The 224,014-nt window shown below is 61.3% G+C and carries 225 protein-coding genes and 6 pseudogenes (1 of these 231 cut by a window edge); 109 read left to right on the forward strand and 122 right to left on the reverse strand.

Annotated elements, in window-relative coordinates:
- The 4 genes and pseudogenes from BKX96_RS27595 to BKX96_RS27610 form a co-directional block, all read right to left on the reverse strand.
- Positions 1-355: pseudogene (locus tag BKX96_RS27595) on the reverse strand (glycine dehydrogenase (aminomethyl-transferring)); the annotation flags it as partial.
- A 10-nt stretch (positions 356-365) separates the two neighbouring features.
- Positions 366-749 carry a glycine cleavage system protein GcvH gene (gene gcvH, locus BKX96_RS27600; RefSeq protein WP_077185998.1) on the reverse strand — a complete coding sequence of 128 codons (384 nt, stop codon included), beginning with the start codon at positions 747-749 and terminating at the stop codon, positions 366-368.
- 417 nt (positions 750-1,166) lie between these two features.
- Complete coding sequence (gcsR, locus tag BKX96_RS27605) at positions 1,167-2,675, reverse strand: transcriptional regulator GcsR (protein ID WP_046817675.1); 1,509 nt, start codon at positions 2,673-2,675, stop codon at positions 1,167-1,169.
- Positions 2,676-2,744: 69 nt separating this feature from the next.
- On the reverse strand, positions 2,745-3,659 hold the full coding sequence (locus BKX96_RS27610) for a LysR family transcriptional regulator (protein WP_046817674.1): 915 nt from the start codon (positions 3,657-3,659) through the stop codon (positions 2,745-2,747).
- Positions 3,660-3,810: 151 nt separating this feature from the next.
- On the opposite strand from BKX96_RS27610, the gene speB reads away from it, so the two are divergent.
- The 5 genes from speB to BKX96_RS27635 all read left to right on the forward strand — a co-directional run bounded on the left by speB (position 3,811) and on the right by BKX96_RS27635 (position 10,524).
- Entirely contained in the window at positions 3,811-4,812 is a 1,002-nt protein-coding gene (speB, locus tag BKX96_RS27615; RefSeq protein WP_077185999.1) for an agmatinase, read from the forward strand.
- 65 nt (positions 4,813-4,877) lie between these two features.
- Positions 4,878-6,389 carry an aldehyde dehydrogenase family protein gene (locus BKX96_RS27620; protein ID WP_077186000.1) on the forward strand — a complete coding sequence of 504 codons (1,512 nt, stop codon included), beginning with the start codon at positions 4,878-4,880 and terminating at the stop codon, positions 6,387-6,389.
- 226 nt (positions 6,390-6,615) lie between these two features.
- Positions 6,616-8,190 (forward strand): purine-cytosine permease family protein, encoded by a 1,575-nt coding sequence (locus tag BKX96_RS27625; RefSeq protein WP_046817671.1) that lies wholly within the window; start codon positions 6,616-6,618, stop codon positions 8,188-8,190.
- Positions 8,191-8,207: 17 nt separating this feature from the next.
- Positions 8,208-9,896: a choline dehydrogenase gene (betA, locus tag BKX96_RS27630; protein WP_046817677.1), complete on the forward strand. Its 1,689-nt coding sequence runs from the start codon at positions 8,208-8,210 to the stop codon at positions 9,894-9,896.
- Between the two features lie 172 nt (positions 9,897-10,068).
- On the forward strand, positions 10,069-10,524 hold the full coding sequence (locus tag BKX96_RS27635) for a GNAT family N-acetyltransferase (RefSeq protein ID WP_077186001.1): 456 nt from the start codon (positions 10,069-10,071) through the stop codon (positions 10,522-10,524).
- Between the two features lie 31 nt (positions 10,525-10,555).
- Here the strand turns inward: BKX96_RS27635 and BKX96_RS27640 are convergent, their stop codons facing one another.
- From BKX96_RS27640 to BKX96_RS27655, 4 genes are all read right to left on the reverse strand, one after another.
- Positions 10,556-10,747: a hypothetical protein gene (locus BKX96_RS27640; RefSeq protein WP_046817669.1), complete on the reverse strand. Its 192-nt coding sequence runs from the start codon at positions 10,745-10,747 to the stop codon at positions 10,556-10,558.
- Positions 10,744-11,526: a DUF2092 domain-containing protein gene (locus BKX96_RS27645; RefSeq protein ID WP_046817668.1), complete on the reverse strand. Its 783-nt coding sequence runs from the start codon at positions 11,524-11,526 to the stop codon at positions 10,744-10,746. The genes BKX96_RS27640 and BKX96_RS27645 overlap by 4 nt, the downstream gene beginning before the upstream one ends.
- Positions 11,527-11,704: 178 nt before the next feature.
- Positions 11,705-12,031, reverse strand: coding sequence for an NIPSNAP family protein (locus BKX96_RS27650; protein ID WP_046817667.1), 327 nt, complete (start codon positions 12,029-12,031; stop codon positions 11,705-11,707).
- 182 nt (positions 12,032-12,213) lie between these two features.
- On the reverse strand, positions 12,214-13,119 hold the full coding sequence (locus tag BKX96_RS27655) for a LysR family transcriptional regulator (RefSeq protein WP_077186002.1): 906 nt from the start codon (positions 13,117-13,119) through the stop codon (positions 12,214-12,216).
- Positions 13,120-13,249: 130 nt separating this feature from the next.
- Here BKX96_RS27655 and BKX96_RS27660 point away from each other — a divergent pair, with 130 nt between their 5' ends.
- Positions 13,250-14,080: an oxidoreductase gene (locus BKX96_RS27660; protein WP_077186003.1), complete on the forward strand. Its 831-nt coding sequence runs from the start codon at positions 13,250-13,252 to the stop codon at positions 14,078-14,080.
- A 60-nt stretch (positions 14,081-14,140) separates the two neighbouring features.
- Here BKX96_RS27660 and BKX96_RS27665 read toward each other — a convergent pair whose 3' ends face one another.
- Positions 14,141-14,539 (reverse strand): cupin domain-containing protein, encoded by a 399-nt coding sequence (locus tag BKX96_RS27665; protein WP_046817664.1) that lies wholly within the window; start codon positions 14,537-14,539, stop codon positions 14,141-14,143.
- A 29-nt stretch (positions 14,540-14,568) separates the two neighbouring features.
- A complete protein-coding gene (locus tag BKX96_RS27670) occupies positions 14,569-15,318 on the reverse strand; it encodes an SDR family oxidoreductase (protein ID WP_077186004.1) in 750 nt (249 codons plus the stop codon).
- A 166-nt stretch (positions 15,319-15,484) separates the two neighbouring features.
- Here BKX96_RS27670 and BKX96_RS27675 point away from each other — a divergent pair, with 166 nt between their 5' ends.
- The 4 genes from BKX96_RS27675 to BKX96_RS33330 all read left to right on the forward strand — a co-directional run bounded on the left by BKX96_RS27675 (position 15,485) and on the right by BKX96_RS33330 (position 18,247).
- Positions 15,485-15,868 (forward strand): c-type cytochrome, encoded by a 384-nt coding sequence (locus tag BKX96_RS27675; protein ID WP_046817662.1) that lies wholly within the window; start codon positions 15,485-15,487, stop codon positions 15,866-15,868.
- A gap of 408 nt (positions 15,869-16,276) precedes the next feature.
- Positions 16,277-16,636: a DUF6124 family protein gene (locus tag BKX96_RS27680; RefSeq protein WP_077186005.1), complete on the forward strand. Its 360-nt coding sequence runs from the start codon at positions 16,277-16,279 to the stop codon at positions 16,634-16,636.
- A 214-nt stretch (positions 16,637-16,850) separates the two neighbouring features.
- Positions 16,851-17,963: a peptidoglycan recognition protein family protein gene (locus BKX96_RS33325; RefSeq protein WP_256721682.1), complete on the forward strand. Its 1,113-nt coding sequence runs from the start codon at positions 16,851-16,853 to the stop codon at positions 17,961-17,963.
- Positions 17,960-18,247 (forward strand): hypothetical protein, encoded by a 288-nt coding sequence (locus BKX96_RS33330; protein ID WP_077186006.1) that lies wholly within the window; start codon positions 17,960-17,962, stop codon positions 18,245-18,247. Before BKX96_RS33325 ends, BKX96_RS33330 begins: the two co-directional genes overlap by 4 nt.
- A gap of 72 nt (positions 18,248-18,319) precedes the next feature.
- Here BKX96_RS33330 and BKX96_RS27695 read toward each other — a convergent pair whose 3' ends face one another.
- From BKX96_RS27695 to BKX96_RS27725, 8 genes are all read right to left on the reverse strand, one after another.
- Positions 18,320-19,204, reverse strand: a complete 885-nt coding sequence (locus BKX96_RS27695; protein ID WP_077186007.1) for a ChaN family lipoprotein — start codon at positions 19,202-19,204, stop codon at positions 18,320-18,322.
- Positions 19,205-19,234: 30 nt separating this feature from the next.
- A complete protein-coding gene (locus tag BKX96_RS27700) occupies positions 19,235-20,002 on the reverse strand; it encodes a heme ABC transporter ATP-binding protein (protein ID WP_077186008.1) in 768 nt (255 codons plus the stop codon).
- The gene (locus BKX96_RS27705; protein WP_179092187.1) at positions 20,002-21,012 is read right to left on the reverse strand and encodes a FecCD family ABC transporter permease; all 1,011 of its coding nucleotides are present in this window, start codon (positions 21,010-21,012) and stop codon (positions 20,002-20,004) included. The genes BKX96_RS27700 and BKX96_RS27705 overlap by 1 nt, the downstream gene beginning before the upstream one ends.
- Before the next feature lie 23 nt (positions 21,013-21,035).
- Entirely contained in the window at positions 21,036-21,182 is a 147-nt protein-coding gene (locus BKX96_RS32950) for a hypothetical protein (RefSeq protein WP_179092185.1), read from the reverse strand.
- 12 nt (positions 21,183-21,194) lie between these two features.
- Entirely contained in the window at positions 21,195-21,380 is a 186-nt protein-coding gene (locus BKX96_RS27710; RefSeq protein WP_143512481.1) for a hypothetical protein, read from the reverse strand.
- Between the two features lie 59 nt (positions 21,381-21,439).
- Complete coding sequence (locus tag BKX96_RS27715; protein ID WP_077186010.1) at positions 21,440-21,868, reverse strand: nuclear transport factor 2 family protein; 429 nt, start codon at positions 21,866-21,868, stop codon at positions 21,440-21,442.
- 58 nt (positions 21,869-21,926) lie between these two features.
- Positions 21,927-22,496 (reverse strand): chorismate mutase, encoded by a 570-nt coding sequence (locus BKX96_RS27720; RefSeq protein WP_077186011.1) that lies wholly within the window; start codon positions 22,494-22,496, stop codon positions 21,927-21,929.
- Between the two features lie 103 nt (positions 22,497-22,599).
- Positions 22,600-22,884 carry a DUF7693 family protein gene (locus tag BKX96_RS27725; protein ID WP_077186012.1) on the reverse strand — a complete coding sequence of 95 codons (285 nt, stop codon included), beginning with the start codon at positions 22,882-22,884 and terminating at the stop codon, positions 22,600-22,602.
- A gap of 195 nt (positions 22,885-23,079) precedes the next feature.
- On the opposite strand from BKX96_RS27725, the gene BKX96_RS27730 reads away from it, so the two are divergent.
- On the forward strand, positions 23,080-24,753 hold the full coding sequence (locus BKX96_RS27730) for a tetratricopeptide repeat protein (RefSeq protein ID WP_046817654.1): 1,674 nt from the start codon (positions 23,080-23,082) through the stop codon (positions 24,751-24,753).
- Between the two features lie 173 nt (positions 24,754-24,926).
- Here BKX96_RS27730 and BKX96_RS27735 read toward each other — a convergent pair whose 3' ends face one another.
- Positions 24,927-25,619 carry an RES family NAD+ phosphorylase gene (locus BKX96_RS27735; RefSeq protein ID WP_046817653.1) on the reverse strand — a complete coding sequence of 231 codons (693 nt, stop codon included), beginning with the start codon at positions 25,617-25,619 and terminating at the stop codon, positions 24,927-24,929.
- Positions 25,613-26,017, reverse strand: a complete 405-nt coding sequence (locus BKX96_RS27740) for an antitoxin Xre-like helix-turn-helix domain-containing protein (protein WP_046817652.1) — start codon at positions 26,015-26,017, stop codon at positions 25,613-25,615. The genes BKX96_RS27735 and BKX96_RS27740 overlap by 7 nt, the downstream gene beginning before the upstream one ends.
- A 234-nt stretch (positions 26,018-26,251) precedes the next feature.
- Here BKX96_RS27740 and BKX96_RS27745 point away from each other — a divergent pair, with 234 nt between their 5' ends.
- On the forward strand, positions 26,252-26,695 hold the full coding sequence (locus BKX96_RS27745) for a hypothetical protein (protein WP_046817651.1): 444 nt from the start codon (positions 26,252-26,254) through the stop codon (positions 26,693-26,695).
- A 63-nt stretch (positions 26,696-26,758) separates the two neighbouring features.
- On the opposite strand, the pseudogene BKX96_RS33335 reads toward BKX96_RS27745, so the two are convergent.
- Together BKX96_RS33335 and BKX96_RS27755 are read right to left on the reverse strand one after the other, a co-directional pair.
- A pseudogene (locus tag BKX96_RS33335) lies at positions 26,759-26,902 on the reverse strand (MAPEG family protein); the annotation flags it as partial.
- A gap of 50 nt (positions 26,903-26,952) precedes the next feature.
- Positions 26,953-27,906, reverse strand: coding sequence for a diiron oxygenase (locus BKX96_RS27755; RefSeq protein ID WP_077186013.1), 954 nt, complete (start codon positions 27,904-27,906; stop codon positions 26,953-26,955).
- 161 nt (positions 27,907-28,067) lie between these two features.
- Between BKX96_RS27755 and BKX96_RS27760 the strand changes: the two genes are divergently transcribed.
- Both BKX96_RS27760 and BKX96_RS27765 read left to right on the forward strand, forming a co-directional pair.
- A complete protein-coding gene (locus BKX96_RS27760; RefSeq protein ID WP_046817648.1) occupies positions 28,068-29,024 on the forward strand; it encodes an AraC family transcriptional regulator in 957 nt (318 codons plus the stop codon).
- 69 nt (positions 29,025-29,093) lie between these two features.
- Positions 29,094-29,957: a sensor domain-containing diguanylate cyclase gene (locus tag BKX96_RS27765; protein WP_046817647.1), complete on the forward strand. Its 864-nt coding sequence runs from the start codon at positions 29,094-29,096 to the stop codon at positions 29,955-29,957.
- A 17-nt stretch (positions 29,958-29,974) separates the two neighbouring features.
- Here the strand turns inward: BKX96_RS27765 and BKX96_RS27770 are convergent, their stop codons facing one another.
- Positions 29,975-30,400: a hypothetical protein gene (locus tag BKX96_RS27770; RefSeq protein ID WP_046817646.1), complete on the reverse strand. Its 426-nt coding sequence runs from the start codon at positions 30,398-30,400 to the stop codon at positions 29,975-29,977.
- 158 nt (positions 30,401-30,558) lie between these two features.
- Here BKX96_RS27770 and BKX96_RS27775 point away from each other — a divergent pair, with 158 nt between their 5' ends.
- Positions 30,559-31,212 (forward strand): TetR/AcrR family transcriptional regulator, encoded by a 654-nt coding sequence (locus BKX96_RS27775; protein WP_077186014.1) that lies wholly within the window; start codon positions 30,559-30,561, stop codon positions 31,210-31,212.
- Positions 31,213-31,248: 36 nt separating this feature from the next.
- On the opposite strand, the gene BKX96_RS27780 is transcribed toward BKX96_RS27775, so the two are convergent.
- Positions 31,249-32,175, reverse strand: coding sequence for a DUF2950 domain-containing protein (locus tag BKX96_RS27780; protein WP_410454550.1), 927 nt, complete (start codon positions 32,173-32,175; stop codon positions 31,249-31,251).
- A complete protein-coding gene (locus tag BKX96_RS27785) occupies positions 32,172-33,704 on the reverse strand; it encodes a DUF3300 domain-containing protein (RefSeq protein ID WP_077186015.1) in 1,533 nt (510 codons plus the stop codon). Before BKX96_RS27785 ends, BKX96_RS27780 begins: the two co-directional genes overlap by 4 nt.
- A gap of 294 nt (positions 33,705-33,998) precedes the next feature.
- Between BKX96_RS27785 and BKX96_RS27790 the strand changes: the two genes are divergently transcribed.
- Complete coding sequence (locus BKX96_RS27790; RefSeq protein WP_046817642.1) at positions 33,999-34,634, forward strand: DUF502 domain-containing protein; 636 nt, start codon at positions 33,999-34,001, stop codon at positions 34,632-34,634.
- A gap of 80 nt (positions 34,635-34,714) precedes the next feature.
- Here BKX96_RS27790 and BKX96_RS27795 read toward each other — a convergent pair whose 3' ends face one another.
- Positions 34,715-35,077: a hypothetical protein gene (locus tag BKX96_RS27795; protein WP_077186016.1), complete on the reverse strand. Its 363-nt coding sequence runs from the start codon at positions 35,075-35,077 to the stop codon at positions 34,715-34,717.
- A 265-nt stretch (positions 35,078-35,342) separates the two neighbouring features.
- Between BKX96_RS27795 and BKX96_RS27800 the strand changes: the two genes are divergently transcribed.
- Positions 35,343-35,837, forward strand: coding sequence for a cupin domain-containing protein (locus BKX96_RS27800; protein ID WP_077186017.1), 495 nt, complete (start codon positions 35,343-35,345; stop codon positions 35,835-35,837).
- Between the two features lie 868 nt (positions 35,838-36,705).
- On the opposite strand, the gene BKX96_RS27805 is transcribed toward BKX96_RS27800, so the two are convergent.
- From BKX96_RS27805 to BKX96_RS27815, 3 genes are all read right to left on the reverse strand, one after another.
- Positions 36,706-37,026: an isochorismate lyase gene (locus BKX96_RS27805; RefSeq protein ID WP_077186018.1), complete on the reverse strand. Its 321-nt coding sequence runs from the start codon at positions 37,024-37,026 to the stop codon at positions 36,706-36,708.
- 116 nt (positions 37,027-37,142) lie between these two features.
- The gene (locus BKX96_RS27810) at positions 37,143-37,577 is read right to left on the reverse strand and encodes a GFA family protein (RefSeq protein ID WP_077186019.1); all 435 of its coding nucleotides are present in this window, start codon (positions 37,575-37,577) and stop codon (positions 37,143-37,145) included.
- A gap of 49 nt (positions 37,578-37,626) precedes the next feature.
- On the reverse strand, positions 37,627-38,568 hold the full coding sequence (locus BKX96_RS27815) for a carbon-nitrogen hydrolase family protein (protein ID WP_077186020.1): 942 nt from the start codon (positions 38,566-38,568) through the stop codon (positions 37,627-37,629).
- Positions 38,569-38,673: 105 nt separating this feature from the next.
- On the opposite strand from BKX96_RS27815, the gene BKX96_RS27820 reads away from it, so the two are divergent.
- A complete protein-coding gene (locus BKX96_RS27820) occupies positions 38,674-39,357 on the forward strand; it encodes a winged helix-turn-helix transcriptional regulator (RefSeq protein ID WP_046817634.1) in 684 nt (227 codons plus the stop codon).
- A gap of 74 nt (positions 39,358-39,431) precedes the next feature.
- Here BKX96_RS27820 and gltS read toward each other — a convergent pair whose 3' ends face one another.
- Complete coding sequence (gltS, locus tag BKX96_RS27825) at positions 39,432-40,646, reverse strand: sodium/glutamate symporter (RefSeq protein WP_046817633.1); 1,215 nt, start codon at positions 40,644-40,646, stop codon at positions 39,432-39,434.
- A gap of 288 nt (positions 40,647-40,934) precedes the next feature.
- Between gltS and BKX96_RS27830 the strand changes: the two genes are divergently transcribed.
- The 6 genes from BKX96_RS27830 (at position 40,935) to BKX96_RS27850 (ending at position 46,359) form a co-directional block, all read left to right on the forward strand.
- Positions 40,935-41,393, forward strand: a complete 459-nt coding sequence (locus BKX96_RS27830; RefSeq protein WP_077186021.1) for a metallophosphoesterase family protein — start codon at positions 40,935-40,937, stop codon at positions 41,391-41,393.
- A gap of 102 nt (positions 41,394-41,495) precedes the next feature.
- The gene (locus BKX96_RS32630) at positions 41,496-41,903 is read left to right on the forward strand and encodes a hypothetical protein (protein WP_143512482.1); all 408 of its coding nucleotides are present in this window, start codon (positions 41,496-41,498) and stop codon (positions 41,901-41,903) included.
- 431 nt (positions 41,904-42,334) lie between these two features.
- On the forward strand, positions 42,335-42,853 hold the full coding sequence (locus BKX96_RS27835) for an Hcp family type VI secretion system effector (protein ID WP_077186022.1): 519 nt from the start codon (positions 42,335-42,337) through the stop codon (positions 42,851-42,853).
- A 249-nt stretch (positions 42,854-43,102) separates the two neighbouring features.
- On the forward strand, positions 43,103-44,512 hold the full coding sequence (locus BKX96_RS33340; protein WP_256721685.1) for a hypothetical protein: 1,410 nt from the start codon (positions 43,103-43,105) through the stop codon (positions 44,510-44,512).
- Positions 44,509-44,922: a hypothetical protein gene (locus BKX96_RS27845; RefSeq protein ID WP_077186024.1), complete on the forward strand. Its 414-nt coding sequence runs from the start codon at positions 44,509-44,511 to the stop codon at positions 44,920-44,922. Before BKX96_RS33340 ends, BKX96_RS27845 begins: the two co-directional genes overlap by 4 nt.
- Positions 44,923-45,150: 228 nt before the next feature.
- Positions 45,151-46,359: a patatin-like phospholipase family protein gene (locus BKX96_RS27850; protein WP_046817631.1), complete on the forward strand. Its 1,209-nt coding sequence runs from the start codon at positions 45,151-45,153 to the stop codon at positions 46,357-46,359.
- A 19-nt stretch (positions 46,360-46,378) separates the two neighbouring features.
- On the opposite strand, the gene BKX96_RS27855 is transcribed toward BKX96_RS27850, so the two are convergent.
- From BKX96_RS27855 to BKX96_RS27870, 4 genes are all read right to left on the reverse strand, one after another.
- Entirely contained in the window at positions 46,379-46,651 is a 273-nt protein-coding gene (locus BKX96_RS27855; RefSeq protein ID WP_046817630.1) for a hypothetical protein, read from the reverse strand.
- Positions 46,652-46,780: 129 nt separating this feature from the next.
- A complete protein-coding gene (locus BKX96_RS27860) occupies positions 46,781-48,439 on the reverse strand; it encodes an arylsulfatase (protein WP_046817629.1) in 1,659 nt (552 codons plus the stop codon).
- A 307-nt stretch (positions 48,440-48,746) separates the two neighbouring features.
- Complete coding sequence (locus BKX96_RS27865) at positions 48,747-49,199, reverse strand: hypothetical protein (protein WP_077186025.1); 453 nt, start codon at positions 49,197-49,199, stop codon at positions 48,747-48,749.
- Positions 49,200-49,325: 126 nt separating this feature from the next.
- Positions 49,326-50,303: a LysR family transcriptional regulator gene (locus BKX96_RS27870; protein ID WP_046817628.1), complete on the reverse strand. Its 978-nt coding sequence runs from the start codon at positions 50,301-50,303 to the stop codon at positions 49,326-49,328.
- Positions 50,304-50,471: 168 nt separating this feature from the next.
- Between BKX96_RS27870 and BKX96_RS27875 the strand changes: the two genes are divergently transcribed.
- Positions 50,472-52,508 (forward strand): alkyl/aryl-sulfatase, encoded by a 2,037-nt coding sequence (locus tag BKX96_RS27875; RefSeq protein WP_077186026.1) that lies wholly within the window; start codon positions 50,472-50,474, stop codon positions 52,506-52,508.
- Between the two features lie 141 nt (positions 52,509-52,649).
- On the opposite strand, the gene BKX96_RS27880 is transcribed toward BKX96_RS27875, so the two are convergent.
- Entirely contained in the window at positions 52,650-53,609 is a 960-nt protein-coding gene (locus tag BKX96_RS27880) for an EamA family transporter (RefSeq protein ID WP_077186027.1), read from the reverse strand.
- A 408-nt stretch (positions 53,610-54,017) separates the two neighbouring features.
- Here BKX96_RS27880 and BKX96_RS27885 point away from each other — a divergent pair, with 408 nt between their 5' ends.
- The 5 genes from BKX96_RS27885 (at position 54,018) to BKX96_RS27905 (ending at position 59,029) form a co-directional block, all read left to right on the forward strand.
- Positions 54,018-54,833 carry a hypothetical protein gene (locus tag BKX96_RS27885; protein WP_077186028.1) on the forward strand — a complete coding sequence of 272 codons (816 nt, stop codon included), beginning with the start codon at positions 54,018-54,020 and terminating at the stop codon, positions 54,831-54,833.
- Between the two features lie 257 nt (positions 54,834-55,090).
- The gene (locus tag BKX96_RS27890; RefSeq protein ID WP_077186029.1) at positions 55,091-56,452 is read left to right on the forward strand and encodes an MATE family efflux transporter; all 1,362 of its coding nucleotides are present in this window, start codon (positions 55,091-55,093) and stop codon (positions 56,450-56,452) included.
- A 132-nt stretch (positions 56,453-56,584) separates the two neighbouring features.
- Complete coding sequence (locus BKX96_RS27895) at positions 56,585-57,244, forward strand: phosphoribosyltransferase (protein WP_046817623.1); 660 nt, start codon at positions 56,585-56,587, stop codon at positions 57,242-57,244.
- Positions 57,245-57,369: 125 nt separating this feature from the next.
- The gene (locus tag BKX96_RS27900) at positions 57,370-57,939 is read left to right on the forward strand and encodes a YceI family protein (RefSeq protein WP_046817622.1); all 570 of its coding nucleotides are present in this window, start codon (positions 57,370-57,372) and stop codon (positions 57,937-57,939) included.
- Between the two features lie 37 nt (positions 57,940-57,976).
- A complete protein-coding gene (locus BKX96_RS27905; protein WP_046817621.1) occupies positions 57,977-59,029 on the forward strand; it encodes a T6SS phospholipase effector Tle1-like catalytic domain-containing protein in 1,053 nt (350 codons plus the stop codon).
- 107 nt (positions 59,030-59,136) lie between these two features.
- On the opposite strand, the gene paoC is transcribed toward BKX96_RS27905, so the two are convergent.
- The 3 genes from paoC to paoA are packed head-to-tail and all read right to left on the reverse strand — an operon-like array spanning position 59,137 to position 62,908.
- Entirely contained in the window at positions 59,137-61,335 is a 2,199-nt protein-coding gene (gene paoC, locus BKX96_RS27910; RefSeq protein WP_077186030.1) for an aldehyde oxidoreductase molybdenum-binding subunit PaoC, read from the reverse strand.
- Entirely contained in the window at positions 61,332-62,288 is a 957-nt protein-coding gene (locus BKX96_RS27915) for an FAD binding domain-containing protein (RefSeq protein ID WP_077186031.1), read from the reverse strand. The genes paoC and BKX96_RS27915 overlap by 4 nt, the downstream gene beginning before the upstream one ends.
- Entirely contained in the window at positions 62,285-62,908 is a 624-nt protein-coding gene (paoA, locus tag BKX96_RS27920; protein WP_046817639.1) for an aldehyde dehydrogenase iron-sulfur subunit PaoA, read from the reverse strand. Before paoA ends, BKX96_RS27915 begins: the two co-directional genes overlap by 4 nt.
- 197 nt (positions 62,909-63,105) lie before the next feature.
- On the opposite strand from paoA, the gene BKX96_RS27925 reads away from it, so the two are divergent.
- Positions 63,106-63,786 (forward strand): GNAT family N-acetyltransferase, encoded by a 681-nt coding sequence (locus BKX96_RS27925; RefSeq protein ID WP_077186032.1) that lies wholly within the window; start codon positions 63,106-63,108, stop codon positions 63,784-63,786.
- A gap of 869 nt (positions 63,787-64,655) precedes the next feature.
- On the opposite strand, the gene BKX96_RS27935 is transcribed toward BKX96_RS27925, so the two are convergent.
- Positions 64,656-65,786: a DmpA family aminopeptidase gene (locus BKX96_RS27935; protein ID WP_077186033.1), complete on the reverse strand. Its 1,131-nt coding sequence runs from the start codon at positions 65,784-65,786 to the stop codon at positions 64,656-64,658.
- 154 nt (positions 65,787-65,940) lie between these two features.
- Positions 65,941-67,044, reverse strand: a complete 1,104-nt coding sequence (locus BKX96_RS27940; RefSeq protein WP_077186034.1) for a polyamine ABC transporter substrate-binding protein — start codon at positions 67,042-67,044, stop codon at positions 65,941-65,943.
- A 111-nt stretch (positions 67,045-67,155) separates the two neighbouring features.
- Between BKX96_RS27940 and BKX96_RS27945 the strand changes: the two genes are divergently transcribed.
- Positions 67,156-67,932, forward strand: a complete 777-nt coding sequence (locus tag BKX96_RS27945) for a helix-turn-helix transcriptional regulator (protein ID WP_077186035.1) — start codon at positions 67,156-67,158, stop codon at positions 67,930-67,932.
- Here BKX96_RS27945 and BKX96_RS27950 read toward each other — a convergent pair.
- Positions 67,916-68,857 carry a class I SAM-dependent methyltransferase gene (locus tag BKX96_RS27950; RefSeq protein WP_077186036.1) on the reverse strand — a complete coding sequence of 314 codons (942 nt, stop codon included), beginning with the start codon at positions 68,855-68,857 and terminating at the stop codon, positions 67,916-67,918. The two genes, BKX96_RS27945 and BKX96_RS27950, sit on opposite strands and share 17 nt — an antisense overlap.
- 277 nt (positions 68,858-69,134) lie before the next feature.
- Here BKX96_RS27950 and BKX96_RS27955 point away from each other — a divergent pair, with 277 nt between their 5' ends.
- From BKX96_RS27955 to BKX96_RS27975, 5 genes are all read left to right on the forward strand, one after another.
- Positions 69,135-69,752, forward strand: a complete 618-nt coding sequence (locus tag BKX96_RS27955; RefSeq protein ID WP_077186037.1) for a cytochrome b/b6 domain-containing protein — start codon at positions 69,135-69,137, stop codon at positions 69,750-69,752.
- Positions 69,749-70,534, forward strand: a complete 786-nt coding sequence (locus BKX96_RS27960) for a molybdopterin-dependent oxidoreductase (RefSeq protein ID WP_077186038.1) — start codon at positions 69,749-69,751, stop codon at positions 70,532-70,534. The genes BKX96_RS27955 and BKX96_RS27960 overlap by 4 nt, the downstream gene beginning before the upstream one ends.
- Before the next feature lie 53 nt (positions 70,535-70,587).
- Positions 70,588-70,854 carry a pentapeptide MXKDX repeat protein gene (locus BKX96_RS27965; protein ID WP_046817611.1) on the forward strand — a complete coding sequence of 89 codons (267 nt, stop codon included), beginning with the start codon at positions 70,588-70,590 and terminating at the stop codon, positions 70,852-70,854.
- A gap of 181 nt (positions 70,855-71,035) precedes the next feature.
- Positions 71,036-71,443: a response regulator gene (locus BKX96_RS27970; RefSeq protein WP_077186039.1), complete on the forward strand. Its 408-nt coding sequence runs from the start codon at positions 71,036-71,038 to the stop codon at positions 71,441-71,443.
- A 49-nt stretch (positions 71,444-71,492) separates the two neighbouring features.
- Positions 71,493-72,161 carry an HAD-IA family hydrolase gene (locus BKX96_RS27975; RefSeq protein WP_077186040.1) on the forward strand — a complete coding sequence of 223 codons (669 nt, stop codon included), beginning with the start codon at positions 71,493-71,495 and terminating at the stop codon, positions 72,159-72,161.
- Positions 72,162-72,267: 106 nt separating this feature from the next.
- On the opposite strand, the gene BKX96_RS27980 is transcribed toward BKX96_RS27975, so the two are convergent.
- Together BKX96_RS27980 and BKX96_RS27985 are read right to left on the reverse strand one after the other, a co-directional pair.
- Positions 72,268-72,927, reverse strand: a complete 660-nt coding sequence (locus BKX96_RS27980; RefSeq protein WP_077186041.1) for a methyltransferase family protein — start codon at positions 72,925-72,927, stop codon at positions 72,268-72,270.
- Positions 72,928-72,955: 28 nt separating this feature from the next.
- Positions 72,956-73,900: a GlxA family transcriptional regulator gene (locus BKX96_RS27985; protein WP_077186042.1), complete on the reverse strand. Its 945-nt coding sequence runs from the start codon at positions 73,898-73,900 to the stop codon at positions 72,956-72,958.
- 124 nt (positions 73,901-74,024) lie between these two features.
- On the opposite strand from BKX96_RS27985, the gene BKX96_RS27990 reads away from it, so the two are divergent.
- Entirely contained in the window at positions 74,025-74,816 is a 792-nt protein-coding gene (locus tag BKX96_RS27990; protein ID WP_077186043.1) for an SDR family NAD(P)-dependent oxidoreductase, read from the forward strand.
- A gap of 49 nt (positions 74,817-74,865) precedes the next feature.
- Here the strand turns inward: BKX96_RS27990 and BKX96_RS27995 are convergent, their stop codons facing one another.
- Positions 74,866-75,174 carry a DUF2388 domain-containing protein gene (locus tag BKX96_RS27995; protein WP_046817605.1) on the reverse strand — a complete coding sequence of 103 codons (309 nt, stop codon included), beginning with the start codon at positions 75,172-75,174 and terminating at the stop codon, positions 74,866-74,868.
- Positions 75,175-75,490: 316 nt separating this feature from the next.
- On the opposite strand from BKX96_RS27995, the gene BKX96_RS28000 reads away from it, so the two are divergent.
- Positions 75,491-76,453, forward strand: a complete 963-nt coding sequence (locus BKX96_RS28000; RefSeq protein WP_077186044.1) for a LysR family transcriptional regulator — start codon at positions 75,491-75,493, stop codon at positions 76,451-76,453.
- 119 nt (positions 76,454-76,572) lie between these two features.
- Here BKX96_RS28000 and BKX96_RS28005 read toward each other — a convergent pair whose 3' ends face one another.
- Both BKX96_RS28005 and BKX96_RS28010 read right to left on the reverse strand, forming a co-directional pair.
- Entirely contained in the window at positions 76,573-76,887 is a 315-nt protein-coding gene (locus BKX96_RS28005) for an NIPSNAP family protein (protein WP_046817603.1), read from the reverse strand.
- Positions 76,888-76,899: 12 nt separating this feature from the next.
- Positions 76,900-78,066: an iron-containing alcohol dehydrogenase gene (locus BKX96_RS28010; RefSeq protein WP_077186045.1), complete on the reverse strand. Its 1,167-nt coding sequence runs from the start codon at positions 78,064-78,066 to the stop codon at positions 76,900-76,902.
- Positions 78,067-78,222: 156 nt separating this feature from the next.
- Here BKX96_RS28010 and BKX96_RS28015 point away from each other — a divergent pair, with 156 nt between their 5' ends.
- From BKX96_RS28015 to BKX96_RS28035, 4 genes are all read left to right on the forward strand, one after another.
- Entirely contained in the window at positions 78,223-79,011 is a 789-nt protein-coding gene (locus tag BKX96_RS28015; protein ID WP_077186046.1) for an SDR family oxidoreductase, read from the forward strand.
- Between the two features lie 267 nt (positions 79,012-79,278).
- Positions 79,279-80,592: an MFS transporter gene (locus BKX96_RS28020; protein WP_077186047.1), complete on the forward strand. Its 1,314-nt coding sequence runs from the start codon at positions 79,279-79,281 to the stop codon at positions 80,590-80,592.
- A complete protein-coding gene (locus BKX96_RS28025; protein WP_077186048.1) occupies positions 80,592-81,692 on the forward strand; it encodes an NAD(P)/FAD-dependent oxidoreductase in 1,101 nt (366 codons plus the stop codon). The genes BKX96_RS28020 and BKX96_RS28025 overlap by 1 nt, the downstream gene beginning before the upstream one ends.
- A 183-nt stretch (positions 81,693-81,875) precedes the next feature.
- A complete protein-coding gene (locus tag BKX96_RS28035; RefSeq protein WP_046817598.1) occupies positions 81,876-82,469 on the forward strand; it encodes a DinB family protein in 594 nt (197 codons plus the stop codon).
- Here BKX96_RS28035 and BKX96_RS28040 read toward each other — a convergent pair.
- The 3 genes and pseudogenes from BKX96_RS28040 to BKX96_RS28050 all read right to left on the reverse strand — a co-directional run bounded on the left by BKX96_RS28040 (position 82,390) and on the right by BKX96_RS28050 (position 85,194).
- Complete coding sequence (locus tag BKX96_RS28040) at positions 82,390-83,310, reverse strand: LysR substrate-binding domain-containing protein (protein WP_077186050.1); 921 nt, start codon at positions 83,308-83,310, stop codon at positions 82,390-82,392. The two genes, BKX96_RS28035 and BKX96_RS28040, sit on opposite strands and share 80 nt — an antisense overlap.
- 178 nt (positions 83,311-83,488) lie before the next feature.
- Positions 83,489-83,710: pseudogene (locus BKX96_RS28045) on the reverse strand (DUF6124 family protein); the annotation flags it as partial.
- Between the two features lie 503 nt (positions 83,711-84,213).
- The gene (locus BKX96_RS28050) at positions 84,214-85,194 is read right to left on the reverse strand and encodes a LysR substrate-binding domain-containing protein (protein ID WP_077186052.1); all 981 of its coding nucleotides are present in this window, start codon (positions 85,192-85,194) and stop codon (positions 84,214-84,216) included.
- 149 nt (positions 85,195-85,343) lie between these two features.
- On the opposite strand from BKX96_RS28050, the gene BKX96_RS28055 reads away from it, so the two are divergent.
- The 3 genes from BKX96_RS28055 to BKX96_RS28065 are packed head-to-tail and all read left to right on the forward strand — an operon-like array spanning position 85,344 to position 87,598.
- Positions 85,344-86,360, forward strand: a complete 1,017-nt coding sequence (locus BKX96_RS28055; protein ID WP_077186053.1) for an aldo/keto reductase — start codon at positions 85,344-85,346, stop codon at positions 86,358-86,360.
- Positions 86,361-86,362: 2 nt separating this feature from the next.
- Positions 86,363-87,160 (forward strand): SDR family NAD(P)-dependent oxidoreductase, encoded by a 798-nt coding sequence (locus BKX96_RS28060; RefSeq protein WP_046817588.1) that lies wholly within the window; start codon positions 86,363-86,365, stop codon positions 87,158-87,160.
- A 27-nt stretch (positions 87,161-87,187) separates the two neighbouring features.
- Positions 87,188-87,598 (forward strand): SRPBCC family protein, encoded by a 411-nt coding sequence (locus tag BKX96_RS28065; RefSeq protein ID WP_077186054.1) that lies wholly within the window; start codon positions 87,188-87,190, stop codon positions 87,596-87,598.
- Positions 87,599-87,713: 115 nt separating this feature from the next.
- Here the strand turns inward: BKX96_RS28065 and BKX96_RS28070 are convergent, their stop codons facing one another.
- Both BKX96_RS28070 and BKX96_RS28075 read right to left on the reverse strand, forming a co-directional pair.
- On the reverse strand, positions 87,714-89,108 hold the full coding sequence (locus BKX96_RS28070) for a sensor histidine kinase (protein ID WP_046817586.1): 1,395 nt from the start codon (positions 89,106-89,108) through the stop codon (positions 87,714-87,716).
- Positions 89,086-89,769, reverse strand: coding sequence for a response regulator transcription factor (locus tag BKX96_RS28075; protein ID WP_020796732.1), 684 nt, complete (start codon positions 89,767-89,769; stop codon positions 89,086-89,088). Before BKX96_RS28075 ends, BKX96_RS28070 begins: the two co-directional genes overlap by 23 nt.
- A 315-nt stretch (positions 89,770-90,084) precedes the next feature.
- On the opposite strand from BKX96_RS28075, the gene BKX96_RS28080 reads away from it, so the two are divergent.
- Positions 90,085-91,014, forward strand: coding sequence for a hypothetical protein (locus BKX96_RS28080; protein WP_077186055.1), 930 nt, complete (start codon positions 90,085-90,087; stop codon positions 91,012-91,014).
- A 278-nt stretch (positions 91,015-91,292) separates the two neighbouring features.
- On the opposite strand, the gene BKX96_RS28085 is transcribed toward BKX96_RS28080, so the two are convergent.
- The gene (locus BKX96_RS28085) at positions 91,293-91,907 is read right to left on the reverse strand and encodes a glutathione S-transferase (protein WP_046817584.1); all 615 of its coding nucleotides are present in this window, start codon (positions 91,905-91,907) and stop codon (positions 91,293-91,295) included.
- Between the two features lie 364 nt (positions 91,908-92,271).
- Here BKX96_RS28085 and BKX96_RS28090 point away from each other — a divergent pair, with 364 nt between their 5' ends.
- The 3 genes from BKX96_RS28090 (at position 92,272) to BKX96_RS28100 (ending at position 94,808) form a co-directional block, all read left to right on the forward strand.
- Positions 92,272-92,676 (forward strand): TraR/DksA family transcriptional regulator, encoded by a 405-nt coding sequence (locus BKX96_RS28090; protein ID WP_007935965.1) that lies wholly within the window; start codon positions 92,272-92,274, stop codon positions 92,674-92,676.
- Positions 92,677-93,254: 578 nt separating this feature from the next.
- A complete protein-coding gene (locus BKX96_RS28095) occupies positions 93,255-94,478 on the forward strand; it encodes a methyl-accepting chemotaxis protein (RefSeq protein WP_410454551.1) in 1,224 nt (407 codons plus the stop codon).
- Between the two features lie 120 nt (positions 94,479-94,598).
- The gene (locus BKX96_RS28100; protein WP_046817582.1) at positions 94,599-94,808 is read left to right on the forward strand and encodes a hypothetical protein; all 210 of its coding nucleotides are present in this window, start codon (positions 94,599-94,601) and stop codon (positions 94,806-94,808) included.
- A gap of 2 nt (positions 94,809-94,810) precedes the next feature.
- On the opposite strand, the gene BKX96_RS28105 is transcribed toward BKX96_RS28100, so the two are convergent.
- The 3 genes from BKX96_RS28105 to BKX96_RS28115 form a co-directional block, all read right to left on the reverse strand.
- Positions 94,811-95,050, reverse strand: coding sequence for a DUF2789 domain-containing protein (locus BKX96_RS28105; protein WP_046817581.1), 240 nt, complete (start codon positions 95,048-95,050; stop codon positions 94,811-94,813).
- 140 nt (positions 95,051-95,190) lie between these two features.
- Complete coding sequence (locus BKX96_RS28110) at positions 95,191-95,421, reverse strand: hypothetical protein (protein ID WP_046817580.1); 231 nt, start codon at positions 95,419-95,421, stop codon at positions 95,191-95,193.
- A 154-nt stretch (positions 95,422-95,575) separates the two neighbouring features.
- The gene (locus tag BKX96_RS28115; protein WP_077186125.1) at positions 95,576-95,815 is read right to left on the reverse strand and encodes a hypothetical protein; all 240 of its coding nucleotides are present in this window, start codon (positions 95,813-95,815) and stop codon (positions 95,576-95,578) included.
- 55 nt (positions 95,816-95,870) lie between these two features.
- On the opposite strand from BKX96_RS28115, the gene BKX96_RS32635 reads away from it, so the two are divergent.
- The 5 genes from BKX96_RS32635 (at position 95,871) to BKX96_RS28135 (ending at position 98,585) form a co-directional block, all read left to right on the forward strand.
- Positions 95,871-96,080 carry a hypothetical protein gene (locus BKX96_RS32635; RefSeq protein WP_143512483.1) on the forward strand — a complete coding sequence of 70 codons (210 nt, stop codon included), beginning with the start codon at positions 95,871-95,873 and terminating at the stop codon, positions 96,078-96,080.
- 144 nt (positions 96,081-96,224) lie between these two features.
- A complete protein-coding gene (locus tag BKX96_RS28120) occupies positions 96,225-96,695 on the forward strand; it encodes a hypothetical protein (RefSeq protein ID WP_077186126.1) in 471 nt (156 codons plus the stop codon).
- Positions 96,695-96,898, forward strand: a complete 204-nt coding sequence (locus BKX96_RS28125; RefSeq protein WP_179092186.1) for a hypothetical protein — start codon at positions 96,695-96,697, stop codon at positions 96,896-96,898. Before BKX96_RS28120 ends, BKX96_RS28125 begins: the two co-directional genes overlap by 1 nt.
- A 118-nt stretch (positions 96,899-97,016) precedes the next feature.
- The gene (locus tag BKX96_RS28130; protein WP_077186057.1) at positions 97,017-98,030 is read left to right on the forward strand and encodes an ABC transporter substrate-binding protein; all 1,014 of its coding nucleotides are present in this window, start codon (positions 97,017-97,019) and stop codon (positions 98,028-98,030) included.
- A 117-nt stretch (positions 98,031-98,147) separates the two neighbouring features.
- On the forward strand, positions 98,148-98,585 hold the full coding sequence (locus tag BKX96_RS28135) for a DUF3995 domain-containing protein (protein ID WP_077186058.1): 438 nt from the start codon (positions 98,148-98,150) through the stop codon (positions 98,583-98,585).
- Positions 98,586-98,758: 173 nt separating this feature from the next.
- Here the strand turns inward: BKX96_RS28135 and BKX96_RS28140 are convergent, their stop codons facing one another.
- From BKX96_RS28140 to BKX96_RS28170, 7 genes are all read right to left on the reverse strand, one after another.
- Positions 98,759-99,121, reverse strand: coding sequence for a Na+/H+ antiporter subunit G (locus tag BKX96_RS28140; RefSeq protein WP_046817575.1), 363 nt, complete (start codon positions 99,119-99,121; stop codon positions 98,759-98,761).
- Positions 99,118-99,396: a K+/H+ antiporter subunit F gene (locus BKX96_RS28145; protein ID WP_046817574.1), complete on the reverse strand. Its 279-nt coding sequence runs from the start codon at positions 99,394-99,396 to the stop codon at positions 99,118-99,120. Before BKX96_RS28145 ends, BKX96_RS28140 begins: the two co-directional genes overlap by 4 nt.
- Entirely contained in the window at positions 99,393-99,881 is a 489-nt protein-coding gene (locus BKX96_RS28150; RefSeq protein ID WP_046817573.1) for a Na+/H+ antiporter subunit E, read from the reverse strand. The genes BKX96_RS28145 and BKX96_RS28150 overlap by 4 nt, the downstream gene beginning before the upstream one ends.
- Complete coding sequence (locus tag BKX96_RS28155) at positions 99,878-101,563, reverse strand: monovalent cation/H+ antiporter subunit D (RefSeq protein ID WP_046817572.1); 1,686 nt, start codon at positions 101,561-101,563, stop codon at positions 99,878-99,880. Before BKX96_RS28155 ends, BKX96_RS28150 begins: the two co-directional genes overlap by 4 nt.
- Entirely contained in the window at positions 101,560-101,904 is a 345-nt protein-coding gene (locus BKX96_RS28160) for a Na+/H+ antiporter subunit C (RefSeq protein WP_007986256.1), read from the reverse strand. The genes BKX96_RS28155 and BKX96_RS28160 overlap by 4 nt, the downstream gene beginning before the upstream one ends.
- Positions 101,904-104,822 carry a monovalent cation/H+ antiporter subunit A gene (locus BKX96_RS28165; RefSeq protein ID WP_077186059.1) on the reverse strand — a complete coding sequence of 973 codons (2,919 nt, stop codon included), beginning with the start codon at positions 104,820-104,822 and terminating at the stop codon, positions 101,904-101,906. The genes BKX96_RS28160 and BKX96_RS28165 overlap by 1 nt, the downstream gene beginning before the upstream one ends.
- A gap of 232 nt (positions 104,823-105,054) precedes the next feature.
- Positions 105,055-106,080: a DMT family transporter gene (locus tag BKX96_RS28170; RefSeq protein ID WP_077186060.1), complete on the reverse strand. Its 1,026-nt coding sequence runs from the start codon at positions 106,078-106,080 to the stop codon at positions 105,055-105,057.
- Between BKX96_RS28170 and BKX96_RS28175 the strand changes: the two genes are divergently transcribed.
- Both BKX96_RS28175 and BKX96_RS28180 read left to right on the forward strand, forming a co-directional pair.
- Positions 106,075-106,638 (forward strand): helix-turn-helix domain-containing protein, encoded by a 564-nt coding sequence (locus BKX96_RS28175; protein WP_077186061.1) that lies wholly within the window; start codon positions 106,075-106,077, stop codon positions 106,636-106,638. The two genes, BKX96_RS28170 and BKX96_RS28175, sit on opposite strands and share 6 nt — an antisense overlap.
- A gap of 323 nt (positions 106,639-106,961) precedes the next feature.
- Complete coding sequence (locus BKX96_RS28180; RefSeq protein WP_077186062.1) at positions 106,962-108,392, forward strand: FAD/NAD(P)-binding protein; 1,431 nt, start codon at positions 106,962-106,964, stop codon at positions 108,390-108,392.
- A 65-nt stretch (positions 108,393-108,457) separates the two neighbouring features.
- On the opposite strand, the gene BKX96_RS28185 is transcribed toward BKX96_RS28180, so the two are convergent.
- From BKX96_RS28185 to BKX96_RS28200, 4 genes are all read right to left on the reverse strand, one after another.
- Positions 108,458-108,682 carry a hypothetical protein gene (locus tag BKX96_RS28185; protein WP_077186063.1) on the reverse strand — a complete coding sequence of 75 codons (225 nt, stop codon included), beginning with the start codon at positions 108,680-108,682 and terminating at the stop codon, positions 108,458-108,460.
- Between the two features lie 124 nt (positions 108,683-108,806).
- Positions 108,807-109,547, reverse strand: coding sequence for a response regulator (locus BKX96_RS28190; protein ID WP_077186127.1), 741 nt, complete (start codon positions 109,545-109,547; stop codon positions 108,807-108,809).
- Positions 109,548-109,737: 190 nt separating this feature from the next.
- Positions 109,738-111,111, reverse strand: a complete 1,374-nt coding sequence (gene ppnN / locus BKX96_RS28195; protein ID WP_046817566.1) for a nucleotide 5'-monophosphate nucleosidase PpnN — start codon at positions 111,109-111,111, stop codon at positions 109,738-109,740.
- Positions 111,108-111,347, reverse strand: a complete 240-nt coding sequence (locus BKX96_RS28200; protein ID WP_046817565.1) for a hypothetical protein — start codon at positions 111,345-111,347, stop codon at positions 111,108-111,110. Before BKX96_RS28200 ends, ppnN begins: the two co-directional genes overlap by 4 nt.
- Here BKX96_RS28200 and BKX96_RS28205 point away from each other — a divergent pair.
- Together BKX96_RS28205 and BKX96_RS28210 are read left to right on the forward strand one after the other, a co-directional pair.
- On the forward strand, positions 111,346-111,873 hold the full coding sequence (locus tag BKX96_RS28205; protein ID WP_046817564.1) for a DUF3087 family protein: 528 nt from the start codon (positions 111,346-111,348) through the stop codon (positions 111,871-111,873). The two genes, BKX96_RS28200 and BKX96_RS28205, sit on opposite strands and share 2 nt — an antisense overlap.
- Before the next feature lie 48 nt (positions 111,874-111,921).
- Positions 111,922-113,475, forward strand: coding sequence for a sensor domain-containing diguanylate cyclase (locus tag BKX96_RS28210; protein ID WP_077186064.1), 1,554 nt, complete (start codon positions 111,922-111,924; stop codon positions 113,473-113,475).
- 3 nt (positions 113,476-113,478) lie between these two features.
- Here the strand turns inward: BKX96_RS28210 and BKX96_RS28215 are convergent, their stop codons facing one another.
- From BKX96_RS28215 to dapA, 3 genes are all read right to left on the reverse strand, one after another.
- Positions 113,479-114,396 (reverse strand): LysR family transcriptional regulator, encoded by a 918-nt coding sequence (locus BKX96_RS28215; protein ID WP_046817562.1) that lies wholly within the window; start codon positions 114,394-114,396, stop codon positions 113,479-113,481.
- A gap of 26 nt (positions 114,397-114,422) precedes the next feature.
- A complete protein-coding gene (locus BKX96_RS28220; protein WP_046817561.1) occupies positions 114,423-114,797 on the reverse strand; it encodes a DUF2784 domain-containing protein in 375 nt (124 codons plus the stop codon).
- 63 nt (positions 114,798-114,860) lie between these two features.
- Positions 114,861-115,736: a 4-hydroxy-tetrahydrodipicolinate synthase gene (dapA, locus tag BKX96_RS28225; RefSeq protein ID WP_077186065.1), complete on the reverse strand. Its 876-nt coding sequence runs from the start codon at positions 115,734-115,736 to the stop codon at positions 114,861-114,863.
- A gap of 419 nt (positions 115,737-116,155) precedes the next feature.
- On the opposite strand from dapA, the gene BKX96_RS28230 reads away from it, so the two are divergent.
- From BKX96_RS28230 to BKX96_RS32955, 3 genes are all read left to right on the forward strand, one after another.
- Positions 116,156-116,854 carry an AzlC family ABC transporter permease gene (locus tag BKX96_RS28230; protein WP_046817559.1) on the forward strand — a complete coding sequence of 233 codons (699 nt, stop codon included), beginning with the start codon at positions 116,156-116,158 and terminating at the stop codon, positions 116,852-116,854.
- Positions 116,854-117,165: an AzlD domain-containing protein gene (locus BKX96_RS28235; RefSeq protein WP_166619293.1), complete on the forward strand. Its 312-nt coding sequence runs from the start codon at positions 116,854-116,856 to the stop codon at positions 117,163-117,165. Before BKX96_RS28230 ends, BKX96_RS28235 begins: the two co-directional genes overlap by 1 nt.
- Positions 117,166-117,235: 70 nt before the next feature.
- A complete protein-coding gene (locus BKX96_RS32955; protein WP_162837835.1) occupies positions 117,236-117,382 on the forward strand; it encodes a hypothetical protein in 147 nt (48 codons plus the stop codon).
- Between the two features lie 142 nt (positions 117,383-117,524).
- Here the strand turns inward: BKX96_RS32955 and BKX96_RS33350 are convergent, their stop codons facing one another.
- Together BKX96_RS33350 and BKX96_RS28245 are read right to left on the reverse strand one after the other, a co-directional pair.
- Positions 117,525-117,794: a hypothetical protein gene (locus tag BKX96_RS33350; protein ID WP_077186128.1), complete on the reverse strand. Its 270-nt coding sequence runs from the start codon at positions 117,792-117,794 to the stop codon at positions 117,525-117,527.
- A gap of 180 nt (positions 117,795-117,974) precedes the next feature.
- Entirely contained in the window at positions 117,975-118,658 is a 684-nt protein-coding gene (locus BKX96_RS28245; RefSeq protein ID WP_077186067.1) for an SOS response-associated peptidase, read from the reverse strand.
- Positions 118,659-118,900: 242 nt separating this feature from the next.
- Here BKX96_RS28245 and BKX96_RS28250 point away from each other — a divergent pair, with 242 nt between their 5' ends.
- Together BKX96_RS28250 and BKX96_RS28255 are read left to right on the forward strand one after the other, a co-directional pair.
- Positions 118,901-119,800: a polysaccharide deacetylase family protein gene (locus tag BKX96_RS28250; protein WP_046817556.1), complete on the forward strand. Its 900-nt coding sequence runs from the start codon at positions 118,901-118,903 to the stop codon at positions 119,798-119,800.
- A gap of 111 nt (positions 119,801-119,911) precedes the next feature.
- Complete coding sequence (locus tag BKX96_RS28255; protein WP_046817555.1) at positions 119,912-120,151, forward strand: DUF1652 domain-containing protein; 240 nt, start codon at positions 119,912-119,914, stop codon at positions 120,149-120,151.
- Between the two features lie 9 nt (positions 120,152-120,160).
- Here the strand turns inward: BKX96_RS28255 and BKX96_RS28260 are convergent, their stop codons facing one another.
- Positions 120,161-121,057 (reverse strand): LysR family transcriptional regulator, encoded by an 897-nt coding sequence (locus BKX96_RS28260; protein WP_046817554.1) that lies wholly within the window; start codon positions 121,055-121,057, stop codon positions 120,161-120,163.
- Between the two features lie 127 nt (positions 121,058-121,184).
- Between BKX96_RS28260 and BKX96_RS28265 the strand changes: the two genes are divergently transcribed.
- The 8 genes from BKX96_RS28265 to BKX96_RS28300 all read left to right on the forward strand — a co-directional run bounded on the left by BKX96_RS28265 (position 121,185) and on the right by BKX96_RS28300 (position 128,668).
- Complete coding sequence (locus BKX96_RS28265; protein ID WP_162488912.1) at positions 121,185-122,324, forward strand: muconate cycloisomerase family protein; 1,140 nt, start codon at positions 121,185-121,187, stop codon at positions 122,322-122,324.
- Between the two features lie 10 nt (positions 122,325-122,334).
- A complete protein-coding gene (gene catC, locus BKX96_RS28270) occupies positions 122,335-122,625 on the forward strand; it encodes a muconolactone Delta-isomerase (RefSeq protein WP_008053771.1) in 291 nt (96 codons plus the stop codon).
- A gap of 52 nt (positions 122,626-122,677) precedes the next feature.
- Positions 122,678-123,607: a catechol 1,2-dioxygenase gene (gene catA / locus BKX96_RS28275; protein WP_046817553.1), complete on the forward strand. Its 930-nt coding sequence runs from the start codon at positions 122,678-122,680 to the stop codon at positions 123,605-123,607.
- A gap of 195 nt (positions 123,608-123,802) precedes the next feature.
- A complete protein-coding gene (locus BKX96_RS28280) occupies positions 123,803-124,762 on the forward strand; it encodes an AraC family transcriptional regulator (protein WP_077186068.1) in 960 nt (319 codons plus the stop codon).
- A 233-nt stretch (positions 124,763-124,995) separates the two neighbouring features.
- Entirely contained in the window at positions 124,996-126,360 is a 1,365-nt protein-coding gene (gene benA / locus BKX96_RS28285; protein WP_077186069.1) for a benzoate 1,2-dioxygenase large subunit, read from the forward strand.
- On the forward strand, positions 126,357-126,845 hold the full coding sequence (benB, locus tag BKX96_RS28290) for a benzoate 1,2-dioxygenase small subunit (protein WP_046817550.1): 489 nt from the start codon (positions 126,357-126,359) through the stop codon (positions 126,843-126,845). The genes benA and benB overlap by 4 nt, the downstream gene beginning before the upstream one ends.
- A 10-nt stretch (positions 126,846-126,855) precedes the next feature.
- The gene (gene benC / locus BKX96_RS28295; protein WP_046817549.1) at positions 126,856-127,869 is read left to right on the forward strand and encodes a benzoate 1,2-dioxygenase electron transfer component BenC; all 1,014 of its coding nucleotides are present in this window, start codon (positions 126,856-126,858) and stop codon (positions 127,867-127,869) included.
- Positions 127,870-127,894: 25 nt separating this feature from the next.
- Positions 127,895-128,668, forward strand: coding sequence for a 1,6-dihydroxycyclohexa-2,4-diene-1-carboxylate dehydrogenase (locus tag BKX96_RS28300; protein WP_046817548.1), 774 nt, complete (start codon positions 127,895-127,897; stop codon positions 128,666-128,668).
- 10 nt (positions 128,669-128,678) lie between these two features.
- On the opposite strand, the gene BKX96_RS28305 is transcribed toward BKX96_RS28300, so the two are convergent.
- Entirely contained in the window at positions 128,679-129,041 is a 363-nt protein-coding gene (locus BKX96_RS28305; protein ID WP_046817547.1) for an NUDIX hydrolase, read from the reverse strand.
- Between the two features lie 216 nt (positions 129,042-129,257).
- Between BKX96_RS28305 and BKX96_RS33355 the strand changes: the two genes are divergently transcribed.
- Positions 129,258-129,455 carry a DUF2188 domain-containing protein gene (locus BKX96_RS33355; protein ID WP_077186070.1) on the forward strand — a complete coding sequence of 66 codons (198 nt, stop codon included), beginning with the start codon at positions 129,258-129,260 and terminating at the stop codon, positions 129,453-129,455.
- Positions 129,456-129,522: 67 nt separating this feature from the next.
- Here the strand turns inward: BKX96_RS33355 and BKX96_RS32650 are convergent.
- Both BKX96_RS32650 and BKX96_RS28315 read right to left on the reverse strand, forming a co-directional pair.
- Positions 129,523-129,639, reverse strand: a pseudogene (locus BKX96_RS32650) (osmotically-inducible lipoprotein OsmE); the annotation flags it as partial.
- Between the two features lie 13 nt (positions 129,640-129,652).
- A complete protein-coding gene (locus BKX96_RS28315; protein ID WP_046817545.1) occupies positions 129,653-129,892 on the reverse strand; it encodes a hypothetical protein in 240 nt (79 codons plus the stop codon).
- Positions 129,893-130,071: 179 nt separating this feature from the next.
- On the opposite strand from BKX96_RS28315, the gene BKX96_RS28320 reads away from it, so the two are divergent.
- Positions 130,072-130,290, forward strand: a complete 219-nt coding sequence (locus tag BKX96_RS28320; RefSeq protein ID WP_046817544.1) for a hypothetical protein — start codon at positions 130,072-130,074, stop codon at positions 130,288-130,290.
- 73 nt (positions 130,291-130,363) lie between these two features.
- Positions 130,364-130,702, forward strand: a complete 339-nt coding sequence (locus BKX96_RS28325; RefSeq protein WP_077186071.1) for a hypothetical protein — start codon at positions 130,364-130,366, stop codon at positions 130,700-130,702.
- A 3-nt stretch (positions 130,703-130,705) separates the two neighbouring features.
- Here the strand turns inward: BKX96_RS28325 and BKX96_RS28330 are convergent, their stop codons facing one another.
- Positions 130,706-131,275, reverse strand: a complete 570-nt coding sequence (locus tag BKX96_RS28330) for an RrF2 family transcriptional regulator (RefSeq protein WP_046817542.1) — start codon at positions 131,273-131,275, stop codon at positions 130,706-130,708.
- A gap of 289 nt (positions 131,276-131,564) precedes the next feature.
- Here BKX96_RS28330 and BKX96_RS28335 point away from each other — a divergent pair, with 289 nt between their 5' ends.
- Positions 131,565-132,767: an NAD(P)/FAD-dependent oxidoreductase gene (locus BKX96_RS28335; RefSeq protein WP_077186072.1), complete on the forward strand. Its 1,203-nt coding sequence runs from the start codon at positions 131,565-131,567 to the stop codon at positions 132,765-132,767.
- A 134-nt stretch (positions 132,768-132,901) separates the two neighbouring features.
- Here BKX96_RS28335 and BKX96_RS28340 read toward each other — a convergent pair whose 3' ends face one another.
- On the reverse strand, positions 132,902-133,504 hold the full coding sequence (locus BKX96_RS28340) for a helix-turn-helix domain-containing protein (protein ID WP_077186073.1): 603 nt from the start codon (positions 133,502-133,504) through the stop codon (positions 132,902-132,904).
- Positions 133,505-133,775: 271 nt separating this feature from the next.
- Between BKX96_RS28340 and glnT the strand changes: the two genes are divergently transcribed.
- The 5 genes from glnT (at position 133,776) to BKX96_RS28365 (ending at position 139,637) form a co-directional block, all read left to right on the forward strand.
- Positions 133,776-135,110 carry a type III glutamate--ammonia ligase gene (gene glnT, locus BKX96_RS28345; RefSeq protein WP_046817539.1) on the forward strand — a complete coding sequence of 445 codons (1,335 nt, stop codon included), beginning with the start codon at positions 133,776-133,778 and terminating at the stop codon, positions 135,108-135,110.
- Between the two features lie 76 nt (positions 135,111-135,186).
- Positions 135,187-136,092: a class II glutamine amidotransferase gene (locus BKX96_RS28350; protein WP_077186130.1), complete on the forward strand. Its 906-nt coding sequence runs from the start codon at positions 135,187-135,189 to the stop codon at positions 136,090-136,092.
- Between the two features lie 11 nt (positions 136,093-136,103).
- Positions 136,104-136,787 carry a GltB/FmdC/FwdC-like GXGXG domain-containing protein gene (locus tag BKX96_RS28355; RefSeq protein WP_046817537.1) on the forward strand — a complete coding sequence of 228 codons (684 nt, stop codon included), beginning with the start codon at positions 136,104-136,106 and terminating at the stop codon, positions 136,785-136,787.
- A 20-nt stretch (positions 136,788-136,807) separates the two neighbouring features.
- The gene (locus tag BKX96_RS28360; protein WP_046817536.1) at positions 136,808-138,130 is read left to right on the forward strand and encodes an FMN-binding glutamate synthase family protein; all 1,323 of its coding nucleotides are present in this window, start codon (positions 136,808-136,810) and stop codon (positions 138,128-138,130) included.
- Between the two features lie 181 nt (positions 138,131-138,311).
- A complete protein-coding gene (locus BKX96_RS28365; RefSeq protein WP_077186074.1) occupies positions 138,312-139,637 on the forward strand; it encodes an ammonium transporter in 1,326 nt (441 codons plus the stop codon).
- A 67-nt stretch (positions 139,638-139,704) separates the two neighbouring features.
- On the opposite strand, the gene BKX96_RS28370 is transcribed toward BKX96_RS28365, so the two are convergent.
- The 9 genes from BKX96_RS28370 to BKX96_RS28410 form a co-directional block, all read right to left on the reverse strand.
- Positions 139,705-140,625 (reverse strand): bifunctional 5,10-methylenetetrahydrofolate dehydrogenase/5,10-methenyltetrahydrofolate cyclohydrolase, encoded by a 921-nt coding sequence (locus BKX96_RS28370; protein ID WP_046817534.1) that lies wholly within the window; start codon positions 140,623-140,625, stop codon positions 139,705-139,707.
- 87 nt (positions 140,626-140,712) lie between these two features.
- Positions 140,713-142,392 carry an APC family permease gene (locus BKX96_RS28375; RefSeq protein WP_046817533.1) on the reverse strand — a complete coding sequence of 560 codons (1,680 nt, stop codon included), beginning with the start codon at positions 142,390-142,392 and terminating at the stop codon, positions 140,713-140,715.
- 145 nt (positions 142,393-142,537) lie between these two features.
- Positions 142,538-144,880: a trimethylamine N-oxide demethylase gene (locus BKX96_RS28380; protein WP_046817532.1), complete on the reverse strand. Its 2,343-nt coding sequence runs from the start codon at positions 144,878-144,880 to the stop codon at positions 142,538-142,540.
- 14 nt (positions 144,881-144,894) lie between these two features.
- Positions 144,895-146,262 carry a trimethylamine monooxygenase gene (locus tag BKX96_RS28385; protein WP_077186075.1) on the reverse strand — a complete coding sequence of 456 codons (1,368 nt, stop codon included), beginning with the start codon at positions 146,260-146,262 and terminating at the stop codon, positions 144,895-144,897.
- A 43-nt stretch (positions 146,263-146,305) separates the two neighbouring features.
- Positions 146,306-147,172, reverse strand: a complete 867-nt coding sequence (gene purU, locus BKX96_RS28390) for a formyltetrahydrofolate deformylase (protein WP_046817530.1) — start codon at positions 147,170-147,172, stop codon at positions 146,306-146,308.
- 29 nt (positions 147,173-147,201) lie between these two features.
- Entirely contained in the window at positions 147,202-148,332 is a 1,131-nt protein-coding gene (locus BKX96_RS28395; RefSeq protein WP_077186076.1) for an aminomethyl transferase family protein, read from the reverse strand.
- 34 nt (positions 148,333-148,366) lie between these two features.
- On the reverse strand, positions 148,367-149,383 hold the full coding sequence (locus tag BKX96_RS28400) for a heme-dependent oxidative N-demethylase family protein (protein WP_046817528.1): 1,017 nt from the start codon (positions 149,381-149,383) through the stop codon (positions 148,367-148,369).
- A gap of 9 nt (positions 149,384-149,392) precedes the next feature.
- Positions 149,393-150,322 (reverse strand): PDR/VanB family oxidoreductase, encoded by a 930-nt coding sequence (locus tag BKX96_RS28405; RefSeq protein WP_077186077.1) that lies wholly within the window; start codon positions 150,320-150,322, stop codon positions 149,393-149,395.
- Positions 150,319-150,831 carry a dimethylamine monooxygenase subunit DmmA family protein gene (locus BKX96_RS28410; RefSeq protein WP_077186078.1) on the reverse strand — a complete coding sequence of 171 codons (513 nt, stop codon included), beginning with the start codon at positions 150,829-150,831 and terminating at the stop codon, positions 150,319-150,321. Before BKX96_RS28410 ends, BKX96_RS28405 begins: the two co-directional genes overlap by 4 nt.
- A 223-nt stretch (positions 150,832-151,054) precedes the next feature.
- Here BKX96_RS28410 and BKX96_RS28415 point away from each other — a divergent pair, with 223 nt between their 5' ends.
- The 3 genes from BKX96_RS28415 to BKX96_RS28425 are packed head-to-tail and all read left to right on the forward strand — an operon-like array spanning position 151,055 to position 153,590.
- Positions 151,055-152,200 (forward strand): ATP-binding protein, encoded by a 1,146-nt coding sequence (locus tag BKX96_RS28415; RefSeq protein WP_256721691.1) that lies wholly within the window; start codon positions 151,055-151,057, stop codon positions 152,198-152,200.
- On the forward strand, positions 152,169-152,840 hold the full coding sequence (locus BKX96_RS28420; protein ID WP_046817524.1) for a response regulator: 672 nt from the start codon (positions 152,169-152,171) through the stop codon (positions 152,838-152,840). Before BKX96_RS28415 ends, BKX96_RS28420 begins: the two co-directional genes overlap by 32 nt.
- Positions 152,841-153,590, forward strand: a complete 750-nt coding sequence (locus tag BKX96_RS28425) for a PAS domain-containing protein (RefSeq protein ID WP_077186080.1) — start codon at positions 152,841-152,843, stop codon at positions 153,588-153,590.
- A 28-nt stretch (positions 153,591-153,618) separates the two neighbouring features.
- On the opposite strand, the gene BKX96_RS28430 is transcribed toward BKX96_RS28425, so the two are convergent.
- From BKX96_RS28430 to BKX96_RS28445, 5 genes are all read right to left on the reverse strand, one after another.
- Positions 153,619-154,980: a purine-cytosine permease family protein gene (locus BKX96_RS28430; RefSeq protein WP_077186081.1), complete on the reverse strand. Its 1,362-nt coding sequence runs from the start codon at positions 154,978-154,980 to the stop codon at positions 153,619-153,621.
- A 5-nt stretch (positions 154,981-154,985) separates the two neighbouring features.
- Positions 154,986-155,663, reverse strand: a complete 678-nt coding sequence (locus BKX96_RS28435; protein WP_077186082.1) for a cysteine hydrolase family protein — start codon at positions 155,661-155,663, stop codon at positions 154,986-154,988.
- Positions 155,664-155,771: 108 nt separating this feature from the next.
- A complete protein-coding gene (locus tag BKX96_RS32960) occupies positions 155,772-155,924 on the reverse strand; it encodes a hypothetical protein (protein WP_162837834.1) in 153 nt (50 codons plus the stop codon).
- Positions 155,925-156,058: 134 nt separating this feature from the next.
- A complete protein-coding gene (locus BKX96_RS28440; RefSeq protein WP_046817520.1) occupies positions 156,059-157,102 on the reverse strand; it encodes an LLM class flavin-dependent oxidoreductase in 1,044 nt (347 codons plus the stop codon).
- Between the two features lie 107 nt (positions 157,103-157,209).
- Positions 157,210-157,695 carry a flavin reductase family protein gene (locus tag BKX96_RS28445; protein WP_046817519.1) on the reverse strand — a complete coding sequence of 162 codons (486 nt, stop codon included), beginning with the start codon at positions 157,693-157,695 and terminating at the stop codon, positions 157,210-157,212.
- A gap of 322 nt (positions 157,696-158,017) precedes the next feature.
- On the opposite strand from BKX96_RS28445, the gene BKX96_RS28450 reads away from it, so the two are divergent.
- Positions 158,018-159,424, forward strand: a complete 1,407-nt coding sequence (locus BKX96_RS28450; protein ID WP_046817518.1) for a purine-cytosine permease family protein — start codon at positions 158,018-158,020, stop codon at positions 159,422-159,424.
- A gap of 1,162 nt (positions 159,425-160,586) precedes the next feature.
- Here the strand turns inward: BKX96_RS28450 and BKX96_RS28460 are convergent.
- From BKX96_RS28460 to ribBA, 5 genes are all read right to left on the reverse strand, one after another.
- On the reverse strand, positions 160,587-161,741 hold the full coding sequence (locus BKX96_RS28460; RefSeq protein ID WP_046817516.1) for an ABC transporter ATP-binding protein: 1,155 nt from the start codon (positions 161,739-161,741) through the stop codon (positions 160,587-160,589).
- 15 nt (positions 161,742-161,756) lie between these two features.
- Entirely contained in the window at positions 161,757-162,566 is an 810-nt protein-coding gene (locus BKX96_RS28465) for an ABC transporter permease (RefSeq protein WP_007976227.1), read from the reverse strand.
- A 6-nt stretch (positions 162,567-162,572) separates the two neighbouring features.
- Positions 162,573-163,505, reverse strand: a complete 933-nt coding sequence (locus tag BKX96_RS28470; RefSeq protein ID WP_046817515.1) for an ABC transporter permease — start codon at positions 163,503-163,505, stop codon at positions 162,573-162,575.
- Entirely contained in the window at positions 163,502-164,527 is a 1,026-nt protein-coding gene (locus tag BKX96_RS28475; RefSeq protein WP_046817514.1) for an ABC transporter substrate-binding protein, read from the reverse strand. Before BKX96_RS28475 ends, BKX96_RS28470 begins: the two co-directional genes overlap by 4 nt.
- A 368-nt stretch (positions 164,528-164,895) precedes the next feature.
- Positions 164,896-166,005: a bifunctional 3,4-dihydroxy-2-butanone-4-phosphate synthase/GTP cyclohydrolase II gene (ribBA, locus tag BKX96_RS28480; protein WP_077186083.1), complete on the reverse strand. Its 1,110-nt coding sequence runs from the start codon at positions 166,003-166,005 to the stop codon at positions 164,896-164,898.
- A 71-nt stretch (positions 166,006-166,076) separates the two neighbouring features.
- On the opposite strand from ribBA, the gene BKX96_RS28485 reads away from it, so the two are divergent.
- The gene (locus BKX96_RS28485) at positions 166,077-166,373 is read left to right on the forward strand and encodes a DUF1330 domain-containing protein (RefSeq protein ID WP_077186084.1); all 297 of its coding nucleotides are present in this window, start codon (positions 166,077-166,079) and stop codon (positions 166,371-166,373) included.
- Positions 166,374-166,501: 128 nt separating this feature from the next.
- Here the strand turns inward: BKX96_RS28485 and BKX96_RS28490 are convergent, their stop codons facing one another.
- The 15 genes from BKX96_RS28490 to pdxR form a co-directional block, all read right to left on the reverse strand.
- Positions 166,502-167,065: an NUDIX hydrolase gene (locus tag BKX96_RS28490; RefSeq protein ID WP_046817511.1), complete on the reverse strand. Its 564-nt coding sequence runs from the start codon at positions 167,063-167,065 to the stop codon at positions 166,502-166,504.
- 2 nt (positions 167,066-167,067) lie between these two features.
- Complete coding sequence (locus tag BKX96_RS28495; RefSeq protein WP_046817510.1) at positions 167,068-167,820, reverse strand: GntR family transcriptional regulator; 753 nt, start codon at positions 167,818-167,820, stop codon at positions 167,068-167,070.
- 76 nt (positions 167,821-167,896) lie between these two features.
- Positions 167,897-168,286 carry a carboxymuconolactone decarboxylase family protein gene (locus BKX96_RS28500; protein WP_008059553.1) on the reverse strand — a complete coding sequence of 130 codons (390 nt, stop codon included), beginning with the start codon at positions 168,284-168,286 and terminating at the stop codon, positions 167,897-167,899.
- Positions 168,287-168,393: 107 nt separating this feature from the next.
- Positions 168,394-169,845, reverse strand: a complete 1,452-nt coding sequence (locus BKX96_RS28505; protein WP_077186085.1) for an NAD-dependent succinate-semialdehyde dehydrogenase — start codon at positions 169,843-169,845, stop codon at positions 168,394-168,396.
- Positions 169,846-170,009: 164 nt separating this feature from the next.
- Positions 170,010-170,495, reverse strand: a complete 486-nt coding sequence (locus BKX96_RS28510) for a flavin reductase family protein (protein WP_046817508.1) — start codon at positions 170,493-170,495, stop codon at positions 170,010-170,012.
- Positions 170,496-170,507: 12 nt separating this feature from the next.
- Positions 170,508-171,989: an aldehyde dehydrogenase gene (locus BKX96_RS28515; protein WP_046817507.1), complete on the reverse strand. Its 1,482-nt coding sequence runs from the start codon at positions 171,987-171,989 to the stop codon at positions 170,508-170,510.
- Positions 171,986-172,819 carry an alpha/beta fold hydrolase gene (locus BKX96_RS28520; RefSeq protein WP_046817506.1) on the reverse strand — a complete coding sequence of 278 codons (834 nt, stop codon included), beginning with the start codon at positions 172,817-172,819 and terminating at the stop codon, positions 171,986-171,988. Before BKX96_RS28520 ends, BKX96_RS28515 begins: the two co-directional genes overlap by 4 nt.
- Positions 172,820-172,861: 42 nt before the next feature.
- The gene (locus BKX96_RS28525) at positions 172,862-173,452 is read right to left on the reverse strand and encodes an amino acid synthesis family protein (protein ID WP_046817505.1); all 591 of its coding nucleotides are present in this window, start codon (positions 173,450-173,452) and stop codon (positions 172,862-172,864) included.
- Positions 173,453-173,740: 288 nt separating this feature from the next.
- The gene (locus tag BKX96_RS28530; RefSeq protein ID WP_077186086.1) at positions 173,741-174,718 is read right to left on the reverse strand and encodes an AraC-like ligand-binding domain-containing protein; all 978 of its coding nucleotides are present in this window, start codon (positions 174,716-174,718) and stop codon (positions 173,741-173,743) included.
- A 96-nt stretch (positions 174,719-174,814) separates the two neighbouring features.
- Entirely contained in the window at positions 174,815-176,905 is a 2,091-nt protein-coding gene (capA, locus tag BKX96_RS28535) for a caprolactamase subunit alpha (protein ID WP_077186087.1), read from the reverse strand.
- A 39-nt stretch (positions 176,906-176,944) separates the two neighbouring features.
- The gene (gene capB, locus BKX96_RS28540; RefSeq protein WP_077186088.1) at positions 176,945-178,690 is read right to left on the reverse strand and encodes a caprolactamase subunit beta; all 1,746 of its coding nucleotides are present in this window, start codon (positions 178,688-178,690) and stop codon (positions 176,945-176,947) included.
- Between the two features lie 476 nt (positions 178,691-179,166).
- Positions 179,167-180,234: an alpha/beta fold hydrolase gene (locus BKX96_RS28545; protein ID WP_077186089.1), complete on the reverse strand. Its 1,068-nt coding sequence runs from the start codon at positions 180,232-180,234 to the stop codon at positions 179,167-179,169.
- Positions 180,235-180,402: 168 nt separating this feature from the next.
- Complete coding sequence (locus tag BKX96_RS28550; protein WP_046817500.1) at positions 180,403-181,668, reverse strand: MFS transporter; 1,266 nt, start codon at positions 181,666-181,668, stop codon at positions 180,403-180,405.
- Between the two features lie 38 nt (positions 181,669-181,706).
- Positions 181,707-182,777 carry a sugar phosphate isomerase/epimerase family protein gene (locus BKX96_RS28555; protein ID WP_046817499.1) on the reverse strand — a complete coding sequence of 357 codons (1,071 nt, stop codon included), beginning with the start codon at positions 182,775-182,777 and terminating at the stop codon, positions 181,707-181,709.
- A 110-nt stretch (positions 182,778-182,887) separates the two neighbouring features.
- Positions 182,888-184,396, reverse strand: coding sequence for a MocR-like pyridoxine biosynthesis transcription factor PdxR (gene pdxR / locus BKX96_RS28560; RefSeq protein ID WP_077186090.1), 1,509 nt, complete (start codon positions 184,394-184,396; stop codon positions 182,888-182,890).
- 236 nt (positions 184,397-184,632) lie between these two features.
- Here pdxR and BKX96_RS28565 point away from each other — a divergent pair, with 236 nt between their 5' ends.
- From BKX96_RS28565 to BKX96_RS28595, 7 genes are all read left to right on the forward strand, one after another.
- Positions 184,633-185,613 carry a quinone oxidoreductase family protein gene (locus tag BKX96_RS28565; protein ID WP_046817497.1) on the forward strand — a complete coding sequence of 327 codons (981 nt, stop codon included), beginning with the start codon at positions 184,633-184,635 and terminating at the stop codon, positions 185,611-185,613.
- A 13-nt stretch (positions 185,614-185,626) separates the two neighbouring features.
- Positions 185,627-186,475: a TauD/TfdA dioxygenase family protein gene (locus BKX96_RS28570; RefSeq protein WP_077186091.1), complete on the forward strand. Its 849-nt coding sequence runs from the start codon at positions 185,627-185,629 to the stop codon at positions 186,473-186,475.
- 97 nt (positions 186,476-186,572) lie between these two features.
- Positions 186,573-187,625, forward strand: a complete 1,053-nt coding sequence (locus BKX96_RS28575) for a beta-keto acid cleavage family enzyme (protein WP_046817495.1) — start codon at positions 186,573-186,575, stop codon at positions 187,623-187,625.
- Positions 187,626-187,713: 88 nt separating this feature from the next.
- Entirely contained in the window at positions 187,714-189,039 is a 1,326-nt protein-coding gene (locus tag BKX96_RS28580; RefSeq protein ID WP_046817494.1) for an MFS transporter, read from the forward strand.
- On the forward strand, positions 189,036-189,698 hold the full coding sequence (locus tag BKX96_RS28585) for a DsbA family oxidoreductase (protein ID WP_077186092.1): 663 nt from the start codon (positions 189,036-189,038) through the stop codon (positions 189,696-189,698). Before BKX96_RS28580 ends, BKX96_RS28585 begins: the two co-directional genes overlap by 4 nt.
- Complete coding sequence (locus BKX96_RS28590; RefSeq protein ID WP_046817492.1) at positions 189,695-190,021, forward strand: Rieske (2Fe-2S) protein; 327 nt, start codon at positions 189,695-189,697, stop codon at positions 190,019-190,021. Before BKX96_RS28585 ends, BKX96_RS28590 begins: the two co-directional genes overlap by 4 nt.
- Positions 190,018-191,028, forward strand: a complete 1,011-nt coding sequence (locus tag BKX96_RS28595; protein ID WP_008066683.1) for a YeiH family protein — start codon at positions 190,018-190,020, stop codon at positions 191,026-191,028. Before BKX96_RS28590 ends, BKX96_RS28595 begins: the two co-directional genes overlap by 4 nt.
- Before the next feature lie 2,516 nt (positions 191,029-193,544).
- Here BKX96_RS28595 and BKX96_RS28610 read toward each other — a convergent pair.
- Entirely contained in the window at positions 193,545-194,588 is a 1,044-nt protein-coding gene (locus BKX96_RS28610) for an AraC family transcriptional regulator (protein ID WP_077186094.1), read from the reverse strand.
- 352 nt (positions 194,589-194,940) lie between these two features.
- Here BKX96_RS28610 and BKX96_RS28615 point away from each other — a divergent pair, with 352 nt between their 5' ends.
- From BKX96_RS28615 to BKX96_RS28645, 7 genes are all read left to right on the forward strand, one after another.
- A complete protein-coding gene (locus BKX96_RS28615; RefSeq protein ID WP_046817489.1) occupies positions 194,941-195,507 on the forward strand; it encodes an RBBP9/YdeN family alpha/beta hydrolase in 567 nt (188 codons plus the stop codon).
- Positions 195,508-195,630: 123 nt separating this feature from the next.
- Positions 195,631-197,634 carry a DUF1302 domain-containing protein gene (locus tag BKX96_RS28620; protein WP_046817488.1) on the forward strand — a complete coding sequence of 668 codons (2,004 nt, stop codon included), beginning with the start codon at positions 195,631-195,633 and terminating at the stop codon, positions 197,632-197,634.
- Positions 197,635-197,675: 41 nt separating this feature from the next.
- Entirely contained in the window at positions 197,676-199,034 is a 1,359-nt protein-coding gene (locus tag BKX96_RS28625; protein ID WP_046817487.1) for a DUF1329 domain-containing protein, read from the forward strand.
- Between the two features lie 181 nt (positions 199,035-199,215).
- Complete coding sequence (locus tag BKX96_RS28630; RefSeq protein ID WP_077186095.1) at positions 199,216-200,307, forward strand: WD40/YVTN/BNR-like repeat-containing protein; 1,092 nt, start codon at positions 199,216-199,218, stop codon at positions 200,305-200,307.
- 16 nt (positions 200,308-200,323) lie between these two features.
- Positions 200,324-202,843 carry an efflux RND transporter permease subunit gene (locus tag BKX96_RS28635; RefSeq protein ID WP_077186096.1) on the forward strand — a complete coding sequence of 840 codons (2,520 nt, stop codon included), beginning with the start codon at positions 200,324-200,326 and terminating at the stop codon, positions 202,841-202,843.
- A 6-nt stretch (positions 202,844-202,849) separates the two neighbouring features.
- Positions 202,850-204,628, forward strand: a complete 1,779-nt coding sequence (locus BKX96_RS28640; protein WP_046818737.1) for an acyl-CoA dehydrogenase C-terminal domain-containing protein — start codon at positions 202,850-202,852, stop codon at positions 204,626-204,628.
- A gap of 24 nt (positions 204,629-204,652) precedes the next feature.
- The gene (locus BKX96_RS28645) at positions 204,653-206,296 is read left to right on the forward strand and encodes a fatty acid--CoA ligase (protein WP_077186097.1); all 1,644 of its coding nucleotides are present in this window, start codon (positions 204,653-204,655) and stop codon (positions 206,294-206,296) included.
- Positions 206,297-207,013: 717 nt separating this feature from the next.
- Here the strand turns inward: BKX96_RS28645 and msrA are convergent.
- From msrA to BKX96_RS28660, 3 genes are read right to left on the reverse strand one after another with little or no spacing between them, the layout of a single operon-like run.
- Positions 207,014-207,520, reverse strand: coding sequence for a peptide-methionine (S)-S-oxide reductase MsrA (msrA, locus tag BKX96_RS28650; protein ID WP_077186098.1), 507 nt, complete (start codon positions 207,518-207,520; stop codon positions 207,014-207,016).
- Positions 207,521-207,572: 52 nt separating this feature from the next.
- Positions 207,573-208,061 (reverse strand): copper chaperone PCu(A)C, encoded by a 489-nt coding sequence (locus tag BKX96_RS28655; protein ID WP_046818740.1) that lies wholly within the window; start codon positions 208,059-208,061, stop codon positions 207,573-207,575.
- Complete coding sequence (locus tag BKX96_RS28660; protein WP_046818741.1) at positions 208,061-208,666, reverse strand: SCO family protein; 606 nt, start codon at positions 208,664-208,666, stop codon at positions 208,061-208,063. Before BKX96_RS28660 ends, BKX96_RS28655 begins: the two co-directional genes overlap by 1 nt.
- A gap of 242 nt (positions 208,667-208,908) precedes the next feature.
- Between BKX96_RS28660 and BKX96_RS28665 the strand changes: the two genes are divergently transcribed.
- Positions 208,909-209,109: a YbdD/YjiX family protein gene (locus tag BKX96_RS28665; protein ID WP_077186099.1), complete on the forward strand. Its 201-nt coding sequence runs from the start codon at positions 208,909-208,911 to the stop codon at positions 209,107-209,109.
- 102 nt (positions 209,110-209,211) lie between these two features.
- On the opposite strand, the gene BKX96_RS28670 is transcribed toward BKX96_RS28665, so the two are convergent.
- Positions 209,212-209,568 carry a DUF6124 family protein gene (locus BKX96_RS28670; protein ID WP_046818743.1) on the reverse strand — a complete coding sequence of 119 codons (357 nt, stop codon included), beginning with the start codon at positions 209,566-209,568 and terminating at the stop codon, positions 209,212-209,214.
- Positions 209,569-210,327: 759 nt separating this feature from the next.
- On the opposite strand from BKX96_RS28670, the gene nirB reads away from it, so the two are divergent.
- The 3 genes from nirB to BKX96_RS28685 are packed head-to-tail and all read left to right on the forward strand — an operon-like array spanning position 210,328 to position 213,735.
- Entirely contained in the window at positions 210,328-212,889 is a 2,562-nt protein-coding gene (gene nirB, locus BKX96_RS28675) for a nitrite reductase large subunit NirB (protein ID WP_077186100.1), read from the forward strand.
- Complete coding sequence (nirD, locus tag BKX96_RS28680; protein ID WP_046818745.1) at positions 212,889-213,263, forward strand: nitrite reductase small subunit NirD; 375 nt, start codon at positions 212,889-212,891, stop codon at positions 213,261-213,263. Before nirB ends, nirD begins: the two co-directional genes overlap by 1 nt.
- A gap of 31 nt (positions 213,264-213,294) precedes the next feature.
- Complete coding sequence (locus BKX96_RS28685; protein ID WP_046818746.1) at positions 213,295-213,735, forward strand: CBS domain-containing protein; 441 nt, start codon at positions 213,295-213,297, stop codon at positions 213,733-213,735.
- A 90-nt stretch (positions 213,736-213,825) separates the two neighbouring features.
- On the opposite strand, the pseudogene BKX96_RS28690 reads toward BKX96_RS28685, so the two are convergent.
- Positions 213,826-213,996 (reverse strand): annotated as a pseudogene (locus tag BKX96_RS28690) (nuclear transport factor 2 family protein); the annotation flags it as partial.
- Between the two features lie 107 nt (positions 213,997-214,103).
- Here BKX96_RS28690 and BKX96_RS33645 point away from each other — a divergent pair.
- Both BKX96_RS33645 and BKX96_RS33650 read left to right on the forward strand, forming a co-directional pair.
- Positions 214,104-214,988, forward strand: a pseudogene (locus tag BKX96_RS33645) (MCP four helix bundle domain-containing protein); the annotation flags it as partial.
- Between the two features lie 132 nt (positions 214,989-215,120).
- Entirely contained in the window at positions 215,121-215,846 is a 726-nt protein-coding gene (locus BKX96_RS33650) for a methyl-accepting chemotaxis protein (protein ID WP_410454552.1), read from the forward strand.
- Positions 215,847-215,969: 123 nt separating this feature from the next.
- Here BKX96_RS33650 and ilvD read toward each other — a convergent pair whose 3' ends face one another.
- Complete coding sequence (ilvD, locus tag BKX96_RS28700; protein ID WP_077186101.1) at positions 215,970-217,652, reverse strand: dihydroxy-acid dehydratase; 1,683 nt, start codon at positions 217,650-217,652, stop codon at positions 215,970-215,972.
- Positions 217,653-218,014: 362 nt separating this feature from the next.
- Between ilvD and mqo the strand changes: the two genes are divergently transcribed.
- Positions 218,015-219,658 (forward strand): malate dehydrogenase (quinone), encoded by a 1,644-nt coding sequence (gene mqo / locus BKX96_RS28705; protein WP_077186102.1) that lies wholly within the window; start codon positions 218,015-218,017, stop codon positions 219,656-219,658.
- 42 nt (positions 219,659-219,700) lie between these two features.
- Complete coding sequence (locus tag BKX96_RS32670; RefSeq protein ID WP_143512486.1) at positions 219,701-219,955, forward strand: hypothetical protein; 255 nt, start codon at positions 219,701-219,703, stop codon at positions 219,953-219,955.
- 15 nt (positions 219,956-219,970) lie between these two features.
- On the opposite strand, the gene BKX96_RS28710 is transcribed toward BKX96_RS32670, so the two are convergent.
- Entirely contained in the window at positions 219,971-220,420 is a 450-nt protein-coding gene (locus BKX96_RS28710; protein ID WP_046818758.1) for a YajG family lipoprotein, read from the reverse strand.
- A 167-nt stretch (positions 220,421-220,587) separates the two neighbouring features.
- Between BKX96_RS28710 and BKX96_RS28715 the strand changes: the two genes are divergently transcribed.
- Positions 220,588-221,997: a DUF2252 domain-containing protein gene (locus BKX96_RS28715; RefSeq protein ID WP_046818759.1), complete on the forward strand. Its 1,410-nt coding sequence runs from the start codon at positions 220,588-220,590 to the stop codon at positions 221,995-221,997.
- Between the two features lie 30 nt (positions 221,998-222,027).
- Here the strand turns inward: BKX96_RS28715 and BKX96_RS28720 are convergent, their stop codons facing one another.
- The 3 genes from BKX96_RS28720 to BKX96_RS28730 form a co-directional block, all read right to left on the reverse strand.
- Positions 222,028-222,522 (reverse strand): PaaI family thioesterase, encoded by a 495-nt coding sequence (locus BKX96_RS28720; RefSeq protein ID WP_046818760.1) that lies wholly within the window; start codon positions 222,520-222,522, stop codon positions 222,028-222,030.
- A 92-nt stretch (positions 222,523-222,614) separates the two neighbouring features.
- Positions 222,615-223,793, reverse strand: coding sequence for a trans-sulfuration enzyme family protein (locus tag BKX96_RS28725; RefSeq protein WP_046818761.1), 1,179 nt, complete (start codon positions 223,791-223,793; stop codon positions 222,615-222,617).
- Positions 223,790-224,014 carry the 3' end of a pyridoxal-phosphate dependent enzyme gene (locus tag BKX96_RS28730; RefSeq protein ID WP_046818762.1) on the reverse strand. The gene runs 1,152 nt beyond the window's last position, so only the last 225 of its 1,377 coding nucleotides appear in the window; its start codon lies beyond the right edge, outside the window; its stop codon occupies positions 223,790-223,792. Before BKX96_RS28730 ends, BKX96_RS28725 begins: the two co-directional genes overlap by 4 nt.

Below are 224,014 nucleotides of genomic sequence, written 5' to 3' on the forward strand. Positions count from 1 at the left end.
CTTGGGAAATTGCCGGCTGGTACGGGGTGTAGGCGGTATACCAGGCTGGGTTTKCCAAGAGGTTGCGCAGGATCGGCGACGGCGTGTGGGTGCCGTAGTAGCCCTGGCCGATGAAGGTCTTGAACAGCTGGTTCTTGCCGGCGATGCCTTTGATCATCGCCAGGGCATCGGCTTCGCTCAGGCCGTCTTCCAGGCCGAGCACGCTGGTGCCCTTGATGCTGTCGGGGATGACGCTGGCGCTCAGATCCTGGAGGGAGTCGAAACCGAGGGTGTTGAGCATGGCCTGCTCGTCACCGGCGCGGGGGCCGATGTGGCGGGCGATGAATTCGTTGGCGGTGCTGAGATTAATCGTCATGGCGGGTTCCTCAGGCTTCGGCTTGGGCTTTGATCAGGCGGTCGTAGGCGTCCTGATCCAACAGTTGGCCGACAGCGGCAGCGTCAGTGGGCTTGAAGCGGAAGAACCAGCCCTGGCCGAGCGGATCTTCGTTGACCAGCTCCGGGGTACTTTCCAGTTCCGCGTTCACTTCCAGCACCTCGCCGTCCAGCGGCATGCTGATGCTGCTGGCGGCTTTTACCGATTCCACGACAGATACTTCAGCGCCGGTGTCAAAGCTTCCCAACTCGGGTACTTGAACGAACACCACATCCCCCAGCGCCTGTTGCGCAAACGCGGTGATGCCGACGGTGAAGCTGCCGTCAGCTTCGGTACGCAGCCATTCGTGTTCGACGGTAAAACGCAATTCGCTCATATCAACTCCTCATTGTTCAGACTCATCCGCTGCAGGTGGCGGAGGGCGATGGGCAGGCTCGTGTTGGAGCTTGGCTGGAGGAGAGATAGCAAGGGTGGTGCCAAGGTTTATTATTTGTTTTAAATCAATGGCTTAGTCTTTAGTCAGGCTGTTTTTGTTGCGGCTGGCGTATTGAAATCAATACAGGCAGGCGAAGGGAAGGGACCGAAGCCCGGGCCAGACAGGTCGAGAGGGTTTTGTCTTGATTTCAATACACTGTATCGATTTGCAAACGCATCAGCGCCCACACAATTCCACTGTGGGAGCGGGCTTGCTCGCGAAGGCGGTGTGTCATCCAACCTATGCGCTGATTGACACACCGCCTTCGTCGGAACGCCGCCCGGACCAAGCCCGCTCCCGCTTTTGACCGAGGCGGTCTTACGACTTGTTGGGAATTCCGTATTTGCGCAGCCGAATGGCAATGGCGCTATGGGAGGTTTGCAGGCGCGCCGCGAGCAAGCGGCTGGACGGATAGCTGCGATAAAGTTTCTCCAGCAGATTCTTTTCAAACCCTTCGACGGCATCCTCGAGGCTACCCACCTCGCCATCGTTCTGTCGTTCCACCGCCGTCCTGGCAATATCGAGATCATCGATGTCCACCAACGGATTCTCGCAAATCGCCGCCGCGCGAAAGATCACGTTCTGCAATTGCCTTACATTGCCCGGCCAGCGGTTGCCGAGCAGGGCGGGAAAGGTGCTGGGCGCCAGGCGACAGACCGGGCGCTGGATCTGCGCGCAGGCTTGCTGCATGAAGTGCTGGGCCATCAGCAAGATGTCGTGGCCACGTTCGCGCAGCGGCGGCACTTGCAGGTTGAGCACATTGAGACGGTAGAACAGGTCTTCGCGAAAGTGCCCCTCGCTGACCATCTTTTCCAGGTCGCGGTGGGTCGCGCTGAGGATGCGCACGTTGACCTTGACCTCGCGATCGCCACCGACCCGACGGAAGCAACCATCACTCAAAAAACGCAGCAACTTGGCTTGCAGGTACGGCGACATTTCCCCGACTTCGTCGAGAAACACCGTGCCCTGGTCGGCCAGCTCCAACAGCCCGAGCTTGCCGCCCCGTTGCGCCCCGGTGAACGCGCCGGGGGCGTAGCCGAACAGCTCGCTTTCGGCCAGGCTTTCGGGCAGTGCCGCGCAGTTCAGGGCCAGGAATGGCGCGTCCCGCCGACCGCTGATGGCGTGACAGGCGCGGGCCACCAGTTCCTTGCCGGTGCCGGTTTCGCCCTGGATCAACAGCGGTGCATCCAGCGCCGCCACCCGTTGCGCGCGGGCCTTGAGCGAGCGGATCGGCGGCGATTCACCGAGCAGCGCATCGAAACCTTCGGCGTGATCATGGTGCAGCGCCGAGAGACGTTCGCCGATGCGGTTCGGTTGATAAAGGGTGAGCAGGGCGCCAGCGTCGGTGATCGGCATGGCATCGAGCAGCAGGGTGTGGCCGCCGAGGCTGACCTCGTGCATGGGCAGGCGGAAATGCTGGGCGATCAAGGTGCGTTGCAAGTCGGCATCGTCGAACAATGCGCTCAGGGATTCGCCGGCCGGTTCGCGACCGCACAGGGCGATCAACGCCGGATTGGCCAGCAGTACGTGACCGCGATCATCCACCGCCAGCACCGGGTCGGAACTGGCGGCGAGCAAGGCGTCCAGTTGCAGGCGCCGACGTTGCCCCGGAAGGATGTCGACCATGGTCACCGCTTGCACGCCGCGCACGCCGAACAGTGCCTCGCGCAGCTCTTCCAGCACTTCGGTACCGAGGGTCGGGGCATCGATGTAGACGTTCGGCGGCACCATCTCCACGGCATCCAGGTTGAAGCTGCGCCCGCCGAGCAGGGCCAGTACTTCCTGGGTGATGCCGACGCGGTCGATGAAGGTGACGTGGATGCGCATGACGGACCTGCAAAAGTGGCAAACGAAAATCAGTATGCCGGGGCGAATTTGAATTTGGCGAGCGTCATGTCATCCGTTAGCCGTTTTGCGGGCGCTGGCCGCCAGGTCCTCGAGGAACGCCTGGAGGATCGGCGGCGGTGCCACGCCGCGACGGGTGATCACGTCGAACGGTGATCTCAAACGTAAGCTACCCGGGGCCAACTGGTGCATCTCGCCACTCTTGACCCATTGGGCAGCGAAGTGCTCCGGCAGAAAGCCCAGGTAGGCGCCGGAAATGATCAGGATCGCCGTGGCTTCGATGTTGTCCACGGTGGCGGCCGCCTTGCTGACGCCCAGGTGTTCGAGGTCATGTTGCTGCATGTAGCCGCGCACGACGATGCGCCCGGCCGCGACTTCTTCGAGCAATTCCTCACCTTCAGCCTGGCTGCCGTACAGCGGATGCCGGCGCCCGCAATACAAGCCCAGTGCTTCCTGGTACAGCGGCGATTGCAGCAGGCCCGGCACATGGATCGGAAAGTGCCCGATGGCCAAATGCAGGCGGCCGTCGAGTACCCGCTCTTCCAGCTCCGCCGGCGTACCCACGTAGACGTTCAGGTGCACGTCATGGCCGCGCGACACGAAGCGCTGGGTGGTGCGCGGAATGGGCGAATCCGGGTCGGTGATGGTGGTGTCGATGATGCCCAGGTTGAGCTTGCCGCTGATGTGCTGCTTGAGCACGTCGGCGTCCATGCAGAAGTTTTCCACCGCCGACAGCAGGCGCTGGGTGGCCTCATGGATCGCCACCCCTTGCTCGGTCAGGCGGAAGCCGCTGCGCCCGCGCTGGCAGAGCTTGACCCCCAATCGGGTTTCCAGATGGGTCATCTGTTCGCTGATCGTCGACTGCCCGGCATTCAGCGCCGCCTGGGCGGCCGAGAAACCGCCGCAGCGGACAATCGTGGCAAACACCCTGAGCAACTTCAGATCGACATCGTGCAGTTGAATCACGTTGACCTCCGGCCTGTGGATGCATCGGTAATGCCGATATGAGTATCTGATGTTTAGCATTTTTTCCACGAAAACCTGCGCCCATAGTCTCTCCAACGGCGGTCGCCTTGCAGTTCCGCCAAGCCGATAACAAGAAGTGGAGAGGCTAGAAATGTCGAACAACGGTTATGAATCCGGTCGCCTGAACCTGCCATTCGTGGGTCATTGCACCTTTGGCAAATCCCCGGTGTGCACCGATTGGGATGCCCTGGATGCCGACGTCGCGGTGCTTGGCGTACCCAACGACATGGGCACCCAGTGGCGCTCCGGCGCACGCTTCGGACCACGCGGGATTCGTGAAGCATCGACGCTGTTTTCCTTCGGCCACGCCGGCGCCTATGACCACGAAGACGACGTGATGTACCTCACCGCTTCGGACGTGCGCATGGTCGACGTCGGTGATGCCGACATCGTCCACACCGACATGGCCACCAGTAACAAGAACACCGAATACGCCGTGCGCAAGATCCTCGATGCCGGGGTGATGCCGGTGGTGCTCGGCGGCGATCACTCGGTACATGCGCCGGTGATCAAGGCCTTCGAAGGCCGTGGCCCGATCCACATCATCCACTTCGATGCGCACCTGGACTTCGTCGACGAGCGCCACGGCGTGCGTTACGGCCACGGCAATCCGCTGCGCCGCGCCTCGGAAATGAACCACATCGTCGGCATGACCCAGATGGGCATCCGCAACGTGTCGTCGTCCAACCGCGACGACTACGAAGCGGCCCACGAAGCCGGCTCGAAGATTCTCTCGGTGCGCGATGTGCGTCGCCTTGGCGTCGAGGGTGTACTGGCGCTGATCCCGCAGAACATCAACTACTACATCACCATCGACATCGACGGCTTCGACCCGTCCATCGCCCCGGGCACCGGCACTCCGAGCCACGGCGGCTTTCTTTACTACGAAGTGCTGGAAATCATCCAGGCCCTGGCCAAGCGCAGCAAAGGCAACATCGTCGGCATGGACCTGGTGGAAGTCGCACCGGTGTACGACCCGACCGGCATGACCTCGATCCTGGCCGCGCAACTGCTGCTCAACAGCATCGGTTTCATCTTCCACGAGCGCGGCTTGGTACGGGCGGCCGCCGAGAGTGAAGCGACCCTGGCTTAAGAGCTGGCCTGAACATCGAAACCAGTGACCCGGCAGGCTCTGACTGCCGGGCAGAGAGAACAAAAATGGACACGATCGTCAAAAGTTACCTGCAAAAATTCGGCGTCAGCGAAGCCACCCAGACCTTCCTCGGCAAGGTCCAGAAAATGTTCATCGGCGGCGCCTGGGTCGAAGCCAGCGACGGCCAGACTTCCGATGTGATCGAACCTTCGACCGAAGGCCTGATCACCCGCATTCCGATGGGCACCACCGCTGACCTGGACCGCGCCGTGCAAGCCGCCCGTGCGCAGTTCGACGGTGGCCAATGGAGCCAGGCCAAACCAGCGCAACGGGAACGCCTGATCCAGCGCCTGGCGGACTTGATTGAACAGAACGCTGCTGAGTTGGCGCAAATCGAATCGATCGACATGGGCAAGTCGGTCGCCTTCGCCAAGGACGTCGACATCCAGGGTACCGTCGATACCCTGCGTTACTTCGCCGGTTGGGCCACCAAGCTCCACGGCCGTACCGTCGAGCCTTCGCTGCCGGGCAATTACCTGGCCTATACCCGCAAGGAAGCGGTGGGCGTGGTCGGCGCTATCGTGCCGTGGAACTTCCCGCTGCAAACCATGGCCTGGAAACTCGGCGCGGCGCTGGCCACCGGTTGCACCGTGGTGGTCAAACCCGCCGAGCTGACCTCGCTGTCGGCCCTGCGTTTCGCTGAACTGGTGCAGGAAGCGGGCATTCCGGATGGCGTGATCAACATCGTCACCGGACGTGGCAGCGTGGTCGGCGCGGCCATGGCCACCCACCCTGGCATCGATAAACTGACCTTCACTGGATCGACCCCGGTGGGCGTTACCGTTGGCCGCGCGGCGCTGGACGAGATGAAGCGCCTGACCCTCGAGCTCGGCGGCAAATCACCGGTCATCGTGTTTGCCGATGCCGACATTCCGGCGGCGGCACAAGCGGTCGCCAACGGGGTGTTTTTCAACTCCGGGCAGGTTTGCGACGCCGGCACGCGAGCCTATATTCATAGCAGCGTCTACGAGCAATTCCTGAGTGAGCTGATCGCCTACACACGCACCCTGAAAATGGCCCCGGGCCTGGACCCGGACTGCTTCATCGGCCCACTGGTCTCGGCCCTGCAAAAGCAGCGCGTGACCGAGTACATCGAGACCGGCAAGGCCGAAGGCGCCGAACTGGTCTACGGCGGCCAACCGGTCGATGGCCCTGGCTTCTTCGTTGAACCGACCATCTTCGCCAACTGCCGCAACGACATGCGTATCGTCCAGGAAGAGATCTTCGGGCCAGTGCTGGTCACCGCACCGTTCGACGATGAGGAAGAGGCGCTGGCCCTGGCCAACGACTCGGTCTATGGCCTGGCGGCGGCCCTGTATTCCAACGACCTGGGCAAGGTGCACAGCCTGATTCCACGGCTCAAGGCCGGTTCGGTCTACGTCAACGCTCACGGCACCCTCGACCCGTCGATGCCGTTCGGTGGCTACAAGCAGTCCGGGTTCGGCAAGGACCTGGGCGCGGAGCAGCTCGACTACCTGCTCGAAACCAAGGCCGTGTGGATCACGCTTCCGAGCTGACCCCCGCCCTTGTGGGAGCGGGCAGGCTCGCGAAGAGGCCGGCACATTCGACAAAGATGTTGCCTGACCCACCGCTCTCGCGAGCAGGCTCGCTCCCACAGGTTTTGCACCAAGGCCAATGCATTTGCACCATTGAACATCAGAACGGCATGGAGGCCCCACGGGCGTCGTTCCCCCGAAAGAATGCAGTTATCTCGTCATGATCTTCCAACAATAAGAGTCCATCATGAACACAAACGCCAAGTCCGCCACGAGTGTGTCCTCCCTCGATGACAAATCCGTCGTCGAGGGGCATTCGATTGACTTCATCCCCGAGGACGAACGCACCGACAAACTGTCGAGCCAGGGCCCGTTCTGGTTTCTCGGCAACTTCACCTTCTTCACCATGACCATCGGCTTCGTCGGCCCGAGCGTCGGCCTGACCGCGCTCTGGACCACACTCGCCGGCACCCTGGGCATCATGTTCGGCACGCTGTTCATGGCGTTTCACGGATCCCAGGGCCCGCACCTGGGCTTGCCGCAGATGATCCAGTCCCGCGCGCAGTTCGGTTACCGTGGCGTGATCCTCGTGCTGCTGGCGACGCTGTTCGTGTTCGCCGGGTTCAACATCGTCAATCTGGTCCTGATGATGCAGGGCCTGCATACGCTGTTCGGATTCAATCCCGTGGTGATCGCGGTGGCCGTGACCCTCCCGGCGGCGGTGTTGGCCATTCTCGGCCATGACTGGATGCACCGCAGCTTCAAATGGGCGTTGTACCTGTCGCTACCGCTGTACGGCCTGGTGACACTGGCGGTGGTGATGGGCTGGGTGCCGGATGCGGTCTTGCCGGCACTGGCCGAAGGCGAAGTGGCCCCGCCGCCGCTGGGCTTCAACTGGACCGGTTTCATCGCCCAGTTCGCGGCGGCGGCGAGCTACAACATCGCCTATGCCCCGTACGTGTCGGACTACTCGCGTTATCTGCCAAAGAACACCTCCAGCGGCAAGCTGATCGCCGTGGTGTTTCTTGGTGCGTCGCTGTCCGGTGCGTGGATGATTTCCGTCGGCGGCTGGCTGGCCGATCACCTGCACTCCACCGATGTGCTGGTGGCCCTGGGTCAAGTCGGCAACACCGTGTCGCCGCTGATCGGCACCGCGGTGGTGGTGGTGACCATCCTGGCGTTCCTGCCGGTGATCGCGATGAACATCTACAGCGCCAAGCTGACCACCCTGACCTGTGTCGATTCGATCAAGCACATCGAACCGACCCGCAAGGCGCGGATCATCGCCATCGCTTTCGTGATCCTGCTGCAACTGGGCGTAGCCCTGAGCATCCAGAGTTCCGGCAAAGGCCTGTCGGTGCTCGGCATCTACCTGGTGGTGATGCTGTACTTCCTGGTGCCCTGGACCTCGGTCAACCTCACCGACTACTTCTTCGTGCGCAAGGGCCGCTACGCCATCCCGCACTTCTTCATGCCCCACGGCAATATCTATGGCAACTGGGGCCTGCGCGGTATGGCCGCCTACGCCATCGGCTTCATCTCGATGATTCCGTTCTTCTACATCTATGACGGCGTCGAGCAACGCGAAGTGTATGTCGGCCCGCTGGCCAAGGCACTGGGCAGCATCGACATCGCCTGGCTGGTGGGGCTGATCGTCTCGGGCCTGGCGTACTACTGGCTGAGCCGCTCGATCGATCTCAAACGCGAAGAGGCGGTGATCCAGCAGATCGAGAAAACCTCCCCGCAATACACCACCGGCGACACGCTGATCCACAAAAAACCACTGCAACCGGTATTTACTGAATCGACGGTCGGGAGATAACCATGACCACACAAAGAATGACCACACAAAAATACGACTACATCATCATTGGCGCAGGCTCGGCAGGTTGTGTGTTGGCCAACCGCCTGAGCGAAGACCCGGCCACCTCGGTGCTGGTGCTGGAGTTTGGCGGCAGTGACAAGAGCGTGGTGATCCAGATGCCGAGCGCATTCTCGATCCCGATGAACACCAAAAAGTACAACTGGCGTTACGAAACCGAACCGGAAACCTACCTCAACGGCCGGCGCATCCACTGCCCACGGGGCAAGGTGCTGGGGGGCTCGTCATCGATCAATGGCCTGGTGTATATCCGCGGCCACGCGCTGGATTTCGACGAATGGGAATCCCTCGGCGCCCAGGGCTGGGGCTACAAGAATTGCCTGCCGTACTTCAAGCGCGCCGAAAGCTACGAGTCCGGTGGCGACAGCTATCGCGGGCAGACCGGGCCGTTGCACACCACCAACGGCAACAACATGAAGAACCCGCTGTACGGGGCCTGGGTTGAAGCCGGTGCCGAGGCGGGCTACATCAAGACCGAAGACTGCAACGGCTACATGCAGGAAGGCTTCGGCGCGATGCACATGACCGTAAAGAACGGTGTGCGTTGCTCCACGGCCAACGCCTATCTGCGCCCGGCCATGGGGCGTCCGAACCTGACGGTGGTCACCCACGCGATGACCCGCCAGGTCATCCTCGAAGGCAAGCGCGCGGTGGGGGTCATGTATGACCACGGTGGCCAGACCCACCAAGTGCACTGCAACCGCGAAGTGCTGATTTCGTCCGGGCCGATCGGCTCGCCGCACCTGCTGCAACGCTCCGGCATCGGCCCGGCCGCGGTCCTGCGCAAGGCCGGAATCGGTGTGCGCCATGACCTGCCGGGAGTAGGGGAGAACCTGCAGGATCACGCCGAGGTGTACATCCAGTTCGGCTGCAAGGAACCGGTGACCCTCAACAGCAAGATGGACCCGCTGAGCAAGTTGATGATCGGTTTGCGCTGGCTGCTGTTCAAGGACGGCCTGGGCGCCACCAACCACTTCGAGGCCGGTGGTTTCATCCGCTCCGAGAAGGGCCTGCGCTGGCCGGACATCCAGTTCCACTTCCTGCCGGCAGCGATGCGCTACGACGGCAACAAGCCGATCAAGGGCCACGGTTTCATGGTGCTCACAGGTCCCAACAAACCGAAAAGCCGCGGGTACGTGCGGGTGCGTTCGGCCGATCCGTACGAGCATCCGGAAATTCGCTTCAACTACCTGGAGCGCGAAGAGGATCGCGAAGGCTTCCGCCGCTGCATCCGCCTGACCCGCGAAATCATCGGCCAGAAAGCCATGGACCGCTTCCGCGACGGCGAAATCGCCCCCGGCGACCTGGTGACCAGTGACGAAGACCTCGATGCCTTTGTCCGTGACAACCTCGAAAGCACTTACCATCCCTGTGGCTCGTGCCGCATGGGCGAGGACGACATGGCAGTGGTGGATTCCGAGTTGCGGGTGCATGGCATCACGGGGTTGCGAGTGATCGACTCATCGGTGTTCCCAACCGAGCCGAACGGCAACCTCAATGCGCCAACCATCATGCTCGCCGAGCGGGCTGCGGACCTGGTGCGCGGGGTGCAGATGCTGCCGGCGGCGGACGTGCCGGTGGGGCTGGTGGAGAACTGGGAGAACAGCCAGCGCACAACACTGCCTGGGCGTAACGTGCGGGTCTGATCGCAATCCAATGTGGGAGCGGGCTTGCTCGCGAAGGCGGAGTGTCAGTCAATGAATGTGTCGACTGACACTCCGCCTTCGCGAGCAAGCCCGCTCCCACAGGGGGTGTGGAGGAATTTTTTCGTTGTGGTTGCTAGGCTGTAATTCCCCAAGACCGCAATGGAGCCCCCTCATGCCAATCCAGGCCCTGCGCGCCGACGCCTCGCACATCGAAACAATCGCCCCGTTATTCGACGCTTATCGCGGCTTCTACGGCCAGCCGTCGAACCTGCCCCAATCGCGCGACTTCATCGCCGAACGCATCGCCCGCGACGAGTCGGTGATCTTTTTCGCCGAGGACAGCAAGGGCGAAACCCTGGGTTTCGTGCAGATGTTCCCAACCTTCTCCTCCATAGACGCGCACCGCACCTGGCTGCTCGGCGACCTGTTCACCACGCCCGCCGCCCGGGGCCAAGGCGTTGGCACGCTATTGATGAACACCGCCCGCGACTTCGCGCGGTTGATGGGTGCCAAGGGCATGACCCTCGAAACCGCGACTGACAACCACAGCGCCCAGCGGTTGTATGAGTCGTTGGGTTACGTGCGTGATCCGGGTTACTACACCTATTGCCTGGACTTGCAGCGTTGATCATTAATGAAGGCTGACTCCTACATCGAGGTTAATCGCGCCGCGCCGAGCGCCTCGCGACACCGGCAACGCTGACTGGCGTGAGCGGACGCCCGACCACCGCCTCGGCTTGCGAAATAACGCTGTGCACGCCCGGGATCGACAAGGTGTCACCAAGCTCCAGCGCGCACACCGCTACCAGTCCCACCAGCAAAAATCCGCAGGATTTGATCAACAGGTTCATTTGGTTTTTCCTCGCACAAAGTTGCCGGGCAGGTCCTCGGCGTTGGGCAGGTCCTTCAGATCGATTTTCTGGGCATTGCTCGAGTTGTTGAAGGCGAAGTCATCTGCTGGCGCGGCATCGCCACTTTTAAAGTCGCTGAGCTGGATGCTGTATTGCGGACTGCCGGCAATGGTTTTTGACGTGATGGAATAACGGCAAGGGTAGGGTTTGTCGCCCTGGGCGATCCATATCTGCCAATCAACTTCTTTTTTCCTGAACGCCAGGTGATCGCATTCGGTACCGCCGATGACGCCACTGCCCAGGTCCTTGATGTCGGTCACGCCCGCCATCAATTGATCCTGGGGATTGGACATGAGCAGGTCAGCGCCGGGAAGCGGCCGGTTGTATTTGTCCCGCAGGGTATCGAACAGATCATCCAGCGTGCCCGGGACTTCCACTTGGGTGTAGATGTTCTTGCCTTTTCCCAACAGGGTCAGGGTCTTGCCATCGAACACCATCTCCAGGTCGGCAAAACCACTGGCGCGGGTACTGCGCAACTTGTCAGGCCGGGTCAGAGCGAGTGTGCCGGAACCTGCCAAGGCCAGTCGTTGCTTATCTTTAGTGACTACTTCAAGGATGGTGTCGTAGTTGAACGATATATTTTTTTGCGCTGACATATAGTCAGACATCTTCTTGAGCAACGTCTTGGCGTAGGCCTCATCGGCCTGTGCCGCTGTTGCTGTACTCAATCCGATGATCAGGGCAAGAACGGTGTGCAACTTTGGGGCGAACTTTTCCATGGGAGGTCACCGCTGGAAGAATGCCGAGTTGGTGATGCGGACTTATAACGCTAGCCCCATCAACAGCAACTCGCCGGGTATTGCCTGACCATTCATCCGACGTTTTATTACGCTGTGCCCCTCCCTGTTCGCCTAATAAAAAATGCCGCCCGGTCGGCGGCATTATCATTGATGACGATCAGGCGGGTTTGTGTTTCGGCTCACCGAACACCGGCCGGAAGAAGGTGCGTTCATAACTGAGGATACAGCGGGTTTCTTCCGCGTACTTGAAGGCGGCGATGCACTCAGGGTCGTTCATCGACGCTTGGCGATAGGTTTCGTAGGCCGCCAGGCTCGGGAAGGTGAACATTGCCAGGGCAATGTTGTTGGCGCCTTCGGACGGCAGGAAATAGCCGTGATGCTGGCCACCGAATTTCTCCACCAGCGGAATCCACAGTTTGCCGTAGTGTTCGAAGGCTTCGAGCTTGTACGGGTCCAGCACATATTTCAGGTAGCAGGTGACCATCGGTTTTTTCTCACAGACTGGGTTATGACGTTCTCGCCGTCGATGGTAGACAACAGGCCTGGTGGACGCCATGGCGCAGAGCGATTTTCTGGCCCCAATCTACTGTAGGAGCTGGCTTGCCAGCGAAGGCGGCCAGATGATCAACGCTGTATTCAAGGGCGCCTTCGCCGGCAAGCCGGCTCCTACAATGGATTGCCCGCCCGAGTAGCACGGGCAAACTCGATGAAAGCCTTGAGCGCTGCGGGCACATGCCGTCGGCTTGGGTAGTACAGGTGCAGGCCGGGGTAGTAGGGGCACCAGTCGCCCAGCACCTGGACCAGGCTGCCGTCGGCAATTTGTGCCTTGACCATGTCCTCGAAGACGTAGGCCATGCCGACGCCCTGCAACGCCGGGGCGACCATCAGGCTCACGTCACCCAAGGTCAGCGGGCCGTCGATTTCGATTTCCTGGGTGATCCCGCCGCGTTCGAACTCCCAGCGATACACGGTGCCACTGGGGAAACGATGGCGAATGCACGGCAGGCCATGCAGGTCTTCGGGTTTCTGCGGTACGGGATGTTTGCGGAAAAACTCCGCGGAGCCCACGACCACGGAGCGCAGGGTGCCGCCAATCGGCAGGGAGACCATGTCCGCCTCCAGCCGGATGCCGAATCGCACCCCGGCGTCAAATCCCTGCGCCACCACATCGACCAGCGCGTCGTCCGTCACGATCTCCAGCTTCACGTCCGGATAGGCGTCGAGGAACCTGCTGGCCAGCGGCAGCAGCACCAGTTCCGCGGCCTGGCGACCGGCGGTGATTCTCAGGTTGCCCGAGGGTTTGTCGCGAAAATGGTTGAGGTCTTCCAGGGCATCGTCGATATCGCGAAAGGCCGGTTTCAATCGCGCAAAGAGACGCTCGCCGGCTTCGGTCAGGCCGACGCTGCGGGTGGTGCGGTTGAATAGCCGCACACCGAGCCGGTTCTCCAGGGTGCGCACCGCATGGCTCAGCGCCGAAGGCGTTAGCCCCAGATCCACCGCCGCCCGGCTGAAGTTCAGATGGTTGGCCACGCACAGGAAGGTCGAGAGGTCTGCCGCCGAAGGTGCCTTCATATGTGAATGCCTTTCACAAAGTCATGTAAAATTGCTGGGATTATCACATCAGTAAGGCAGATTTAAAGTTGCGTCAACTCATCAAGAAAGCCCGGCAATAACGCTCGGGTCGCTGACAGGAGGAGTTGAAATGCGTACTTGGTTCATTACTGGGGCTTCCCGTGGTTTTGGTACTCTCATCGCAGAACGTGCTCTGCGAGCCGGCGACGCGGTGATTGCCACCGCCCGTAAACCCGAAGAAATCACCGCCAGACTGGGCGATCATCCAAACCTGCTGGCCGTGCGTCTGGACGTGACCCGCGAAGCCGAAGCGCATCAGGCCGTGGCAGAAGGCATCAAGCGTTTCGGGCGGATCGATGTGCTGATCAACAATGCCGGGTTCGGTGTGCTTGGCGCGGTGGAAGAAACCAGTGCCAGCGAGACCGAGCGCCTGTTCGCCACCAACGTCTTCGGCGTACTCAACGTGACCCGTGCGGTCCTGCCGCACATGCGTCGCCAGCGCTGCGGGCATGTGATCAACATCTCTTCCATTGGCGGCTACCAGGCCTACATGGGCTGGGGTGTCTACGGTTCCACCAAGTTCGCGGTGGAAGGCATCACCGAGGCGCTGCACCAGGAACTGGCGCCGCTGGGGATCCACGCCACGGTGGTCGAGCCGGGCTTCTTTCGCACCGACTTCCTCGACGAGCAGTCGCTGGTGAAGACCGCGCTCGAGCTGTCGGACTACGACGACACCGTGGGCGCCATGCGCAAGCATGCAGAGGCCGCCAACCATGCCCAGCCCGGTGACCCGGTGAAGTTCGCCGAAGCCATGCTGGCCCTGGTCAATGCGCCGAAGCCGCCACAGCGTCTGGCACTGGGCAGCGATACCATGGCGCGCATAGAAGCGAAAAACCGCTTTGTCGCCCAGGAACTGGCCGAGTGGAATGAGTTGGCGCTGTCTACCGATTTCCAGGACTGACTTGAGGCATTATAAAAATCCGGACTCCGTCACAGGGTTCCGGATTTTTCTGCAGGTGAATCACTCGACCGGGAGGACCGGCGGCTTGTTCTGGTCCTTCAGCAGAAAGACGACAAATTTCGCTGGCTTGTCCTTGCTGGCATTGCGGCCCACCGTATGGATGTCATCGGGGCCTTCGTGGAAACTTTGCCCGGGCATCAGGGTGACTTCCTTGCCACCCTTGACCCCCATGACGATGGAGCCTTCGAGCACGTAGATGAAACCGTGCGCGTCGTGCCGATGAACCGGGTCGGCACCGCCTGGCGGGTACTCGACGGTGAGCATCAGCACTTCCTTGCCGGGGTAATCGGGAAGGGCGGTGACCGACACCTCCTTGACGTCCGGGTGCGGCGCGTCGGCGGCCAGGACCTGGGGCGAAAGGGACAGTGCAAGCGAGGCGAGGAGAACATGGGTTCGCATGGGACGCTCCTGATGAAGTGGGCTGACTGTCAGGCGCCGGCGCTCTTGAGCCATTGATCGAAGTGAGTCTTGCCGACGATCGGATTGGCACCCGGGGTCAGTGACTGGTCGTTGATGATCGCGCCGAAGTAGCCGGCGTTGTCGTCAATGATCACTTTTCGCTGATCCTGGTTGTGTTGCAGCCAGGCTTTGGCGAACGAGGCCAGTGGCTGCTTGTCCGGACCGGCCACTTCCGAGGTCTTGTTGGTGGGGGGCGCCACGGCAAGGGTTGCCAGTGCCGCGGCGACGTCGGCCGAGGCAACGGGCTGCAAGGCGGCGGACGTCAGGCGGACGCTGTCGCCTTGGGCACCGGATTGCGCAATGGCGCCGATGAACTCGAAAAACTGCGTGGCGCGCAGGATCGAGTAGGGCACGCCGGCTTTCTTGATCAATTCCTCCTGGGCCATCTTGGCGCGGAAGTAGCCGCTTTCGAGCATCCGCTCGGTACCTACCACCGAGAGCGCGACATGGTGCTTGATCCCGGCGGCCTTCTCGGCGGCGCCGAGATTGCGCCCCGATTTTTCGAAGAATTCGAGCACGGCGGCATCTTCGAACGAGGGCGAGTTGGCGACGTCGACCACCACGTCGGCGCCTTGCAGGGCAGCCTGCAAGCCTTCCCCCGTCACCGCGTTGACCCCGGATTTCGGCGAGGCGGGCAGGACATCATGCCCACCCTCGCGCAGCCGCTCGCAGAGCTGTGTGCCGATCAACCCGGTTCCGCCGATCACGACAATTTTCATGATGTTTGTCTCCCTCTGTTGCGGCCATCTGGTGGAGATGGAATGACTTTCCAGTCTAGGCGGGGATAACCGCGCGATGTTTTGGCGGGATGGACGGCAGGCGTTCGTTTCGCGCGAGGCCGGATCATGCTCAAATGGCGGCCGTTTTTGCGTGGGTATTGGCTTGATGAACAAAACAGCGATGATGACCCTTGCCCTGAGCCTGGGTTTGTTCGGCATGCAGGCGAACGCCCAGGGTGATGCCGAGGCGGGTGGGAAACTGTTCAAGCGGGTGTGCGGCGGCTGCCATCAGATCGGCGAGGGCGCGCGGCCCTTTTTTGGTCCGCAGCTCAACGGCATTGTCGGGCGCACCGCCGGGAGCACCACGGACTATCAATACTCCGATGCCATGAAGTCCTCCGGCATCGTCTGGACCCGGGAAAAGCTCGCCGCGTACATCGAGGACCCGAAGGCCGTGGTCTCGGGTACGCGGATGATTTTCTGGGGGATCAGCGATCGAGAAAAAATTGATGATTTGCTGGCTTATATTGAGACGTTCCAGGCGCCTTGAAGATCAAGAGATCATTCGAGCGCGGCCCGAACGTTCGGCAGCTTCTATAGGTGTTTGCGCGGGTTGTTTAATGGCTGTCGGAATCACTTCTTGAAAGCTACAACACCTTGCGCCGTTACCTACAGGTACGCCAGAATCCGCCGGCTTGTGCGCCTTGGACCCCCTCGGTAACTTGATTCGCGTCACTGCCCATCAGTGATCGGGTTTAGTCGCCCGCTGTGACACGAAGCGCATTTTCATCCCAAACAGTCAGGCCATTTCATGTCCTGTACTTCATGGCAGCTGTGCGCAGGGCGCCTTCGGGCGCGCCGGTTTTCGTGCTCCGCCGGTCGACTAACCTGCGTACAGCTGCCACCCCTCTTGTTTAGTCGCAAGTAGGTGACGGCTCCACATCTGGAGCATTCAACTATGGTCAAACCTTCACCAAATCCGCCGAACACCGATCCGGCATCCCCATACGAACCCGATTCAAAAAAACTCAACGAAGCCGCCGAACGCGCCCTCGATTACCACTTCCCCTCGACCGCCGACATCAAGGCCACCCCGCGCACCATCAGTACCCTGTTTACCGTAGACCCTGAAGCCACGACCGAAACCCTGGTGGTGTATCTGGTCGAAACGCTGGCCTCGGTCGATGTCATGGTTCATTACCTGGTCGACCATTTGGAGGGCAGTTCGCGCAATGTTTTGCTGGGTATTTCAAACAACGTCATGCTGGCGGAGATCACGGCGAACCGAGTGCTGGACCAAATCGAACCATCTGCATAGCGCAAGGAGCTGCCGCAGGCTGCGATCTTTTGATCTTGATTTTCTGTCAGTCCCAAGACGATCTACATCAAAAGATCGCAGCCTGCGGCAGTTCCTACAGGGATTTCCGAGCCTTGACTGAGTGGTCCATAGGCTGGTTATTCTGCCGTTCTCAACAAGGAAACCGACGTCCATCAATGTTGTTTGAGGGCGTTGGTGTTAAGGAGGATGGTAGATGGTGATGCGCCTTATTCGTCAGCAAGACCGCGAGCGGCAAGGTATAGGTTTCGATCAGATCGAATCGCCGTTTTTTGCCGAGGGCATGGTAAAACGGGCCATTCAGAGTTACGGCGACGGGATTTTTGGGCTACGTGATTTTCTGCTTGCCAATGGACGTACGCGTGGTCAGATATCGGAACCTGAGCTGCGCCAAATGCTTGCTACTGTGGAAAACGGTGATTGGCTTTTGGTCACCGATGACCCCTTCAGCCCGATGAGTGAAGACCGGACGGGCAGGTATAGATGCCTCAGCGGATGGCGAATGGCGTCGCTGGATTACCATCCTGTCGCTCACGGCATGTTGCCGTTCTCCAAAACCGAACCGGGTGCAAGTTTGCTACCTCAAGATCGATCAAAAATGGCTCAGCAATTTGCTACCAGGGCAAGAGTGACCCACGACGAACCCGCTGAGCCAGCAGCTCTTACTACCATCCGTGGCAACGATAGAGCTGCTACCAGGGAAGCAATCATCAGGCTCGTCCGCAAAAATGGTTATGAGTTTGAAGAAAGATCATCATGGGGAGCTCATCAAGCCAAAGGCGAAATGATCGATGACTGGGACTACTCGATGATCGCCCTTCACCATGCAGGTAGAAGTGTGGGCTGTGGAGTCGGACAAGGACAAATGCGTGCGATTCAGAGCGCTCATCAGACCAAGTTCGATGATATCGGTTATCACTACGGTATTGATTGTATGGGCAATGTCTTTGAGGGGCGTGACATCCGATTCAAAGGCTCAAGCGTACATAACTACAACACGGGCGTTATTGGCATCGTTTTGCTGGAAAACCTGACAACCGCGGGCGAAGGGGGCGATTTGGTTGCTCTTGCTCGTCAGGCTCTTGAAACCATGAATGGCAATATGGACCAGGAGATCCCTGCCGTGCAAATCAACGCCCTATTGAATCTGGTTCAAGCGCTGACCAGTGTTTTCGGGGTGACTGTCTTGGGTGGGCATCGCGAATTCCCCATGCAAGCCGGTGAAGGAAAGATTTGCCCTGGCAATATTGGGATGAGACTAGTGAGAGATCTTCGAATCAAAACCAACCTGCAACCACCTTCATTATGAAATCGCTGCTTATAATTTTCCCGATCGCGTTCCTCGTTTTCCTCTACACCGGTTTTTACGAAAAGATGGAAGACGCCTACCCGGAAAAAGTATTTTTCATCAAAAAAAGTCCGGCACTTCAGATGAAGTTTGAGAATATTTTCGCGTACGAATCAGATGACAAAAAATTGAGTGAGCTAACCGATACGGAGCGGCAGTTGGTCATCCAGTATTGCAAGTATCGGTTAGGCATCATTACGACGTTGAAAAGCCAGAACGAGCTTGAGGCATGTAAAAAAAGGTAAGTTTCGTTCCTGTGCACCTTTCTCAAACGGGCCTTTCTGGCCCGTTTTTATGCCCGCGCCCAAAGGAGCTTTTCAACGACGAAATTGCGCGCAGTGATCCTGTTCCGGTTGCGCCGCCGTATACCACACGAAATCCGCGCTATCGGCGCTTACCGTCTTGCCCACCTCTGCCAAAACCAGCACTGCGTTGCCCTGGCCAGCGCCGAGGTCTTTCAGATGCAGCGGCACGCCCAGGTCCTTGCGCACATGGAACGCCCCGGCCAGCAACAGGGCTGGCGTCGGCGCCGCCAACAAGCGCTCGGCCATGCGTCGGTCGCGTTGCTGTTGCACGGCGAGCATCGCCGGCATCTGCGTTTCGGGCAGCAAGCCGCAATGGGACTCGCGAATGTCCGCAAGCAAGGTCGCTTGCACCTGTTGGGTAGTGGACGCTTCGCCGCTGAGCATCGGACGCTGTTGGTAGATCTGCATGATCTGCGCCCGGTCCAGGTTGGCCGACAGCAGCGGATAGGGTTGGCGCAGGGCGTAAGTCACCAATGCACCGTAAACGCCCCAATCCCAATTGGCTTGCCAGGACAGCGCTTGATAGAGGTCGGCCGGCGGTTGACCGGCACGGATGGCGGCCTGTGCTGCATCGACTTTTGCCTGTTGGTCGGGGTTGAGCATTTCCATCAACAGGCTGCCCTGTGGACGTTGCGCCGCCAGTTGGCGTAGCAGCCACAGTTGCAAGGCATGGTGATCGGGGTTGTCGTGTTGTTCACCGACCAGCACCCGCGGCGCAGCCGCCAGGCGCTCGACCAATGCGTGCGGGGTGAGGGTGCGCCCGCTGGCGAGTTCGCGGATGACCCCGAGATCAGCGTGAGCCCGCCCTTCGGGGGCAATTGCAGGCGGTGGCGGTGCGACGTAATGAACTTGGCAGGCAGCCAGCAGGCTGGCCAGGCATATCAGCAGGATGCGCATCGGCTCTCCTTGTTGGGGGGTGGATGGGCGTCAGCGCGCGATAATCAACGGATGACCGCGTTCCGGGTGCCGGTGGATCAGTACTTGCAACCCGTAAACGGCTTGCAGTGCCTCGGCGGTCAGGACTTCATCCGGAGGACCGCAGGCGTGCGTGCGCCCCTCATGCAACAGCAGCAACTGATCACAATACCGTGCCGCCAGATTCAGGTCGTGCAGGATCACCAGCACCGCCGCACCGCGCCCGGCGAAATCCCGCACCGCCTGCAGAATGGTGTGCTGGTGCAGCGGGTCGAGCATCGAGGTCGGTTCGTCGAGCAGCAAGGTCTGCCCCTTGGCCCCCGGCCACAGTTGCGCGAGCACCCGCGCCAGGTGCACGCGCTGGCGTTCGCCACCGGACAACGCCAGATAACTGCGCTCCGCCAGGTGCAAGGCGTCGGCGGCAACCAGGGCTTCAGCAACGATTTCGGCATCGCGCACACGACCGCTGCAATGGGGCAGGCGACCCATGGCCACCACTTCATTCACGGAGAAGGCGAAGTTCAGGCTTGAACTTTGGGGCAATACCGCCAGGCGTCTGGCCCGCTCCTGACCCGGCCAGTCGGCGAGTGCACGCTCATCGAGGCTGACCGTACCTTTGTTGGCCGGTAGCTCGTCGCACAGGGCGGCGAGCAGGGTGCTTTTACCGGCGCCGTTGGGCCCCAGCACGCCAAGGACTTGACCTGGACGCAACTCGATATCGATGTCTGCCAGAACAGTGCGACTGCCGCGCCGCACCAACAAGTTGTTGGCCCGCAGCATCAGGAACGCCCCCGTACCAGCAGATAGAGAAAGAAGGGTGCACCGATGAGCGCGGTGACGATACCGATCGGCAACTCGGCGGGTGCCAGCAGCAAACGGGCGACCAGATCCGCGAGCAACAACAGGCTGGCACCGGCGAGCAATGACGCCGGCAGCAGCGCCCGATGGTCGGGTCCGACCAGCAGGCGCATCAGGTGCGGCACCACCAGGCCGATAAAACCGATCAGGCCTGCCGCGGCCACCGCGGCTCCGACGCCCAGCGCCGTGCACAACACCAGCTCAAGCTTGATCCGCTCGACATTGAAGCCCAGGTGACGGGCTTCGGACTCGCCCAGAAGCATCGCGTTGAGCGCCGCAGCGCGACGCGGCAACCACGACGCCACGCCCACCGCCACGATCAGCAACGGCCACAGGCGTGGATAACTGGCGCCGTTGAGGCTGCCCAGGTTCCAAAAAGTCAGGGTGCGCAACGTAGCGTCATCGGCCAGGTAGGTGAACAGGCCGACCCCGGCCCCGGCCATGGCCGTCATCGCCACGCCGGCCAGGAGCAGGGTGGCGACGTTGGTCTGGCCATCGCTGCGGCCGAAGCGATACACCACCGCCGTGACGATCAGACCGCCGGCGAAGGCGCTCACCGACAACAGGTACGGCTCGATGGTCGGCGGCCAACCGCCCATCAGGCTGCCGCCGACAATCGCGACCGCCGCGCCCAGCGCTGCGCCGCCGGACACGCCAACCAGCCCCGGATCGGCCAGCGGATTGCGAAACAACCCTTGCATGGCCACGCCGGACAGCGCGAGTACCGAGCCGACCGCGATGCCCAGCAGACTGCGCGGCAGGCGGATCTGACCGAGGATCAGCTCGGCCTGTTGGTTGTCGCCGCCATCCACCGGCAATCCGAGCAGACGCAGCCCGGCCAGCAAGGTATCGCCCAGCGGCAGGCTGACCGGCCCCAGGGCCAGGGACAGCCAGAACACCAGCGCCAATACCAGACCCAGGGCAATCAACATCGGCCGCGGTCGAACGATGGCCGTCACCGGTTGCGCTCTGTTGTCTGGAGTCCGGCAGCCTGCACCTGTGCCGACGGATAGAGCGCCTTCGCCAGCGTGGCCAGGGCGTCGGCCATGGCCATCTGGTTCTGGAGCACGCCGGCGCAGGCCAGCAGTGATTTGATACGCATCAGGACGCTTCCCTAGTCGATCAGGACGGTGGCGGTTTCGGCCAAGGCACGCCGAACAACTGGGATGACCCGTTCACCATCGGCATCGAAACCTTCGAAGCGGCTGATGATGCCACCGACGCTCGGCTTGCGCACTTGCACGCGTTGCGCAAAATCTTTGTAGGCGCTGGCTTGCCAGCGAAAAGGCCCGAAGCTCAATGCACATTTCAAAGACGCCTTCGCCGGCAAGCCGGGCTCCTACAGGTGCGCGGCAATGATCAGGTTTTGCTGGCGGCCAGGTAGGCACCGAGGCGACGGCCCATTTCCTCGCCCAGCGCCTGCAAGCCACTGAGTGGACGGACCATCACTTCGAAATCGACGATTTTCCCCTGTTCGTTGAAGCGGATCATGTCGATGCCTTTCAATTCCTTGTCGCCGACTCTCGCGCTGAATTCGAGGATCACATTCAAGCCGTCGGCGCTCGCCAGTTCGCGATGATAAGTGAAGTCTTCGAACACCTTGGACACGGTGTTGAGGATCATCGAAACCACCGGCGCACCCGGATACGGCGTGTGCGCCATCGGTGAGCGGAACACCGCTTGTGGGTCCAGCAGCGCAGGCAAGGGCTGCAAGTCGCCGGTGCGGATCATCGCGTGCCACAGGTTCAAGGATTGCGCGGCTTTGGGGTGCAGTTGCAGTTCAGACATGATCAACTCCTGTTTTTTTGTTGTTGTGCAAAGTGTGTCTGGCGGCAGGCGAGGGCGCCTATGAATCCGTGACGCACAACTCCCCCGTCGCACGGATCAATGCCTGGCCATGCAGGGCATCCTTGATCAGCTCGGAGCGCTGCTCAGCCAGCCACTCCGGGCAATTGGGGTCGACGCGATAGGGCACGAAATCGGCATATTGATGCAACAGACGCACTTGCAGTTCTTCCAGCTTTGCCCGCAGCTGGTTCAGGTCCGGCCGTGGCAGGTCGGGCGCCTTGTGCGCTGCTTGCCATTGCGCAATCAGTCCATACTGCACCAGTTTGTTGGCTTCGATCTGCGCGGCGGTCAGTTCGGCGGCTTCATCCGGGTCGACGTTGTTTGCGACGGCCTGCTTCCTCGCAAGAGTGATGAGCAGGGTTTCCCGGGCGGTATCCTGGATCGGTTTGCCGGTGTCCCATTTGGTCAGCGCCACCAGGTTGGCAACATTCAGGCGCTCGTTGATGGTGTTCAGCAGTGGCTGCAGCGATTCGGGCGCCGGGGTGGGCAGGGCGGCGTTGGCGACGCTGGCGAATAAGCCGAACAACGAGCAAGTCAGCGCTTGCGGCAAGCGTGGGCTGTGGAACATAAGCAACCTCATGGGTTCGGGATGCGCATCCGGTCTTATGTATCACAGCTGAGTCAGATGAACGATAGTTCAACGAGCACTTTTGCGTTGCCCTGGCCCGAACTCAGTCGCCAACCAGCAACCGCTCGATCTGCGCCAGCTCCCAGGTGCTGAGCAAACTCACCGGGTCAGTACCGAAACGCGGCCCACCGTCGAACGCTCGGCCGTCCGGACTCTGGCAATGCTGGCAGTGGCGCAGGTGGGTGCCGTCGACATCCAGGCTCAAATGCCAGCCCTCGATATCCACCTGCATCGGGCTGGATCGTTGATCAAGGCACTTGAGCGGGCGCAGGCCCAGGGCGGCATCGCGCAGTTGCTGGTAAACCTCTCGGGCTGTCAGGGGCGGCATGGTGTCTCCGGTGGAATGGCGGCACGGGTAGAATCGGGACCACAGGATAGTCGATCAGCAACCAGGTGAAGAGCCCTGCAACGCAGTGGATCGATTGCACCGACGCAGCCTGTCGTCGGTTATGGCGCCAGGCCAGGTGCGCAGGGGTATGCTGGTTTTTCGCAGGTTCCGCACTCTGATCGAGAGGATAAACCGATGCACGACTATTACGATCTGGGCACCTACAGCCGCCCCGTGACGACGAGTTCAGCCCAGGCCCAGCTTTGGTTCGACCGCGGCCTGATGTGGTGCTACGGCTACAACCATGACGAAGCCATCCGCTGTTTCCAGAAAGCCCTGGAACACGATCGCGACTGCGCGATGGCCTACTGGGGCATCGCCTATGCCTCGGGGCCCAACTACAACAAACGCTGGGACGCCTTCATCGAGCAAGAGCTCAAGGAGGCCGTGGCCCAGGCACGACTGGCGACACAAATCGCGCTGGTGCACCTTGACGGCACGACACCAGTGGAACAGGCCCTGATCCACGCGATACAGCAACGCTACCAAGCCGAACAGGCGAGCAGCGTTGACGAGCTTTTCACCTGGAACGATGCCTATGCGGCGTCCATGCGCGATGTCTATCGCAGCTTTCCCGACGATCCCGACGTGGTGACACTGTTCGCCGAAGCGCTGATCGACCGCACGCCCTGGCAGTTGTGGGACCTGAAAACTGGCCAGCCGGCAGCAGGTGCCGACACCCTTGAGACGGTGGCCGTACTCGAACGGGCCCTGCAACGCATGGAGCAACAGGGCGATGCACCGCACCCCGGCGTGCTGCACATGTACGTCCACACGATGGAAATGTCGCCGTACCCGGAACGGGCCTTACGCGCGGGCGATGTCCTGCGCGACCTGGTGCCGGACGCCGGACACTTACGCCATATGCCGTCGCACATCGACCTGCTCTGTGGCGATTACCGCGGGGCCATGATCACCAATCACCGGGCAATCCAGGCCGACAGCCTGTACCTGGCTAAGGAGGGCCCGATCAATTTCTACACCCTGTACCGCAGCCACAATTACCACTTCAAACTCTATTCGGCGATGTTCCTCGGCCAGTACCAGCCAGCCCTGGAGGCCGCCGATCAACTGGCCGATACCCTCATCGAAGACCTCCTGCGGGTGGAAAAACCGCCCATGGCCGACTGGCTCGAAAGCTTCGTGTCGATGAAGCTCCACGTGCAGATCCGCTTCGGCAGATGGCAAGATATCCTCGCCACGCCGCTGCCCGCCGACCAGGCGCTGTACTGCGTGACCACGGCCATGCTGCACTACGCCAAAGGCGTGGCCCATGCGGCCTGCGGGCGGGTCGCCGAAGCTGAAACCGAGCATCACCTGTTCCTCGAGGCCTGGGCCCGGGTGCCGGACACACGCTACCTCTTCAACAACCAATGCAACGATATCCTGGCCGTGGCCGCGGGCATGCTGCGGGGCGAAATCGAATACCGCAAGGGTAACTTCGACGAAGCCTTCGCCCACCTGCGCGAGGCGCAATCGCTGGACGATCACCTGCCATACGACGAGCCCTGGGGCTGGATGCAACCGGTACGCCACGCACTGGGCGCGCTGCTGCTGGAGCAGGGCAGGGTAGAAGAAGCCTTGCACGCCTACCGCGCCGACCTGGGCCTGGATAACACACTCAGTCGCGCCTCCTGGCACCTGGACAATGTGTGGAGCCTGCACGGCTACGTGGAGTGTTTGAAGCGACTGGGTCGCGATGCCGAAGCGGCCGCTGCGCAGGTTCGCCTCAACCTGGCCCTGGCCCGGGCGGATGTGGAGATTTCGGCTTCGTGTTTTTGCCGGATCGGCAGAGCTTGCTGTCTGTAGGCACTTGAATACCCACGAGCGTGTGCGGTGTCATCAGGGTGTCACTGAACCCATGGCAACCGCCATGGGCGATCAGACCCATGCTCGGGCCGATGAATTTGCCAGGACCCCCACTCAAGCAACTATGGCCCGGTACTGATATCGAGCCTGCAGACTCAGGTCGCGGCCTGGTCTCAGGCCTCGCTGATCTGGCTGACGCTGGTAATCTGGCCGTTCCAGACCATCTCGTAGTGGGCGGTCTGGATGATTGAAGAGACGGGTCGGGGCGTCATCAACGCCCAGCAGACACTGCCCGGCAAACGCACCGAGCGATAGCGCAGGCCAGGGCAGCCAGTCTTCCGAATTGCCTGGCCCAGTGCGCGGGAGTGGCTGTAATCGTCAGGCGCATACACCGGATCGTTGATCGGCAGGGCGGTGGCGTCTTTCATTGCGGTATCCATGAATGAGCACGACAGCCCGCGGAACACAAACCGCTCATAGTTCAGGCCCGGCACCTTCGACCAATACAGGCCCTGGTGATGGCGCACTTCGGCCAGCGCGGTTTCCATCGAATCCGCCAGGTACAACACCCCAAAGCTGCCATCGCTGAACCGCGAGCCCGCCGGGTTGATGTGGGTAAAAGGTGCGGTGGCGTACGAGCAGCCGACAATCCCGAACGGGATCTCGCCCCGCGGGATCAGCTCAAGCTGACCGACCTCATTCTTCAGCCGGGGATTGGTCAGTGCCTGGATCTCGAACAGCACCTCGAACTCATCCGCGCTGGCCACGTCATCGAACAATGCAATCGGCGGAAACTTCGAATTGATCAATCGATAAGCCTGCAATGCCTGCCCGGCCAACACCGCCAGCGCGCTCAACTTCACCATAACGCGCCCCGCAGCATATCGATGCGCCGAAAGGTCTCGTACAGCGAAATCATGTCGCCCTGGGCCATGATCGCCAGCGGTGAACGGCCATTGAAAAACTCGTTGTCGTTGGTCATCGACACGAAGCCATAGACGTTGTCCGGGTTATCGAACACCAGGCGCAATGTGGCGTGAATGTTCAGTACGAAACTGATGCGCTGCATCTGATCGGCATCCAGTGCCACCGCCCAGTCCGGGTCATGCTGGCGCGCGCGGGTGTAGGTGCTGCGGGAAATGCGCAGGATCTGGCAGGCCTGCTCGCTGCTGGCGCGCCATTTTTCCAGAATGCCCACGGCGGCGCGCAGGCCGGTGACACACTGGGTTTTGCTGAACGATCGGGGCTGGGTAGCGACGGCCATATAGATTTCCTGTCCTTGCGTCTGTAGATTAAAAGATAGGTGTATTGCATCTACAGAACAATGGCCTTGCGACCAGCGGCAGCTTTGCAGCGGCCCTGTTGCGCTGCCTTAACGTTTTTCGCGGGCAATCAACGCCTGCGATGACCACCCATCAGCCAGCGCCCGCGTCCGGAGCAGGCCACTAGACTTCACAAGGGGGATGACATCAACGCATCTCAAATCAGGAAACCTGTGATGAACAGAGCATCTTGGCTGGCGTTGGTAGTGGCGGTTGGGACGATTTCAGCCTGCGCGAGCAGAACCGAAGTTGTCGATGTCCCCCTCGGTGCTACCCCGCAAAACGCAGAACATATCGCTCGAGCCACCCTCAGCCCGGTGGGCAACCAAACCAGCATCTGGCTCACCGTCGGTGGGGTCCCCCACGACATGGCCGTATCCAGCCGTCTCGACACCGCTATCTACGCAGGCTCGTGCCAGCAACTGGGAGCACAACCGGCGTACGAGACCCGTCAGGCCAACAGCGTCGACTATCCTTCGCTGGCCCCGCGTACCCAGCATTGGGCCCAGGCACCGGTGGCGTTGAGTGAACTGACCAGGGGCGGCTATGCCTTGCTGGTTCGCACCAGCCCGGCAGACGGCAGCCGCGCGCTTTTCTGCGGCAACATCAGTGCTGGCTAGGGGGCATCAGACAAGCCGTCCAGTACTGTGGCCTGGGCAACTTGCGCAGGCCATGGACTGGGTTCAGGTGGTGCTTGATGCGGCGTACCAGGCGGCTATGACCATGAGCGCGAGAAAACAGACCAACTGAACGAAGTAGAAGGTAAACCGAACCGCTACGAACCTATTGGTTTGCACATGGCAGACATGAACCAGAGACTGGCACACGAAAATCCAAGCAACATCCACATCGGTATCGTCATGGCTGCCATACTCGATCAATGGCTGAAGATGGGTGCCAGTGCGCTCTGAATCCTCGCCATCTGAGCGGGCGTTGTCATGTGCGTCAGCAGCCGGACAAAGTGAGGGTGTTGCACGCCCGAAATAATGTATTGCCAGCGGTAGGCACCCAGCACGCAGGTTTTGATCTGCGCTGCCTGATCGAGACTCAATGAGCGCGAAACATTGCGGGTAAAGTAGTCGGCATCGGATGCCGATTGGGCCTGCAGGATAGCGTCGACGGCCGCCACCAGCGCTATCAGGTCGTTCACGGCCTGGTCGCATTCGGCCGGCGAAAGTTTCTCGTGCTCCGCCTTCCACTCCAATTCATCGAGCACGACGTGGCGGCTTTCATCCATCCAATGGAATTTGAAGACGTCCTTGAACAGTGGGCATAACTCCTCGCGCGGGGCGATGCTTTTGGCGTAGTGGGTTTGCACGAACAGCTCGATATGACAGGTCAGCGCCAGCACCGACCAGGTGCTGGACGCCAGTACCGCGCGCGCCACTTCGTTGGGATCGGCCACCTGACGATAGCCCACTGGCAATTGCCCAGCCATCATCGTCTCGATGCGCCGGAACAGCTCCTGGTGCCTGATCTCATCGTTGGAAAAACGCACCAGCGCTTCGAGTGCGAGTTGATCGTCAAATACGTGGGCACGACCTTGATCGAGCATTTTGGCGCTGATGAAACGCTCGACCAGGCCAAACAGATACGCATAGGTTCGGCCTTGGATCTGGCTGAGCAAGCGCGCCTCATCCGTGGCGAGGAAGGTCAGGCGTTCGATTTGCGACAGGCCGTCGGGCAGGAATTTGCGCGAGAAGTCGAAATGCCGGTCCCGGAGCAAATCGCGATCGATCTGCCATTCGGCTTTCTTCGATGATCTGACAATCTGCGCGTAACGGGCGGCATTGGCCGAATCAGGGGTGGGTAGGGTCGCGACGGTATTCATATCGATCTCCGGCTTCTCTGGTCGAGTTGCAATGGGGCGGTCCGGGTTGACGTCGGCGCCAATGGGTCCGCGTTGGTGCTAATCTAGGCCTCGCGGTTCAGGCGAAGAATGACCGGTGCGCCGGATTACCTGCTCGAAACTCCGGAACGGAGGGCTGGCAATTGCTCGATGCGCTTTCTGATGTCCTGCGTGTGATCCGATTGTCTGGAGGGGTCTTTCTCGAGGCGCAATTCACTGCGCCCTGGTGCGTCAATGGAAGCCTTTCCGCGGACGATTGCCTGCCGTACCTGGCGGCCCCTCGACATATCATTGCCTCGCATTTTGTCGCCGTGGGGCACATGCAATTGCGCATTGGCGATGGCGCCACTCTCGACGTGCGCGAAGGCGAACTCATTCTGCTTCCTCGCAACGACGTTCATACCTTTGGCAGCGACCTGGGCATTGCGCCCATGCCCGCGCGCGAAGTCATCCAGCCGCCAGACGTTGGCAGCATTTCACGAATCAAATACGGCGGGGGCGGTGAAGCCACGCAGCTGCTGTGCGGCTTCCTCGGCTCGCAAACCCCATTCAACCCGCTGCTTTCGTCGCTGCCGCCGGTATTGAAACTGGACGTGCGCGCAACGGCTTCAGGGGCCTGGATCGAAAGCTCGTTCCGTTTCGCGGTCAGCGAGATCGCGGCGGGGCGTGTCGGCTCGACAGCGGTCATCGCCAAGCTGTCGGAATTGCTCTTCGTCGAAGCGGTCAGCCAGTATGTCACCAGTCTCCCGGCCGAGCGGAGCGGGTGGCTGGCAGGGCTGCGAGACCCGCAAATCGGGCGCGCACTGGCGCTGCTCCATTCGCGTCCAACCGATGGCTGGACGGCGCAAGCGCTGGCGCTGGAAGTGGGCATGTCGCGCTCGGTATTCGCCCAGCGATTCACCGCATTGGTCGGCCAGCCACCGATGCAATACCTGGCGCTCTGGCGCCTGCACGTGGCGGCTCAACAGCTGCGCGAAGGACGCGGCAATGTGGCGCAAATCGGCTTTGCCGTGGGCTACGAATCCGAAGCGGCGTTCAGTCGCGCATTCAAGCGCCAGTTCGGCGCGTCACCCGCCACCTGGCGCAGGCAATCGGAATGACAAGGCCCTAGCGGCCTACCTTCGCGATCAGGCATGATCAGGCGACATGAACCGGGACTTCCCTGACCTATGCCCGTTGACCTGCAAGCGCTCTACCCCAAACTGATCCATCTGATGCTGGACACGGTGTTCGTGGTCGACAGGCATAACCAGATCGTATTCGTGAGCGATGCCTGCGAGGCGCTGCTCGGTTACCGTGCCGACGAGCTGACCGGTACCCCGATCACCGACTATATGCATCCTGACGACCTGGCGGCCACACGGGCCTCTATCGTCCGCGTCATGAATGGCCAGCCTCACTTCGACTTCCGCAACCGTTATATCCGCAAGGATGGCGGCGTCGTGCACATCCTGTGGGCTGCCTTCTGGTCCGAGGAGGTGGGGGCGCGGATCGGTGTCGCGCGCAACGTGACGGCGCTCTGGCAAGCCGAGGAGGAACTGCGTTTCCTTGCCCATCATGATCCGCTGACAGGGCTGGCCAACCGGGCGCTGTTCAATGACCGCCTGGACGTGGCCCTGCGCGCGGCACACCGGCACAACAGCACGCTGGCCTTGCTGTTTGTGGATATCGACGACTTCAAGGGCATCAATGACGTCCATGGCCATGCAGCGGGCGATCGTGTGCTGTGCACGATTGCGCGTCGGCTGGAAGGCTGCGTGCGAGAGACGGACACGGTGGCGCGGATGGGCGGTGATGAGTTCACTGTACTGCTGACGGACATCCCGTCCGAGGGTGCCGTTTTCGAGAAAGTGGCGCAGATTCTCTCGATCATGGCCGAGCCACCGGACGCTGAATCCGGCGCAGTCAAAATGCCGTCCTGCAGTATCGGCATCGCCTGTTATCCCGCGGACGGGGAGGATGCCGATACGCTACTCAGCCATGCGGATGACGATATGTACCGGATAAAACGGCACCGGTCAGCGGCCGGGTGACGCGCCGGTCACCGGCGTCATGACAAGCGCGATTCGCCTGGCGCTCGACTCAGGTACCCGGCGGCAACACCGATGCGCGAGAACACCAGCCAGGCAAACAGCAGCACACTCAAGCCAATCAGGATCGATGCCACGCCAATCAGTGGCTCGAACGCCGCAAAGCCCTTCAGGCGCAGGGTCAGGGCGCCCAGCATCAGCGGCACACCGAGGTTGTAGGTCCAGAACTGCGCGGCGGCAGCGCGCCCTTCGCTCATGCCCGGGTGCAGCGTGGCGATGACGCCGAACAGGGCCATCGACACCCATCCCAACAGATTGATATGGGCATGTACCGCGAACAGCGAGTGATCGCCGGAGGCGCCCATTGCCACCCCCAGCACCACGCCAAGGGCAAAGTAGAGGGCGGCGAGTCGAAACCAGGTCCGCGAACGGGGAGTGTGATTCATGGCATTGACCTCAAGCGCCCTGAGGCGCGCTCAGTTGCTGGAAAATCCCTGAAATCGTGATGCCCGCAGGTGCTGCGCACAGGGGCGGTGGCAGGTCCGGTGCCTTGGGTCTATCATGAGACACGAGTCTCATAACAAGACAAGGTATCATTTATTCCATGTCCAGCGCTCAGTCAAGCCCGTCGGTCGCCGACAGCGATTCACAAGGTCGCGTCAACCAGAAGCTGCGCACCCGCCAGGCGCTGATCGAGGCCGCCATCGCCTTGCGCGACGAGGGCCAGCAGCCCACGGTGGCACAAGTGGCCGAGCGCGCTAAAGTCTCGCGCGCCACGGCGTATCGCTACTTCCCCACGGTTGAGGCGTTGATCAGCGAGACGGCGGCAGATCGTGACATGCCGCCGCTGGAGCGCATCTGGCGGCCGGGCGACGATCCGGTCAAAGGCATGGGCCTGGCGGCGAACGCGTTGAACAAGCTCCTGATCGAGGACGAGATCGGCCTGCATGTGATGGAGCGTTCGTTCATGACGGTGTGGCTCGAAAACGAGTCCCACGAACCCCTGCGACCGGGCCGACGGCTGAGCTACATCGAGCCGATTGTCGACTCGATGAAGGACGTGCTTGCGCCCAAGGCGCGTAAACGCCTGAAGCAGGCGCTGTCGATCGTCATGGGCACCGAGGCGTTGATCGCCGTGCGCGATGTCAGTGGCGCGAGCACCGAAGAATCACTCGACGCCAGTGCCTGGGCGGCGCGGGCGCTGGTTCGCCAGGCACTGGAGGAGGCTGAAAAAACACGGCGAAAGCGTGGAGGATGAGCGATTTCATCGACTCCGCCGCCCCCAGGACTTGAATCAATCCGACTTGTCTTGATCCTCCGGCACTTCCTTCCAACTGTCATCCGGATCAAAGCGCTTCATCGTCTGCGCCAACTTTTCCCCATCAGGTCCCAGGTCCTTCTCGAAGACCTGCCCGTCATGACTGATCATGAAGCTCATCACTCCGGTTTCACCGTATTTAGCCGGCCAGGCGATCAGGGCAAAGCCCCGGCTCATCTTGTCGCCGATGAGGTAGCTGTAGGCGCCGCCCGGTGCCGAAGGACCCTGGCCCAGCAGGATGCGGAAGTGGTAGCCATGCCAGGGCTCGCCGGCAATGGTCTTGCCGAACTCGGGGCCCAGCGGGCTGATCTGCCCGCTATCGTCGTCGGCCCAATAGAGTCCGTCGTGCAAGCCTGGGGTGCTGTAGATATTCTGCGCATACTCGAGGGCGCCGTCACCGTCACGATCCACCGAGGCGTAATCCATCTGCGCGTCGTGGTAGGCCAGTGCCGATTGCACCGCGGCCAACTCGTTGCGGCCAATTTGCCGTGCACGGATTTCGGCACTGCCGCCCTTGGGGTCGAAGCGCCAACCGTTCGCGCTTTTAACGATGGGAATAGGCAGCGTCCAATGCTCGCTGCCTACCGACAGAATCGCCTTGTTGTCCGCAGTTTTTTCGATCTGGTGCTGCTGGTGATATTGCTTGAGGAACGCCTCCACGTCTTCGCGCTCCGCGCCGTCGCGAGGGATGTAGCTGCGCCAGTTTTCACCCAGCAACTCGGTCAGGCGTTTCTGATCGGCGGCTTTCGTACCCAGCGCTTCGACGAACGCTTGCGCGGCCTTTTCCGGCGTTGGAAATTCCTGCTGTGCCGTCGCGATGCACGACCAGGCCAAGCCAAAAGTGATCGCCAAGGCATGCACAAGCAAGCCCTTGCGTGCCTTTACTCGAGGATGGTTATTCAACGGCGGCCCCCCCTTGAACGCGCTGGTGGACTGGACGGCCGACTGATCTGGTGGCCGGCGGCTCGCGAGGCATTGGGGCGCTGATAAGAAGCCTGGCTGGCCCGGCCGCGATTGGCTTGAATGTTGGTTTGTGACGGTGAACGCGCGCCGGCGAAGGCATTGTTGCGCGCACTGCCTTTATTGACGGCCGGAGTGGTCTGGCGTTTTTGCGTCGTCTGGCGCGCCTGTGTGCTGCCCTGTACGCGTTGATTTGCCTGATTCCTGGATTGCTGAGTCCTCGCCTGATTCTCCCGAGTGTTTCTGGCAGTGCCCTGGCTTCTGTCGGACGCCATGGGTCTATCAGTCGCATTGGGTCTGTCTGCCCCGGCCTGCATCCGATTGCCGGCCGATGCCCGGGACTGGGCTTCGCGCGCCCGGTCACGGGCTTCCAGGTTGCTGGTGGCGGGGCGTTCGATACCGTGCCTGTCCATCGAGCTGCGGGCATTTTCACGCGCCTGGGCGCGCTGGGGGTTGTTGTCGCCGCGATAGGCCTGGCGTTGATTGGCACCGTCCAGCTGCCGACCGTACTGTTCGCGGCTCCTGCTGTCCCTGTAGGGCACGCCATTGCGATGCGCGGAGTTGTGCTGCCACTTGTTCTGATCGTTGCCGATCCGGTTGTTGGCATTGATGTTGTTATAGCGATTGACGTCGATGTCGACGTCATTGTTGCCCCAGTCACATTCACCCCACAGCGCACCGACGATCGCCACCCCGGTGCCAAACGCCAGCCCGGCCATCAGCGCCTGACCGGGGTAATAGGCGGGCGGTGGTGGATAGTAGGCAGGAGGCGAGGCGGGATAGGCCCAGGTGCCGTAGGTGGTTGTCGGGTTATAGGAGGGCACGTACACCACCTGCGGGTCGGCGGGCTGAATGATGATGGTGGAGCTGCTGCTGGCAGGAGCCTCGGCAGGGGCGGGCGCCGCCGTCGTGGCCGCCGGTGCGGGGGCTGCTGGCGCGACATTCTGGATCGTCACGTTCTGGTACTGGTTGCTCTGCAGGTTGCCGGCTGCCTGAGCTTGACGACGCAGGCGTTGCACCCCATTCATGAGATCGTCGGGCTGCGCCAGGAAGGCATCGCCCAGGCGTTGTACCCAGACGGGATCCTGCCCCAGCGTTGCCAGAACCTGCGGGAAGGCAACCAGCGCCTGCACACTCGGGTCCCAGGGCTGGTTCGCCACTTGCTTGACCGCATCATCGCCCTTGGCGTCAGGATGAGCCTTGGACCAGGTGACCGCCTCGGCGACTTCCCCAGGGTAAGTAGACGCCATCAGTACCTGTGCCAGCAGCGGGTCCGGGTAAAGTGCAATGGGCGCAAGCATCTGGTCCAGCTGTTCCTCGGTGAATACGGGGTCTTTGGCGGGTGCCGCGACCGGCGCTGCACTGGGTGGGTTGGCTGGCGGGGTAGCGGGTGTCTCCGCTGACTGCGCGATATAGGGGGAGCCGCTCAGAATAAAGACCGCTGACAACGCGTAAAAAAATGGAATGCGCATCACAGCTCCCTGTGGTCAGGCAGATTTGCGGTAAGTGCATCATTGTCGGGGAAATGCAGGCCGACTGGGCAAACCCCGGACCTCGGCTTCGACGCCGTCCATTGATAGTAGCAAACAAAAAAAATCTGCCCGCAATACCTTCGACTCCCAGGCCAATGGTCCCGCCAAGCCAACTTTACCGGCGCGTCCTTGTGGGAGCGCCAGGTGCGTACTATCGTCAAACATCACATCTGCAGTGCTGTTTACCCTTGTCGATACCAAGGCCATTCTGCCCATCCAGAAAAGGTAGCGCATATGAACCAGGCACTTGCGTATTTCACTAAACGGGTGATTGCCGGCTTGCTGGTGATCATCCCCATCTACCTCGCCATCCTGGTGTTGCTCAAGGGCATGAAGTCCCTCGGGCAGTTGGTCAGACCGTTTACGAAACTGCTCCCCGAATGGCTGCCTGCCGAGCAACTGCTTTCCCTGATACTGGTGTTGGTGATCTGCTTCCTGATCGGCGTGGCGTTGCGCACCCGATTGGGCGAGATAGCGCGCAAACGGGTAGAGACAGGCGTGTTCGAACGCATCCCCGGTTACGGATTGTTCCGCAGCCTGACCCAGCAGATCGCGGGGGACAGTCGCCAGACCGTCTGGAAACCCGCGCTGGTCGAGATTGAAGATGCGCTGGTCCCGGCGTTCATCATCGAAGTGTTCGACGACGGCCGCTACACCATCTTCGTCCCCTCGGTCCCCACCCCCCTGGCCGGCGCGATCTACATCCTGGAGCCGAGTCGCGTGCATCCCCTCGACGTGTCCTTCACCGATACATTCAAAGTCATCTCCAAATGGGGTGCGGGCGCCAAGGACCTGGTAGCAGCCATGGAAAATGCTGGTGACCGGGGAGGGCCGGGACTGGCGGTGAACAAGGTGGATGCGCTGCCTTGATAGACAGGTGCAACGCAGCGAACACGAAAAAGCCCGGCTGATCAGGCCGGGCTTTTTGTTGGAGCGATGTAGCGATTGGCTTAGGCGACGGCGTTGCCTTGCAGGCGATCCGAGCCATCGGCAGCGACGGCGTTGCCTTGCAGGCGATCCGAGCCATCGGCAGCGACGGCGTTGCCTTGCAGACGGTCGGAGCCATCAGCGGCGACGGTGTTGCCTTGCAGGCGGTCGGAGCCATCGGCGGCGACGGTGTTGCCTTGCAGGCGGTCAGAACCATCGGCAGCGACGCGATTTTCGATCAGGCGGTCCGAACCACCCTCAGCCACTCGGCTTTCAATCAGACGATCCGAGCCACCTTCAGCCACGACAGGCGCAGCAGAGGTAGCGGCAAAAGCGTTAACTGCAAAAACCGTGAAAGCGATGCTGAGGAGAGTTTGGCGTTTCATGATCGTGTACTCCGGGGTGTTGTGGGTTGGTATGGAGCTGATGTTACGCCGCGGATTTTTTAAGAGAACTTCATTGACGTGATGGTGAACATCGACGGTATTGATGGGGCCAGAAGCCCACCCGTGGCGGGCGTGATGATATGGAGCCGAAGATTGATTACATTGCGTATGAACTGTAATGCGCGATCACACCGTTATCATTGATGCCAATCACCCATAGAGTCGGCCGGACAATTTTGTTTATGGCGTAGTCAAGGTGCCTCTTATGGTTCAAAACATTATGAAAACGGCTGCCCTGGCAGCACTTCTTGTCACAAGCGCGGCCATATCCTCTGTTCAGTCACAACCCTTGCCACTCGACAAAATCGGTGCCCTGCATAATGAAAACGTGGAATGGCGCAGCTTTGCCGCATTCCCAAAGGAAGTAAAACTGGCTGTCATCGCCGGCGACCCGAGCAAGCCAGCACCCTATGTTGTACGAGTCAAAGTGCCCAATGGCACCCGATTGATGCCCCATACCCATCCCGAAGACCGTATCTACACCGTCATGGCAGGTGTTTTCTACATTGGCTTCGGTACGGTTTTCGATCCGGACAAACTGGTTGCCTATGGGCCGGGTAGCGTAGTGATACTTCCGGCTAATACGCCGCACTTCCATTGGGCAAAATCAGGAGAGTACATTTCGCAGGTTTACGGGACTGGCCCGCTGGGGCTTGAGTATGTAGATAGCCATGATGATCCTCGTAATGCGTCGAAGTGAGGAAGATCTGTTCAGCATTTATGCTGTCTTCGCACTAATGTCAGCGAAGACCTAATCCTGCAGGAGCCGGCTGGCGGTAGCGCATATACAGTCGACACAGTCGTCGCCTGTCAGGCCTCTTCGCTGGCAAGCCAGCGCCTACACATACAGCGTGGTATTGCACCGGACCATCGTGGCATTGCACGGGACCTGTAGGAGCCGGCTTGCCGGCGAAGGCGGTCTTGAGTTTTGTAGCGGGTTTGAGGACGCCTTCGCTGGCAAGCCAGCTCCTACACAAACAGCGTGGTATTGCAGCGGACCATCGTGGCATTGCACGGGACCTGTAGGAGCCGGCTTGCCGGCGAAGGCGGTCTTGAATTTTGTATCGGGTTTGAGGAAGCCTTCGCTGGCAAGCCAGCTCCTACACAAACAGCATGGTATTGCACCGGACCATCGTGGCATTGCACGGGACCTGCAGGAGCCGGCTTGCCGGCGAAGGCGGTCTTGAGTTTTGTAGCGGGTTTGAGGACGCCTTCGCTGGCAAGCCAGCTCCTACACGTACAGCGTGGTATTGCACCGGACCATCGTGGCATTGCACGGGACCTGTAGGAGCCGGCTTGCCGGCGAAGGCGGTGTTGAATTTTGTATTGGGCTGGCGGGCCTCTTCGCTGGCAAGCCAGCTCCTACACAAACAGCATGGTAGTGCAGCGGACCATCGTGGCATTGCACGGGACCTGTAGGAGCCGGCTTGCCGGCGAAGGCGGTGTTGAATTTTATATTGGGTTTGAGGACGCCTTCGCTGGCAAGCCAGCTCCTACAGATCTGCGAAAGCCCTCGGCGTCCGTTTTTGTTCACGCCGCTTGTTCAGGGGGAATCCAATCCCTACGGATCAGGTCTCGGGTAATTGCGCCGACCAGTGTTTCATCTCCTCGGCAATAAAATGCTTCACCAGATCGCTATACATCTTTTCGATCACATCCGGGCTCAGGCCTTCTGCCTCAGCCCACTCCCGACGTGTCGCCAGCATTGAATCGAACCTTTCCTTGGCGCGCACCGAGGCCGCAGAGGTCTTGAATTTCGAAGCCGCCAGAACGTACTGAAAACGTCGGCCCAACAGCTTGATAACGGTTTGGTCGAGGGCATCGATCTCGCGCCTGATGTCCTCCATTCCTGTGCATTCTGCAGGTTGCAATATATTGGAAACTTCCATGTAGGTAACTCCGTCTTGCTTATGTAGGAGCGAGCTTGCTCGCGAAAAATCCAAGGATGTCGCAAGTATCCGGGCACGTAATATCGTTCACGATCCTGTCGCGAGCAAGCTCACGCCTACTCATCCACGCAAACACCCGAACCCCCCAACTCTTTCGGCACATCCTTGAACTTGGGCAGTCCATCTTTGATGCGCAGCACCGACTCCTGATAATGGACATGCACCCCTGGCAAAAACTCAAGATCCGGAATGACCGCGGCATACACATCGATCAGCCCCATCCCCGGATGGTCGGTGAAGAGATGCCCGCCGCAACTCTTGCACCACTTGCGGTAACTCTGTGGGGTCATGTTGTAGGTGCCGATGTTGTCAGCCCCTCGAGTGACTTGCACTGCCTCGGGTTTCCACAGGGTGAAGGCATTGACCGGCCCTGCTGACCAATGCCGGCATGACTTGCAATGGCAATAACCCATCCCGGCCGGCTTGCCGCTGACGGTAAACTCGACTGCGCCGCAAAAACAACTGCCTTTGTAGGACTGTTCATTGTTCATGGCATGACTCCCTGATCAGTTGTCAGGCGTTCGTTCGCCTGAATATTCTTCACTCGTCAATGTACTGCACCGCCGTTGCTGGCGTGCGCCGCACCTGCAGTTCGAAAATGTCCGGGCGCGCATAGTGCCCGGTAACGTCGAGCGCCCGCCGTGCCGGGGCCACGAGTGACACGTCGATGTCCGCATACAGGATGCCTGCCTCTCGGTGCAGTGGGCCGGCCACGATCCGGCCTTGCGGATTGACCACCACCGAGTCGCCGTCGTTGATCCACTCGTCCGGATCGGCAAACAGTTGCGCACGCGCCGGGAAGTCATCGGGAATGTCGCTGCCACGCAGCACGCTGCCACTGCCGAGCACCCAGCAGCGGCCTTCGAGTGCGATGTGACGCATGGTGCTGATCCAGCCTTCGCCAGTGTCGTACGTAGGCGCGATGTAGACTTCCACGCCTTGGGCATACAGTGCATAGCGCGCCAGCGGCATATAGTTCTCCCAGCAGATGAGCGCACCCACGCGGCCGACCGGTGTATCGACCGCACGCAAGCCGGACGCATCACCCAAGCCATGCACCATGCGCTCGGGATTGGTGGGCATCAGCTTGCGGTGGCGGTTGAGCACGGCGCCGCTCGCGCCGATAACGACTACGCTGTTATAGAGCGTGCCGCCGCCATTGCGCCGGTCGCATTCATTGATGCCGCACACGATTGTCACGGCGTGGACCCTGGCGGCCTCGCATAATTGGCGCAGATCACCGTTGGTGATATCAACGGCGTTGGCCAGCAGTCGCGCGTGCAACTGGCCGATCACCGCGCCGTCCTTTCCCGCGGCCAGTCGCCAGATCCATGACGGGTAACCTGGTATGAACGATTCGGGCAAAACAATCAGCGCGGCTCCCGCCGCCGCGGCCTCGGCGACCGATTGCACGGCCCGGGTGATCGTCGCGCTGCGATCGAGCAGCACGGGCGGGCGCTGAATGATGGCGATCCTGGTCATGGCGTTCTCCTGGGGTGGTTGGCTGACAGAGACTTGAGCCTGCGCGTGGCGAAGTCGCGCGGCTAGTTCAGAATCTGAAGCGTTGCAGCGATGGGAGGGCAGGCGATGGAAGAAACCTACGGTCAGTTCTGCACGGTCGCGCGCGGTGCTGAAGCGCTGTGCGAGCGCTGGACACCCCTGGTCGTGCGCGAGTTGCTGTGCGGCAGCAAACGCTTCAATGAACTGCACCGCGGCGTACCCCGGATGTCCACCAACCTGCTGGCACAGCGCCTGCGCCATCTGGAAGAAATCGGTGTGATACAGCGCACGGCCACGGGCAAAGTCTGGGAATACAGCCTGACCGAAGCGGGTGAGGAACTGCGCCCCATCATCATGGCGCTGGGGCACTGGGGCGCACGCTGGATCGGCAGTCGCCTGCGCGACGACCAACTCGACGCAGGCCTGCTCATGTGGGACGTGCGTCGGTTCGCGCGTATCGAGACGTTTCCGTCCCGGCCGGTGGTCATCCAGTTCAAGTTCCGCGACGCGCGACCCGGCGAGCAGCAATGGTGGCTGGTGGTCGAACAGGGCGTGGCAGACCTGTGCCGCGACGACCCCGGGCGCGAATTGACGCTTGTCGTCGACTCCAGCGTACGCGCGTTGACTGAAGTGTGGGCGGGCGACCGCACACCCCAGGAAGTGCTCCAGTCGCGAGAGCTGCGTGTAGACGGCGCGGCGCTGGATGCGCAAAGCCTGTGGCGCTGGCTTGGTACGAGTGCGTTTGCCGGTACTCGGAGTGCTGCGCGTTAGTCCTCAGATGCCATCGTGAAACTTAAGCGGTCGATGAGCTCTTTGGGTCTTTCTGGGTAGCGCATCCGCAAACGCTAGAGACCGCTGAACATCCCAATAATCACGGCATTCACCAGGTCAATGAAAAAACCACACACCAGCGGCACGATAAGAAACGCCTGGTGCGCCGCACCATACTTCTGGGTCACGGTGGTCATATTGACGATGGCGGTCGCCGTAGAGCCAAGCGCAATCCCGCCAAAGCCTGAAGCAATCACGCTGGCCTCGTAATTACGGCCCATGAACCTGAACACCACAAAGTACGTGTAGAGCACCGTCAACAGGATCTGCAGGGTCAACGCGCAAGCAATGAACAGCAACGCGCCGCTGAGTTGCCACAATTGCAACCCCATCAACGCCATGGTCAAGAACATGCCCAGGCAAACGTCGGAGATCAGTGCCAGGCCCTGGCTGGCGCCGCTCCAGGATTTCAGGCGCTGCTCGCCGAGTAGTCCCCGGACGACGTGGTGAATGACGATACCGGCGAACAGGCAACTGACGAACTTGGGCAGGGTGATCCCGCTATCCACCAGCAGCAGGTTGAGTCCGTAGCCGAGCATCAAGGTCAAGTTGAGCCACATCCACGCCCAGAGCACGTCGTAGTAGTCCAGCGGCTTGCCCTGCTGTTGATCGAGAATGCCGACTTCCAGCGCCGCATCCCGGGAGGGTGTGAGTTGATGGCGACGGATCAACCGGTTGGCGATAGGACCGCCGATCACACAGGCGGCAATCAGGCCGACGGTATTGCTGGCGATCCCCAATTCATGGGCGTTCTGAATGCCCAGCTTTTCGACGAACAGCGGTGCCCAGGCCAGGCTAGTGCCAATCCCACCTGTGAGGGAGATCGAACCCACCATCAAACCGGCCTTCGGATCAAGCCCGAATACCTCGGCCATCCCCATGCCCAGCGCGTTTTGCAGGAAGATAAACACTGTGGCGAGCACCAGCAGAATCATCAACGGCCACCCACCCTTGATCAACTGGCGAATGTCCGACTTCAGGCCGATGCCGGCAAAGAAGTAGAGCAGCATGGTGTCGCGGACTTGCAGGTCGAACTCGACCTGGATATTGAGCCCGAAGTACAACAGGCTCGTGACCGCCGCACAGACAAAACCGCCAACCACCGATTCGGGAATACAGTATTGACGCAGCAACGTGCTGTGCTGGACCAGCGTCTTGCCCAGAAAGAGCAGCAGGATAGCGAGCGTGAAACTCACCAGGCCATGTACAGCAAAGAGTTCGGCGGTCATCTATAGCCTATTGAAAAACCTGAAAAAAATATTATCCAGAGGAAATCGTACGGCTTTCAGACCTGGGTCAACGAAAGTGCAGATCGTCGATCAAGCCGGACTCGGCCAAGGCAGTGCACAGCGAACCCTGGATGGCTATTGTGTTCATAGGAGTCCATTGCATGGCATGGGTTAAGGTAGGCGGGCGAACATCCGGGTCGTTGCCAGTGTGCCGGAGTGAGTCAAGCAGCTGATCCCGGAACATGCAAACACCGCTATGGTTAGCTGTATTCATTCCTGGAGCCTTGCATGAAAGTAGGCGTGATCTCCGATACCCACGGCTTGCTCCGCGCTGAAGCTCTCGCGGCGTTGCAGGGCTGTGAGCGGATCATTCACGCCGGCGACATCGGCAAAGCGCAAATTCTCGAACAACTGTCGGAGATTGCGCCGCTGTATGTCGTGCGTGGGAACAATGACCAGGCGGCCCCGTGGGCGGCGCACATCGCCGATCACCTGTGTTTCGAACTCAATGGGTGGCAGACCTTGCTGGTCCATGACATGGCCGATGTTCCGGCATTGCTGGATGCAGGTACAAGGCTGGTGATTACCGGGCATTCCCACAAACCACGCATCGAATGGAGCGGGGAACGGCTCTTTCTAAACCCAGGCAGCGCGGGGCCGAGACGGTTCAAGCTGCCGGTGACGTTGGCAGTGCTCGAACTGGAAAGCGGTCTGATTGAGCCGCGATTGGTGTCGTTGTTGGAGTGAGCAGTTTCCGAAAGGCTGGCCGTTGGCAAAAGATCAGAAACCCGCTATTACGTTAGTAGTTGCCACTTCATTCATTGCAGCTCGTCGAAGGTAAGCCCCACGATGCGAAATCCACTGAGGCATTCGAACGTTCGATTTGGTTTTTTACTGGGTGTTATCTCAATGGGGCTGACCGCTTGCACCAGCGATGAGAACTATAGTGCGCCTGCAAAAGAAATCACTCGTCCACCTATCGATGACAGCGAGACGTCGTCTGTGCGAGTCACAACTAGTTGGCTCCAGCACTCACTTAGCCAAACAGGCTGTCTGGAGCACGCCAGAGCGGCTCTGATTAAGGCTAGGTATTTTGTTGAAACAGGAGAACGATCTGTTTATGGATTGCGTGAAGGCATGACCTTTTCAATTCGCTGCGACTACGAAGGCGTGGCTTTTTTCGCAGTGGCTTATCGCAAAAGGCCAAGTACTCAAACCCAGGATCGAATCTTGAATGAGATCACCCGGCTATTTTAACGACTAGGCAAGAGGTATTTTGGCTCGCCAAAGTTGGTTGCGACTTACTACGTCCGCATTACTGATGAGGCTTGCGGGACTAAGCAAATCTGTCCCGTTCTACTGGTCCCGTTCCACTGCTTTTCACTTTCCAGTCCGATCATTTCGATTCTTTCCAATCTACGATCATTGTAGTCGGCGTATTAGTCTCCACCCATCTTTTGCTGGCTAAAGGGCATTTCAGCCTGGTAGAAATTTACACAGTTCGATCTGACAAGCTGAGAAAAATTCTGCGCAGTTTTGCGCGATGGGCGCTCCCTAAATACAGGTGAAGAGGTGCTGTGGATCTTAACCATTTGAATTTAAACGTTTTTTAATATTGGCATTGGTTTTGCGCTGTAGATTGGGCGCTGGTTCTCTCATCAGCGCTTTCAATCATTAGGAGATACGCAATGCCAACACCTGCCTACATGATGCTTGAAGGTAGCAAGCAAGGATTGATAACGTCCGGGACCTTTACCGAGGACTCGGTCGGCAATATTTACCAGCAAGGCCATGAAGATCAGATACTGGTCCAGGCATTTGATCACCAGGTGATCATCCCGCGTGATCCCCAGTCGGGGCAGCCAACGGGGCAGCGTGTGCACAAACCGTTGATGATCACCAAGGTCTTCGACAAGTCCTCCCCGCTGATTTTCAACGCCCTGACCTCGGGAGAGCGTCTGGAGAAATGCCACCTGGCCTGGTATCGCACTTCCGCAACGGGCACCCAGGAGCACTATTACTCGATCGAATTGCAAGACGCGATTATCGTCGATGTGAAGTCTCGCATGCCTAACTGCCAAGACCCTGCGATGGCGCATTTTACGCATCTTGAAGATGTGTACTTCACCTATCGGAAAATCATCTGGACTCATGAAATTTGTGGGACGACTGGTTCTGACGACTGGCGTAGTCCGGTAACTGCTTAAGGCTGGTTATGGCGGGCGCTGCAGGTCGCATTAAAGATCGATCCGGTCGTCCGGCGCTTTTCTGAGCGAGAGTTGTGAAGCCTTCCGCGAAAGAGATCGACCACGTTGGCCAAGGTGGTTGCTCCCTCGGTATGCCCCGCCGACCCCGACCTAGTGGAGAGATACACCCGAAGCCAATACCACTGCCGAATGCTGATACGACAGTAGCGATTCAAGGACAGAAAAATAGTCAGAAGGAGCTCATTACCGATGAGCAGCTACAACTCAAGATACTCGACGCCGTCAGGTGTCTGCCGCCCTGCGTCTCCGAATATGTATGGCGCACATCGGCCGCCGTCACAAAGGCAGTTTGATTGTGATGAGGATCAGGGGCTACGCAAGCCGGTCATGCAAAAGGAGGTCGGACTCCTCTTTGAGTGGGATAACGGTGAGCAACTGGGTCCGAATACATCCTGCCACCTCACTATCGGGGGTGAGACCACGATTTACGGGTTAATGGATGGCAAAAAACTGTTTTGTCAGACACCACCCGGTAAATACGAGGCCCAACTACTTCGAAATGTTAACACCGAGGAAAAACTCAACGAAGCTCGACAGCAACTCAAAAAAGCATTGGACGCAATCATTGAGCATGAGAAAGAAGAAGCTGCGGCGCTGAAGAAGATTCAGGATAGCCAGCACATCTTCATTAGACCCTTCCATTTACTCCTGGCAATGGGTCGTGGCTTTTTTCATAGTTTGTGGGGATTCATTAAAGGCACCAAGGAGCTATCCGACCTCGTTAATCCTTTCACTTCCCTTTCGAACGCACTTGCTGCCGCATGGACGGCCAAAAGGGACGACGGAGTCTCTTGGGTTCAATCCTTTACAAAAAACTACTCTGATGAGCAACATCGTGAGATAACCGAAGCACTTGGTTTTGATCCGGAAAAAGTGTCTCGTGAAAAACTGGCGGAAGCATATGAGATCGCTTGCTTCATCTATGAAGACACCCGCAGCAGAGAAATACTCAAAAATTTTGCTGGTAATTATATAGAGGTTCAGAACATAGAGGAGAAAATGGAATTTGGTGGGTCCGTTGTCTTCGAAATCGTATTGAACGTATTGTTGATCGCAACAACTGGAGGGGCGGGGAGCGCAGCCAGAGTCGCTGTATCGTCCCCGCTTCTAAAGTTATTGAAATCGCTAGAGGAGGCATTACAAAATCTTTCCAAGTGGATCACCAATCACACAGTTAAATCAAGATCTCATATCAAGGGAACGACAGGTACAAGTGCAGTCACTGTAGTCTTGCGGCGCCCCAAAGAAATCATACCCGATGAAATTACACATCCGCCAGCTCCCTACCCAGTATCTCCAAAACCTGATAAGTGGAGTCGAGAGCCTAGAAGTATTCAAGATCAGATGACGTTACAGGCTGCAAAAGATGGCCAAGGTGTGGTAATTATAGAGAACTTAAAAGACCCCGCCTTCGGAGGCATGAATAAGGTGGAACTTAAAGTAAAATCCAAGAATGGCCAAGATTCAGTTGTGCATTACGTGAAAAATCCGAGCACTGGAGAATTGATGGACTTCAAATTCAAGAAGCATAGCGCTGATGGCATAAAACCTTTGGGCAATGACCCTGCCGTATGGTCTGGAGCACTGGAAATAAAATGAAGATTCTTTGCACATACAATAATCTTAATGATATAAAAGAGCACGACACTGTTTTGCATTTGAAACGTTATATATCAATGCCGGGCGGAGAAGTTGAGCTAGAGGTCGGGAGGAAGTATGTTGTTTATGGGGTTGAATTTCGTGAAAATTGGCCCTGGTTCTATATATGCACAGAAGACTACGACGATTATCCAAAGCCTTTTTCCGCAAGTTTTTTCGATATTGTAGATAAGCGTTTTTCAATGTTCTGGCAGCTTGGTTTTGAGCATGAACATGGTGGTAAACCTCAGAGCAAGATCACGTTCTCAGAATGGGCCAGCGATCCGAGCTATTATGAAAGATTAATAGAGGGTGAAGACCTGGCCATTTCCACATTTGCAAAATATAGAAAGCTGATCGATCAAGAATAGTGGATTAAAACTCTAAATACCGGACAGATTTATGGTGATTCTGTCCCTTGGTGTCCTCACCCAACGTGTTTTTTTATCCTGTAAAGGAGCGCAAACTGAGCGACCTGGCGTTCGAATGGCCTGGTGCAGTCGACTGGCGCGGAGTGATCCCGGGCACTGGGGAGGTGAGGACTTTCTCGAATACGAAGAGCGCACTTGCGGTCGACTGCAGGGGCCGGAGGAGGTGTTTTGAAACCGTTCCCGCTCAAACCCGGCGAGTCGACCCTGGACATGTTTCTTCAAGCGTGTCTGCCTCGGCGTGACGCTGTACCGCCAAGCTTGACGGACAAAGCGGTCATCCCTGGCATTCCCGATGCTCGCTACCGGTTGGACCACGACCTGACGCCGTTCATCCAGGATGCGGTTCAGGCCAACAAACGAGAAAGCGAGGGGCTCGCCGAGGCTGGGAAGCCGAACGACATCCTGCCGCTGGCAAGTATGCTGGCCGTTTCGGGTGGCGGCGATGCAGGCGCATTCGCAGCGGGGCTGATTGCTGGATGGACCACCCATGGAACCCGGCCCATGTTCAAGGTCGTCACGGGTATCAGCGCGGGCGCTTTGATCGCCCCGTTCGCTTACCTGGGCCCTGAGCACGACGGCGTGATTCGGTACGTCTCCAATGCGATCGGTCCAAAAGACATCTTTCATCCGCGAAGCGTGCTGACCCGTCTTGCCAGCGACGGTATAGCGGACAGCAAGCCACTGTCGCGGCTCATTTCAACCTACGTCACGGCAGAGATTCTCGCGGCGATCGCGGCGCAGTACGCCACAGGACGAATCCTGCTGATCGGCACAACCGATCTTGATTCAGGACGACCCGTCACCTGGAACATGGGCGCCATTGCGGCAAGCCAGGCACCGGGAGCGCTCGATCTGTTTCGCAACATCATGCTCGCGTCAATGAGTATTCCCGGTGCCGTCTCGCCCGTCATGATCGATGTGGAAGTAGATGGCCAACAGTTTCACGAAATGCACGTCGACGGCGGGGTGATCACCCAAGTGTTTCTTTACCCACCTGGCACCTTGGTGGGGCTGAACCGGGCCGCCGGAGTACCTTTGCGACGGGAACGGCATTTCTATGTCATTCGAAATGGGACACTGGAGCCGCAGTGGTCCGGGACCAAGCGCCGTACCTTGAGCATCGGCGGACGAGCCATCAGTGCATTGATCCAAACCCAGGGGATCAGCGACCTGGAGCGGATTTACCGTATGGCGCAGCAGGATGGAGCCGACTTCAACCTGGCCTACATTGGCGCCGACTTTGACTTTCCGCGCACTCGCAAATTCGATGGCGAGTACATGAAGCGATTGTTCGATTACGCCTTTCAACTCAGCGCGAAGGGCTATCCGTGGCATAAATCGTCGCCGAACGAAAGCCGGCAAATCCCCGGACTATGAGGCTGCCGACACAAGGCCCTTATTTGATTTGAGTTTTAATTTCGGTTCCTGGCACGAAGAACTTACCCGGATCATCGACCTTCTTCAGGTCAATCAAGGCTCGGCAAACGCAATGTGAGAAATTTTCCTGCAACGTGTCGGGATCTATTGATGCCACTTGCGAGAGTTGTATGTGTTGTCCCTCGGGTGTTTTATAGCAGACACAATTATCAAGTTTGGTGATGCCGTAATCATCCGACTGGCAAGCAGTGGTCAGCAAAGTGATGGTGATGAGCATGACGAAGCGTTTCATTGGCTCCCCCCGAGGCTGGAGTGAAGGGCTTACTCCAGAGGAAGCTTAGCTGTCATTTTCCATCGCTCCATTACCCGCTGCTCGCGAAGTGGCGACCCCTGATGAGGCCGCCATGTTTCGCCGGTCTGCTCAGTTACCCGCTGGCATCGGCAGGTTGATCCCTTCTTTTTTCAGGGTGTCACGCACGTACTGGAATTTCTGGTACTGCGACAGCTCGATCGGCCCGTCATAACCCATGCTTTGCAGTTTGCGCGGTGGGTAATCGACGTAGGTTTTCATCAACTTGATGATTGCGCCCGTGATCGGCACCATCGTCCAGGTGCGCTCGGTGAAGTTGTTCATGAACAGGTCATAGCGCTCTTGCGGGTCTTGCCACAAGTCAAAGACCTGGGGCACGGTGGCCACGTATTTTTCTGCGCCTTTCCACCCCAGGTTGGTGTCCACCGCCAAGCCGCCGGTTTGCGCGCCATCGTCACCGCGCAGGTTGAACACGGCCTTGTAGTTGCCGACACGGGCTGCCCCCGGTGACAGTTCGTTCTCGGTGAAGTAGAACCACTCCTTGCGCGGAGAAGGGCCGCTGCCGGTGAGTACCGGGGTCATGTCGTAACTGTCGAAGATGATGGGCTGACCTTCGCGATCTTTTTCCGGCAGCTTCACGCCAGCGACAGAAGCGAACGTCGCCATCAAGTCCAGGCCACCAAGCATTTCGTGGTTTTTGGTGTCGGGCTTGATCTTGTCTGGCCAGACGGCAATGGCCGGTACCCGGTTGCCGCCTTCACGCACCGTGCCCTTGGTGCCGCGGAACGGGGTGTAGCCGGCGTCGGGATAAACATCCTGCCAGGCCCCGTTGTCCGTGGTGTAGACCACCAAGGTGTTCTTATCCAGGCCCAGCGCCTTGAGCTTGTCCATGATGCGGCCGATGTGGGTATCGAGTTCGACGACAGAGTCGGCGTACTTGGACTTGGACATGGACTTGTGAACGAACTCCGGTGCCGGCATGTTGGGCTGGTGCACTTTCATGAAGTTGACGTTGATGAAGAACGGCTTGTCCGATTTGGCTGCGGTGTCGAGAAACTCCAGGGCGGCTTTTTCCACGTAGTTGTCAAAGAACGGAATGCCGACCACGCCGGGTTTGCCGTCTACGACAGGGGTGTCCACGTACTGGCCGTTGACCTTGAATTCTTCGACCGGTTTTTCCCCCGCCTTGCCGGACAATGCGCCCTTGGTGACCCTTTGGAACATCTCGCGGGTTTGCGGATCCATGTCCGGGAACCAGGTGGGGTCTGCGTAGGTGTAGGCGTTGAGGTGGTACAGGCCGACGTACTTCATCACGTCGTAACCCTGGGCATTGGGCAGCGCATAATCGGCTTCGCCCAAGTGCCACTTGCCGGTGAAGTAGGTGTCGTAGCCACCGGTTTTCAACACCGATGCCAATGTCCACTCGGCGGCTGGCAAGCCACCGCCCTGGCCCTGGAAGGCCACGGTGGTCATGCCGCTACGATTGGGAATACGCCCGGTCTGCATGGCCGCCCGACCCGGTGTGCAGCTTGGCTGGGCATAAAAAGAGTAAAAAGTGACGCCTTCTGCCGCCAACTGATCGATGCTGGGCGTGGGCATGCCTCGACCGACCCCACCGCCATAGGGGCCCAGGTCGCCATAGCCGGTATCGTCGGAGACGATAAACAGAATGTTGGTCTTTTCCGTCTGGGCTGCGTGGGCAAATCCGGTCAAGGACAAAAGAGTGGCAAACACCAGAGAGAATTTGAAACGATCCGATAGCTGTTCCATCCAGGATTCCTCGTTGTTTCATGTGGGAACCGGGTGATGAGTGCACATCAATGTTGACCCTTGGTGCATTGACCACCGAGTAATCAGCCTAGGTACTGCGTACAGAATCATTTCCCCCTTTTTGCATGACCGTGCACGGATTAAGGCGCAGGAAGGAGTCTAGTGCGGTTTTTTTCAAATGAGCGGGCGATTGCAGTGTTTTAGTGGCTGATGTAACGCCAGGATTACAAACTGGATCAACATCACCATGTATAGGGAAAATACAATCGCCACTTAGAATGGGTCGACTCAAATGACTACAGGCGATTCATCGAGTCGCGTGTACAACATCGCCGCAGAAAATATCGGCGTTGCCGTCCTCGGGTGAAGTACGCACAACAACCGAGTACTTGCCGGAAAGCAGGTCTGGCAGGGGTATCGGCGCGCTTCTGTAAAAGGTCCATCCACCGGTTCCTGCATTGGGTTCAGTGTTGACCTTATCGTTCATTGCGAACGCGGCTGGCCCAGGTTGCTGACAACTGCCTTTGTTGATGAAGGTGTAGATGCGCGGCGGCAAGATGGTTCCGTTTGGAACGCCAGTTATGTAGAAATCAAAATTGGTTTGATTGCCTTCGCCGGTCAATGTGGTCGTGGCGGTATGACCAGGATTTTTCTGGGTCGCTGGCAAAGGAAGATTCATTGACTGGTGGTGTGATGAGCTGGAGCAACCGAAGAGCGATGCGGTGATCAATAGCGCTGACAGCAGGGGACAGAGTTTCATTGCCAACCTCCAAGAGTGGAAGAAGTGCGGTGGGGGGAGTCTTGGGTATAGCTCAGTCACGCGGCGTTGCGTTCTTGAATATCCCGCGCAATCGCCAAAGTGCATGAGATTTCGGCAGGCGAACCACTAACCTTGATTCTTTTTTGCTGCGCTTGTCATTTCGGCCAGCACAATTTCACGCTGACAAATTTCCTCCTCTACAACCCGCACCTCATTCATGTAAACCTCCACTGCGGGCGGCAGTGAGCGCTCTTTCAGATAGATAAAACCATAGCGGGTGCGCAGGGGCAGGTCATGGAGGGGTAATGGTACGACTTCGCCAGCGAGGAACTCTCGCTCAAAAGTCGATAAATTCCCTACTGCCAGGGCGTTACTGTGCTCGACGAATCTGACGATTTGCATGGGCACGTCTATTTCGATCGCCGGTACAAAATCACCCGTCAAGGGATCGTAGGCGCCGGCACAGCCCAATGTTGCCGGAAGCAAATGGGTCGCCAGTCGCAACGGAATGCGCGAGGCCACCCAGGGGTAATCGAGTGTTTGCGCCAAGGTGGGTGGACGTTTTTGCGATAGCAGCGGATGGCCCGGGCGACAAAACAGGCGGCCCACATGCTCACCCAACAATTCACAGGTGAACTCTTGCCGGCCTTGCAAGGTGCTGATTTCGGCGATCCCCAAGTCGACTGCGCCGGTGGCGACCTGATGGGCGACTTCGCGCCAGCCGGCGACATGGGCAGTGACCTTGATCTGCGGATGCCGTGCATGCAAACGCGCGATGCTGGCGTATCCGCTGGTGACACTCGGATAGGGACCCAAGGCAACTTTCAGCGCGCCGATATCGCCTCCCGCCAGTAAGGCGATGTCGCGCCGCAGATCCTCCTCGGCCACCAACAGGCGTCGGCTTTTTTCCCGCAGCAACTGACCAAACGCCGTCAGTACGACGCCATCCGTGCGGCGATCAAACAGCGTGACCCCCAGTTCACTCTCCAGCAACTGGATGCTTTTGCTCAGCGCCGGCTGGGAAACCCCCAGCGCTTTGGCCGCTCGACCAAAGTGGGCATGTTCAATCAACGCCAGAAACTGACGTAAGCGACGCGGCGTCATGTCATAACCTTAATGTTATCGAAAGTTGTTGAAACGGAATTTTTCGGAATGAAGTGAATATGCTATTCATGGCCTGGCGGGTCAAGTTGACGCGTACCCAATAAATACAATCGAGCGCACGTTTGCGCATTGACGCTCATGTCACCCCCTTTAGCGCAGGAACCCTTAATGCACAACAAGACCCTTCATCTGGCACTGGCAATCACGCTTGGGAGCGGCATCAGCCCCATCCTCTTTGCTGCCGATGCAAACGGCGCAAGTACTGATCCGGCCCCGACACAACACGCGCACTTCGACAGCAAGGGCAAAGCGCCTTCGTCCTACACCATCGAAGCGCAGAATGCTGTACGCCAGTCACTTCCGTTCACAGACCAACGCGATTTTGAAGAAGCCAGGAAAGGCTTCATCGCTGCACCGTCCTACAACAAGATCATGGCCGATGCCGGGAATGTCGCCTGGAACATGGGCAGCTATGACTTTCTGCTCGGCGGCAAGGACTTTGACAGCATCAATCCTTCCTTGCAGCGCCAGGCAGTGCTCAACATGGCCTTCGGTCTGTATGAGGTCGTTCCGGAAAAGATTTACCAAGTGCGTGGGTTTGACCTGGCCAACATCACCTTCATCAAGGGCGATACGGGCTGGATCGTGTTCGACACCCTGATGTCGAAGGAAACCGCCAAGGCTGCCCTGGATTTCATCAATGAAAAACTTGGCAAGCGCCCGGTCGTGGCGATAGTGATCTCTCACTCCCATGCCGACCATTTCGGTGGTGTCCGCGGTCTGGTCGATGAAGCCGATGTGCGCAGCGGCAAGGTCCCGCTCATAGCACCAACCGGTTTCATGGAGCACGCCGTGGCTGAAAACGTCTATGCCGGCAACGCCATGACCCGCCGCGCCTTCTTCCAATACGGCGTGATGTTGCCGCACAGCCCCTATGGCCATGTCGACATGGCCATCGGAAAAAATGCCTCCATTGGCAACATGGGCCTGATCGAACCCAATCGCTACATCGCGAAAGATTTCGAAAGCCTGACCATCGACGGCGTGGAAATGGAGTTCCAAAGTACTCCCGGCACTGAAGCCCCCGCGGAGATGAACACTTGGTTCCCGCAATTCAAGGCCTTCTGGGCAGCCGAAAACATCGTCGGCACCATCCATAATATCTACACCTTGCGCGGAGCCCTGGTCCGAGATCCGCTGGTCTGGTCGAAGAATATCAACAACGCCTTGTATCGCTACGGACAACAGGCCGATGTCATGTTCGCCGCCCACAGTTGGCCGCGCTGGGGCAATGAGCGAATTCAAGACGTCATGCGCGCGCAACGCGATGCCTATGCCAACCTGAACAACGCCGTACTGCACGCCGCCAACCAGGGCGTCACCATCAACGAGATTCATAACGTCTACAAGTTGCCCGAAAGCCTGAAAAACAACTGGGCGACCCATAGCTATCACGGCTCCGAAGAGCACAACAGCCGTGCCGTGATCAACCGCTACCTGGGTTACTGGGATGCCAACCCGGCGACACTGATGCCGTTGTCGCCGAAAGATTCTGCACCGTTGTACGTGGACATGATGGGGGGCGCGGACAAGATCATGACCAAGGGCAAATCCTTGTTCGATCAGGGCAAATACCGCGAAGCCTATGAAATTCTCAATAAACTGGTGTACGCCGAACCCCAGAACACCCAGGCCAAGGATCTGCTCGCGGACGTCTACGAGCAGGTTGGCTATCAGAAGGAAAGTGCGGGCGTGCGCAACAGCTTTCTCACCGCAGCGTATGAATTGCGCCATGGCATGCCCAAGGGAGTGCCGCCAAAACCCACCGGGCCGGACATGATCCGCGCCATGAGCACCGAGTTGTGGCTGGAATACCTCGGCATCGCACTGGACGGCAGCAAGGTCGCGGACCAACACCTGGTCCTGAATCTCAAGACACCCGACAACGGTGAGCAGTTTGTGGTTGAGTTGAGCAATTCAACGCTGACCACCATCAAGGGGCAGCAAGCGAAAAAGGCTGACCTGACCATCACGCTCAACCGCTCGGATCTTGAAAGCGTGATGGCAAGGAAAACCAACTTCGCTCAACTGGTCGCGGCAGGTAAAGCCACCTTCGAAGGCGACCAAAAACCCTTCGAACGGTTGATGGCCGCCATGACCCCGTTTACACCTACCTTTGAACTGCTGCCCGGCACCCAGCAGTAATTCATCAGGGCCGGGTGCTGCCCTGTTTCAGTCTGAGGCTACCTTGCGCATCCAGTGACACTGTGTGCGCAAGGTGCCAGAAGCTTTCACAGCGGGCCTGTTGCCGACGCTGCCCCCCGTGAATAATGAAACCAGTTTTTCTCACACCACAGCTTTGGCGCCCGCCTTGATAGCTGATTTGCGATACGTCAGCAAAACGATGCCGGTGACCACAATCACCCCACCCAGGATCTGCCCCGCACTGAGCATTTGATCCAGCACAATCCAGCCCATCAGCAACGTCGCCAACGGCTCGATGTTCATGACCGGCGCATTGCGTGGCATGTCCAGGCGAGGCACCGAAATGAACAGCACGATAAAACCGGTGCCGTACAGCACAACCAAGGTGGCCAGCGCCAGCCATCCGGTCGAGGTTGCGGGCAGGTTTAGTCCGCCTGGCAGGGCGCCAGTCAGTCCCGCCAGATTGACGCTGCTGAAGACGATGAAAATGGTCAACAGACTGCGCACCGAACCACGTACCTGAGACAACTTGTGGTCGGTGATCCATAGCGCGCAGGCGAACACGCTGGCGGCGCAGAACGCGAGCGCGACGCCCAGCAGCCATTGCGGGCTGACGCTGGTCGTGGTCGAAAGGCGCCCGGGGACATCCAGCACAAACACCAGCCCCACCAGAATCAAACCCATCAACGTAGCGGTGCGCGCGGTCGGTCTCGGGCCACCCATCGCCCAAGTGAGCAACGCCAGCAGGATGGGAAACACGTTGGCCACCAACAGCGCCAGCGCCACCGGGACGCGAGCGACGGCGGAGTACAGACACAGGCTCTGCGCGGTAATCAGAAGGCCCAACAGTAATTGCCAGCGCCATGCACCGGCCGGCAGACGCAGACTTTGTCTTTGCCACAGTACCAGGCTTGCCAGCACCAGCAAGGTCCCGCCAGAACGCATCAAAATCGCCAGCAACACACCCGCGCCATCATCAAAGGCGACCCGTGCCGCCACATGGTTACCGGCGAACGCGCAACCCATGCACAAAAGAATGATTACGGCGAGATGGCGGGGGAAGGGCGGCGGTACGGTTTGCGCAAATGTAGGGCGGGGCATGGCAGATCTCGAAGGGTGATAGGCCCACTCGGGCATGGTGTGAGCGGTTTTATTATGTTGTCGTACAACTAGGTCGTTTTGTACCCTGTTCGGCTAGGTTGGGCAAGAGAGATTGGAAGGGCGACAGGCTTTAGTGCCTGGCTGGAAGGCGATGTTCTGGCGTCTCGGGTGAAGGGTAGAGATCATATGACCTGATCGTTCAGGGCCAAATCATGCAATTTTGCGAGCCTTCTCGCCCAGGGTTTGAATCGGTGTCACCAGGTGAAACGCTCAATGGGTCGGGTGGGCATTCGGGCGTAATTACCCGAGGCGTCAAGAAAACCTGAACTAAGCTCTTCGGGGCCGCCGAGTATCGAGGCGGTTCAACCGCAGTGGTAGGGCACCCTCGATATCGAGAAGGAGCTACTGATGAGCAAAATCTTTCACCTTATGCCCGTCATGGCCCTGGCGATTCTTTGGCCCAGCATCGGTCGAACTGCCGACAGCCAGGCCGAGCTGGCCAAACAATCATTGAATCCGGTAGCGGCGCTCTACAGCGTGCCCATCCAGTACAACTGGAACCAGAAACTCGGCCCCAGTGGCGAGGGCTACCAAAGCGTCACCAATATCCAGCCGGTGCTGCCCTTTACCCTCAATGACGAGTGGAATCTCATATCCCGAACCATCCTGCCGGTAATCGATCAACACGGTCTGGTACCCGGGGGCGAGGCGGACAAATCCGGGGTCGGTGATGTTACCCAGAGTTTCTTTTTTTCACCCAAGCATCCAACCGCGAGCGGCTGGATCTGGGGGGCAGGGCCGGTAATCCTTGTGCCAACCGGCAGTGATGAGCTCTTGAGTGGTGAACAATGGGGGGCTGGACCTACCGTGGTGGCCCTCAAGCAAAGTAACGGCTGGACCCGCGGCATCCTGGCCAATCACATCTGGTCGCTGGACAACAGCCCGCCTGACGACAAAGACAAGATCAACCAGACTTTCCTGCAACCCTTCTTCAGCTACACCACCCATACCTATACGACCTTCGGCATCAACACCGAGTCCACCTACGACTGGCAGACCCGCGAATGGTCGGTGCCCATCAACCTGTTCGTCACCCAGTTGTTCAAGGTGGGGCATCAACCCATGAGCCTGCAAGTGGGCCCGCGCTATTGGGCTGACAGCCCGAAAGATGGTGCGCAGGGCTGGGGGTTTCGGGTGGCGTATACGCTGTTGTTTCCCAAGTAACTGTTCGCAAACCGCAACGGTTCGCACGACAACAGCGTACTGGCCGCAAAGTCGAATGACACATTGACTCCGCAGCCTGGGCCCGCATGCGCCGGCCAATCACGTCCATCAAATCGCAACCGTCGCGCAACGGAACCTTTCACCTAACATTGCCGGGAAATTAAACACAGCGCCGAAATCATCATTGCCCCTGGCCCGTAACTCGCCGAAGCTATCCTCTTTGAGCCCTCACGCCGTCGAGATGGACCTCTACCCCCATGCAAACCCCAGCCCAACCGCAGCGCGCCCTTTGGAAAACCTACCTGCTTTTCCTCGCCCCCATGGTCCTGTCCAATTTCCTCCAGTCCATGTCCGGCACCGTAAACAGCATCTACATCGGCCAGATGCTCGGCACCCAGGCGCTGGCGGCGGTGTCGGGCATGTTCCCCATCGTATTCTTCTTCATCGCCCTGGTGATCGGCCTGGGCGCGGGGGCGGGGGTGTTGATCGGCCAGGCCTGGGGAGCGCGGGAGACGCATTTGGTGAAGGCCATCGCTGGGTCGACCTTGTTGTTGGGGTTGTTGATCGGGCTGGTGGCGGCGGTGGTCGGGAGTGTGTTTGCGCGGTCTTCCTTGGTGGGGTTGGGGACACCGGGGGATGTGCTGGACGATGCGGTGGCGTACGCGCATGTGATGTTGTGGTTCATGCCGACGCTGTTGGTGTTCGTGTTGTTCACTCAGTTGTTGCGCGGGGTGAGCGATACGTTGTCGCCGTTGTTGGCGCTGGTGGTGTCGACCTGTATCGGCCTGGCGCTGACGCCGGCATTGATTCGCGGCTGGTTGGGGTTGCCGCCGATGGGGATTCAGAGTGCGGCGTTTGCCGGTTTGGCGGGCAATCTGGCGGCGATGGGTTGGCTGGCGTGGCGCTTGATTCGCAAGGGCCATCCGCTGGCGCCGGACCGGGAGTTTTTCGCGGCGATGAAGCTGGACATGGCGATCCTCAGCAAGGTGTTGCGCATCGGCTTGCCCACCGGCCTGCAGATGGTGGTGTTGTCGCTGTCGGAGCTGGTGATTTTGGCACTGGTGAATCAGCACGGTTCCCAAGCGACGGCGGCGTACGGTGCGGTGACGCAGATCGTCAACTATGTGCAATTCCCGGCCCTGTCGATTGCGATCACGGCGTCGATCCTCGGGGCGCAGGCGATCGGGGCAGGGCGTGTCGAGCGCATCGGGCCGATCCTGCGCACGGGGTTGATGATCAACGTGTGCCTGACCGGTGGCCTGGTGGTGCTGGGGTACCTGCTGTCGCACTGGTTGCTGGGCTCGTTCCTCACCGAGGACGCGACGCGCAGCATGGCCGAGCACCTGTTGCACATCATGCTCTGGAGCCTGTTGGTGTTCGGCTTCCAGGCGATCATCGGCGGCATCATGCGCGCCAGCGGCACGGTGATGGTGCCGGTGGCGATCTCGATTGTGTGCGTGGTGGGCGTGCAGTTGCCGGTGGCGTACGTGTTGGATGCGCGGTTTGGGTTGCAAGGCGTGTGGATGGCGTTTCCGGTGGCGTATCTGGGGATGCTGGCGTTGCAGACGCTGTATTACAAGCTGGTGTGGCAGCATCAGAAGATTGAGCGGTTGGTGTAGGGGGGAGCGCCAGGATCAGCCCAGAGTGGATCGGGGGGCCTTGTTTTGGGGCTTGCTGACAGCCTCCGTCGAACCGACAATTGATGATGTGATGCGAACCGTCAGGCGTTGATCGCCTGGGGAGGTTTTCCAATGAATCACTCATCACAAACCATCCTGCAAGACCGCACTGCCGCCGGGCGACGCCTGGTGGAATCGCTGCTCCCGTATGCCCATCGCGCCGATGTAATCGTGTTGGCCTTGCCCCGGGGCGGCGTGCCGGTGGCCTATGAAGTGGCCACGGCGCTCGGCGTGCGCCTGGACCTGCTGCTGGTGCGCAAGCTGGGTGTACCGTCCCATCCGGAGTACGCCATGGGCGCGATTGCCAGTGGCGGAATCGAAATTCGCAATGAGCAGGCACTGCGGGCCCACCCCATTGACAAAGCGGCGTTCGAGGCCGTGGTTGCCCGGGAAACCCGGGAGCTGTTGCGACGTGAGCAGGTCTATCGGGGCGCGCGGGCGCCGGTGCAGCTCAGGGATCAGGTGGTGATTCTGATCGACGATGGCTTGGCGACAGGGGCCTCGATGCTGGCGGCGGTGCAGGCGGTACGTGCGCAGGAACCCGCGCGGATCGTGGTGGCGGTGCCGGTGGCACCGGTGGAAACGGCCGAGGCGTTGCGCAGGGAAGTGGATGAGTTGGTGTGTCCGCTGTGTCCTGAGTGGTTCACCTCGATCGGACATTGGTACATGGATTTTTCCCAGACGTCGGATGCCGAGGTCATCGAGTTGTTGCAGCGGGCGTGGGCAGCGTAGGCGCGGGTGGTCGCAAATCCGTGCGGCCAGTGGCATAACCGGCCGATCTTTGCTTTAGTCCTCCTGTCACTGGCTTGCGTGCGTTCGACACTTTCCTATGAGGGCGCCCGGGCCCGGAGTGTTCCATGAACTCTCGATTGCTGCGTTTTTCAACCCTGTTTGCCATGCTTGCGTTGGGTGTTTCTGCTCAGGCTGGTGCCGTTGAATACGCGGACGTGAATCTCAATGCCAGCACCATCAGTTTCACCTACAACCAGACGGGGTCGCGGGTCTATGGCACTTTCAGCAAGTTTGCCGGCGACCTTGATTTCGATACCGCCCACCCCGAGGCGGCCCACGCCAGCTTGACCATCGATCTGGCCAGCATCGATGCCGGTAGTGACGACGCCAATACCGAGCTGCAAAAGCCCGCCTGGTTCGACACCGCCAGCTATCCGCAGGCGACATTCGAATCGACTCGCGTCAAGGATCTCGCCAACGACCGCTACTTGATCAGCGGCAACCTCACGCTGCGAGGCCTGACACGGGGCGTGGATGTGCCGGTTCTGCTCAAGGCCGAGGACGGTATCGGGATCTTCGTGGGCGAGCTGACGCTCAACCGCAACGACTTCAGGATTGGTGAGGGGGAGTGGGCCGATAGTGTCGTTTCCAACGAAATCAATATCCAGTTCCGCATGGTCGCGCCACAGCGCTAGCGAGCGTGCAGGGGTTGTGAATAGACAGGAGATGAATATGCCAAAGAAAATCATCGTCGCCTTCGACGGCACCTGGAACCTGCCTGATCAGAAGCCTGAGATCGACGGCGACGCCAGCACCAACGTGGTCAAGCTGCATGACGCGATCCTCCCCAGCCAGAAAGACGGCACGCTGCAGAAGAAGATCTATGTCGCCGGCGTGGGCACCGACTGGTACGACAAACTCGAGGGCGGGGCATTCGGGGTGGGGCTGTCGAAGAAAATCAAGGATGGCTATATCGCCCTGGCCAAGCAGTACGAGGAGGGCGACCAGGTGTTCATTTTCGGCTTCAGTCGCGGGGCTTACTCCGCGCGTAGTCTGGTGGGGTTGATCCGCAACGTCGGGCTGCTGACGAAAAAGCACATCGACCGCATCGATGAGGCCTACACCCTGTACCGCACCCGCGATTCGAGCGCGGATACGGAAAACGCCAAGTTCTTTCGCCAGAGTTACTCCCGGGAAATCCAGATCCATTTCCTCGGCGTCTGGGACACGGTCGGCGCCTTGGGGGTGCCGTTCAAATCGGCTGAGTGGTTCAACCACAAGTACTATGAGTTTCACGACACCGAACTCAGCGGGATTGTGCGCAACGCCTTCCATGCCGTCGCCATCGACGAACACCGGGCCAATTACGAATGCACACTGTGGGACCCGATCGCCAAGCCCAATCAGGTGATGGAGCAGGTCTGGTTCTGTGGCGCGCATGCCAATGTGGGTGGCGGCTACGCCGACAACTCGCTGTCGGACATCCCGTTGCGCTGGATGGCGAACAAGGCGATGGAGTGCGGACTGGAGCTCAATTCAAAAAAAATCCCGCGGCTGCCGAGCGATCTGCCGGCGATCACCGACTCCTACCAGGACTTCCTCGGTGGCACTTATCGGTTGTTGAATGCACGCTATTTCCGCACGATCGGCAAGACGTCGTTCGGCCAGGAATGCATCGATGACACCGTGCAGCAACGGGTGATCACGGTGGCGAATTATCGCCCGAAAAATCATGTGGACGTCCATCTGATTGGCACTTATGTGCCGTTGAACAAGATCGGTTGATGGCAGGAGCGGGTGGCTTCTGTGGAGATGACGTACGACTGGTAATTCAGTGCCGTCGCGACGGACGCCATCGCCAGCACAACCGTCAACTGACTTACCAACTGCGATTAAATCATCGGCGGCAATTTATCGAGCATCTTGTCCAGGGTGATCGGGTATTCGCGCACCCGAATCCCGGTGGCGTTGTACACCGCGTTGGCGATGGCTGCACTGACGCCGCAAATTCCCAGCTCGCCAACGCCCTTGGCTTTCATCGGCGAGGAAACCGGGTCGGTTTCATCGAGGAAGATCACCTCCTGGTGAGGGATGTCGGCATGCACCGGCACCTCGTAGCCGGCCAGGTCATGATTGACGAAAAAGCCCAGGCGTTTGTCCACCACCAGGTCCTCCATCAGTGCCGCGCCGACGCCCATGGTCATCGCGCCAATGACTTGGCTGCGCGCCGAAGTCGGGTTGAGAATGCGCCCGGCTGCGCACACCGCCAGCATCCGGCGCACGCGGGTTTCCCCGGTAGCGCTGTCGACCGCGACTTCGACAAAGTGCGCGCCGAAGGTCGATTGCTGGTATTTCTTGCCCAGTTCGCCGAATTCGATGCTGTCCTCGGCGACGATCTCGCCGCTTTGCGCCGCATTGCGCAACGGCATGCTCTTGCCGCCAGCGCGTACCTCGCCACCCACGAACTCAGCCTCTTCGGCGTTCACACCGAGGCGTTGCGCAACGGCTTGGCGAAGTTTGACGCAGGCGGCATACACCCCCGCGGTCGAGCAGTTGCCGCCGAACTGGCCACCTGAGCCAGACGAGACTGGAAAGCTCGAATCGCCCAAGCGCACCACCACCTGGTCGAGGCTGACGCCGAGCATTTCCGCCGCCGTCTGCGCGATGATCGTATAGCTGCCGGTGCCGATGTCAGTCATGTCGGTTTCCACGGTCACGGTGCCCTGATCATTCAGGCGAACGCGGGCGCCGGACTTCACCAGCAGATTATTGCGAAAGGCTGCGGCGACGCCCATGCCGATCAGCCATCGGCCATCGCGCTGGGTGCCCGGTTGCGCAGGGCGCTGGCTCCAGCCAAATCGATCGGCCCCGGTGCGCAGGCATTCGACCAGATGGCGCTGGGAAAATGGTCGATCCGGTTTCGTCGGGTCGACCTGGGTGTCATTGATGATCCGAAACTCGATGGGGTCGAGCTTCAGCTTCTCCGCCATTTCATCCATGGCAATTTCCAGCGCCATCATGCCCGGGGTTTCGCCCGGAGCGCGCATGGCGTTGCCTTCCGGCAAGTCGAGCGTCGACAGGCGCATGGTCACCCGACGGTTTTCCCCGGCGTACAGCAATTTGCTCGGTTGCGCGGCGAGTTCCACTTTGCCGCCGGGCAAGTCGCCGGACCACCCTTCGTGGGCTATCGCGGTGATCTTGCCGTCGCTGCCGGCGCCAATGCGGATGCGTTGGATGGTCGCCGGGCGATGGGTGCAGTTGTTGAAGATCAGCGGCCGGGCCAGCGCCACTTTTACCGGCCTTCCAGCCATGCGTGCGCCCAGGGCGGCAAGGAGCGCGTCGGCGCGGATGAACAGTTTGCCGCCGAAGCCACCGCCGATGTACGGCGAGATCAGGCGCACGTTCTTTTTGGGTATGCCGAGGGTGGTGGCCAGGTCGTTGACCGACCAATCGATCATCTGGTTGGAGGTCCACAGGGTCAGGTGGTCGCCGTCCCAGGCGGCCATCGAGGCCATGGGCTCCATCATGGCGTGGGCCTGGTCGGGCGTGGTGTAGGTGGCGTCGAGTTGCACCGGGGCCGCCGCGAATGCCGCTGCAAAATCTCCGTGCAGGGTGTCCTCCATCTGATCCTTGGGTTCTACCGCCGAGTCGCGGGAGCTGCCGAGGTCGAAAGCGCCTTCGGTGGTTGAGTACGTGATGTCCACCCGTTCCGCGGCGGCGCGCGCCTGTTCAAAGGTTTGCGCGACCACCAGGGCCACGGCCTGGTGGTAATGCTGGATCTCCGGCCCGCCGAGCAGACGGGCGGTGTTGTATTTGCCTTTGCCGAGCTTGCCGGCGTTGGCGGCAGTGACGATGGCGATTACCCCCGGTGCCGATTGAGCGGCTTGCAGGTTCATCGAGGCGATGCGTCCCTTGGCAATGGCCGAGCCGACCACCACGCCATAGGCCTGGTTCGGCACGGCGTCGTGGTGTTCATAGGCGTAGGGCGCCTGCCCGGTGGTTTTCAGAGGGCCTTCGATGCGCGTGGTGGGCTGGCCGATGACCTTGCCTTGGTCGATGGGGTTGGTGGTGGCCGGGGTTTCGAATTTCATGCCTGGGCCCTCGCGTGTGCCATCACCGAAGCCAGCGTGCGCTCGACCAGGGTCAGTTTGAAGGTGTTTTCAGGGGTGGGGGTGGCGCCGTCCAGCAGCTGTTCGCTGAACGCTTTGGCGCCTTTGGCCATGGCTGCTTCAGCGCTTTCCACGCGCCACGGTTTGTGCGCGACACCGCCCAGCGCAATGCGGCCGGTGCCGTCCGGCTGGATCACCGCGGCCACCGAGACCAGCGCAAATGCGTAGGAGGCACGATCACGGACTTTCTGGTAGAGGTGCGTGCCGCCAAGCGGCGCCGGCAAGGTCACGGCGGTGATCAGCTCGTGCGCGGCCAGGGTGGTTTCGATGTTCGGCGTATTGCCGGGCAAGCGATGCAGGTCGGCGATGGCGATCGCGCGCGTGGTGCCGTCGGGTCGAACCGTCTCGACTTGGGCATCGAGCACACGCATGGCCACGGCCATGTCGCTGGGATGAGTGGCGATGCAGGCGTCGCTGACACCGATGATACCCAGTTGCCGACTGAAGCCGCCGATGGCGGCGCAGCCACTGCCGGGCTGGCGCTTGTTGCAGGCTTGATGGGTGTCATAGAAGTACGGGCAGCGCGTGCGTTGCAGCAGGTTGCCGGCGGTCGTCGCCCTGTTGCGCAACTGGCCGGAGGCACCGGCGAGGAGGGCGCGGGAAAGCACGCCGTAGTCCTTGCGGATGCGCGGGTCTGCGGCGAGGTCGGTGTTGCGCACCAGGGCGCCGATTCTCAAGCCGCCTTCGGGTGTGGCTTCGATTCGGTCCAGGGCCAGGTCGTTGACGTCGATCAGTTGCGTCGGCGTCTCGATGTCCAGCTTCATCAGGTCCAGCAGGTTGGTGCCGCCGGCGATGAAGCGCGAGCCATCGACCCCTGCGGCGAGCGAGGCGGCCTCGGCCGGCGACTTGGCGCGTAGATAGGTAAAGGGCCTCATGCGTTGGCCTCCGCGACTTCGGTGATCGCTTCGATGATGTTGGAGTACGCACCGCAGCGGCAGATGTTGCCGCTCATGCGTTCCTGGAGTTCGCTGGCGATCAGCCTGGGTGGTTCGGTTAGGCTCGGGCTTACGTGACTGGGAATGCCGTCGCGGATTTCCCCCAGCACCGCGACTGCCGAGCAGATTTGCCCCGGCGTGCAATAACCGCACTGATAGCCGTCATGCTTGATGAATGCCGCCTGCATCGGATGGAGCTTGTCCGGCGTGCCGAGCCCTTCAATGGTGGTGACCTTCGAGCCTTCGTGCATCACCGCCAGGGTCAGGCAGGAGTTGATCCGCCGGCCGTCGACGATCACCGTGCAGGCGCCGCACTGGCCGTGGTCGCAACCCTTTTTGGTGCCGGTGAGCTGCAGGTGTTCGCGCAGCAGGTCGAGCAGGGTGGTGCGAGTGTCGAGCTCCATGGCCTGCTGTGTGCCGTTGACCCAGATCGACACTTTGCTCTTGACCGGCAGCGCGGTGTTGGCGGCCGCTGCCTGCGCAGATATGAACGGTGGCAGGATCACGGCCGCTGCTGTCACCACGCCCACGATCAGCAGTTCTCGTCGGGAAATCGTCATCACGTCGAGCATCGGTGCGCTTCCTATGGTTGATTGGCGATAACAGCCCTCATCCATTGACTGACCCCGGTGCCAAGGGAAATGTTCATGCGGATTTCGGCTATAGACTCATGTGTGTGGCTCATGAATCGATCAAGGCAGGCTCCGGCGCGGTATGATAGGCAGCCGCGCCCCATTCCCCGGAGTCAGTCCCCGCAATGCCCCAGATCACCCACTACAAAACCCCGTGCCCGGAGTCGGTCAACAGTCAGATCCTGCAGCTGGTGGTCGACAACCTGACCGACATCAGCATGGTCGCCATCCCGCCCAGTAACCTGCTGTACAACGTCTACCAGTACGCGATCGGCTACGAGGTGCACCTGTATCTGGAGGCTTTGAACGGGGCGAAAGGGATGGCGGTGGAGTTGATCGTTGCCACCGATCTGGACGACCCGGAGAAGGTCGTCGGTTTCCTGCTGTACCTGCCGGTCAAGGACGATCCCGACGCCTGCAGTGTGGCCTACATGGCCGTGGATGGCGGGCATAGGCGCCAAGGCATTGCGCGCCGGATGCTGCGCGAGATGGTCGGCCGCTACCCGCATGCCGAGCTGGCCTGCGCGGTGGCCAAGGTGCCGTATTTCGAGTCGATGGGTTTTCAGGTGGTCGGTGCGCGCAGTACGCAAGTGCTGATGAACACCCGCGACCACGGCAGCGACGGCTTGATGGCGCTGCTGGATGTGGCGCCGATCTACAGCTCGCTGGAGGTGCGGCAGATTCATACCTACCTGCTGCAAAAGCACGGCAAGCGGGCGATGCTCGATGCGGAAAAGCAGCGTGACCGGCATCTGGACCAATTGACGCGCAAGGCCAGCGAATTCGTTCGCGAGCGATTGGGATAAAGACGATCCGGTGGGTTTGGAATGCACAATGCCCGGTCAAGTGTCGTAATGCTGTTCACTTAAGCATGGGGTTGTTAAGAACTGGATTGGGGGGATATCCATTGCTGCGGTAACGGCCACTTAGGGTTTCGCTCTTACAGCGAGTCCCTTTTCCAAACGCCGAAAAGGAACCAAAAGGCTTTGCCCCACCACTCGGTGCCTCGCTGTGGCTCGGCATGCCCTCTCTCCGGCATTGCTCCGTGGGTCGCCGCGATGGGCCATCCCTGGCCCAGCGCGGCTAAACCGGCGTCCTGCCGGTTTACCCACTACGCAATGCCTGCGTTCGGCCATCGTGGTTTAACGGGGCGCCCAAATCTAAAGCCAAAGCGAGGCTTTTGATTTTCTTGTCCCCTCACGCCCTGAGCCTGTCCGTCAACTTGTGAGTGCTTCCATCGGCGCCTCTACCAACGTTGATCCGCGCCGCGTTAAAGCCAGCAAGTAAGTCTTTTCGTCATAAACGGTTCCGTTTTTCCAAGTGACTCGCTGTAAGAGCGAAACCCTAGGTGGCTGTTACCGCAGGAATGGATATACACCTGATCCAAATATGCACCTGGAGCCCTCCAACCTAAAGTGAACAGCATTACGGCCAAGTGCCGGGTTTTTTCAGGTCTGTGTTTCGCGCAGTTAAAAAAGAGCCTCAAAGCTCTTTGATGGGGAGAAGTGGAGCCATTGAGGCTCAAGATGCGCATGAAGCAGGCGGTGAGCTTGATAGGGGTTCAGTGCACTCACCACCTGCGCAACGGCTTGGACAAGCAAGCGGCTGCGCAACTCCATCGTAGGAAGATGGGGGTTGCGCCTCAAGTACCGCTAGTCGAATCCCCCCACAACTGTCAGCTTCGGCGATTGCGCTCCCCCGGCCAACCGGCCTGATTCAGGGCCTTGAGCAGGGTTTCGGCATCCAGGCCCGGCACCGCGTGGCCGTTACCTTCGGTCGTTTCGGCGGCGAGCAGGGCGTTGATGATGGCTTCTTCAACGGCTTCGGTGGCCGCCAGGAACAATTCGCTGATGTGATCGTTGTTGACCATGCTCAGGTTGTCGCAGGTCGGCGCTTTTTTGCTCTCGTACGCCGCCGGTGGTACGTGCTGATTGCCGGTGGCGAACGCGATGAAGATGTCGCCGCTGTGGTCTTCATTGCCGCCGCCGGTGCGGGCCAGGCCGAGGCTGGCGCGCTGGGCCAGGCGCGTGCATTGGTGCGGCAGCAACGGCGCATCGGTGGCCAGGCAGACGACGATCGAGCCCATGCCCGGATGTGGTAGCGACGCCTTGAGAAACGGTGAGTCGACCTGCTCCATGTAGCGCCCGACCGGGTAGCCATCGACGCGCAACTCATTGCGAATGCCGTGGTTGGCCTGGACGATTGCGCCAACGGTCCAGCCGCCCTGGTCACTGCTCAAGCGTCGCGACGCGGTGCCGATACCGCCTTTGAATTCGTGGCAGATCATGCCGCTGCCACCGCCGACATTGCCTTCAGCTACCGGGCCGCCGACCGCCGAATGCATGGCTTCGGCCACATGCTCGACCTTGACGTGAAAGCCGTTGATGTCATTGAGCAAGCCATCGAAGGTCTCCAGCACCACCGGCATGTTCCAGTAGAGCCGTCCGTCATCCGGTTGCTGTTCACGGTCGAGCACGATCAAGGCGTCGCGCACCACGCCCAGGCTGTGGGTGTTGGTGAAGGCGATCGGGCTGGTCAACAGGCCCGCCTCGCGAACCCACTCCAGGCCCGTGGCATCGCCATTGCCGTTGAGCACATGGACGCCGGCGAAGCACGGCTGCTGGCTGGTGGAACCGGCACGGGGTTCGATCACGGTGACGCCGGTGACGATGTCGCGACCCTTGGCGCTACGACCTCGGACATTGCTGTGGCCGACGCGCACGCCGGGTACATCGGTGATGGCGTTGAGGGGGCCGGGTTGCAGTTGACCGAACTGGATGTTGAGGTCGCGGGCACGTGGTTTCATGGTTTCTCTCATCTTCAAATTCAGCTGGAAAAAAGTGGACGCTGAACCTGTGGGAGCGGGCTTGCTCGCGAAGGCGGCGTGTCAGTCGACATCTTCTTTGCCTGATGCACCGCCTTCGCGGGCAAACCCGCTCCCACAGGGGGTAGAGGTGGACTTACTGGCCGTTCTTGACCTTGCTCCAGATCCGCGTACGCACCCGTTCGGTCGCAGGCGGCAGTGGCTGCAAGGTGAACAGGGTGGCCAGGGCCTCGGCCGACGGGTAAACCGCAGGATTGGTCCGTGTCGCCTCGGCCACCAGCGCTGTCGCGTTGCGATTGCCGTTGGGGTAGTTGAGGTGATTGCTGACCGGGGCAATGACCTCGGCGCGCATCAGGTAGTCGATGAACGCCAGGCCTTGCTCGGGGTGCGGGGCGTCCTTGAGCAATACCAGCGTGTCGAACCACACCGGCGCGCCTTCCTTGGGCAGGCTGTAGGCGATCTTCACGCCATTGCCGGCCTGCTCGGCGGTGGTTTTGGCTTCGAGCATCGCGCCGGACCAACCGACGGCAACGCAGATGTTGCCGTTGGACAGGTCGCTGATGAACTTCGACGAGTTGAAGTAGGCAATATGCGGACGCAGCTTCAGCAGGAGCGCTTCGGCCTTCTTGTAGTCCTCGGGATGGGTACTGTTAGGCGGCAAGCCCAGGTAGTGCAGGGCGACCGGCAGCATTTCCGACGGCGAGTCGAGCATCGCCACGCCGCATTGGCCGAGCTTGGCCAGGTTCTCTTCCTTGAACACCAGGTCCCAGGAGTCCACCGGTGCCTTGTCGCCCAGTACGGCGCGTACCTTGTCGATGTTGTAGCCGATGCCGTTGGTGCCCCACAGGTACGGCACGGCGTACTGGTTGCCCGGATCGTTGTTGGCCAGTTTGGCCAACAGATCGGTGTCCATGTTCTTGAAGTCCGGCATCTGCGCGTGGGGCAGCGGGGCGAGAGCGCCCGCCTTGATCAGGGTTGGCAAACTGAAGTTGCTGGCCACCACCACGTCGTAGCCGCTGCCGCTGGTCAGCAACTTGCCTTCGAGCACTTCGGCGCTGTCGAAAGTGTCGTAGACCGGCTGGATACCAGTGTCACGCTTGAAGTCATGCAGGGTGTCCGGACCGATGTAGTCATACCAGTTGTACACGTGCACGGTCGGGCCATCGGCAGCTACCGCTGCCAGCGACACCGCCAGACAGGTGCCAAGCCCCAGATTGAAATACGAGCGGTGACCACTCATGATGCGGCACTCCTGGCCTGCTGCAGGCCGGTGATAATCAGGAGTTTGCAGCGTATCGACCGGGGTGGCCGTTACCCATTCCCATCATGGGTTACTCGAAAGGGGTAGTGCGTGGACGCGTTGTTGAAAGAGTTGCCGCTGCACCAGGGACTGGCGCGGGTATTTGGCGTATTGGGCCAGGACGGGTTCTGGCGTGCACTGGTCGACACCCTGCGCCTGCTGGTGCCGCTGGACAACGCCTTGGTCGCGGTGATGCGACCGGGGAGGGTGCCGCGCTTGCTGATCGATTTCGACGCCAAGTGCAGCGGCGACGAGCCTGAAGATCTGGCCGACTACAGCGCCGGCATGTACCTGCTCGACCCGTTTTACCTGGCCGTCTGTGCCGGCATCGCCGATGGCTTGCACAGCCTGGAATCGGTGGCGCCCGATCAGTTCCAGCAGAGCGAGTACTACCTGAGCTACTTTCGCACGGTGGTGGGTGGCGACGAATTGCAGTTCATGCTCAACCTCGACGGCGCCGTCCTCGGTCTGTCCCTGGGCCGCTCGACCCGCTTCACCCTGGAAGAACAGGGCCGCTTGCTCTGCGTGCGCGACTGGGTGCTGGCGGCGATGCGTCGGCACCTGCAATTGCTTCCGCCAGAAGGCCCGGTCGCCGAAGCGGTAGCCGGGGATCTGGCGACCTTGCTGGATCGCTTCGACGCACGCCTGTCAGTGCGCGAAATCGAAACCGCGCGCCTGATTCTCCAGGGCTTCTCCAGCAAGGCCATCGCCCAACAGATGGGCATTTCCCCGGAGACGGTGAAGGTGCACCGGCGCAATCTCTATCACAAGCTCAATGTGAATGGGCATGGTGAGTTGTTTGCGTTGGTGCTCAATCCCCCAGGGTGAACACCAACGCCTTCAACCCGCACTCGACATCGGCATCGGGAAACTCCGGTGGATTGTCCAGCCGCTGCTCAAACTGCAGGCCCGGTGCTTCGCGGGTGACGCCATCGATGAGGAAGTCCGCACCGAAAGCCGGGTCGTTCATGCAGGCCAGCACCGTGCCCTGGGGGGCGAGCAGTTCCGGCAGGCGACGCACTACCCGCTGGTAGTCCTTGGTCAGCAGGAAGCTGCCTTTCTGGAACGACGGCGGGTCGATGATCACCAGGTCGTAAGGGCCCTTGCCGATCACCTTGCCCCAGGACTTGAACAGGTCGTGACCGAGAAAGGTCACCTTGCCCAGGTCATGGCCGTTGAGCCGGTGATTGTCGCGGCCTCGGCTCAGGGCCGGGCTCGACATGTCCAGGTTGACTACGTGTGTTGCGCCGCCTTCGATGGCTGCCACCGAGAAGCCGCAGGTGTAGGCGAACAGGTTCAACACGCGTTTGCCTTGGGCGTTGGCCCGCACCCAATCGCGGCCATAGCGCATGTCGAGGAACAGCCCGGTGTTCTGTTTGCGCCCCAGGTCCACCCGGTACTTCAAGCCGCCTTCGACGATCGTCAGCTCGTCGATTTCTTCCCCGAGCAACCATTCGGTGGTGCTTTGCAGCAGGTAGCGATGTTGCAGCAGCAGGGTGTGGGCGCCGGATTGCGCCCATGCCGCTGACTGCGTGAGCTCCAGCAACAGCGCTTTCAACGCCTCCAGCTGCGCCGTTTCCGGCTCCTTGAACAGCGCCACCAGCACCACGCCCTGCAACCAGTCGACGGTCACTTGCTCCAGCCCCGGCCAGCAGCGCCCACGCCCGTGGAACAGACGACGGGTTTCGGCGGGGGCGGCCGCCAGGGCGGTCAGCAGGTGTTCGTTGAGGGTGGCGAGGGCTTCAGGGTTCATCGGTCTGGGTCGGCAATCTTTGGGGGGCGGCATTTAACCATAATTGCACCAGTGGCGGATCACCCAAACAGTGTGGGAGCGGGCTTGCTCGCGAAGGCGGAGTGTCGGTTGAGATCTGTATATCCTGAACCACCGCTTTCGCGAGCAAGCCCGCTCCCACAGTATTTTTGGGTGTAATCAGACGGCAGTTATCACGATTAATTTAACTTTACGTGAGGATTTGGCGATCTTGCGGCTCCCATAATCGGCTCCAACGAACATCAACCGGGAGCCGGACATGTCGCAGCCGACTGCTTCACCCAAGGCCAGCCATCCACGCTGGCTGCGGCTTACCCACTGGCTGAACGCCCTGGCGGTGCTGGTGATGGTCACCAGCGGCTGGCGCATCTACAACGCCTCGCCGCTCTACGAATTCAGCTTTCCCACGTCGATCACCCTCGGCGGCTGGCTCGGCGGCGCCCTGCAATGGCACTTCGCGGCGATGTGGTTCCTGGGCATCAACGGCCTCATTTATCTGGCCTGCAACCTGTTCAGCGGGCGCCTGAAACGACGCTTTTTTCCGGTCTCGCCCAAAGGCGTGCTGCATGACCTGTGGGCAGCGCTGCGCGGCAAGCTGGGGCATGCCGACCTCAGTCATTACAACCAGGTGCAACGGCTGGCGTACCTGTTCGTGATGGTCGACATCACGCTGCTGGTGCTCTCCGGGCTGGTGTTGTGGAAGTCGGTGCAGTTCCCGCTGCTGCGTGAATTGCTGTGGGGCTACGAAGGTGCACGGCGTGTGCATTTCTTCGCCATGGCGCTGTTGGTGGCGTTCGTCGCGGTGCACCTGCTGATGGTCGCGCTGGTGCCAAAAACACTGTTGGCCATGATCGTTGGTCGCAAGGAGCGGGTATGAAAAAGCGCATTCAAGGGGCCGGGCTGGACGAGTCGTCCATCCTCACTGACGCCCGGAAAATCCTCGCCCCGCAGATCGAGGACCGCTCGCGTCGCTCGTTCCTGCTGCGTGGCCTGACCCTCGGCGGCGTGGCCATGTTGTCCGGTTGCAACCTTACCGACAACGACAGCGTCGAGACCGCGTTGTCGTCCATGTCGCGCTTCAACGACCGGGTGCAAGGCTGGCTGTTCAATCCCAACGCCATGGCCCCGACCTACCCGGCGTCGATGATCACCCGGCCATTTCCCTTCAATGCCTTTTATGGCATCGACGAGGCGCCGGCGGTGGAGGAGGAGGGCTATCGGCTGGAAGTCACCGGCCTGGTCGCGGACAAGCGCAGCTGGCGACTCGAAGAGCTGCGCGCGATGGCGCAGACGGAGCAGATCACCCGGCATATCTGCGTTGAAGGCTGGAGCGCGATCGGCCGCTGGGGTGGCGTGCGCTTCAGCGAATTCCTCAAACGGGTTGGCGCCGACACCGACGCCAAATATGTCGGCTTCAAATGCGCCGACGATTACTACACCAGCATCGACATGGCCACCGCACTGCATGCGCAAACCTTGTTGACCCTGACCTATGACGGCGCCGTGCTGCCTCGCGAATACGGCTTCCCGATGAAGCTGCGCATGCCCACCAAGCTCGGCTACAAGAACCCCAAACACATCCAGGCGATTTTCGTCAGCAACACCTACAGCGGCGGCTACTGGGAAGACCAGGGCTACAACTGGTTCGGCGGCAGCTGACGAGCATCCGGCAATCCCCCTCGTTCACACCCCATGCATCAAGGAGTTTCATCATGAAAAAGTTGACCACTGTCGTTCTGTCCATGTGCCTGGCCATCGGCGCTGCCAGTGTTTTTGCGGCTGACACCATGAGCAACGATTCGATGTCCAAGGACGCCATGTCGAAAGACGCCATGAAAAAAGACGCGATGTCCAAGGATGCCATGAGCAAGGACGGCATGAAAAAAGACGCGATGGCCAAGGATGCCATGAGCAAGGACGGCATGAAAAAAGATGCCATGTCCAAGGACGCGATGAAAAAAGACGCCATGTCCCAGTAACGCCAATGCTTTCCTTGGGGGGCGCTGGAGTCTTGCCCCCCAAGCACAAAGCCTCGCAAAGACCGATTTCGTCGACCGCCAGTATCAAAAATGAATTTCCGCCGATACCGTTGCTCATACCTGTAGGTAGCGGATTTAAAGCCCGCGTATTTATTTGGTGCGATCAGGGAGCGGCAAGGTCATGAGTCGAGTATCGACGGCGGGCGAACACCTTCCTGGCGGGTTGATTCTGGTGGTTGAAGACGACCCGCTGATCCTGGAATTTCTCTGTGAAATTCTTCAGGAGGAAGGTTATGTGGTGCAGGCGCAATCGAGTGCGGATGAGGCGTGGGTGTACCTGCAGGGGCACGCCCAGGAGGTCGCGTTGTTGCTGACTGACATCACCATGCCGGGCACTCTCAACGGTGCCGAACTGGCGAATCTGTTCGGTGATCGCTGGCCTGGCAAACCCCTCATGATCATGTCCGGTTATGAAACTCCGGAAAGCTCAGGGGTTCGGCATCAAGTGTCGTTCATCAAGAAACCCTGGGCGATTGGGAAATTGCTTGATTGTGTTGATGGCGCCCTGAAATCCCGCCGCACCATGTGATCGTGTACATTGCAGCAAATGCGCTAACCCTTGAGATAGGAAGGCCCCTTTGCCTGCTCCCGAATCCATTTTCAATGTCCCGTACCGTGCCTTTCTGTTCGACATGGATGGCACCATCCTCACCTCGATAGCCGCCGCCGAGCGAGTCTGGGCAGGGTGGGCCGTTCGCCATGGCGTCGATGTCGAGACCTTCCTGCCCACCATCCACGGCGCCCGCGCCATCGATACCATCAATCGCCTGGCCTTGCCCGGCGTCGATGCCGAGGCGCAAGCGGCGTGGATCACCCAAGCGGAAATCGAAGATGTCGACGGGGTTGAGGAAGTGGCTGGCGCGGCGGGATTTCTACGCTCTTTGCCGGCTCATCAATGGGCCATCGTCACCTCTGCACCCAGAGAGTTGGCGTTGCGGCGCATGGCCGCCGCGGGGATACCCGAGCCGGCTGTGATGGTCACGGCTGAAGATGTCAGTGCCGGCAAACCCGACCCTTCCGGTTATCGATTGGCCGCGCAACGGCTGGGTGTCGAGATCAGCCATTGCCTGGTTTTCGAGGATGCGACAGTAGGCATTCTCGCGGCCGAGGCGGCGGGGGCGGATTTGTTGATCGTCACGGCGGCGCATGAACAGCCGATAGTGACGGCGCATGCGACGTTGGGCAGTTATGACAGGGTTGTTGCCCGGTTGGATGTGGACAGTTTCATCCGGCTGCAGAAAATCTAAATGTGGGAGCGGGCTTGCTCGCGAAAGCGCTGTATCCGTCGACCATTTTGTTGTTTGACACACCGCCTTCGCGAGCAAGCCCGCTCCCACAGTGGATGTGTGTGTCTCAGTAAACTCTGGGGATCAACCGCCAGCTGCGGGCGCAATAAGCCTCATATTCACCACCGAATTGTGCCCGTAGCAGCGCCTCTTCCGAGTGGATCCGTGCAATCAACGGAATCACCGTCAACGCCGCCAGCAACAGCCCCACCCCCGAGCGAAAGGCCAGGGCCCAACCCACGGCAATCACCAACATCCCCAGGTAGCTGGGGTTACGCAGCTTGCGATAAATGCCGTCGGTCACCAGGCGGTGGCCCGGCTGGATCGCCACCAGCCCGCTGAAGCGTTTGCCGAGCACGAACACTGGCCAAAGCCGCAGGGCGCCGCCGATGATGAACAGCAGCGCGCCGAGCCAACGTACGCCTTCGCCACCAAAGGTCCAGAAGTCGATCCGGTCGGTGTAGGCCGGCAAGAACCCGCTCAACAATCCGATCACGCCGAAGGCCGGCAGCACCCAGCGATTGGCCCTGTCCTCGCGCTCGCCGGAACTCACGTTGACCTCGGTAAACAGCGAAGCGAGGACCATGGCGAGGGTCGCCAGTACAACCACCACCAAGGCGGCATGGGAGAAAAACGCTGCAAAACCACCCAGTCCCCAAATCGCCAGCCAAAGATAGGCGAGGGTAGAAACGATGGCGAAAAATGCCAGTTTGGCCGAGATTTTCATGATGTCTCCACCACTCAGGGCACATCGTTCATTGTACCTCTGACCGCGCATTGCGTCTGATCACCTGCGGCGGCTGCCCGAACGCTCGAAGAAAGGCTTCACGCATGCGCCGGGGATCAAGGAAACCGGTTTCCAGGGCGATCTGCTCGAGCGTCAGGCGCCCACGTTCGAGCATCTGCCGTGCCGCTTCCAGGCGCAGGTTTTCGATGGCTTTGGCTGGCGACTGGCCGGTTTCGGCGCGGAATGCCCGGCTGAACTGGCGCGGGCTCAGGCGCGCCACTTGCGCCAGTTGTTCAACCGACAACGTTTGGGCGAGGTGTTCCCTGGCGTAGCCGAGGACGGTCTGGATGCGATCGGATTTCGGCGCCAGCTCCAGCAGCGCCGAGTGTTGTGACTGGCCGCCAGCGCGGCGGTGGTACATCACCAGTTTCTGCGCCACGGCGCGCGCGAGTTCGGCGCCGTGGTCCTTTTCCACCATGGCCAGTGCCAGGTCGATACCGGCGGTCATGCCGGCGGAGGTCCAGATCGAACCGTCGGTCACGTAGATCCGGTCCGCTTCCACCTTGATCGCTGGAAAGCGTTCCTGCAGTTGCCGCGCATAGGCCCAGTGCGTGGTCGCCCGGCGGCCCTCGAGCAGTCCGGCCTGGGCCATGACAAAGGCCCCGGAGCAAATCGAGGCGGTGCGGCGCGCAGTCCTGGCACTGGCCCGCACGTAGTCAAGCACGCCCTCGGGTGCCTGTTCGAGGATGGCGTCGCCGCCCACCACGATCACGGTGTCGAACACCCGCTCACCGAACGCTTCGGTGCCGACACTCAGGCCACCGGAAGCGCGCAAGGTAGACCCGTCTTCGGACAGTACCCGCACGTCATACAAGGCTTCGCCAGCGCTGAAGTTGGCGTATTCGAACACCGGCATGGCCGCCAGCGCCATGGACTGGAAACCCTCGAAAACCACAAACGCCACGCTGATCATCGCCTGGTCCTCAGAACACCATGTCCGAAAAACGTAGATTAAACGTCATTTGAGACTAGCACGAGTCAATTTATAACGGTTCCTACCTGGCGATTGTCTCGCCTCACTGTGAAGGAAACTGAACATGGCTCTCTCTCCCAAAGGCACTGCACTGATCACTGGCGCCTCTTCGGGTATCGGCGCGGTGTACGCCGATCGTCTCGCCCGGCAGGGTTATGACCTGATCCTGGTCGCTCGCAGCCAGGCAAAACTCGACACCTTGGCCAATCGCCTGAGCGACCAGACCGGCCGCGCTGTGGAGGTGGTCGCTGCGGATCTGAAAGACAAGGCTGGCTTGCGGCGGGTCGAACAGATCCTGCGCAGCGACGCGAGCATCACGTTATTGGTCAACAACGCCGGCGTCGGCGCGGTCATGCCGTTGCTCGGCAGCCCCGTGGATGACATGGAAGACATGATCACCCTTAATATCACCGCGCTGACACGCCTGGCCTATGCGGTGGCGCCTGGCTTCGTTGCACGGGGCGCCGGCACAGTGATCAACATTTCCTCGATCGTCGCCATCGCCCCGGAAATCCTCAACGGCGTATACGGTGGGACCAAGGCATTTGTCCTCGGCCTGAGCCAATCGATGCACCGCGAACTGGCCGACAAAGGCGTGCGCATTCAGGCCGTACTGCCGGGCGCGACCGCCACCGATTTCTGGAGCGAAGCCGGCAACCCGGTGGAGAACCTGCCGCAGGAGATCGTGATGTCCGCCGAAGACATGGTCGATGCGGCGCTGGTGGGGCTGGAGCAGGGGGAAGTGGTCACCCTTCCGGGCTTGCACGATGGTGAGCAGTGGGATCGTTATGAAGCCCAGCGCCAGGTGTTGTCCGGGTTGTTTGGCAACTCGACGCCGGCTGCGCGTTATCGTTGATTAAAAGATCGCAGCCTCGCTTCCAGAGGCTGCGATCTTTTGATCTCGGTTATTGGCCTTCCTGGACAAGGATGGCGCGGGCCAGTTCTTCGTCGCTGGCGCTGCTGAGGTCGGGATGTTCCTGGCGAACTCGCTGCAGAACCTGCTCCAGGTAAACGCCGCGAATCGCGCCATCACTGGCCACGAAGCTGGAGGCGTCATCCCGCGCGGGAATCATCAGCTTGTCATCCTTGAACGTCGAATACAGCGAGGCGGAAACCCCGGCCGAGGTGGCGACATCTTTTGCGTCCACATCGGCCATCGCGGAGCCGAACGGTAAGCACAGTGCAAGGGAAGAAATGATAATCAGACGGCGCATGACGGTGTCCTCTGAAGGCGTGATGCAAAAAGGAAGTACCACACCTGTAGGATGCATGACTGTCGTCAGGAGTTCCCGAGTCGATGCCTTGAGCCGTTTTATTAGCGCTACCGCAGTTGCTCGGTTGTCCGCAATTGAGGTGTTCATGGCATGTGGCCGGACAGCCTGAAGTTCGCCCAGTCGTGAAAATCCGGAACAATTGAATTGTCAGTACCTGTCTGTTTCCGAACAAGAGGGCTGTGTACCCTGATGGTTCGCTAGCGAACCTTTTGCCCGCGTCGACGGCGCTCGGCGTGGGCCTTGATGGATCTGCACATTGAATCGAGCACACACAGACAGGGTTCCGTCCCTTGGCAGCATCGCTTCGCGACTACGCCTCAAACAATTGCGGTTGTTGATCGCGCTGGATGACCGCGGCTCGCTGCACAAGGCCGCCGAGCAGATTTCGATTTCCCAGTCCGGCGCCACCAAGGCCCTGCAGGAGGTCGAGTCGCTGCTTGGCATGCCGTTATTCGATCGCCAGCCCAAAGGCCTGGTGGCCAATGAAATGGGGCGTTGCATGATTCGTTATGCGCGGCTGATCTACAGCGATGTGGAGCATCTGCGCGAGGAAATGGTCAGCATCATGCGCGGCCAGGGCGGACGGCTGTCGGTTGGGGTGATCATGGGCGCGGTGCCGTTGCTGACCCGGGCACTGACCGAGTTGCGGCTCAAGCAACCGGAGCTGTCGGTGGAGCTGGTGGAAAACACCAGCGCCACTTTGCTCGGATTACTGGATCAGGGGCGACTGGACCTGGCCATCTGTCGAACCAGTGTCGGCCAGCGTTCGGATGCCTATGATTGTATCGAATTGAGCGAAGAACCCCTGGCCGTGGTCGCCAGCAAGGATCACCCGCTGGCCCGCGCCGAGTCGTTGCAGCTGGCGCAATTGAGCGATTACCGTTGGGTGGTCTACCCCAAGGACATGCCGATGCGCCAGGCCCTGGAGCGGGAGATGAACGAGGCAGGGCTGGAGATACCGCGTTATCCACTGGAAACCTCGTCGACCTTCGCCACCATTTTGCTGGTGCAACAGGACCCGACGTTGCTCGCGGTGATCCCGGTAGAGGTGGCCCGGTTCTGCGAACAGTTCGACCTGCTGGTCAAGCTGCCGGTGTCCTTGCGTGCGCTGATCGAGCCTTATGGCGTGATCAGTCGGGCCGGTGCCAATCTGTCCCCGGCGGCGACCCTGCTGATCAATGAGCTGCAACGGGACCCATGTCCTGAACGGAACCTGTAGGAGCTGGCTTGCCAGCGAAAGCGGATTGTCAGCCAACACTAGTGTCGACTGGCACGCCCTCTTCGCTGGCAAGCCAGCTCCTACAGGTTTTCGTTTTGCCTGTCAGGTCGGGGCAGGGATTATTGGATGGGTGAAAACGCTGCCGGCATCAGCAGCTTCGATTCCATTTTTTCCAGCATGGGGAAGGCGATGGGCACGAAGCCTTCGAGCCAGTCCGGATCCTGGTACAGCGCGGCGCGCTTGTTGATTCGCTCGTCCAGGCTCTCGTAGGCCCAGAGGTGGATCACCTGGTTCAGCTCGCCGAATTCGCTGTACCACCAGCCCACCAGCGTGGCGTAGCGGGAAATCACCGGCAGGCCGTTTTCCTCGAAGTGCTTGAGGTAGGTCTGCATCGTGCCGATCTTCAGGGTGTAGGTGCGCATCTCGTAGAACATGGGGTTTGTCTCTCAGGAATGAATGCCGTGGAAGGCGTTGCTGATGATTCGCTCGACATCGGCAGCGTTGGTCAGGCGCGGGTTGACCAGCACGTTGCCACTGCGCATCGAGTCGCTGACCATTTGCGGCATGTAGTCCAGGTCCACGCCCAGGTCCTTGATGTTGTCCGGGATGCCAATGGCCTCGTTCAGCGCCATCACGTGCTCCACCACCTTGTGCCCGGCGCGGGCAGGGCTCAGGCCATTGACGTCTTCGCCCATGGCGATGGCGATGTCGCGGAACAACTCCGGGCAGGCCGGCAGGTTGTATTCGATTACGTAAGGCAGCAGCGTGGCGTTGGCGATGCCGTGGGGGATGTTGAACACGCCGCCGAAGGTGTGGGAAATCGCATGGACGTTGCCCAGTTTCGATTGGGCGAACGCGACCCCGGCGAGGAACGAAGCGAGTAGCATCTGCTCCCGCGCGTGCAGGTCCGAGCCGCTGAAAAACGCCTTGGGCAGGTGCGTGCAAATCAACTTGATCGCATGCAGGGCCAAGGCCTGGCTGATCGGGTTGGCCTGCTTCGAAACGTAAGATTCGATGGCGTGAGTCAGGGCATCCATGCCGGTGGCGGCGGTGATCGACGGCGGCAGCTTGAGGGTCAGTTCGGCGTCGAGAATCGCCAGTTTGGGGAACAATGCCGGGCTGATGATCACCGTCTTGAACAGTGTCCTGGTGTTGGTGAACACCGTGGAAGCCGTACACTCGCTACCGGTGCCCGAGGTGGTTGGAATGGCAAAGATCGGCAGCGGCGGGTGCAGTAGTTTGTCGTAGCCTTCGTAGTCGAGAATGTTGCCTGGGTTGGTGGCCATGGCCGCGACACCCTTGGCGGTGTCGATGCTGCTGCCGCCACCGACGCCGATCACCGAGTCGCAATCGTGGTTCTTCAGGAAGGCGACGGCACGTTCCAGCACATCCGTGGTGGGATTCGGTTCGACCCCGGCGAACACTTCGTAGCCAATGTCACTGTCGGCCAGCGAGGCGAAAAAACTTTCCATGACGCCCGATGCCATCAGGCCTTCGTCGGTGACCACCAGCAGTTTTTTTCGAACATGGGGCTTGAGCAATGCGCCGGCCTGACGCACCAGGCCGTTGCCGCTCTTCAAGGTCGTGGGGAAATAAAACTGGAACGGGTTCATGTGGGTCTCCGGTTTTCTTGTTGGTGCCGCAACAGTAATGAGCCCCGTTGGCTGTCGATAATGAAAAGGCCTGATACACCGATCACTCTTTGTCATCCCCCGAACGATGGGGGCTGGGTGGTAACGTGGGCGCTTTGAACCGTCAGGAGCATCGTCATGGATTTGGGTATTTCGGGGCGCTGGGCCATTGTTTGTGCCGCCAGCAAGGGTTTGGGCCTGGCCTGTGCGCGGGCCTTGGCGAAGGAGGGCGTCAACCTGGTGATCAACGCCCGGGGCAACGACACCTTGCAGGCCGCTGCCAATGAGTTGCGCGCCTTGGCGCCGAACATCGAAGTGCGCACCGTGGCCGGGGACATCAGTACACCTGCGGTGCGCGAACAGGTGCTGGCGGCGTGTCCGCAGGTGGACATCCTGGTCAATAACGCTGGTGGGCCGCCACCGGGAGATTTTCGCGACTGGCAACGTGAAGACTGGCTCAAGGCGCTGGATGCCAACATGCTCACGCCCATCGAGCTGATCAAGGCCTGTGTCGATGGCATGGCCGAGCGCGGTTTCGGGCGCATCGTCAACATCACTTCCGGCGCGGTGAAGGCGCCAATCGATGTTCTCGGTCTGTCCAATGGCGCCCGCAGCGGCCTGACCGGGTTCATCGCCGGACTGGCCCGTCAGGCGCGACTGGCGGGCAACAACGTCACGGTCAACAACCTGTTGCCGGGGCCGTTCGAGACCGAACGCCTGCACAAGACCCTGAATGCCGCCGCCCAGGCCAACGGCACCAGCGTTGAAGGCATCGCCCAACAACGGCGCAAGAACGTCCCGGCCCAGCGCTTCGGCCAGCCGGATGAATTCGGGGCTTATTGCGCCTTCATCTGCAGCGCCCAATCCGGTTTCCTCACCGGGCAAAACCTGTTGCTGGACGGCGGCAGTTACCCCGGTACGTTCTGATCGCAGGGGGATGACCGTTGGTGATCCCCCAATCAGATCCCATCATTATTCAGCACTCGGGGGCGTGATTAGAGTGGGGCCGCTTGCCTGATTCCGTCTGTCAAAACGCCGTACCTGTGGGAGCGGGCTTGCTCGCGAAGAGGGAGTGTCAGTCGAAGTTGATGTGTCTGACACACCGCATTCGCGAGCAAGCCCGCTCCCACAGGTTCCGCGTCCTGACTGACAGGCATCGGGCGGCTCGTATCTACAACAATAAGAGCGCCCCACATGAACAATCCGAGTGCCGAAAGCCTGGCGTTGCCAGCCACGCCCGCAACCGAACGTGCCACCAACGTGCGTTGGCGGATATTCCTCATCATGCTGTTGCTGACCGCGATCAACTACATCGACCGCGCCTCGCTGTCGGTGGCGTTGCCGCTGATTTCCAGCGAGTTCCAGATCCCGCCAGCCCTCGAAGGCTTGATGCTCAGCGCGTTTTTCTGGTCTTACGCCTTGATGCAGATTCCTGGCGGCATGCTGCTGGACCGGTTCCACACCCGTCGCGTCATCGTCGTCGCAACCATCGCCTGGGGCGCGTTCCAGGCCCTGGCCGCCGGGGCGCACAACTGGGTCACCCTGTTGATCACGCGCATGGGCCTGGGCGTCGCCGAGTCGCCGATCATGCCCGCCGGCGCCAAGCTCAACGGCGCCTGGCTGACCCCCAACGAACGCGGCCGCGGTGCGGTGCTGGTCGATGGCGGTGCGCCCCTGGGCAGTGCCTTCGGTGCGATTATCATTGCCGGGCTGATCGGCTGGTTCGACTCCTGGCGCATCGCGTTCGTGATCGCCGGGGTCGGCACCATGCTCGCCGGCGTGCTGGCCTGGAAATACATTCGCAATCACCCCGGCGAACACCCGGGTGTCAATGCCGCTGAACTGGCGCACATCACCGCAGGCAACGCCACGGTCAGCCAGCCAGGTGCAGTCACCAGCATCCCGTTCAAGGAACTGCTCAAGGACCGTTCGGTGCTGGCGATGTTCGCCGGTTACTGCTGCATCCTCAGCGTGTTCTACGGCCTGTTGACCTGGATGCCGAGCTACCTGCACCAGACCCATGGCCTGGATATTTCCGGCATGGGCGGCGCGACCTTCCTGATTTTCATGTGTGGTTTCATCGGCGAACTGGTCGGCGGTTACCTGGGGGACAAATGGAAATCCAGCGGCGCCTCGCCCAACCTGGTGATGCGCAGCATGTTCAGCGGATCGGCGCTGGTCGCGGCACTGTGCATGCTGGCCACGGCCTACACCGCCCAGGCGAGCCAGGCGATCGGTCTACTTTGCCTGGCGATGTTTTTCATTCGCTGGTGCGGCATGTACTGGTGCATTCCGTCGATCCTCGGCGGCACCTCGAAAACCGGTGTGCTGGCCGGCACCATGAATTTTTGCGGCAACATGGCCGGGGTGATCGTACCGATCCTGATCGGCCTGATCGTGCAGTTCACCGGCTCGTATTTCCTGGTGCTGATCTTCTTCGTGGTCATGGCCATGCTGCTGGCGATATTCTCCAGCCTGATCGATTACCGGGAACGAGGGCTGGTTTGATGAGCGTTGATGTCGACTGCGTGGTGGTCGGGGCCGGGGTAGTGGGCCTGGCGGTGGCCAGGGCCCTGGCCATGAGCGGTCGCGAAGTGATCCTGGTCGAGGCCGGCGGAGGGATTGGCGAGGGCATCAGTTCGCGCAATTCCGAAGTGATCCACGCCGGTATCTATTACCCCGGCGGCAGCCTCAAGGCTCAGTTGTGCGTTGAGGGCAAGCAACGCCTCTACGCATTCTGCGACGAACGTGGCGTCAGCTATCAGCGCCTCGGCAAGCTGATCGTGGCCACCGACGATGTGCAGCGCGTGGCGCTGCAGGGTTTGCTGGAGCAAGGCCGGCGCAATGGCGTCGATGACCTGCAATGGCTGGATGCCTGCCAGGCGCATGAGCTGGAAACTGAGTTGGCGTGCGTGGCGGCGCTGTGGTCTCCGTCCACCGGCATCGTCGATTCCCATGGCCTGATGCTGGCGTTGCAGGCCGATGCGCAAGCCTGGGGCGCGTCCCTGGCCTTTCATACGCCGCTGTTGTCGGCCCGCTGCACCGAACCGGGTTTTGCACTGCAGATGGGCGGCGCCGAGCCCATGACCCTGAGCTGCAGCGAGCTGGTCAACTGCGCGGGGTTGTCCGCGCCCGAAGTGGCGAGCCGCATCGTCGGCCTGCCAGCGCAATACGTGCCCGAGGCGCGGTTGTGCAAGGGCAGTTATTTCAGCCTCACCGGTCGCGCGCCGTTCCGGCACCTGGTGTACCCGGCGCCGGAAAGCGCCGGGCTGGGTGTGCACATGACCCTCGATCTTGGCGGCCAGGCGCGTTTCGGCCCGGATGTGGAATGGGTCGACAGGCTCGATTACCGCGTGGATCCAGCACGCGCCGACGGCTTTTATCAAGCGATTCGCCGCTACTGGCCAGGCTTGCCGGATGCCAGCCTGCAACCGGCCTACAGCGGTATTCGCCCGAAAATCACCGGCCCGACGGCGCCTGCCGCCGACTTCCGCATCAGCGGATTTACCGAACATGGAGTGCCGGGCCTGGTGAATCTGTTCGGCATCGAATCGCCGGGCCTGACCAGTTGCCTGGCGCTGGCCGAGCGGGTGGTGGCGCACTTGTAGACGCGAGCCTGCTCGCGATGAACCTGAGAGCGCTGCTGGGTGTCAGGCACCCCGCGTTATCGTTGACGACCATCGCGAGCAGGCTCGCTCCCACAGGGGGAGGACCGATGATCAGCGGCTGCGCCACAGCCCGCGGATAGCGCTATCCTTGGAAGATGTGCTCTTCGCCATCGGAGAAGTCTGATGATCAACGTACGCACTGCCTGCATGCTTGCCGATTACAAGCAATGGGCCAACCAGCGCCTGTTCGAGAACCTGGCGCAACTGCCGCCTGGGGAAGTCGAAAAAGAACGCGCCGGGGTCTTCAAGAACATCATCGGCACGCTCAATCATATCTATGTGGTGGACCGAATCTGGCAGGCTCACCTCGAAGGTCGAGGGCACGGCTTCAAGACCTCCCATGATCTGATACACCCTGAACTGGCGGTACTGCGCCTGGCGCAACAGGACGTGGATCGTTGGTACTGCAACTGGAGCGCGAAGCAGACCGATGCCTCGCTGGACAAACCCCTGAGGTTCACCTTCGTTTCCGGCGAAAGCGGCACCATGAGTGCCGGCGCGATGCTGATGCACGTGGTCAACCACGCAAGCTATCACCGGGGCTGGGTGATCCAGATGTATTTCGAAATCCCGGCGATGCCGCCGATGACGGACCTGCCGATCTACCTGCGCGAGACTGACCCGCACTTCAACCCGCTCAATGCCCCGGCAGTGGCGCCGACATGTGCTCCACTATTCGCGAGCGCAACCAACGTTCTGCCGGATCGTTATCGTTGACGCCGTTCCAGACCATGGACAGTTCGGACAGGTTGATATCGAACGGCGGGTCATCGGCACGCAGCTGGCTGCTGCCATCGATCAGCGCGCAGGCGGCGTAGTCGGGCACCGAGGCCAGCATGTCGGTGCCCGCCAGCAACGCCCGCAGGCCCGAGAACTGCGGCACCGCCAACACCACCCGGCGTGACCGGCCGATGCGCGCCAGGTCATTGTCGATGGCGCCGCTCAAATCGCCGGAAAACGACACCAGCGCATGGGGACGCTCGCAGAATTCATCCAGGGTCAGTGGCCCGGGCCGGTCATCGCCGCGCAGGACCTTGACGCTCAAATCCCGCAGTTTCTTGCGCTTGGCATTGGCCGGCAGTTCCGTTGTGTAGCTGATGCCGACGGAAATCTCACCACTGCCGAGCATCGACGACATCAACAGGTAATTGACCCGGCGCACCACCACCACGACGTTCTGCGCTTCCTCGCGAATCTGCTTGAGCAGCGGCGGAAACAGGCCGAACTCGGCATCGTCGGACAGGCCGATGCGAAACACATCGCGGCTGATCGACGGGTCGAAATCCTTGGCCCGGCTCACTGCCCCGGAAATGGTGTCCATCGCCGGCTGCAGCTCCTTGAGAATCACCAGGGCCCGCGGGGTTGGCTCCAGCACCCGCCCGTTGCGCACCAGCAGCGGATCGTCGAACAGATCGCGCAACCGCGCCAGCGCCGCACTGACGGCCGGCTGGCCGAGGAACAGCTTCTCCCCGGCCCGGGTCAGGTTCTTCTCGAACATCAGGGTTTCGAAAATCACCAACAGGTTCATGTCCACGCGGCGCAGGTCGTTGCGGTTCATGGTGGGGGCTCACAGGGCTTTGAAGTCTTTTCAGTAAAGCACCAAACCCTCAGGAGAGATGCGCAACCTGTGGGAGCGGGCTTGCTCGCGAAGAGGGAGTGCCAGACACATAAATGTCGACTGACACTCTCTTCGCGAGCAAGCCCGCTCCCACATCAGTCGGCGTGATGGCACAGACTCAAGGTGGATCGAGCTGATCCAGTGCGCGGTTCACCGCCAGTTCACCGAGCATGATGACCTGGGCAATGCCCAGCAGGGTGGTACGGTGCGATCCCTGCAGAAAGCCCGCCAGGTCGTTGGCCATGACATTGGCCGAGGCCAGGGATTCGCAGGCGTGGGCGAGCAGGGTTTCGGTGTTGATTTGCGGGTTGATGGTGAACATCGTGGAGGGGGTGCGTGGCGGATCGGGTGTGATCTTGAGCATAGATGAAACTCCTAATTGAAGTTAAGGAGCCTTCAATCCTCGCTACCAAACGAAGGGTGGAGGCCATACGCGGGTTGGTAGACCGGTAATTAGGAACCCGGCGCTCTCGAAAGAGCCCTGCGCATGGCCACCATAAAACAGAGACCTAAAAGGTCTGCATACGGTGCGCTACGCGCCTAATTAATCCGGGCTACCAAACCCGATCGCTGTATTTTCAGCGACCGACAAACGATAGAACCCGGCCCCAAGGCGCACAAGCCGGCGGATTCTGGCGTAAGCGTAGGCAACGACGCAAGGTGTTGTAGCTTTCATCAAGTAACACTGATAACCGTTAAACACGCGTGTTAAACATACCGCCATCTGCGCCGCCTTCAGGCTGTTGATCGAAAGCTCGCTCCCACAGTTGATCGATGTCATGCAAAGCATTGGTGTACACCGCAGATGCAAGGTGGGAGCGGGCTGCCCGCGATGGCGGTGTGTCAAGCGACATCAGTGTTGTCTGACACTCCCTCTTCGCGGGCAAGCCCGCTCCCACAGGGATTGCATTCAACCGACGGATTTCCGTCAGTCGCACCCGGCTCCGTCAGCACCTTCCTGAACGTTTCCACCAACGGCCGCAAATTGATCCGGTGCCACGCCGCCCACAGCGGCCTCGTGAGGGTAATCCACGGCACTTCTCGCAGCACCACGCCCGGCGGTGCGTTGCGGCTCAAGCCTTTCTGAATCATGGCGATGCCCAAGCCCGAGGCCACCAGGGCCATGGCGGTGAAGGGGCCGGTGGCTTCCATGCGGATGTCCGGGGTGAAGCCGGCGCGGATGCAGGCGCTGACGAAGTTTTCGCGGCTGCTGACATTCTGGTGGTGCTGCACGCCGATCCATTCCTGGTGGGCGAGATCGTCCGGGGTCAATACGGCCTGCTGCGCCAGCGGATGGTGCTCGGGCAGGGCCAGCAGCATCGGGTCGTCCAGCACCTGGAAGCCCAGCAGGTCGGGGTCGTCGTCTGTCGGCGGTTCGCTGACCAGGGCGATATCCAGACTACGCTGACGCAGGCCTTCGAGTTGTTCGGTGGAGCTCTGGTTGTACAGTGCGACGTGCACGTTCGGCCGATCGACCCGCAGCACGCGCAAGGCATTGGGCAGGACGCCGGCGTGCATGGCGTTTTCGATGTAGCCGATGCACAGGCCGCCTTCTTCGCCGCGGCCCAGGCGTTTACCCAGGGACTCCAGGCGACTGGCGTGGGTCAGAAAGGCACGCGTTTCGGCGAGGAAGGTCTGGCCGTCGCGGGTCAGGCGGATGCGTTGCTGGCTGCGCTCGAACAGGGTCAGGCCCAGGCGCTCTTCGAGCTGGGCGATCTGCCGGCTCAGGGGCGATTGGGAAATGTGCAGGCGTTCGGCGGCGCGACCGACGTGTTCTTCCTCGGCGACGGCGACGAAGTAGCGCAATTGGCGGATGTCGATCATGTCAGACCTCTGGGGACTCAAGTGCTGCATATTATGTCTTGGACGGTCCGATGATCGCAATCTAGGATCTGCTCATCGGTAAGGCAAATAACCGTTCCCTGTAGGAGCAGGCTTCTGCAGGGTTAACCAGCATTCGAGAGCAATTGATTATGAGCTTGAAAGACAAACTGCCCGGTGCCCTGGGTTTTGGCACCGCGCCATTGGGCAACATGTTCCGCGCCATTCCCGAGGAAGAAGCGCAAGCCACCGTCCACGCGGCCTGGGAGGCCGGCGTGCGGTATTTCGATACCGCGCCGTTCTACGGTTCGGGCCTGTCGGAAATTCGCCTCGGCGAGGCGTTGTCCCGCTACAACCGCGACGACTATGTGCTCAGCAGCAAGGTCGGCCGGGTGATCCTCGATGAAGTCGAAGACGCCGCGGCCCGCGACCTGGGGGAGAAGAGCGGGGTGTTCGAACACGGCCGCCCGAACAAGATCGTCAACGACTACAGCGCCGACGCGACCCTGCGTTCGATCGAAGACAGCCTCAAGCGCCTGAAAACCGATCGCCTGGACATTGTCTGGGTGCATGACATCGCCCAGGATTTCTACGGCGATCAGTGGCTGGAGTACTTCAACCAGGCCCGCACCGGCGCCTTCAAGGTGCTGACCCGCTTGCGCGAAGAAGGCGTGATCAAGGGCTGGGGCCTGGGGGTGAACAAGGTCGAGCCGTGCGAATTGACCCTTGATCTGAGTGAAGCGCAGCCGGACGGTTTTCTGCTGGCGGGTCGCTACACTCTTCTCGACCATGAGCGCGCCTTGCAGCGCTTGATGGACGCGGCGCGGGCGCAGAACGTCGAGATTGTGGTCGGCGGCCCTTACAGTTCGGGCATCCTGGCCGGTGGCGCGCATTTCGAATACCAGAAGGCCAGCCCGGCGATCGTCAACAAGGTCGAGCAGATCAAGCGCATCGCGGCGGCCCATGGTGTCGACATCAAGGCGGCGGCGTTGCAGTTCTCCTTGGCCAACCCGGCCGTGGCCGCGGTGATTCCCGGCGCCAGTCGCCCGGAGCGAATTGCTGAAGATGTGGCGGCCTTGTCGGCGGTGATTCCCGCCGCTTTCTGGCAAGCGATGCGTGAAGCGAAACTGGTGTCCGAGCGCGCACCCTTGCCGATCATTGGAGCTTGAGCATGAAAATCGATCTGAGTGGAAAACTGGCGATTGTCAGCGGCAGCACCGCCGGCATTGGCCTGGGCATCAGCAAGGCACTGGCCGAATCCGGTGCCACCGTGGTGGTGATCGGCCGCGAGTCGGCCAAGGTCGAGCAGGCGCTGGCGAGCCTTCGCCAGCAAGTGCCAGGTGCGCAGCTGCGCGGGCTGACGGCCGACCTCGGTACCGCCGAAGGCGCCGAGAAACTGTTCGCCGCCGAACCACGGGCAGACATCCTGGTGAACAACCTGGGCATCTACAACGCGGTGGATTTCTTCGACACGCCCGACAGCGAGTGGACGCGCTTCTATGAAGTCAACGTGATCTCCGGCGTGCGCCTGTCCCGGCATTACGTGCCGGACATGGTCAAGCAGGGCTGGGGGCGGGTGATTTTCCTGTCTTCGGAATCCGGGATTGCGATCCCCGCGGACATGCTTAACTACGGCGTGACCAAAAGCGCCAACCTGGCGGTGTCCCACGGGCTGGCCAAGCGGCTGGCGGGCACTGGGGTAACAGTCAATGCAATCCTGCCAGGCCCGACCTTGACCGACGGCGTGGAGCTGATGCTCAAGGATGCCATTGCCGCGTCCGGTCGCAGTGTCCAGGAAGAGGCCGACGCCTTTGTGCGCAAGGAGCGGCCGACATCGATCATCCAGCGCGTGGCGAATGTCGAGGAAGTGGCGAATCTTGTTGCGTATATCGCATCGCCGCTATCCTCGGCCACCACTGGCGCGGCATTGCGAGTTGACGGCGGCGTCGTCGACAGCATGGCGATCTGAACCTTATTAATCGAGAGAGTGCTTTACATGGCAACAGCATCAGCAACCATCGACATCCCGGCCTCGGCCGACCAGGTCTGGCAATTGATCGGCGGCTTCAACTCGCTGCCGGACTGGCTGCCGTTCATTCCCAAGAGTGAGCTCAGCGAAGGCGGGCGGGTGCGCAGCCTGCAGACGGCGGACGGCGCGGTGGTGATCGAGCGTCTGCAAACCTTCGACAACGAGGGCAAGACCTACAGTTACTCGATCGAGCAGGCGCCGTTTCCGGCCACTCAGTACCTGGCGACGATCAAGGTCGAAGCACGGGGCGACGGGGCGCGGGTGACCTGGTCCGGTCGGTTTGAGCCGGTGGGTGTTAGCGATGAGGAAGTGGTGGCGTTGTTCACCGGGATCTATCAGGGTGGCCTCGAGGCCCTGCGTGCCAACTATCCCGCCTGACCCCGCACACTTGTAGGCGCTGGCTTGCCGGCGAAGGCGGCGGCACATTCAGCCTCGTGGTGCCAGACAATCTGTCTTCGCTGGCAAGCCAGCGCCTACAAAGGGGCGCGTTGGGTCAGGCCGGTGGAATCAAACTCTGCCGACAATCGATCATCAACCGCGCGCCACCCAGTTCGCTGCTGCCCACTTCCAGGGTAAACCCGTGCAGGCTGACAATCGCCGCGACGATTGACAGGCCCAGGCCGAAACCGCTTTTCTGGTTGCCCGCCTCGGCGCGATAGAAACGCTGGAACACCGCCACCCGCTCGGCCTCTGGAATACCCGGGCCGGAGTCCAGTACTTCGATGCGGGTATGCCCGCTTTCATTGACCCCGCGCAAAATCACCTGGCCACCGGGCGGGGTGAATTTGATCGAGTTGCTCAACAGATTGGCCACCGCCTCGAACAGCAAGGCGCGGTCGCCATTGAGTGGCGGCAACCACTCCGGCAGTTGCAGTTCAAATGTCAGGCCGTCGTCTTCCGCCAAGGGCAGATAGAAGTCATGCAGTTCCTGCAGCAACGGCACCGGGTCGAGCTGTACGAACCCGGATCGACGCTGGCGATCCTCCAGCTCGGAAATGCGCAGCAAGCCGCGAAAGCGCGCCATCAGCGTGTCCGCCTCGCCCAGTACCAGGTCCAGTTGTGCCGCTTGGGCCGAGCCTTCGCCGGCCTGTTGTTGCATGCGGTAGAGCTGCGCGCGCAGGCGGGTCAGGGGGGTACGCAGGTCGTGGGCAATGTTATCGCACACGCCCTTGACCTCGTGCATCAGGCGCTCGATGCGTTCGAGCATGGCGTTGACGATGGCGGCGAGCATGTCCAGTTCGTCGCGGCGATTGGACAGCGGCAAACGTCGGGTCAGGTCACCGGCGACGATGGCTTCGGCGCTGCCCTGGATCGCCCGAATCCGCCTTAACGGGCGGCGGCGCAACAGGTGCCAACCGACGATGCCTGGCAGGATGGTCAGGGTCACCCCCCAGAACAGCGCGTGCAAAATGATCCGCGTCACGGCAAACAGCGAGCCGTTGTCACGCACCAGTATCAGCCAGAGACCATCGCGGGTCTTGGTCGCCACGGCGTCGCAGCTGTCGTTGGGCAGCGTCGGGTCGTCGGAGTCGGCGCAGTCGCTGAGCATGTGGATCTTGCCGTCGAGCGGCAAGCCGCGCGGGATATGGTTCAGCGCACCGCTGAGGTAGCGATGCTGGCTGTCGAACAGGCCATAGGCGTCGAGACCGCGGATATCGAAGGTCATGCTGACGGCGAGGGCGTCCACCAGTTGCTCACCCTCAAAGCGCGAGAACAGGTGCTGGCGTTGCATCAGCGAATGCTTGGCCAGGTTGTCCAGGTAGGCGGAGACCTCGTAGTACATGACCCCCATGAGAATCCCGCTCCATAGCACGAACAACGCGCTGTACAGCGCCAGCAGGCGACTGCTGGAGGAGCGCCAGCCTTTAGACGGGTTCGGCAATGACATAACCCGAGCCTCGCACCGTCCGAATCAATGGAACATTGCCAGGTGGGTCGATCTTCTTGCGCAGGCGGCCGATGTGCACGTCGATCAGATTGGTGCCGGGATCGAAGTGATAACCCCAGACTTCTTCGAAGATCATCATCCGCGAGAGGATTTGCCCGGTGTTGCGCATCAGGAATTCCAGCAGCTTGTACTCGGTGGGCAACAGCGTCAGCAACTGGCCGTCGCGACTGGCTTCGTGGCTGATCAGGTTCAGTTCCAGATCCGCCACCCGCAGCGTGGTCGCTTGCGCGGTTACGGTGTTCTGGCGGCGCAGCAGGACTTCGACACGGGCGGCCATTTCATCGGTGGCGAAGGGTTTGGTCAGGTAATCGTCACCGCCGGCACGCAGGCCGCGCACGCGCTCGTCGACGTCGGAGAGGGCGCTGATCATCAGGATCGGCGTGGCCACGCCCATGGTGCGCAGCGTGGTGACGATCGCCAGGCCGTCGAGTTCGGGCAGCATGCGGTCGAGGGTGATCAGGTCATAGTTGCCGCTGACCGCACGCTCCAGGCCCTCTCGGCCATTGTCGACCCAATCGACGTCGAGCCCGTGGCTGCTCAGTTCGGCGACTATTTCCCGGGCGGTCACGGCGTCGTCTTCGATGGTCAAGATGCGGGTCATGGAGTTGGCCTGATATTCGATTCAAAACAGAGTGGAGAGCATTTTGCCAAGAATTGCTCGCAGGCTTCCTAAATAAAAGTTCATTTGAAACATATCCGCAGGAGCTGCCGCAGGCTGTGATCTTTTGATCTTCCTGATCAATGCATAAAACCCGCCGAGCATACCCATTCCTTGCATATTGCATGGGTCGGGGAAGTTCAAACTTTCTAACTCGCTGAAAAATCAGGATTTATTAAAACCCCGCGACTGGCACGGTGACTGCAATTGCTCTTTCGAGACTTGTAACACCATCTTTCTGCCTGGAGCGATACAACAATGAATAGATCCTCTGAGGGTTTCTATCCCGCCACGGATGAGTCGAGCACGGTGTCTGGCGTGTCCTGGGGGGCGATCTTCGCCGGGGCCGCGGCGGCTGCGGCATTATCGCTGATCCTGGTGCTGCTCGGTTTCGGCCTGGGGTTCTCGGCGGTTTCGCCGTGGGCCAATGAAGGCATGAGCGCCAAGGGCTTGGGCATATCGACGATTGTCTGGCTGGCCGTCACGCAAATCATCGCTTCCGGGGCCGGTGGCTACATCGCGGGCCGGCTGCGGGTGAAGTGGGCTTACATGCATGGCGATGAAGTCTACTTTCGTGACACTGCCCACGGCTTTCTCGCCTGGTGCGTAGCGACCCTGGTGACAGCGACCCTGGTGGCCGGCTCGGTCAGCAGCATCGTCAGTGGCGGGGTGCAAGCCGGGGCGCAGGTCGCCGGTGGCGCCGCCAACGCCGTGACCCAGGCGGCAGGCACCGCGGCAGCCAATACCGACAGCGATCAGTACGGCTACTACATCGACAGCCTGTTTCGCGATGACCGTCCGGCCGCCGTCAGCGATGACGCCGCCCGAGGCACTGTGACGCGCATTTTCGTGCGCTCCCTGAGCGACGGCCAGTTGTCCCCTGAAGACCGCACCTACCTGGCACAACTGGTGGCCCAGCGGACCAACCTGACACAAGCGGACGCGGAACGTCGAGTCGACGAGGTTTATGCCCGTACGCAAAAAGCCGTGGCCGACGCCAAGCTGGCGGCGCAACAGGCTGCTGACACCGCCGCCAAAGTCGCTGCCTGGACCACCTTGTGGATGTTTGTAGCGCTGCTGGCCGGTGCGTTCTTCGCCAGCCTTGCCGCGACCTTCGGTGGCCGTCGCCGGGATGCGGTGGTGTATGTGGAAACCGACACCTACGTCACTACTACTCCGATTCGTTAACCCAGGAGAATCATCATGCGTTCATTACTGTTGTTCTTTCTTGGTGTACCTATCCCGATCATCATCCTGATCGCTCTGTTCATGCACTGATCTACTGGGGCTTGTGCCTCTGCCGCTCCTGCCTTGCGCAGGAGCGGCGTTTTTATTTAGGGATATCCATTTGAATTGATGTTGAATGTCAGTCCCTCTTCGCGAGCAAGCCCGCTCCCACAGGGGGGAATGCGTTCCACTGTGGGAGCGGGCTTGCTCGCGAAGAGGCCAAGTCAGGCGCTATAAATTCATCCATCAATCGGCGTAGCAACAAACGCCTCAAGCCCCTCGGCATAAACGGTAAAGGCAGCAATCCGCGGAAACTGCGCGACATCCACCTGATCCGGCACCACCAGGTTGGTAAAACTCCACGCCACGGCCAGTGTGATGCCATCCTGACCAATCGAGCCGTCACTCGGCAGCGGCTGCTTTTCCAGCTCCCGTTCCAGCGCCGCATAGGCCGCCGCCAATTGCCCCTCGACGCGATCCACCCAAGGCTGGAACTGGATCTCTGCCGGGCGCAGGTTGCGCTCATAATAAAGCTGCACCGACTTTTCACTGGCCGCGAGTGCCAGGCCAATCAGGCGCAGTGCGCGCAGGCGTTGCTCGATGCCTTGGGGCATCAGGCTGCGGCCAGGTTCGGCCAGGGCTTCCAGGTAGTCGATGATCAGCGTCGAATCCATCAACACCTCGCCATCGTCGAGCACCAGGGTAGGCGCCTTGACCACCGGGTTGATCTGCTGGAACTGCTCGAAGGTCCTGAACACCGACACCGATTGCTGCTCCAGGGCGATGCCCAGGCGCTTGGCCGAAATGGCAACGCGTCGAACGTAAGGTGAATCAAGCATGCCGATCAGCTTCATGTAACCGCTCCTTTAGATAGCCATTTGCCGAGCCACAACCTTAGCTGAGCCCGGTCGCCCTGCAACCAGGGGGCATGCAGCTCAGCGGTTTGTCTTGCATATACCTGTGCAGGATTGAATTTCTTGCTATAAACGCACTCCGATATCCGCCTGGATGCCTGCCTTAGAGCATTTTCGAGGCTTTGTCGGACAAATTCGCTGTCTTTTCAGTTGCTGAGGCCTCAAGTCGGCCTTAGACTGCCGCCCCTCGTAAATTGAGTGCCGGGTGGCGCTTGGTATAAACGGCGCCTTTGCGATGACCTTCGATGGTCCGCCGCAACGCTCCCTAATTCGCCTTAATGCACGTTTTTTTATAGAGATATCAATGACAAAGGACAAGTTGCTGGCCATGCCGGCGGATGACTACATGAATGCCGAGCAACATGCTTTTTTCTCTGAGCTGTTGCAGAACATGAAAGTCGAAACCCACGAGCGCATCGAGCAGAACCGCATCGCCATCGAAAGCCTGGACACCCCGGCGGACCCGGCTGACGCCGCTTCCGTCGAAGAAGAGCGCACCTGGCTGGTGAACGCGATCGACCGTGATCAGCGCATGCTGCCCCAGTTGGAACAAGCCCTGGAACGCATCAAGGAAGACAGCTTCGGCTGGTGCGATGACAGCGGCGAGCCGATCGGCCTCAAGCGCCTGCTGATCAGCCCGACCACCAAGTACTGCATCGAAGCTCAAGAACGTCACGAGCAGATCGACAAGCACCAGCGTCAGGCCTGATTCTGTAAAAAAGATCGCAGCCTTCGCCAGCCCTGTGGGAGCTGCCGTAGGCTGCGATCTTTGCTTTGCGACATCTACAAATCCCCCCAGTTTCTATTGATCTGCTGCAACGTCCCCTACTAAAGGCTCATGGATAATGGCCTTATGCTGGCGTTTAATGCGAAGACAACAACTAGAATATTGGCGGGGTGACAAAGATGACGAGAGACGGATCTCGGGTGGCGGCAGTGCCTGCACCAATGCTTTTGCCGAAAAACCGCTGGCTGACATCGACACTGCAAAGTATCGCCCTGATGCTGTTGCTGTGTGGCATGACCCTGGGCGGCTGGTCGCTCTACCTGGGCCTGCCTGTGGCGGTCCTGATCATCTGGCTACCGCGCCTGCGCTCTCGCGAAACGCCCGAAGCCGTGCCCGCCGATACCTCCAGCGCGCTCTCGGCACTTACCCGCGAACTTTCCTACACCACCAGTCATAACGCCCTGTCAGCCGCTGGCGTGGCCTTCTCGGTCAAGCAACTGGCCGACAAACTGCAATCGCAACTGGGCGCGGCGGCGCGAATCGTCGGCAATGCCGAAGTCATGATTGCCACCGAGCAGGCCACCTCGACCCTCAGTCGCCAGGCGCTCACTGCCGCGAGCGAAGCGCACCAGAGCGGTGTGGCAGGGCGCACCGAATTGGTCGAGTCGATCGCCCGCATGCACCAGCTCAGCCAGCGCGCGAGCAACAGCCGTGAATTGATCGAGGCCCTGAGCCTGCGTAGCGATGAGATTCAGCGGGTCACGCTGGTGATCCAGTTCATCGCCAGCCAGACCAACTTGCTGGCCTTGAACGCAGCGATCGAAGCAGCACGGGCCGGGGAGCACGGCCGCGGTTTTGCGGTGGTGGCTGACGAAGTGCGAGGGCTTGCCGCGCGCACGGCGACCGCTACCGGAGAGGTTGGCGATATGGTGGCCGATATCCAGCAACGCACCGCGCAAGTGGTCGAGCAGATCCGCCAGCTATCCGCAGACCTTGACAGCGGGGTCGAGCAGGTCGAACAGACGGGCCAGCACCTGGAAAACATTGCCCGCCTGGCCGCCAGTGTGGAAAGCCAGGTTGGTGAAATCGCCCGTGGTGCTGAAACCAACCGCGAACAACTCGACAGCCTGTTTCACGCCATCGAGCAGATGCGCAGCGACCTGGCCATCAGCGACCAACAGACCCAGCGCCTGGCCCAGGCAGCGGTGCAAATGGAAGGCCAGGCCGAGACCATCAGCGAGCGCCTCGCCGAAGTCGGCCTGGATGACTACCACCAGCGGATCTACGACCTGGCCCGGGAAGGCGCGAGCCAGATTGCCGCGCGTTTCGAAGCAGACATCGATGCAGGCCTCATCAGCCTCGAAGACCTGTTCGACCGCCAGTACCAGGCGATCCCCAACACCCACCCGACCAAGTTCCACACGCGTTTCGATCGCTACACCGATCAGGTCTTGCCGGCGATCCAGGAACCGCTGCTGCCACGCCACGAAGGCCTGGTATTCGCCATCGCCTGCACCCAGCAAGGCTATGTGCCGACGCATAACAAGGCGTTCAGCCAGCCACTGAGCGGCGACGTAGAGCGCGATACCCTGCACAACCGCAGTAAACGCAAGTTCGCCGACCGAACGGGGATCCGCTGTGGCAGTCATCAGCAGGCAGTACTGTTGCAAACCTACACCCGCGACACCGGCGAACTGATGCACGACCTATCAGTGCCGATCATGCTCAAGGGCCGTCATTGGGGCGGTTTGCGCCTGGGGTACAAGCCGGAAAACCCTCGATGATGGACGGCAATTGTTACAACTTTGGTAACTGAGCTGTACAAAGTCGATATTGTTTCCGCGCCTGGGGAATCGTTACCATACCTCCATTAGTTAGGTAGCTAACGGAATTGGAGGCGCAGCATGCACAATAAAGTTGATGTCGCGGTCATGATCGGCAGCGGGGTACCCGCCAATTTGCGAGCCGTGGGGCAGAGCATCTGCTGGGTGGTGCTGCTCAATGGCGAACGCCGTGGCACCGCCTATTCCAGTCGCAACGAAGCGGAGGAATGCAAGGCTGCCTGGCTGGCGCAATTACGCGCCGAATCGATCGGCAGCCTGCACTGTGCCTGAGGTTAGTGAACCTGATGCATGCGCAGGTTCAGGTCGTCGACCACCCGCGCCCAGTCGGCATCTTCACGCAATTGTTCTTTGAGGAAGCCTGCCTGTTGCGGGGTCCAGAACTCGGCATCGATGAGTTTCTTGTCGTCGGGCAGGGGGGAATGGCTGGCAATGAAATCGTCTATGCCTTTCTGGCTGGAATCCAGGCCGAGTTGGTCGAACAAGCCTTTCAAGTCGTGGGTCGGTGATTCCATCTTGATCTCCTTGCAGGTCATCGGTCGTGTCGAGTGAAAGATTTGAAGAACGTCTGCGTTACATCTGAGGCAGCCGTGTTTCAGTAAGTTCGAAAACGATGTTCAAACGCAGCAGTGAGCATAGACCGCAAATCCGCGTGTCAGCTTTTAAGGGCGCCAGCATCGACGGCGGCCTTGAGTTCCAGGGCCGATTGCTGGGCGGCGAGGGCTGCGATGTCGGAGGATTTGAACCAGCGATCTTTCTCGACCTGATGATAGGTCACGGTTTTCAGCGGCGGTTTGGCGCGCATCACGATCACGGCCTGGAATTCGCCGTCGATTTCCCTGGCTTCGCCCCTGATGAAAAACTCGCCGATATCAAATTCCGTCACGTTGCAGCCTTCCCATGAAAAATATTGTTGTTTAACGCACCCGCCACAGGCCGGCGCGTTTGATTGGTCGGGCAGTATGGCAGCAGTTGCAAGCCGGCGGCGGAGTAAAGTCGCCGGCCTGACGAAACCTTCAAGGGAAAGCGGAACGAAAGTGTCACATACGTGACTCAAGTGCGCGGGCGAGGGCGCAGGCCTGGTTATGATCGGCGCGGAAACCTCTTACGTATCCCGTGGAAGTTTCCTTGATATGAAAGAAAGCGTTACCTGCCAGAACCACCTTAAATCTTGGCGGCGCGGCATCGGATTCGGCAGCAAGCAACACCGCAGGGTGCAGGACAGGATGAGTGTTGGAGTAAGATGCCTGCGGGTGGGCAAAGTGTGTCAGTGTGCACATATGAAGTCCTTTTCGTGGTTTGCCGACGTAATGAACGTCGTTATGGGTAGTCTCGATGAGCATCGCTGCTCTAGAATCAGCCTTATTGGTGGGTGGACAAGGGTTATCTAAAGCAATTTTCGCCTGGCGATATGTCAGAAAAGTGCTTTTTTATAAGAGTTTTTTCCCTAAAGTTGATAGTCCGTATTTCTCTGGCCGTTCCAAGGGCGTTTTCCTTCAGCCTTTGTCGAATGCCGGGCGAGACGATGTGAGCGGCATCCAGTAATCTTCTCAAGCCTCGAGAGGGATGAGTGCTCTGCTCATCCAGGATCTCAACCCGGGTTATCTGGCTTCACCTCGGCATTGCCGCTTTTTTTGGCTGTGCGCTTTTTTCGCGTGCGGCATCATTTTCAGATGTGGGGATGTTTCCTTGGCAGTAAGTAATCTCGATATGCATGCTTTGTTTGTGCTGGGTGATTTGCGCGCAAAGCTGGTTAAACAGTTTCAGTCACGTTTCGTTTACCTTACCGAACAGAGTGCCGAAGGCATTTACATTGCCGAAATCGACACCGAGGCCGCGCTGGTGGTGGACGATAAGCCGGGGCTCAAGCTCAAGGTCGGCGATCATTTCAGCGCGTCGGTATTGCCCAGTCGTGAAGGCGGCAAGCTGGAAATCAAGTTTCGCGACATCAAGCACACGGTCTATGGGCTGGGCGACTACGCCTTCGTGACCACCGCCGATGGCCATGCGATCCTGTTCAAGGAAGGCCACAGCGTGGTGACGGTGTTCGCCGCCCACCAGCAGTTGCAGGAAGGCCTGACCAAGACCCTCAAAGCCGTGACCGGCAAGGCCGCCAAATGGCGCAAGGGTGAGTTGGTGACGTTCAAGGCCAGTGAGTAGTGAACCTGCCCCGCGCCGATTTCCACCAACAGCATGAGGCCAGCGCGCGAGCCGAGGCCCTGCGCCTGTTTGAACACAAGGCTCTTCTGCAGGGTGCCTGGCTGACCTGGGTGGCCTCTCAGATCTACGCGTTGCGACCCGCGGCATACGCCAGCATGGTCAGGCGAGAGCTGGCGCTTCTACAGGAAAAATCCGGAAACTGATCCACTTCCCTCGAAAGCAGGAACCTCTACTACAGTCAGTTGACTGAGTATTCAGAGGCTTTGCAGTCGTCTGCCAGGCCATCCTGCCATTGCTGTGAACAGCACGAGGTGCACAAGCATGAAAGGCATTTGCCAGTTGCTGGCCGCTGTCGTGGCCACGTTCGGATTGTTGGCGTCACCCGCTCCGGTGCTGGCTGCCAGCGCTCCGATCCACTTTGCCGACCTCAACTGGGAAAGCGGCAGCCTGATCACCGATATCCTGCGGATCATCGTCGAGAAGGGTTATGGGCTGCCGACCGACACCTTGCCGGGCACTACCATCACCCTGGAAACCGCGCTGGCCAACAATGACATCCAGGTCATTGGCGAGGAGTGGGCCGGACGCAGCCCGGTCTGGGTCAAGGCAGAAGCCGAAGGCAAGGTCGCGAGCCTGGGCGATACGGTCAAGGGCGCCACCGAAGGCTGGTGGGTGCCGGAGTATGTGATCAAGGGCGACCCGGCCAAGGGCATCAAGGCGATGGCGCCGGACTTGCGCAGTGTCACCGACCTGCCCAAGTACAAGGACGTGTTCAAGGACCCTGAAGCCCCGAGCAAGGGGCGCTTCCTCAACAGCCCCATCGGCTGGACCTCGGAAGTGGTCAACAAGCAGAAGCTCAAGGCCTATGGTCTCGATGACAGCTATGTGAATTTCCGCAGCGGTTCGGGAGCGGCGCTTGATGCGGAGATCAGCTCGTCGATTCGCCGTGGCAAACCAGTGCTGTTCTATTACTGGTCGCCCACGCCGCTGCTCGGTCGCTTCAAGCTGATCCAGCTGGAGGAGCCGCCCTTCGATGCACAAGCCTGGAAAACCTTGACCGACGCCGACAACCCGAACCCGCAACCCACCCGCTCGCTGCCATCGAAGCTGTCCATCGGCGTGTCCACGCCGTTCCAGAAGCAATACCCGCAGATTGCCGAGTTCTTCGCCAAGGTCGATTTTCCCATCGACCCGTTGAACCGGGCGCTGGCCGAGATGAGTGAAAAACACACGCCACCGCGTCAGGCCGCCGAAGCGTTCATGAAGGCGCATCCCGAAGTCTGGAAGGCCTGGTTGCCCAAAGACGTCGCGGACAAGGTGTCTGCCGCCCTGTAGACACTGGCTGCAAATGGCCATGTATCTCGTTGGTCGGGTCGTTGGCATCAGTGCGTGCACGGCAAAAAAAGCCAACTAGGATGAGTCTGTTCAAATCCCTTTCAAGGATTGCAGACCATGACCTTCGTGTTGGCTCAATGGCTGGCGACGGTAATTGCGGTGATCGCTCTGGTACACGTGTATTGGGCGTTTGGCGGCGAATGGGCCGCCGTGGCGGTGGTGCCACAGGTGCCGGTGGAGGGTGGTGCGCAGTTGCAGCCGGCCTTCAAGCCACGGGGCTGGATGACGATGCTGGTGGCGGCGGCGTTGCTGGTCATTGCCCTGTTGGTGTGCTTGCGGGTTGGCTGGTGGCTGCCGCAGGTGGATCATAAAGGGTTGCAGTGGGTGATCAGCGCCATTGCGCTATTGCTGTTCGCCCGGGCCATTGGCGATTCGGAGCTGGTGGGGTTTTTCAAGGAGGTCAAGGGCTCGGGGTTTGCGCAGCTGGATACCTGGGTCTACTCGCCGTTGTGTGTTTTGCTGGGGGCGGGGTTGTTGGCGGTGGCCTGGGCCTAGATCGCAGCGATGGCGTCCTGACAGGGCGGCAAGGAAGATCAAAAGCCAAATCAAAACCAAAGCGAGGCGAGCTGACGCTCGACCTCGTTGTTTGATGATACGCGTTCCCCCTGCAGGAGCTGCCGAAGGTTCGGGCCGCGTTCGGACGATCCTTTGATCTTTCGTTCTTTTGATCAGCCCCCACTTTCCATACGCCGGCTCGATACCTCAGCCGGCACATCATCCCCAGCCATGCGCTTGCGAAACAACGCCGCCCGGGCCAACAGCAATGTAGTCACCGGCACAGTGATCGCCAGCAGGATCGGAATCAGCCAGGCGTGCAGGACCGGTCCGGACTTGAGCGCCGAAAAGAAGATGATCGAGGCCAGGGCCACGCACCAGGCGCCCAGGGTCGAGGCCAGGGCCGGCGGGTGCATGCGCTGGAAGTAATCCTTCATCCGCACCAGGCCGATGGCGCCCACCAACGCAAACAGGCTGCCGAGCACCAGCAGGATAGCCACGGGAATTTCGACCCATAGGGACAAAGGCGTGCTCATTCGATCACCTCGCCACGCAGGAGGAATTTGGCCAGGGCAAAGGAGCCGACGAAACCGAACAGCGCGATCAGCAACGCTGCCTCGAAGTAAGTGTCACTGGCGTACCGAATGCCCAACGTCAGCATCATCAGCATCGCCACGATGTACAGGTAATCCAGGGCCAGGACCCGGTCTTGGGCCGAGGGCCCCTTGAACAGGCGGATCAGGGTCAGGATCATCGCCACGCAAAACAGGAACAGGCTCAGAAGAATCGCGTTCGCCAGCAAACTGCTCATTCGAAAATCTCCATCAGGGGCCGCTCGTAGGTCGCCTTGAAGTGCTGGATGAACAGCGCTTCGTCATCCAGGTCGAAGACGTGCAGCAACAGGATGCTGCGGTCCAGCGCCAGTTCCGACCAGACCGTGCCGGGTACCACCGTGCAGATCATCGACAGCGCGGCCAGGCCGTTGGCGTCGCGCAGGTCCAGTGGCACCTTGATGAAGGCAGAGCGCGGTGGCCGGCGCCCGGCATTGAGCACGCCAAAGGCGACCGCCAGGTTGGACACCAGCACATCGCGACCGACCAGCAGGAACAGGCGCAGGATCACCCCGGGCCGGCGGATGCGGATCGGTAGCGGGCGCAGCTTGCGCATCATCAAGGGTGCGCAATAGCCCAGCAGGGCGCCCAGCAGTAAATTGCCGGGGCTGAGCGACAGGTTCAGCAGCAGCCACAACAGCCACAGGACCAGCGACAGCCATGGCGCAGGCAACAGGCGCTTCATGGTTGCACCTCCAACAACGCCGCCTTGGCTTGTGGGCCTGGTACCGCGCGGGTACCGAGCACGGCCATCACATATTGCTGCGGGTTGTTCAAGGCGTTGGCGGCCGCTTGTGTGTAGCGCAATAGCGGTTCGGCCTTGAACGTCAGCAGGATGCTCAGGCCCAGCAGGGCGAAAATCGGTACGCACTCCAGGCGCCGGAGCGCGGGCGAGGGGCGTTCTGCAGGGGTCCAGAAACGCTGGATGCCCACGCGGGAAAAGGCCACCAGCGATGCCAGTCCCGAGAGGATCAGCAACGCCAGCAAGCCCCACGCGGCATTCGATACCGGCGCTTCGGTGCCGTTGCCCAGCCCCATCGGGTTGAGCAGGGCGCTGAGCAGGCTGAGCTTGCCGATGAACCCGGAGAGCGGAGGCATGCCGATGATCAACAGGGCGCAGGCGATAAAGCTCAGGCCGAGGAACGCCATGGTCCAGGGAATCACTTGGCCGACCATGGCTTTCTGGTCGTCGTCGAGGTTGATGCCCTTGACTGGATGCAACGATTCCAGCGGCCGTGGCAGCATCTCGTTTTCATCTTCCAGGGGTATTTCGTTGGCCGAGCGCGAACGTTCGATCAGCTCCGCCAGCAGGAACAGCGCGCTCAGCGCCAAGGTCGAGCTGACCACATAAAACAGTGCCGCACCGATCAGGTTGGGCTGGGCGAAGCCAATGGCCGACAGCAGGATCCCCGCCGACACCAGGATGCTCAGGCTGGCCATGCGCTCCAGGCGCTGTGCCGCGAGGATCGCCAGTGCCGCGCAGACGATGGTGGCCATGCCGCCGTAGATCAGCCAGTCGCCACCGAAGTACGCCGAGGCACCGGCCTGACCGGAAAACAGCAGGGTCCACAGGCGCAGCAGGGTGTAGACGCCGACCTTGGTCATGATCGCGAACATCGCCGCCACTGGCGCGCTTGCCGAGGAGTACGCCGGCACCAGCCAGAAATTCAGTGGCCACATCCCGGCCTTGGCCAGGAACGCCACCGCCAGGATGCCCGCGCCCGCGTGCAGCAGGCCGCGATCGGCCTCGGGCACCAGCGGGATCTTCAGCGCCAGGTCGGCCATGTTCAGCGTGCCGGTGACGCCGTAGATCAGCGCCGCGCCGATCAGGAACAGGGTCGAGGCCAGCAGGTTGATCGAGATGTAATGCAGCCCCGACGATACCCGCGCGCGCCCCGAGCCATGCAGCATCAGGCCGTAGGACGCGGCCAGCAGCACTTCGAAGAACACGAACAGATTGAACAGGTCCGCCGTGAGGAAGGCGCCATACAAGCCCATCAACTGGATCTGGAACAGTGCGTGGAAGCTCGAACCGGCGCTGTCCCAGCGGGCCATGGCGAACAGCAGGGCGCAAACGCCGATGATGCCGGTCAGCACCAGCATCAGCGCCGACAGGCGATCGACCACCAGCACCAGGCCGAACGGCACTTGCCAGTTGCCCGGCAGGTACACGCCGATGGAGCCGGCGATGCCGGTGGTTTGTGTCCATTGCAGCAGCACAACGGAAACGCCGAGCCCGAGCAGGCTGGAGAACAGGTTGATTTTCGCCTTGAGCGGGCGATGTTTTTCGCCGAGCATCAGCATCACCGCGGCGGTCAGCAGCGGCAGGAGGATGGGCGCGACGATCAGGTGCGACAACGGATTCATTCCTTAGGCTCCCGGCCATCCACATGGTCGGTGCCGGTCAGGCCCCGGGAGGCCAGCAAGACCACCAGGAACAGCGCAGTCATGGCGAAGCTGATGACGATCGCGGTCAGTACCAGCGCTTGCGGCAACGGGTCGGTGTAGTGCAGCAGGTCCTGGGGCACGCCGTCCTTGATGATCGGTTCCTTGCCGATGAACAGGCTGCCCATGCTGAAGATGAACAGGTTGACCCCATATGACAGCAGGCACAGGCCCATGACCACCTGGAACGTCCGTGGGCGCAGGATCAGCCAGACGCCGGACGCGGCGAGGACGCCGATGGCGATGGCAATGACTTCTTCCATCAGACAGCCTCCTTCATGACGGCGGGTTTGGGCTGGGCCGCGGTCTTGTGGCCCCGGACGGATTGGTGGGCGAGGGCGGTGAGGATCAACAGCGTCGAACCGACCACCACGGCGTACACGCCAACGTCGAAGAACAAGGCGCTGGCGATGTGAATGTCACCCAGCAGCGGCAACTCGAAGTGCCAGGTGTGGGTGGTCAGGAACGGATAGCCGACGAGCATCGCGCAGAGGCCGGTGACGGTGGCGAACAGCAGGCCGACGCCCATCCAGCGCAGCGGTCGCAAGCTCATTTGCGCTTCGACCCACTGGGTGCCGGCGACCATGTATTGCAGGATGAATGCCACCGACATCACCAGGCCGGCGACAAAACCGCCGCCCGGCTGGTTGTGGCCACGCATGAACAGGTAGAACGAGACCACCAGCGCAATCGGCAGCAACAGGCGCACCAGCACCGCCGGGACCATCATGAAGCCGAGCGCGGTGTCGCTGGCGTGGCGCGGATTGACCAGGTCGGTGACCACGTCGGGCGCGAGCAAGCGCTGCTGGGCCGGCAACTGCAGGCTTTCCTTGGGCGGGCGGAAACGCCGCAGCAGGGCGAACACGGTCAGGGCCACCGCCACCAGCACGGTGATTTCACCCAGGGTGTCGAAGCCGCGGAAGTCCACGAGCATCACGTTGACCACGTTGCTGCCACCGCCTTCGGGCAGGGCGCGGCTCAGGTAGAACGAGGAAATGTCGTTCGGTGTCTGCCGCGTCAGCATCGCATAGGCCAGCAATGCCATGCCGCCGCCGACCACGGCCGACAGCAGCAGGTCGCGGATGCGGCGGATGCGCGCCTTGCGCAGGCTGCTCGGCAGCGGCGAAACCTCTTCTATCCGCCGTGGCAGCCAGCGCAGGCCCAGCAGGATCAGCACCGTGGTCACCACTTCGACCACCAGTTGCGTCAGCGCCAGGTCCGGCGCCGAGAACCAGACGAAGGTCACGCAGGTCATCAGGCCGCAGACGCTGACCATGGTCAGGGCGGCCAGACGATGGTACTTGGCCTGATACGCGGCACCGAGGGCGCAGGCAATCGCCAGCAGCCAGAGGGTGACGAACACGATCGAGCCCGGGATCTTGGGCCGATCGCCCCACTGCAGGCTGCTGTGCAGCATCGGTATCAGCCCGGCCAGCACGGCGGCGAGCACCATCAGGAACAATTGGGTTTGCAGGCGACGAGTGCTGACCCGTCGCTCCAGACGCCGGGCCAGGCGCATCTTGATCACCAGCAGGCGTTCGAACAGTCGCTTGCCGTTGAACCGGCCAATCAGCGGTGGATAGCGGAAACGGCCACGCTTGAGCTGATTGCGCAGCAAGAGATACAACAAAATGCCGCCGGACATGGCGATCAGGCTCATGATCATCGGCGCGTTCAAGCCGTGCCAGATGGCCAGGCTGTACTCCGGCAGGGTACCGCCCACGACCGGCTGCGCAGCGGCAGCGAGCAACGGGCCGACCACTTGCGCCGGGAAGATCCCCACCACCAGGCACGCGAATACCAGCAACTCGACCGGCGCGCGCATCCAGCGCGGCGGTTCGTGCGGGGTGTGCGGCAGGTCGGTGGCGGTCGGGCCGAAGAACACGTCTACGGTAAAACGCAGGGAGTAGGCAACGCTGAAGGTCCCGGCGATGGTCGCGACGATCGGCAGGGTGGCTTCAATCCAGGCCGTGGCATTGATGAACACGGTTTCGGCGAAGAACATTTCCTTGGACAGGAAACCGTTGAGCAGCGGCACGCCGGCCATCGAGGCGCTGGCGACCATGGCCAGGGTGGCGGTGAACGGGATCAGCTTGAACAGGCCACTGAGCCGGCGAATATCGCGGGTGCCGCTTTCGTGGTCGATGATCCCGGCGGCCATGAACAGCGAGGCCTTGAAGGTGGCATGGTTGAAGATGTGGAACACCGCCGCCACGGCGGCCAGCGGGCTGTTGAGGCCCAGCAGCAGGGTGATCAGGCCCAGGTGGCTGATGGTCGAGTAGGCCAGCAGGCCCTTGAGGTCGTTCTGGAACATCGCGCAATAGGCACCGAGCAACAGGGTGCAGGCACCGGCGCCACTGACGATGTAGAACCATTCTTCGCTACCGGACAGCGACGGCCACAGTCGGGCCAGCAGGAACACCCCGGCCTTGACCATGGTCGCCGAGTGCAGGTAGGCCGACACCGGAGTCGGTGCAGCCATGGCGTGGGGCAACCAGAAGTGGAAGGGGAATTGCGCACTTTTGCTCAGGGCGCCGATCAGGATCAGGGGTAGCAGGATGGGGTAGAGGGCATGCGCGCGAATCATGTCGCCGGCGGCCAGGACCTTGTCCAGGTCATAGCTGCCGACCACATGGCCAAGCAGCATGACCCCCGCCAGCAGGCACAGGCCGCCCGCGCCGGTGACCATCAGCGCCATGTAGGCGCCGCGCCGGGCGTCGGCGCGGTGGTGCCAATAGCCGATCAACAGGAACGAGAAGAGGCTGGTCAGCTCCCAGAAAAATACCATCTGGATCAGGTTGCCGGAGATCACCAGCCCGAGCATGGCGCCCATGAACGCCAGGAAAAACGCGAAGAACCGCGGCACCGGATCGTCCGGCGACATGTAGTAGCGGGCATACAGCGACACCAGCGTGCCGATGCCCAGCACCAGCATCGAGAACAGCCAGGCGAAACCGTCCATGCGCAGGACGAAGTTCAAGCCAAGGCTTGGCAGCCAGAAGAATTCTTCGCGGATCACGCCGCCATGGGCGATTTGCGGGTACAGGAGGGCGACCTGGACAGTGCCGATCAAGGCAACCAGGCCGGCCAGAAGCGATTCGGTATTACGCGCGTTGTGTGGCAGCACCGCTGCCAGACAGCTGCCTAAAAAAGGCAGAAGCAGTAGAACTATCAGGGACATAGGCTTCTAATCTGCGGAAGTTTATGAAGCATCATACGTGCCAGCTCCCGGATCGCCAAACGCCAAGCTGTCGCAGAATCCTACAAGGTAGACGGAAAAGTCTTGCTTCACATTTTTTCAGGGATATGGATTTAGCCTGTGCCGGCCCCTTCGCGAGCAGGGGAATGCATTCCAACTGTGGGAGCGAGCCTGCTCGCGAAAGCTGTTTATTAAACGTCGCAAATATTGCGGCTCAACCCTGGGTTTCCCGCTCCAGCTCTTCCTCAACCGCAGCAGCCTTACCTTTGGGCTTCAACTCACTGACAATCACCGCCGCCACGATCAACCCGGCCCCGAGCAACGCAATGGCCGGCAGCCGCTCCCCGGCGATCCGCCCGACAATCCCGGCCCACACCGGCTCACCGGCATAAATCAAGGTCGCCCGGGTCGGCGAAACACTCTTCTGTGCCCAGTTCATCGCCACCTGGATCGCCGCGCTCGCCGCGCCCAAGCCCAATGCACTGCACAGCAGCAGCCAGGAAAAATCCGGAATATGTTCCTGGGTCGGCACCACCATCAGGAACGACAGCAGCGACGTTACGGCCAATTGCACCACGGTGACCCGTTTCACATCGACCTGACCTGCAAAGTTGCTGATCAGGATGATCTCTGCCGCAATGGCAATGGCGCTGATCAACGTGGCGATTTCACCAGGGCTGAAGTTCAATGCCGCACCGGATGGCCCCGACAGCAACATCAACCCGGTAAAGGCCAGCATGATGCCAATGCTTGGCATCAGCCCCGGGCGACGTCCCAGCACCAGCCATTGCAGCAGCGGCACGAAGGGCACGTACAACGCGGTGATGAAGGCCGACTGGCTGCTGGGAATGGTCTGCAACCCCACCGTCTGCAAGCCGTAACCGAGCATGATCGCCACGCCGATAAAGGCCCCGGCCTTGAGCTCGAACAAGGTCAATTGGCGCAGGCTGCGCCAGGAGAACAGGGCGACGATGGCGGCGGCGGCGGCAAAGCGCAGGCCGACGAAAAACATCGGGCCGCTGACGGTCATCGCATGCTGGACCAGCAAAAAGGTGCCGCCCCAGACCATGGTGATCAGCACCAGCACGCACTCGGCCTTGCTGAGCCGCAGGAAACGGGAGGAAGCCTGGGAGGAGTTCGCCGACGTCATGATCTTGCACACTGTTTGAGGGGGACGCACAATGCGTCGCAAGTTGGGCAGTATACTGCGCAACACCACCGAGTGAGCAATATAGTGCACAAAGATTCCTCGCCCCGGGCTTCGGTCCTGCAGCACGTCAGTCAGAACATTCGTCGGTTGCGCCATGCCGCCGACATGAGCCAGACCGCGTTGGCGGAAAAATCCGGGGTCAGTCGCCGGATGCTGGTGGCCATCGAGGCCGGTGAAAAGAATGTCAGCCTGACGACCCTCGACCGGGTCGCCGAAGCACTGGACGTGGCCTTCAGCGACCTGATCCAGGCCCCCGATGTGCGCGACCATAGCCGCATCAACGAGCTGGCCTGGGCCGGTACCATCCCCGGCAGCAAGGCGGTGCTGCTGGCCAAAGCCAACGCCACCCGGGAAGTCGAACTCTGGGAATGGCGCCTCGAACCAGGCGAGCACTACCCGTCGGAGCCGGATGCCGACGGCTGGAGCGAACAGTTCTACGTCTTCGAAGGCTGCCTGACGGTGATGGTCGGCGATGTGCCGCACACCATCAGTGCCGGCGAGTTCTTCATGTTTGCCAGCAACCAGCCTCACTCCTATCGCAACGATGGGCCGGTGGCGGTACGGTTCGTGCGCAACGTGGTGATTTGACTGTTGGCCCATCAACAGCGGATCGACAGTTTGCTGTTTCAAAGCTGTAAGGGTTTCTTTGATTGTCTATTAACCTGTTGAAAAATATATAAATTATATTCAGGCATGACTCCTGCGATGCTCTGGGCACCTGTCCACCAGACTCTCGGAGTGCCGTTTGATGGCCCGTGAAATTCCGATCGTGCGGCGGATCCCTGGACGCCGCCGGCAAGGGCCCTCCCATGATCTCGAGCGACGTATCCTACTTTGGTACTGCTCGATGAAACTTCCATGGGTTTGGCGCCTATTATCGTCGAGGATAAACACTGATCAGTGAGAACGGCATGAGTGAAACCCGAAGCGGGCAGGCGACCGACGCCATCCGTCACGCGGACATCCTGATCATCGGCGGCGGCCTCAGCGGCACGATGCTGGCGGCGCAATTGTTGCGTCTGCCCGGCAAGCGCCGGGTGCTGGTCATCGAGCCGCGCGCCGAACTGGGGCGCGGCGAAGCCTATAGCGCTGTGGAGCTGGGGCATACGCTCAATGGCAACGCGGCGCGCATGAGCGTCGATCCGGACAATGCCGACGACCTGACCCAATGGCTCACCGACTACATTGCGGCCGGCGGTTGGCCGGAGTCGGATGAGCAGCCTGTACCGATCAGCGAGCTGTTCCCGCCACGGGGGATTTTCGGCCTGTACGTGCAGCAGCGTCTTGCCGAGGCGCAAGCGGTGGGGGCGTTGAACGGCTCAACGGTCGAGCATGTGCAGGCCGAGGTGGTTGATCTGCAAACCGATGCGCAGTCGGTGCACTTGACCTTGAGCGAGGGCCAGCACTTGCAGGGTTCCTTCGCGGTGCTCGCTACGGGGATGTTCCCGGCCGCGCGCACGCCCCAGACTGAATCCAGCGGCTTGAACGCGGCGGCGCTTGACCCTTGGGATGTGGCGGCGATGCAGCAACTCGATCCGCAGTCGACGGTGCTGATCATCGGCTCGGGCCTGACCATGGTCGATGCCGTGGTGTCACTGGAGCAGGCCGGGCATCGCGGACCGATCGAAGTGTTTTCCCGTCACGGCCTGCTGCCCCATGTGCGGCGGCAGCCACCGGCGTGGGTCGATTTTCTGGCCGAGGATCACAGCATACGCACGCCGCGACAGCTGGTACGTGAACTGCGCCGGCATTGCCGCGAGGCCATTGCCCAGGGGATCGACTGGCAAGCGCCGCTGGACACGGTGCGGGCGCACATCGGGCGCTTGTGGAATCAGGCCACCGACGTGCAGCGCCGTCAGTTCGTCAGGCATGTTCGGCCCTGGTGGGAAAGTCATCACCATCGCTCGCCGCCGTTGAGCGCCGAGTTGGTGGAGCGTTTGCACGGGGAAGGGCGGTTGCGGATTCAGGCGGCGTCGTTCAAAGGGCTGCAACCCACTTCGGGCAATGGAGTGAGTATATGTATCCGCCGTCGGGGTGAAGCGCAAACGGTGGTGGTCAGTGGCGCGGCGCTGATCAATTCCAGTGGCATCGAATATGACTGGCGCCGGGTAGCTCGCCCGTTGCCCCGACAATTGCTGGCGCGCGGGCTTGTCCGGCCGGGACACCTGGCACTGGGCATTGCCGCAGAGGTCGACGGCGCGGTGTTGAATGCCGATGGCCAGGCTGCCAGCCGATTGTTTGCCATGGGGCCGCCATTGCGCGGGATGTGGTGGGAGAGCACCGCCGTGACGGACGTGGCCAGTCAGGCCAAGGCGTTGGCTGCGCGGCTGGTAACGCCTTAGTGCTCAAATGAAAGAAACCCCGCATTTGGCGGGGTTTCTTTTTTCAAACAGCCCAAGGCCGTTGATCAATAGCGCTGATATTTGGAACCGAACTCCGGACGATTTTCCGCGACGTAGAGTTTGCTCGCCTGGCTGTCCTTGTGGTCATCACTGACGGTGTTCATGTTCAGGGTGGCCGGTTGGCTGACCTTCACAGCGGCAACCATGGGTGCAGTGGCGTGTGGGGCGGCGATGGCGCAAGTGCTGCCAAGAACTGCAAGAGCGAAGCCGATACCGATGATGCTTTTCATGATGTTGCTCCAGAGCGTGGGAAGAAGATGTGGCCACTGTAGTGCTGGAGCACCGTGATGAAAAAACACCACTGCGCATAGTCGTTATCGAGCGCGTTGATCTGTGGGCGCGGGATACGACGATTCAAGCCTGTGCGTCGAGCATCTGCACCAGGTAGGAGAACACATAACCCTCGCTGCGCACGGTCTTGATGTAGGTCGGTTCCCGGGAGTCATCCTTGAGCCGTTGGCGCAGGCGGCTGACCAGCAAGTCGATCGAGCGGTCGAACAGGTCGGCGTCGCGGCCCTGGGTCAGGTTGAGCAACTGGTCGCGACTGAGCACCCGCTGCGGGTGATCGAGGAATACCCGTAGTAGCCGGTATTCGGCGCCACTGAGGGCAACCAGGGTGTCGTCTTCGTCCAGCAGATGACGGGCGGTGGTGTCCAGGCGCCAGCGGCCGAAGCCGAGCATCCGGCCGCTTTCACTGATCAGCAGGTTGGGTGGCAGCATGCGCGTGCGACGCAGTACGGCGTTGATTCGCGCCAGCAGTTCGCGGGCGGCGAAGGGCTTGGTCAGGTAGTCGTCGGCGCCCATTTCCAGGCCGAGGATACGATCGGTTTCGTCGTTGCGTGCGGTGAGCATCAGGATCGGCGTGGCTTTGTGCTTGCCCGCACGTAGTTCACGGCACAGGACCAGGCCGTCGTCGCCGGGGAGCATGATGTCGAGCACGATCAGGTCGACCTGGTTGGATTCGAGGAAGCTGCGCATGTGCCGGCCGTCGGGAACCACGGTGCTGCGCAGGCCGTTTTTTTTCAGGTAGTTGCCGACCAGCTCGCGAATTTCACGGTCGTCATCGACGATCAGGATGTGGTTGACGTGGTCCATCGGTCGATCCTCTTGTATCTGCCTCAAAGCCAACCATACATTCTGTAGGAGCTGGCTTGCCAGCGAAGGCGGCATCAGTTTCACCATCGCAATGGCCAGCAAGCCGGCTCCTACAGATTTGTGTATCCCTAGAAACAACAAGCCGAAGCATTTGGCTTCGGCTCGCGTTCAACAATTTACAGCAACTTGATCACGCAACCACTCGATAACACGGCACATAAGCCGCGCCACCCGGCAGTTTCATCCGGTGCTGGGCGACGAAGGCCTTGAGCAGTTGATCCAACGGTTGCATGACGGCCGCATCGCCGCGGATCTGGTATGGCCCGTGTTTTTCGATCAGGCGGATGCCCTTGTCCTTGACGTTGCCGGCGACGATGCCGGAGAACGCACGGCGCAGGTTGGCGGCCAGTTCGTGGGCCGGCAGGTCGCGGCTCAGCTTGAGGTTGGCCATGTTTTCGTGGGTCGGGTCGAACGGACGCTGGAAACCTTCGTCGATCTTCAGCAGCCAGTTGAAATGGAACGCGTCGTTGCGTTCGCGGCGGAACTGTTTGACTGCCTTGAGGCCCTGGGTCATCTGCCGGGCGACTTCTGCCGGGTTGTCGATGATGATCTGGTAATGCTTCTTGGCGGCTTCGCCCAAGGTGGCGCCGACGAACGCGTCAAGCTGTTCGAGGTAGGGCGCGGCATGTTTCGGTCCGGTGAGGATGACCGGGAAGGGCAGGCCTTCGTTGTCCGGGTGCATCAGGATGCCGAGCAGGTAGAGGAACTCTTCGGCGGTACCGGCGCCGCCGGGGAAAATGATGATGCCGTGGCCGACGCGAACGAAGGCTTCCAGGCGCTTCTCGATGTCGGGCAGGATCACCAGCTCGTTGACGATCGGGTTCGGCGCTTCGGCGGCGATGATCCCCGGTTCAGTCAGGCCAAGGTAGCGCCCACCGTGGATACGCTGCTTGGCATGGGCGATGGTGGCGCCCTTCATCGGGCCTTTCATCACGCCAGGGCCGCAACCTGTGCAGACGTCCAGGCTGCGCAGGCCCAGTTCGTGGCCGACCTTCTTGGTGTATTTGTATTCTTCGGTGTTGATCGAGTGGCCGCCCCAGCACACAACGATCTTCGGCTCGACGCCGGGGCGCAGGGTGCGGGCGTTGCGCAGCAGGTGGAAGACATAATCGCTGATGCCCTGGGAGGTGCTCAGGTCGATGCGTTGGCTGTCGAGTTCGTTTTCGGTGTAGACGATGTCGCGCAGGGCGCTGAACAACATCTCACGGGTACTGGCAATCATTTCGCCGTCGACGAAGGCGTCGGCCGGGGCGTTCAGCAGTTCCAGGCGTACGCCGCGGTCTTGCTGGTGGATGCGGATTTCGAAGTCCTTGTAGGCTTCGAGGATGGTCTTGGCGTTATCGACGTGGGCGCCGGTGTTGAGGATGGCCAGGGCGCATTGGCGGAAGATGTCGTAGGTGCTGCCGGATCCGGCTTCGCTCAGTTGCTGGACTTCCCGTTGAGAGAGTGTTTCCAGGCTGCCTTTCGGGCTGACCGAAGCATTGATTACTTGTCGTTGGGTCATTCAATGATCCTTAAAACGATGCCATTCACGCGCAAACAACGAATGGCATCCGAATAGAGAGTATCCATGAAAGAAGATGGCACGAACTGCGCGGTCTCGCCACGTCCTCCTTTTGATGATGTATAGATGAAAAGGAGCCCCAGCATAGCTAAATCCGTCGCAGAGGCGATAATGGCCCGCGGTCTTTTTAACCTGTGACCTTTTTTACCATTGAAGCAAAGGAATCCCGACGTCATGTTCGAAATCCAGCCGATGAACGCCGACGACTATCGGCAGCGGACGCGGCGCAGCACGGTGATGATCGCGCTGATCTTCCTGGCGCTGGCGATGGCCCTGTCCACCGCGGCGGTGACCTTGTTCGGCGAGCCCGGAGGGGACAATCTGCGCTTCAACATCGGCGGGGTGTTCGCCGCGGTATTGATCATGGCCGGATTGATGCGCAAGGTGTTCTGGCACCAGGCGTGGATGGCGCCGGCGGTCTACAGCTGGCAGCTCAAGCGCAGCCTGATGAGCATCACCAACGTCATGCACCACCTCAAGGCTGCCGTGGAGGCGGGAGACCCGGACGCCATGAGGCTTCTGCGCTTCTATCACCTGGGATTGAGCCAGATGCATCAACTGGACGGTAACTCCAGCGATGATGCGCAATTACACCGGGATATGCAGGAGCATCAAGCGAGAATGGAAGCGCTGGGTATCGATACCCGGCAGACGCGACTTGACCCAGCCTGGCTGGACGCTTTAAAGGGCGCAGCGCGATAAGCAATGGAGAAAGCAAGGCCTTTATATTCGATTCAAGGAGCGAACGTCATGAGGCATCCATCCACTAACGGGCGTATCGAAAAAAACCGGTACGGTATCGCAAGGCTCAAGACTCGATCGGCCGTGACGCTGATGATTGCCGTCTGCCTGTCGATGGTGGTGATCGTGAGCTGGGAAACCTGGAACTCGCGCCAGTACCATCTGCATGACAAGGAAGTGGCGATGTCCAACCTTGCGCAGACCCTGGCCTCGCAGGCCCAGGCGGCGATCAAGCAAGCCGACACGCTGCTGTTCACCCTGGTCGATCGCCTGGAGAACGACGGAATCGAACAGGGTCGGCTCGATCGCCTGCAACGCTTGCTCCGCGCCCAGCGCAGTGAGTTGCGCCAGCTCCATGGGCTGTTCGTCTATGACGAAACCGGCAAATGGATCGCCAACTCCAATGGTGCCGAGGTGGGGGGCGCCAACAATTCCGACCGAGAGTATTTCATCTATCACCGCGATCATCCGGACCGCGGACCGCACATTGGCCCTTCGATCAAGAGCCGTTCCAGCGGCGAATGGATCATGACGGTGTCACGGCGGATCAATTATCCGGATGGCCGTTTCGCTGGCGTGGCCCTTGCCACCCTCTACCTCAGCCATTTCCTGCAGCTTTACGATGGCATCGACATGGGCGAGAACGGCGTGATCAACCTGATCGCCGACGATGCCAGCATCATCGTCCGTCGGCCGTTTCACGAAGCGGACATCGGTACCAGCCTGGCCAGGAGCCCGCTGTTCACCCGACTTTTGCCCCAGGGCAGTTCGGGGACGGCAACCGTCCGCTCGATCATGGATGGCGTGGAACGGGTCGTGGGTTTTCGCCGGGTCGAGGGTTACCCGCTGATCGTCTTTGCCGCGCTCAACAAGGATGAGGTGCTGGCCGGCTGGCGCCAGCAGTCCTTGCTCAGTGCGGGTATCGTCGCGCTGCTGCTCGGGGTACTGGGGGCGCTCGGCTATCGCCTGATCAGGTTGATGAAGAAGCAGGACCGCATCCAGGGGGATTTGCTCGGTACCCAGGAGAGGCTGCTTGAGCTCAATCGCAACCTTGAATTGCTGGCACTGGAGGACGCGCTCACGGGCCTGGCCAACCGACGCCAGTTCGACCTGTTCATCCAGGCGGAAATGAGCCGCGCCCGACACAACGTCACGGGGTTGGCCCTGCTGATGATCGATGTCGATCATTTCAAGCCGTTCAACGATCGCTATGGCCACTTGGCCGGCGATGAGTGTCTGCGCAAGATCGGTGCGATCATTACCGAGCACATCAAGCGCCCGGGCGATCTGGCTGCGCGCTTTGGCGGCGAGGAATTTGCCGTGGTGCTGCCGGGGACTGACTACGTTGGCGCATTCCTGCTGGCGGAGAAAATCCGTCATGCGGTGCAGGCCTGCGGCTTGCCGCACAGTGAAAGCCCTGATGGCAAGGTCACGGTCAGCGTGGGGGTTTGCGGCTACGATCCGGCGTCACAAGCCCAGACCGGCGAGCTCATCGGGGCGGCCGACAAGGCGCTGTACGTGGCCAAGGCCAGCGGACGGAACATGAGCGTGATCGCCAACTGAGGTTCAGGCAAAGCGGTCGTTGCCTTGTACCAGTCGGGTGCAAAGGTACGACTGCTTGAGCTTTTCCAGCCACCAGCCCAGCGCCCGCCCGTCGTGATCGCCGCGCCAGCCGGCATACAGGATGTTCGGTTCGCGCGGGTCTGCCATCTGCTTTTCAACCAGCGAGCCATTGCGCAGTAACGAGCCGACCCGGTGCCTGGGCAGCCAGCCCACACCGAGGCTGTCGCACTGGGCGAGGATTTTCGCGCGCATGCTCGGCACGGCCAGCACCGACTGGCCCCCCGAGACGCCGTAGGTACTGCCTTCGCTGGCCCGCGACGAGTCGGCCACGACAATCGCCCGGTGCTGCGCCACCTCGGCGCGGCTGATCGGTTCCCTGGCCTTGGCCAGCGGGTGCCTGGGCGAGACGGCGAACACCCATTCCATTTCCCCCAGTTGCATCCAGCGCAGGGACGCGATGGCCGGCGGTTCGTTGGTGGCGCCGATGATCAGGTCCGCGCGGCCTTCACGCAGGGCCTCCCAGACACCCCGGAGCACTTCCTGGGTGATGCGCAGCGGTACGCCGGAACCCAGTGCATCGAATTCGTGGATGACCGGGATCAGTGTCTCGAACTCCAGTAGTTCATCGGTGACGATCCACAGTCGACTCTCCCAGCCACTGGCCACTTGCTGCACCCGCTGGGTCAGGCGCGAGACGTCTTGCAGCAGTCGGGCCGCTTCGTTGACCAATAATTCACCGGCCGGGGTGAGTTGCAGGCGGTAGCGCCGGCGATCGAACAGCAAGGCATCGAAGCGTTCTTCCAGTTGCCGCGCGGCATAGGACACCGTAGAGGGCGCCTTGCCGAGGTAGGCCGCGGCCCGCGACAGGCTGCCGGTTTCGCGGATCGCTTGCAGCAGCGTCAGGTCGTCAGTCGACAGCATGGGCCGAGTCCTCGGTTTGACGGGAGTTACAATAGTCGTTGGCGTTTTCTGTGCCGGAACAATCGCAGATAGACCAGTACGTTCACCAGCAGTACCACAGCGCCCAGCCCCAACTGGATGGCCGGTGTCAGCCCCGCCGGGTAAATGATCGGCCACACGTAATGTTCGATGAAACCCGCGCCGTAGCCGCTTTGCCCTGCGGCCTGGCGCATGCTGTTTTCCCAGCGTGTCAGCGGGCAGGGCAGGTGGAAAACCTCCACCGCCACGCCCCAAATGGCGGCGGGCAGGTGCCACGGCATCACGCGCGGCCATTTGAGAACCAGCAGCCCGCCGCCCACCACGAACACAATGAACGCCAGGTGCAACAGCACCAGGCCATCGGCGGCGATTCGATAGAGCATGTCGACCCCCCCCTGGCGCGTCAGTCCAATCGTTGCATGGTACTCGGGCGGCTGCCGGGCGTTCTATCGATTGTCGCTGCCCAGCGCGCTGAGCACCTTTTTTAAACGCGTGCCCATGGCAGCGCTGCTGGGTTGCATCGGTGCGCGTAGCTCATCGCCGATCAAGCCTTGCAGGGCCAGCGCGGTTTTCACCGGTGCGGGGTTGGGTTCGATAAACAAGCTCTGGATCAGCGGCAGCAGCTGGAAGAACGTGGCACGGCCGGCCGCCATTTGGTGGTCGCGAATCTGTCGGTACAACGCCACGAAGCGCTCGGGGTGGACGTGCGCCGACGCGGCAATCGCGCCCTTGGCGCCCAGGCACAGGGCATTGAAGATCTGGTTGTCTTCACCGCACAGCACGTCGACCTTGCCGCTGGCCAGCAATGCCAGGGTGTTACCGAGGTTGCCGCCACAGTCCTTGATCGCGACGATTCGCTCGTGGGCGACGATGTTGAGCAAGGTGGCCTGGTCGAAGGTCACACCGGTGCGGTAGGGAATGTCGTACAGGATCAGCGGCACGCTGGAGGCGTCGGCGACCGTCTGGAAAAAGGCTTCGAGCCCGGCCTGGGACGGCCGGATGTAATACGGCGGCGGCACCAGCAGGCCGGCCACCGGGCGCTTGAGAATCTCGGCCTGAAAGTGCAGCAGCTCGATCAGGTTGTTGCCGGCCAGGCCCATGGCGACCTGTTGGGCAGGCACTTGTTCCAGCACCGCATCGAGCACCGCCAACTGCTCGTGCTTGCTCATCGCCGCCGGCTCGCCGGTGGTGCCACAGACAATCAGACCGTCGACGCCGTTTTCCAGCAGATGACTGACCAGCCGGCGCAAGCCGATGAAATCGATGGCGCCATTGTGGAACGGCGTGACGAGGGGAACCCAGATACCTTGAAACGATGACATGCACTTTCTCCTGATGGTTGACCGATGTCGTCACCGTCAGAAGCGCAGGAGGAAGTAAGCAAGGGGAGGGTGGTCCGTCGCGCTCAATGTCCTGTCAGCTCATCTGACGGGACAGCGCGCCCCGGTCACATGAGCGACTGTTTCTTCGATTTGAGGGTGCGCGCAACACGAGCCTGGGCCTTGGCAGTCAAGCCAATGACACAAGCGTCGAGATTGAAGGTTGCGGACATCTTAGTTTACACCCTGAATGAGGCGCCCAGTTTTAAAAGCCGGCGGGTAGTTTGTCAATCAGGAAAATGCAGCGTCGTCATGTTGGGTACCACAACCGCACTGCAACCAGCACAAGTGCGCAAGATTGTTCAAGCCATCAGCCGTGAGTGCTGGCAAAGTCTCGGGTCTTTCCCTGGTTGCAGAGCGTTATGTCCAACTCACTCATGCCGCGCAGCGCATTCCTGCGTGGCGCCGTGGCGATCATGCCGTTATCCCTGGCGACGGCGCCCTGGGGCCTGCTCGCCGGTTCCATGGCCATCGAAGCCAATCTCACACCGCTGCAAGGCCAGGGCTTGTCGAGCATCGTGTTTGCCGGCGCCGCGCAATTGGTCGCCATTGGCATGCTCAAGGGCGGGGCGGGGATCTTTTCGATCCTGCTGACCACCTTGCTGCTCACCTCCCAGCATCTGCTCTACGGCATGAGCCTGCGTTCGGTGATCTCGCCGTTGCCGGGGCGCTGGCGCGCGGGCCTGGGCTTTTTGCTCACCGATGAACTGTTCGCCCTGGTCAGCCAGCACGACAGGCAGCAGTTCAATCGCTGGTACGCGCTGGGTGTGGGCCTGACGTTCTACATCGCCTGGAACCTCTTCACCCTGGCGGGCATCGTGCTGGGCAGCAGCATCCCGGGCCTGGAGCACCTGGGGCTGGACTTCTCCATCGCGGCCACCTTCATCGCCCTGATCACCCCGGTGGTGCGCAACGTGCCGACTGTGGTCTGTGTCGCGGTCGCGCTGTTTTGCTCGGTACTGTTCAGCTACTGGCAATGGGGCTCGGCCCTGGTGCTGTCGGGACTGGCAGGCATGACCGCCGGTTTTATCTGCAACAAATTCCAGGGAGCGCGCACATGATGGTCTGGGCAGTGATTATCGGCATGGGCGTGCTGGTGTTTCTCAACCGCTATGTGTTCCTCGAACCGCGCCTGCCGGTGCGTCTGAGCAGCAATGCCCGGCAGTTCCTCGGCTTCGCCGTGCCTGGCATGTTGACCGCGATCTGTGGCCCTATCGTGTTCATGCCGGACAAGCAACTGAACCTGCAATGGGACAACCCCTACCTGATCAGCTCGCTGGTGGCCGTCGGCCTGGTGCTGTACACCCGCAACACCTTGCTCAGCATGCTGTTGAGCATGGGCTTTTTCTTTTTGCTGCGCTGGTGGCAGTGAGCCGGGCACACGAAATTGTTCTACGCTTGAAGTTGATGACCGATCCCTTTTCAGGAAGAGAGGTGAGCACATGGCAACAGAGCAAAAACAACCGGATTCGGACGTAGACGAGGATGAACCGACCGAAGAAGAAATCGAACAGCAGAAGCGTTCGACACCGGACTGGAAACATCCCGACGATGGCAAGGAATTGTCGGAACCTGACCGCAAGTTCTGAGCGACCTGCGAACATCGTAACTGCTGTAGGAGCGAGCTTGCTCGCGAAAAACTCGATGACGCCGTGGGGCATCTGGTACCCCGCGTCATCGTTGACGACCCTCGCGAGCAAGCTCGCTCCTACGGTGGCAAATCGGTTGAGATTATTCCAGCAACGGTGGGTACTCGGGGTGCGTGGCTCGATAACCCAGGTTCTTGTCGATCCAGGCGTTCAGTTCGTTGACCATCACCGGGGGCTTTCCCGGATAGCTCTCGAGGATTGAACTCAGGATCTCTTTGATATTGGGGATTGAAAGTAAGTTACGGGTTTGTATGTACTGGCCGATGAAACAGTCGAGTTGGTAGTGCTCAGTCTTTGTAAGATAAATGCACGCCAGACTCGCGACTTGATTACTTGTAAAATCGTCGCGCAATTGAATTCTCTGCAAGGCTTGGTGTATGGGATTTCCTTAATTGTTGACTCTTTGGTCAATCTGGTATGCCACTCGGAAATGCGGCGCGAATCCTAGCGGCAGTGTTAACAAATGTATGTAAGCGCCTGTAGTTGTCTGACAAGCGGTGAAAGTATCAAAGTGCCATGTTTCTACAGGTGATTATTCCTTCAGAACATCAATCAACCCAGGCCCCTGATTCCTGACGTTCCCTACGGCCTTGTCGACCCTGTACCACTCAAAAGCATCACTGTCTTCCCCCTGTAGAAGCGCCATCTGTTCGGCACGTTCCCTGGGCGTCGCCGGGTCCAGCCATTCCCGAGCAAGTTCTGCGTTGAACACCACCGGTCGGCGGTCATGGACGTCCAGCATGCCGCCCGCGCTATCGGCGGTGATGATGACAAAGCCGTCGTCGTCCCTGGGCGCTGCACCGCCCTCCGGGAATTGCCCGATCGCCGCACAGAAGATCGGCCCTTGGTCGCGCCGACGAATCAGCCAGGGCCGCCTCGTGCCGTCCCCGGCATCGACCCATTCGAACCAGTTGTCGACCGGGCAGATGGCACGATGGGGCCAGATCGCGCGAAAGAACGGGCCGTGGGCGACTTTCTCGACCCGGGCATTGATCGGCGCCGCGCGATCCTTCGCCCAGTGCGGGCGCCAGCCCCAGCGCTGCGAGTCGGCGTGCAGGCCGTCATTCTCCAGGTGCAACAGCGCGAGCTGGGTGGTGGGCGCGGCGTTGTAGCGCCCCAGCGGCTGATCGCCGACCTGGTTGAGCAAGGCATCGGGAATGCTCAACACCGCCACGAAGTCATGGATGCCCCGGTATTGCGACAATCGTCCACACATCGATCGAACCCTCCTGCTGGCTTGTTGAGCATAGATGTTTGAAATGATGCAGAGGTGGCAAGTCAGATCACCGCAGAGCTGGCCAGCGCACCGATCATCGATCATTCGTTCCAGCAGGCCCTGGCGAACTGAGCCAACACCCGGGCGAGCGCCGGAACCAAACACTGTGTACCTTATCCAACCTCGGCCCGCCGCTCTGTGCGGGCCGGCGAAGGTTGAAAGGGTCTGCCCCAAGGCGAAACATGAAACAGTTGTTCAAGGTTCTATCGGTGTGCGCCCTGGCAGTCGGCCTGCTGGGTTGTATCGCCGCGCCCATTGAAATGACGCCGCAAACCGAACAGGCTTTGCGCACGCAACCACCGATCCGCTTTTTGCTGACGTTCGACGATGGCCCCAGCGCCTCGAGTTTCTGGAACCCGACCGAGACCGTGCTCGACAGCCTGGCGATCAATGCGCTGCAACCGGGCATCAAGGCGGTGTTTTTCGTCCAGACCCGCGCCCCACGGGCCGGCAACAGTGATATCGGGCGGGCGGTCATGCATCGCGAACGCGATGCCGGGCATATCCTGGCCTTCCACACGGCCACGCCTTCGCACACCAATCACCGTTCGCTCGACGATCAGGCGCTGGAGCAGGCGCTCACCGAGGGTTGTGCCGACATCGCCGCGATCACAGGTGCGCCGCCGACCCTGTTGCGTCCGCCATTCTGGAGCTATGACAAACGCACGTTCGCCGCGTACCAGCAGCATGGCCTGCATGTGCTGCTGACCGACCTGAGCGCCAACGACGGCAAGATCTGGGGCTTCAACGCCAGCCCCCGGCGCCGCGCCCACATGCTGCGTTCGCTGTCCGAAGTGCGCGAGCGCATTGCCCGCGGCGAGCTGCCGGTGGTGGACGGGGTGATTCCGGTGGTGGTGACCTTCCACGACCTCAATCGCTATACCGCCCGGCATACCCGCGAATACCTGCAGATCCTGCTCGACAGTGCCCGGGCGACGGGTGTGAGCACCGCTCCTGTGCCGTTTTACGACGACACCGCCGCGCTGCAACGGGCCGCCATGGCGCGTACGCTGCGCGACAGTTCACAGCCGGCGCAACTGCCGGGCATCTGGAACTGGATCTGGAAAGACAACAGCCATTGAACAAAGGCTGGAAAATGAGAAGCAGATAACATTAATCACTGCAGCAGAATCGGAGAATCGCCTCTATTCTCATTGGGTCCGTTTCGATCAATTGCCACGGAGGCATCGGCCATGGTTCCCATTTCAGTGCTTTGCAACATCGTAGAGTCCGGTTTCGAGCCCCTGGCTTGCGAGTGCACGGAGAGCGGCGGGCTGCTGCGCATCGAGGTCTTTGAGCCCGCCAGCGGGCAAGTCAAGTTGATGATCGCCGGTGTATCGACCGAGCAGTTGACCAGCGTACGGACCATTTCCGACTTTATCGCTGAATTGCGCACCGAGATCAGCGCCGGGCGCCGGGCTTTTGCCGGTTGAGGCTCGGCGCTACAAGGGCGTGATTGTCTGGGGCAACAGGTCGTCGATCACCCGCAAGCAATGATTCAACCCTGGTGACACGTCGCCCACCCGCCGGCTGAGAATGATCGGCGAGGTGGCGTTGTCTTCCAGCAGCGGGGTGAAACCGATGTCGTCGCGGTGCACCAACTGCACCGAGGCTGGCACCAGCGTGATCCCGATCCCGGCTCCCACCAACCCGATCGCCGTTTGCAGCTCATTGGTCCATTGCGCCACATGGATGCTCACCCCATAGGATTCGAACAGCGCGATCACGTGGTCGGCATAGCTGGGGCGCGGGTTGCCGGGGTACAGCACGAAGGGCTCCCGGGCCAGGTCGCGCAGGCTCACGGGGCCAGCCAGCAGCGGGTGCCCGGCGGGGAGGGCAGCCACCAGACGGTCTTCGGTGAGCACGCTCTGGATGATGGCCGGATCGTCGATGCGAATGCGACCGAAGCCGACATCGATGCGCCCCGCCTTGAGCGCCTGGACCTGCTGCAACGTGGTCATCTCCGACAGCCCGAGTTCCAGCTCCAGCGGTTCTCCGCTGCGCAAGCGGCGAATCAGTTGCGGCAGTACGCCGTACAGCGTCGATGGCGCAAAGCCGATCCCCAGCCAGGTCTTCTCCCCCAGGCCAATGCGCCGCGTGTTGTCGCAGACCTTGTGCAACTGGTCGAGCAGGGCGGTCGAGTGCTCATGGAAAAACCGTCCGGCGTCGGTCAGCCTCAGCGGCCGGCCACGCTCGAGCAGCATCACCCCCAGTTCATCCTCCAGTTGCTGGATCTGCCGGCTCAAGGGCGGCTGGGCGATGTGCAGCCGTTCAGCGGCGCGGGTGAAATTGAGGGTTTGAGCCAACACCTGAAAGTAACGTAGGTGACGCAGTTCCATGGAGCCTCCGGATCTTCAGCGGTTGCATACCTTCAAGGTATCAAGCCAGACCAATTCTATATTGGCCGCCCGGAAAAAGCCGTATGAGAATCGGGCCCAGAACTTCAAGAACCTGACGGGTATCGAAATGCTTGCTACAGCCATTGAATCGATCGAGACGATTATCGTCGATCTGCCGACCATCCGCCCGCACAAGCTGGCGATGCACACCATGCAGAACCAGACCCTGGTGGTCATTCGCGTGCGCTGCGCCGATGGCATCGAAGGTATCGGCGAATCCACCACCATTGGTGGCCTGGCCTATGGCAACGAAAGCCCCGACAGCATCAAGACCAACATCGACAAGCACTTCGCACCGCTGTTGATCGGCCAGGACAGCGCCAATGTCAACGCGGCGATGTTGCGCCTGGAGCGCAGTATCCGTGGCAACACCTTCGCCAAATCCGGCCTGGAAACCGCGCTGCTCGACGCCCAGGGCAAGCGCCTTGGCCTGCCAGTCAGCGAATTGCTGGGCGGTCGCGTGCGTGACTCGCTGCCCGTGGCCTGGACCCTGGCCAGTGGCGATACCGAGAAGGACATCGCCGAAGCGGAAAAAATGCTCGACCTGCGCCGCCATCGCATCTTCAAACTGAAAATCGGTGCCGGCGAAGTCAATCGCGACCTGGCCCACGTGATCGCGATCAAGAAAGCCCTCGGCGATCGCGCGAGCGTCAGGGTCGACGTCAACCAGGCATGGGACGAAGCGGTGGCCTTGCGTGCCTGCCGGGTCCTGGGAACCAACGGCATCGACCTGATCGAACAGCCGATCTCGCGTAACAACCGCGCTGGCATGGCACGCCTGAATGCCATGAGCCCGGCGCCGATCATGGCCGACGAATCCATCGAGTGCGTGGAAGACGCCTTCAACCTGGCGCGCGAAGGCGCGGCCTCGGTGTTTGCCCTGAAGATCGCCAAGAACGGCGGCCCGCGCGCCGTGTTGCGCACCGCCTCGATCGCCGAAGCGGCCGGTATCGCCCTGTACGGCGGCACCATGCTCGAAGGCGGGATCGGCACCATGGCCTCGGCCCATGCTTTCGTCACCCTGAACAAACTGGCGTGGGACACCGAGCTGTTCGGTCCGCTGCTGCTGACCGAGGACATTCTCAGTGAGCCGCTGGTCTATCGCGATTTCGAACTGCATGTACCCAACACGCCGGGTCTGGGCCTGAGCCTGGATGAGGAGCGCCTGGCGTTCTTCCGTCGCGACAAGACTATTCATCAAGCCTGAGGAGAGCATTATGCTGTTCCACGTAAAAATGACCGTGAACCTGCCGGTCGACATGAATCCTGAAGCGGCGGCCAAGCTCAAGGCCGACGAAAAGGCCCTGGCCCAGCGCCTGCAAGAGCAGGGCAAGTGGCGTCACCTGTGGCGCATCGCCGGCCACTATGCCAACTACAGCGTGTTCGATGTCGACAGCGTCCAGGAGCTGCATGACCTGCTGATGCAACTGCCGCTGTTTCCGTACATGGCCATCGAGATCGACGCGATGTGCCGGCATCCTTCTTCCATCCGTGACGATGACCGCTGAGCCCAGCCTGTCCAGCGCGCTACGCTAATAATTACAAGATGAGGAACCCAGAATGAACGTCAAGATTTCCCACACTGCCGAAGTCCAGAAATTTCTCGAAGAGGCCAGCGGCCTGCACAATGATGCCGGCAGCCCACGCACCAAGGCCTTGATCTACCGCATCCTGCGTGACTCGGTGAACATCATCGAAGACCTGGCGGTAACCCCGGAAGAGTTCTGGAAAGCGGTCAACTACCTGAACGTGCTGGGTGCACGCCAGGAAGCCGGGCTGGTGGTGGCCGGTCTCGGCCTGGAGCACTACCTCGACCTGCTGATGGACGCCGAAGACGAGCAGGCCGGCAAGTCCGGCGGCACCCCGCGCACCATCGAAGGCCCGCTGTACGTGGCCGGTGCACCGCTGTCCCAGGGCGAAGCGCGCCTGGACGACGGTGTCGATCCAGGTGTGACCCTGTTCATGCAAGGTCGCGTGTTCAACACCGCCGGCGAACCCCTGGCCGGTGCCGTGGTGGACGTGTGGCACGCCAACACCGGTGGTACCTACTCGTACTTCGACCCAACGCAATCGGAATTCAACCTGCGTCGCCGCATCGTCACCGACGCCGAAGGCCGCTACCGTTTCCGCAGCATCGTGCCGTCGGGCTACGGCTGCCCACCGGATGGTCCGACCCAGCAACTGCTCGATCAACTGGGCCGTCATGGCCAGCGCCCGGCGCACGTGCACTTCTTCATTTCCGCGGCGGATCATCGCCACCTAACGACCCAGATCAACCTGGATGGCGAGAAGTACCTGCATGACGACTTCGCCTACGCCACCCGTGACGAGCTGATCGCCAAGATCACTTTCAGCGACGATCAACAGCGCGCGGCGGCCCATGGTGTCAGCGGTCGTTTTGCCGAAATCGAATTCGATTTCACCCTGCAGTCGTCCGCCCAGCCGGAAGAGCAACAGCGCCACGAGCGGGTTCGCGCACTGGAAGACTGATCGCACGACCCTGTGGGAGCGAGCCTGCTCGCGAAGACGGAGTCAGCGTCAACATCAATGTTGACTGACATTCCGCTTTCGCGAGCAGGCTCGCTCCCACATGGGTTTCGGTTAGCTGTCTGGAAAATCTCTGGCGACTGATGCAGTGTTCTAGAATGGCTCGATGCAATCCATAATAACAATGAGAGTGACCCGATAATGCAAACTCAACTGTTGAGTCAGCGCAGCAGAGTATTCGACCATGCCGACCCCTACGCGGTGTCGGGCTACGTCAATCAGCACGTCGGTAATCACTGCATCCTCATGCCCCGCGCCGGTCGCCCCCTGGCCAGCCTCGATCATCGTAAATTCGCCAGTCTCGACCTGTGCCGCATCAGCTACGGTGCCAGTGTGCGCGTGACGTCCGGCGCGCTGGATAGCATCTACCACCTGCAAGTGCTGCTGCGCGGCAACTGCCTGTGGCGTGGTCACGGCCAGGAACACTACTTCGCCCCCGGCGAACTGTTGCTGATCAACCCCGACGATCCGGTGGACCTGACGTATTCTGCCGATTGCGAAAAATTCATCCTCAAAGTCCCGACCCGCTTGTTCGAGTCCGTCTGCGATGAGCAGCGCTGGCGCTATCCGGGGCAGGGCGTGCGGTTCCTGGAAAACCGTTATCAGCTCGATGAACTGGAAGGATTCGTCAACCTGCTGGCAATGATCTGCCAGGAGGCCGAGTCCACCGAGCAGATTCCCAGGGTGCAGGAACATTACACGCAGATCATCGTCAGCAAGATGCTCAGCCTGATGAAAACCAATGTCTGCCGCCTTGAACTGGGCTCGCAGACGTCGACCTTCGAGGCGATTGCCGATTACATCGCCAATAACCTCAAGCAGGACATCGACAGCGAAGAACTGGCGCGCCAGGCGCACATGAGCCTGCGTTCGCTGTACGGCCTGTTCGAACGCAACGCCGGCGTGACGCCGAAAAACTACCTGCGCCAGAAACGTCTGGAGCGCATCAACGCCTGCCTGAGCGACCCGACCTGCAACGTGCGCAACGTTACCGAGGTGGCGATGGACTACGGCTTCCTGCACCTGGGCCGGTTCTCCGACAGCTACCGCAAGCAGTTCGGCGAGTTGCCGTCCGACACCCTCAAGCGCCGCCACTGAGTCAACCCGACCCCCTGTAGGAGCTGGCTTGCCAGCGAAGGCGGCGTATCAGGCGACATTGAAGTTGCCTGACCCACCGCTTTCGCTGGCAAGCCAGCTCCTACAAGGGGGGGCGGTGTCCATCCCAAGCCCCTGCACAAAACGGATAAAGGTCTGCACCCCGCGGATAGTCCGCCCCATCGCCCCGTCCTAGCATGACCCCTGCCTGAACAATAACAATGGAGGCGGCGGCCATGACCCTGCGACCTGAATATTTGCAATCCCTGCTTGAAGACGACCCAGAGCAGGGCATCTATCGCTGCAAGCGCGAGATGTTCACCGACCCCCGGTTGTTCGATCTGGAGATGGAACACATCTTCGAAGGCAACTGGCTGTACCTGGCGCACGAAAGCCAGATCCCCAACATCAACGATTTCTACACCACCACCATGGGGCGCCAGTCGATCTTCATCGCGCGCAACAAGGAGGGCGTGCTGAACGCGTTCATCAACGCTTGCAGTCATCGCGGCGCGACCCTGTGCCGGCATAAATCCGGCAACAAAAGCTCGTACACCTGCCCGTTCCACGGCTGGACGTTCAACAATTCCGGCAAGCTGCTCAAGGTCAAGGACCCGGCCAACGCGGGCTACCCGGCGAGCTTCAACTGCGAAGGCTCCCACGACCTGACCAAAGTCGCGCGTTTCGAGTCCTATCGCGGCTTCCTGTTCGGCAGCCTCAAGGCTGATGTGGTGCCGCTGGTCGAGCACCTGGGCGAGTCGGCGAAGATCATCGACATGATCGTCGACCAGTCCGCCGACGGCCTGGAAGTGCTGCGCGGTTCTTCCAGCTACATCTACGAAGGCAACTGGAAACTCACCGCCGAAAACGGTGCCGACGGTTATCACGTCAGCTCCGTGCACTGGAACTACGCAGCCACCCAGAACCAGCGCAAACAGCGCGAAGCCGGTGACACCAACCCGACCATGAGCGCCGGTAGCTGGGCCAAGCAGGGCGGTGGTTTTTACTCCTTCGACAAAGGCCACATGCTGCTCTGGACCCGCTGGGCCAACCCCGAGGACCGTCCACTGTACGAACGTCGCGACGAGCTCGCCCAGGACTTCGGCAAGGCCCGCGCCGACTGGATGATCGAGAACTCGCGCAACCTGTGCCTGTACCCCAACGTGTACCTGATGGACCAGTTCAGCTCGCAGATCCGTATCGCCCGGCCGATCTCGGTCAACCGCACGGAGATCACCATCTATTGCATCGCCCCCAAAGGCGAAAGCGACCACGCGCGTTCGAGCCGGATTCGTCAGTACGAAGATTTCTTCAACGTCAGCGGCATGGCCACGCCGGACGACCTGGAAGAATTCCGCTCCTGCCAGACCAGCTACCAGGGCAGCGTCACCACCTGGAACGACATGTCCCGTGGCGCCGAGCACTGGATCGAAGGCGCTGACGAGGCGGCCAAGGAAATCGACCTGCACCCGCTGCTCAGCGGCGTGCGTACCGAAGACGAAGGCCTGTTCGTGCTCCAGCACAAGTACTGGCAGCAGACCATGCTCAAGGCCCTGGCGGCCGAGCAGTCGAAACTGATCGCCGTGGAGGACGTGCAATGACCCTTTCCTATGAAGCGGTGCGCGACTTCCTCTATCGTGAAGCACGCTACCTCGACGACCGCCAGTGGGACGAATGGCTGGAAATGTACGCCCCCGACGCGACGTACTGGATGCCGTCCTGGGACGACAACGACGAACTGACCGAGGACCCGCAGCGGGAAATCTCGTTGATCTGGTACGGCAACCGCACGGGCCTGGAAGACCGCGTGTTCCGCATCAAGACCGAGCGTTCCAGTGCCAGCGTGCCGGACACCCGCACGTCCCACAACATCAGCAACATCGAGCTGCTCGAACAAGCCGACGGCCTGTGCAAGGTGCGCTTCAACTGGCACACCCTGAGCTTTCGCTACAAGACCGTCGACAGCTATTTCGGCAGCAGTTTCTACACCCTCGACGTGCGCGGTGAAAACCCGCTGATCAAGGCCAAGAAAGTGATCCTGAAGAACGACTACGTTCGCCAGGTCATCGATGTTTACCACTTGTGAGGCAGCCGTCATGACCCATTCCATTGCGTTCAATTTCGAAGACGGCGTCACCCGGTTCATCGACGCCAATGCCGGCGAAACCGTGGCCGATGCCGCTTACCGCCAGGGCATCAATATTCCGCTGGACTGCCGCGACGGCGCCTGCGGCACCTGCAAGTGCTTTGCCGAAGCGGGCAGCTACGATCTGGGTGAGGAATACATCGAAGATGCCCTCAGCCCCGAAGAGGCCGGGCAGGGTTATGTCCTGACCTGCCAGATGCGCGCCAAGAGCGATTGCGTGGTGCGGGTGCCGGTGTCCTCGGATGTCTGCCGTACAAGCCAGGCCAGCTATGACGCCACCATCAGCGCCGTGCGCCAGTTGTCCGACAGCACCATCGCCCTGTCGATCAAGGGCGAGTCCTTGAGCAAACTGGCGTTCCTGCCAGGTCAGTATGTGAACCTGGGCGTTCCCGGCAGCGAGCAGACCCGCGCCTATTCGTTCAGTTCGCTGCAGCGCGACGGTGAAGTCAGCTTCCTGATTCGCAACGTGCCTGGTGGCCTGATGAGCAGCTTCCTTACCGGCATGGCCAAGGCCGGCGACAGCATGAGCCTGGCAGGTCCTTTGGGCAGTTTTTATCTGCGCGATATCCGTCGGCCGTTGTTGCTGCTGGCCGGCGGCACCGGGCTGGCGCCGTTCACCGCGATGCTGGAGAAGATCGCCGAGCAGGGCAGTGAGCACCCGCTGCACCTGATCTACGGCGTGACCAACGACTTCGACCTAGTGGAACTCGACCGCCTGGAAGCCTTCGCCGCGCGCATCCCCAACTTCACCTACAGCGCCTGCGTGGCCAACCCGGACAGCCAGCACCCGCGCAAGGGCTACGTGACCCAGCATATCGAGCCCGGGCACTTGAACGACGGCGACGTCGATGTGTACCTGTGCGGTCCGCCGCCGATGGTCGAGGCGGTCAGCCAGTTCATTCGTGAGCAGGGCATTGCGCCGGCCAATTTCTACTATGAGAAATTCGCCGCCAGCGCGGCCTGAGACCCAGAAAACCCACGAGGTACACATGAACAGATTCCACGACAAAGTCGCGCTGATCACCGGGGCTGCACAAGGTATCGGTCGGCGCGTTGCCGAGCGCATGGCCGCTGAAGGCGCGAAGCTGATCCTGGTCGATCGCTCCGACCTGGTGTTCGAGGTGCAGGAGCAATTGGCCCTGCACAGCCAGGTCCTGGCCCTGACCGCCGACCTTGAGCAATACGAGGAATGCAATCGGGTCATGCAAGCGGCCGTCGAGCGTTTTGCTCGTCTCGATGTGCTGGTCAATAACGTCGGCGGGACCATCTGGGCCAAGCCGTTCGAGCACTACGAAGCGTCGCAGATCGAGGCCGAGGTGCGCCGTTCGCTGTTTCCGACCCTGTGGTGCTGCCATGCCGCCTTGCCGTACATGCTGGAGCAGGGCAGTGGTGCGATCGTCAACGTGTCGTCGATCGCCACCCGCAGCGTCAACCGTGTGCCCTACGGTGCAGCCAAGGGCGGGGTGAACGCGCTGACCGCTTGCCTGGCGTTCGAAACCGCCGGTCGTGGTGTCCGGGTCAATGCCACTGCCCCCGGCGGCACCGAAGCACCGCCACGGCGAGTGCCGCGCAACGCGGCCGAGCAGACTGAGCAAGAGAAGGACTGGTACCAGCAGATCGTCGATCAGACCCTCGATAGCAGCTTGATGAAGCGCTACGGCACCCTCGACGAGCAGGCCGCTGCGATTCTGTTCCTGGCCAGCGACGAGGCGTCCTACATCACCGGCATGGTCATGCCGGTGGGCGGTGGCGACCAGGGCTGAAGCGCGAGGCCTAAAGGCGACGTCGAAATGCGCTGATGATTCGCAGCGTGGCGTCGCTGGGGTTGAGGTTCTGCACCGAGTCCAGCGGGAACCAGAGGCAATCGAAGATCTCGTTTTGCGGTCGCGCCTGATCCGGACTCGACAACGATGCTTCGTAGACATGGTGTCGGGTACCCCCCGATTCCAGTTCCATCAGGTACAGCATATCGTCGGCACCCAGTCCGGTTTCTTCCTGCAACTCGCGCGCGGCGGCATCCTGCGCGGTCTCACCGGGTTCAACCTTGCCGCCGGGCAACATCCAGCGACTCCTGGGCTTGCGCACCATGAGGACGTGCCGGTCTTGCTCGCAAATGACGGTTGCGCGTACTTTCATTTGTAAGTTCAATCCAGGGCTGTCACAAAATGGTAACAAAAATGCAATATACGGGCCGCAACCCATTGCCTGTTTCCTGGACATTTGGAGTTGCATAGTTGTCTAAAAGTGCAATCCCGTTGCCGCAGTCCTGATTCGACGTCTGGTCGGCATCTTCACGGCAGGGGGTGTAAGGTAGGCAAGTCAATCCTGATCACTGCCAAGGTGGAGGTGACTATGAGCGTTCCGATGTTGAACAAGATGCACATGAACGGTTACGACGTACTAAGTGTGAATAACGGCCCGTGGCGCGTCTGCACCCAAGGCGACCGGCTTGGCTCGTTTGCCAGTCGGGAAGAAGCGCTGGCTTTTGCGGCTGCGCTGCCTGGTTATAAAGCCCGTTCAAACAAGCCTCGCAATCAGCAAGCGACATGAAGGCAGGTGCAAAGCCCCGGTTCACCGGGGCTTTTTCTTTAGGATAACGACGCGATAGCCGTCGCTGCTGCGGGACGGTTGCCTTGCTCATCCCGGTCTCGACCTTTGCCACCAGCGGCTGATCCTGATAGACCTGCGAATCGGTGCTGCAGCCCGCCAGCACCGTGACCAGTGCCTTGTTCACGGCATGACACCCGCTATTTATCCTTGTTTCGACTGATGATCTTGGCCTTCACTTCCTCGGCATAACCCGACAGCCGTTGTTCATCGCCCTGGAACAAATCGCACAGGCGCCTCACGGCTTCTGCGTCGACATCGTTGCCCGACAGGCGCAGTTGTTCGGCGATGCGCAGCAGCTCTACCGCCGACCAGCGCAGGTCCGATGCCAGCCCTTGCAGATCACGCCGAAGCGTCTGTTCATGTTCGTTGAGCCACATGATGATCTCCCGTAAGGTTGTGCTACCCAATTTTAGACCCTATCCCGTGGCGGGGCGTTGTGTTCGTCTGATGCCAAAGGGCTACCTTCGGTCGGGAATTTTGCGCGGTCCGGAAGATTGGCCGTCGTTTGCTGTCGTAGTGAAGTGCCGACATTTTACCAGGGCAGGGTCCGTTCAAAATGACGACAACCGATGACTTCCGGGCGCATGCCCAGGCACTGAAAGCCGATCTGGATGCGGCCACCAGCGAGATGATGAATCTCATTTCCGGGCACCAGTTCAGCGGGCCGGAGTGGGAGAGGGTCAGTCAATGGCAGCACGACGCCTTCGAACGATGGACGACCTATCTCAACAAGCGCTCCTACCCGGATCCCGGCGATAACGGCATGAGCCCTTGAGGCTCGATGCAACAAAATGGCTGTCAGTGCGACAACAGGCTACATTTTATTTTTTCAGGTTTAAGGATGTTTCATGAGTCGAATGTTGATGGGGGGAGTGGTAATGGCGTTGTTGTCGGGGTGTTCGTTGCCGGCGTCCCTGGTGCCAGGGGAGCCGAACTACAACAAGCCGAGCGACAAGGTACCCAAGGACGTCGCCGCGTGTGTATTGCCGGCATGGCAAAAGGATGTATCCAAGACGACTCAGACATCGATTTCCAATGGCTACCGGATCACCGCGCCGAGCATCATAACGGCCGATGAGGTGCTGGATATCGTCAAGTACAAGGATGGCAGCCGGGTTTCGCTTTACCAGGGGCCGCCTTGGGCAAAGTCAGCGGCAATGCGCCAGGCAGTGCGGGACTGCCTGTAGGGGTTAGTCGCCTATCTCGGTGACCTTGATTAGCTGAGCGTCATTGTCCTGGGCATTGGCGGTACCTTTCTTTTCCCGCCGATCACTCATCCAGTTTTCGACCTGCGCACTGAACTGCGCCGGTGCCTTTCGTCCGACCCTCCTGGCGATATCCAGGATGGTCTGTTGGGCGAGGGCTTCTTCCATGCGCTTCTGCGCAGTCAACATGGCGGCGTGTACCGAGCAAGGGCCGTCCAGCGCCCATTCGGGAGCCTGGCCTTCAAATAACGCGCAGCGACCGCGGATTTCCCGGCATTCGAAAATCGCCTTGCGCCCGTCGATGGCATTGACGATGTCCAGCAGGCTGATCTCATCGGCCGGCCGCGCCAGCTTGAAACCACCCCGCACGCCTTCGGTGGCCACCACCAGTTTTGCCTTGGCCAGTTTGGTGAAGATTTTCGCCAGATAGTCCAGCGGCACGCCTTGCAACTCTGCAAGGTCGCGCACGCTTGCCTCGCGGGTCTCACCGCCGTTGCCCACCAGGAAAATCAGGCAGTGAATACCGTACTCGACGCCCGCGCTGTAAAGAGACATATCTATATCCGACAAATGTTGTCGCAAATACTAGCAGTTGAGCCTTATGCCGGGCAACGATTGCGATTTTCTCCAGGCGCTGCAAAAGCCTCGGCAGCATCGGATTCAGTGCGGTTTGGCCGGTGTATCGATGGCGTCGATTCGAACCATTGAAAAAAACACCTTGCTCGATTTAACTACGCTCAATAAAGTCGTAGTTATCAGGTCGGGAGCGCAGACGCCTCCGAGAGAACGCGAGTGCCGACCCCTGAGCCCATTTCATTGCCTGGTTTTTCCACTGGAGTAAAAAATGAAACAACGCATTCTGGTCATTGGCGCAGGTTTTGGTGGCATGTGGAGCGCTTTGAGCGCCACTCGCCTGTTCGATATCCACGGCCACCATGACGTTGAGGTGACGGTGCTGGCACCTCAGGCCGAACTGCGTGTGCGACCACGCTTCTATGAGCCAAACGCCCATCAACTGGCGGCGCCCATCGGCGAGCTGTTTGATGAAGTCGGTGTCAAGTTCATCAAGGGAGCTGCCGAGACCATCGATGTCGAGCAGAAACGAGTGGGTTACGTTGACGCCCAAGGCGAAAAACACCTCTTCATCTACGACAAACTCGTTCTGGCCACCGGCAGCCGTCTCGCACTGCCTGGCACCCCGGGTGTGGCCGAACATGCGTTCGACGTCGATCAGATCGAGCAGGCCATGCGCCTGGAAGCCCACCTCAAGTCCCTGGTCAACCAACCGCAGAGCCAGGCTCGCAACACGGTGGTGGTGGCCGGCGGTGGTTTTACCGGCATCGAAACGGCGACTGAAATGCCCACTCGCTTGCGCGCCATCCTCGGCGAGGGGGCGGACTTCAAGGTGATCATCGTCGATCGTGGCAGCAAGGTTGGCGGCTCCATGGGCCCGCAAATCGCTGAGAAGATCGTCGAAGCCAGTGAGGAAACCGGCGTCAATTGGTACCTCAACGCCTCGGTGGTCGCCGTCGACGAAAACGGTGTGACCCTGTCCGACGGCCAGCGCATCGACGCCCGGACCGTGATCTGGACCACCGGCGTGCGTGCCAGCTCGCTGACCGAGCAGATCCCCGCCGAACGCGACCACCTGGGCCGGCTGCACGTCGATGCTCATTTGCAGGTCATCGGTCAGCCCGACATCTTCGCCACCGGCGACGTCGCCTACGCCGCCTCCGATGACATCGGCAACTACGCGCTGATGACCTGCCAGCACGCCATCGCGCTGGGCCGGCATGCCGGCAACAACGTTGCCGCGCAGATCCTCGGCGTGGACCCGACGCCGTACAGCCAGCCCAAATACGTGACCTGCCTGGATCTGGGGACTTGGGGAGCGGTCTACACCGAGGGTTGGGATCGCCAGGTCAAGCTGACCCGCCAGGAAGGCAAGTCGCTGAAGACCCAGATCAACACCGTGTGGATCTACCCGCCGGCGGCCAACCGCGAAAGCGCATTGGCGGCAGCGGATCCGTTGATTCCGGTTGCGTGAAGTCGGTGAGGTTGGGTAATTGAAAAATCCCGCCTGGCGAGATCCGGGCGGGGATCGTTCCCACGGAGCGTGGGAACGATCATGTGTTCACTTGGGATCAGGTCGGCTCGTAGGCTGCCTCGCCTTGGCTGATCCTACGAGTCGTTCCCATAGTTCATGATCGACAGCAACCGGATCGGCACCTGCACCAACTCCTCCGGCCCATGGGGAATTTCCCCTTCGAAGGTCAGGCTGTCCCCAGCCTCCATGCGATACAGCTGATTGCCATGGCGATAAATCAGCTCGCCTTCCAGCAAATGCAAAAACTCCGTCCCCGGGTGGGAAAAGGTCGGAAACTCTTCGCTGGCGTCATCCATGCTCACCATATAGGCCTCGAAACTTTTCTTCGGTCCACGGGTGTGATTGAGCAAATGGTAGGTATGACCTTTCTCGGTCCCGCGGCGAACCACCTCCATCCCCTGATCGGCCTTGACCAATAACGCGCTGCCATCCTGCTGGTCGTACTCGCTGAACAGTTTCGACATAGGCAGGCCCAGCACGTCGCACAGGCGGCTGAGGGTGTCGAGGCTGGTGGAGACCTGGGCGTTTTCGATCTTGCTCAACATGCCCTGGCTGATATCGGCAATCTTCGCCACATCGGCCAGTTTCAGGTCCTGGGCCTGGCGCTGGCGCTTGATCTGCAAACCCAGGTATTGCTCAAGCTTGAGGCGCGGGGCAGTTTCGGTCGGCATAGTCATCGGATCCTGCACACTTTCCGTTCAGTAATATTAGTTTCGCACTGAGAAAGTGCAAGTCGCGGCGTCGGGGGATGCTGCATCCGCCGGGCAATATTCCCATGGGGAAAAGAATTTTCCCATATAAACAGCGCAGATAACATTTTTCGCCCACGGCTCGCGAAGCTGGCAAGGGCCTTGCATTCCTATAGGGAAACAAACTTTCTTTTCAGGAATAAAGAGAAAGTCAGGGCCAACCCACAACTGATTTGCCTTTCGCGAGGAGTGACGAGCAATGTTGCCAGCAGAAACCCAGCGCATCATCGACAAGCACGGGATCAAGTACGTGCTTGCGCAGTTTGTCGATATCCACGGAGCGGCCAAGACTAAATCGGTGCCGATCTGTGGGCTCAAGACGGTGGCCGAAGAGGGCGCCGGTTTTGCCGGGTTCGCGATCAGTGGCATGGGCATGGAGCCGCACGGTCCGGACTTCATGGCCCGCGGTGACCTGTCCACGCTGACGCCCGTGCCTTGGCAGGCGGGGTATGGCCGGGTGGTGTGCGTCGGTCATGTCGACGGCAAACCCCATCCCTATGACAGCCGTTATGTATTGCAGCAGCAGATCCGCCGCCTGGAGGATAAGGGTTGGACCCTCAATACCGGCCTGGAGCCTGAGTTCAACCTGATGCGTCGCGACGAGCAGGGCAAGCTGCAACTGGTCGATCTCAGCGACAACCTGGACAAGCCTTGCTACGACTACAAAGGCCTGTCGCGCTCCCGGGTGTTCCTCGAGCGCCTGACCGAAGCCTTGCAGGCGGTGGATTTCGAGGTCTACCAAATCGATCACGAAGACGCCAACGGCCAGTTCGAGATCAACTACACCTACAGCGACGCCATGACCTCGGCAGATCGCTTCACCTTCTTTCGCATGGCCGCCGGCGAGATCGCCAATGACCTGGGCATGATCTGTTCGTTCATGCCCAAGCCCGACCCGAAACGCGCGGGCAACGGCATGCACTTTCATCTGTCGATCAGCAGCGCCGAGAACAAGAACCTGTTCTTCGATGCCAGCGACCCGAGTGGCATGGGCCTGTCGAAAATGGCCTATCACTTCGCCGCCGGCTTGCTCGCCCACGGCCCGGCGCTCTGCGCGTTCGCGGCGCCGACGGTGAACTCCTACAAGCGTCTGGTGGTGGGCAATTCGTTGTCCGGCGCGACCTGGGCCCCGGCGTTCATTGCCTTCGGTGCCAACAACCGTTCGGCGATGGTTCGCGTGCCGTACGGCCGCCTGGAATTCCGCCTGCCGGACGCCGGTTGCAACCCCTATCTAGTCAGCGCCGCGATCATCGCCGCGGGCCTGGACGGCATCGACCGCCAGCTGGAAATCGACCAGGTGTGCAACGAAAACCTCTACAGCCTGAGCCTGGAGCAGATCGCCGCGCGCGGCATCAAGACCCTGCCGCAGTCGCTCAAGGAAGCCTGCGATGCGCTAGAGGCCGACCCGTTGTTTGCCGAGGTGTTGGGCCCGCAGATCGTCGGCGAGTTCATCAAGCTCAAGCGCATGGAGTGGGTGGAGTACAGCCGCCATGTTTCCGACTGGGAAGTACAGCGCTACACCGAATTTTTCTAAGCGCCATACGGCGATCTCAAACGAACCATCTCGCCGCTTGAAACTGGCGGCTGCCGAACGCAGTGAGGACTGTTATATGTGTGGAATCGTAGGTCTTTACCTGAAAAACCCACAGTTGGAATCCCGGCTGGGCCAACTTTTCGAACCGATGTTGCAGGCCATGACCGACCGTGGCCCGGACAGTGCCGGCTTCGCCATCTACGGCGATGAAGTGGCCGATGGCTGGGTCAAGTTGACCCTGCAGGCCACCACCGAAAGCTTCGACTGGAGCGCCCTGATGGGTGAACTGGAAGGCCGTCTGGGCTGTTCGCTGGATTGGTTTCAAAACGCCAGCGCCGCCGTCTTGAAGATCCACGCCGAGGAGGCGCCAGTACGCCTGGCCCTCGCCGAACTGGCGCCGGGCGTGCGCATCATGAGCGCCGGGCAGAGCATCGAAATCCTCAAGGGCATGGGTTTGCCCCAGGAAATCTCCCAACGCTTCGGCCTGGCCGGCATGCAGGGCAGCCACATCATCGGCCACACCCGCATGGCCACCGAGAGCGCGGTGACCATGGAAGGCAGCCACCCGTTTTCCACCGGCGCCGACCTGTGCCTGGTGCACAACGGCTCGCTGTCCAACCACTTCCGCCTGCGCCAGGAACTCAAGCGTGAAGGCATCCAGTTCGAAACCGACAACGACACCGAAGTGGCCGCCGGTTACCTGACCTGGCGCCTGCAGCAAGGCGACTCGCTAAAAGAAGCGCTGGACCATGCGCTGGAAGACCTCGACGGGTTCTTCACCTTCGCCATCGGCACCCGCAACGGCTTTGCGGTGATCCGCGACCCGATTGCCTGCAAGCCGGCGATCCTCGCCGAGACCGACGACTACGTGGCCATGGCCTCGGAGTATCAGGCGCTGTCGACCCTGCCGGGCATTGAAAACGCCAGGATCTGGGAGCCGGCACCGGCCACCTTGTACATCTGGGAACGCGAGTCAGCTTAAGGAGCGCACACATGAAAACCATCGATCTTTCCATCGCCAGCGTGCGCGACCTCAACCAGGCGCTGCATGACCAGGTTCACAACGTAGAAGACCGCGAATGGGTGGTGACCCACTCCAACGGCAAGCACAACCTCGCCGTCGGGGTGAACCAGGCCGTGTCCATCGATATCCAGGGGCATGCCGGTTATTACTGCGCGGGCATGAACCAGAAAGCCAGCATCACCGTGCACGGCAACGCCGGTGTCGGTGTCGCGGAAAACATGATGTCCGGCTGCGTGCGCATCAAGGGCAGCGCGTCCCAGGCGGCCGGCGCCACCGCCCATGGCGGTTTGCTGGTGATCGAAGGCGATGCCGGGGCCCGTTGCGGGATTTCCATGAAAGGCATCGACATCGTGGTCGGCGGCAGCATTGGCCACATGAGTTGCTTCATGGGCCAGGCCGGGCGCCTGGTGGTGTGCGGCGACGCCGGCGATGCGCTGGGCGACTCGCTGTATGAAACCCACATCTACGTGAAGGGCAGCGTCGCGTCCCTGGGTTCCGATTGCATCGAGAAAGAGATGCGTGCCGAGCACCTGGAAGAACTGCAGGTGCTGCTCAACCGCGCCGGTTTCGAGCACAAGGCGGCTGACTTCAAGCGCTATGGGTCGGCCCGTCAGTTGTACAACTTCAAAGTCGATAACGCGTCCGCGTACTGATCCACGCGAGGAGAACAGATATGAGCGAGAAAAATACTCCGGTGCTGCGCGAGTCCGCGACTTTCGACCGCCTGACCATCCAGGAAATCCAGCGCGCCGCCGAGACCGGCATCTATGACATCCGCGGCGGTGGCACCAAGCGCAAGGTCCCGCACTTCGATGATTTGCTGCTGCTGGGCGCCAGCGTGTCGCGCTACCCGCTCGAAGGCTATCGGGAAAAGTGCGGCACCGATGTGATCCTCGGCAATCGCTTCGCCAAGAAGCCGATCCACCTGAAGATCCCGGTGACCATCGCCGGCATGAGTTTCGGTGCGTTGTCGGCCAATGCCAAGGAAGCCCTGGGCCGTGGCGCGACCATCGCCGGTACCAGCACCACTACCGGTGACGGCGGCATGACTCCGGAAGAGCGCGGGCAGTCGCAGCACCTGGTCTATCAGTACCTGCCGTCGCGCTACGGCATGAACCCGGATGACCTGCGCAAGGCCGACGCCATCGAAATCGTCCTGGGGCAGGGCGCCAAACCCGGTGGCGGCGGCATGTTGCTGGGCATGAAAGTCACCGAGCGGGTGGCCGGCATGCGCACCTTGCCGATCGGCGTCGACCAGCGCAGCGCCTGCCGTCACCCGGACTGGACCGGCCCGGATGACCTGGCGATCAAGATCGCCGAGCTGCGCGAAATCACCGACTGGGAAAAACCGATCTACGTGAAGATCGGCGCGAGCCGGCCTTACTACGACGTCAAGCTGGCGGTGAAGGCCGGGGCCGACGTGATCGTGCTCGACGGCATGCAAGGGGGCACGGCGGCGACCCAGGAAGTGTTTATCGAGCACGTGGGCATCCCGATTTTGCCGGCGATCCCGCAAGCGGTACAGGCTTTGCAGGAGATGGGCATGCACCGCAAGGTCCAGCTGATTGTTTCAGGGGGGATTCGCAACGGGGCCGACGTGGCCAAGGCCATGGCGCTGGGCGCGGACGCGGTGGCCATTGGCACGGCGGCGCTGATTGCGCTGGGCGACAACCACCCGCGCCTGGATGAAGAGCTGCACAAGATTGGTTCGGCCGCCGGTTTCTATGACGACTGGCAGAACGGCCGCGATCCGGCCGGGATCACTACCCAGGACCCGGAGCTGTCCAAGCGCCTGGACCCGGTGGAAGGCGGTCGTCGCCTGGCCAACTACCTTCGGGTGCTGGTGCTGGAGGCGCAGACCATGGCCCGGGCGTGCGGCAAGTCGCACCTGCACAACCTGGATCCGGAGGATCTGGTGGCGTTGACGGTGGAATCGGCGGCCATGGCGCGGGTGCCATTGGCGGGGACCAGTTGGATTCCGGGTTCCGGTTATTGAGGTGACCCCTTGTAGGAGCCGGCATGCCGGCGAAGGCGATCTTCAGGACGCCTTCGCAGGCAAGCCTGGCTCCTACAGGTGCGGTGTTTGCACTAGATATTCGAAGAGGCCCAGACGGCCCATTGTTTTGCTGCTTGCTCGCTGCCCGACACTTCCGATTTCCATTGCAGGAGCTTTGAACATGGTCAATCGTCTTCTCGGCAAATCCCTTCTGGGCCTGGTGGCGGCCGGTGCGCTGGTGCCCTTGGCGCAGGCGGCCGATGCGCCCACATTGAACACCGGCAGCACCGCCTGGATGGTCACCGCCACGGTCTTGGTGCTGTTCATGTGCCTGCCCGGTCTCGCCCTGTTTTATGGCGGCCTGGTGCGGGCGAAAAACATGTTGTCGTTGTTCACCCAGTGTTTCGGCATCGCCGGCCTGGTGGGCGTCCTGTGGGTGATCTATGGCTACAGCATGGTGGTCGACACCACGGGCATGGTCGAGGGCGAGGTGAGCCTCAACAGCTTTGTCGGCGGCCTGAGCCGGGCCTTTCTCGCCGGCATGACCCCGCAAAGCCTGGTCGGCGAGATTCCGGAAGGGGTGTTCGTGACCTTCCAGATGACCTTCGCCATCATCACCCCGGCGCTGATCGCCGGTGCCTTCGCCGAGCGCATGAAATTCTCCGCGGCGCTGCTGTTCATGGCGCTGTGGTTCACCCTGGTGTACGCCCCGGTGGCGCACATGGTCTGGGGCGGGGCGGGGGCCTTGATGCATAACTGGGGCGTCCTCGATTTTGCTGGCGGCACCGCGGTGCACATCAATGCCGGTGTCGCCGCGCTGGCCGCCTGCCTGATCCTGGGTAAACGCAAGGGCTATGAAAATACACCAATGCCAGCGCACAACCTGAGCCTGACCATGGCCGGTGCCGCCATGCTCTGGGGTGGCTGGTTCGGCTTCAACATCGGTTCCGGTGGCGGCCTCAGCGGCACGTCGGGCGTGGTCATGCTCAACACCCAACTGGGCGCGTGCGCCGGGATTCTGGGCTGGATGTTCACCGAGTGGTTCAAGGTCGGCAAACCGAGTGCGCTGGGTCTGGCCAGCGGTGCCCTGGCCGGCCTGGTGGGGATTACGCCGGCGTGTGCCTATGTAGGCGTGGGTGGTGCCCTGGCCATCGGCTTGTTGTGCGGAGTGTTCTGCTACCTGAGCGTCACCGTGCTCAAGCGCCGCTTCGGTTATGACGACAGCCTCGACGTGTTCGGCCTTCACGGCATTGGCGGGATGATCGGCGCTGTCTTGACCGGGGTGTTTTGCGTGCCGTCCCTGGGCGGGCTGGTGGAAGGCGTGAGCATGGGTGGTCAGGTGCTGGCGCAGATCAAAGGCGTGGCGCTGACGACTGTGTACTGCTTCGTCATCAGCTGGGTCATCCTCAAAGTGGTGAATGTCGTGGTCGGCCTGCGTGCCGATGAGTCGGTGGAAGAGATGGGCCTGGACTTGGCCGAGCACAATGAGCGTGCCTACAACCACTGATCGACGGGAACCCTGTAGCCCTGCAGGAGCGAGCAAGCTCGCTCCTGCATGTACACGTACATCAACATCAGACGAAGGCCGGTTCCGCCTGACGAGTCCGCGCCGCCCGCTGCAACTGGCTGGCGACCAGGGTGTTTTTCAGCAGATAGGCAATGGTCATCGGCCCGACGCCACCGGGCACTGGCGTGATTGCGCTGGCAACCGTGCGCGCACTGGCGTAATCGACATCGCCGACCAGTCGATTGCCCGACTCGCCGGTAATGCGATTAATCCCCACATCAATCACGACCGCTCCGGGCTTGAGCCAGCTGGCATCAATCAGTTGTGGTCGACCCACCGCTGCAACCACGATGTCCGCCAGCCTGCACAATGCCGGCGCATCGACACTACGCGAGTGCACCACGCTGACCGAGCAGTTGGCCTGCAGCAGCAGCGTTGCCATGGGTTTGCCAACAATGTTCGAGCGGCCGATGACGACGGCGTGCAGGCCACTCAAGTCCCCGCAGGTTTCGTGCAGCAGGCGCATGCAGCCGCTGGGTGTGCAGGGCGTCAGTACTTCGACACCCTGGACCAGGCCACCGACGTTTTCCCGATGAAAACCGTCCACGTCCTTGATCGGGTCAATGGCATGGATCACCGCCGCTTCATCGATGTGGGCCGGCAACGGCAATTGCACCAAGATGCCGTTCACGGTGACGTCGGCGTTCAGCTGCGCGATCAGCTCCAGCACCTCCGCCTGACTGGCGTTTTCCGCCAGACGGTACTCCAGCGAGCGGATGCCAACCTCCCTGGCCCGCAGCAGCTTGTTGCGCACATACACCTCACTGGCCGGGTCAGCACCCACCAGCAGCACGGCCAGGGCGGGGAAAATCTGTTGTCGGGCCAGGACCTCAACCTCTTCTCGAACCTCGTCGAGAACCAGGGCCGAGATGGCTTTGCCGTCGATATCGCGGGCAGGTGCGGGGGTGGCGTTGAGCAAAATAGTCACCGTTGTCTGGATTGAGTGAGTAGTGAAGCGATCATCGAGGCGCCGTTGCGCCCCGATGATTGATCAGAGACCTGCGGGCAAGGACGCTCAGGCTACCAGTTGATGGCAGCCATACACCACCAGCACGCCCGCGATCAGCGTGGCATAGGGCAACCAGCCGGCGCGTTTCAGCCCGGCATCGGCCTGCACGTGCAGCTCGTTGAGCATCGCTTGCGGGAAGCGCCCCTTGTCCTGCACATAGTGGCGATAGCAGAACACCGGCAGGATCAGGAGTGCCAGCAGCAGGCCCGTCACCAGGGTGCCGGCGCCCCAGATGTCGGCGCCCAGGCCCATGCAGGCCAGGTTGACGAAACTCAGCACACCTCCGGCCGCCAGCAGCACGGTGGGCGCCTTGTACGGGCGGACCCAGTCCGGACGATCCAGGCGATGGATCCAGCCGGCGTTGAGGTTGAGGAAGTTGAAGATGATGTAGCTGACGTTCGATGCCGCGAGCACGAATACATAGTCGGACATCAGCAACAGCAGCAGGTTGAACGACAGGTCGGTCCACATGGCGGCGGTAGGTGCGCCATGTTCGTTGGTGCGGCCCAGATATTTCGGCAGCCAGCCATCCACCGACGCCTGGTAGAGAGTGCGCGAGGAGCCGGACATCGAGGTCATGATCGCCAGCAACGTGGCCAGCACCAACATGATCAACACAATGTTGGCCACCACCTGGCCGCCGCCGATGCTGTCCGCCATGACCTGGCCCACGCCCATGCCACTGTAGATCGCGGGCGACAACAGGCCGCTGTAGACCGCCGGAGTGACCACCGCGCCACTGCCATCGAGCACGGCCGGCGTCACCAGCTGGCCCAGGCCCAGGCTGCCCTGGAACGCCAGGGGCACCAGGGTGAACACCAGGATGCACAGCAGGCCGGCATAGAAGATCGCCTTGAAGGTGTCGCGCTTGGGGTCCTTGAATTCGCGGGTGTAACACACCGCCGTTTCGAAACCGTAGGTCGACCACGCGGCCATGAACAGCCCGCCGGCCATCAGCGACCATCCTGAAATATCCCAAGGCCCGTCGATGACCTGGCCAGCCGCATCATGGGCCAGGGGGTACAGCGGCAGGAAGTTGGCCTGGGCCGCGTCCCCGGTGAACAACGGCACGACGCCCACCAGCAGCAACGGAATCAGCGAGGTCACACCAAGCACCAGGGTCAGGCGTGCCGAACGCAGGATGCCGCCATGCTGCACGGCAAACACCGTCAGCAGGATCAACAGGCCGATGGCGAAGGTCGCGTTGATCCGCAGCGACAGGCCGCTCTTGATCCAGCCCAGGTCGAGCAAGGTCACTTGCCAGGTATTGATCAATGCATCGGCGGGAAACAGCGCGGTGAGGATGTAGCCGGCCGCCAGCCCGGAGCCGATCGACAGCACCGGCGACCAGGCCAGCCAGTTGCACCACACCGACACCGGGGCAATCAGCTTGCTGTAGCGCACCCAGGCCACCGCGCCGTAGACCGAGGCGCCCCCGGACTTGTGCGGGAACAGCCCGGCAATTTCGGCATAGGTGAAGGCTTGGATGAAGCCGAACACAATCGACACGATCCAGACGATCCAGGCCGGTTTGCCAACCGTGGCGGCGATGGCGCCGATAGAGAACAACACCAGGGCGGGCACGCCACTGGCGACCCAGAAAGCCCCGCGCCAATCGATCTTGCGGTGCAGGCTGCCCACCGAGCCGGCGGCCTGCGGTACGGCCTCGAACGTAGTCGCTTCCATCTTCGTATTCCCATGTCTTGAGTAAAGCGGGACCTGTAGGAGCCGGCTTGCCAGCGAAAACGATGTGATGTCCAGTATCGTTTTCGCTGGCAAGCCAGCGCCTACAGGTGCGGGTATGGGCAGCAAACAATGAGTGTGAAGGCGATCAACTGCGTACCCGGCGCTTGTCCGGGTCGTAGAAAATCGCTGCGCTGACCGTGGCGCTGATGCGCTTCTGCAGGCCATCGACTTTGCCGATTTCCAGTTCCGTACCCGCGTCGGCACAGGCCACATCGAGCCGGCACAACGCGATGTTGCTGGCCAGCAGCGGCGAGCGACAGGCACTGGTGATGACGCCGACCCGGGCCCGACCGCGGTAGACCGGGTCGCCGTGGTGGGCCGCTTCGTTGCCGCTCAGTTGCAGGCCCACCAGCTTGTGGGCGGGATGGGCGCTGCGGCGCAGCAGGGCGTCGCGTCCGATGAAGTCATCGGTCTTGCTTTTCAGCGGTACGCAAAAACCGATGCCCGCCTCGAAGGGATCGGTCTGGTCGCTGAACTCGTAGCCGGCAAAGATCAGCCCGGCTTCGATGCGCAGCATGTCCAGTGCTTCCAGGCCCAGTGGCACCACACCCAGGGGTTGGCCCAGCGCCCAGATGCGGTCCCAGACTTTTTCCGCATCCTTGGGGTGGCACCAGACCTCATAACCCAGCTCGCCGGTGTAGCCGGTGCGGGAAATCATCAGCGGGCAGCCGTCATGCCCATCCATCCGGCCGACCAGGAAACGGAACCAGCCCAGGTTTTGCAGATCGGGCTGGCCCGGTGCCGTCCAGATCATCTGCTTGAGCAGGTCGCGGCTCAGCGGGCCTTGAACGGCCAGGTTGTGGATCTGCTCGCTGGCGGACTTGATCCAGACTTTCATGCCGAGTTTCTGTGCCTGCTCGCGCAGCCACTCGCCGGCGTAGTCGTCGCCGCCAATCCAGCGAAAATTGTCCGGGCCCAGGCGCAGCAAGGTGCCGTCGTCGAGCATGCCGCCGTGCGCGTGACACATCGCCGAGTACACCACTTGCCCCACCGCCAGGCGCCGCACGTCGCGGGTCAGGCAGTACTGCAACAAGGCTTCGGCGTCGGGGCCGATGATCTCGAATTTGCGCAGGGCGCTCAGATCCATCACCGCCACCCGTTCGCGGCAACCCAGGTATTCCTCGATCGCGCCATAGCCGTCGTAACGCAGGGGCAGCCACCAGTTACGGTAATCGACGAAGCTGCGGGTCAGGGCGCTGGTTCGTGAATGGAAGGCCGATTCACGGGTGAGGATCGGGTCGGCATCAGCCGTGGTTCGAGTGCTCATGGCGATGGAAAAACGCTCCTTTTCACTGTAAATGCGCACATGGATATCGGTCGGGTTCCAGCCGTTGGCCGGGTCGATGTCATCCGGGCACGAGGTACTGCCGCACAGCAGGTCGGTCATGGCCCGCAGCAGCACATAGTCACCGGGGCGCGACCAGGGTTCGTCGAGGGTCATCTGCTGGTGCGCGTCGATCCCGGTATTGAAGAAAAAATTGATCGCCGGCCAGCCGTTGCGCGGCTTCACCCCGTGGGGTGCCAGCACCCGGCTGAGGTTGTCGCTGCAGTTGTCGTGCCCGAAGTAGCCGTGGCTCTCGTAGTAGCGAGCGGCGCAGGCCAGGGCGAAAGAGTCGTGGCGGCCGACGGTGTCTTGCACCACTTCGAGCATCGGTTGCATGTGCCGGTCGAAAAACTTCGAAAACAGCCCCGGTGCCGGGTAGGCGCTGCCGTTCAAGGTGCGGGTGACGGTCTGGTCCAGGTCCAGTTCCTCACCGCGATCCAGCGCGCGTCGATCCAGGGCGACGAAGTCCGAGCACTGGCGTCCGGCGACGTCCAGCACTTGCACGTACTGGCCCTTGCCGACTGCGTAGCTGCGGGCAGTGCCGGGGCTCAGGGTGAACTCGTCCAGCAGTTCACCCAGGGGTTCCGGGAGGGCGGGCAGCAACAGTGCCGAGGGATTGGCCCGGGTCACCCACAGCCTGAGTTCGCTGGGCCGGTATTGTCGGTCGACCGAAGTCAGCCCGGCGGGTGCTGCGACGATCACCAGCAACTCAGCGCCGGCCACGAAATGCCGGCTGTAGCCGGCGGGGCTGTCGTCGTCCCACAGGGAGGCGGCGGCAGGCAGCTGTCGGGGGTCGACACCGCGTTGTACCAGTGCCTGTCTCACCCGACGTGCCTGCGCGCTCCCGTCGACCAGGCGTGAAGCGATGAACCGGCAACTTGGCGAACCGCTCAGCACCCAGTCGGGGAGCGCGCTGCGGCCGTTGGCGGTCAACGCCAGCAACTCGCAGGGTTGCTGGCCTTCAAGGTCGATCACTTGCAGGCTGTCGCCGGGCTGCAGTGCGACCAGGGTCAGGCCACCGGCCGCCACCCGGTAGCGCTCAAGGTCAGGGGCGCGGGCATACAGGCCGGGCTCCCGGGGTCGCGAAAAACGGGGTGCTTGCATGACAGGCTCCAGGGTCAGCCGACCGACTTGATGGCGGCGGGCGGTTCACCGAGGTACGCCGCCATGGAGTCGTCCAGGGCCTGCAACCACGGGGTGTGGTGGGGCGGCGACTGGGTGCCGGTCATCAGCGAGCGGTAGGACTTGTCGCGGTAACCCATGATGTTTTGCGCCTTGTCATGCTTCCAGTGCAGAAAGGTCTGGTTGACCGCGGCGATGTCGAAATCGGGGTAGTCGGTGGCATCCACCAGGTGCTGGATGTAGGCGCCCTGGTACTCGAACATCTGCTGGTTGGTTTGCAGCGTCTGTTCCCGTTCATGCCACTGGTGGCTGTCGGCAACCATCTCGGCCTGGGCTGGCAGGCCTATGCGCCCGAGGATGACGTCGCGGGCGTACCAGGCCTGGGCATCGAACATGTTGAAGGAGTACCACTGGTCCTGCATGCCGAGGTAGATCAGGCGCGGGTTGGCTTCCCAAAACACGCCTTTGTAGAGGTTCATGGGCCACAGGCGGTTGTCGGTCTTGAGGCTCAATTCGTCTGGCAGGAACGGGAAGTGATGCTTGTAGCCGGTACACAGAATCACCGCATCGATGTGCTTGCTGCTGCCATCGATGAACCAGGCACGGTTGTTTTCCAGGCGCTGCAGCAGCGGTTTTTCTTCCCAGTTGTCCGGCCAGGCATAGCCCATCGGCGCGCTGCGATAGCAGCTGGTGATGCTGCGCGCGCCGTACTTGTAGCATTGCGAGCCGATGTCCTCGGCCGAATAGCTGCTGCCGACGATCAGCAGGTCCTTGCCCTTGAACTCCAGTGCCTCACGGAAATCGTGGGCGTGCAGGATGCGTCCGGCGAACTGTTCGAAGCCCTCGAAGTACGGCACCTTGGGCGTGGAGAAGTGGCCGCAGGCGTTGATCACATAGTCGAACTGCTCGCAGGTCAGCGTATCGTTGTTATAGTCGTGGGCGTGCAGGGTGAAGCGTTGGCTTTGCTCATCGAAAGTGACCTGGCGCACCACATTGTTGAAGCGGATGTAGTCACGCACGCCGGCCTTTTCGACCCGACCCTTGATGTAGTCCCACAGCACTTCGCGCGGCGGGTAGGAGCCGATGGGGCGGCCGAAATGCTCTTCGAAGGTGTAGTCGGCGAACTCCAGGCATTCCTTGGGGCCGTTCGACCACAGGTAGCGGTACATGCTGCCGTGCACCGGCTCACCGTTCTCGTCCAGGCCGGTGCGCCAGGTGTAGTTCCACATGCCGCCCCAGTCATTCTGCTTCTCGAAGCAGACCAACTCGGGGATGTCGGCGCCCTTGTCGCGGGCCGACTGGAAAGCGCGAAGTTGGGCCAGGCCGCAAGGTCCGGCGCCGATGATTGCCACGCGTAAAGTCATGATCGTGCCTCGTAATGGCTCTTGGGATAAAGGGCAGGCGCGCTCAGCGAAAGATCACTGTCTTGTCCTGGTTGATGAACACCCGGTGTTCCAGGTGGTATTTGAGGGCTTTGGACAGGGCCACGGTTTCGGTATCGCGGCCGATGGCGACCAGGGAGTCGGGCAGATGGGTGTGGTCGACCCGCTGGATTTCCTGCTCGATGATCGGTCCCTCGTCGAGGTCGCTGGTGACGTAGTGCGCCGTGGCCCCGATCAGTTTCACCCCGCGGTCGTAGGCCTGGTGATACGGCTTGGCGCCCTTGAAGCCCGGCAGGAACGAGTGATGAATGTTGATGGCGCGCCCGGACAGCTGTTGGCACAGGCCATCCGAGAGGATCTGCATGTAGCGGGCGAGTACCACCAGGTCGGTGCGGGTGTCCTCGACAACGCGCATCAGTTCGGCTTCCTGGCTGGCCTTGCTGTCCTTGCTGATGGGCAGGTAGATGAAACGAATGCCTTCGCGTTCGGCCATCGCCCGCAGGTCCAGGTGGTTGGAGACCACGGCCGTGATGGTCATGTCCATCTCGCCCTTGCGGTGCCGATACAGGAGGTCGGTCAGGCAGTGGTCGAACTTGCTGACCATCAGCAGCACCCGGGTCGGCTGGCTGCTGCAGAAGAGCTGCCACTGCATGTCGAAGCCACCGGCCAGGTCGCCCAGGTCTTTGCGCAGGGCAGCGACATCGCCGCTGACGCCGGCGTTGAAACGAAACACCGCGCGCATGAAAAACTGCCCGGTGAATTCGTCGTCGAATTGGGCGAGCTCGCTGATGTAGCACTGTTGCGCCGCCAGGCAGGTGGTGATCGCGGCGACGATGCCGGAGGCTGCCGGGCAATTGATCTTCAGAATGTAGTGTTCGGGGGTGTCCATCATCGGCTCCTGGATGCAATGAAAAAAGCGGCTCAGCCCTTGGCCGTGCGCTTGGTTTTTTCCGGGTCATCGAAGGGCAGGGCATGGGTCAGCGCCGCGCTTTCCAGGCTGCCGCGAACCTGCAGGGCAACACCGGGCATGGCGCAGGTCGGGTGCATGCGGGAGAGGGCCATGGAACGTTTGCTCAGGCGCGAATACATGCCACAGGTGATCACGCCCACTTGTTTGTCGCCTTGCCAGAGGGTGTCGCCGGCCTCGGCGGGGCGCACGCCTTCGAGCAATACGCCGGTGATCCGGAAACGCTCCTGGCCGCGCAGGCGAAAGTGCTCGTCGGCGCCGCGGAATTCGCGTTTGTCCGGGGACACGGTGAAATCCAGTCCCATTTCCCACAGGGTGTCGCCGGCTTTCTGGTCGGCGAAGGGGTACATCTGCGAGTTGTCGTAGGGAAAGAACATCAGCGAGCTTTCCACCCGCAACCAGTCCAGCGCGGTGAAGGCGCAGGGAATGATGCCCAGGCTCGCGCCCTGTTCGAGGATCGTGTCCCACAGCGCCGGGGCATCGGCGGCCTTGCAGAAAATCTCGTAGCCGCGTTCGCCGGTGTAGCCGGTCCGGGAGATCATCACCGGGCGGTCGAACAGGCGGGTCTGCAGGTGGTGGAAGTAGGGCAGCTGGCGAATGCCGGGGACGTGCTCGGCGAGAAAGTCCACGGCCAATGGCCCTTGCAGCGAGAGGTCGTGCAGATCGTCGTCGAACAGCACAGCCACCTGCCGGCCCTGGGCCGAGCGCACCAGCATTTCATGCCCGTTGCCGGCCCCGTGCACCACCATGAAGGCATTGGGTCCGGTGCGGTAGACGATGCAGTCATCGACGAACTTGCCATCTTCGTCGAGCATCGAGGCGTATACCGATTTGCCGGGGTAGAGCTTGGCGATGTCGCGGGTGGTGGCCCACTGCAACAGGCTTTCGGCGTGGGGGCCGACGTAGTGGACTTTCTTCAACCCGGAGACATCCATCAAGCCGGCCCGGGTGCGGATCGCCTGGTGGTGATCGGCCAGTTCACTGCTGTAGGTCCAGGCAGTGCCCATGCCGTTCCAGTCTTCCAGGTTGGAGCCGAGTGCGCGGTGCCGTTCGGCCAGTGCAGAAATACGCCATGAGTGAGCCATGTGGGGATCCTTGTCGGGAGAAAGTGGTAAGGGGTCAGGCTTGCGGGTCGAAGCGGCTCAGCCACTGGACCAGGGTCTGTCGGTAGCGGCTCATGCCTTTGTACTCGGCGATCGGCTCGGGCAGGTCGCGCAGCACGCGGTGCAGGCGACAGCCCCAGCCGGGCTGGGTGACCAATTCGTCCATGCTGATCAGGTAGGTGCGGATGCTGAACATCACCGCGTTGCTGCGGGGCAACCGGGCCATCACTTGCAGTTCGACCCGCAGGTGCACTTGCTGCCCGACGTTCTCGGCCGTCATGCGGCCTCGGTCGGCGCCCCATTCGTGGAACGTCTCGGGTGAGGAGTCGAGGCGCGGTTTGATGGTCAGCGTCCAGTTCAGGCGGCGTACCGGCTGCCCGACCTGCAGGGCCAGCAGGTACTTGAGTGCGCGGTCGAACACGCCCATCTGGTGAGCCATGGGCACCGGCGAATGCCACTGCTTGAAGCTCATTCCGGCGTCGAACGCCAGGGACCAGTCGGCGGGGCTGGTGACCATGCCGGCGTCCATGTACAGGTCACCGTCGCGCTGGTCGAGCAGGGCGAAATCGCCCTGGACCTGGCGGGTGATGAACTCCAGCGGCTCGCAGGGCAGGCTTGCGGCATCGCCGAAGACAAAGTGCTGGTCGATGTCCAGCAGATGATTGCGCCAGTGCCAGTGCTCGCCGTCACGCTCCAGCACGAACCACTGCGGATAATCGGCGGCAAGCTGTTCCATGAGCATCTGCAGGGCATCCCACGCCGCCACTTGCATGTGCGGCATCACCAGGTAGCGGCGCGGATCCTTGTCCAGTACCAAGGCGCGTTCGGCCATTTCCGAACGGTAGTGCTCGTCGATGTCGAAACCGTGCTGGTAAATCGAGCCGGGGTCCCGGGACGTGGCCGGTTCGATGTTCACCGAATACAGGTAGCTGTCCTCGGTGAACGGAAAGGGAAAGCGGCGGATGGCGGCGGGGCTGTTGCGGAAACTGAAGTCGTTGCGGTAGCTCAGCACCGGGCTGGATGGAATGGTCATGGTCGACTCCTAGAGGTCTAGCGAAACGCAGGGCCCGCGGCCGCGAGAGACGCAGGGCATGAGAAATTCGCCCTGCTCGGCTGGGCTGAGGAAGCTGTCGCGGTGTTCGATGTCGCCGCGCACATGGCGGGTGATGCATTGGCCACAGACCCCGCCGCGACACAGGTTGGGGACATGCAGGCCGGTGGACTCCAGCGCTTCGAGCAGACTCTGTTCGGCCCCGACCCGCAGGCGCTGCCCGCTGCGCAGCAGTTCCAGGTCGAAGGCTTGCCCAGGTTCTGCGGCCTTGAAGGCTTCCCAGTGCACTCGCGTCAGGGGCCAGCCCAGGGCCCTGGCCTGTTGCCGGACCGCATCGAGCAAGGGCTGCGGGCCGCAGGCATAGACATGGCTGCCCAGCGGGCGGTCGCGTAGGATGGTGTTCAGGTCCGGGCGGCTGCTGTAGGTGTGCAGGCGCGATCCCAGCCGTTGTTGCAAGGGCTCGACATAGGCATCGCTCAGGCCAGGGCGATACAGATAATGCAGTTCGAAATCGGCCTGGCGTCGCTCCAGCTCGGCGATGTGCGCCATGAACGGCGTGATGCCGATGCCGCCGGCGATGAGGATGTGCAGGCGGGCGGTGGAGTGCAGGGCGAACAGGTTGGCCGGCGGCGAGATCTGCAGCGTGTCACCCACCTGGACGTGCCGGTGCAGGTAAAGCGAGCCGCCGCGGGAGGCGTCCTGCAGGCGTACGGCGATGCGGTAGTGGCGGCGGTCCGCCGGGTCGCTGGTCAACGAATAGGCATTGCGCACCTGGCCACTGTCCAACGGCAGGTGCACTTGCACATGACTGCCGGCGGAGAATCCCGGCAGGGCGCCGCTGCAGGGTTCCAGGGTGAGTTCGCGCACCCCCTGGGTGAGCATGTCGGCCGCGCTCACCCGGACCTTCAGCGAGGCGCTCATGGCTGGACTCCGGCACAAGGCTGGTCGGGGTTGCTGCATACGCCGAGGTAAGCCCCCAGGCGTCGGGAAAAGTGCTGGCGCACCTCCAGCCCGACTGCACAGCGCACGCAGGTCATCGCCGGCTGCGGTCCACACGCCTGGGTCAGGCCGCAATGCACGCAGTACACCTGGCGCTGGCCGACGGTGGTGTGGGTGATGTCGATCTCGTCGTCTTCCAGCCCGGCGGCGCGAGCCTGGGCATGAATGTGCCAGACGAAGGCCTCGTCGCCCATGATGTACAGGTGACTGCCCACGGTGGCGCTGCCCAGCACCTGCTGCAGGCGGGCCTGGAAGTCGCTGTTCTGCTGGTTCAGCACCAGGGGCTGTTGCAGGTCGCCGACAACGGACGCGCAGGCGGCCGCCGATTGCATGACCACGATATGGCGGGTGGCGGCTTCACGAGGCTGCGGCTGGCGATAGCGCGGGAGGCTGTGAAGTCGATCCGTGGCGGCGCTGTGTCTATCCGTCATGTTGGCTTTCCTGTTGATCCGCCCCTGTTGGCAGGGCGGGGAAGGTGGCGTTGCACAGGGCGTGTTGTTTCTTGTTGAGGAAGATAATTTCCTACGGGGAAAAATCTCTCAATCCAGAAAAAGCGCTACCTCTTTGGGGGTAGGCCGTGCACAGCGACCATTCGGGGCATGGAAGTTGCTCGTCCTTGCCAACAGCCGAGCAAGCGACGGGGAGTGATCGAGAGTGCGAACACGAGTGCAGTGGTGGCCGCTCTGGTTGGGGCGTGTCCGTCCCGAACAGGCGCGCAGCGTGCGCCAGCTGTTGGCCGGGTTGCCCTTGAGCCTGGTGCACGCTGACGGTGCCCTGGCGGTTTTCCTGGACCGTTTCGAAGCACTGATGCCCGGTTGCCAGCTGAACCTGACCCTGGCCGGTGTCGAGCCGACACCGGCTCGGCGCGGCGTGATCGAGGGTTGCCAGGGCGTGGCGCACTGTCCGCGGCGTGCCTCGGCAGCGAGCCAATCAGCCCAGGCCTGTGGCCCTTGTCGGCAAAGGGGCGTGCAACGCCTGCTGTGTGCCGTACCCAACGGCGACCAACCCGGCAGCGGCTGGTTGCTGCTCGATACGCCACGCGCCGCCGGCTCAAGCTGGCGCCAGTTGCTGGAGGAGGCCGCGCAGGCCGTGGACGTCAGCGTGCGTCTGCTCTGTCACAGCCGTGAACAGCAGCGTCGGCAGGCGACTTTCCGGCACGGTGCGTTGGCCCGTGAACTGCACGATTCGGTGGCGCAGCAGTTGGGTTACTTGTCGTTCCAGGCGAGCCTGCTGCAGTCGCAACTGGGCGTGCCTGCGCAGGCGGCTGAGGTGTTGCAGGAACTGCGCGGCGGCTTGAGCCAGTTGCAGCGCCAGGTCCGGGAATTGATCACCAGCGCCCGCCTGACCATGGACGGGCGCTCCCTGCGCCAGGCCCTGGCCGACTCGGTCGCGGAGTTCTCACGGCGCTGCATCATCGTGTTCGAACTGGACAACCGCCTGGCCGACGATGCCTTGGGCGCGGAAACCGAATTGCAGGTATTGCAGATCATCCGCGAGGCGCTGGCCAACGCGGTGCGTCATTCCCATGCACGCCATGTGCGCATCGAGCTGCGGCAAGACCAGCACGGTGATGTATCGGTGTCGGTGGAGGATGACGGCATCGGCCTGAGCCCGGCGTCAGGGGAGGACAACCATTTCGGCCTGGCGATCATCCGCGAGCGGGCCGCGAGCATTGGCGCGCGGCTGGCGATCGAGGCCATCCGTCCGCACGGGGTACGCGTACACCTTGGCCTTTGCCGTCACCAGGATTTGCCTGAGGGGAGTTTCGATGGATTGCACGACCTTGTTACTGATCGATGATCACCCATTGTTTCGCAAGGGCCTGGCCCAGCTGTTCAGTACCAGCGACGACTTTGAAGTGGTGGGGCAGGCCGCCAGTGGCCGCGAAGGCATCAACCTGGCCGTGAGCCTGGCGCCGCAACAGGTCCTGCTTGACCTGCACATGCCCGGCCTGAGCGGCTTGCAGGTCCTCGATGAGCTGCGCCAGTTGCGCCTCGACTGTCAGGTGGTAGTGCTCACCGCGTCGATGGATCGCGCCGAACTGCTGATGGCCCTGCGCCTGGGGGCCAGCGGTTATGTGCTCAAGGAAACCGAGCCCGATGCACTGCTGGACTACATGCGCAATTGCAACCGCGGCGCGATTGTCCTGGATTCGAGCCTGATTGCCTTGCTGGCCGACCAGGACGCGCCGACGCCTCGGCCCGGGCACGATCTCGATCAGGCCGACACCCGCAACCTGACCGAACGCGAAGGCCAGACGCTGGCCCTGATCGCCGCCGGCATGAGCAATAAGCAGATCGGCCGGGAACTGGGGATCAGCGACGGCACGGTTAAGATCTATGTGAAGAATCTCTTGCAGAAGCTCAGTCTGCACTCGCGCCTGGAACTGGCGGCCTGGGTGCATAACGGCGCATCGGTGAGACACGAGGAGCGGCATTAGATGATCGATCATCCAGAGGCAACCCTCCCGGCAGCGCCTGTGCAGCGGATGGATCACTTTCCGGCGGCGTTACTTGAACTGGCCGACGACGGCCGCATTGTTCACTTCAACCTGGCATGGGTCGAGCTGATGGATCGACCCCAGGGCGAGCGTTACCTGATTGACCATGTGCACCACGAAGACCGTTCGATGTGGCGCCAGGCGTTGCATGAATTACGGCGGCGGCCCGAGACCTCGTTCAACCAGCGCCTGCGTTTTGTGCACCCGTCGGGGGAGTTGCGCTGGTTCGAGGTCAGCCTCAAGCGCGGTGACCAGGGGTTCTACCTGGTGGCGGGGGACATCACCGTGCACAAGCGGCGCGAGATTGCCTTGCTGGCCAGCCAGCGCAGTTGCACGAGCCTGCTCGACAGCATGCCGGGGCTGATCTATCGCGGCCGCAACAACCGGGACTGGACCATGGAGTTTGTCAGCGCCGGATGCCTGCAACTGACCGGCTATCCAGCGGAGCGGCTGGTGGACAATCACGAGTTCACCTACAACAGCCTGATCCTGGCGCAAGACGCCGATTATGTCTGGCGCGAAGTGCAATATGCCCTGTCCCGGCGCGAGCCGTTCGAACTCAACTACCGGATTCGCTGCGCCGATCATTCGATCAAGCACGTCTGGGAGAAGGGGGTGGGGATCTATGCCGATACCCGAGAAGTGCTGGGCATCGAGGGGGCCATTTTCGAGCGCAACGCCGGGCATTGAGTCCGGCGTTGGGCTCTCCAGTGATGGCTCAGGACAGTCCAGCGACTCGTTCGCCGCGCTTGCCCAGCTTCATCAACCAGTAGTAACTCAGGGCCGGCACCAGCAAGCCCACCAGCCAGGCCAGGTCGACGCCTTCGAGCGCCGTGGCCACCGGGCCGACATAGAGCGTGGTGTTCATGAACGGGATCTCCAGGGCAATCGCCAGGACGAAGCTGCCGCAGGCGATCCAGTTGAACCGGCCATAGATGCCGTTGAGGTCGAAGATGTCCTCGATCCGGTATTCACCTTTGCGCAGGCAATAGAAGTCCACCAGGTTGATCGCCGTCCAGGGGATCAGGAAGTAGCTCATGAAGAAAATGAAGTTGAGGAAGAAGGTGATGAAGTCGTCCTGACTGATGGTGCACAGGCTGGTCGCTACCACGCTGATCACCAGCATGAACAGGCCGCGTACCCGTGGCGTCACCTTGATGCGGGCAAAGGGCTCGATCACGGTGATGGTCGACATGAACGCCCCGTACAGGTTGAACACGTTGATCGACACCTGGCCATAGACGATGAAGGCGAACAGCAGGATCGCGCCGCTGCCGAACAGACCAGCGACATGGCCGCCGACGTTGCTGGAAAAATCGCCGATGCCGACGCTCAGGATCGCTCCCAGAATCATCATCCATGCGCCGCCGCTGACCGTGCCGGCGTAGCTGTACCAGAACACCTGTGCGGTTGACGTTTGGCTCGGCAGATAGCGCGAATAGTCGGCGACATAGGGCGCATAGGACAGCTGCCAGGTCACGGCAATGCTGACCGCCACCAGGAACTTCGACAGCGAGAACCCCGTCGGCAGCCATTGCTCGGCCGGGATCGACAGTTGCAGGGCGAACAGCGTGGCGGCGGCGAACACCAGCAGCGAGAGAATCGACAGCAACTTCTGCAAGCGGTGAATCAGCCGGTAGCCATACAGCGCCACCACGAAACACAGGGCGCCGATCAGGTAGATGTTGCCGCTGGCCGGCAGCGGGCTGACCGACTCCAGCGCCTGGGCCGCCAGCAGGGTATTGCTGACGAAGAACCCCAGGTAGATCAGCATCACGAACAGCAGCGGCAACACCGCCCCGAGCACGCCGAACTGCGCGCGGCTCTGGATCATCTGCGGAATGCCCAGTTTCGGCCCCTGGGCGGAGTGGGAGGCCATGAAAATCGCCCCCAGCAACGAGCCGACGATGATTGCCAGGGCGCTCCAGAACAGGTTGAGCCCCATCACCACCGGCAGTACGCCGGAGGCGATGGTGGTGATGTTCATGTTGGCGCCGAACCAGATGAAGAACAGCGACCCCGGGCGGCCATGGCGTTCGGCTTCGGGGATGAAATCGATGCTTCTTTTTTCGACTTGCATGGCGATTACTCCTGAGTCCGGACGAGTTGGGTTTGCAGACGGGCAATGGTGCCTGGCAGCTCATGGGGCTGGTGGGCGAACAGGTCCGGGTGCTTGGGGTTCAGGCTCAAGTAGTCGCGGTTTTCCAGGGCGCGTTGGCATTCGCAGCAGGTGAGGATTTCCAGGGAATAGACCCAGTTGGCCATGATCAACAGGGCCGAGTAGTGACCGGCCAGGGTGGTCGTGGTGCAGGCGTCGCTGACCAGGCGAATGTGATAACCCAGGGCGAAGGCATCGAACACCGTGGTCAGCACGCAGACATCGGTGAGCACGCCGCAAAGGATCAGCGTTTCGACGCCCATTGCCTTGAGCCGGGCATCCAGGTCGGTTCGGTGGAAGGCACTGTAGCGGCCTTTATCGACAATCGTTTCATCCGGTCGCGGGGCGAGACTTTCGATGATCTGCACCTGGCGGGTGCCGGCGCGATAACCGCTGGGACCGCCATCGGGTGCGAGGGGTTCGCCGCGCGGCAGGTCGTTGCCATCGGCTTGATTGACATGACGGGTGTAGATGATCGGCACCCGCTGCTGGCGCGCGGTTTCGAGCAGCGACGCGGTGTTGCTGACCACTGCGTCGAAGTGTTCGAGGACGAAACCGTCCTCCTGTTGCATGTCGATGATCAACAGTGCGTTTTTATTGTTCATGAGCAAACCTGATCATGGCCGGACGCTGGTGCGTCCCGAAGCACAATGCAGCGCAAGCGTGAGGCTATCGCCTGACGTTCGACTGCGTGGATTCCTGTTCGGGTGGGCTCAGTGAACTATTTGCCAGAAGCCGTTCTGCTTGGCGGTAACGCTGGCGCGCAGGCGCTTGAAATGCAGGTGCGAAGACGTCCAACCGCCGCGCAGGTAAGCCCGCGCAGCGCTGGAGGGAAGGGCGAGTGATTGGAGACGACCATTGGACATGGGAATCGGCCTACACATCAGACATCAATCCTTGTGGGAGCGAGCCTGCTCGCGAAACCGGCGTGGCAGGCATATCAATTTCGACTGTCAGTGCGCAATCGCGAGCAGGCTCGCTCCCACAGGGGAAGGGGTAATCAGCGGAACGCCGGGACGACGTGCTTGATAAACAGCTCCAGGGACTTTTTCTTCTCGGCGTGCGGCAGGCTGTTGTCGCACCAGAAGCTGAACTCGTCGACGCCCAGTTCCTGATAGTACTTTATGCGCGGGATGATTTCTTCCGGGGTGCCGATCATGGCGGTCTTGTGCAGACTCTCCAGTTCGAACTCCGGACGGCCGGCGAATTTCTCTTCCGGGCTCGGTGCCAGGAAGCCGTTGACCGGGGTTTCCTTGTTGCCGAACCAGGCATCGAAGGTGCGGTAGAACTTGGCGATCGCCTTGGCCCCGACTTTCCAGCCTTCGGGATTGTCGGCCGAGTGCACGTGGGTATGACGCAGCACCATCAATTGCGGGCGCGGCACGTCCGGATTGTTGTCCAGGGCGGTCTGGAACTTGTTCTTCAGGTCGAGGACTTCTTCGTCGCCTTTCATCAGCGGTGTGACCATCACGTTGCAGCCATTGGCGACGGCGAAGTTGTGCGAGTCCGGGTCACGGGCAGCGATCCACATCGGCGGGTTCGGCTTCTGGATCGGCTTGGGTACGCTGGTGGACGTCGGGAATTTCCAGATATCGCCATCATGGGCATAGTCGCCTTGCCACAGGGCACGCACCACCGGGACCATCTCCCGCAGTGCCTGGCCGCCGCTGGAGGCTGGCATGCCGCCGGCCATGCGGTCGAATTCAACCTGGTAAGCGCCACGGGCCAGACCCACTTCCATGCGCCCGTTGCTGATGACGTCCAGCAGGGCACATTCACCAGCGACCCGGATGGGGTGCCAGAACGGCGCGATGATGGTGCCGGCGCCCAGGTGGATGGTGGTGGTCTTGCCGGCCAGGTAGGCCAGCAACGGCATCGGGCTTGGCGAAATGGTGTATTCCATGGCGTGGTGTTCACCGATCCATACGGTGCTGAAACCACCGGCCTCGGCCATCAGCGTCAGTTCGGTCAAGTCTTCGAACAACTGGCGGTGGCTGACGCTCTCGTCCCAACGTTCCATGTGTACGAACAGGGAAAATTTCATGACGCTACCTCGAATCTCTTGTGGTCGACCCGTCGACTGCGGGGCTGTTGAATATTGGTATACCATAATACGAAACTACTGCAAAATTTTTCGATTATTGGCAGGTGTCATGCCAGAACGGGCAGCGCGCCCATCTTGCCGTGGCAATACACCAGCGGCCCGGCGTTCTGCTGGGGCACGATCAGGTTCTTCACCGCGCCGACCATGATCGCGTGATCGCCCCCTTCATATTCGCGCCACAACTCGCATTCGATGACCGCCGTGGCGTTGGCCAGAATCGGATTGCCCCGTTCGCTCAACGTCCACTCGATGCCCTGCGCCTTGTCCTTGCCCTTGCGTGCGAAGGCATAGGCTTCGCTCTGCTGGCCGCCGGACAATACGTGAATGGCGAAGCGCTTGTTCTTGATCAGGACCGGGTAGGAGTCTGAGCTGTAGTTAGGGCAGAACAGCACCAGGGCCGGGTCCATCGACAGCGAGCTGAAGGCGCTGGCGGTCAGGCCGACGATCTGGCCGTCGTCATCGAGAGTGGTGATCACGCAGACACCGGACGGGAACGAGCCCATGACTTGTTTGTAGATGGCGGCATCGATCATTGGACTGTCCTCGGGAGTGAACGTGGTTTTTATGTGTTTGTAGGTCTGATGGTATACCGTAATACATCGTTTGCAAGGTCTTTTTCGGTGAACCGATAAACGTAGGGTCATCGTCGCAAAGGCAATGTTTACGGGGCTTTAAGCGGCTCATCAATGCAGCATGTCGGGCAGGATGACGGATCAGATGGGCATTCAAAGACCGGATCAGTCTTGTGAAAATGTTGGAATACCATAATATGGTGCGCATCTGAGGGGCGGCCAGAGAGTGCCCCCGGTTTGGCTTCATACAAAGATAAGAACAGACAAACTCGAGTTCATGCATATGTCCCAGATGTCCCGGCAAGACCCGTTGATCGAGAATCACACGGTCGACTACGTTCCACTCGCAGAGCGCCACGGGAAGGCCCGCGATCTTTTCACCCTATGGTTCAGCACCAACATTGCGCCGCTGCCCATTGTCACCGGTGCCATGGTGGTCCAGGTGTTCCACCTCGACCTGTTGTGGGGGCTGCTGGCGATTGCGCTCGGGCACATGATCGGTGGACTGGTGATCGCCCTGGCATCGGCCCAGGGGCCACGGATGGGCATTCCGCAGATGGTCCAGAGTCGGGGTCAGTTCGGTCGTTATGGCGCGTTGCTGATCGTGTTTTTCGCCGCACTGATCTACGTCGGCTTCTTCATCTCCAACATCGTGCTGGCGGGCAAGTCGATCGTCGGCATCGCCCCCTCGGTGCCGGTGCCGGCGAGCATCCTGATCGGCGCCCTGAGCGCCACGGCGATCGGCGTGATCGGTTACCGCTTCATCCATACCCTCAACCGCATCGGCACCTGGGTCATGGGCAGTGCCTTGCTCGCCGGGTTCCTCTACATCTTCGCCCATGACCTGCCGGCGGACTTCTTCACCCGTGGCAGTTTCAACCTGTCCGGCTGGTTGGCCACCGTGTCCCTGGGGATCATCTGGCAGATCAGCTTTTCGCCCTACGTGTCGGACTATTCGCGCTACCTGCCGGCCGATATCGGCATCGCCAAGCCGTTCTGGGCCACCTACCTGGGGGCCACCCTGGGCACTATCCTGTCCTTCACCTTCGGCGCGGTGGCTGTACTGGCGACCCCGCAAGGCACTGAAGCGATGGCTGCGGTGAAGCAATCCACCGGCTGGCTGGGGCCGATCCTGATGGTGCTGTTCCTGCTCAATATCATCAGCCACAACGCCTTGAATCTGTATGGCGCTGTGCTGTCGATCATCACCTCGATCCAGACCTTCGCCAGCCAGTGGACGCCGAGCGTCAAAGTGCGCGTGGTGTTGTCGACGGTGGTGCTGGCGGGCTGCTGTGTGGTGGCGCTGGGCGCCTCGGCGGACTTCATCTCGCAGTTCATCGGGCTGATCCTGGCGTTGCTGCTGGTGCTGGTGCCATGGGCTTCGATCAACCTGATCGACTTCTATGTGATCAAGCGCGGGTCCTATGACATTGCCTCGATCTTCCGTGCCGATGGCGGGATTTATGGGCGCTTCAATCTGCATGCGATCGTGGCGTATTTCATCGGGATCATTGTGCAGTTGCCGTTTGCCAATACGTCGTTGTATGTCGGGCCTTATGCCAATCTGGTCGAGGGTGCGGATTTGTCGTGGCTGGTGGGGTTGGTGGTGACTTGCCCGCTCTACTATTGCCTGGCTACCCGTGGGCGGGCTGAGCAGGGCCGGGCTTCGAGGTTGGGTTATACCGATTGATGGTTTTTATTTGTCTGGAATGCCCGGCTTTTGGCCGGGCATTTTTGTTTTGGTGAGCTTTGAATATATTCGGGTTCCTACCTTATCGCGGCTATACACGATCTACTGTAGGAGCTGGCTTGCCAGCGAAGGCGGCCTTACAGCCGACCTATTATTTGTTGACCGCGTACATATCCATTCCTGCGGTAACGGCCACTTAGGGTTTCGCCCTTACGGCGAGTCCCTTTGGCAAACGCCCCAAAGGAACCAAAGGTCTTGCCCCACCATTTCGGCCCCTCGCTGGGGCTCGGGGTGCCCTCACTCCGGCATTGCTCCGTGGGCCCGCCGCCATCGGCCATCCATGGCCGAGGGCGGCTATCCCGGCATCCATGCCGGGATGCCCACTGCGCAACGCCTGCGTTCGGCCTCTGGAAATGGGGCAGGTAGATCAAGAGCAAAAGCCAAAGCAGAGCCAGAGCCAGAGCCAGAGCCAAGCTAATACCTGTGGGAGCGAGCCTGCTCGCGAAAAACTTGAGAACACCGCGGGGGGGCAGGCCCCCCCGTCATCGTTGACGACCATCGCTGCGATGCGGCGACCCGACAAGCCAGCTCCTACAGGGGGCTTTTGCTTTTGCTTTGGCTTTGGCTTTTGATCTTGATTTTCTTGCCCCATCGAGAGGCCGAGTGGAGGTTCTGCGCAGTGGGTAACCCGGCATGGATGCCGGGTTAGCCGCGCTGGGCCAAGGATGGCCCATCGCGGCGGGCCCACGGAGCAGGACCGGAGCGAGGGTATGCCGAGCCACAGCGAGGCACCGAACGCCAGGGGCAAGAGCGTTTGGTTACTTTGCGCTTTTCAAAGTGACCCGCTGTAAGAGCGGAACCCTAGGTGGCCGTTACCGCAGCAATGGATATGTACGCGGTCAACAAATAATAGGTCGGCTGTAAGGCCGCCTTCGCTGGCAAGCCAGCTCCTACAGGTACGAGGTGCAACCATAAGTGGCCGTTACCGCAGCAATGGATGTACGCGGTCAACAAATAATAGGTCGGCTCCCACAAGGTTTTGCGGTACCGCAGGAATGGATATGTACACCCACTGAAAAAGCAAAAAAAGGGCCCCCGCAACCCGACGTTGCGGCGACCCGAGGGTGATACTTAATTGGCGGTCGACAAGAACCTCAAGGCATCAATGCGCCCCTGCAGCCTTGTTCAAATCACTCTCCGCCCACTCGGTATAAACGCAAGCATCCGCCGTCGCCCAGCGCACCCGCACCGGATCACCCGCTTTCATCGGCATGCCCGCCGCAGAAAGCGCCTTGACCGTCATCGACGTGCCACCCGAAGTCACCACGCTGCACGTCTGGCTCTCACCCAGGAACAACACCTCCACCACCTTGGCCGTCACTTCATTCCAGCCCGCGGCCAGCGGTTCCTGGGCGGCTTGCTCGATGCTCAAGGCCAAGGCTTTTTCCGGCCGCACCATCAGCAACACATCCTGATTGGTTTGCAGGCCGGCCGTCAGGCGGATCGACAGCGACTGCCCTTCAAACGAAGCCACCGCATTGCCCTGCGCCTTGAGCTTGAGGAAATTCGAGTTGCCGAGGAACGAGGCGACAAAGGCATTCGGCGGGTTCTGGTAGAGGTCATAGCCGCTGCCCAGGCCGACGATCTTGCCGTGGCTGAAGATCGCGATGCGCTGGGACAGGCGCATGGCTTCTTCCTGGTCGTGGGTCACGTAGACGATGGTGATGCCCAATCGCCGATGCAGCTGACGTAGTTCATCCTGCAAGTCTTCACGCAGTTTCTTGTCCAGCGCGCCCAGCGGTTCATCCATCAGCAGGATGCGTGGTTCGTAGACCAGCGCCCGGGCGATGGCAACGCGTTGCTGCTGGCCGCCGGAGAGCTGCGAAGGGCGGCGATGAGCGAATTGTTCCAGCTGCACCAGCTTGAGCATCGCATCGACCCGGCGTTCGCGCTCGGCCGTGGCCAGTTTGCGAATCGCCAACGGGAAGGCGATGTTGTCGCGCACCGACAGGTGCGGGAACAGCGAGTAGCGCTGGAACACCATGCCGATGTCACGCTTGTGCGGCGGTACGTTCACCAGCGACTGGCCATTGACCAGGATCTCGCCGCTGCTCGGGGTTTCGAAGCCGGCGAGCATCGACAGGGTGGTGCTTTTGCCCGAGCCGCTGGAGCCGAGGAAGGTCAGGAATTCACCGTCCTTGATGTCCAGCGAGATGTCGTCCACGGCGGCAAAGTCACCGTAGTATTTGTTCAGGTTGCGCAGGCTCACCAGGGGCTTGTCATTTTGCTGCGCGGAATCTTTGATCACTGCACTCATGTCGTACTCCTGCGCTTAGGCGCTGATTTCGTTACGCCGGCGCAGTGCGGCGGCGATCACCATGACCAATACCGAGAGGCCGATCAGCAGCGTCGAGGCGACGGCGATCACGGGCGTCAGGTCCTGGCGCAGGGTGGTCCACATTTTCACGGGAAGGGTTTGCAGGGTCGGGCTGGCCATCATCACACTCAGCACCACTTCATCCCAGGAGACGAGGAAGGCGAAAAGGGCGCCGGCCACCATCCCCGGGCGGATCGCCGGGAAGGTCACCTTGAACACCGCCTGCAGCCGCGAAGCACCGCAGATCACTGCAGCATCCTCGATCGACTGGTCGAACAGCTTCAGCGAGTTGATGATCGAGATGATGGTGAACGGCAAGGCGACGATGACATGGCTAACCACGAAGGCGAACATGGTCCCGGTGTAGCCCAGTTTCAGGAACAGCGCGTACACCGCCACGGCGATGATCACCAGTGGCACGATCATCGGCAGGGTGAACAGGCCGTAGAGCATTTCCCGCCCCGGGAAACGCCCGCGTACCAGGGCGAAGGCGGTCGGCAGGCCCAGGGCCACGGCAAAGAACGTGGTCAGTACTGCCACCTTGAGGCTGGCCATGGCCGCGTTCATCCAGTCGGCATTGGAGAAAAACTGGCCGTACCATTTCAGCGTCCAGCCCGGTGGCGGGAACACCAGCCACTGGGACGAGCCGAACGACAGCAGGACGATGAACACGATCGGCAGCAACAGGAACAGGCCGATCAGCCCGGTAGTGGCATACAGGCCGAAGCGCATCCGGCGGCTCATGGCATTGGGGGTCAGGAGCATGACGGCTTACCTCGCGTTGCTGGCGCCAACCGGGGATTCCGGCTGAAGCTTCAGGTAGAAGTAGAACAGCACCAGCGTGATCACGATCAGCAACGCGGCGCCGGCGCTGGCCAGGCCCCAGTTGAGGAACGACTGCACCTGCTGGATGATGAACTCGGGCAGCATCATGTTCTGCGCGCCGCCCAGCAGGGCCGGCGTCACGTAGTAACCGAGGGACATCACGAACACCATCAAGCCGCCGGAGAACAACCCTGGCCGGCACAGCGGCAGGAACACCCGGAAGAAGTTGGTCCACGGACTGGCCCCGCAAATCGAGCCGGCCTGCAGGATCATCGGGTCGATGGCCTGCATGGTCGCCTGCAGCGGCAGCACGATGAACGGGATCATGATGTAGCTCATGCCGATCACCACGCCGGTGAGGTTGTGCACCATCTCCAGCGGCTGATCGATGATGCCCATGGCCATCAGCGCCTTGTTGATCACCCCGGAGGCTTGCAGCAACACCAGCCAGGAATAGGTGCGGGCAAGGAGGCTGGTCCACATCGACAACAGCACGATGTTGAGGATCCAGCGACCCCAGCCACGAGGCACCAAGGTGATCGCCCAGGCCAGCGGGAAACCCAGCAGCAGGCTGAACAGGGTCACCAGGCCCGCCACCGAGAAGGTGTTGAGCAAGACCCGGGCATACGCCGAGTTGGCGAACAGTTGCTCGTAGTTGCCCAACCCAGGCACAGGCTCCAGCACGCCGCGCAGCAGCAGGCCGATCAGGGGCGCCAGGAAGAACAGGCCGAGGAACAGCAGGGCGGGGATCAGGTTGCTCGATCCGCGCCAGCGTTGCGCCAGGGTAGGGGTTTGCGTCATCGCTGCCGCCTTGCCGGCAGCGCCGGAGGCGCTCCCGGCGGGCGTGGATGGGCGGGCCGCAGTTGCCGTCATTTTCATTTGACCAGCCATTCGTTCCACCGTGTGGCGATAGCAGGACCGTTCTTGGCCCAGTACGCGAAATCAAGAGTGATTTGATCCTTGGCGTAGGCCGTCGGCAGGTTCGGGGCCAGCACCGAGTCCAGGCGCGCCACGCTGTCGACGTTGACCGGGGCGTAGGCGGTCAGGTTGGAGAAGTCGGCCTGGCCTTTGGCACTGCTGGCATTGGCCAGGAACTTCATCGCCGCGTCCTTGTTTTTCGAACCCTTTGGAATGACCAGGATGTCGGCCATGACCAGGTTCTGTTTCCAGCTCACGCCGACTGGCGCCCCGTCTTCCTGCAGGGCATGAATCCGGCCGTTCCAGAACTGGCCCATGCTCGCTTCACCGGAGGCCAGCAGTTGTTGCGACTGAGCGCCGCCGCCCCACCAGACGATGTCTTTCTTGATGGTGTCGAGTTTCTTGAAGGCGCGGTCCAGGTCCAGCGGGTAGAGCTTGTCGGCGGCGACGCCATCGGCCAGTAGCGCCAGTTCCAGCACGCCAGGACTTGGCCATTTATAGAGGGCGCGTTTGCCGGGATAGGTCTTGGTGTCGAACAGCGCGGACCAGTCCTGGGGTTTGTTGGCCCCCAGCTTGCCTTCGTTGTAGCCAAGGACGAAGGAGAAGAAGAACGAGCCGACGCCGTGATCGGAGACGAACCGCGGGTCGATCTTGTCGCGATCGATGACTTTGAAATCGAGGGGTTCGAGCAAGCCTTCGGAGGCGGCGCGCAAGGCGAAGTCGGCTTCGACGTCGACCACGTCCCACTGCACGTTGCCACTTTCGACCATGGCCTTGAGCTTGCCATAGTCGGTGGGGCCGTCCTGGACCACGGTGATGCCGGTGGACTTGCTGAACGGATCGGCCCAGGCCTGCTTCTGTGCATCCTGAGTGCTACCGCCCCAGCTGACGAAGTTGACGCTTTCAGCCGCCATAACCACATGACTGGTCGCGGCCAGCAAGCCGGCGAACAGTACTGCGGTTGCACGTTTGTTCAACACCATTTTCACGCCCTCATTTGTTGTGTTTTTGAGCGGGCTTGGTAATGCCCGCCTATCGGGAGCAGTAGGTCCATCTGGCCTTGAAAGGCGACCGGGCCAAGGGCTGTTGTGAGTGCTTTCCCTGTCGGGTGCGCTTGGCTAAATCGCCCGGTCTATGGAATATCATATTATGGTATTCCAAACTTTGTGCAAGCACTTTGCCTTACCGGCTATCAGCCAAAAATGCTTTTTTAGTGTATCTGGCGAACGACGCACCCTCTGTAGGAGCTGGCTTGCCAGCGAAGGATTCCCATACACCGCGTGTATCCAGAAAACACCGGTTATCGTTGACGACCATCGCTGGCAAGCCAGCTCCTACAGAGGTTCATCATTCATTCAGTGAACGGGATGCTTTCCACCACTTCCAGGTCATACCCGGTCAATCCTGCGTATTTCAACGGCGGCCCCAGATGCCGCAGCTTACCGACGCCAAGGTTCTGCAAGATCTGCGCCCCGGTGCCAACCTCCGAATAGATCCGTGACTGCGAACGGCTGAATTGCCGTGGCGCCTGGGTCAATTGCGGCACCCGCTCCAGCAGCGCCTGGGACGATTCGTGATTGGCCAGCACCACCACCACGCCACGACCTTCTTGCGCCACGCGCTGCAACGCCGCCCATAACGTCCAGTTCGAAGGCCCGCTGTATTCGGCGCCCACCAGGTCGCGCAACGGGTCGATCACGTGCACCCGCACCAGCATCGCTTCATCGCGGCGCAGTTCACCCATGACCATTGCCATGTGGACACCGCCTTCAATGCGATCCTCAAAGGTGATCAGACGAAAGGTGCCATGCACCGTCGGCAGCTCACGCTCACCGATGCGCACCACCGTGTGCTCGGTGCTTAAACGATAGTGGATCAGGTCGGCGATGGTGCCGATCTTGATCCCGTGCTTGCGCGCGAACACTTCCAGGTCCGGGCGACGCGCCATGGTGCCGTCATCGTTCATCACTTCGACGATCACCGAGGCGGGGGTGAAGCCGGCCAGGCGGGCCAGGTCGCAACCAGCCTCGGTATGACCGGCGCGGGTCAACACGCCGCCTTCCCGGGCGCGCAGCGGGAAGATATGGCCAGGCTGGACGATATCGGCGGCATTCGCGCCCTGAGCGACGGCGGCGGCCACGGTGCGTGCGCGGTCGGCGGCGGAGATACCAGTGGTGACACCCACCGCCGCTTCGATCGACACGGTGAACGCGGTGCTGAACACGCTGCCATTGCTCGGCACCATCTGCTCGAGGCCCAGGCGCTGGCAATGCTCGTCGGTCAGGGTCAGGCAGATCAGGCCGCGCGCTTCACGGGCCATGAAGCTGATGGCCTCGGCGCTGCAACGGTCGGCGGCCAGCAACAGGTCGCCTTCGTTTTCCCGGTCCTCGTCGTCCACCAGGAGCACCATCTTGCCTTGGCGGTAGTCTTCGATGATTTCTTCGATGCTGTTGAAGGCCATGTTGGGGTTCTCGGTGTTTGATGGAGATATATTGTGGTATACCATAATACAAAACAACTGCAGAGGTCACTATGAAGGCGTACTGGATTGCTCACGTGGATATCACCGACCCCGATCAATACAGCCAATACACCCAGCGGGCACCGCAGGCGTTTGCCGAATACGGTGGTCGGATATTGGCGCGTGGCGGGCGTAGCGAAGCGATGGAAGGTCGGCCGACGCCGCAACGCAGCGTGGTGATCGAGTTCGACTCGTACGAGCAGGCAGTGGCCTGCTATCGGTCAGGTGTTTATCAGGAGGCGAAAGGACATCGCGAGGGCGTGGCACGGGCCGAGGTGATCATCGTCGAAGGCGTGGCACCGCTCTAAAAGCTCCACTTGACCCTGTAGGAGCTGGCTTGCCGGCGAAGGCGCCCGCGAGACCTGCGCAATACTCAAGGACGCCTTCGCCGGCAAGCCGGCTCCTACAGGGGATAGCGAAATATTGGAGGTTTTCGCTAGCGGATGAAATGGATCTTGCCGGTGTCGTCGTTACCGATATAGATCCCGTAGACCCCGGCCTGGCGTTCCTCGATATAACGCTCGAGGATCTGCCGGATCGCCGGGTAATAGATGCTGTCCCAGGGAATGTCCTCGGGCGCGAAGAATTTGTAGTCGAGGGTTTCCGGCCCGTACTGCCCGGTGATTTCCAGCGCGATGGCGCGGAAGATGATGTACACCTCGCTGATCTTCGGCACGCTGAAGATCGAGTAGGGCGAGAGGATTTCCGCGCGCACGCCACTCTCTTCCCAGACTTCGCGCAACGCCGCCTGCTCGGTGGTTTCACCACCTTCCATGAAGCCCGCCGGCAAGGTCCAGGTGCCGGGGCGCGGCGGGATGGCGCGTTGGCACAACAGGTACTTGCCGTCCTGCTCGATGATGCAGCCGGCGATGATTTTCGGATTGACGTAGTGGATATAGCCGCAGCCGCGGCACATCAGGCGCTCGTGCGTATCGCCCGGTGGCAGTTGTGACTTGAGGTCATTGCTGCCGCACTTTGGACAATAGCTCGGGCTGAACATGATCAACGACCTATGCGAGGTTCTTTGAGCGCGATGGGCTGGGTGATCTCGGGGATCGCCCCGGTCTCTTCCTGCTTGCGCTTGAGGTAATCGAGGGCGACGGTGGCGGCGGCGCGCACGTGGTCGACGCACGCCTGGTGAGCGGCCAGGGGATCGCCGCTCTTGATCGCTTCGACCATGCGTTCCATCTCCTGGTTACTGGCGCCACGACGGTTCTGCTGGGACACCGAAGTCGCTCGCAGATAGCTGATGCGCGCCTGCAACTGCCGCAACTGGGTCGCGGCGACGTGGTTGCCGGAGCCTTCGAGCAGTACGTCGTAGAAACCCTGGACGGAGTCGATGACCTGCTGCAGTTCACCTTCCTTCAAGGCCTGGCGGTTTTCTTCCAGGGCCTTTTCCAGTGCCTTGATGTCCTTGGCCTTGGCGCGCAGGGTGAACAGCTGGACGATCAGCCCCTCAAGCACGCAACGCAGCTCGTAGATATCGACGGCATCGGCCAGGGTGATGATCGCTACCCGTGGGCCCTTGGCATCGGCGAACTCCACCAGGCCTTCGGATTCCAGGTGACGCAAGGCTTCGCGCACCGAGGTGCGGCTCACACCCAGGCGATCGCACAGATCGCGTTCGACCAGTCGATCTCCCGGCAGGAGCTGGAAGTTCATGATGGCGCTTCGCAGTTTATCCAGCACGATCTCGCGCAGGGTAACGGGGTTGCGATTGACCTTGAAGCTGTCGTCGAGTGGCAGGCGTTTCATGGGGTCCGCTCTAGAATGTGGCTGTCCATGCAAAACGGGCACCGTCCGTGCTCGTTCAGATCAAAACAGCCGAGGGTTAACTTGAGGCCTCGGCATCGGCTTCGGCGAATGCTTCCCGGGCGAGCCGGAAACTGTCGACGGCAGCGGGAACACCGCAATATATGCCGACCTGAAGCAGAATTTCGCGTATTTGCTCACGACTCAGGCCGTTACGCAAGGCGCCGCGCACATGCAGCTTGAGTTCGTGCGGGCGGTTGAGGGCCGAGATCATGGCCAGGTTGATCATGCTGCGCTCCTTGAGCGACAAACCCTCACGACCCCAGACGTGGCCCCAGCAGTACTCGGTCACCATCTCCTGCAGGGGGCGGGTGAAGTCGTCGGCGTTCTCGATGGAGCGATTCACATAGGCTTCGCCCAGCACCTGGGTGCGGATCTTCAGGCCTTTTTCGTATTTTTCGTTGCTCATTTTCAATTGTCTCCTGGCAAGCACCGACCTGTGTAGGAGCCGGCTTGCCGGCGAAGGCGTACTTGAGGGCGCCTTCGCCGGCAAGCCGGGCTCCTACAGGTATTCATTCACAGTCCACCCATCAAGGTGTATTTGAGTTCCAGGTAATCCTCGATGCCATATTTGGAGCCTTCGCGCCCCAGCCCCGAGGATTTGATCCCGCCAAATGGCGCGACTTCGGTGGAAATCAACCCTTCGTTGATCCCGACCATGCCGTATTCCAGCGCTTCGCTCATGCGCCAGGCGCGGCCCAGGTCGCGGGTATAGCAGTAGGCCGCCAGGCCGAATTCGGTGTCGTTGGCCATTTGCACAGCCTCGGCCTCGCTGTCGAACCGGAACACCGCGGCGAGAGGCCCGAAGGTTTCTTCCCGGGCGACTTTCATTTGCGTGGTGATGCCGGCCAAAACCGTGGGCTGGAAGAAACCGTGACCCAGCGCGTGACGTTCGCCGCCACACAGCAGCTGAGCACCTTGCGCCAGCGCGTCCTGTACATGGTCTTCAACCTTGGCCACGGCGCGCGCGTTGATCAGCGGGCCTTGGCTGACGCCGGCATCGAAACCGCTGCCAACCTTGAGCTGCGACACCCGTTCGGCCAGGCGCGCGACGAAGGCGTCGTGTATGCCGTCTTGCACCAGGAAGCGATTGACGCAGACGCAGGTCTGGCCGGCATTGCGGAATTTGGCGATCAGCGCGCCGTCCACCGCGCGCTCCAGGTCGGCATCGTCGAAGACGATAAAAGGCGCGTTGCCGCCCAGTTCCAGCGAGACCTTTTTCAGCGTCGGCGCGCACTGCGCCATCAGCAACTTGCCAATGGCCGTGGAGCCGGTGAACGACAGTTTGCGCACCAATGGGCTTGCGGTCAGCTCGGCGCCAATGGCGATGGCATCGCCGGTGATTACGTTGAAAATGCCGGCAGGAATGCCCGCCTGCTCGGCCAGGGCGGCCATGGCCAGGGCCGAGAACGGCGTCTCCGGCGCCGGCTTGACGATGCACGGGCAGCCGGCGGCCAGCGCCGGGCCGGCCTTGCGGGTGATCATCGCCGCGGGGAAGTTCCAGGGGGTGATCGCCGCGACGACACCGATCGGCTCCTTGCTCACGACAATGCGCGCATCGCCCTTGTGGCTGGGAATGGTGTCGCCATAGATGCGTTTGGCTTCTTCGGCAAACCACTCGATGAAGCTGGCGGCGTAGAGGATTTCGCCCTTGGCTTCGGCCAACGGCTTGCCTTGTTCGAGGGTGAGGATTTCGGCCAGGGCATCGGCGTTTTCCAGCATCAGCGCGTGCCAGCGCTTGAGCGTGTTGCTGCGTTCCTTGGCGGTCAGTGCACGCCAGGCCGGCCACGCCTTGTTGGCGGCGTCGATGGCCTGGCGTGCGTGTTCGGCGCCCAGGTTCGGCACCTGGCCGATCAGTTGGCCGGTGGCCGGGTTGAAGATGTCCTGTTGCGCACTGTCGGGCGCATCCAGCCATTGGCCGTTGAGGTAGGCCTGCTGGCGGAACAGTAACGAGGCTGCTGGGCTCATGCCGGCTCCTGACAAAAATTCAAAAGATCTGCGCGGGCCCCTGTGGGAGCGAGCCTGCTCGCGATAGCGGTTTGTCAGTCGACATTGATGTTGAATGTCAGTCCGTCATCGCGAGCAGGCTCGCTCCCACAAGGTTTTTCCCACAAGGTTTTGTGTGGAACCGATCAGGCCAGGGTGGGCAGGGGGCCCAACTTGCCTTTGTGGTAGATCATCGGCGTCACCGGTTGCTCGGGCAGGATCAGGTTCTTCACCGCACCGACGATGATGGCGTGGTCGCCGCCATCGTATTCGCGCCACAGTTCGCACTCGATGATCGCCGTGGCCTTGCGCAGCAACGGGTTGCCCAGTTCGCTCAAGTGCCACTCGATGCCGTTGGCCTTGTCCTTGCCTTTACCGGCAAACGCATAGGCTTCGGCAGTCTGGTCGGCGGACAGCAGGTGAATCGCGAACTGCTTGCTGTCACGCAGGATCGGGTAAGTGTCAGAGGCGTAGTTGGGGCAGAACAGCACCAGTGCCGGATCGATCGACAGTGCACTGAAGGCGCTGGCGGTGATGCCGACGATGCCACCAGCCGGGTCCAGGGTGGTGACCACCGTGACCCCGGAAGGGAACGAGCTCATGACGTCTTTGTAAATGCCGGGTTCGATCATTTCTCAGGACTCCTAGCGCATCACGAATGGATCAGGCATCGGTGCCTGGGACAGATTGATCCACACCGTTTTCAACTCGGTGTAGGCCAGCACGGAATCGATGCCGCTTTCGCGTCCATAGCCACTGTTCTTGAAGCCGCCGATCGGCGCCATGGCTGACACCGCGCGATAGGTGTTGACCCAGATGATCCCCGAACGCACGTCCCGGGCCAGGCGATGGGCGCGGCCCAGGTCGCGGGTCCAGATGCCGGCGGCGAGGCCGAACTGCGAGTCGTTGGCGATCGCCAGGGCTTCGGCTTCGTCCTTGAAGCGAATGACCGAGGCCACCGGGCCGAAGACTTCTTCCTGCATGATCTTCATCGAATTGCGGTCGCATTCGAACAGGGTCGGCTCATAGAACCAGCCTTCACCCAGATTCTGCGGACGCTTGCCACCCAGGCGCAGTGTTGCCCCTTCGGCAATGGCATCAGCCACCAGTCCTTCGACCACGGCCAACTGTTGCGCGGTGGCCATCGGGCCCATTTCGCTACTGTCTTCCTGCGGGTTGCCGATGCGGATGCGCTGGGCGCGGTCCACCAGGCGAGCGACGAATTCGTCGTAGATCTCGTCCTGCACCAGCAGGCGCGAACCCGACACACAACTTTGCCCGGAGGCGGCGTAGATGCCGGCAATGGCGCCGTTGATCGCACTGTCGAGGTCGGCGTCGGCGAAGATGATGTTCGGCGATTTGCCGCCCAGTTCCAGGGACAGTTTCGCGAAGTTCTCGGCGCTGCTGCGCACCACGTGCCGGGCCGTCGCCGCGCCGCCGGTGAAGGCGATCTTGCGCACCAGCGGATGGCGAGTCAGGGCGGCGCCGGTGCTCGGGCCGTAGCCGGTAACGACGTTGACCACGCCCGGCGGGATGCCGGCTTCCAGCGCCAAACGCGCCAGCTCGAGAATGGTCGCCGAGGCGTGCTCCGACGGCTTGATCACGATGGTATTGCCTGCCGCCAGGGCTGGCGCCAGCTTGATCGCGGTCAGGTACAGCGGGCTGTTCCACGGAATGATCGCGGCGACCACGCCCATGGCTTCGTGCACGGTGTAGGCGAACAGGTCGGGCTTGTCCAGCGGCAGGGTGCCGCCTTCAAGCTTGTCGGCCAGGCCCGCGGTGTAGTGGAAAAACTCCGGCAGATAGCCGACCTGGCCGCGGGTCTCGCGGATCAGCTTGCCGTTGTCGCGGCTTTCCAGCTGCGCCAGTTGTTCCTTGTTTTCGGCGATCAGGTCGCCCAGGCGGCGCAGCAACTTGCCCCGGGCGGTGGCGGTCAAGCCACGCCAGGCCGGGCTGTCGAAGGCGCTCTGCGCAGCCTGTACGGCGCGCTCGACGTCGGCTTCGTCGGCATCGGGCAGTTCGGCCCAGGGTTCGGCCAGGGCCGGGTTGAGGCTTTCGAAGGTCTTGCCGGAGAGGGCATCGACCCATTCACCGCCGATGCACATCTGGAAGCGAGCGAGTGTCATGCAACGATCCCCTTGATCTGGTTTTGTCGGGAGTGCGCAGTGTCGAGAAACTCCAGCAACAGCTGGTTGACCAGGCGCGGCGATTCTACGGGCATCATATGCCGCTGCTCGGCGAGTACGGCAACCTTGGCGCCGGGAATGCGCTGGGCCAGTTGCTCAGCCATTTCCGGGGTCGACCCAGGGTCGAGTTCGCCGGTGGCGATCAGCGCCGGTACCTGGATGTTGCCCAGGTCCTCGGCGCGGTACATGTCCTGGGTGGCAAACAATTCGTAGGTGGTCAGGTATCCCTGGGGGTCATTGCCCGCCAGCGTCTGGCGAATCGCGGCGATCTGCGCCGGATTGGCCGCCTGGTATTCACGGCTGAACCAGCGTGACAATGCGGCTTCCGCGTTGGCATCCGGGCCGTGTTCGGCGGCCTGGCTGGTGCGGGCGATCACACCAGCGCGTTGTTCAGCGGTGCGATTGAACACGCTGTTGAGCACCACAAGGCTTTGCAGGCGTTGCGGGTAATGCAGGGCGAAAGCCCGCGCCACCAGCCCGCCCATGGAGAAACCGATCACTGCCGCCTTGGGCAATTGCAGATGATCGAGCAGCTCGAGCAACTGGTCGGCATAACCGAGCAGCGGCGTGCCGCTTTCAGGACGTGGGCTGGCGCCATGGCCGAGCATGTCATAGGCGATGACGCGGTATTTCGTGGCCAGGCCAACGATCTGGCCGCCCCACATTTCTTTGTTCAGGCCCACGCCGTGGATCAAGACCACGGGCTGGCCTTGGCCGGTCGCCAGGTAACTGGTGCCAGCCGGGGTGCGTTCAGCGGTGAGCCGAATCATGGAGCGCTCCTGCATACCTTTTTGTTGTAGTGACCGACCGTCTTACTGGGCTTTTTCAGCGGCCAGTTCTTCCAGGTCGATGTAGCGGTTGCCGATGCGTGGGTGCAGGCGGCCGCCGTCGGCACAACCCAGGACCACGACGATTTCGTCGGCACGCGGTGCGTCTTCGATCTGCATTTCCAGGGTGATGTAGTGCGAACGCAGACCTTCATCGTCCTTGTGCATCATCGGGATCTGGATCGAGGTACCCGGGCCGCCGCGCTTGTTGGTGAAGCTCAGGTAGCTCTTGGCTTTCACCGCTTCGCGGTAATGGTTGCCAAAGCGCAGGGTGTGGATCACCGCAGAGGCGTGTTCGATTTCACCGTCGGCACCGACCACGGCGGCCTTGCCGTAGGCTTCGATCTTCTCGGCACCGCCGATGATGCCTACCAGACGCTCGACCATCATTGCGCCGAGGTCAGAGCAGTTGGCGCGGATTTGCGGCTTGAGGTCTTCAACGAAGCCGTTGCCCAGCCAAGGGTTCTTCATCACCACGGCCAGCCCGACCATGGTCACGGGCTTGTCGGTGGCCTTGCCGCCTTCGATGAAGGTTTCTTCGACATAGCTGACGATCTTGCGGATTTCGAAACTCATGAGCTGCTCCGTATCAGGGTGAAAGGTGTCTGTGCGTATGATGGTATACCATAATACCGGATGCGCAATAGCCTGATGGGAGTTTCTGGTCGGAAGGCGATGAAAAGCGGGGGTTGGGGATTGCGATGGGCTGGCCGGTGGTGAAAATCCTGTAGGAGCTGGCTTGCCAGCGAAGGCGGCCGTCTATCTGACCCATCTCCCGCAGATGCGCACCGCTCAAACTGTAGGAGCTGGCTTGCCAGCGAAGGCGGCATCACGGCCACCATCGCATCGCCAGCAAGCCGGCTCCTACGGATGTGCGTTACGCAAATTCAGCTTGCCCCCACTGCGGACCTCTCTGGCAGTACAACCAAAGTGTCGACGGAAGCTACGGGTGAACTGCGCCTGGTCGCTGAAGCCCCAACGCATGGCCAGCTCACCGATCGACAGGTGGCAGCCAGGGTCGTGCAGCCCCCTGTTGACCGCCTCGAGACGGCGCAGGCGAATCCATTCCCCCAGGCTGTGGGGCGTGCTGCTGAAGAGTTTATGCAGATAACGCACCGACAACCCACAGGCGTCGGCGATCATCTGCGGCGCGAGGTCGGGGTTGCCCAGTTGCTGGTCGATGTACTGCTCGATCCGTTGCAAATGCAGGGCGGCCAGGTTCGAGCTTTCGCTGCTGAGCACCCGCTCATCGTCACGCAAGGCCATCAACAGTGTCGAAAGGGCCTGCTCGAGCAACATATGGCGGGCAGGCGCGTCGCATTCGTCGAAACGGGCGGCGCACATCGCCAGTTGATCGACAAAGATCCGCCCGAGTGCGCGCCTGGCGTCAAAGCACAGGCGATTGTAGCGCTCAGCGCCGCGCAGTTGGCCATGCAGCGCGCGTTCGGGGAGCTTGAACACCCACAGATCGTTGTCGCTGGCGTAGTGAAAGCGGTAGGGCGCATCCCCCCGTTCAAAGATGAAACCACCAGGCTGGCAATGCAGGGCCCGACCGTCCTGTTCGAAATGCACTTCGCTGCGCCGCGGTACGGTGACGAGGTAGCAGGCTTCGTGGTCTTCACTGACCTGGGCCTTGCTGCGCGAATAACCCAGTTGACTGGAGCGCAGGCGTGAAAGGGTCAGGGCGGTACTGCCGGTTTCCCAGATCTGCAGGCTGCCGCTGAACGGGCTGTTCGGGGCGAATTCCAGGGACAACGGAAAATAGGCGCTGCCAATAGCCTGGGCCCAGAGCGGCTGGCGTTGACTGTCTGGCCAGGAGCGGGTGGAGAGTTTGTATGCCATGGCTGCCCTCGTATCATTTTTATTATGAGGACGATGCCGACGCAAACAGCCGCCGGCACCGTGGGTCTGCCATCATTTGCCAATGCTTACGGGCGGTCAATCACCAGGAGTCAGCCGGTAGGTGGCCGAGGGTGCGAGCTCGGCCTGCCAGCCGGGCGGCACGACGATGTTGGTGGTCGCCTCTTCGATGACGCAAGGGCCTTGCACCCTTTGCCCCGCTTGCAGCCGATCACCGTTGTACACCGGCGTGTCCTGCCAGGACGACTGCGCGCTGAACAGCATCGAGCGATGACCGCTGGCCTTGGCCGCGACATTCTCGGCAGGTTGCGGCAACTCCGGCATGGGCGGCCGTTGCAAGCGCGCAATCACCGAACACTCAAGGTTCACCAGTTCTGCCGGGCTCTGCGGTTCGCTGTAGGAGAACAGCGCCTTGTGCCGGGTGTGGAACGCCTCGCGCAACGCCACCAGGCCCGCCTGGTCCAGTTGATCGCAGGTCAGCTCGACGCTGCATTCGTGGATCTGCCCCAGGTAGCGGATCTCCAGGTTGTACAGGCACTCGACGTTATTGCCGGCACCAAAGCCGTCCTCGCGCAGGTTGTGCATGCCGCGCTCGCGCAGGTCGCGCAGGGTCTGGTTGAGCAGCGGCAGGTCGACCAGCTGGTCGTCCAGGCGCATCGGCAAGGTAGTCAACTGGTCGTAGCGGATGTCCGAAAGAATCTGCCCGTAAGCGCACAGCCCGGAAGCCACTTTCGGAATCAGAACCACTTTGCTGCCGATTTCCTCGGCCAGGCGCATGACGTGCATGCCCGCCGCGCCGCCCGCGCCGATCAGGGCAAAGTCCCGGGGGTCATAACCGCGCTCGACCGACACCCGGCGGATGCCGCTGACCATGTTCAGGTTGACCAGGGTGATGATGCCCAGGGCGGCACGCTCGACGCTGATGCCCAGGGGGTCGGCGATCTTGCTGCGGATCGCCGCGATGGCGGCCTGGCGATCGAGGCGGATGCTACCGCCCAAGAGCGCGCCGTCGGCCAGGTATCCCAGGGCCAGGTTGGCGTCGGTGACTGTCGGTTCGCTGCCGCCCTTGCCGTAGCACACCGGGCCCGGGTTGGCGCCGGCGCTGCGCGGGCCGACCTGGAGCATGCCGAAGTCGTCGAGGTAGGCGATCGAGCCGCCGCCGGCGCCGAGGGTTTCCACCTGGATCATCGGCACGCCGATGCGATAGCGCAAGAAGTCGGTGTCCTTGCTGAAATTGGTGCGTCCGCCCTTGCTCAAGGTGATGTCGAACGAGGTGCCGCCCATGTCCACGGTGATCACGTTGTCGATGCCGAACGGCTGCGCTACGCACAACCCGGCTTGCGGCGCGGACGCCGGCCCTGAGTTGATCGCATTCACCGCGCGCTCGCGCATCACCACGCCGGGCGCGAGGCCGCCATTGGACTGGAAGTAGCGCGTGGGCTGCTGCGCGCCGAGTTCTTCGAACAGGGCGTCGATGCGTTCGATGTAGCGGCCCATGACCGGGCTCAGGTAGGCGTTGACCACGGTGGTGGAGGTGCGGGTGTATTCACGGATCTGCGGGAACACTTCGTTGCCGGTGCAGACGAATACGCCCGGCAGTGTCGCGCGCACCATCTCGGCGGCGCGTTGTTCGTGGCTGGGGTTACGCACCGACCAGACGAACGAAATGGCCACGGCCTTGACGTCCTGTTCGCGGAAATACTCGATGGCGTCGACAATCGCCTGTTCGTCCAGCGGCGCGTACTCGCTGCCGTCGCTGATGATCCGCCCGCCGATGGGCCGCCGCAGGTGACGCGGCACCAGCATGTAGGCCGGCGGGTAGCTGGCGTCGTAGCGATGGCCGTCCTCCTTGTGGCCCAGGCGGATTTCCAGGCTGTCTTCATGGCCGTCGGTGCACAGCAGGCCCACCTTGACCCCGGTCTTTTCGATCAGCGCATTGAGCGCCACCGTGGTGCCGTTGATGCACAGGTCGCAGTCGCCGATGATCTCGGCGGGTGTGCGGCCGATGGCGTCGGCGATCTGCGCCAGGCCGTTGCGGATGGCGATGGTGCCGTCCTGGGGCGTCGAGGGCGCCTTGAACAGCTGCACGTTGCCGCTGCGGTCGGCCAGGATGAAATCGGTGAAGGTGCCGCCGGCGTCGATGCCCAGGCGATATTGTTGCTTGCTCATGATCAGGGATTCCAGATTGCTCAGAGGGGCCGGGCTCGATTAACGGGGGGTACGACAGGCGTTGGTCGCGGCGTCATCGACCTGGCCGTGGCTGTCGATCACCACGCCGTATTCCAGGCGGGCGCCTTCGCGGGACACCAGGCCGTTGCGCACGTCGCTGACCACGCTGGCGACCGGGCGGCGCAGGGGATTGCCGTAACCACCGCCGCCAGGGTTGACGTTGATCACCCGTTCCCCCGGTTGCGCGGTGAGTTGCGCGTTGTAGAGGAAGGACTGTTCCTCACCGTCGAGCGTGCGGTGAATCAACCGGCCAAGCTTGGGTTCGAGCAGGGCGTTGGTCGCACCCGCGGCCCCCGAGGTCGGCAGTTGCCGGCCCTCGCCAAAACCGACCACGGTCATGGCGTGGTCGAGCGGTTCGATTTCGATGCGCGTTCCCGAGCCACCGCGAAATTCGCCGGCGCCCCCACTGTCGGTCATCAGGCTGTAGCGATGGATGAGGATCGGATAGGAATACTCCAGCAACTCGATATCGCCGGACATCAACGCACCGAAACAGCACAGCGGCCCGCACGCCGGCCAACCGTCCATGGCCTTGTTCGCACCGGCACCGGAGATGATCGAGGCGAGCACCATCGTCACGTACTCGTCGTTGCCGTTGCGCGGGTCATGGCCGGCGATATTGATCCCGCTGGCGTGACCCCAGGAGGCGGTGACACGGTCGGGGGCCGCCTGCTCCAGTGCCTGGCGCACCGCGTCGGCCAGGGTTTCCATCGGCGTGGTGGTGCTGTTGACGTGGGGCGCCGGCTCCTGCGCATTGCACAAGGTTCCCGGCGGGCCGAGGTCGACGGACACGCAGCGGTACAGCCCTTCGTTATACGGCGGCGGCACCTGGGCGAACATCATCAGCCCCAGGTAAACCCCGGACACTGAGTTACCGGCGTAGGAGTTGATGAAGTAGGGTACCTGGGGCGGGCTTTCGATCAGGATGTGCGCCTCGTCGCCGCGAATTTCCACCTGGGCGGTGATCGACAGTTGCCCCAGCCCGTGGCCCGAGTCTTCCAGCACTGCGGTGCCGCTGTAGAAGCCATCCGGCACCTCCCGCAGCAAGGCGCGCATGTGCCGGTCGGCCATGTCTTTCAATTCGGCGATACAGGCGCGCACCTGCTGCACGCCATAACGATCGAGCAGTTCCAGCAAGTGCCGTTCGCCGACATTGCAGGCGCCGTACTGGGCGTTGAGATCGCCTTCCTGATACGCCCGGGCGCGCATGTTGGTCAGCAGCAGGTTGATCACGTCTTCTCGGCGCTTGCCCCGGGACCAGAGCTTGACCGGCGGGATGCGCAAGCCTTCGGCGTAGATTTCCCTGGCATCGGGGTTGTAGCCGGCGGGCACCGGACCGCCGATGTCGGTCAGGTGACCCTTGCAGACCGCCCAGAACACCAGCTCGCCCTGGTAGAACACCGGTTTGTACATGCAGCAGTCGAGGATGTGGCTGCCCATGTAGGCGGGGTCGTTGTGATAAATCACATCGCCTTCCTGGACGTCGTCACCGAAGAAACCGGCCACGCATTTCATCGCTGGAATCAGCGAGCCCAAGTGAATCGGAATGTCCTGGCCCTGCAGGATCATTTCCGGCAGGTGGTCGAAGAGGGCGTTGGAATAGTCGTGGGCCAGGTTGAAAACGCTGGAACGGCCGGTCTTTTCCAGGGTGATGGTCATTTCGCGCTGCGCGGTTTCGAGCGCGCCGCGCACCACGGCCAGGGTGATCGGATCTACTGTACTCATGGGTCACCAGAAATCTTGTTGTTATCCAGGTGAAGGTCAGGACGAACGTCTAACCCACGAGACAAAACTACGCGCACCTGCCGGGGGCTGGCTTGGCGTCCAGTGCACTGGTTTTTGCGCTCCAGTGCACAGCCGGCCAAACTCCCGCGACTATCCCCGATCCCCTGTAGGAGCTGGCTTGTCGGGTCGCCGCATCGCAGCGAAGGCGGCCTGACAGCCAGCCCATCTCCCACAGATGCACGCCAATCAAACTGTAGGAGCCGGCTTGCCGGCGAAGGCGGCCTGACAGCCAACCCACCTCCCACAGATGTACTCCGGTAAAACTGTGGGAGCTGGCAGGTCGGCTCCACAATAGATCGGGACAGCCACGAGAGATGGGGTGGCTGTGAGGTCGCCTTCGCCGGCAAGCCGGCTCCTACAGTAGGTCGAGTACAGGCGCGGGAGAGGGAGTGGCTGTCAGACCCCGTCGCCGGGGCTCAAAGATGATCCGCATCGATCACCGCCTTGGCAAACGCCTGCGGATCTTCCTGTGGCAAGTTGTGGCCGATGCCGCCGCTGATCAGGCGGAACTGGTATTTACCGGTAAAGCGCTTGGCGTAATCCTCGGGGGCCGGATGCGGAGCGCCGTTGGCGTCGCCTTCCAGGGTGATGGTTGGCACGCTGATGGACGGCGCCGTGGCCAGTTTCTGCTCCAGTGCCTCGTAGCGGCTTTCGCCTTGGACCAGGCCCAGGCGCCAGCGGTAGTTGAACACGGTGATGTCGACATGGTCGGGGTTGTCCAGCGCCTTGGCGCTGCGGTCGAAGGTGGCGTCGTCGAAGACCCATTTCGGCGAGGCCGTTTGCCAGATCAGCTTGGCGAAGTCGTGGGTATTTTTCTCGTAGCCGGCGCGACCACGATCGGTGGCGAAGTAGAACTGGTACCACCACTGCAGTTCGGCCTTGGGTGGCAGCGGGTTCTTGCCGGCGGCCTGGTTACCGATCAGGTAGCCGCTGACCGACACCAGCGCCTTGACCCGCTCCGGCCACAGCGCCGAAACGATGTTGGCTGAACGTGCGCCCCAGTCGTAACCGCCGAGCACGGCCTGCTTGATGTTCAGGGCGTCCATGAAGTCGATGACGTCGCTGGCCAGCGCGGCCGGTTGGCCATTGCGCAGGGTCTTGTCGGACAGGAAATGCGTATCGCCGTAGCCGCGTGCATAAGGCATCAGCACGCGATAACCCTTGGCCGCCAACAAGGGCGCGACCTGGTCGTAGCTGTGGATGTCGTAGGGCCAACCGTGCAGCAGAATCACCACCGGGCCATCGGCCGGGCCCGTTTCGGCGTAGGCCACGTCCAGCAGGCCGGCGTTGACGTGCTTGAGCGCACCGAACGGCAAGGCCGCGGTCTGCGTGGCGCCGGCCGCGGTTGCGGCAGGCTTCGCGGTGGTGGACGTCTGGCCGTGGGCGGCACCCAGCACGCCAAGCAGACTCAGCGCGAGGATCGACGACCCGACCAGGCGGCTGCGAGGATTACCGGTTTTTTCGTTCTGCTGTGCCTTCTTCATGCTGATGTCTCCCTTGTTAGCCGCTGGCCAGGGGATCGGGTCGATCCCCTGCAAACCCTGCCTGCATTTGAACGCGGTGACGTATCTGGCCTGTGTCGAAGACCGGGGCCGGTGTTAGCCCCTGTATCCAGCGGTTGGCCAGATACACAGTGATACACAGCGAAAGAATCAAGCCTGTGCTGCACTCACCTTGCCCGTGACGATGGCGTTCCTGCGCACCGATTGATACAGCAGGCTGGACACCATGAAGCCAATGATCGCCAGCCCGCTCATCAGGCTGAACACATAGTTATAGCCTTGCTGGCCGGGGAAGTGGTCGAGGATGGCGCCGTAGATCACGTAGGCGAACATGCCCGGTGCATAGCCGATCAGGCAACCGATGCCGAACGCCGAGCCGGTGATGTGCTGGGGAATGCCGACTTCACCCATGGGCGCCCAGAACACGCCGCGCATGGAAAACACGATCAGCGCGAAGGACAGGGTGGCGGCCATGCCGGCATAGATGTAACTCGGGCTTTTCGGAATCAGCAGGATCACAGCCATCAGCGGCAGCAACGCCAGGAACGCCCACTTCAGGTAGCGGCTGGTGCTCTTGAATTGCTTGTCGGCGATGAAACCGCCGGCAGGGCCGCCGAGGATCTTCAGGAAGTACTGGTTGATGATGCCGTAGGCGCCCACCAGGGCCACGGGCAGGCCGTACATTTCCTTGAGGTAGGGAATGAAATAGGTCAGGCCGCAGTAGACGATGTAGACCATGAACACATTGAGGCTGACCAGCCAGATGCCCGGTACCTTGATGGCTTCGAACAGGTTCGCCAGGCCGTTGCCGGGCTTGGCGGTGGACTGGGTGGCACCGCTCTTGAGCAGGAACCAGGTCAGGGTGCCGGCTAGGATGTCGATCACCGAATAGAACAGGATCGCCGACTTCAGGCCGGCTTCGCCCGAACCCATGGCGACGAATACGCCCAGTGCGCAGAAAGCCACCAGCGTATCGACGACACCACGTCCACCTTCGAGCAGGCCGAACAGCCGACCTTGCTCCTGGTCGTCACCGAGGTTGCGGATGGCCTTGAGCAACGACGGCCAGAAGAGGCAGTCGGCGCACACCGCCAGCAGGCTGAACACGATCAGCAGGTTGCTGAAGGGTGGAAAGGTCGCCAGGTACAGTCCCAGGCCGCCGGTGCCGATCAGGCCGAGAGGGATCAGCTTGCGGGTGTCGTAGCGATCGGCGAGCAGGCCGCCGAGCACGAACAGCGCAGTGGCGATGATCGCGTTGGCGCTGAGCAGCATGCCGATTTCAGTGTGGCTCAGGCCCATGAATTCCTGCATGGGCACGTAAAAGGCGTCCTTGAGGTTGGCCAGTTTATAGATGGTGCCGCCACCGAGGATGAGGATCAGGAATCGAAGCCATTTGGCCTTGTTTTGCGTTGTCATTATTGTTCTCCGGGCGTAATCGGTTTGTAGCGTCGGGTTCAGGCGTTGCAGGTATTGGCGAGGGTGAGTTCGGCCAGGGTGCGCAACTCGGCCAGCACACCGCGGACATAGGCGACCTGGTTGTTCGCCCAGCGGTGTTCGTCGGCGAGCATTCGCGCAAGCGAATAGCCGTCCGGCAGCGGTGTGTCACTCATTTCCCGGTAGGCGATGAACGGGTCGGCCGCCTCATGGGTCTGGCGGAACGCCGGGGCCACGTAGTGGTTTTCCTGCTCGAGGATGAAGGCGATCACCTGCGGGCTCGTTTCGCCCAGCATCAGCAGCTCGAACAGCAGGCGGGCGCTGGGCAGGTCGTCTTCGGCGCTGCCCTGCAGGACGCCGTAGTGGCCGAAGCCGTTCTGCTCGGGGACCACGCGCACGCCCTTGAGGTGCGCCTGGCGGATGTGCGGCGCCAGGTTGCGCAGGGCCTGCAGGGGTTGTTCGCAGGCATTGATCATGTTGCCGAAGTCGAACAGGGCGTGCAGGCGAGGGTGGTTGAGGCGGGTCAGCAGTTGCGCGATCTCGTCGCTCTTGAGCTCTTCATGCTGCTCGAAGTCGAAGTACAGATCGTGCTTGTCGGCCTGCTGCGCGAGGTAGTGCAGGTCGGTTTCGATCATGTCCATCACCTGCGACAGCGTGCCCTCGTAGCGTGAGTAGACGCGGATGTTGCGCACGCCCAGGGCGAGCGCGATGGCGATGACCTGGTCGACGTCTTTTTTCAGCGTGCTGCTGATTTCCAGGTGCACATCCAGGCCCAGGGCCCTGGCCTTGTCGGCAAACACCTGCAGTTGCGCGGGCGTCATCTGGCTCAGGCTGTTTTGCTCGCCGTCGAGCAGGTGCAGGCTCAAGCCCTGCAGTTCGTGGCGATAGGCGAAGTCGAGCAGGTCGGCGGGGGTGACGCGACCGTGGGTGAGGTTGGTCAGCAGCGGGTACGCGTGGGCAAACAGGCGCAGTTGCGCCAGGCGTTCGAGCAATTGCCGGGCCAGTGCGTCAGTCAGTACCGGCGGCGAGCCGTCTTCGACCACGTTATGGCCGAGCAAGGCGTTGAATCGTTCCTGGATCTTATTGTTCATTCGAGTCGTTCCTGGTTCAGACACGGGTCTTGCGACGCAGCCTTTATCGCGCCAGTCAGGAACTCTCGATAGATCCATTATCAGTTAATTGATAAGACCACTTGCCGTGCTCAAGTGGCCGGCTTCAGGCACCCCATCGCGTGCAACGCCCGGGCCAGCGCCGCGACGCGTTCCCGGGCCTGGTGTTCCGGGGTGCCGGCAAAACCGATCAGCAGGGCAGGTGGCAGGACATGCTCGATGCAGTAATCGCTCAAGGCGTAGGTGTGGATATTGTGTTGTGCCAGTTGCTTGGCAATCACGTCGTCATCCAGCGCCGGGGGTAGCCAGGCAATCAGGTGCATGCCGGCGTCCACCGGGGTAATCCTGAAGAACCCGCCGAGCTGTTCTTGCAGCTGTTCGACCAGGGCCTGCTGGCGAGCCTGGTACAGCGTGCGCAGGCGGCGGATGTGCCCCAGGAAGTGGCCTTCGACCATGAAGTCCGCCGTGGTCGCCTGCAGCACGGTAGGCGGGCTGCGATCCATCACTGCACGCAGGGTGCAGAAAGGTTCGACCAGGGCCTGGGGCAGGATCACGTAGCCCAGGCGCAGCGAGGGGAACAGTACTTTGCTGAAGGTCCCGACGTAGATCACCCGGGCCATCTGGTCCATGGCGTAGAGCGCGGGAAGCAGGCGACCGCTGTAGCGCAGTTCACTGTCGCAATCGTCCTCGATGATCCAGCTCTGCTGGCGCGCCGCCCAATCGATCAGGGCCTGGCGTCGCGCATAACTGAGGGTCACGCCCAGGGGATGCTGGCGCGAGGGGGTGGTGAACACCAGGCGCGCATCGGGGCAGCGGGCCAGGCCCTGCTGCACATCGATCCCTTGTTCATCGACACGCAGCGGCACTATCTGCGCGCCTTGGGCCTGCAAGGCGATGCGCGCGGCGATGTGCCCCGGGTCCTCCATCCACACGCTGTCCTGCGGGTTGAGCAGCAGCATGCCCAGCAGATTGAAGGCTTGCTGCGCACCGGAAACGATGACCACCTGCCCGGCATCGCAGTCGATGCCCCGGGCGTCGAAGACGTACTCGGCGATGGCCGCGCGCAACGCCTGCAAGCCTTGCAGCTCGCCGTAACCGAGCATGGCTTTACTTGGCTTGAGCAGGTGGCGGTTCATCAGGCGCCGCCAGATCGTTTGCGGGAAGGCGTCGTAGGTGCTGTGGCTGGGCAGGAAGGAAGTCGGGGTCGACGGGTCCCAGTCGGCATAGGACACCCCGCGAAAGTGATCGCTGCGCAGCGACAGCATCGACTGGCTCAGGTCGGACAGGCGAGGGGGTTGGCGCGCCTGCCCGTCGTCGACCAGCGTGCGCTGTTCCCACTCGGTGCCGACGTAGGTACCGGCCCCGGTGCGCGAGGCCAGGAAGCCTTCGGCGATCAACTGATCGAAGGCATTGAGGATGGTGATCCGCGACAGCGCCAGCTCCTTGCTCAGGGTGCGGGTCGATGGCAGGCGCACGCCGCCCTGGATCCGGCCACCGAGGATCTGCTTGCGAATCTGCAAGTACAGCTGGCGGTACAAGGGGATGGCACTGGCTCGGTCCAGCTCGATGGCCGACAGCAACAAACCTGCAGGGGATTTCATGACGCGCTCGTCTGTTCGAAGTAGGGATTGACCTGAGCGCCGGCTGGCACCGTGGAGTGAAGGGTAGCGATCGGCACTGGATAAGTCATCCATCGCCGAGAACGCCACGGCGAGCCCTGTCATGAAATGAAAAGCCATTGTCGTCTGATGAGAAGCGGCTGGTTGGGCGTCATCCTACAGTCCAATCAGCGCAAATCGACGCAGCAGCCAATATTGCAGACTGGAGAACAAGAAAAATGGCCAAAGCCGTACGCTTCTACGAAACCGGTGGTCCCGACGTCCTTCGTTATGAGGATGTTGAAGTCGGCGATCCCGGTCCGGGTCAGGTTCGTCTGCGTCATGTAGCGGTCGGCCTGAACTATGCCGACACCTACTTTCGCAACGGCACCTACCCGATCCCGATGCCCAACGGCATGGGGGTCGAGGCGTCCGGTGTGGTCCAGGCCATCGGCGAAGGCGTGACCAACGTCCAGGTCGGGGACCGTGTCACCTATACCGGCTTCCTCAACACCCTTGGCGCCTACAGCACCGAGCGCCTGATCGCTGCCGCGCCGCTGATCAAGCTGCCGGAAACCATCAGCTTCGAAACCGCGGCGGCCATGACCATGCGCGGCCTGACGTCCTCGTACCTGATGCGTCGCATCTACGACTTCAAGGAAGGCGACACTATCCTGCTGCACGCTGCCGCCGGTGGCGTTGGCCTGATTGTTTCGCAGTGGGCCAAGTTGCTCGGCCTGAACGTGATCGGCACGGTTTCGACCGAGCAAAAGGCTGAAATCGCCCGGGCTCACGGTTGCGACCATACTATCAATTACAGCCATGAAGACGTCGCTGCTCGCGTTCGCGAATTGACCGACGGCGTGGGCGTCAACGTGGTGTTCGACAGCGTTGGCAAGAACACCTTCATGGGCTCGCTGGATTCGTTGAAACCCCGTGGCCTGATGGTCTGCGTGGGTACTGCATCCGGCCCGATCCCGGCGTTCGATCCGGTGATGCTGGCGATGAAAGGTTCGCTGTACCTGACCCGTCCGGCCCTGGCCAACTACATCAGCGACCCGGCGGAAAAAGCCGCCCTGGCCGGTGAGTTGTTCGACCACGTCGGCAGCGGCCGGATCAAGATCGAGATCAACCAGCACTACGCGTTGCAGGACGCGGTGCAGGCGCATCGCGATCTTGAGTCGCGCAAGACTACCGGCTCGTCGATTTTCGTCATTTAAGGAGCTGCCAGCCATGAAAGTCGAACAATTGACCTGCAGCATCGGTGCCGAACTGATCGGCGTGAACCTCGCCGACGCGGTGCATGACGACGGTCTGTTTGCCGAGATTCGTGCCCAGTTGCTCAAGCACCGAGTGGTGTTCCTGCGCGACCAGGACATCAGCCGCGCCGACCACGTGGCCTTCGCCCGCCGCTTCGGCGAACTGGAGGACCATCCGGTGGCCGGCAGCGATCCGGAGCATCCAGGCCTGGTGCGCATCTACAAGAATCCTGACCAGCCGGTGGACCGCTACGAAAACGCCTGGCACACCGACGCCACCTGGCGCGAAGCACCGCCGATGGGCTGCGTGCTGCGCTGCGTGGAATGCCCGCCAGTGGGCGGCGACACCATGTGGACCAACATGGTCCAAGCCTATGCGAACCTGCCGCAAGACGTAAAGCTCAAGATCGCCGATCTGCGCGCCCGCCACAGCATCGAAGCGAGCTTCGGTGCCGCCATGCCGATTGAAAAACGCCTGGCGCTCAAGGCGATGTACCCGGACGCCGAGCACCCGGTGGTGCGCACCCATCCGGAAACTGGCGAGAAAGTGCTGTTCGTCAACGCTTTCACCACCCACTTCAGCAACTACCACACCCCTGAGCGGGTGCGCTTCGGCCAGGACGCCAACCCTGGCGCCGGCGAGTTGCTGCGCTACCTGATCAGCCAGGCGTACATCCCTGAGTATCAGGTGCGCTGGCGCTGGAAGCCCAACAGCATCGCCATCTGGGACAACCGCAGTACCCAGCATTACGCCGTCATGGACTACCCGCCGTGCCATCGCAAGATGGAGCGTGCCGGGATCATCGGCGACAAGACTTTCTGATCCAACCCTTCTGCATACGCACTCGTGAACACGTCCACCCGGCCACGACCCGGGTGGACGGACAATCATAAGAACTGGCATACGAACTGGAGTAACCATGCAATTCTTCGACGATTCCCTGCACCCCGAAAACATGGAAAAAGTGGTCATCACCGTGGCCCCGTACGGCCCTGAATGGATGCCCGAAGACTTCCCTGAAGACATCCCGCTGACCATGGACGAGCAAGTCCAGAAAGCGGTCGAATGTTATGAGGCCGGTGCCACTGTTTTGCACCTGCACGTGCGTGAACTGGATGGCAAGGGTTCCAAGCGTCTGTCCAAGTTCAACGAGCTGATCGCCGGTGTGCGCGAGGCCGTGCCAGACATGATCATCCAGGTCGGCGGCTCGATTTCCTTCGCCCCGGAAAGCGACGGTGAAGCGGCCAAGTGGCTGTCCGACGACACCCGCCACATGCTGGCCGAGCTGACGCCGAAACCGGACCAGGTCACGGTGGCCATCAACACCACCCAGATGAACATCATGGAGCTGCTGTACCCGGAATACCTGGAAGGCACCTCCCTGGCCAATCCGCTGGTCCAGGCTGCCTACAGCGAGATGACCGTACCGGCAGGCCCGGCCTGGGTTGCCGAGCACCTCAAGCGCCTGATGGACAACGGCATCCAGCCGCACTTCCAGCTGACCGGCATCCACGCCTACGAAACCCTTGAGCGCCTGGTGCGCAAGGGCATCTACAAGGGCCCACTGAACCTGACCTGGATCGGCATCGGCGGTGGTTTCGACGGTCCGAACCCGTTCAACTTCTTCAACTTCATCCACCGTGTGCCGGACGGTTGCACCCTGACCTCCGAATCGCTGCTCAAGAACGTACTGCCGTTCAACACCATGGCGATGTCCATGGGCCTACACCCGCGCGTTGGCAACGAAGACACTATCATTGATCACAAGGGCGAGCGTTTCGGCTCGGTTGCGCAGATCAAGCAAACCGTACGCATCGCCCACGAACTGGGTCGCGAAATCGCCACCGGCAAAGAAGCCCGTGAGATCTATCGCATCGGTGTGCAGTACGACAGCATCGAAGACACCCTGTTGGCCAACGGCATGTCCCCCAACCGCAAGGCTGGGCAAAAAGGTGTGCCGCAACGCGGCTGACCCGTGGTGCGCACGGGAGGCCGTGACCGCTCGTGCGCACTGCAAAACGCTTGATAACAAAAATAAATAAAAGCTTTGAGGAGGCTGCATGGCCTTTCACCCAATCGCCGACGATGACGACGCTGGTTGCGTCAACGTTGCGCGTAAATATGCCTGGATTGTCTTCGCCCTGACGTTCGGCCTGTTGATTTCCGATTACATGTCGCGCCAGGTGCTCAATGCGGTGTTCCCGCTGCTCAAGAGCGAGTGGGCACTGAGCGACGGCCAGCTTGGCCTGCTCAGTGGCATTGTCGCCTTGATGGTCGGCCTGCTGACCTTCCCGCTGTCGCTGATGGCCGACCGCTTCGGTCGGGTCAAGAGCCTGGCGCTGATGGCGATGCTGTGGAGCGTGGCCACTTTGGGCTGTGCCTTGGCGCAGGACTATCAGCAGATGTTCATCGCACGGTTCATGGTGGGCGTCGGCGAGGCGGCCTACGGCAGCGTCGGCATCGCGGTGGTGATTTCGGTGTTTCCGAAACACATGCGCGCCACCCTGGCCAGTGCCTTCATGGCAGGCGGGATGTTCGGCTCGGTGTTGGGCATGGCCTTGGGCGGTGCGATCGCCGCCAAGCTCGGCTGGCGCTGGTCGTTCGCCGGCATGGCGTTGTTCGGCCTGCTGCTGGCGGTGCTTTACCCGATCATCGTCAAGGAAGCGAAGATTGCGCCCAAGCGCGCAGCCCAGCTGGCGAGCAAGGTGGCCGCGGTCAAGCGTCCGCTGAGTACGTTGTGGTCCAGCCGTTCGGTGGTGGCGACCTACATCGGCAGCGGCTTGCAGCTGTTCGTCGGCGGCACGGTGATGGTGTGGATTCCCAGCTACCTCAATCGCTATTACGACATGCCCACGGACAAGGCGGGCGGCATGGCCGCGATCATCGTCCTGTGCAGCGGCGCCGGGATGATCCTGTGCGGCATGCTCAGCGATCGGCTGTGCCGTAATTCGCCTGAGCGCAAGGTCAGCCTGGCCATCGGGTTTTGCCTGGGCAGCTGCCTGCTGCTGTCGGCGGCGTTCGCGCTACAGGCTGGGCCACTGCAGCTGGCGCTGATCTGCCTGGGCATGCTGATTGCCACCGGCACCACCGGCCCGGCGGGTGCGATGGTTGCCAACCTGACCCATTACTCGGTCCACGGCACCGCCTTCGCCACGCTGACATTGGCCAACAACATGCTGGGCCTGGCCCCAGGGCCGTTCATCACCGGCCGGGTGTCGGACCTGATCGGCCTGCATGCCGCGTTCCAATTGGTGCCACTGGTCAGCCTCGCGGCAGCGGCCGTGTTCTTTTACGCCAAGTGTCATTACCACAAAGATATTGCCCGCCTTCAGGGTCAGAGCGTGCCTGACCCCGTCAGCCAGGCCGGGTTAGAGGTGAAGTTGTGAGTCGTCGTCTACAAATTGATGTGTTTTTCGATTTTATCTGCCCCTGGTGCCTGATCGGCAAACGCCAGCTGGAGCATGCGCAGGTACAGTTTCGCAGCCGCCATCCGGATGTGCAGATCAGCACCGTTTGGCATGGCGTGCAGTTGCTGCCGCAGCTGCCGGTAGAGGGCGAGCCCTTCGCCGATTTCTACCGCAAGCGCCTGGGCAATGCCGACGCCATGACCATGCGCCAGGCCCAGGTACAGAAGGCTGCCGCAGCGGTTGGACTGGCCATCGACCTTAGCCAGATCGAGACGATGCCCAATACCGCGGACGCCCATCGACTGTTCGAGCGGGCCAGCGCACTGGGCAATGTTGCCCAGCGTGAAATGCTGCTGGAGCGGCTGTTCGCCGCTTACTTCCGCAAGCGCGAAAACCTCGGCTGCGGCGAGACCTTGCTCGCCATCGCCCGCTCCTGTGGCATCGATGGGGATGCGCTTCGCGATTGCCTGAAGGGCGACGCCACGCCCTTCGAGGGATCTGCCGGTGCGACCAGTGGCGTGCCGAGCTTTCAGTTCAACGGCCGCATGACGGTGGTCGGTGCACAACCTGCCCAGGCGCTGCTCGGGGCCATGCACGAAGCACTCAAGGAAAGTGAACGCGAGCGGCAGCCGGCATGACCCGGCGCATTCCCGTACCTGCCGGCAAACACCCGCAGGCCGGCGGCCGGGCGCTGTTCGAGTTTGAAGACAAGAGCCTGGCGTTGTTCAACGTCGACGGACAGCTGTTCGCCATTGACGACAGTTGCCCGCACCAGGGCGCCTCGCTGTGTGGCGGGCGTCTTGAGGGGCGGGTGATTCAGTGTTGCGCCCATGGATTGCGCTTCGATCTGCACAGCGGCTACCTGCTCAATTCCAGGCAGGTGAAAGTCAATAACTACCCGGTCGAGATCATCGACGGCCAGGCGTTCATCGTCATCGTTCCCGAGGAGGCCGCGCCATGAGCGCCATCGCCCTTACCCGTATCCATAGTCGCACGCGCGAACTGGCCCCGGGGTTTATCGTCAGTCTGATCGTGGCGGCCGCCGCGTCGTTCTTGTCCGAGCACTACGGTGCACCCGTCATGCTCTTTGCCCTGCTGCTGGGCATGGCCCTGAATTTCCTCGCCGGTGACGGCGCCTGCAAGGCCGGCATCGAGTTCACCGCGCGCACTGTGTTGCGCATCGGCGTGGCGCTGCTGGGCATGCGCATCACCCTCGAACAGATGGCGGCGCTGGGCTGGAAGCCCGTGGCCCTGGTGGTGATCCTGGTGGTGGTGACCATCGGTGTGTCGGTGATCGCGGCCAAGGCGCTGGGCTTCCAACGGTTGTTCGGCATGCTCACCGGTGGCGCCACTGCCATCTGTGGTGCATCGGCCGCGCTGGCTTTGGCGGCAGCACTGCCTAACCACCCGCAGAAAGAACGCGCGACCCTGTTTACGGTGATCGGTGTCTCGGCGCTGTCGACCATGGCGATGATCGTCTACCCGATGATCGCCAATTGGCTGCAATTGTCGCCGCAGGTGGCGGGGGTGTTCCTCGGCGCGACCATCCACGACGTGGCCCAGGTGGTCGGTGCCGGCTACAGCATGTCCACCGAGACCGGTGACACGGCCACGGTGGTCAAGCTGATGCGGGTCGCCATGCTGCTGCCGGTGATCGTCACCGCGGCGATGATCACCCGTATGCAAGGCGCCGATCCGACCGGCAAGCGACCACCGTTGCTGCCATGGTTCGCCGTCGGTTTCCTGATCCTGGCGTGCATCAACAGCACCGGCTGGATTGCCCCCGTGGTGCAGGGCTCGGTCAACGAACTGTCGCGCTGGTGCCTGGTGGTATCGATCAGTGCCCTGGGCATGAAGACCCAGCTCAAGGAGCTGGCGGCGGTGGGCATCAAGCCGATCCTGCTGATGGTGGGGGAGACGGTGTTCCTCGTCGTGCTGGTGTTGTTGTTGCTGCACTGGGGGCTCTGAGAGCGCGGCTCCAACAGGTTTTATCGCAGGGCTTCACTGGGCTGGCTCCTCGTTACAGTGAAGCGCTCGACCGGTGTTACCCACACCGGTCTTTACACGGCGACTGTACCAGCAGTCGCCGTTTTTTTTGGCGGGTCATCCAGGGTGCATTCGCACCGCGCACGGCCCTGTAGGAGCCCGGCTTGCCAGCGATGACGGCCTCACAGCCGACCTATTATTTGTTGACCGCGTACATATCCATTGCTGCGGTAGCGGCCACCTAGGGTTGCGCCACATACCTGTAGGAGCTGGCTTGCCAGCGAAGGCGGCCTTACAGCCGACCTATTATTTGTTGACCGGGTACATATCCATTGCTGCGGTAACGGCCACTTAGGGTTGCGCCTCATACCTGTAGGAGCTGGCTTGCCAGCGAAGGCGGCCTTACAGCCGGCCTATTATTTGTTGACCGCGTACATATCCATTGCTGCGGTAACGGCCACCTAGGGTTCCGCCACATACCTGTAGGAGCTGGCTTGCCAGCGAAGGCGGCCTTACAGCCGACCTATTATTTGTTGACCGCGCACATATCCATTCCTGCGGTAACGACCACTTAGGGTTGCACCTCATACCTGTAGGAGCTGGCTTGCCAGCGAAGGCGGTCTCACAGCCGACCTATTATTTGTTGACCGCGTACATATCCATTGCTGCGGTAACGGCCACCTAGGGTTCCGCTCTTACAGCGGGTCACTTTGAAAAGCGCAAAGTAACCAAACGCTCTTGCCCCTGGCGTTCGGTGCCTCGCTGTGGCTCGGCATGCCCTCGCTCCGGTCCTGCTCCGTGGGCCCGCCGCGCTGGGCCATCCATGGCCCAGCGCGGCTAACCCGGCATCCATGCCGGGTTGCCCACTGCGCAGAACCTCCACTCGGCCTCTCGATGGGGCAAGAAAATCAAGATCAAAAGCCAAAGCCAAAGCCAAAGCCAAAGCCTCCTGTAGGAGCTGGCTTGCCGGCGATGATCGTCAACGATGACGCGGGGAACCTGACACCCCGCGGTGCTGTCAGGTTTTTCGCGAGCAGACTCGCTCCCACAGGTATTAGCTTGGCTCTGGCTCTGGCTCTGGCTCTGGCTCTGGCTCTGGCTCTGGCTCTGGCTCTGCTTGGCTTTTGCGCTTGATCTACCTGCCCCATTTCCAGAGGCCGAACGCAGGCGTTGCGCAGTGGGCATCCCGGCATGGATGCCGGGATAGCCGCCCTCGGCCATGGATGGCCGATGGCGGCGGGCCCACGGAGCAATGCCGGAGTGAGGGCACCCCGAGCCCCAGCGAGGGGCCGAAATGGTGGGGCAAGACCTTTTGGTTCCTTTTGTGGTGTTTGACAAAAGGGACTCGCCGTAAGGGCGAAACCCTAAGTGGCCGTTACCGCAGGAATGGATATGTACACAGTCAACAAAACATAGGTCGGCTGTCAGGCTCGCTCCCACAGTTTGATCGAAGTACATCTGCAGGAGATGGGTCGGTTGTGAGGCCGCCTTATTATTTGTTGACCGCGTACATATCCATTGCTGCGGTAACGGCCACCTAGGGTTCCGCTCTTACAGCGGGTCACTTTGAAAAGCGCAAAGTAACCAAACGCTCTTGCCCCTGGCGTTCGGTGCCTCGCTGTGGCTCGGCATGCCCTCGCTCCGGTCCTGCTCCGTGGGCCCGCCGCGATGGGCCATCCTTGGCCCAGCGCGGCTAACCCGGCATCCATGCCGGGTTACCCACTGCGCAGAACCTCCACTCGGCCTCTCGATGGGGCAAGAAAATCAAGATCAAAAGCCAAAGCCTCCTGTAGGAGCTGGCTTGCCGGCGATGATCGTCAACGATGACGCGGGGAACCTGACACCCCGCGGTGCTCTCAGGTTTTTCGCGAGCAGGCTCGCTCCCACAGGTATTAGCTTGGCTCGGGCTCTGGCTCTGGCTCTGGCTCTGGCTCTGCTTTGGCTTTTGCTCTTGATCTACCTGCCCCATTTCCAGAGGCCGAACGCAGGCGTTGCGCAGTGGGCATCCCGGCATGGATGCCGGGATAGCCGCCCTCGGCCATGGATGGCCGATGGCGTCGGGCCCACGGAGCAATGCCGGAGTGAGGGCACCCCGAGCCCCAGCGAGGGGCCGAAATGGTGGGGCAAGACCTTTGGTTCCTTTGGGGCGTTTGCCAAAGGGACTCGCCGTAAGGGCGAAACCCTAGGCGGCCGTTACCGCAGGAATGGATATGTACTCCATCAACAAATAATAGGTCGGCTATAAGGCCGCCTTCGCGAGCAGGCTCGCTCCCACAGTTTGATCGCAGTTCATCTGCAGGAAATTGGTCAGTTGTGAGGCCGCCTTCGCTGGCAAGCCAGCTCCTACAGGTTGAACGGAGTACATCTGTGGGAGATGGGTCGGCTATGAGGCCGCTATCGCTGCGATGCGGCGACCCGACAAGCCAGCTCCTACAGTTGATCGGGCGCGGCCGGGGGAGATGGGGCGGCTGTCACGCCGTGTTTTTTTGCCCGCGATATCAGGAGATCCTGGGTGGACCAGCATCCGCCGGGGCCTTTGCCGAACCCTGCTTCTGCGCTCGCCACGCCGCCGGCGGCATGCCGAACTGGCTGATGAACCAGCGGGTAAAAGAACTCGCCATCGCATACCCCAGCATGTCCGCAATCCGCCCCAACGAATAATTCGGATTCTCCAGATACCTCAGCACCAGGTCGCGGCGCACGTCGTTGATCAGGTCGTTGAAGGCGCAGCCATCGTCCTTGAGACGGCGTTGCAGGGTGCGTACGTTCATGCCCTGGCTCTGGGCGATCTGCTCGATGGTGGCGCGGCCCATGGGCAGTAGCAGGTAGATGGCCTTGCGCACTTCGAACAGCATCGAAGTGCTTTCGGTACTTTGCAGTGAGTCGAGGTAGCTCTGGGCGTAACGGGCCATCGCCGGGTCGGCATTGGGGTTGGTCATGTCCAGGCTGGCGTCGGAACAGACGATGCCGTTGAACTCACTGCCGAACTCCAGGGTGCAGCCAAACAGGCGCCGGTGCAGTTGCAGGTTGTCGGGGGCCTTGTGGGTGAAGTTGACGCTGTAGGGATGCCAGTGGGCGCCGAGCAGGGCGGCGCACAGGCGGAACATCACGCCGATGGCCAGTTCGGTGGCCTGTCGGCTGGGCATCGGTGATTCGGTGACCACCTCTTCGCGAATGATCACCATCTTGCCGGCCTCCTCGATGAAGATCGCCAGCGAATCATTCATCAAGTGCCGGTAATGCACCACCACCTGCAAGGCATCGCGCAGCGTGCGCTGATGGCTGAGCAGCAGGGCGACCACGCCGAAGTCCGAGAGCTGGCGTGACTCGGCCATGCTTAAACCGAATGTCTGGCAGCCACTGGCGGCGGCCGAATCCTCGAGCAGGCGCACCGCGGAGTCGATGGGAATGCGGTGCCCGGGGGCTTGCAGCTGGGCCTTGGACAAGCCGACGCCGGCCAGTACATCGTGCGGGTTGAAACCCAGGTATTGGGTGACCTCAAGGTAGTTGGTCAAGACGGCGGCGCGAACAAGCTTGGGCATTCGAAGGTCTTTCCTTAGCCAATTGCGATCAATTGAACCTGGCGACTATATCCAGCACATCAGCACTTGAACAGTTGTGCGGTTGACGCCGGTGCACGCCCGATTCTGCCCGGCAGACGACCGTTGTCCCAGGGCATATGACGCTCCCCATTGATTACAGCGACCCGCAGCGCTCCCGTGGGGTTATTCGACCAGCGGTTACCCCCGCCGGGCGGCGGAAAATGTGTCATCAAATGAAAAGTGCCTGACGTCCAATGAAAAGCGCCAGGGGGGGGCGATCTTTAATGTCAGTCCTACAAAAAGCCCCTGGCCAACGAGCCAGTCGAGTCATCGAGAAAGCGTAGGTGTTGAATTGAACAAACTGCAAACCGCCGCAACCGTTCTGATCGTACCGGGCCTGCGCGAGCACGTTGCCGAGCATTGGCAAACGCTGCTTGAAGCCAGGCTGGACAAGGTACGCAGTGTGCCGCCACTGGAGACCGACAAGCTCGATTGCCAGGCACGCGTGCGAGCGATTCAGCACGAGCTGGAACAGATCGACGGGCCGGTCATCCTGGTCGCCCACAGCGCCGGTGTACTGATGGTTGCTCACTGGGCCGCGCAATTTCGTCGTCCGATCAAGGGCGCCCTGCTGGCCGCGCCACCGGATCTCGGAGCGGCCTGGCCTGCCAACTACCCGTCCCCTGAGACCCTGTGCAGCAACGGTTGGGATCCTCTTCCCAAAGGCCCGCTGCCATTCCGTAGCCTGGTGGCCGCCAGCACCAACGATCACCTGGCCAGCCTGGAAGCCGCAACTAAACTGGCCGAAGGCTGGGGCGCCGAATTGCTCAACCTGGGCGATGTCGGCCACCTCAATCCGGCGGCTGGTTTCGGACCTTGGCCCCAGGCCGAAGCACTCATCCTGGAACTGGACCGCTAGTACAGGAGCCGGTCGGGCCGCATCCCGGTCGGCATTTGCCCTCACCCCTGAAAACGCAGGCCTCACCGGGTCGCGCGAGGGCTGCTGCGCTTAAAACAAATACAAAAAGGCGGAGACAACGCAATGCACAACAATAAGAGTCACGGCTTCACCACAGCGCGCTACACCTTGTTGGCCTCGGCCATCCTGGCCGCCATCATGCCGGCCGCCCATGGGGCAGAAATCGAGACGGGTAACCCGGACTGGAACGTTCGCCTGGACAACACCATCAAGTACAACTACGGCGTACGTACCGAAAGCGCCGACAAGCGCATGTTGGGCACGCCGAACAACAACGACGGCGACTACAACTTCCGCAAGTCCGGCACCAACATCACCAACCGCGTCGACCTGCTGACCGAGATGGACGTGGTCTACCAGAACCACATGGGCTTTCGCGTCAGCGCCGCCACCTGGTACGACAAGGCTTATGAGAACACCGGCTCGAACTCCAACCCGTTCGTCAACGGCAACGGTTCGACTTCGGGCCTGATCGCCAATGACCCGCGCCTGGCCGGGGTCACCAATGACAACGTCGGCAATGGCAGCCCGCACCTGAGCAACTACGCCCAGCGCTACTACACAGGTCCCTCGGGCGAAATCCTCGACGCCTTCGTGTTCTACAGCACCGAAGTGGGCGAGGAGTCGATGCTCAGCGCCAAGGCTGGCCAGCACAACGTGTTCTGGGGCGAGACCATTCTCAACCCGGTGCATTCGATCAGCTACGGCCAGTCCGGCCTCGACCTGGCCAAGCTGGCTGCGTCGCCGGGCACTGAAGCCAAGGAGTTGTTCGTCCCGCGCAACCAGCTGTCGATGACGTTCACCGTCAACCCGGAATTGACCGTGGGCGCACAGTATTTCCTCGATTGGGACGCCGCGCGCCTGCCTGAGGCAGGCACCTACTACGGTGGTTCCGACCTGGTCGGTTTCGGTGCGCAGTCGTTCCTGTTGGGCAACACCAACGCCGTGGTCCCGGGCAGCCCGCTGGGCTGTGGCCTGGCACCGTGCAACGCCTTGACCAACGTGCGTCGCGGGCATGACCTGACGCCGGACAATCGTGGCGACTGGGGCATCATGGCCAAGTGGTCGCCGGCATGGCTGGACGGCACCCTCGGTGTCTACTACCGCGAAACCTCGGAAATCCTGCCGCAAGCCTGGCTGGATGCCAGGGGCATCAGCTCGGCCAACGCCAACGGCACCCGTCCGGCCGGGCAAGTGCCTGCGGTGATCAACACCCTCAACTCGCTGAGCTCCGCCACCTATCAAATGGCTTATGCCGACAACATCAAGATCGTCGGCCTGAGCCTGTCCAAGGACGTGGGCGGGGTGAGCGTGGGTTCGGACCTCAACGTTCGGCACAACATGCCGCTGGCCAGTATTCCGGCGATCGTCAGCACCAACAGCCCGCTGGGCCTGGGCCAGGGGCTTGGCCTGCTGCCGGCGCGTACGCCCGGCACCGGCATCGTCTATGACACCCCGGAAAAGGGCGACAGCATGGCCGCCACCGGCGACACCCTGCACTGGACGCTCAACGGCCTGATGACCCTGCCGAAAACACCTGTGTTCGACCAGGCAACGGTGCTTGCCGAGTTGTACTACAGCAACTTGCTCAAGCTCGATAGCAAGAACGAGGCGCTCTACAAAGGCAAGGATACCTATCGCGGCATCGACCAACCGACCCGGGACAACTGGGGTATCGCGGTGAACTTCACACCGACCTGGTACCAGGTGTTTCCCGGTGTCGACCTCAACGCGCCGATGTCCATCAACCTCGGTCTCGATGGCGTGTCACCGGTCTCCGGTGGCGGTGCCAAGGATACCGGTAACTACGCAGTCGGCCTCGGGGCCGTTGTGTACAACAAATACTTTGTCGACCTGAAGTACGTGGATGCTTTCGGCAAGGCCGACAAGTGCAATGTCAGTGGCGTGAGCACCGGTCCCAACGGCGGTGACGGTGCTGCGCCGAACGCCTTCAGCGGCAACGAAAACTACGCCTGTTACGCCGGTGGCTACTCCTCCTTTTCCGGTGGTGGTGCAACGACTGAGGACCGTGGCGCCGTTTACCTGACGATGAAAACCACTTTTTGATTCACCACTGATTTGCTCTACGCAAGCAGGAGAATAACAAGATGAAATTCGTGAAAACCGTGTTGGCCGCTTCCCTGGCCATGGTCCTTGCCGCCCAGGTACAGGCCGCTGTTTCAACCCAGGACGCTGCCAAGCTGGGCACCAGCCTGACCCTGGTAGGCGCCGAAAAGGCCGGGAACGCTGATGGTTCCATTCCGGCCTACAACGGTGGCCTGACCACGCCGCCGGCCAGTTTCAAATCCGGTGACAGCATGCGCCCGGACCCGTTTGCCAGTGAAAAACCCTTGCTGGTGATCGACGGCAAGAACGTCGATCAGTACAAGGGCATGCTGACCGCCACCACCGTGGAACTGGCCAAACGTTTCCCGACTTTCCGTGTCGATGTGTTCCCGACCCACCGTACCGTGTCGCTGCCCAAGGCCATCCTCGATAACGGCGTGAAGAACGCCAGCGGTGCCAAGTCCCTCGAAGGCGGCCTGGCCATCGACAACGTGCTGCCAGGCGTGCCGTTCCCGATCCCGCAGTCGGGCAACGAAGCGATGTGGAACTTCCTGTTGCGTTATCAGGGCGTGAGCATCAACTCCAAATACGACTCCTGGAACGTTGACTCCGCCGGCGTACCGAGCCTGGCCACCACCGGGCAGGCGTTCATTTCCTACCCGATCTACGAAAACCTCGCGCAGCCGATCAGCAGCGCCGACGTGTACTACCAGATGAAGCTGTCGTACACCGGTCCTGCCCGTCGCGCCGGCGAAGCGGTGATGCTCAAGGACGCCGCCAACCCGCTGACCCAGCCGCGCCGCGCCTGGCAGTACCTGCCGGGTCAGCGTCGGGTGAAACTGGCCCCGAACCTGGCGTACGACACGCCTAACCCGGGTACCGCCGGTGCGGGCACCTACGATGATGTGTTCGTGTTCAACGGTGCGCTGGATCGCTACGACTGGAAGCTGGTCGGCAAGCAGGAAATGATCGTGCCCTACAACACCTACAAGCTGACCTACGTCCAGGATCCGAAGTCGATCACGACGCCCAATCACCTGGCTCCGGATTTCGTGCGCTGGGAAAAACACCGCGTCTGGGTCGTCGAGGGCACCCTCAAGGCTGGTGCTCGTCACATCTACGCCAAGCGTCGCTTCTACCTCGACGAAGACAGCTGGACCGCTCTGGCCTCGGATCAATATGACGCTCGTGGCCAGCTCTATCGCGGTTCCTTCGCCTTCCTCAGCCAGAGCTATGACAAGCAGATCCCGGACTCCACGCCGTTCATGATCTACGACCTGGTCGGTGGTTCCTACAACATCAACGGTGTAGTCGGCCCTTACGGCGGCATCAAGTACATCGATCCGCTCTCCAAGGCCCAGTGGTCTTCGGAATCCCTGGCCGGCAGCGGCATTCGCTAAACCAACCGCAAGCAGACGCTCGCACGATCCACTGTGGGAGCGAGCCTGCTCGCGATGGACCTGAGGGCGACGCGGGCATCCAGACAGCACGCGTAATCGTTAACGTCCATCGCGAGCAGGCTCGCTCCCACATGAGCTGCACGGCGCGAGGTGTGGCGCGGTTTTCCGAAGAGGACGCGGTATGTGTTCGTATAAAAATAAAAGGTGGCAGCTGGCGTTTGGCGTTGTGCTCTGCCTGTCGCAGAGCGTCAGCCACGCGGTGGATTACGTCGACGTGCTGGACCTGCCTGCCAGGGTCAGCGCCTTGGCCATCAAGAGTCCGCTGTCCGGCATGGCCCGCGCCGGTGAGCGGGTGATCAGCGTTGGCCAGCGCGGCCACATCCTGTTTTCCGATGATTCCGGTCAGCACTGGCAACAGGCCGCCGTGCCGGTCAGTGCCGACCTCACCGCAGTGAATTTTCCAACCGACAGCCAAGGCTGGGCGGTGGGCAATGACGGCGTGGTGCTGCACACCAGCGACGCGGGTGTGAGCTGGACAAAACAACTCGACGGTCGCCAGATCGGCGATCTGCTGGTCAAGCATTACACGGCGTTGGCCACTGCCGAACCGGGCAATGAACAATGGCCGCTGCTGGTCGCCGAAGGCCAGCGCCTGGTGGAGCAGGGCGCGGACAAACCGCTGCTCGACGTCTGGTTCGCCAATGACAAAGTCGGCTATGTGGTCGGTGTGTTCAACCTGATCCTGCGCACCGAGGACGGTGGCCAGAGCTGGACGCCGTTCCAGGATCGCACCGACAACCCGCAAGGCTTCCACCTCAATGCCATCGCCTCCACCGGGGATGCGCTGTACATCGCCGGCGAACAGGGCCTGTTGCTCAAGTGGGATGACAATGCCCAACGCTTCGCCGCCGTGCCGACGCCTTACCAGGGCAGCTTCTTCGGTGTGGTCGGCAAGCCTGGCGAAGTGCTGGTCTACGGCCTGCGCGGCAACGTGCTGCGCAGTACCGACGGCGGCCAGAACTGGACCGCACTGGACACCGGCCTGCACGTCAGCATCACCGCCGGCCTCATCGATGCCCGGGGCAATTACCGCCTGTTTACCCAGGGCGGACAGATGCTGGTCAGCCAGGGCACTGGCGCGCAATTGCATCTGCTGCAGCAACCGGCCCGTACCCCGGTCGCCGGTGCCACCCAGTCCGCCGCCGGCATGCTGGTGGTAGCGGGCAGTCGTGGCGCCCAGACGCTGTCCGCCGATCCAGCCATCGAACCCTAAGAGCGAGAACCCAGACATGGGCAATATCAAACAAGACGCCATGCCGGTGATCCGCGAACTGCGTGATTTCGACCGCCGCTCCGGCAACCTGCTCGAACGGCTGGTGTTCAACTATCGGCCGCTGTTCATGCTGCTGATGGCCATGGCCACCGTGGTGCTGGGCTACATGGCCGTGACCCGCCTGGAGCTGCGTCCCAGCTTCGAGAAGATGATTCCGCAGAGCCAGCCGTACATCCAGAATTTCCTCGAGAACCGCGCTTCGCTGCGCGGCCTGGGCAACTCGGTGCGGGTCGTGGTGGAGAACACCCAGGGCGATATCTTCGACCCCGAATATCTGGACGTGCTCAAGCAGGTCAACGACCAGTTGTTCCTCACCGAAGGCGTCGACCGTGCGTGGATGAAGTCGCTGTGGAGCCCGGCGGTGCGCTGGACCGAGGTCACCGAGCAAGGCTTCCAGGGTGGCCCGGTGATGCCCGATACCTATTCGGGCCAGCCGGAACAGATCGAGCAACTGCGCCAGAACATCTCCCGCGCCGGCATCGTCGGCAGCCTGGTGGCCAGCGATTTCAAGTCGAGCATGTTGATCGTGCCGCTGCTGGACAAAGCCGCCGCCGGTGGCCAGCGCATCGACTACCACGCCTTTTCGCAGATGCTCGAAGAGCAATTGCGCGACAAGATCGAATACGCCGGCGACAGCGCCGCGCGCAAATCCGGTGTCGAGGGCAAGGGCCACTACAAGGTCCGGGTGATCGGTTTCGCCAAGCTGATGGGCGACCTGATCGACGGGCTGATCCAGGTGATGATGTTCTTCGGCCTGGCCGTGGTCACTTCGCTGGTCATCATCTACGCCTACACCCGTTGCGTGCGCAGCACCCTGCTGGTGGTGGGTTGCTCGTTGGTCGCGGTGGTCTGGCAGCTGGGCATCGTCGCTTGGCTGGGTTATGCCATCGACCCGTACTCGGTGCTGGTACCGTTCCTGATCTTCGCCATCGGCGTGTCCCACGCGGCGCAGAAGATGAACGGCATCATGCAGGACATCGCCCGTGGCACGCACAAGCTGATTGCCGCGCGCTACACCTTCCGCCGTCTGTTCATCGCTGGCGTTACCGCGTTGCTGGCTGACGCGGTGGGTTTCGCCGTGCTGATGCTGATCGACATCCCGGTGATCCAGGACCTGGCGATCACCGCCAGCATCGGTGTCGCGGTATTGATCTTCACTTCCCTGTTGCTGATGCCGGTGGCGCTGTCCTACATCGGCGTCGGGCGCAAGGCGGCCGAGCGTGCGCTGAAAATCGACACCCGTGCCGAGCACCATAAAGGCTTCGGCAAACTCTGGGACCTGCTCGACCGTTTCACCACCCGCAAATGGGCGACCGGCGCGGTGTTGGTCGCCGTGCTGATGGGCATCGGTGGTTTTGTGGTCAGCCTGCAGTTGAAGATCGGCGACCTTGAAAGCGGCGCGCCGGAATTGCGCGCCGACTCGCGCTACAACCGTGACAACGCCTACATCACCAGCCACTACGCGCTGTCCAGCGACCTGTTCGCGGTGATGATCAAGACCGCGCCGGAAGGCTGCCTGAACTACAAGACCCTGGTCCTCGCCGATCGCCTGGCCTGGGAGCTGCAGCAGTACCCGGGCGTGCAGGCGACCGCGTCGCTGGTCAACGCGGTACGCCAGATCACCGCCGGCACCTATGAAGGCAACCCCAAGCTCAACAGCATCCAGCGCAACCAGGACGTGCTCAACTACGCCGCGCAGCAGGCCTCGGTCAACTCGCCGGAGCTGTTCAACAACAACTGCTCGTTGATGCCGGTGATTGCCTTCCTCAAGGATCACAAGGCCGAGACCCTCGACGCCGTGGTGGCGATTGCCGACAAGTTTGCCAAGGAAAACAGCAGCCCGGATCGCCAGTTCCTGCTGGCGGCCGGCAGTGCCGGGATCGAAGCGGCGACCAACATCGTGGTGCGCGAGGCCAACCACACCATGCTGCTGTACGTCTACCTGGCGGTGACGCTGTTCTGCCTGATCACCTTCCGCAGCTGGCGCGCCACGCTGGTGGCGCTGTTGCCGCTGGTGCTGACCTCGATCCTCTGCGAGGCACTGATGGTGGCCATGGGCATCGGCGTGAAGGTCGCGACCTTGCCGGTGATCGCCCTCGGCGTGGGCATCGGCGTCGACTACGCCCTGTACCTGCTCAGCGTGCAATTGCACTTCCAGCGCCAGGGCCTGCCGCTGTCCCAGGCCTACCGCAACGCCGTGTCGTTCACCGGCCGGGTGGTCGGGCTGGTCGGTATCACCCTGGCGGCCGGCGTGGTGTGCTGGGTCTGGTCGCCGATCAAGTTCCAGGCCGACATGGGCATCCTGCTGACCTTCATGTTCCTGTGGAACATGCTCGGCGCGCTGATCCTGATCCCGGCCCTGTCGTACTTCCTGCTGCGTGAACGGGCACCCCAGCCCGGTTCTGTAACGGCAGGCGAAAACACTGAATCCACTGAACGTCCCGGCATGCCACATGCCGTGACCACTTCCGAGTAAGCCAAGATGTCTGATTACAAAGCTCCCCTGCGCGACATGCGCTTCGTACTCAACGAGGTTTTCCAGGTGTCCCGGCTGTGGGCCAGGTTGCCTGGCCTGGCCGAGGTGATCGATGAAGAAACCGCCGCCGCGATCCTCGAAGAAGCCGGCAAGATCAGTGGCGAAGTCATCGCCCCCTTGAACCGCGCCACCGACGAGCAGGGCTGTACCTGGAGCAATGGTTCGGTCACCGCGCCAGATGGTTTTGCCCAGGCTTATCAAGCTTTCGCCGAAGGCGGTTGGGTGGGTGTCGGCGGTGATCCGCAGTACGGTGGCATGGGCATGCCCAAGGCGATTTCGGCCCAGGTCGAGGAGATGGTCAACGCGGCCAGCCTGTCGTTCGGCCTGTACCCGATGCTCACGGCCGGTGCCTGCCTGTCGATCAAGGCCCACGCCAGCGAGGAGCTCAAGGAACGCTACCTGCCGAACATGTACGCCGGCACCTGGACCGGTTCGATGTGCCTGACCGAGGCCCATGCCGGTACCGACCTGGGGATGATTCGTACCAAGGCCGAGCCCCAGGCCGATGGCAGCTACAAGGTCAGCGGCAGCAAGATCTTCATCACCGGCGGTGACCACGACCTGACCGAAAACATCATCCACCTGGTACTGGCGAGATTGCCGGATGCACCGGCGGGGCCGAAAGGCATCTCGCTGTTCCTGGTGCCGAAAGTGCTGGTCAACGCCGACGGCTCCCTGGGCGAGCGAAACTCGCTGTCCTGCGGTTCCATCGAACACAAGATGGGCATCAAGGCCTCCGCCACCTGTGTGATGAACTTCGACGGCGCCACCGGCTACATCATCGATGCCCCGAACAAGGGCCTGGCCGCGATGTTCACCATGATGAACTACGAGCGCCTGGGCGTGGGCATCCAGGGCCTGGCACAGGGCGAACGTTCCTACCAGAACGCCCTGGCTTACGCCCGTGACCGGCTGCAGAGCCGTGCGCCAACCGGCGCGCAGTGCAAGGACAAAGCGGCCGACCCGATCATCGTGCACCCCGACGTGCGCCGCATGCTGTTGACCATGAAGGCCTTGAACGAGGGCGGTCGCGCGTTCTCCAGCTACGTGGCCCTGCAACTGGACATCGCCAAATTCAGCGAAGACCCGACCGAGCGTACCCGCGCCCAGGACCTGGTGGCCTTGCTGACTCCGGTGGCCAAGGCGTTCCTCACCGACATGGGCCTGGAAACCACCCTGCACGGGCAGATGGTGTTTGGCGGCCACGGCTTCATCCGCGAGTGGGGCCAGGAGCAACTGGTGCGCGATGTGCGCATCACGCAGATCTACGAAGGCACCAACGGCATCCAGTCCCTGGACCTGGCCGGGCGCAAGATCGTCGGTAGCGGCGGGGCGCTCTACCGCCTGTTCGCCTCGGAAATCCGCGACTTCACCGCCAGCGCCAGCACTGAACTCGGCGAATTCACCCAACCGCTGAACGCCGCCGTGGACACCCTCGACGAGCTGACTGCATGGCTGCTGGACCGGGCCCAGAACAACCCGAATGAAATCGGCGCCGCCTCGGTCGAGTACCTGCAAGTGTTCGGCTACACCGCGTACGCCTACATGTGGGCGCGCATGGCCAAGGCCGTCATGAGCGGCGATGCCGAGGACGATTTCTACATCAGCAAACTGGCCACTGCGCGTTTCTACTTCGCAAGGTTGCTGCCACGTATCCATTCGTTGAGCGCATCGGCCAAGGCCGGCAGCGACTGCCTCTACGAGCTTCAAGCCGATCAGTTCTGATCGAAAGGACAAGGAATCTCTATCATGATGGCGACAAAAATAATTCCACCCGCCGACGGCGCCTACGCCTACCCCTTGCTGATCAAGCAATTGCTGCTGTCCGGGGTGCGCTACGAACCGGGTCGGGAAATCGTCTACGCCGACAAGCTGCGCTACAGCTACCAGACCCTCAACCAGCGTATCCGCCGCCTGGCCAATGCGCTGACCGCGGCCGGGGTCAAGGCCGGGGATACCGTGGCCCTGCTCGACTGGGACAGCCACCGTTACCTGGAATGCTTCTTCGCCGTGCCGATGATCGGCGCGGTGCTGCACACGGTGAACATTCGCCTGTCGCCGGAGCAGGTGCTGTTCACCATGAACCACGCCGAAGACGACCTGGTGCTGGTGCATGACGATTTCCTGCCGCTGGTGGAGCAGATCAAGGACCGGCTGACGACGGTCAAAGGCTTTGTCCAGCTCACTGAAGACCAGGCGTGCGACACTTCATTGCCGGTACTGGGCGAGTATGAGCAACTGCTGTCCCAGTGCGAAGACCAGTACGAATTTGCCGATTTCGACGAGAACTCGGTGGCGACGCTGTTCTACACCACCGGCACCACCGGCGACCCCAAGGGCGTGTATTTCACCCATCGCCAACTGGTCCTGCACACCCTCAATGCCGTGGGCTCATTGGGCGTCTACCAGGGCGCGCCACTGCTGCGTTCCGACGACGTCTACATGCCGATCACGCCGATGTTCCACGTGCACGCCTGGGGTGTGCCTTACGTCGCCACCCTGATGGGCATCAAGCAGGTGTATCCCGGCCGCTACGAACCCAACAGCCTGGTGCGGCTGTATCAGGAAGAGAAGGTGACCTTCTCCCACTGTGTGCCGACCATCCTGCAGATGATCCTCAACTGCGAGCAAGGCAAGTCCGCCCGTTTCGACGGCTGGAAAATGCTCCTGGGCGGCAGTGCGTTGCCCCTGGGGATTGCCAGCGAAGCCAGTGCCAAGGGCATCGTGGTACACGCCGGCTACGGCATGTCCGAGACCTGCCCGCTGCTGTGCCTGACTTACCTGCGTGATGAAGACCTCAAGCAACCCATGCAGGCGCAACTGCCGATACGCATCAAGACCGGCACGCCAGTGCCGATGGTCGACCTGAAGATCATCGACGCCAGTGGCAATGCCGTTGCCCATGACGGTGAGTCCCTGGGCGAGATCGTGGTGCGCGCGCCCTGGCTGACCCAAGGCTATCTGAAGGAGCCGCAAAAAGGCGCCGAGCTGTGGCAGGACGGCTGGCTGCACACCGGCGACATGGCCTCCATCGACCCGTTGGGCGGGGTGGAAATCAAGGACCGGATCAAGGACGTGATCAAGACGGGCGGGGAGTGGATCAGCTCGCTGGAACTGGAAAGCCTGATCAGCGAACACGAGGCGGTGCTGTCGGTCGCGGTGGTCGGCATTGCCGATGAGCAGTGGGGCGAACGGCCCATGGCCCTGGTGGTCTGTACGCCTGGGCAATACCTCGATCGCAAGATCCTCGAGGCGCACCTGCAAGGGTTTGTCGAACTTGGCCGCATCAACAAGTGGGCGATCCCCAAGCAGTTCAAGTTCGTCGCCGAGATTCCCAAGACCAGCGTCGGCAAGATCAACAAGAAGCTGATCCGCGAACAAGCGTTGGCTTAAACCCCAGGGATCAACGCCAAACATTGTAGGAGCTGGCTTGCCAGCGAAGAGGCCCTCAGGGACGCCTTCGCCGGCAAGCCGGGCTCCTACAGGTCCGCGGTGGCCACGGACTCACGCGCTACGCAACCCATTGTAGGAGCTGGCTTGCCAGCGAAGAGGCCCGAAAGATCGATGCAATACTCAAGGGCGCCTTCGCCAGCAAGCCGGGCTCCTGCAGGTCCGCGGTGGCCACGGACTCACGCGCTACGCAACCCATTGTAGGAGCTGGCTTGCCAGCGAAGAGGCCCGAAAGATCGATGCAATACTCGAGGGCGCCTTCGCCGGCAAGCCGGGCTCCTACAGGTCCGCGGTGGCCACGGACTCACGCGCTACGCAACCCATTGTAGGMGCTGGCTTGCCAGCGAAGMGGCCCGAAAGATCGATGCAATACTCGAGGGCGCCTTCGCCGGCAAGCCGGGCTCCTACAGGTCCGCGGTGGCCACGGACTCACGCGCTACGCAACCCATTGTAGGAGCTGGCTTGCCAGCGAAGAGGCCCGAAAGATCGATGCAATACTCAAGGGCGCCTTCGCCGGCAAGCCGGGCTCCTGCAGGTCCGCGGTGGCCACGGACTCACGCGCTACGCAACCCATTGTAGGAGCTGGCTTGCCAGCGAAGAGGCCCGAAAGATCGATGCAATACTCGAGGGCGCCTTCGCCGGCAAGACAGCGCCCACAAATTATTTGCGTCTGGGCAACGTCCAGTTCGGTCGTATGAAATGGCAGGTGTAGCCGTCGGGAAATTGCTCCAGATAATCCTGATGCTCAGGCTCCGCCTCCCAGAACGGTCCGGCGGGCGCTATTTCCGTGACCACCTTGCCGGGCCACAGGCCGGAGGCGTCAACGTCGGCCACGGTATCCTCGGCCACGCGCTTTTGCTCTTCATCCAGATAAAAGATCGCCGAGCGATAGCTCATGCCGGTGTCGTTGCCCTGGCGATTGAGGGTGCTCGGGTCATGGATCTGGAAAAAGAACTCAAGAATCTGCCGATAGCTGATCTGCTCCGGGTCGAAGACGATTTCGATCGCTTCGGCGTGGGAGCCATGGTTGCGATAGGTTGCATTGGGCACATCGCCGCCGGTGTAGCCCACTCGCGTTGCGACCACCCCAGGGTAGCGCCGCAGCAGATCCTGCATGCCCCAGAAGCAGCCGCCGGCGAGGATGGCGGTTTCGGTGTTCGTCGTCATCAGTACGCACCTCCCATCAAAGCGCGGCCTCCGTTGGGGAGACCGTCAGCCCTCAATGCATCTTGCTGTGATCCATGTTGCCGTGATCCATCGTACCCATTGCCCGGGCCTCGGCGTCTACCTTGATCGTTTCTTTCTCGCCCTTGGCGTTTTCCACGGTCAGGGTCAGGGGCACGCGGTCGCCTTCCTTGATCTGGCCCGTCAGGTCCATGAGCATGATGTGGTAGCCATGGGGATCGAAATTCACCGGCTTGCCGGCCGGCAACGCCACGGACTCGACCTGCTGCATGCTCATCACATCGTCTTTCATGCTCGACTGGTGAATCTGCACCAACTTCGCCACGGGCGACTGCACGCTGAGCAACTTGCTGTCTGTGTCGGCCTGCAAGGTCATGAAGGCGCCGCTCGACGGCTGCCCGGCCACGGTTGCCCGGACCCAGGCGTCGTTGACCTGGGTTTGCGCGGACACCTGCCAGGCCATGCCGATGAGCGTCAGGCCCAGGGCCAGTTGTTTGATACGGGGTGCGCAAAACAAAGTCATCAGCAGACCTCCATGACGGTGAGCAGGTCTTCTGCGCACTCTTGAGCGGTAAGGGACGCGGACAGGCCGAGGCGCAAATTGCCACGGGAGTCGAACACGAAGCTGGTCGCGGTGTGCGACAGGGTGTAGGTATCGCCGCTCGGGACTTTCTCGAAGAATACGCCGAACTCCTTGGCGGTGGCGGCGGTTTCTTCCAGCGTGCCGGACAGCGCTTCGAAACTCGGGTCGAAAGCCTTCACGTACTTGTCGAGCAACTCGGGTGTATCGCGCTCCGGATCCAGGGTGATGAAAATCACCTGCAGGCGCTCGCCATCGCGGCCCATCAGTTTTTTCGCCTGGGCTGCGCGGGCCAGCGTGGTCGGGCAGACGGCCGGGCATTGGGTGAAACCGAAGAAGATCATCGGCATCAGGCCCTGGTAGCTGCCGAGCATCCGGGTTTCGCCGTCGGCGTCCTTGAGCTTGAAGGAACGCCCCATGATCTTGTCGCTCAGGTCCTTGCCGTACTTGAACGACAGCTTGCTGCTGTCATCACAGCCGGCGAGCAGGCCGAGGCTCAGCAGGCTCATGCCTTGCAGGACCGTGCGGCGGGAATACAACGTACTCATGGAAAAAAGCATCCTGTGTAGCGACTGGAAATCTACAGTGGCTGATCTATCAGACGAGAAAAAGCGCGTGGATGTTAACAAACTGTTGCCCGTTGGCGCTCAATCGACGGCCAGCCGGTCATGCGCCAAAAGGTCGCGGTCGGTGAAATACAAGAAGATACAAATGTGCCGGATGCCGACACATTGCCGATACATGCCTGCGATTTCATAGCGCTTTCCAACGTGTCGAAGCGAGCATTGTCATGATCCGTAAACTGCAGCAGGCCGCCGGTTTCCTTAGTCAGGGCGCGCGTTTGATGGTGGGTGTTCCTGATTACGACAACTATGTCGCGCAGCGGGCGATCACTCATCCGGGCGAGCCGGTGATGAGCCGTGAGGCGTTTTTCCGTGAGCGTCAGGAGGCGCGTTTTGGGCGTGGGAAATGTAATACGCGGTGTTGCTGACGCTGCAAACTTTCCCACTTATGGCCCCGATCCACTGTAGGAGCTGGCTTGCCAGCGAAGGCGCCCGAAAGACCAGCGCATTATTGAAGGGCGGAACACCCATCAAGGCGGATCAATCTGATCCAGCACCCGATTCGCCGTGATCTCCGCCAGCATTACACTGTTTGAAATCCCCAGCAGGGCATTACGCGAGCCACCGTCCAGGTGATCCACCAACTGATGAACCATCACATCCACCGAGGCCAGTGTCTCGACCAGGTAAACCATCAGGGTTTCGTTCGTAGCCTTTGGGTTCACTGAGAACAGCGAGCAGGGTGTGCGCGGGGTGGCTTTGATGTCGGCGGATGACGGGAAGTGGTAATCGAGGGCGCGTTCGGCGGCCTCGTTGAGTTTTCTGGAATCGGGCTCGTACGGGGAGGCCGGATCGGTGTCAGGGGGATTCGGTGTGACCTTGAACATGGTGAAACTCCTGGAGAATTGGAGCTGCCACCTTTCGCTGCGAAACGAAAAAGGGTGGCAACTGTACGCGGGTTCGCAGACCAGGACTCCAGGAACCCGGCAGGCCCAAAGGCCTCCCACGCACAGCTGCCATAAGCGTTTGCTCACGTACGTTGTGCGTCTGGAGATTTACCCGGGCTGCGAAACCCGATCACTGACAATCAGTGACGCGAATCAAGTTACCGAGCGGCCCCAAGGCGCACAAGCCGGCGGATTCTGGCGTATCCGTAGGCAACGGCGCAAGGTCTTGTAGCTTTCAAGAAGTGAGTTGTAGGGCGGTTAAACAAGGTCCCTTCGATGATGTTTAAACCGACCGCTCCATGCACTTTTAAAGCGCCGTGCCTGACAACGTGCACCAGTGCGAAGCGGTTTGCGAAATTCCCCACGGCAAACTGCGACAGCCGTCCAACCCGCAAAATCCTCCACAAACACGCCTAACTCGCGGCCAGCACTGCAGTTTCCACGGCCGTGGAAGTCTCCTTCGACGATCTGGCACAAACACTGCAACACGCCCCTCAAGCCCATCCGAAAAAGATGGGCAGCCCTCTCGGTCAACGACGATCGACTGGCCGCACAGGTCGTGGGCAACATCGGTGGATCAGGCATGGCCGTCTGGTTTCAACACCGCAAAAGAACAGGCAAAGACGCCTGGAACCGCAAGGTTTCAGGCGTTTTTTTTTGCTTTTTTTCACCGTGATGGGCTTTGGGCAGGTGTCGTATATGAATTCCAATGTAGCCAGTTTGAACAAGCTGCAAACGCTGATCGTGATCGGCAATGGCATGGTCGGACATCATTGTGTCGAGCAGTTGATCGAGCGCGGCGCGCTCGACCGCTATCGCTTGCACGTCTTCAGTGAAGAGCCGATGCGTGCCTACGACCGAGTGCATCTGTCCGAATACTTCTCCGGTCGCGATGCCGAGTCGCTGGCACTGAGCGACGCGGCGTTGTACCAGACGCCTGGCGTCACCCTGCACCTTGGGGTGCCGGTGCTGGAAATCGACCGAGCCCGGCGCCAGGTGATCACCGCGCAAGGCTGTGTTGCCTACGACAAACTGGTCCTGGCCACCGGCTCCTATCCGTTTGTGCCGCCGATCGAAGGCGCCGAAGGCGATTCGCGCCTGGTCTATCGCACCCTGGAAGACCTCGATGCAATCCGTGCCGCGGCGGCCAATGCCCGGCGCGGTGTGGTGGTTGGCGGTGGCTTGCTTGGCCTGGAAGCTGCCAACGCCCTGAAAAGCCTGGGTCTCGAAGCGCACGTGGTGGAATTCGCGCCACGGCTGATGCCGGTGCAGCTGGATGACCTGGGTGGGCTGGCGCTCAAGGCGCAGATCGAACGGTTGGGCGTCGGTGTGCACTTGTCCCGCGCCACGCAATCGATCAGTGCTGGCGAGCAGTACCGCTACCGGATGAATTTCGCCAACGACGAATTCCTCGAGACCGACCTGGTGGTGTTCTCCGCCGGTATCCGCGCCCAGGACGCGCTGGCCCGTCAATGCGCGCTGGACATCGGTCCGCGCGGTGGCGTTGTGATCGACGACACCTGCCTGAGCTGCGACCCGCACATCTACGCCATCGGCGAATGCGCATCGTGGAACGGCAGCTTGTTCGGCCTGGTAGCGCCAGGCTACCAGATGGCGCGCAGCGTCGCGGCACGCCTGTGTGACGACGCCGCCGAGCCGTTCCAGGGCGCCGACATGTCGACCAAGCTCAAGCTGCTGGGTGTCGACGTCGGCTCCATCGGCGATGCCCATGCCAATACGCCGGGCGCGCGCAGCTATCAGTTCATCGACGAAACCAGCGCCAGCTACCGGCGCCTGGTCGTCGATGCCAGCGGCAAGCACGTACTGGGTGCCGTGCTGATCGGCGACAACAGCTACTACGACACGCTGCTGCAATACATGCAGAACGCGATTGCCTTGCCCTCCGAGCCGGCTGCGCTGATCCTGCCGTCGTCCGAAGGCGCGCCGACCCTCGGCCCTGGCGCCTTGCCGGAAACCGCCACGGTCTGCTCCTGCCACAACGTGACCAAGGGTGCCATCTGCTCGGCCATCGACGGCGGCTGCACCGACCTTGGCCTGCTCAAATCGCAGACCAAGGCCTGCACCGGCTGTGGTGGATGCGCAGGCTTGCTCAAGCAAGTCTTCGAGCATGAGCTGATTGCCCGTGGCGTCAGCGTCGACAAGAGCTTGTGCGAACACTTCGCCTACACCCGTCAGGAGCTGTATGCCCTGGTGCGGGTGGAAGGGGTGATCAGCTTCGAAGAACTGCTGGCCAAACATGGTCGTGGTCATACCGGTTGCGACGTGTGCAAGCCGGCGGTGGGCTCGATCCTGGCGTCGTGCTGGAACCAGCCGATCATGGATCCGTCGCTGGTGCCGTTGCAGGACACCAACGACACCTTCATGGCCAACATGCAAAAAAACGGCACCTATTCAGTGGTACCGCGCATCCCAGGTGGCGAGATCACTGCCGACAAGCTGATCGCCATCGGCGTGGTGGCGAAGAAATACGACCTCTACACCAAAATCACCGGCGGCCAGCGCATCGACCTGTTCGGCGCCCAGTTGCATCAGTTGCCGGACATCTGGAGCGAGCTGATTGAAGCGGGCTTCGAAACCGGCCACGCCTATGGCAAGTCGACCCGTACGGTGAAGTCCTGCGTCGGCAGCACCTGGTGCCGTTATGGCGTGCAGGACAGCGTGCAAATGGCCCTGACCATCGAGGACCGCTACAAGGGCCTGCGCTCGCCGCACAAGCTCAAGTTCGCGGTGTCCGGTTGCACCCGCGAATGCGCCGAAGCACAAAGCAAGGACGTCGGTGTGATCGCCACCGAGAAGGGTTGGAACCTCTACATCGCCGGCAACGGCGGCATGCGCCCGCGCCATGCCGAGTTGTTCGCAACAGACCTCGACGATGAGACCCTGATCCGCTACATCGACCGTTTCCTGATGTTCTACATCCGCACCGCCGACAAGTTGCAGCGTACTTCGGTCTGGCGCGAAAGCCTGGAAGGCGGCCTGGATTACCTCAAGGACGTGATTATCCACGACAGCCTGGGCCTGGGTGCCGAGCTCGAGTCGCAGATGCAACTGGTGGTCAATCGCTACGAATGCGAGTGGGCAAACGCCCTCAAGGACCCGGAAAAGCTCAAGCGCTTCCGCACCTTCGTCAACGATAAACGCCCGGACCCGGACATTCACTTTGTCCAGGAGCGAGGCCAGCGCCGGCCGATCATGGCGGCCGAACTCAACCTGATCCCTGTCACCGAGGAGAGCATCTGATGACCCAGTCCAATACCCAACGCGTTGAAAGCGCAACGTCGGCCGTCTGGCAATCGGTATGCAGCCAGCAGGACCTGGTCAATGATTCAGGTGTGGTGGTGTGGCTGGACGGGGCCCAGGTGGCGCTGTTCTACCTGCCGGGCATGGCGGGTAAAAACCTCTATGCCATCGACAACCATGACCCGCAATCCGGGGCCAATGTCATCGGCCGCGGCCTGGTCGGCAGCATCAAGGGCGACCTGGTCGTTGCGTCGCCTATCTACAAGCAGCACTTCCGTCTTGAGGACGGCAGTTGCCTGGAGTACCCGCAACAGCGCTTGCGCGTCTGGCCGGTGCGGTTGAACGACGGGGTGGTGGAAGTCGGGGTTGCCTGACGTTGCACGCCATTCACAGCAGGAGACGGACATGAAGACAGCCGCACAGTTGCTCAAGCTCAAGGTCGTGGAAAACCAGCAAGTGCACAGCATCGCGCCGGACGCCATGGTGCTGGAGGCCGTGAAGAAAATGGCCGAAAAGAATGTCGGCGCGTTGCCGGTGATCGACAAGGGCAAGGTCGTCGGGGTGATCAGCGAGCGCGACTATGCGCGCAAGGTGGTTCTGCTGGGACGTTCATCCGTCGGCACGCCGGTCAGGGCCATCATGAGTTCCCCGGTGATCACGGCCGACAGCCAACAGAGCATCGAGCATTGCATGGCGGTCATGACTGACAGCCATTTGCGGCATTTGCCGGTGGTGGAGAATGGCGAGCTGATCGGGTTGCTGTCGATTGGCGATCTGGTCAAGGAGGCCATTGTCGAGCAGGCCGACCTGATTCGGCAGTTTGAACATTACATTCGCGGGCATTGAAACCCGCTGTTTTTATCAGGGCAACACGATGGGGGACGGATGGGCGGGTAGACGCTCATTCATCCCCCTTTTTTCTGGATCAGCCAAACATCAGAACTTGAACGCCTGTCGTCCTACCAGCAGCCATTTGCCGTCGTGTTTCTGCCAGATCTGGAAATTCTCGATTTCCGTCGGGACCACCTCGGTGCCTTTGAGGGCCTGGGCCGAGAAGTGGTGGCGCACCAGCGCGACATCGCCGGAAACGGTGATGGTCTGGTTCTGCTTCGGGATTCACAAAAGGATATGGCGCTAGCAGTCGCTGGCGCATGCGTCAGCCTGCTGCTGGTTTCCCTGCGCAATTCTGCAGAAAAAGCCGCGTTACCTACCGCATGTCGAAAAAACCACAATCAGTGGCGATAGCCTTCAATTCGCGCCAGGACCCGTCGATAACCTCTTCAGATGCCCAATTCGCGGTGGCCGTCGGCCAACGACATACGTGCCAGAAGAGGAACCACAGCGTGTCCATAAAACTGCGTTTACTGTTGCTGATCGGGACGGGGTTGCTCACCGCGTTGATCATGGGCCTGGTCGGCTACCTGGGGACTGCCCGGATGGCGGATGCGGTGCAGGACAACGAGGTTGGCATGAGCGTGCTGCGCAACCACATGGAAGCCGACATGATGCACGACGCGTTGCGCGCCGACGTGTTGTCGGCGATGTTGGTCGGGCTGGGTAAAAGCACCAGCAGCAAGGCCGAGGTGCGCACGTCTATCGAAGAGCACGCGGCGCACTTTCGGCAAGTGCTTGGCGACAACCTCGAGCTGCCGGTCAACGACACCCTCAAGACCGCGCTGAACAAGATCAAGCCCAGCCTCGACACTTACATCGGTACGGCCGAGCGCATTGCTGGTATGGCCCTGGAAAATCCCGAGGCCGCGCAAAAAGAACTCGGCACTTTCAACAGCGTGTTCAGCCAACTGGAAGACCAGATGGCCGGCCTCAGCGAGCTGATTGAAAGCAACACCCAACAGACCAGCGCAGGCACCCGCCAGGCGCTCAGTAATGCCAACCTGGCCCTGGGCGCGGTGCTCATCGTCAGCCTGTTGTTGCTGCTGGCCCAGGGACGTTGGGTGATCCTGAGCATCATGGGGCCGTTGCGCACGGCCAGCCGCATTGCCGAGAGCATCGCCCATGGCAACTTGAGCGAGCCCATTGTCGAGCCGACCCGCACCGACGAAGCCAGCTTGTTGATTCGCAGCCTGGCGACCATGCAGCGTGATTTGCGCGGCATGATCGAAGCGGTGCGCACCAATGCCCATGGCGTCAGCGGCATGAGCACGCGCCTGAGCAATGGCTGTCACGAAGTGGCCGGCAGCAGCCAGCAGCAAAGCGCTGCCGCCAGCACCATGGCCGCCGCCGCCAGCGAAATGACCGCGAGCATCGAGGAAATCACCCGCCATGCCGGGCGGGCGCTGGACATGGCCAACCAGGCCGAGGCGCTGGCCAAGGATGGCGGACGGGTGATCCATCAGGTGGTCAACGACATGGACGGCATCGCCCGTTCGGCGCAGCAGTCGGCGCAGGTGATTCGCACGCTGGACAAGGAATCCGAAGGGATCTTCAGCATCATCCAGGTGATCAAGGGCATCGCCGACCAGACCAACCTGCTGGCGCTCAACGCTGCCATCGAGGCCGCCCGCGCCGGGGAGCAGGGGCGTGGTTTTGCCGTGGTGGCCGACGAGGTGCGCAGCCTGGCAGGCCGCACCAGCGCCTCGACCCAGGAAATCGCCGGCATGGTCTCGCGCATCCAGCAGAGCACCCGCGAGGCGGTGATCAGCATGGAGGAGGGCGTCGCCCAGGTCGACAAGGGCATGGCCGTGACCGCCGACGTCGAGCGCGCCATCCGGGAGATCCTCGAGGCCACGCTCAACACCACGCAACTGGTCAACGACATCAGCCGCACTATCGGCGAGCAGAGCCTGGCCAGCAATGAAATCGCCCATCAGGTGGAGATGATTGCCGGCATGTCCGAAGGCAACAGCAAGGTGATCGGGCAGACGGCTTCGACCACCGATGAGTTGTCGAGCCTGGCGGGGCAGTTGTCGCAGTCGGTGGATCGTTTTCGGCTTTGAGACATCCTCGCTGTCTTCAAGGGCCCCTTCGCGAGCAAGCCCGCTCCCACATTTGAAATGCATTCCAATGTGGGAGCGGGCTTGCTCGCGAATGCGACAGTACAGGCAACATAAACCTTTGGGTTAAAGATACTTATCGGTCACAGCCCCCTCCGACGCACTGGACACCGTCTTCGCGTACTTGGCCAACACCCCGCGCTTGTACTTCGACTCTGGCCTTACCCAGCGGCTCTTGCGCTCGGCCAGCTCCGCGTCGGAGACCTCAACGGTAATCTGCCGGGTTTGCGCATCGATGGTGATCCGGTCGCCATCTTCGACCAGGGCGATAGGCCCGCCCTCAAACGCCTCGGGCGTGATATGCCCGACCACGAAACCATGGGAGCCGCCGGAAAAGCGGCCGTCGGTGATCAGCGCCACTTCCTTGCCCAGGCCTTTGCCCATTACTGCCGAGGTCGGCGAGAGCATTTCGCGCATGCCCGGCCCACCCTTGGGCCCTTCGTAGCGAATCACGATCACGTCACCGGCCTGCACCTCGCCGTTGAGGATGCCGGCCAGCGCGCCTTCCTCGCCGTGGTACACCCTGGCCGTGCCTTCGAAGCGCAGGCCTTCCTTGCCGGTGATCTTGGCCACGGCACCGGTGGGCGAGAGGTTGCCGCGCAGGATCACCAGGTGCGAGTCCTTCTTGATCGGCTGATCGAAGGGCAGGATCACGTCCTGGCCGGCGGGGTAGTCGGGCACGTTTTCGAGATTTTCGGCGAGGGTCTTGCCGGTCACGGTCAGCACGTCACCGTGCAGCATGCCGGCCGCCAGCATGCGTTTCATCAACGGCTGGATGCCGCCTATGGCCACCAGCTCGCTCATCATGTATTTGCCACTGGGGCGCAGGTCGGCGACCACCGGGGAAATCTTGCCCAGCTCGACGAAGTCGTCCAGGGTCAACTCGACATCCACGGCATTGGCCATGGCCAACAGGTGCAGCACGGCGTTGGTCGAGCCGGCGAGGGCGATCACCACGCGGATCGCGTTTTCGAAGGCCTTGCGGGTCATGATGTCACGGGGCTTGAGGTCGAGCTTGAGCAGTTCCATGACCTGCTGGCCGGCGCGGAAGCTGTCCGAGGCCTTGTCGCTGCCCACGGCGTCCTGGGAACTGGAACCGGGCAGGCTCATGCCCAGCGCCTCGATGGCCGAGGCCATGGTGTTGGCGGTGTACATGCCGCCGCAGGAACCGGGGCCGGGGATCGCCACTTCCTCGATCTGCTTGACCTGGATTTCGCTGATATCACCGCGCGCATGCTGACCGACGGCCTCGAACACGGAAATGATGTCGGTGTGGCCGGCGCCCGGGCGAATGGTGCCGCCGTAGACGAAAATGGACGGCCGATTGAGCCGCGCCATGCCGATCAGGCAGCCGGGCATGTTCTTGTCGCAACCGCCCACGGTCACCAGACCGTCAAAGCCTTCGCACCCGACCACCACTTCAATGGAATCGGCGATGACCTCACGGGAAACCAGTGAATACTTCATGCCTTCGGTGCCGTTGGCGATGCCGTCGGAAATGGTGATGGTGTTGAAAATCACGCCTTTGGCGCCGGCGGCATTCGCCCCCTTTTCAGCTTCGATCGCGAGTTTGTCGATGTGCATGTTGCAGGGCGTGACCATGGCCCAGGTGGAAGCAATGCCGATTTGCGGTTTCTTGAAGTCTTCGTCGGTAAAGCCCACGGCACGCAGCATGGCGCGGGCGGGCGCGGCCTCCACACCATCGATCACCTCGGAGGAATATTTGCGCAGATCGTCTTTGTCGCTCATGGCTGTTCCCCGCGTGCTCAACTGGTGACCTCTGAGTATAGACACCCCTGCACAGCAACCATCACGCGCGGGCTGGCCTTGTCGTGATATTCTTCGCAACAACTTGGTTTGATCTATTCAGTTTTCCTGTCCTTGAGACGGGCGAGCAGAATCACTGTCGCTCAAGTAACTGAAGCCAAAAAAGATAAAAAGTCAGTTCAGTAGGGACATATAACTGGGGTCGATGCATGCAATCGGCCTTGTGTGCCCACCCTCCGGAATCATGTGCGAGAACCCGCGGCAGACTTGCCTGAATGCCGTGAAACAAGCGGCTCGCGATTGCAGATGGAGGGGCGGATGGCGTTTTATCATAGGTGCTACAGATGTTTAAGAAAGTGAACACGGCCCTGCTGGGGCTGGCCTTGTCGTTGGGGATGACGACAGCCCAGGCCGAAGAAGCCAAAAAAGTCGACGTGCTGCTGATTGGCGGCGGCATCATGAGTGCGACCCTGGGTGTCTGGCTCAATGAGCTGGAACCCGGCACTTCGATGGAAATGATCGAACGTCTGGACGGCGTCGCCCTGGAAAGCTCCAACGGCTGGAACAACGCCGGTACCGGTCACTCTGCCCTGGCCGAGCTGAACTACACCCCGGAAGACGACAAGGGCAACGTGTCGATTCCGAAAGCCGTTGAAATCAACGAAGCGTTCCAGATCTCCCGCCAGTTCTGGGCCTGGCAGGTCCAGCAGGGCGTGCTGAAGAACCCGCGTTCGTTCATCAACTCCACGCCGCACATGAGCTTCGTGTGGGGCGATGACAACATCAAGTTCCTGAAAAAGCGCTACGAAGCCCTGCAGGCGAGCCCGCTGTTCGCCGGCATGCAGTACTCCGAAGACCCGGCCGTGATCAAGAAGTGGGTCCCGCTGATGATGGAAGGGCGTGACCCGAACCAGAAAGTCGCGGCCACCTGGAGCCCGATCGGCACCGACGTGAACTTCGGCGAAATCACGCGCCAGTTCGTTGCGCACCTGCAAACCACGCCGAAATTCGACTTGAAGTTGTCCAGCGAAGTGCAGGACATCACCAAGAACGCAGACGGCAGCTGGCGCGTCAGCTACAAGAATCTGAAAGACGGCAGCAAGTCCGAAACCGACGCCAAGTTCGTGTTCATCGGCGCCGGCGGCGGTGCCCTGCACCTGCTGCAGAAGTCGGACATTCCTGAAGCCCGGGAATACGCAGGCTTCCCGGTAGGCGGCTCGTTCCTGGTGACCGAGAACCCGACCATCGCCGAGCAACACTTGGCCAAGGCCTACGGCAAAGCCTCCGTTGGCGCACCGCCGATGTCGGTTCCGCACCTGGACACCCGCGTGCTGGACGGCAAGCGCGTGATCCTGTTTGGTCCATTCGCGACCTTCAGCACCAAGTTCCTGAAAGAAGGCTCGTACCTGGACCTGCTGACCACCACCACCACGCACAACGTGTGGCCGATGACCAAGGTTGGCATCAAGGAATACCCGCTGGTGGAGTACCTCGCCGGGCAACTGATGCTGTCGGATGAAGACCGCCTCAACGCCCTGAAGGAATACTTCCCGAACGCCAAGGCCGAAGACTGGCGCCTGTGGCAAGCCGGCCAGCGCGTGCAGATCATCAAGCGTGACGAAGCCGCCGGTGGCGTGCTGAAACTGGGCACTGAAATCGTCGCTTCCCAGGATGGCAGCATCGCTGGCCTGCTGGGCGCGTCCCCAGGCGCTTCGACCGCCGCACCGATCATGCTGACCGTGCTGCAGAAAGTGTTCAAGGACAAGGTCGCGACCCCGGCCTGGCAGGAAAAACTGCACCAGATCGTGCCGAGCTACGGCACCCAGCTCAACGCCAGCCCGGATAAGGTTGCCGAGGAATGGGCCTACACCGCCAAGGTGCTGGAACTGACTCCGCCACCGGCGATTGGCCAGGTGGTTGCTCCGGCTGTCGAGGCTGAGAAGGCCAAGGCACCGAAAGAGAATGCTGCGGCTGATATGGCGCTGTAACTGAGCGCCTGATCAAAAAGCCCACTGCGCCAGGGATGGCCAGTGGGCTTTTTTGTATCCCGTGCAGGGGCATATTCGCTCCTGCGGTTTCATCTGATCCGTATTTTTCAGCGCTTTCTGCCCCTGTTATGCATTCAGCCCGAGCCCCACAATGTCGGCAAGTTTCGCCGCCGTAGCCGCGGTGCACCGCACTTTCGAAATGTTGGAGGCTTTATGGGCAAGATGGCGTTTTTCCTCGGTGGTTTCCTGGTGTTGACCATTCTGATCGGTGTGCTGGCTACGATTTCGCCGGTGTGAGCTAGGCGGCGCCTGCTACGCCGGGCCTTGTTGCTTGATGTCCCCACAGAAAATATCGACGTTGCCATCCGTCGCTGCCGTTCGCACGACGACGTGATATTCACCGGACAGCAACACAGGCAAGGCCACGGGCACGCTTCTGGAGAACGTCCAGCCGCGAATCGGTTGGCGCTCGGTGTTGACCCTGTCATTCATGGCGTAGGCGACGGGACCGGGGTTCTGGCAACTGCCTTTGTTGATGAAGCTGTAGAGTCGCAGGGGCAGGGCGGCACCGCCTGGCACGCCGCTGATGAAGAAACTCAGTCCGGTTTGCTGGTCCCAGGCGGACAACGCGACATTGCCGATCTGGCCAGTATTCTGCCGGGTGGCAACCAGGGTGACCGACACGCTTTGGTTCGATGAAGTGGCACAGCCGAACAGGCTGGCGCTGACCATCAGCGCCACCAGTGAATGTCTGGGCTTCATTGCAGAACTCCTGTGAAGAACAACAGGGGGGAGATTAGTGGGTATAGCCTATTTATCGAGCGCCGAAGGCTGTCGATTTTTAGGCGCTGCAAGCGGGCACAGGTCGCAAAGCGGATCTAGACTCAATGGCGTCGGGCTCTCCGTTGAGCCTTGGCCAAGGAGTGAACATGGCTCCCCGCAAGAGCAAGCCCGCCAACGCCGGTAAATCCACCCCGGCCATGCAGGAGCCGGTCTTTCGTTCGCGCAAGGAGCGCCTGAGTGCTGGTGAACGACTAAGCCAGAGCGTGCCCCATGCGCTGCACGCCGAATGGAAACCGCCACGAAAGCATCGCGACCCGATCCAGCTGCTGGAAAAGTCCAACCGCTATCGACTGCCCGAGCTGGTACCCGTGCGCTACGGGCGCATGTTGCGCAGCCCGTTCACTTTTTTGCGTGGTTCAGCAGGCTTGATGGCGTATGACCTGGCCACGACCCCAACCTCGGGTATCGAGGTGCAAGCCTGTGGCGATTGCCACCTGTTGAATTTCGGCTTGTTTGCCACCCCCGAGCGCAACCTGATCTTCGACATCAATGATTTCGACGAAACGCTCCCCGCGCCTTGGGAGTGGGATGTAAAACGCCTGGCGATCAGTTTTGTCGTGGCGGCCCGGGACAACCGGATCGGCGATAAAGTGGCCAAGGGCATCGCGATGGAGTGCGTACGTGCCTACCGTGAGCGCTTGCGCAAGCTGTCGAAGTTGAGCCCGCTGGAGGTCTGGTATGAGCGCCTGGATGCACAGTCGATCATCGACAGGGCGCCCACGGCCGAGATCAAAAAGCTTCGCGAACAAGTGGTGGAGAGAGCCCGGGCCAGGGTCGGCGATTATCTCTATCCGAAAATCAGCAGCGAGGTGGCAGGTCGTCGTCGGCTGATCGATCAGCCGCCGATCCTGTTTCATGTAGACGAACCAGACTTCCTGCAGCGAGCCCGCGTGGCGCTGCAGGATTATCGCCAGTCGCTGCCCCATGAACGGCGTGTGCTGTTTGATCGTTATCGCCTCGAGGACATTGCCGTCAAGGCTGTCGGGATCGGCAGCGTGGGAACCTATTGTTTCGTCGGCCTGTTCTTTAGCGCAGAAAATAATCCGTTGCTCCTGCAATTCAAGGAAGCCTGCCCCTCCGTGTTGGCGCCTTACGCCGGCAAGAGCGAATACGAGAACCAGGGGCAGCGCGTTGTCACCGGGCAGCGACTGATGCAGTCCTCCAGTGACATCTTCCTTGGCTGGACCCGTGGCCAGAACGGTCGTGACTTCTTCGTTCGGCAACTGCGCGACATGAAGATGTCGGCACCTATTGAAGGCATCACGGCAGCGAGCTTGAAGCGCTACTGCCGCTGGTGCGGCGAGACGCTTGCCCGTGCCCACGCCAACTCCGGGGATGCTGCCCTCATCAGCGGTTACCTGGGCAAATCGGACAGCTTCGACCAGGCCATCGGCAAATTTGCCGTGGCCTATGCCGATCAGAACGCCAAGGACTATGCCGCGCTATTGGCCGCGTACCGATCCGGGCGTATCACCGCGTACATGGAGGAAGATTGACCCGCGACCGGCGTGGCTGGCACCTGGTACCTAGCGCCCGTGCGCGTTGTCTGCCAGTTGCGCGGCATCGACCCGGACGAAAATGGAGTCGCCCACCGCGGTCAACACGTCCCCGGCAAAGACTTCGCAGATGACCCGCGTCTTGCGTCCGACTTCCCCTTCGACCCGCGCCCGCAGGGTGAGCGGGATACCCATGGGGGTCGGCTTGATGAACTTGATGCCGAGGTTGCCGGTGACGCAATTGATGCGTGGCAGGCTGGCGACCTCGCGGTTTTCCGCGCGGTAGTGATAGGCCATGACCGCCCAGTTGGAATGGCAATCGACCAACATGGCGATCAGTCCACCGTAGACCAGGTCCGGCCAGCCGCAATATTTGGCCTCTGGTACATGCTCGGCCATGACATGCACGCCGTCCTCATGCCAATAGCTCTTGATGTGCAGCCCGTGGGGATTGCTGCTGCCGCAGCCGTAGCACACGCCGTCGGGTGCGGCGCAGTCTTGCAGGGAGGTGTCGAGTTGGGACATGTCGTGGGATCCGGTTGAGCGTCAATTCTCAATCATAACCGCTGTGACCTGTAGGAGCAGCCTTCGCCAGCTCCTACAGGGGCTCGGTACCCTTAGATCCGTGCGAGGGCCTGCGCCAGGTCCGCACGCAGGTCTTCCACATCCTCCACCCCCACCGACAGCCGCACCAGCGCATCGCCGATGCCCAATTGCGCGCGGGTGTCCACGGGGATGGTGGCGTGGGTCATGATCGCCGGGTGTTCGATCAGGCTTTCAACCCCGCCCAGGCTTTCGGCCAGGGCGAAGATCCGCACGTTTTCCAGGAAGCGTCGGGCCCCGGCCAAATCGGTGTCCAGGTCGACGGAGATCATGCCGCCGAAGCCGCGCATCTGCTGGCGCGCCAGTTCGTGCTGCGGGTGCGAGGGCAGGCCCGGGTAGTAGACGTGGGCGACCTGCGGCTGACGTTCCAGCCATTGCGCCAGTTCCAGCGCATTGCTGCAGTGGCGTTCCATGCGCAGCGCCAGGGTCTTGACCCCGCGCAGGGTCAGGAAGGCGTCGAACGGCCCGGCGATGGCGCCCACCGCGTTCTGCAGGAAACCCAGGCGTTCGGCCAATTCGGCGTTCTGCCCGACCACGGCGATGCCGCCGATCACGTCGGAGTGACCGTTGAGGTACTTGGTGGTGGAGTGCAGCACGATGTCGAAACCCAGTTCCAGCGGGCGTTGTATCCACGGGCTGGCAAAGGTGTTGTCGGCCACGCAGATGATGCCCCGGTCGCGGCAGGTGCGGGCAATGGCGGCCAGGTCGGTGAGGCGCAGAAGAGGGTTGCTCGGCGTCTCGACCATGACCATGCGCGTGTCGTCCTGCAGGGACGCTTCGAAGGCGTCGAGGTCGGTCAGGTCGACGAAGCTGAAGCGGTGCCCGGCGCTGCGCTGGCGGACCTTGTCGAAGAGGCGGAAGGTGCCGCCGTAGAGATCATTGCCCGAGACGATGTGCGACCCGGCGTCGAGCAGTTCCAGCACCGTGGAAATGGTTGCCAGGCCCGAGGCGAATGCAAAGCCCCGGGTGCCGCCTTCGAGGTCAGCCACGCAACGTTCCAGCGCCCAGCGCGTCGGGTTGTGCGAACGCCCGTAGTCGAGGCCTTTGTGTACTCCGGGGCTCTGTTGCAGGTAGGTGGAGTTGGCGTAGATCGGCGGCATCAGCGCGCCGGTCGAAGGGTCCGGCGTTTGCCCGGCATGGATCACGCGGGTGGCAAAGCCCTGTGGCGGGGCATTTTCATCGTGCTGACTCATGGCAGGGATCTCCGCAGGTGATTGAGCATGTCGGTTCGGGTAATCAGCCCGTGGAACCCCGAGGCATCCTGAATGATCGCCACCAGACCACGGCCCAGTTCTGCCTCCAGATCTGCCAGGGAGGCTCCGGGGGACAGGGTTTGCAGTTTATCGGTCATGGCGCTGGATACCGTCTTGCGAAAGTGCGTAGCGTCTTCATGCACGCCCAGCAGGATGTCCGA

The sequence above is a fragment of the Pseudomonas putida genome (assembly GCF_001976065.1).
GTDB lineage: Bacteria > Pseudomonadota > Gammaproteobacteria > Pseudomonadales > Pseudomonadaceae > Aquipseudomonas > Aquipseudomonas serbica.

Bases quoted from the DNA above. Each gene is read 5' to 3' on its own strand.
- BKX96_RS28620 (WP_046817488.1), top strand. From the start codon at position 195,631: ATGCACAACAATAAGAGTCACGGCTTCACCACAGCGCGCTACACCTTG.
- BKX96_RS27815 (WP_077186020.1), bottom strand. From the start codon at position 38,568: ATGACCAGGATCGCCATCATTCAGCGCCCGCCCGTGCTGCTCGATCGC.
- BKX96_RS28590 (WP_046817492.1), top strand. From the start codon at position 189,695: ATGACCCGGCGCATTCCCGTACCTGCCGGCAAACACCCGCAGGCCGGC.
- paoC (WP_077186030.1), bottom strand. From the start codon at position 61,335: ATGAAATTCGAAACCCCGGCCACCACCAACCCCATCGACCAAGGCAAG.
- BKX96_RS33330 (WP_077186006.1), top strand. From the start codon at position 17,960: ATGAAATCGCTGCTTATAATTTTCCCGATCGCGTTCCTCGTTTTCCTC.
- gltS (WP_046817633.1), bottom strand. From the start codon at position 40,646: ATGACCGCCGAACTCTTTGCTGTACATGGCCTGGTGAGTTTCACGCTC.
- BKX96_RS28625 (WP_046817487.1), top strand. From the start codon at position 197,676: ATGAAATTCGTGAAAACCGTGTTGGCCGCTTCCCTGGCCATGGTCCTT.
- BKX96_RS27885 (WP_077186028.1), top strand. From the start codon at position 54,018: ATGAGCAAAATCTTTCACCTTATGCCCGTCATGGCCCTGGCGATTCTT.
- BKX96_RS27670 (WP_077186004.1), bottom strand. From the start codon at position 15,318: ATGAAAATTGTCGTGATCGGCGGAACCGGGTTGATCGGCACACAGCTC.
- BKX96_RS28060 (WP_046817588.1), top strand. From the start codon at position 86,363: ATGAAAATCGATCTGAGTGGAAAACTGGCGATTGTCAGCGGCAGCACC.
- BKX96_RS28105 (WP_046817581.1), bottom strand. From the start codon at position 95,050: ATGGAATCACCGACCCACGACTTGAAAGGCTTGTTCGACCAACTCGGC.
- BKX96_RS28070 (WP_046817586.1), bottom strand. From the start codon at position 89,108: ATGTCATTGCCGAACCCGTCTAAAGGCTGGCGCTCCTCCAGCAGTCGC.
- BKX96_RS28355 (WP_046817537.1), top strand. From the start codon at position 136,104: ATGAAAACCATCGATCTTTCCATCGCCAGCGTGCGCGACCTCAACCAG.
- BKX96_RS28090 (WP_007935965.1), top strand. From the start codon at position 92,272: ATGACAAAGGACAAGTTGCTGGCCATGCCGGCGGATGACTACATGAAT.
- BKX96_RS27960 (WP_077186038.1), top strand. From the start codon at position 69,749: ATGAAAAAGCGCATTCAAGGGGCCGGGCTGGACGAGTCGTCCATCCTC.
- BKX96_RS28350 (WP_077186130.1), top strand. From the start codon at position 135,187: ATGTGTGGAATCGTAGGTCTTTACCTGAAAAACCCACAGTTGGAATCC.
- BKX96_RS27620 (WP_077186000.1), top strand. From the start codon at position 4,878: ATGGACACGATCGTCAAAAGTTACCTGCAAAAATTCGGCGTCAGCGAA.
- BKX96_RS28630 (WP_077186095.1), top strand. From the start codon at position 199,216: ATGTGTTCGTATAAAAATAAAAGGTGGCAGCTGGCGTTTGGCGTTGTG.
- BKX96_RS28410 (WP_077186078.1), bottom strand. From the start codon at position 150,831: ATGACGGATAGACACAGCGCCGCCACGGATCGACTTCACAGCCTCCCG.
- BKX96_RS27820 (WP_046817634.1), top strand. From the start codon at position 38,674: ATGGAAGAAACCTACGGTCAGTTCTGCACGGTCGCGCGCGGTGCTGAA.
- BKX96_RS27935 (WP_077186033.1), bottom strand. From the start codon at position 65,786: ATGAAACCACGTGCCCGCGACCTCAACATCCAGTTCGGTCAACTGCAA.
- BKX96_RS27890 (WP_077186029.1), top strand. From the start codon at position 55,091: ATGCAAACCCCAGCCCAACCGCAGCGCGCCCTTTGGAAAACCTACCTG.
- BKX96_RS28130 (WP_077186057.1), top strand. From the start codon at position 97,017: ATGAAAGGCATTTGCCAGTTGCTGGCCGCTGTCGTGGCCACGTTCGGA.
- BKX96_RS27835 (WP_077186022.1), top strand. From the start codon at position 42,335: ATGCCAACACCTGCCTACATGATGCTTGAAGGTAGCAAGCAAGGATTG.
- BKX96_RS27700 (WP_077186008.1), bottom strand. From the start codon at position 20,002: ATGCTGCGGGCCAACAACTTGTTGGTGCGGCGCGGCAGTCGCACTGTT.
- BKX96_RS28260 (WP_046817554.1), bottom strand. From the start codon at position 121,057: ATGGAACTGCGTCACCTACGTTACTTTCAGGTGTTGGCTCAAACCCTC.
- BKX96_RS28325 (WP_077186071.1), top strand. From the start codon at position 130,364: ATGAGTCGAATGTTGATGGGGGGAGTGGTAATGGCGTTGTTGTCGGGG.
- BKX96_RS32635 (WP_143512483.1), top strand. From the start codon at position 95,871: ATGAGCATCGCTGCTCTAGAATCAGCCTTATTGGTGGGTGGACAAGGG.
- BKX96_RS28320 (WP_046817544.1), top strand. From the start codon at position 130,072: ATGACGACAACCGATGACTTCCGGGCGCATGCCCAGGCACTGAAAGCC.
- BKX96_RS27640 (WP_046817669.1), bottom strand. From the start codon at position 10,747: ATGAACCTGTTGATCAAATCCTGCGGATTTTTGCTGGTGGGACTGGTA.
- BKX96_RS28230 (WP_046817559.1), top strand. From the start codon at position 116,156: ATGTCCAACTCACTCATGCCGCGCAGCGCATTCCTGCGTGGCGCCGTG.
- BKX96_RS28645 (WP_077186097.1), top strand. From the start codon at position 204,653: ATGATGGCGACAAAAATAATTCCACCCGCCGACGGCGCCTACGCCTAC.
- BKX96_RS28010 (WP_077186045.1), bottom strand. From the start codon at position 78,066: ATGAACCCGTTCCAGTTTTATTTCCCCACGACCTTGAAGAGCGGCAAC.
- BKX96_RS28495 (WP_046817510.1), bottom strand. From the start codon at position 167,820: ATGAAACGCCTGCCACTCGACGACAGCTTCAAGGTCAATCGCAACCCC.
- BKX96_RS28055 (WP_077186053.1), top strand. From the start codon at position 85,344: ATGAGCTTGAAAGACAAACTGCCCGGTGCCCTGGGTTTTGGCACCGCG.
- BKX96_RS27800 (WP_077186017.1), top strand. From the start codon at position 35,343: ATGGTTCAAAACATTATGAAAACGGCTGCCCTGGCAGCACTTCTTGTC.
- benB (WP_046817550.1), top strand. From the start codon at position 126,357: ATGACCCTTTCCTATGAAGCGGTGCGCGACTTCCTCTATCGTGAAGCA.
- BKX96_RS28200 (WP_046817565.1), bottom strand. From the start codon at position 111,347: ATGACGTCGGGATTCCTTTGCTTCAATGGTAAAAAAGGTCACAGGTTA.
- BKX96_RS28215 (WP_046817562.1), bottom strand. From the start codon at position 114,396: ATGCTGTCGACTGACGACCTGACGCTGCTGCAAGCGATCCGCGAAACC.
- BKX96_RS28150 (WP_046817573.1), bottom strand. From the start codon at position 99,881: ATGAAGCGCCTGTTGCCTGCGCCATGGCTGTCGCTGGTCCTGTGGCTG.
- BKX96_RS28155 (WP_046817572.1), bottom strand. From the start codon at position 101,563: ATGAATCCGTTGTCGCACCTGATCGTCGCGCCCATCCTCCTGCCGCTG.
- ppnN (WP_046817566.1), bottom strand. From the start codon at position 111,111: ATGACCCAACGACAAGTAATCAATGCTTCGGTCAGCCCGAAAGGCAGC.
- BKX96_RS28265 (WP_162488912.1), top strand. From the start codon at position 121,185: ATGCTTGCTACAGCCATTGAATCGATCGAGACGATTATCGTCGATCTG.
- BKX96_RS27720 (WP_077186011.1), bottom strand. From the start codon at position 22,496: ATGTTCCACAGCCCACGCTTGCCGCAAGCGCTGACTTGCTCGTTGTTC.
- catC (WP_008053771.1), top strand. From the start codon at position 122,335: ATGCTGTTCCACGTAAAAATGACCGTGAACCTGCCGGTCGACATGAAT.
- BKX96_RS28715 (WP_046818759.1), top strand. From the start codon at position 220,588: ATGGCTCCCCGCAAGAGCAAGCCCGCCAACGCCGGTAAATCCACCCCG.
- BKX96_RS27795 (WP_077186016.1), bottom strand. From the start codon at position 35,077: ATGAAACGCCAAACTCTCCTCAGCATCGCTTTCACGGTTTTTGCAGTT.
- BKX96_RS27845 (WP_077186024.1), top strand. From the start codon at position 44,509: ATGAAGATTCTTTGCACATACAATAATCTTAATGATATAAAAGAGCAC.
- BKX96_RS27860 (WP_046817629.1), bottom strand. From the start codon at position 48,439: ATGGAACAGCTATCGGATCGTTTCAAATTCTCTCTGGTGTTTGCCACT.
- BKX96_RS27650 (WP_046817667.1), bottom strand. From the start codon at position 12,031: ATGGTCACCTGCTACCTGAAATATGTGCTGGACCCGTACAAGCTCGAA.
- speB (WP_077185999.1), top strand. From the start codon at position 3,811: ATGTCGAACAACGGTTATGAATCCGGTCGCCTGAACCTGCCATTCGTG.
- BKX96_RS27680 (WP_077186005.1), top strand. From the start codon at position 16,277: ATGGTCAAACCTTCACCAAATCCGCCGAACACCGATCCGGCATCCCCA.
- BKX96_RS27665 (WP_046817664.1), bottom strand. From the start codon at position 14,539: ATGCGAACCCATGTTCTCCTCGCCTCGCTTGCACTGTCCCTTTCGCCC.
- BKX96_RS27970 (WP_077186039.1), top strand. From the start codon at position 71,036: ATGAGTCGAGTATCGACGGCGGGCGAACACCTTCCTGGCGGGTTGATT.
- BKX96_RS27645 (WP_046817668.1), bottom strand. From the start codon at position 11,526: ATGGAAAAGTTCGCCCCAAAGTTGCACACCGTTCTTGCCCTGATCATC.
- BKX96_RS27995 (WP_046817605.1), bottom strand. From the start codon at position 75,174: ATGCGCCGTCTGATTATCATTTCTTCCCTTGCACTGTGCTTACCGTTC.
- BKX96_RS28655 (WP_046818740.1), bottom strand. From the start codon at position 208,061: ATGACTTTGTTTTGCGCACCCCGTATCAAACAACTGGCCCTGGGCCTG.
- purU (WP_046817530.1), bottom strand. From the start codon at position 147,172: ATGATGGACACCCCCGAACACTACATTCTGAAGATCAATTGCCCGGCA.
- BKX96_RS28395 (WP_077186076.1), bottom strand. From the start codon at position 148,332: ATGGCTCACTCATGGCGTATTTCTGCACTGGCCGAACGGCACCGCGCA.
- BKX96_RS28040 (WP_077186050.1), bottom strand. From the start codon at position 83,310: ATGAACCGCAACGACCTGCGCCGCGTGGACATGAACCTGTTGGTGATT.
- BKX96_RS28435 (WP_077186082.1), bottom strand. From the start codon at position 155,663: ATGAACAATAAAAACGCACTGTTGATCATCGACATGCAACAGGAGGAC.
- dapA (WP_077186065.1), bottom strand. From the start codon at position 115,736: ATGTCATCGTTTCAAGGTATCTGGGTTCCCCTCGTCACGCCGTTCCAC.
- BKX96_RS27805 (WP_077186018.1), bottom strand. From the start codon at position 37,026: ATGGAAGTTTCCAATATATTGCAACCTGCAGAATGCACAGGAATGGAG.
- BKX96_RS28580 (WP_046817494.1), top strand. From the start codon at position 187,714: ATGGCCTTTCACCCAATCGCCGACGATGACGACGCTGGTTGCGTCAAC.
- BKX96_RS28220 (WP_046817561.1), bottom strand. From the start codon at position 114,797: ATGCTCTATCGAATCGCCGCCGATGGCCTGGTGCTGTTGCACCTGGCG.
- BKX96_RS27895 (WP_046817623.1), top strand. From the start codon at position 56,585: ATGAATCACTCATCACAAACCATCCTGCAAGACCGCACTGCCGCCGGG.
- BKX96_RS28380 (WP_046817532.1), bottom strand. From the start codon at position 144,880: ATGCAAGCACCCCGTTTTTCGCGACCCCGGGAGCCCGGCCTGTATGCC.
- capB (WP_077186088.1), bottom strand. From the start codon at position 178,690: ATGAGTACAGTAGATCCGATCACCCTGGCCGTGGTGCGCGGCGCGCTC.
- glnT (WP_046817539.1), top strand. From the start codon at position 133,776: ATGTTGCCAGCAGAAACCCAGCGCATCATCGACAAGCACGGGATCAAG.
- BKX96_RS28330 (WP_046817542.1), bottom strand. From the start codon at position 131,275: ATGTCTCTTTACAGCGCGGGCGTCGAGTACGGTATTCACTGCCTGATT.
- BKX96_RS28360 (WP_046817536.1), top strand. From the start codon at position 136,808: ATGAGCGAGAAAAATACTCCGGTGCTGCGCGAGTCCGCGACTTTCGAC.
- BKX96_RS28640 (WP_046818737.1), top strand. From the start codon at position 202,850: ATGTCTGATTACAAAGCTCCCCTGCGCGACATGCGCTTCGTACTCAAC.
- BKX96_RS28180 (WP_077186062.1), top strand. From the start codon at position 106,962: ATGAGTGAAACCCGAAGCGGGCAGGCGACCGACGCCATCCGTCACGCG.
- BKX96_RS28475 (WP_046817514.1), bottom strand. From the start codon at position 164,527: ATGGTGTTGAACAAACGTGCAACCGCAGTACTGTTCGCCGGCTTGCTG.
- BKX96_RS27990 (WP_077186043.1), top strand. From the start codon at position 74,025: ATGGCTCTCTCTCCCAAAGGCACTGCACTGATCACTGGCGCCTCTTCG.
- BKX96_RS33355 (WP_077186070.1), top strand. From the start codon at position 129,258: ATGAGCGTTCCGATGTTGAACAAGATGCACATGAACGGTTACGACGTA.
- BKX96_RS28205 (WP_046817564.1), top strand. From the start codon at position 111,346: ATGTTCGAAATCCAGCCGATGAACGCCGACGACTATCGGCAGCGGACG.
- BKX96_RS28005 (WP_046817603.1), bottom strand. From the start codon at position 76,887: ATGTTCTACGAGATGCGCACCTACACCCTGAAGATCGGCACGATGCAG.
- BKX96_RS28210 (WP_077186064.1), top strand. From the start codon at position 111,922: ATGAGGCATCCATCCACTAACGGGCGTATCGAAAAAAACCGGTACGGT.
- BKX96_RS27790 (WP_046817642.1), top strand. From the start codon at position 33,999: ATGAACCAGGCACTTGCGTATTTCACTAAACGGGTGATTGCCGGCTTG.
- BKX96_RS27900 (WP_046817622.1), top strand. From the start codon at position 57,370: ATGAACTCTCGATTGCTGCGTTTTTCAACCCTGTTTGCCATGCTTGCG.
- BKX96_RS28050 (WP_077186052.1), bottom strand. From the start codon at position 85,194: ATGATCGACATCCGCCAATTGCGCTACTTCGTCGCCGTCGCCGAGGAA.
- BKX96_RS28235 (WP_166619293.1), top strand. From the start codon at position 116,854: ATGGTCTGGGCAGTGATTATCGGCATGGGCGTGCTGGTGTTTCTCAAC.
- BKX96_RS28720 (WP_046818760.1), bottom strand. From the start codon at position 222,522: ATGTCCCAACTCGACACCTCCCTGCAAGACTGCGCCGCACCCGACGGC.
- BKX96_RS27925 (WP_077186032.1), top strand. From the start codon at position 63,106: ATGCCCCAGATCACCCACTACAAAACCCCGTGCCCGGAGTCGGTCAAC.
- BKX96_RS32955 (WP_162837835.1), top strand. From the start codon at position 117,236: ATGGCAACAGAGCAAAAACAACCGGATTCGGACGTAGACGAGGATGAA.
- BKX96_RS28460 (WP_046817516.1), bottom strand. From the start codon at position 161,741: ATGAGTGCAGTGATCAAAGATTCCGCGCAGCAAAATGACAAGCCCCTG.
- BKX96_RS28670 (WP_046818743.1), bottom strand. From the start codon at position 209,568: ATGTTCAAGGTCACACCGAATCCCCCTGACACCGATCCGGCCTCCCCG.
- BKX96_RS28430 (WP_077186081.1), bottom strand. From the start codon at position 154,980: ATGCAAGTCGAAAAAAGAAGCATCGATTTCATCCCCGAAGCCGAACGC.
- BKX96_RS28505 (WP_077186085.1), bottom strand. From the start codon at position 169,845: ATGAGCCCAGCAGCCTCGTTACTGTTCCGCCAGCAGGCCTACCTCAAC.
- BKX96_RS27770 (WP_046817646.1), bottom strand. From the start codon at position 30,400: ATGAATCACACTCCCCGTTCGCGGACCTGGTTTCGACTCGCCGCCCTC.
- nirB (WP_077186100.1), top strand. From the start codon at position 210,328: ATGAATTCCAATGTAGCCAGTTTGAACAAGCTGCAAACGCTGATCGTG.
- BKX96_RS28340 (WP_077186073.1), bottom strand. From the start codon at position 133,504: ATGACTATGCCGACCGAAACTGCCCCGCGCCTCAAGCTTGAGCAATAC.
- BKX96_RS28595 (WP_008066683.1), top strand. From the start codon at position 190,018: ATGAGCGCCATCGCCCTTACCCGTATCCATAGTCGCACGCGCGAACTG.
- BKX96_RS28365 (WP_077186074.1), top strand. From the start codon at position 138,312: ATGGTCAATCGTCTTCTCGGCAAATCCCTTCTGGGCCTGGTGGCGGCC.
- BKX96_RS28015 (WP_077186046.1), top strand. From the start codon at position 78,223: ATGGATTTGGGTATTTCGGGGCGCTGGGCCATTGTTTGTGCCGCCAGC.
- BKX96_RS27660 (WP_077186003.1), top strand. From the start codon at position 13,250: ATGCGTACTTGGTTCATTACTGGGGCTTCCCGTGGTTTTGGTACTCTC.
- BKX96_RS28665 (WP_077186099.1), top strand. From the start codon at position 208,909: ATGATCCGTAAACTGCAGCAGGCCGCCGGTTTCCTTAGTCAGGGCGCG.
- BKX96_RS28425 (WP_077186080.1), top strand. From the start codon at position 152,841: ATGATCGATCATCCAGAGGCAACCCTCCCGGCAGCGCCTGTGCAGCGG.
- BKX96_RS28515 (WP_046817507.1), bottom strand. From the start codon at position 171,989: ATGACACTCGCTCGCTTCCAGATGTGCATCGGCGGTGAATGGGTCGAT.
- BKX96_RS28635 (WP_077186096.1), top strand. From the start codon at position 200,324: ATGGGCAATATCAAACAAGACGCCATGCCGGTGATCCGCGAACTGCGT.
- BKX96_RS28025 (WP_077186048.1), top strand. From the start codon at position 80,592: ATGAGCGTTGATGTCGACTGCGTGGTGGTCGGGGCCGGGGTAGTGGGC.
- BKX96_RS28315 (WP_046817545.1), bottom strand. From the start codon at position 129,892: ATGTGGCTCAACGAACATGAACAGACGCTTCGGCGTGATCTGCAAGGG.
- BKX96_RS28470 (WP_046817515.1), bottom strand. From the start codon at position 163,505: ATGAAAATGACGGCAACTGCGGCCCGCCCATCCACGCCCGCCGGGAGC.
- BKX96_RS27875 (WP_077186026.1), top strand. From the start codon at position 50,472: ATGCACAACAAGACCCTTCATCTGGCACTGGCAATCACGCTTGGGAGC.
- mqo (WP_077186102.1), top strand. From the start codon at position 218,015: ATGTTTAAGAAAGTGAACACGGCCCTGCTGGGGCTGGCCTTGTCGTTG.
- pdxR (WP_077186090.1), bottom strand. From the start codon at position 184,396: ATGAAATCCCCTGCAGGTTTGTTGCTGTCGGCCATCGAGCTGGACCGA.
- BKX96_RS28660 (WP_046818741.1), bottom strand. From the start codon at position 208,666: ATGAGTACGTTGTATTCCCGCCGCACGGTCCTGCAAGGCATGAGCCTG.
- nirD (WP_046818745.1), top strand. From the start codon at position 212,889: ATGACCCAGTCCAATACCCAACGCGTTGAAAGCGCAACGTCGGCCGTC.
- BKX96_RS28405 (WP_077186077.1), bottom strand. From the start codon at position 150,322: ATGAGCGCCTCGCTGAAGGTCCGGGTGAGCGCGGCCGACATGCTCACC.
- BKX96_RS27740 (WP_046817652.1), bottom strand. From the start codon at position 26,017: ATGGCCGTCGCTACCCAGCCCCGATCGTTCAGCAAAACCCAGTGTGTC.
- BKX96_RS28245 (WP_077186067.1), bottom strand. From the start codon at position 118,658: ATGTGTGGACGATTGTCGCAATACCGGGGCATCCATGACTTCGTGGCG.
- BKX96_RS28710 (WP_046818758.1), bottom strand. From the start codon at position 220,420: ATGAAGCCCAGACATTCACTGGTGGCGCTGATGGTCAGCGCCAGCCTG.
- BKX96_RS28140 (WP_046817575.1), bottom strand. From the start codon at position 99,121: ATGAGCACGCCTTTGTCCCTATGGGTCGAAATTCCCGTGGCTATCCTG.
- BKX96_RS27865 (WP_077186025.1), bottom strand. From the start codon at position 49,199: ATGAAACTCTGTCCCCTGCTGTCAGCGCTATTGATCACCGCATCGCTC.
- BKX96_RS28400 (WP_046817528.1), bottom strand. From the start codon at position 149,383: ATGACCATTCCATCCAGCCCGGTGCTGAGCTACCGCAACGACTTCAGT.
- benC (WP_046817549.1), top strand. From the start codon at position 126,856: ATGACCCATTCCATTGCGTTCAATTTCGAAGACGGCGTCACCCGGTTC.
- BKX96_RS28145 (WP_046817574.1), bottom strand. From the start codon at position 99,396: ATGAGCAGTTTGCTGGCGAACGCGATTCTTCTGAGCCTGTTCCTGTTT.
- BKX96_RS28565 (WP_046817497.1), top strand. From the start codon at position 184,633: ATGGCCAAAGCCGTACGCTTCTACGAAACCGGTGGTCCCGACGTCCTT.
- BKX96_RS28530 (WP_077186086.1), bottom strand. From the start codon at position 174,718: ATGGCATACAAACTCTCCACCCGCTCCTGGCCAGACAGTCAACGCCAG.
- BKX96_RS27965 (WP_046817611.1), top strand. From the start codon at position 70,588: ATGAAAAAGTTGACCACTGTCGTTCTGTCCATGTGCCTGGCCATCGGC.
- BKX96_RS28725 (WP_046818761.1), bottom strand. From the start codon at position 223,793: ATGAGTCAGCACGATGAAAATGCCCCGCCACAGGGCTTTGCCACCCGC.
- BKX96_RS27880 (WP_077186027.1), bottom strand. From the start codon at position 53,609: ATGCCCCGCCCTACATTTGCGCAAACCGTACCGCCGCCCTTCCCCCGC.
- ilvD (WP_077186101.1), bottom strand. From the start codon at position 217,652: ATGAGCGACAAAGACGATCTGCGCAAATATTCCTCCGAGGTGATCGAT.
- msrA (WP_077186098.1), bottom strand. From the start codon at position 207,520: ATGACGACGAACACCGAAACCGCCATCCTCGCCGGCGGCTGCTTCTGG.
- BKX96_RS28450 (WP_046817518.1), top strand. From the start codon at position 158,018: ATGTCCCAGATGTCCCGGCAAGACCCGTTGATCGAGAATCACACGGTC.
- BKX96_RS28160 (WP_007986256.1), bottom strand. From the start codon at position 101,904: ATGGAAGAAGTCATTGCCATCGCCATCGGCGTCCTCGCCGCGTCCGGC.
- BKX96_RS27675 (WP_046817662.1), top strand. From the start codon at position 15,485: ATGAACAAAACAGCGATGATGACCCTTGCCCTGAGCCTGGGTTTGTTC.
- catA (WP_046817553.1), top strand. From the start codon at position 122,678: ATGAACGTCAAGATTTCCCACACTGCCGAAGTCCAGAAATTTCTCGAA.
- ribBA (WP_077186083.1), bottom strand. From the start codon at position 166,005: ATGGCCTTCAACAGCATCGAAGAAATCATCGAAGACTACCGCCAAGGC.
- BKX96_RS28185 (WP_077186063.1), bottom strand. From the start codon at position 108,682: ATGAAAAGCATCATCGGTATCGGCTTCGCTCTTGCAGTTCTTGGCAGC.
- BKX96_RS28575 (WP_046817495.1), top strand. From the start codon at position 186,573: ATGCAATTCTTCGACGATTCCCTGCACCCCGAAAACATGGAAAAAGTG.
- BKX96_RS27755 (WP_077186013.1), bottom strand. From the start codon at position 27,906: ATGAATACCGTCGCGACCCTACCCACCCCTGATTCGGCCAATGCCGCC.
- BKX96_RS28255 (WP_046817555.1), top strand. From the start codon at position 119,912: ATGGTTCCCATTTCAGTGCTTTGCAACATCGTAGAGTCCGGTTTCGAG.
- BKX96_RS32630 (WP_143512482.1), top strand. From the start codon at position 41,496: ATGCGAAATCCACTGAGGCATTCGAACGTTCGATTTGGTTTTTTACTG.
- BKX96_RS27905 (WP_046817621.1), top strand. From the start codon at position 57,977: ATGCCAAAGAAAATCATCGTCGCCTTCGACGGCACCTGGAACCTGCCT.
- BKX96_RS27985 (WP_077186042.1), bottom strand. From the start codon at position 73,900: ATGATCAGCGTGGCGTTTGTGGTTTTCGAGGGTTTCCAGTCCATGGCG.
- BKX96_RS27625 (WP_046817671.1), top strand. From the start codon at position 6,616: ATGAACACAAACGCCAAGTCCGCCACGAGTGTGTCCTCCCTCGATGAC.
- BKX96_RS28250 (WP_046817556.1), top strand. From the start codon at position 118,901: ATGAAACAGTTGTTCAAGGTTCTATCGGTGTGCGCCCTGGCAGTCGGC.
- BKX96_RS28080 (WP_077186055.1), top strand. From the start codon at position 90,085: ATGAATAGATCCTCTGAGGGTTTCTATCCCGCCACGGATGAGTCGAGC.
- BKX96_RS28095 (WP_410454551.1), top strand. From the start codon at position 93,255: ATGATTGCCACCGAGCAGGCCACCTCGACCCTCAGTCGCCAGGCGCTC.
- BKX96_RS28300 (WP_046817548.1), top strand. From the start codon at position 127,895: ATGAACAGATTCCACGACAAAGTCGCGCTGATCACCGGGGCTGCACAA.
- BKX96_RS27765 (WP_046817647.1), top strand. From the start codon at position 29,094: ATGCCCGTTGACCTGCAAGCGCTCTACCCCAAACTGATCCATCTGATG.
- BKX96_RS28065 (WP_077186054.1), top strand. From the start codon at position 87,188: ATGGCAACAGCATCAGCAACCATCGACATCCCGGCCTCGGCCGACCAG.
- BKX96_RS28510 (WP_046817508.1), bottom strand. From the start codon at position 170,495: ATGATCGAACCCGGCATTTACAAAGACGTCATGAGCTCGTTCCCTTCC.
- BKX96_RS33340 (WP_256721685.1), top strand. From the start codon at position 43,103: ATGAGCAGCTACAACTCAAGATACTCGACGCCGTCAGGTGTCTGCCGC.
- benA (WP_077186069.1), top strand. From the start codon at position 124,996: ATGACCCTGCGACCTGAATATTTGCAATCCCTGCTTGAAGACGACCCA.
- BKX96_RS28335 (WP_077186072.1), top strand. From the start codon at position 131,565: ATGAAACAACGCATTCTGGTCATTGGCGCAGGTTTTGGTGGCATGTGG.
- BKX96_RS28490 (WP_046817511.1), bottom strand. From the start codon at position 167,065: ATGTTCAGCCCGAGCTATTGTCCAAAGTGCGGCAGCAATGACCTCAAG.
- BKX96_RS27955 (WP_077186037.1), top strand. From the start codon at position 69,135: ATGTCGCAGCCGACTGCTTCACCCAAGGCCAGCCATCCACGCTGGCTG.
- BKX96_RS27745 (WP_046817651.1), top strand. From the start codon at position 26,252: ATGAACAGAGCATCTTGGCTGGCGTTGGTAGTGGCGGTTGGGACGATT.
- BKX96_RS27735 (WP_046817653.1), bottom strand. From the start codon at position 25,619: ATGGTGAAGTTGAGCGCGCTGGCGGTGTTGGCCGGGCAGGCATTGCAG.
- BKX96_RS28465 (WP_007976227.1), bottom strand. From the start codon at position 162,566: ATGCTCCTGACCCCCAATGCCATGAGCCGCCGGATGCGCTTCGGCCTG.
- BKX96_RS27715 (WP_077186010.1), bottom strand. From the start codon at position 21,868: ATGTCTGAACTGCAACTGCACCCCAAAGCCGCGCAATCCTTGAACCTG.
- BKX96_RS28085 (WP_046817584.1), bottom strand. From the start codon at position 91,907: ATGAAGCTGATCGGCATGCTTGATTCACCTTACGTTCGACGCGTTGCC.
- BKX96_RS28525 (WP_046817505.1), bottom strand. From the start codon at position 173,452: ATGAGTTTCGAAATCCGCAAGATCGTCAGCTATGTCGAAGAAACCTTC.
- BKX96_RS28685 (WP_046818746.1), top strand. From the start codon at position 213,295: ATGAAGACAGCCGCACAGTTGCTCAAGCTCAAGGTCGTGGAAAACCAG.
- BKX96_RS27695 (WP_077186007.1), bottom strand. From the start codon at position 19,204: ATGCGCATCCTGCTGATATGCCTGGCCAGCCTGCTGGCTGCCTGCCAA.
- BKX96_RS28550 (WP_046817500.1), bottom strand. From the start codon at position 181,668: ATGACAACGCAAAACAAGGCCAAATGGCTTCGATTCCTGATCCTCATC.
- BKX96_RS28500 (WP_008059553.1), bottom strand. From the start codon at position 168,286: ATGAGCAACGAAAAATACGAAAAAGGCCTGAAGATCCGCACCCAGGTG.
- BKX96_RS27655 (WP_077186002.1), bottom strand. From the start codon at position 13,119: ATGAAGGCACCTTCGGCGGCAGACCTCTCGACCTTCCTGTGCGTGGCC.
- BKX96_RS27730 (WP_046817654.1), top strand. From the start codon at position 23,080: ATGCACGACTATTACGATCTGGGCACCTACAGCCGCCCCGTGACGACG.
- BKX96_RS28610 (WP_077186094.1), bottom strand. From the start codon at position 194,588: ATGCCCAAGCTTGTTCGCGCCGCCGTCTTGACCAACTACCTTGAGGTC.
- BKX96_RS27775 (WP_077186014.1), top strand. From the start codon at position 30,559: ATGTCCAGCGCTCAGTCAAGCCCGTCGGTCGCCGACAGCGATTCACAA.
- BKX96_RS28035 (WP_046817598.1), top strand. From the start codon at position 81,876: ATGATCAACGTACGCACTGCCTGCATGCTTGCCGATTACAAGCAATGG.
- BKX96_RS32950 (WP_179092185.1), bottom strand. From the start codon at position 21,182: ATGCGTATCAAATCACTGCTGGCCTGCGCCGGCGTGCTCCAGAACCAG.
- gcsR (WP_046817675.1), bottom strand. From the start codon at position 2,675: ATGCGCATCCACGTCACCTTCATCGACCGCGTCGGCATCACCCAGGAA.
- BKX96_RS27705 (WP_179092187.1), bottom strand. From the start codon at position 21,012: ATGTTGATTGCCCTGGGTCTGGTATTGGCGCTGGTGTTCTGGCTGTCC.
- BKX96_RS27725 (WP_077186012.1), bottom strand. From the start codon at position 22,884: ATGCCGCCCCTGACAGCCCGAGAGGTTTACCAGCAACTGCGCGATGCC.
- BKX96_RS28135 (WP_077186058.1), top strand. From the start codon at position 98,148: ATGACCTTCGTGTTGGCTCAATGGCTGGCGACGGTAATTGCGGTGATC.
- BKX96_RS28485 (WP_077186084.1), top strand. From the start codon at position 166,077: ATGAAGGCGTACTGGATTGCTCACGTGGATATCACCGACCCCGATCAA.
- BKX96_RS27810 (WP_077186019.1), bottom strand. From the start codon at position 37,577: ATGAACAATGAACAGTCCTACAAAGGCAGTTGTTTTTGCGGCGCAGTC.
- paoA (WP_046817639.1), bottom strand. From the start codon at position 62,908: ATGACGATTTCCCGACGAGAACTGCTGATCGTGGGCGTGGTGACAGCA.
- BKX96_RS27635 (WP_077186001.1), top strand. From the start codon at position 10,069: ATGCCAATCCAGGCCCTGCGCGCCGACGCCTCGCACATCGAAACAATC.
- capA (WP_077186087.1), bottom strand. From the start codon at position 176,905: ATGAGCAAGCAACAATATCGCCTGGGCATCGACGCCGGCGGCACCTTC.
- BKX96_RS28385 (WP_077186075.1), bottom strand. From the start codon at position 146,262: ATGACTTTACGCGTGGCAATCATCGGCGCCGGACCTTGCGGCCTGGCC.
- betA (WP_046817677.1), top strand. From the start codon at position 8,208: ATGACCACACAAAAATACGACTACATCATCATTGGCGCAGGCTCGGCA.
- gcvH (WP_077185998.1), bottom strand. From the start codon at position 749: ATGAGCGAATTGCGTTTTACCGTCGAACACGAATGGCTGCGTACCGAA.
- BKX96_RS32960 (WP_162837834.1), bottom strand. From the start codon at position 155,924: ATGTCCAATGGTCGTCTCCAATCACTCGCCCTTCCCTCCAGCGCTGCG.
- BKX96_RS28115 (WP_077186125.1), bottom strand. From the start codon at position 95,815: ATGTGCACACTGACACACTTTGCCCACCCGCAGGCATCTTACTCCAAC.
- BKX96_RS27855 (WP_046817630.1), bottom strand. From the start codon at position 46,651: ATGAAACGCTTCGTCATGCTCATCACCATCACTTTGCTGACCACTGCT.
- BKX96_RS33650 (WP_410454552.1), top strand. From the start codon at position 215,121: ATGGCCGCCGCCGCCAGCGAAATGACCGCGAGCATCGAGGAAATCACC.
- BKX96_RS28545 (WP_077186089.1), bottom strand. From the start codon at position 180,234: ATGAAGAAGGCACAGCAGAACGAAAAAACCGGTAATCCTCGCAGCCGC.
- BKX96_RS28375 (WP_046817533.1), bottom strand. From the start codon at position 142,392: ATGGAAGCGACTACGTTCGAGGCCGTACCGCAGGCCGCCGGCTCGGTG.
- BKX96_RS27915 (WP_077186031.1), bottom strand. From the start codon at position 62,288: ATGAGGCCCTTTACCTATCTACGCGCCAAGTCGCCGGCCGAGGCCGCC.
- BKX96_RS27830 (WP_077186021.1), top strand. From the start codon at position 40,935: ATGAAAGTAGGCGTGATCTCCGATACCCACGGCTTGCTCCGCGCTGAA.
- BKX96_RS28440 (WP_046817520.1), bottom strand. From the start codon at position 157,102: ATGAAATTTTCCCTGTTCGTACACATGGAACGTTGGGACGAGAGCGTC.
- BKX96_RS28445 (WP_046817519.1), bottom strand. From the start codon at position 157,695: ATGATCGATGCCGCCATCTACAAACAAGTCATGGGCTCGTTCCCGTCC.
- BKX96_RS28165 (WP_077186059.1), bottom strand. From the start codon at position 104,822: ATGTCCCTGATAGTTCTACTGCTTCTGCCTTTTTTAGGCAGCTGTCTG.
- BKX96_RS27980 (WP_077186041.1), bottom strand. From the start codon at position 72,927: ATGAAAATCTCGGCCAAACTGGCATTTTTCGCCATCGTTTCTACCCTC.
- BKX96_RS28075 (WP_020796732.1), bottom strand. From the start codon at position 89,769: ATGACCCGCATCTTGACCATCGAAGACGACGCCGTGACCGCCCGGGAA.
- BKX96_RS28520 (WP_046817506.1), bottom strand. From the start codon at position 172,819: ATGATTCGGCTCACCGCTGAACGCACCCCGGCTGGCACCAGTTACCTG.
- BKX96_RS28305 (WP_046817547.1), bottom strand. From the start codon at position 129,041: ATGAAAGTACGCGCAACCGTCATTTGCGAGCAAGACCGGCACGTCCTC.
- BKX96_RS28570 (WP_077186091.1), top strand. From the start codon at position 185,627: ATGAAAGTCGAACAATTGACCTGCAGCATCGGTGCCGAACTGATCGGC.
- BKX96_RS27785 (WP_077186015.1), bottom strand. From the start codon at position 33,704: ATGCGCATTCCATTTTTTTACGCGTTGTCAGCGGTCTTTATTCTGAGC.
- BKX96_RS27870 (WP_046817628.1), bottom strand. From the start codon at position 50,303: ATGACGCCGCGTCGCTTACGTCAGTTTCTGGCGTTGATTGAACATGCC.
- BKX96_RS28020 (WP_077186047.1), top strand. From the start codon at position 79,279: ATGAACAATCCGAGTGCCGAAAGCCTGGCGTTGCCAGCCACGCCCGCA.
- BKX96_RS28555 (WP_046817499.1), bottom strand. From the start codon at position 182,777: ATGAACAATAAGATCCAGGAACGATTCAACGCCTTGCTCGGCCATAAC.
- BKX96_RS28420 (WP_046817524.1), top strand. From the start codon at position 152,169: ATGGATTGCACGACCTTGTTACTGATCGATGATCACCCATTGTTTCGC.
- BKX96_RS27940 (WP_077186034.1), bottom strand. From the start codon at position 67,044: ATGAGTGGTCACCGCTCGTATTTCAATCTGGGGCTTGGCACCTGTCTG.
- BKX96_RS33325 (WP_256721682.1), top strand. From the start codon at position 16,851: ATGGTGATGCGCCTTATTCGTCAGCAAGACCGCGAGCGGCAAGGTATA.
- BKX96_RS27950 (WP_077186036.1), bottom strand. From the start codon at position 68,857: ATGAACCCTGAAGCCCTCGCCACCCTCAACGAACACCTGCTGACCGCC.
- BKX96_RS28190 (WP_077186127.1), bottom strand. From the start codon at position 109,547: ATGGACCACGTCAACCACATCCTGATCGTCGATGACGACCGTGAAATT.
- BKX96_RS28100 (WP_046817582.1), top strand. From the start codon at position 94,599: ATGCACAATAAAGTTGATGTCGCGGTCATGATCGGCAGCGGGGTACCC.